A 208,954-nucleotide genomic window follows, 5' to 3' on the forward strand; every position below is an offset into this window, starting at 1 on the left:
GAAAGCAAAAGTGGCATTGAGAAAATCGTACGGCTTCAAAACCGACGAAGTCTATGAAACTGTGCTATACCATGAACTCGGGAAACTTCCGGAGCATGACTTGGCCCACCAATTTTGTTAACGAGGCCCAAATCTGAACCTACGCATGTCGGTGCCGGAAATAGGAAACTTTACAACGGAATCGTGCTTCCCGAAGAGTGGCCGCCGAAGAATATGAAGCATAATGATTACGATCCGATGCCGGTTCCTTATCTGGATTCTCCTCCGGAAGTGATCCCCATCGATCTCAGCAGACAGTACCAAACAGATGGTGCAATGGAAAAAAGGAAATAGCTTGGAAGCAATTGCCGGCCAGGATGTGAGATTTAAATTCTATATGACAAATGGAAAACTGTACTCATTCTGGGTAAGTGCTGACGAAAACGGCAAGAGCGGCGGTGCTATAGCAGCCGGCGGCCCCGGCTTCTCAGGAACATGGGATAAGTAAGAGTCGCAGGTCGGGACTTTGTCCCCTAAGTAATTGCGCCGATTCAATGCTCTTCACTCATCAAGGATGTCGACCGGAGCGTGACGTTAAGCTGAGGAGCGAAATAGGCCTGGAACGGTTTCAGGCCCAGCCCAAATGGGAAAACCCAGAAGAAAGACCGAAATAGTGAAGAACGCAACTCTGGCCATATTCGTTGCCCTGTCCGCTGGTGCCGTGTATGCCACGGATGCGGAGCGGCCGAATATTCTCTGGCTTACCAGTGAAGACAACAGTGCCGAGTGGCTCGGGTGCTACGGCAATGTTCTGGCCAAGACGCCCCATATCAACCAGCTCGCGCGCGAGGGGTTTCGTTACACCAACGTCTTTGCGAACATCCCCGTCTGCTCACCCACGCGTGGCTCCTGGATCACGGGCGTTCACGCATTGTCGCTAGGCATCCAGCCCATGCGTAGCAGCAACGAGATCCCACACGACCGGATCCCCTACTATCCCGACCTGCTCGCGGCACGCGGTTATTTTACCGGCAACTCGACGAAGACCGACTTCAACATCGGTGGGCGATCGGACGGCGATTGCTGGGATCACCAAGGCAAGGTTGCGTGGGAGAAGCTGCCGGAGCGCCAGCCGTTCTTCCAGGTCGTCAACTCCACAACCTCGCACGAGAGCCGCGCGCATGGGCAAGTCGAGAAGACTCGCTGCAATCCCGACGACGTCGTGGTGGCCAAATACCATCCCGACATCCCCCAAATCCGCAAGAACTACGCCAAGTACTACGACGCCGTCGAGAACATGGACAAGGAGATCGGGGCCTCGTTGGCGAAGCTCGAGGAACTGGGCCTTGCCGACAACACGATCGTGATCCACAACTCCGATCACGGCGGCGTCATGCCACGTAGCAAGCGGTTTCTGTTTAACAACAGCATTCATTGCCCCCTGATTGTTCGGATTCCCGAACGGTACAAACACCTCTGGCCAGCCGAGAAGCCCGGCATGACGGTCGACCGACTGGTTGCCTTCATCGACATGCCCAAGACCTGGATGAGCCTGACCGGCGCGGAGATTCCCAGCCACATGCAAGGCACCATCTTCCTCGGCCCCGGCACGGAGCCTGAGGACGAGTTCAGCTTCGGGTACAGCGAACGGCAGGGCGATGTTCTGGATGACAGCCGGTCAGTTCGCGGCAAACGCTACTACTACATCAAGCGATACATGCCGTTCGTCCCCTGGGGGCAATTTGCCAGCTACACCTGGAAGATGGAAGCAACCCGAGCTTGGGAAGCACATCACAAGGCGGGACTGACCGACGAAATCACCGGCCGCTTCTTCCTCCCCAAACCGCATTCCGAAGAACTGTACGACACGCAAACCGACCCCGACTGCATCCACAATCTGATCGACGATCCTCGGCATGCGGAGAGAATCACGCGAATGCGCGGCGCGCTGCGCTCGTGGCAGGAAGAGGTCCATGACTCGGGACTCTTGCCCGAGGAGGAGCGTGCCAAACGGGCGGCCGACAATGGGGTGACGATCTACGACATGGTCCGAGACCCAAAGCTGTACGATCTTCCGGCCTATCTCGACGCCGCGGACCTGGCGATCGCCGGCGAAGCGCAGAACCTACCTCGTCTGGCCGAATTGCTGAAGCACGAGGATGCCGGTGTCCGTTACTGGGCCGTGACGGGCTGCCTGATCCTGCAAGACGAGGCCAAACCGATAAGGGAGGAGATACTCGCGCTCGCCGATGACCAGTCGCACGAAGTCCGCGCCGTGGCAGCCTATCACCTGTTCCAAATCGGCGAGAAGGAACTCGCCCTCCTGTGGCTCGGGCGTCTCCTGGAGAGCCAGACCTATGCGTCGATGAAGACGCTCAGCGTGATCTACTGGATCGGCGAGGAGGCCCGGCCGCTGCTTCCGGCGATTGAGAAACTCAAGCCGGAAGGTAAGTACACGGTGCAGCGCCAAGCCGTCGTCCTGGATCGGTTCGCGGGCAAGAGGTAGCTCCGCGTCACTCGCTAAAGGCACGCAAGCAAGACGGGTGGAACCGTGTCACCATTGAAGCCAAGGGCAACACCATGAAAACATGGGTCAACGGTATAACCGCCGCACATTTGGTCAACGACGAATATACACAAGGTCTATTCGGTCTTCATATTCACGCCGGCCCGAGTGGCACCATCCTCTTCCGTAACAACAAGGTCAAGGAGCTCACGCCAAATTGAAACGTAAATAGAACAAAAGTTAAGGAATGATCAAAAACAAGCCAACACATCGAATTCTGACCGCCTGCATTGCCAAGCGCGAGGGAAGCCCATTTTCCTCTATCTGCCGACCAACACACCGCACGTCCCGAACCAGGTGGCCGGCAACTATTCAAAGCCGAATAAAGGAAAACTCCAGAAGAATAGCCAAGCGTTTTGTTGCGGGCGTGGCGTTAAGCTGAGGAGTGAAATAGGCCTGGAGCGGTTTCAGGCTCAACCCAAATGGGAAATCCCAGTTCCAGGAACTTTATCTCATGAGAACGATTTTACTTATGGTGGTCCTGTTTGCCTCTTCAGTGAGTGCCGCGGACAAACCCAACGTCCTGTTCGTGATGTCCGACCAGCACAACGCCCATTTCATGGGCGTTGCCGGCCATGCGGCGGTTAAGACCCCGACTCTCGATGCGATGGCCAAGGACGGCACGTATTTCCCCAACGCTTTCTGTCAGACTGCGCAGTGCTGTCCGGCACGGTACACGCTCTTCACCGGTCGTTACGCGCGAAGTCATGGCTGCCGCTGGAACGGGGTCAAGGAACCGCTTCTAGAAACCACCATTGCCGAGGTTCTCAAGCAGCAGGGCTACGCTACCGCGACCTTCGGCAAACATCACATGCAACACAGCCCGACCGAACACGGTTTTGATGTTGTCGTGAACATGGATCAGTACACGGACTTCATGAAACAGGAGAAGATGAAGTCCTGGCTTCAGCAGGTCGACCAGAATAGAGGGCACCCCTTGAAAGCCGTGGGCCGTACGAAGGTGGATAACGACCATCATCCGGCTGGGTTCTGGACCAACAATGCGATGGACTTCATCCAAAAGAACGCGAACAAGCCGTTCTGTATCTGGCTCTCCTACTACGGCCCGCACACTCCGATCGTCTGCTCCAATCCCTGGGCCGATATGTACAAGGCGTCGGACATGCAACTGCCGCCCAACCACGGCAGTCGGATCAACGACGCGCCGCCACTGTACGGCGAGGGGCAGAATCGGTTCCGTGACATGACCGACTTGCATCACCAACAGGCTCTGGCCGCCTATGCCGGCTACGTGAGCCAGATCGATGCCAACATTGGCCGCGTGTTGGACCTACTGAAGGAACTCAAGCTTGAAAAGAACACCATCGTCGTCTACACGGCTGACCACGGAGAGTACGCATCGGAACACAGTATGTGGACCAAGCCGACCATGAATCTCGATGCTGTGGTGCGGGTGCCGATGATCGTCAAGTTCCCCGGCGTCGTTCCCCGGGGCAATGTGAGGCAGGAACTGGTCGGATCCATCGACCTGATGCCGACGCTGCTTGATCTTGCTGGTGTTGATATTCCCAAGCAGGTTCAGGGAGTGAGCATGGTGCCGCTCTTCGCCGACAATCCGGAATCATGGCGCAACGTGATTTTCTCTGAAATCGGCTACCCCGGCAAACCGCGCGGCGGTCGCAATGTCATGGCTCGCACGCACACGCACAAATACGTCCATTACGAGAACGGCGGCGAACCGATGGAAGCGCTCTTTGATCTGCAGGCGGATCCGTGGGAGACTCACAACGTGCTGGCAGACGCAGCTTACACTGAAACGCTTGCCGAGCTTCGCTCCGCCTTCCAGGCCTGGGAAAGCACGACCGAGCGAGCGCCCATGTATCCGGTGGAGCCCCAAACCAAGCACCTGCGAAAAGCCAAGTAAGACGGCAAAAACTGTTCGTATTAAAAACTGCAAAGAGATCAACAAAGGTAGATAGAATATGCTGAAATTTTCATCACTACTTGCCCTCATAGGCTGTGTAATGTCCTCACCTGTGTCGGCAACAGAAGAGAGCCGCCCCAATATCCTCTTCATTTTGGTGGATGACCTTGGGTATGCAGACCTGGGCTGTCAGGGCAGCAAGGAGATCCGCACGCCTCACATCGACGCTCTTGCAGCTTCAGGCCTTCGCTTCACCGATGCTTATGTCACCGCTCCTCAATGTGGGCCGTCGCGAGCCGGTATCATGACCGGTGTTCACCAGGCCCGTTTCGGGTATGTGGATAACGAAGATAACCACGGCCTTCCCGACCAGCACATTCTTCCCCTCATGCCCGAGTACCTCAAGCAGGCGGGGTACCGGACCGGTTTGGTCGGGAAGTGGCACCTCGGTCAGGGCACGGAATCCATGTTGAGCAACACGGAGCGAGACGAATACCGCAAGGTCAGGAAAGTGGATGCTTTCTCGCAAGAGCGTGTGGAGGCCGCCAAACCCTGGAAACGAGGGTTCGATGAAGGGCTGTTTTTCGTCGGTGGCGGCGGCAACTACTTCCCCTTCCGCTCAAAAGCGTCGAATGCTTCTGGCTCCAAGTACTTCACGTTCAACGGCCCTAATCAGAAACCTGAACCGTTTAGGCGTGAAGCCAATGCATTCAAGACGGATGTCCTTACCGACGCGGCGATCGACTTCATCGGTAGTAAGGATAAGAATCCTTGGTTTCTTTATCTTTCCTACACCGCACCTCACACACCACTGGATGCCAAGCCAAAGGACATTGCGGCCAACAATCACATCAAGGATCCGAAACGGCGTACCTATGCCGGGATGATGACGTGCCTGGATTACAACATTGGGCGGCTACTCGATCAGCTTGATCAGCAGGGCGCTCGCAAAAACACCCTAGTGGTCTTTCTCAGCGACAATGGCGGGCCAACAGGCCCGAACACCTCTCGCAACGATCCGTTTTCCGGCGTGAAAGGCGATGTCTATGAAGGGGGCATCCGGGTGCCGATGATTGCATCCTGGCCCGGTACACTTGCAAAGGGCAAGGTCGTCTCAGACCCTGTCATCTCCCTTGACCTCCTTCCGACGTTTACGGCAGTGGCTGGCAGGAAGGCGCAGCATCCCCTTCTGGAAGGGAAGAACCTTCTGCCCTGGCTCACCGGCAAGACCGAATGCCCGGGCGACGAGTTCTATTGGTCCTGGCGTGGGAACTTCAACGCCGTGCGCATGGGAACGCTGAAAGAGATCCGAAATGGAAAGCCTGTCAAAGCCGTCGATGGCACAGCCATCCCCGCTCACAATTTTGTCGACCTTGCGACCAACCCCAGGGAGTTGGCGGGTGAACATGCGCTGAACGATGAGGACAAGAAAACGCGATTATCAACCGCCCTCGACGCATGGCTCAGTTCGGTGAAAGAAGATGCGGGCAAACTGACCCCGAACAGCAGAACTTCAACTAGAATGTGAGCGTCCCCGCAACTTAGATCGCATTTACCAGTAAGAAGAATTCGATGCCAGTGGCACCTGAAAAACACATCAACAAAGAAAGAGCATGAAAAGATTTCTCAGCTTGATAGTGGCATTACTCTTAACCTCATCGAGCGCACCGGATCACTGCGCTGCGGCGACCTTTATCGAGGCTGCGTCGTGTTGGCCGGACACAGGCGGAGATGACCTCAACCGGCGGGTCGGTTTTCGTGTCGCCCTCCAGCGGCTTCCACCCGGCAGCGTTCTGCGGATCGCCACCTCTGGACTCTATCGCGCCAGCGTTGATGGGCAATTTGTCGGCCACGGCCCCGCTCGTGCCGGACACGGACATTTTCGCATCGACGAATGGTCATTGGACTCCAGTGCAAGCTCCGGTACGTCAGTCGTGGCCATCGAGGTGGCGGCCAGCACGGCGCGTAGCTTCTACATGGTCAAGCAGCAGCCCTTTCTGCAAGCCGAGGTCGTGTGCGACGGCAAAGTGCTTGCCGCGACCCCGGGCTTCCAGGCCATTGACCTGCATCCGGTGGTGGTGCGCAAGGTGCCACGCTACAGCTATCAACGGACGTTTACCGAGGTGTTCCAGCCGACACCGGGATGGAACGCCGCGTGGCGCTCGGTGGCAGAATGGGACGGACCGGTGATGAAGCTGGCCCAGACGCCCTCTTTCCCCCTCGCAGAGCGCGGCGTGCCATATCCAAAGTTCAAGGTGATTGATTCCACGTCCGTTGCCAGTGGAACCTTTCGCGTGCTTCCCAAGCCGCCGAAACGCCGTTACTACGGGTTCCATCCAGAGAACTTTGGCGACTTTCCTCAGCAGGAGCTTCAGGCACGTCCCGATCTGATGATGAGTTCACTGCAACCAACGTCGCTCGATCCCGGACCGACCGGAGACTTGATTCAACCGGGAACATTTCACCTCCATGACTTTGGAAAAAATCTCTCCGGCTTTCTCGGCTTTCGACTGCGCGCCGAGCGACCCGCCAAGCTGCTGGTCACGTTCGACGAATTGCGCACCGGTCCGAAAGAGACCGTCGATCCGCACCGCATGAAGTGCGTCAACGCCATCCTCATCGAACTGCCCGCAGGAACCTATACGATCGAAACGATTGAACCCTACACGCTTCGTTACCTGCAACTCCATGCACTCGACGGAGCCGTTACTCTCGAAGGTAACTATCTCCGTGAATTGGCCCATCCCCACGCCGGCCGCGCCACCTTCGCGTCCTCTGATCCACGTCTCGATAGGATCTTCACAGCGGCAGGCCAGACTTTCCGACAAAACGCCACGGACATCTTCATGGACTGCCCAAGCCGCGAAAGAGCTGGCTGGCTTTGCGATTCGTTTTTTACTGCTCGAGTTGAGGCGAACCTCACTGGCGCCATGGCCGTCGAACGAAACTTCCTCGAGAACTATGCGCAGCCAGCGAAGTTCCCAGGCCTCGTCTCCGGTATGCTACCGATGTGCTACCCAATGGATCCTAACGAGGGCCGTTACATTCCGAACTGGGCCATGTGGTTTGTTTTACAGCTAGAGGAGTACGAAGCCCGTACCGGCGACCGCGCACTTGTCGATCAGCTTCGCCCGAAGGTTGAGGCGTTGTTTGACTTCTTTAAGCGGTTCGAAAACTCGGACGGCCTGCTTGAAAATCTCGAAGAGTGGGTCTTTGTCGAATGGTCTGAGGCGAACAATCTGGTGCAGGATGTCAATTACCCGTCCAACATGCTTTATGCTGCTGCGCTCGATTCCGCGTCGAAGCTCTTTGGTCGTGAGGATTGGCGGGTGAAAGCCGATGCCCTTCGCTCAACGATCAACGATCAAGCCTTTGACGGAACCTTCTATCGCGACCATGCCGTGCGGCGGCCTGATGGCGAGCTCGACATTCGCCCCGATCGTACAGAAGTCTGCCAGTACTACGCATTTTTCTTTCTCGTCGCCACGCCTGAGAGCCGACCCAAGCTCTGGAGGACGCTGGTCGAAGAGTTTGGTCCACATCGGCGCGAGACCAAGGCCCACCCGGAGATCTATCCCTGCAACCAGCTCCCCGGAAACATGCTGCGTATCGAAATCCTTTCGCGCGAGCGTGAAACGGCCAGCATCTATGACGAAGCGATCGGCTATTGGCACAGCATGGCCATGACGACAGGGACTCTCTGGGAACACGATCAGCCGACTGCCTCATGCAACCACGGCTTTGCCTCGCATGCCGCAGTGGTGCTTTACCGAGACATCTTGGGCATTCGGTCCATTGATTACCAAGAGAAAAGCATCGTCTTTTTCCTGCCCGACAATCCGCTTCGCCATTGTCGCGGTTCGTTGCCGACCCCCGACGGTGACATCATCGTCGAGTGGAACCGCGATGGTGGCGACCCCAAGATTGCCCTGCCTCCTGGCTGGAGCGACCAGTTGCCGGGTGGGAATTACACCCACTGAAAACCGCCGTCTTTTACGTCGCACTGAATAATCCGGGCTAGCAGTGCTGAAAAAAGGGCACTGCCAGGGTACCATGCACCTCTATTTCCTCGGCCACAGAATCAACACCAATCAGCGAAACCGTGTTGCCTTGACTGATGATGGCGTGGGCGACGTGCGTACCGGATGGGGCTGGATCAGCTGTATTGCGACGTCATCCCGGATCGCTTCCAAGGATTCACCGGCGTACCCGCCATCTTGGAACGGACGGGCGAATCACCGATCCCCATGAAGGCACGCGAGGAGAATAGAATAATTCGATCAGCGGCAAACTCCAGATTCAGCTGAGGCAATGCACTTCCCTGACCCTGGAAATACGAAGACGTCGCCCGCAGCGGTTCACTCAACATCGAACACCAGAGCAAAACTCACTGCCAATGGGTTGCGTAGCGATAGCGGAATCGTCCCTCGGGTGCAGTATCTCCGTTCGTATAGCCATCCATGATGTCCCCTGGTTCTTGGCAGTTGTCGATCCACTTGAATTCCAAAGTGAAGCGATCGCCCTGAATACCGAGCAATGCTTTAGGGATAACAACGTGCATCTGATTGCCGGTAACCCGGTACTCTACAGATGCCACGGGTTTCCAGTGCCATCCGCCCGTGCAACGATCGAGCGATGTTAGGCTATCGCCAGCTACCTTGCGGTTGATTAGGAAATCAAAGCCCTCCCAGTTTGCTGATTTCTTCTCCTTTACATCGATCAGCAGCCACATCCAGTTTGGATCAGTGGCTGGACTGATGTCCTCGCCGGTTTCAGCGTAGAAGCTTAGGTTCTGCTGGTCGTGTGTGACTTTGAGGATACGGAAATCGTTTCTGCCTGTTGCGTTACGATAGTGATTGTCGCCGCAACCTGCGTGATCGCGTGGCAAGGTGTCTAAGCCATGATCACGGTAGAGGGGTAACACGTCCTCCCACTGAGTGAAGGAACCAGCCAGATCAATCGTTTTGCTGGCTGTCGTGTTCGCGGCAGGGACCATACCCTTGTACTTGCGAATGTTGGATGCCATTTGCATGTAGTAGCTGTCGTCGTAGCCACCGGACATCATCTCCACGTCGCGACTGAGCTCGAGGTCGTATTGGTCACAGAAGACGGGCGGACCATGGTCTTTCCTGTTAAGTTGCATAGCGATCCACTCGTTCCATCCGGTAACGAAGACGACTTCGGGATCGAGTTCGAAAGCCCGCTCCCACTGTTCCTGAAAATTGAAACCGTAGCCATAGGCATTGGGACGTTGGTCGACCTGCCCCTTGTGGAAGCTGCGCCCGCGGGCCTCGCCGGAACTCATCATAGCCACCTTCCCTGTTTCCTGATGCAGATTCTGCCCAACGGAAACATTGACCTGCTCCGGCTTTCGCGGATTCTCGTCATAGGAGTACACCTGTGGGTAGGTCGCCTCCCAATGCCACGCGTTGTGGGTATTGACCAAATCAAAGGGCCAGTGGGCTTTGCGAAGCGTAAAGAACTCCGCCACTTCTTTCGTGGCCTCTGCTGGGTCGCAGATCAAGAGCGGCTTGCCTTGCCATCGGTACCACAGTTCCGAATAGAGCCCTGGCTTGTAAAGTAAGTTATAGATCTTTTCAGCGGTCTTGCCGGCATTACTGTTGACCATGAAGGTGATTTGGGGAACGTGCTCGCCCAACCGTCGCTGCTTTGCAAATACCTTGCATAGGTTCTTCACTACGTCCTCATAGATCAAGGAGTTGGTGGCATCGAAGATCAGAAAATCCACGCCTGCGTCGGAGAGCAAAGCGGCATGGCGCCGTAGAACCCAAGGATCGTCGCTGCGGTAATAGCCATACAAGGGTTTGCCCCAAAAATGGTAAGCCCCCTTGGGCCCCCAGGGAGGAGACGCATTTGTCTCAGCTGCATTCGGGTTCTCCTGAAGGATCAGGGAGTTGTCATAAACTTTGTTTTGATTGAGCCAGAGGAAATAGAAGATTCCCACGTGCCGATCTGGTTGAAATACGCGCACCGTGGAGGCGTCCGGCATGTGTCGCCCCAGGGCATCCGCGCCATAGAGGGCTGGAGGGGCAACTGCTTGGCCATTGGTCGTGGCGCATATTAACAGAATCAGGCAAAATAGAGAGTATCGTTTCATATCAGAAGTCTTCCTGTTGTAATCCCTAGCGTGTGACTAAAACCACCCATTCATCGCTCCCCGCCGCTGATCCTTTGACATACTCCGCCACCTCCTGATGGTAATCCTAATTGATCTGGGCTGTAATGCCGCAGTTGAATCTTGAGTTTGTCTTTGATCGAGTTAGTCTATTGTCCCAAGCAGGACTTGACGATGACACGATCCCAACGAACCTTTTCCGAATCGGAACGCGACGCTCCATTCTCCGATTGCGACAGCGTCAAGAACGCTCAAACTGCGGCGGAATCATCCAGCACGACTTGTGGTTCTTCATCCCGATGTGCGGGTAGTAGCTCGCCGCTGCTGGAGCCGCTAGCAAAATCAATCGCGTATCGAGCCCGGCGTGTACATGAGTAACGCGAATCAGTTCCCGACCGATTCCCTGGTTCTGGTGAGCAGCATCAACCGCTAGGTCCGACAGGTACGTGCAGTAGGCGAAATCGGTGATCGCCCGCGCCACGCCAACGAGCGTTCCGGCTTCATCCCGCGCCGTCACGACCAAGTTAGCGTTTGCCAGCATCTTGGCAATCCGCAGGAGTTCATCGACCGGCCGCCTCTCCGCCAGCGTCGATCGTCGCAACACGTCGATGAACTCCGCGGGCGTCAGATCGGATTCGTTCTCATACTTCACGCTTAGACTCCTTTGTTTTCGACAACAAACCCTGGGTTCAGCAGCTTGTAAGCCAGGTCGCAGCACGAGCAATTGATGAAAGTTGTCACACCGCGGAACCCAGAATCGAGGTTTTTTGGAGGTATGGCTCCGGTGTCCAATGATCTCTTAGAAAAGAGTCCCCGACGGACGGTCGTCCGCCGGGAACCGGAAGCACCCTTGGCGCACCATCGACCGGGATATCCCTTGTCAAGTTGCACCTCTGCAGAGCTCCACTCCGTTTCTCCCGGCAACTGCACGATAACCAGTGAAAATAGCTCCTGCCAGCAATCATGGGACACCGGAGAGATGCCTCGAAAACCTCCTGCGCACGCTTCCGCCGCATGAGCCTGTTTTTGTACCGCGCGGGTGAAAATAACGTCTAGCCTTTGAGCTTGGCTTGCTCGAGTTCCCAATACTCGATTGCAAAGACATCCTTTTCATCGAGTGAACGCCAGCCACCGAGCTGTTCAGCTTGAACCATGGCCTTCGCCGTGTGCTCTATGATATCTGCGATGATGCCGGCCTCCCTTTCATTTCGACCGATGGCAATCAAACCATGATTTCGGATGATCGCATAACGTGGACACGGGTCGAGCATGATCTCGCCGTTTTCATGCGCTCGAAAATACTCACTGTAGTCTTTTTGGAATTTCTGAAACCCTTCTTTCACGTCGCGATCAATGATGACCGGAAATGGCTTGGTACGTATCACATGCTCGGGGGTTAGCTGACCATTGCGCACGATGTCCCCCACATTCGCAATTTTTGAAAGCGCAATCGCGTAAGGTGTTCGAACTTCTTTGAGCACGACTTCACAAGCAAGTAATTCCGAGGCTTGTCGGGCAATCTCATCCTTGTGAGGAATTACCGATACGTCCTCCGTCTCGGGTGCGACTGTTTGTTCATTTAGATAGGCTTCTGCCATGCCCACCAGCTCGATCATCTTATCATAGCTTGCTTTCGCGTCAGCATGAAAGGTAAAGATACCGTGGTTGAGCAACACGAGCCCTTCTATCGTATCCCAGCTCAGATCCCGCGTCATCCGGAGAATCGTTTTTGCCAATTCGAAACCAGGCATGACATACGGTACAATCATCACACGCTTACCGTAAATCTCTTTGAAACGGGCTTCCCCGTCGGATGTGTTTGAAATCGTTGCAACCGCATCGGCATGTGTGTGGTCTACAAAAGTGAACGGAATGAGTGCGTGCAAAACTGCTTCGATACTGGGATTCGGCGCACTCTCATCTAGCAGAGCCGCTCTTTGACGTGTAACCAATTCAGTATCGCTGAGACGATCCAGTTCTGCCATTGCCAACAACACATCCAATTTCACCGGGGAGAACCCGGGCCGCTCGATGGTATCAAGACTCCATCCACTTCCCTTGACATAGAGGGTGTTACCCATTTTTATCGATGTATTGCCACCACCATGCAGAACCAAATCCGGTTCGACGCCTTGCAAACGCGATGTATATACCCGCAAATCCACAAGATCCTTGCAGGCAATCGCATCGACCTCATTCCATCTATTGATCATTTCTGTATTCGTGCTGATAGTGTTAAACGGCTGAAGTCAACGGTGACGAAGCGGCGTCCGCTGAACTGAATGGCTGGAGACTATTCTGCTTAATCATTGGCTTTTAAAAGGTTGAGTTGAACTATGTGTGATGAATCAACTCTACAGAGGATTTACCTTCGATCAACTCTGGTGCTTTTAAAACGAAAGTTTTAAAGTGTTCACTTTGTTTATGAGCTTCCAGATCCGCTAAGTTCGCCCATGTTTCCATGAGTGAGAACTCTCGTGGGTTTTGTGTTTGTTGATAGAGGTCATATGTAAGGCATCCCATTTCTTTCTTTGATTCGGCAACCATATTTTTAAGAAGATTGAGCAAAGTTTGTTCGCGATTCAGTTTTGCTTTAATAGTAATTAGCTTAGAAATCGACATGTTATATCTTTGTGTATTTCAGTTTTTCCATACTTGTGCTTATGACCCTCACAAGCGGTATGCAATACTCGCTTGCAAGTTTCGCCCATTGCTTTTTTTACCCATCTCCCCCCCCCGAACGCCCAGAATCATCGCGTCAGGTCAAATAGGTCAGCCGAACATTAGACAGGGCAAGAAGCAGGGTTTCAAGTAGTTGCGAGCCAAGCATCATAGTCGCGATGTTCGCGACGGCGAGTTGTTTGTCTTCAACAACCGCCGATAGCCTTCCAGCGGATTGGCGTGATGGAACTTGAGGGTCGCTTGCTTTTCCCAGTCGTCCATCCAGAAATCTCACTGACTTGCCTGTCCCGCGTGGATACTCTCAGAGCTGCTGGCAGTCTATCTTCAATACCACCGCACTCTCAAAGGGAGGGGTTTCAATCCTGCCGATCTGTAGGCCCTGGTCCGTCATGGCCCAATCCAGCGTCCGCTCAGATCCTAGGACAGAGATGGACTTGATGTTCTTTAGCTCTTCGTGCGTAGAAGCATTCAACGAATGAATCAGCGTCTTCCCTTCGGGAGCTTGCAAGATAATGGCGTAAACGGTGTCGCCTTTTTGGGTAAAGCGAATATCCTGGCTGTTGAATTTTTGGTTTTTGTCTTCACTCAAATGGCCAGTCGCAACTTGGGTAGGTCCTTCTCCGTACACATGCCAGGGACGCGTGCCGTAGACCGCCTCGCCGTTGACCTGCAACCACTCGCCTATTTCCAGCAGTACGTTGGCCTGATCTGCTGGGATGCGGCCACTCGCATCGGGACCGATGTTTAAGAGTAGGCAACCGTTTTTGCTGACGATGTCAATGAGATCGTCGATTAGCAAGTTGGACGATTTTGAAACCCACTCTCGGCAGTAGAACCAGGAATTGATGCCTACTGACGTATCCGTTTGCCAGAGTTCATCGAGCATTTGATCCGATTTACTTCGCTCAAGGTCGAGCATGTGGGTGCCTGCAGGGTAGGAATCATAGCTCAGGTTCTTGGTTTGCAGGACAGGTGTCACTCCGCGTTTAAGGCCACTGTTGTAATAATAGGCAGCCAACCTGGCATGGTAGGGCGCCCATTCAGCTCGGTCGATTCCGAAATCGAACCAGAGAATATCGGGTTCGTAGTTGTCAATGATGTCTTTCGTACGCAGCCACCAGGTTTTCAAAAACTCAGCACTGGTATTGCTATAGGGTTCGTGTTGAGGGGCGTAGAGATCGGCGTAATTGGGATCACCAGTATCGAAGTGTGGCTGCTGATTGTAGAAGTCCCAATTAAAGGCTAAGTGGGATGAGACGCCAAAGATCAGCTTCTGTTTTTTGATTTCGGTACGAAGTTCTCCCAAAATATCACGTTGAGGACCGGTATCTACTGAGTTCCAGCGGGTGAACTTGGAAGCATACATGGCGTAGCTGTCATGATGCTCTGCAACGGGTATCACATACTTGGCGCCGGATTTAACAAAGAGATCAACCCAGGCCTCGGCATCGAACTCTTCAGCCTTGAACAGCGGAAAGAAGTTCTTGTACCCAAATTGCGAGGGGGCGCCATACGTCTTGACGTGATAGAGATAGGCAGGGTGTGGACGGTGAGCCTGAATCTCACCGGTACGATGATTCCATTGCACCTTATCTTGGTACATCCAACGAGGGTACCAATCCGTGCGATAGCCTGGAACACAAGAGGGACCCCAGTGAATAAAGATGCCAAACTTTGCGTCGGCCATCCAGTCTGGAATATCATATTCCTGGAGCGACTTCCAGTCTGGTTCATAGGCGTTTACCTTCGACGAAGGACAGTGTGAAAGTACCACACTAAACAATAGCAGACACAATGAGAATCGTTTCAGAGTCACGTCTTATACTACCTCTTTTTTAGGTCACCAAGCGTTGCCCCCTATCGACACCGCACAGCGGCAATTGCGAAGTTCAGCAGAGTCGAATATCAGCTTGTTTTTTTTCGTTGGCATTTTCAATGTCAATTGTAGTCAATTGTATTGCCAGTTCCGCGAGGGGCAATAGTGGTAGCCTTCCCAGCCCTCCTCTCCCGACGTCTGTTCTTCGTTGGAGACGCGATGCAAGAAAGGCGTCCAGTGAGTATTCTGATAAAATTCATGACTCGATGTGAAAGAAATCGCCGGTCGCTGTGACTCATGGGTGAGACAGCATTTTCCGTAACCTTTGGTGAGTCACCGATGCCTCCCAGCCCCACAGGAGCCAGCCCTCCTGCAACGCGAACCAGCCTCATTTTGCGGCTGTCCGATGCCGCTGATTCAGCTACCCACCCATTCCGTGGGAGAGCCAATTTTAATGCTGACGGTCCACTGGATCAATTTTTGAAGAGGACTAGCCGTATCGGTCCTGCCTTAGCTGCTGATCCGATCCAGAATTCGATTCAATAGCTTTCGGTTCCGCTGTCGCGCTTGGCTGCAGGCTGCGACAATCATTTTTGAATCGTTCTCGTTCATTAAGAACGCCAAATTCTGCATCAGGTAATCTTCGCGTGGCAACTCGTGACGCAACGGCGAGTTCATGAGCCTGAGGTTGAGTTCGACGCCTCGAATTGTTTGGTAGCCTGCGATCAACTGCAACGCTTCCTCTTCGGGTAGATGCCCTGCCTCGGAAAGTAGGCGAAGTGACACGACCGTATTGGAATCGACCACCTCAGGCGACTGAGCTGCAAATCGCAGCGTCAGAGCTTGAGAGACAAACTCAACATCGGCGGTCCCGCCTTCACCTCGTTTGAGGTTCCCCGGTGTCGCAGTCTCTTGCATCCGTAGCCGCAGTTGACGAATCTTGCTGGCCCAATCGGGGCGCCACGGCGCACGAGTGATCACGTTGGCGATACGTGACTCTAAATCGGCTCGGTCGACACGCGAACCGGAGATCGAGCGTGATTTGCAAATCGCCATCCATTGCCATAGAGGAAGGTCCTCTTGATCGAAACGCTTGAGGAAATCGACAATCGATACCGCCAACATGCCCTCGTCGCCCGTTGGCCGCAGCCGGCCCTCTACTTCGTACAACCGCCCCCGTGGACCCGTCGTTTCAATTCGTTCGAGTACCCGACGCGCGAGTTGGTTGAAAAAACTCCGATTGGTGGTTGTGGATCGTGGCCCTCCCGTACGGCGTTGGGTTTCGCCGTCGTCGCTGTACAAGAAGACGACGTCAAGATCGCTGTGGTAATTCGGCTCGCGCCCCCCCAGTTTTCCCAACCCAAGCAGGATCAACTCCGCAGGATCACCGTTCGCAGTTACGGGGTCACCAAACTGTGACGCCAAGCATTCGGTTTCGTATTCGGCGATCCGCCTTAAACAGGCATCGGCGGTATCCCCGAGTGATTGCTGTGTCGCCGCCAATGATTCTTTGCCCAAGATATTGCGAACCCCGATCGTCAAGTGCGCACTGTTCTTGAAGCTGTGCAAAATCGGGTCGAGATCCTGAGCGCCGCGGCATAACTCCATTGATTGCGCATCGAGGCGTTGCGCCGATGGCAGCCGGTCCATCAATAACGAATCGACCAGTTCGTCGATCATTCCAGGGTTCTCCACCAAAATCCCAACCAGGTACGGCGCGGATGCACACAACCGAACCATCAACTGCATCGTTGGCCGGTTCGCCGCAAACAACTCCCACAACGTCGCCTTTGCGCCCAGCGATTCGGTGACCTTCACGAGCGAAGCCAAGGTCCGGCCAGGCATTGGCGTTTTGGCAATTTCCGACAACAGAGCAGGAGCGATCAGGGAAAAGAAGTGCCGACAACGATGGGGCGACAGAAACGGGACCGACTCGGTGCTCAACGAAACCAAGTCTTCCATCGCCCGGCGTGGATGTTTCAAATGGTGCTTCGATAGCGTCTTGTCGACCATTTCAGCAGTCGGGTCGGGGTCGAGCATCAATTCGGTTTCGGCAGCGACAACGGCGCCATCGTCCGGGGCATCAAGCATCAAATGGTTAATGATCCGCCGATTCAAGACAAACACTTCGTTCAGTTGATCAAGAAATCGGTTTGCATCACCTTGGTGTGTTTCCGTATTGCGAATTCCAAGTCTCCATGCAATCCGTTCGATTTCCGCGGTTTCGCTTGGAACGATGGCATCATCTACACCAAGCGACACCGTCAATTGATGCTGCAATCGAGTTAATCTCGCATGGTTTTCGGATAACAAGGACGCTTCTTGCGAAGTCACACATCCCGCTTGTTCAAGTGCAACGATGGCATCGTAGGTATTGCCGATTCGAACGCTCTTCAAATCGCCCCCATGAAGCAATTGCAAAAACTGCACGGTGCGATTGATATCGTTACGTCCGCCCGGTGCTTTGAGCACGTTCAGGGGTGGAACCGGCTGGCTAGCAGCGGGATCCGTCGTTGCATGATTGGTTCGATCCTTTGTGGCAACATTGCCGTGGGTGTCCGAGTCCGTTCGGCGCTGCAGCTTATGCTGAAAAGTTCGAATCTCTGCCAAATCGGTGCGGCTAATGAATCGGTGATAGACCCACGGTTGCAATCGATCGAGAAAAGCCCGGCCCAATTCATCGCTGCCCGCCACCACGCGTGCTTTAATGTATCCGAGCCGCTGCCAGGTTCGTCCGGAAGTCTCATAAATACGGATCGCTTCAAAGGAACTACAAATCCGCGTTCCGGTCTCATACTTCGGGCTCGACCGCAAATCGACTTGCATGCCCATCAGCTGTTGGAATGGGTGCAACGCCTCGGCTCGGAGTAGTCGGGTGAACTCGCGCACCAGCTGCTCATAAAACTCACGATGCGTTTGGTTCCACGAGTCAATGCGGTCGAACAGAAAGACCAGTTCCAGCGCATCGCCGTAGCTCATCTCTTCGGCTCCAAAATGCCCCAGTCCAATCACGGTGACTTGGGGAACATTGCCACTTGGCATTTGAGGCGTGCCACGCTGATTGCTGAGGTACTTGAGTGTGAAGTTCAATCCACAGCAAACGACGGCATCGCCAATGCATGACAGCTGACGCCCCACTTTTTCAGGGACCATGGCACGCACGAATTCGCCATAGATGACACGACTGGTTTCGCGGTCGAGGAAATCCCGGATCACTTCGGCGGCGCGAACTGGATCGTCAAGGACATCCAGCGCCTTTTCAAGGTCGCTCGTCAAGGCATCTCGATCCAGACTTGCTCCGCCACTTTGCCGGAGCCAATCAAACCGATTGGGGTCAGCAATCAACCGCATGCTCAGCGGCCGGCAATTCGCAAAGATTTGCAACAGAGATTGCAAGGCCGTTTCATCAGTTGCAAAAGAACTCAGTCGAGCGGCTGGATCGGGGCAAGCATCCAGGAAAAGGCGAAGACGGATGAGCAGATCATCGGGGTCATCGTGGAGCCGCAGGCCTTCGATCAATTGCTTTTGAAGTGACGCGTGCAGAGAGTCACTTCCCTCAAAACGCCAGATCCACTCGATGTTCTTGCTCGCTTCTTCAGGGCTCTTGAATGGGATGACCTTCGTCCATCGACGGGGGCGTCCTGTTGATGGACGGTCATCACCGGTTGTTTGTTTTTCAAAAGGCGGTTGCGATTCGGATGGGGCATTCATCTTGATAAGTGTAAATCCTTTTCACGAATTCGTGTAGTGCGCGCCGAACGTAACCTAACCTTTAACACGGGGGAAAGATTCAAAGCAGGAGGCGAGGAGAGACGAGTGAGCCCACTCGCAAGGCGGCGGCGTGTCCAAGGCGAAAATCGCGACATGATGTTGCTTTTTGGCAACGCGACCACGTTGTTTTTGCGAAACATGCTCGGCTCGGTCTTGGCCCCTTCTATTCACCTAAACTATTCGCTGGGAAGACTTTGCCATGATTTACGCTCAACCTTTGAGTAGCCCCGGTACTGATCCTGCATGGTACCTCTCACACCTAACCGACGTTTTCGACACAGGTGCCGAGGAGATCTTGATGGGAAAAAAATTCAGCCGCCGCAGTTTGCAGGATGATGCCTATGATGCGGAGGAATCGGTCAGCCGCCGAACACGCGTGATGGGCGAAGAGTATGTTGATGCCGAAGAAGATGAAACCAGTGAATTGAGCGAGGAAGATCTCGAGCGAAATCGGCGTCGCATCGAATCGGAAACAGACCCCACCGAAGACCCCGTTCGCATGTACTTAATGCAAATGGGCCAAATCCCACTATTGAGTCGCGAACAAGAAGTCTCGGCAGCAAAACAGATTGAACGTACGCGGGATCGATACCGACACTGGATGTTGGCGACCGACCTGATGCTGCAGGGTGCTCTCAAATTGCTTGAGCAGGTGCGTGACAAGAAACTGCGTCTGGACCGGACGATCGAAGTCAGCGTGACCAACGCTACCGAAAAACGAGCAATCATGAAGAGGATTGTCCCCAATGTTCGTACGCTACAGCACCTGTTGGGGCAAAATCGCGCGGACTTTATGGCGGCGATCAACAAACGCTTGAGTATGCGACAGCGTCGGGCTGCTTGGAAGAATCTCGTCGTTCGCCGCAATAAGGCAGTTCGCTTGATTGAAGAAATGAATCTGCGAACCAACAAGCTTCAACCGTTGTTTGAAAAGCTGCGGAAAACCGCGACGCGCATGGACGAGATTCGATCGCTGTTGGCAGACCCCGAAAGGCTTCAATTGCCAGCCATGCCGACGGTCGAAGAATTGCAAAGCGAATTGCACTACTTGATGCGATTGACCTTCGAAACACCCAAAACGCTGTCGCGCCGCGTTCACAAATGCGACCACTTCAGCGAAGACTATGATGCGGCGAAGCGTGTGTTGTCAGCCGGAAATCTACGATTGGTCGTGTCGATCGCAAAAAAATACCGGAACCGCGGACTGTCATTCTTGGATCTGATCCAAGAGGGTAACACGGGACTCATGCGAGCTGTCGACAAATTCGAACATGCTCGAGGTTACAAATTCAGTACCTATGCAACGTGGTGGATTCGCCAAGCGATCACGCGAGCGATTGCCGACCAGAGTCGCACCATTCGAGTGCCGGTGCACATGATTGATACGATGAACAAGATTCGGCAAATCACGCGGGATCTTGTGCAAGAAAACGGCCGCGAACCTACCGCCGAGGAAGTTGCGGTACGCAGTGGGCTGGCGATCGAAGACACTCGCGTGATCTTGAAGATGAGTCGTCAACCGTTGTCGCTTGACCAACCCATCGGAGATCATGAAGAGAGCGTGTTTGGGGAGTTCCTAGAAGACTATCGCGATGACGATCCATTGCTGGAAACCAATCGCGAAGCTTTGAAGGCTCAGATTGACATGGCAATGGAAACGTTGAACTATCGCGAACGAGAAATTCTGCGGTTGCGATACGGTTTGGCCGATGGCTACACGTACACGCTCGAGGAAGTCGGGCGGATCTTCCATGTCACTCGCGAACGAGTGCGCCAGATCGAGAGCAAGGCTGTCCGCAAGCTGCAGCAGCCCTATCGCGCCAAGTCGTTGGTAAGCTTTCTCGATGGAGCCGAGATCTCGATTCTCGAAAACAGCGAGGCGCTTTAGAGGCGTCCAGGGCCGACTCCCCGTAAGCTGGTTCAACAATGGAACGTCTTGCCGAAGTGGCATGATCTGGGAAGTTTTAGCAGACGCTTGCCATTCGGTTGCCTTATGGGGCATGGGGCAACCTTCTGCTTGGTTTTATGGGCCTGTGGTTGACATCGCAGCCATGATTTGATCTGATTGAATCCACCCAGTGCTTGATGGGTGTGCTGGGGGGATCCCCTTTTCTTCTCAGATCTTTCTACAACGCGATGGCCCCGAAGCTTCCTGCCGCCATTGTCCGCAACTTGGGCAAACTGTCGGATCATGAGATTGCCGAACGATCGGGACGGGAAGTCGGTTCGATCCAGGCCGCCCGGCAGGTGCGAGGCATCTTGCCCGTGAGATGGAAGCCATGGGGTCCAAAAGACTTGAAGTTGCTCGGCACGATGTCCGACGTCGAAGTCGCCCGCCGCCTTGGTGTAACGAAGACCTCGGTCGCCCGAAAGCGTCAGAGTTTGGGCATTGAGCCGTTCGGGTCGTCACGCAAGCAGTTGCGTCACCGTTGGACGAAGAGACAGTTGGCGTGGCTGGGCAAGCTGAATGATTCGGAAGTTGCTCGTCGATTGAAGCTGGACGCCACGACGGTTGCTGCAAAACGCGAATCACTCGGGATCCAATCGGTCCGCAAGGGACGCTCTCCGCGGGTATGGACGAAGAAGCAGTTGTCGTGGCTTGGCAAATTGTCGGACGCAGAGATCGCCCGACGGATGGGCACCGGCCGCCGCAAAGTCATCGCGAAGCGTCAATCGCTCGGCATCGAGAACCCTACGGTCGCTGCGTCGAAGGCCCGCTGGACGCCAGAGGTGGTCGAGATGCTGGGAAAGTACTCTGACGCATCCGTATCCGAGAGAACCGGAATTCCAGTCACTGCGATCAGTGGGTATCGAGCCAGGCACGGCATTCGGATCAACGGCAAACGCCACACCTGGTCCCCTGCTGAAATCAAGATGCTCGGCAAGAAGCCAGACAAAGAGATTGCAGAGTTCCTGGGTATCAAAACCGAGACCGTTGCGGCGAAGCGAAGGAAGCTAATGATTTCGGCGGACCGGTAGTCCTTCAACGCTGCCTGGTTTTCGAGTAGGCCATCCATCCGCCGGCATCATTGATTCATCCAGGGGCGGTGCTGGGCTTCGGTGAGGTTGCAGGTGCCAAGCCTGGAATTTGGTTTCGTTGAGGACTCCGGTCGCTTCCTTCGCCGGAGTCGGCCATCGCTCGTCCCCCCCCCCCCGGAAATCGGGCGTTTTTTCCAGTTTTCTTTGTGAACCGTCGTTGTTTTATTCGCGTAGCGGGTGTTGAGAACCACGGTGAGATCGTTATATTCCCGCTTTCTCGCAGGAACGTTTTGCCTATTTAGGACTTACCAAAGACACTGCCGTATGACGACTGAACCTGAATCCCGAAAGCCGATGATCGAGGCGATTGGGCTAAGCAAGTTTTATGGTCCGTTCGCTGCCGCTCGCGACGTCACCTTTTCGGTGGGCGAAGGGGAATTGGTGGCTTTCTTGGGGCCCAACGGTGCCGGAAAAAGCACCACGATGAAGATGTTGACCGGATACATTGCGCCGAGCGAAGGAATCGGTCGGATCGCGGGTCACAACATGATGGAGGATCGCATCGAAGGGAGTCGCCAATTGGGGTATTTGCCCGAAAATGGCCCCCTCTATCCCGAAATGACACCGTTGGCAATGTTGAGCTTCTTTGCGGAAGCGCGCGGCATGTCGACAGCCCAAAAGAAGGACCGTATCGAAGCGGTGGTGGAAATCTGTGATTTGTCGACGGTCATGTACAAGCCGATCAGCAAGTTGTCCAAAGGGTTCAAACAACGTGTGGGGATGAGTCAGGCTTTGCTTCACGAGCCCGACGTGTTGATCATGGATGAGCCGACGGCTGGTTTAGACCCGAATCAGGTTCGTGGCGTGCGAAAAACGATGCGACGCCTGAGTGAAACCAAAACCATCTTGCTGAGCACGCACATTTTGCAAGAAGTGGAGGCGATGGCCAGTCGTGTGGTGCTGATCAACGAAGGCCGCTTGGTCTATGACGGCAGCGTCGATGGGCTGCGTGAGCATGGTGGCAGCGATCTTGATGATGCGTTCCATGCTTTGACCCACGACGAAGCGGTTTAAGGAGCGTGCGATTTTTCCGCCGCCTCCGTACAAGTTCGAAGTCTCTTTCAACCCTGAAATACAAAAGCCATGACGCTCAATAACGTCACTTCCTCGCTATTAAGTCTGTTCATTCTGGACTTGATCCTGCTGCTCGTGCTGTTAGCGGTGGTCGCCTTGTTGGCGGGCACCAAAAAGGTTGCTTACGCGGTATTGAAACGCAACTTTGTCGGCTACTTCGGGAACCCGACGGGTTATGTGTTCTTATGTATCTTCGTCTTTTTGACGTCGGTCGCCGCATTTTGGCCCTACGAATTCTTCAATCAAAACCTCGCGACGCTTGATCAGTTGAACTACTGGTTCCCGCTGATCATGTTGGTGTTTATTCCAGCGATCACGATGAGCATTTGGGCCGAAGAAAAGCGTCAAGGTACCGACGAACTGCTGCTGACGTTGCCAGCCGATGACTTTGATATCGTGATTGGCAAGTACATGGCCGCGGCTGCAATTTTTACTGCGTCGCTATTATTTAGCCAATTGAGTACATTTGTGACGCTGGCGATTCTGACCGAGGGTGGGCTCGACACGGGGCTGATCTTCACCAGTTACTTAGGATATTGGTTCGTCGGATTGGCGATGATCGCGATCGGCATGATCGCTTCGTTCTTGACCGGTAACTTGACGGTAGGCTTTATTCTCGGTGCTCTGTTCAACGCTCCGTTGGCCTTTGCATCGCTGGCGGACTCCATCAGCCCCAACCAACAGATTGCGGAGTGGCTTGCCAGTAGCGGGATTGCTCGGCCCTTTGATGATTTTGGTAGGGGGGTGATCAGCTTATCGTCGGTGACGTACTTCGTGCTCGTCGCGGCTGTGGCGCTCTATGCCAGCATGGTCTTGATTGGCCGCCGACACTGGACCGGTGGTAAAGACGGCAACACGATGGCTTGGCACTATTTGGCGCGTGTTCTCGCATTGATCCTGTTCACCACGGGTGCTGTGACGCTGTTTCGAAACAAAGACATCGTTCGCTATGACGCAACCGAAGGCAAGGTCAGCTCGTTGGCGGGTGCGACCAAAGGATTGATCCAAGACCTTGATTCTGAGCGGCCGATTGTGATCGACGCGTTTATCAGCAGCGATGTACCGGAACTTTATGCTCGGACTCGCTATGAATTGATCAACTTGCTGAAAGAGTTCCGTAGCGAAGCAGCCAAGCAAGAGCGAACCATCGAGGTGAATTTGTACGATGGAATCGAGTTGTTCAGCGAGGAAGCGGCCTTGGCGGCCGAGCGATTTGGAATCGAACCGGTCACACGGATGGTTCGTGAGAAAGGATCGTTTCAGCAGAAGCAATTGATTCTTGGTGCCGCGTTCCGATCGGGGCTTGAGAAAGTGACCGTGCCGATTTTTGAATATGGCATCCCGGTCGAATACGAGTTGGTGCGCTCCATCAATACGGTTGCTCATGGATCCCGCAAACGGCTGGGAATCGTTGCCACCGATGCGAGGTTGATGGGGGGAACGGTGATGGACGGAATGTCGATGCAGCAAGTGGAGAAGCACCCGTTGATCGATGAGCTTGCAAAGCAGTACGAAGTCGAAGAAGTCGATTTGAGTGGCCCCGTCGCGCCAGGCATGTACGACGCACTGTTTGCGGTCCAACCCTCGTCGCTAGCTCCCGATCAATTCGGGCGACTGGTCGATGCGATCAAGTTGGGGGTCCCGGTTGCGATCCTTGAAGATCCGCTGCCACGAGTGACACCCTACGTAACTCCGACGGGGATGCAGAAACAAAATCCTGGTTCCATGTTCGGCGGTGGGGGGCCCATGCCAAAGGGCGAAATTCGCGATCTTTGGGATGCGCTTGAGATTGAAGTTCCAGGCCGACCGGGGATGCAAGGTTTGTATGCCCCCGATTTGGTCTGGCAGCAATACAATCCTTATCCAAACCTGCAAATGAACATTGACGACCTCTGGGTGTTCATCAAGAACGAAGCGCCGGGCATCGTCGATGGCGAAGCCTTTAGCCAAGAGAACGAAATCACCTCGGGGCTGCGTGAAGTGTTGTCGCTTTATAGCGGTGCGGTTCGAGCCAAGGCTTCGACAACGCTCAAGCACACTCCGTTGCTGTTGACGGGAACCGAAAGCGGCTTGATTTCGATGGAAAAGGCCATGCAGGTCTTGCAGGGACAAACCACCTTGGCTCGCGAAGTCGATTCGAAGAGTCCTGGGCTCGCGATCGCGATGGCAATCGAAGGCGAGCAACCGGACGCGACCGAAGCCGACGCGGACACCGATGGCGAACCAGGCGATGAAGTCGAACCGGATTTAAGTGCCGGCCTCAAAGGGGTCAAAGCTGTCTACATCTCGGATGTCGATTTGATGTTGCCCGTCTTCTTGCAGATTCGAGCCGACCCGAGCCAAGCGGCGGAGATGAAGTTTCAGTTCCAAAACGTGACCTTCCTACTCAATACGATTGACTGGTTGACCGGAGAAACGGAGTTCATCGAAGTCCGAAAGCACGAGCCAATTTTTGCCAGTTTGAAGATGATTGATTCGGTCAAAGAAAAGGCGAGTACCGAAGTCCGCGAGCAGACGAAGGAATTCCAGGACCAGTACGATGCGACCGTTCGTACGGCGCAGGAAAAGATGGATACAGAATTGAAGTCGCTGAAAGAAGAGCTGGAAAAGCTTCAAAAGGAGAGTGCTGATGGACGCATCTCGCGAGCAGAAATGCAAGCGAAGGTTCAAGAATTCCAGACGCGACAAGAACGCGAACAGCGAATGTTGGATGTGAAGCAGACGAAGACCCAAAGAGACCTGGAACGGAACACGCGAGACATCCAGCGAGTTGCGGACCAGAAAGTGACTGCGATTCAAAACCAAGTTAAAGCGGCCGCCGTTGCGTTGCCGTGCATTCCACCGTTGATTGTCGGTGTGATTGTGTTCGCCTCGCGGCGACTACGTGAGCGAGAAAATATCAGCAAAAGCCGTTTGAAATAGTGAGATTGAGACGTGACTGAAGGAATGAAAACTGGTGTGTTTTGGGCCGCGGCTGTGGTAATGCTTGGCATTGCTGTGATCGTTGCATGGCCTCCATCCAACGAGAACGAAACGGCGACGATTATTGGCAAACCGTTGTTCGGCGATTTTAAAGATCCTCTGAACGCGGCAAGCATGAAAATCGTTACGTTCGATGAATTGCAAGGAACGCTCGATTCCTTTGAGGTGCGAAAAGATCGACAAACGGGACTTTGGACGATCCCGTCACGCAAAGGCTACCCCGCCGATGCCGTGGATCAAATGAAGGAGGCGGCGAACGCACTTGTCGACCTGAAGGTCCTCGACATTCAAACGGAAAACGCTGAGGATCACGATGATCTCGGTGTTGTCGAGCCGTCACTCGAAGACCTTGAAGTGGGTGACGACGGGGTCGGCCGGCTGGTGACGCTGAAGGACGATGCGCAGGCCACCTTGGCGGCATTGATCATCGGCGACAAAACCAAAGACGATCCAACCATGGTTTACGTTCGTCGCCCAGGCCAAGATCCTGTCTACGTGGTGAAGCTGGACGAAACGCCGCTGAACACTCGATTCCAAGATTGGATCGAGGAAGATCTGTTGCAACTGAGCAGCATCGATATCGACTCGATGGAGATCAAAGATTACAGCGCGCTGTTGGGGCAGGGGGGCCAGATTTCACTGAATCGCAACTACACCGCCGAAGTTGAAATGGACGGCTCGGAGTGGAAATTGGCAAAGCTTCAGGAATATGCCAGCGACGATCCGATGGGCGATCCGACACCCGTTGTGCTCGGTTTGGACGAAGAACTGAATGCGTCGAAGTTGAACGATATGAAGAACGCTCTCGATGATCTGAAGATTGTCGATGTCGTTCGTAAGCCCGAAGGAATGAGTGAGAATCTGCGTGCGGATAAGGAGTTGATTTCCGATGACGACGCGCTGCAATCACTTGCTCGGCGCGGTTTCTACCCCGTGCCTGCGGGCCCTAATGGCGAAATCGAGGTGCTGTCGGCCAACGGTGAGTTAACCGTCTCGCTGAAGGACGGCGTCCAGTACATCATGCGGTTCGGAAACGTTTCGGGTGTGACGAGCGAGCAGGATCAACTGGCAACCGAAGGCGAAGAGAATGACGCGACCGGCGGCGTGAACCGATATTTGTTGGTGACCACCCAAGTCGACGAAGGAACGTTTCCTGCCCCCGAATTGACCGCTGTCCCTCAAACACTCGAGGAACTTGAGGCCTTATTGGGTGGCGAAGAAGGCGATCAAGGGGGCGCAGACGAAGCCGAGGCCGTCGAGGTGTCGGAACCAACGTCCAGCGAAGACTCGGAAATGACCAGCGAAGAGCCTGCCGCTTCGGAAGAACCTGCCGCTTCGGAGGAGCCTGCCGCTTCGGAAGAACCTGCTAGCTCGGAAGAGCCTGCCGCTTCGGAAGAACCTGCTAGCTCGGAAGAGCCCCCGGCGGAGTCAGGTGAAACCGAACTCGAAGCGAGTGGAGAAACCACCGGGCAAGGGGAAGCACAAGAGGAGAGCCAGGTGGAACAGGAAGGAGAAGTCGGTGGCGAGCAAGATGGCGAAGCCGACGATGCGCCGGCTGAAAGTCAAGCTGCGATGGAAGTAGCGGACACGGCTGCGGAAAGTCAGTCGGAAGCGTCGGAGCAAGCCGAGCCTGCCGACGAGCAATTGACCGAAGAGGAGCAGCTCGAGCGATTGCAGTCGGAGCAAGAGAAGATCACCAAGGAGAATCAACGGAAACTTGACGAGCGAAACGACAACCTCGAGGCAGCTCGACGGAAGGTTCGCGAGTTGAACGCTCGGTTCGCCGATTGGTATTACGTGATTCCGGAAGACACTTACCGCAAATTGCGGATCAAACGAGAGGAATTGGTTCAAGCGGCTAACGCCGACGAAGGACAACCGCAAGGTGGGCCAGCCGGTGCGGGTGGAATGCCTCAGTTCAACTTCCCCGGAATGCCGGGGCAGTGATCGCGATCGGATCTCCTGCCGCCTGATCGTTGGGGCTCCAGCCCGGGTCGCCAAATTGACGAGCACATTCACCGTCGCAGGACGGTGGATGGCTTTGGGTACCCGAAAGGTCGAGCTCCAACTTGGCTGACTTGCATGGCGCTGCTATCCTACGCCCTTCATTTCTATGGCGTATCGGTAGCAATTGCCGAATTGAATGCAGGAGACGAAGGTGAACGGCCCCGATTTTAGTAAGAGTGATTTGATTCCCGTGATCGCCCAAGATGAGGCGAGTGGCGACGTCTTGATGTTGGCCTACATGAACGAGGAAGCGTACGCTGAGACGCTCAAAACGGGACGTGTCTGTTACTTCAGCCGAAGTCGAAGTCGTTTGTGGCGGAAAGGCGAAGAAAGCGGCAACGTGCAAGAAGTCAAATCAATCTATTTTGATTGTGATGCGGACACGCTGCTGATCAAAGTCAACCAAATCGGCGGTGCTGCATGCCACGAAGGCTACCGAAGTTGCTTTTTCCGCCAATTGGTCCCCGGTCAAGCCGAGCCCAGGGTCGTAGGCGAACGCGTATTTGATCCGAAAGAAGTTTACAAGCAGAAGTAGAACAGCTTGAGTTCCCGGTTCAGGGTGTGTTCGGTGATTCCGTGGCTTTCGGCCAGTCTCGAGCATTTTGCAGAATGCCGTAGGCTGCGTGTTTCGTGGCTGTGGCTTCCAACCGCAGCGTTCTTCTCAACTGGGGCTGGAAGCCCCAGCCACATCAATAATAAGAATGCTCTAAAGCAGCCCAACAACTGACAATCCAACCATACAGAAAGGTGAAACAGATTATGGCCGGCAACAATGTTCTTAAGCTGGGGATCCCTGCGGGAAGTTTGCAACAGTCCACTGCGGAGTTGTTTGAACGAGCGGGATACAACATCAAGTTTTCCTCGCGGTCGTACTACCCAACCATCGATGATGGCGAGATCGAATGCCTGTTGATTCGTGCACAGGAAATGGCTCGCTATGTCGAACAAGGTGTGTTGGATGCTGGAATCACCGGCCTCGATTGGATCCTGGAAAATGAAGCCGATGTTCTTGAAGTTTGCGAATTGGTCTTTTCGAAAGTCAGCCGTCGACCGGTGCGGTGGGTACTGTGTGTTCCCAATGATTCCCCCGTTAAGTCTGTCAAGGACCTGGCGGGTAAGCGGATCGCTACAGAAGCCGTAGGGTTGACCAAGCGTTACTTGGAAAAACATGGCGTCGAGGCTCGGGTCGAGTTTTCATGGGGCGCGACCGAGGTCAAGCCACCGAAGTTGGCAGACGCGATTGTTGAAGTCACCGAAACGGGGAGCTCTCTGCGAGCCAATGACCTTCGGATCGTGGACGAGGTGATGCAAAGTACGACTCGGTTGATCGCCAATCGAGATGCATATCAGGATGAGTGGAAAAAGAATAAACTGGAGAATATTTCGCTGATGTTGTCTGCCTGCCTGAATGCCGAGGGAAAGGTGGGATTGATGATGAACGTCGCCAAGGAGAACCTCGACGAGGTCTTGGCGATCCTGCCGGCATTGCAAAAGCCGACCATCTCTGCGCTGTCGAGTCCCGATTGGGTCGACGTGATCACGATTGTCGAGGAATCGGTGGTCCGGAATATCATTCCACAACTGAAATTGATGGGGGCGACGGGGATTGTTGAGTATCCAATCAACAAGCTCATCGACTAGTGGACCGTCAAGGTTAAAACGGCGAGTTGGGACGTAGTGGACTTCGTCGGAAGTCCCTGAGCACATTTGAGTTACGGATTTCTGGCGAAATCCACTGCCCTAGATTTCATGCTGACGGTCCACTAGAGTTGGCGCAACTCTCTGTATCACAGGGTGTTACGTGTAGCTTATCTGTTTGCGTGAATGGTCCGCCCTCGATTTTCCTGCGTGAATCGGCGAGGCCTTTGCCGAACTCGTTATCGCCGTATCGATTTTGTTTTGCCAACAATCGTTCAACTCGATAGAATGCGAGAGATGGCTTCACCCTACCTTTCATCCCCACCCGTTTGTTTTGTCGCTTTGTTGGCGGCGAGCTTGCTTGCGCTTCCCCCTAGTCAATCTCGCGGCGAGGATGCTTTGTCGCGCGATCACTATGGGGAGCAGGTCGTGCCGTTTTTGAATTCCTACTGTATCGATTGTCACAGCGGTGATTCGGCCGAAGGGGGTGTTGCCCTTGACCTTTTGATCGATTCCCCAAATGTCCAACGGGATTACGAGTTGTGGGAAAAGATCATTCGGTTGGTTGAGGAGCATCAGATGCCGCCGGCGGACGAGCTGCAGCCGACTGCGGACGAGATCGTCAACGTTACAGCGGCGATTGAAACGGAGTTGGCTACGTTTGACTGTACGGTGGCCCGACATCCGGGCCGCGTTACGATTCGCCGTTTGAACAAGGCCGAATACGACAACACGGTTCGGGATCTTACGGGATTGGATCTGCATCTGGCCGACGGCTTCCCATCCGATGATGTTGGAAATGGCTTCGACAATATCGCCGATGTTCTGACGATTCCGCCAATCTTACTTGAGAAGTATTTAGATGCGGCTGTCACGATCGCAAGTCAACTGAGCGAGAACGAGGATGCGAAAAAGCGAGCGTTTCCGCACGAGCCAGCGAATCCCGAACAGCGCGTTGAGGTTGCAAGACGCAACGCACGGCAGTTTGCACAGCGGGCTTATCGCCGACCGCTAAGTCAAGAAGAAGACGACCGATTGTTTCAGATCATGCGTGACGCGTATGAGAGCGGCAGTCCTCTCGATGAGGTCTTTGAAACGGTTGTGACGGCGGTTTTGGTCAACCCAAACTTCTTGTTCCGTGTTGAACAGGATCCGGATGTGGAGGATTTGGATGGCATCCGCGAACTCAGTGGATACGAGCTCGCATCGCGTCTTTCCTACTTCCTTTGGAGTAGCATGCCTGATCAGCGACTGTTCGATTTGGCTGCCTCTGGGGAACTTCGCAACCAGGAAACGCTTCGCTCGGAAGTGGATCGAATGTTGGCGGATCCAAAGTCGCGTGCTTTAGTCGATAACTTTGCCGGGCAATGGCTACAACTTCGCGATGTGGCGCGCCTTAACCCGGATCCCGATTTATTTCCCGAGTTTGACGGGGAACTTCGCTCAGCGATGCGCCGCGAGACCGAGATCTTGTTTGAGACCATTGTCAAGGAAGATCGCAGTGTGCTGGAGTTCCTCGAAGCCGACTACACGTTTGTGAATCAGCGGCTCGCACGCCACTATGGAATCTCAAACGTTTCCGGTGACCAGTTCCAGCGAGTGACGCTGCCGGATCGCCGGCGCGGTGTGTTAACGCATGCGAGCATTCTAATGTTGACGTCAAATCCGACGCGAACCTCACCGGTCAAACGGGGGAAATGGATTTTAGACAATATCTTGGATGAACCCCCTCCGCCGCCACCGCCGAATGTTCCTGAATTGGAAGCGGGTGACGAGACGCTTGGTTCGCTGCGGGAAAAAATGGAGCAACATCGAGCGAACGAGGCGTGCGCCGTCTGTCATCGAAAGATGGATGCACTGGGTTTTGGTCTCGAGAACTTTAACGCAATCGGTGGCTGGCGAGACCTTGACGGGCGCTACACGATTGACGCATCGGGAGAATTACCGGGTGGCAAATCGTTCGCGGGTGCGTCCGAATTGATCGGAATTCTGGCGGCTGAAAAACGCGATGCCTTCTGTAGGTGTTTGGCTGGAAAATTGTTGACCTACGCACTTGGACGCGGACTCGATTCCTACGATCGGTGCGTCGTCAAGGATGCCGTCAAGACTCTGGCTGAGAATGACTATCGTTTTAGTTCGTTGGTAGCGGCTATCGTTTCCAGCGATCCCTTTACCCTTCGCGAGGCGAGGAGCGAACCATGACGATCCAAATAAGCAGATTGACGCGGCGAACAGTGCTGCGCGGCCTTGGTGTCTCTCTGGCACTCCCTTTTCTTGAATCCATCATGCCTCGGTCGGTGGCGGCATCCGCTGTGACGGTCCCACGTCGGATGGCTTTTTTGTTTGTACCCAATGGAGTGCATCTTCCGGATTGGACTCCGAAACGTCTGGGGTATGGTTACGATTTACCACACATCCTGTCTCCCCTTTCACGTCTTCGCGACGACGTGACGGTGTTGAGTGGCTTGACGCACGATAAGGGACGCAGCAACGGTGATGGTCCCGGCGATCATGCGAGAAGTGCGTCGGTCTTCTTAACCGGAGCTCAGCCGCGGAAGACCGATGGTTCCGATATCCGGTCAGGCGTTTCGGTCGACCAGGTTGCGGCTCAAGCGACTCGTGGGGCCACTCGATTTGCTTCGTTGGAATTAGGTTGTGAGCCGGGACGCGGGGCCGGGGGATGCGACAGCGGCTATAGCTGCGCCTACTCGTCGAACGTTTCATGGTCCGCGGAATCCACGCCGGTTGGGAAGGAAACGAACCCAAAGTTTGTTTTTCAGCGATTGTTCGGAGACGGGACACCGCTTGATCAAGACAAAGACGCGTTACGGCGCCATGCCTTAAAGAAGAGCGTTCTTGATTTCGTCGCCGATGATGCAAAGCGATTGCAGAATCAACTCGGTCGTAACGATCAGCAGAAATTGGATGAGTTTTTGAACGGAGTTCGCGAAGTCGAACGGCGGATTGAACGGACCGATGACGAGCCTAAAGTTTCCGTTGATTTCGATTATCCCATTCCAAGGGGAACGCCCAATGATTACGCGGAGCATATTCGATTGTTGTGTGACATGATCGTTTTGGCTTTTCAAACCGATCGCACCAGGATTTCAACCTTCATGCTCGCAAACGCGGGCAGCAATCGAAGCTATCGACACATCGACGTTCCCGAGGGGCATCACAATTTATCCCACCACGGCGGTGATGCTGCGAAGCACGCAAAAATCCGCGAGATCAACCGTTTTCACGTCAATCAGTTCGCGTATTTGATCGAAAAGTTGAAGTCCATACCCGAAGCCGACGGTAACTTATTGGACCATTCGATGATCTGCTATGGTAGTGCGATCAGTGACGGGAATCGCCATAACAACGAGAACCTGCCCGTTTTGCTTGCCGGTGGTGGCGGTGGAACGATTGATGCAGGTCGGCACGTTCAAGTGGCTCCCGAAACGCCGATGTGCAACTTGTTCATGGCCATGTTGGACCGTTTTGGAACGCCAGTTGATTTTTTCGGTGACAGTACGGGGGCGTTGTCGGGGCTGCAAATCTAAAACCTTGATGGGGAGTCACGATTTCCAAGTCTCTTGTTGGGGAACAGGGATGACGAGTGTCAGAACACGTGAATCGATGGTCATGATCGCCGCCTGCTTGGTCGCGTTTTGGTGTTCAGGTACAGGGCGTTCGTGGGCAGACGATCCCGCAATGGTGCAATGGATCGCACAGCTGCGTAGTGTGGAACTGGACCAACGGCGCGATGCTGCGTACGAGCTTGCGAAACTTGGCCACGACGCGCTTCCCGCTCTCGATGCCCTCATCGAACGCACGACGGATCGCGATGATCAGGTTTGGATGCAGTCGGTGATGGCGTTGGCAAGAATCGGCCCCGATGCAGCTCCGGCCATCGATGCATTGATTGCCAATTTCAGCAGCCGAGATGACCAGCGCCGCTATCGCGCGGCGTGGGCGGTGGCCAAAATGGGTTCCGTTGCGATCCCCAAGCTTGCCGACGCAACTCATGCAGCGTCCGTTTCTCAACGAGCTACCGCTTACGATGCGTTGGGTTGGTTGCCCGAGCAGCGCGGCCAAGTTGTTCCGTTCGTTCAGCGTGGCCTTGATGATGATGCGGACACCGTGCGACACAAGGCGGCACATTCTTTGGTGCGTCTAGGGGCTGCGGAGGAATTGGCAACGGCTTTGCAGCATCCCGATCCCGTCGTTCGCGCCATCGTCGCGCGGGGGTTGATCTCGATTGATCCACTTCCCCCCGACGTGCGTGATCGACTCGGTTCGTACGCCAACGATAAATCGGCTGAGGTTCGCGCGGCGATGGTTCTTGCGTTGGTGAAAGCGGATTTGCCACTCCAAGAGCGGATCGATTGGATCGTTGACGGCGTGATGGATGCGGAACTCGAAGTACGTAACGCCGCTGTGCTTGGGCTGAGAAAATTGGGTGACGATTCGGTTCAAGCGATCGACGATCTCGTTGACCGACTTCATTCGGATGATGAAGTCGTTCGTAATGCCGCGGCGTTTGCCCTCGGTGCATTGGGACCTCGGGCAGCGCCAGCGTGCCCGGAGCTGATCCTCGCTTTGAATCGACAATCAGCAGAGAACGAAGAGATCAGCGACGCCATCAGTCGGATTGGGCCTGCTGCCGTTCCCGCTCTGTTGAGTGCAGTGGCCGACCCGCAGCTTGCATCGGATCGAACTTCTGCGGTACTTGCCCGCATCGGTCCGGCGGCCATCGAACCGCTGGTCGATGCGCTTGCGAGTGACTCGATTCGCTTGCGAATCAGTGCTGCGAGAGGGTTGGCGAAGATGGACCAACTCCCCGCGACAGCGATCGATGCCCTGGCGGCGGGTTTTCGTGATTCCTCTGATGAACTGCGAGCCGTTTCCGCGGCAGCAGTGGGGAGTGCTCAAGCCATCCCCGTCAACGTGTTGAAGTCGCTGCGATCCCTCTGCGGCGATCCCAGCAGCCAAGTGCGTGCAGAAGCTATATATACGGTCGCTTTACATGATCCAGACAAAGACGCTGTCCTCATCCTGCTGACCAAGGCGATCGAGGACGAGGCACCACGCGTCCGCATCGGTGCACTCCGGGCACTGGCGTCTCTCGGAGAAGTCGCCGCTGACGCAGTCGACGAGATCACCTCCGCATTAGGCGATTCGGACGCCGAAGTTCGTCGAAATGCAGCGGCGACCCTCGGGGGTCTTGGTCAAACGGGGCGTGCGGGCGTACCACGACTTGTGGAGCGGATGCAAGACAGCGACGTGACGGTGCGTGTAGCAGCGATCGATGCCGTTGGTCGGATTGGGGTCCGGTCGGACGAAATCGCAGCGGCACTATCGAGTCAATTGAAGGATGAGGATCATGCCGTTTCGCTCGCTGCGTTGAATTCACTCGCCGCGATGGGGCCTCTTGGGGCGCCCAGTGGTGACGGGGTGATCGAATTGATCGACCATGCTCGACCAGAAGTGCGCTCCGCAGCCATCACCTGTTTGGTCCGCATCCTTCCCGGTGCATCGCAGACCACCGAGCGGTTGATTGTTGTCTTGCAGGATGACGATCATGCGGTTCGTCGACAAGCCGCCCAAATGCTCGGTGAAATGGGAAGTCGTGCGGTGGGAGCGGTTCCTGCGCTCTACAACATGCTCGGAAACGAAGCCGATTCCGATGTCGCGCGCGGTGCACTCCGTTCAATTGATGCGGCCAACGCCGATGCCGTACCCGCCTTAATCAAGGGGCTTCAAAGCGACGATCGCAACGAGCGATACTACGCTGTGTTCTTACTCGGCAAAGTCGGTCCCGACGCGGTGGAGGCGTTGCCGCTATTGAAGAAGCTGAGAGACGAATCGGACAGCAACCGGTATCGGGATTCTTACCAGCGAGCCATCGACCGAATTGAAATGAAGTAAGACGAGTCGATATCGTAGGTTCCAAACGTAGCCACATCAAGAAAAACAAACTGCGCTTACTGGCTAGCGTCACTTCGTGGGCGATTTACTGTAGTTTTCCGAATCAATCTCGGAATGAGCGGCAAGGCACGAACGTGGTTGATTCATGAAAACGCATCGTGAGCACATTCTCTCGTTTGGTTCGCGGCAATGAGTCGAGAAACAGTCTGCGCACGTTGGTATACCAGCGTTAGCCGGCATTGCTCATCCGATGCCGCCTCAAAAGAGCGTCTAACTTAACAAATGGGTTAGCCAAGGATAACGACCACGGAGTGGTCAAAGATGGTAGCCGTTGGTTGAGCGAAGCGATACCAACGGTCAACGAGGAAGATTCCCCCTTCCGACCCTGACAGGGTCGCAGCGATCCGTGATCTTCGACCCTTCCAGGGTCGGGCCTGTTGGTTGTTACGTGGACCCGCGCATGCGCCGCTTCGCAGCGACCCCGGGCTACCGGGCACTCCCGAAGTTGGCTCTTCTCTAAAGGCGGTACACAAACTTGCGCCGCGAATAATCCAGGCCAGCCGCCTGTATTTCATGGTCCTAACCGGCGGTTAGCGCCTTGCCGCTCACAAAGTGGCGCTGTCCAGCTTAAGACAAAAATCGCTCAGCCTGCACCCTGCGTCGCGGCTTCTAGCTACCGATACCGATTCTTGGCCCAAGCGTCCTCAAGCCACAATGCGGCTGCGATCGGTTCTGACTCGCCCCCGCCGGCAAGACTCGGCTCGGCCAACAGATTAATCACCATCAAGGCATCCAAGGCGCTAACGTGATTGTCACCACTGACGTCGAAGTACTGATTTGGCCATGGAGTGACGTTGATAGGAGGGGTCAATAGGCCATTGGCCACGGAATAGTCTCGTGCCTTAAGCTCGTTGATCACTTGTAACGCATCGTTGGCGGTCACTTGGCGATCGTTGTTCACATCATGTTTGCGAACCAAATTCTGCCAGGGATTTGGTAATCCCGCTTCAATCGTCCGGCTGGTCGAATCGACTTGACTGACGACAGTACGAAGAAAAACTCCGTTGCGGATTTGTGGTGGACCCATTTGCCAATCGGCCGGATCGGTGAATTCCATCGAAGCATTGATACTGCCACCCACTTGTACGACCCGGTTGATCGGTGAGAGTTGGTCGATCGCATTGGAATCAATCACCAGCGTCTGCGATCCGCCGGCTGCCAGCAAAATGGTCCCGAACCGGCTCGCCGCAAAGACGGCTCCCGTGACATCGGTGGGCGTCGCCGCGTCACGGAACCGAAGCGTGTTTGCGCCGCCGTCGCCATCGAAGGTGACTCCAGCGGAGTCACGAAACAGCTCGGCTGGACCCCCCAAGTCGAACGTCTCATCGGCCTGAGTCCCCAGAACCAGCAGGGTACCTGCATCGACCATGAACCCATCCACTGTCGAGGTCCCGTCCGTCGTCGCCGCAAAAAACTGAACAAGACCGGGGCTGGTGGTGACTTGAAATCCACCTCGAATCCCACTGGTGTTGTTTGAAACGGTGCTCTGCACGAGCGTGACATCAACATCCCCACAACTCACGCCTGCTCCAGAAACGCCCGCCACGTTGCCTTCGATCCGAGTTCCGCTCATCGTCAACGAGCCGAGTTGCTGAAAAATGGCTCCTCCACGATTGCTGGCCTGATTGTCATGAAGAATCACGTCGGAAAGCTCGAGATGGGCATCCACAGCGAAAATGGCTGCTCCGTTATCAGCGTTGCCTCCTTCTATCGACAAGTTCGCCAATTTAAAAAATGGGTTCGTATCGGGTAGATTAAAGACTCGTGAAAGGCCGTTTCCATCGACGATGGTCTGCTCGGTTCCGTTGCCTTCGATGATAAGCTCATCCGAAATGACAATCTCTCCTCGGTCGAGTCGCATTGGATCGGTCACGCTGTTTGCAAATCGAATGACAAATTGGCCTGCCACTGCGTTGGCGCCAACGACCGCTTCGCGCAGACTCAGTTCTAAATTGTTGCTGCTGAACGGAGTTGCATCGAACTCATCGCTGCTGGTGGTGACCACTGCGACCAAATCGTTTGCGGTTTGACGCTCGTACGCGCCGATATCGACTCCGTTCCCATCGTCACGAAAATACCCGCTGCCCCGTTGATCGGTTGCGGCGCCGGCGGTGTCAACGAGCGTACCTGCGTCCACCGCGGCCGAACCGACAACAAGTCGATGCGTCGGTGCGTCTCCCCCCTGATAGGAAAGGGGTGCGAGCACCGTTGCGATGTCAATTGGAACACGAGTTCCATTCGAAGCTTCCCCAACGAGATTGTTTCTCGTTCCATGCACCAAGCCGCCCGCGGAATCGGGGTCACCGATTAGATTGTGCCGGCCATCAAACGTGCCACGGAGAGAGTGCAGGTCATTGTCGTTTCCGGCGGAATTTCCAGCGACAATCGCGCTGACTAATTCCGTGGTCGCCTCGGCACTCACGATACCGCCTCCATCGGTAACGGCCGTATTTCCTGTGATGGTGCTATTGGAGATCGTCCCGGTACCCGTGAAGTGAAGGATTCCGCCGGCACCAGCTGCAGCATGGTTGGATGAAATGGTGCTCTGGTGAATCGTCGCGACGCCACCGACCACCATCCCCCCGCCGGTACTTGCAAGGTTGTTATCAATCGTGCAGTTTTCGATGGTGATCGAGCCGAGTGTGCTACTATAGATTCCGCCACCAAGGGATGCAGCGACATTTCCTGTCACACGGCTGCGCCGGATGGTCACGTTTTCAAGCGAGAAGATCGCGCCGCCGTTGGCATTGGTACCAATGCCGCCAGCCAATCCTCGCGTCAGCGTCATGTCATTGATCTCGACCTCCAACTGCGTGCCCACAACGAAATCGTTGATCTCGAAAATGCGTGCTAAACCATGCGCATCGATCGTCAACCGCCTTGCACCGGGTCCCTCGATTTTCAGATCGTCGCGGATCGACAATTCGCCAAGAATCAGATCGATGGTTTGCGTCTCGAGGCTGCCTTCGCCAAATAGATCGGGATCGAATTGAATGGTATCGATTCCTGGGTTCAGGTTCGCCAATTCGATGGCTTCGCGAAGGCTAAGATCGATCCCACCATCGTCCAATGGATGATTATCCAATTCATCGTTGGTGGTGGTCACGACAAATGGGGGCAGCATCTCAGCTTCAGCAGGTCGTGAAATCAATTCTGTCGCACCAAACGGAAGGGCGTCTTCGAACAACCGATCGCCCGCGAGCATGTGGCGCGGCTCGAGTCGTTGAAACGGGACGGACCGTGCTAACCTGGGACGACGCCGTTTCGGCGACGGCGGTGGAGGAGATTTCTTCATGGATAACGACCATCAATTCGTGCGGATTCATTATCACATGATTGTCGTCGAAAGGCATTCGGAATGCGAGTGGCTGAGCGGCGAACGTCGGCGAAGGAGAACGAAAAGCAGGCTTTCTCGCCAAGACCACCGATAGAATTCCTCGCTTGAGCTCGCTAAACTACTTCGAGTCTTGAATGGGCCGGTTCCGTCTGCGTCGACCGTAGGTTGTCATGCAGCACCACGTATTTTTTGCAATCGAAGCATAGGGAAAGTGATTCGGATATGACGCGAGAAGCATTTGAAACCTCGCGTCAACTTCGCGAAAACATTGAGCAGGTCGTTTTTGGGAAGCCTGATGTCGTGCAAATGTTGATCGTCGCACTTTTGGCGGGTGAGCATATTTTGCTTGAAGATGTCCCCGGCGTGGGCAAGACTTTGGCAGCAAAAGCGCTTGCCCACTCCATCGATGGCAAGTTTTCGCGTTTGCAATTCACGCCCGATTTGCTGCCCAGCGATATCACGGGCAGTATGATCTACCGGAGTGATCGTCGCGAATTTGAGTTCAGCCCCGGGCCGATCTTTGCCAACGTGGTCTTGGCCGACGAGATCAATCGCGCCCCACCGCGAACTCAATCTGCATTGCTTGAAGCGATGAGCGAGGGGAGTGTTTCGGTCGACGGTGTCACTCACGCATTGCCCCAACCCTTTATTGTTGTCGCCACCCAGAATCCATTTGAATTCGAAGGAACCTACGCACTTCCCGAAAGCCAACTTGACCGCTTCCTGCTTCGTACTTCGTTGGGTTATCCACAGCGGAATTGGGAACTGCAAGTGTTGCAGACACACCGTAGCGGCGAGCCGGTTGACCAGTTGCAGTCTGTTGCAACGACCGAAGCAGTCTTGCAGGCTCAGCGAACGGTCCGGAATGCCGCCTTCGAAGAGAGTCTCGTCGGCTATCTGTTGGACATCGTCGATGCAACCCGAAATCACGATGGCTTCCAATTTGGCGTCAGCACGCGAGGTGCACTCAGTTTTTACCGAGGGTGCCAAGCCAGGGCGATTACCGACGCACGCGAATTCGTGATCCCCGATGATATCAAAGCGTTGGCCGTTGCAACCTTGGCACATCGTGTGGTTCATGACAGCGTGTTTCAGGGACCCAGTCGAGAGATGGTCGAGAATCAGATTGCCGCAATTTTGGAAAAGGTCCCCGTGCCAACGTGAAAGCCGCTGCAACGAGTACCGATTCGATAGGCCACTCATCACGCGGGTTGTCTGATCTTCGACGAAAGATTCGGCTGACTCGGCTGGGAGCCCATTTTGTCTTTGTCGGGTGTTTCGCAATGCTCGGGGGAGCGCTGCGCGGTTTCAACTTGCTGCTTGTCGTTGCCGGTTTGATCATCGGAGCATTATTGATGCAGTGGCGCTGGGCTCGAAGTGCCTGCGAATCGATGTCACTCGAACGACAATTGCCCGACGAGGTTTTTGCCGGTCAATCACTTCGGATTCATTACCAGGTTGCGAACCACAATCGATGGTTGACCATTTGGTTGTTAGGCATTGAAGACCGAGTCTCGGTGGCCCGCAGCGGTGTAATCCAGCCTATGCGAACATCGCTGTCCAAAATTCGCCGTGGTGCGACGCTCACCGTGCCGTTGGAAATGGTGGCCACGGAGCGTGGGCAGTTGACCTTTGGCCCCTCCGTTCTGTCGACCTCGTTCCCGCTCGACCTATTGGCGGCTCGCATTGAGGACAAGCGACAACCGACACAATTGGTTTACCCGAGGTTGTTCGAATTGAAGCGGGGGTGGCAGCGTTTGCTATCAAGCCGTCACGGCGGAATGTCCAACCCGATCCAGCGAAGCGGGCGTTCCGAAGGCGACTTCATGGGACTGCGTGAGTATCGTATCGGTGACAAATTGCGGTGGATCCATTGGCGAACCACCGCTCGCATGGATGAACCGGTGGTGTGCCAATACGATCAACCACGTCGTTATGATCTGTGCCTGTTGGTCGATGCCTATCTGCCGACACCGCACGCGGATGATGGACACGTTGAAGACGCGATCAGCGTCGCCGCCACGATTGTTGTTCAATTGGCAGCGGTGGGGTCGAACCGGATCGTTCTTGCGATTGCTGGACGCGATCCGGTTGCGGCGCCAGCGAGCGGGTCGATCGAGAGCCAACGACGGTTGTTGGCGATGCTGGCCCGCGCCGAAGCGACGAAGAATCCGTTGTTTGCAGACGCGATGCTCAAGGCTCGCAGCACGGCAGGCCGTTTTCGTGATATGGTCGTCATCAGCCCGCGTTCCATCGAGGATGCGATGTCGGAATTGCCCGAGCAGACGGGCGCCCAACTCGGTACTTGGCTCCGTCGCGGTGCGCTTCGTTGGGTCAACGTCTCGGATCCCCAAAGCAGCCCCTGTTTCCATGTCTCTTGATACAAAAATCGAATCGTTGCGACTCAAGCTGATCGAGCGGATGCCTCGTTCGATGGTGCTTGACGGCGCAAAAGATCCGATCGCGATGACCGCTCCGGTCGCCGAGCCACTGGTGGGTGGTCAGCTTCGAATGATCTTTGCGTTGGTTTCCTTGCTCGGTGGGTTGGTGCTGGCAAGTGACGCAGAAACACATTCATTTGCGTTGATCGCTATCTTCTTTTCGCTGTTTGGCTATCTGTTTGTCGATTGGATGGGGTTCTTTTCGCTTCCTCCGATGCTAGCGTACGCAGCCATGATCGTCTCCGCGATCTTCTGTGTAAGTGGGTTGGTGCACATTGACTTATCTGCGAGCCCGATGATTTGGCTCGAACAAGAGCAGACGGGAAACCGTCATTTGATCGCGGTGTCGAGGTTGTTGGTTCTTGTGCAAGCGATTCTGATGCTACAGGCAAAAACACGAAGGGTTTGCGAGCAGCTCTGCATTTTTTGCTTGCTGGAATTGATCGTTGCGGCGGTGTTCAATCACGCCATCACCTTTGGCATCCTGCTGATTCCTATCGGTTTGCTTCTTGCGTTTGGCTTGACACTTCTGGCACGCGATGCGACGCGTGAACAGGTTGGATCATTGTTTTGCCGTTCGGTGGAACGCAAGGACCAAGGCTTGACACCGTCGAAGGGTTTGTATCGGTCGCTGATGGTGATGCTGGTTCCAGCTGTGATCTTGATTGCCGCCACCTTTTTCTATGCGATCCCGCGCACGACCACGGCGTCACGGTCCCAGGGCCGCGGGACGGCATTGGTTGGGTTTAGTGACGAAGTACGGTTACAGCAGTTCGGTCAGATGTTGCAGAGCAATGACGTTGCGATGCACATTTGGTTGACAAATCAGATCACCGGCCAACCCTATACCGTTGCGGGCAAGGGGCTGTATTTGCGCGGTCGAGTTTTGGAAAAATACCACTCGACCTTGGGCGTTCGTCCTAGCTCTGCGTGGAAGGCTCTGGGGGGCCATGCGATCACGCGAATTATGGGATTGCCAAGCGAATTCAATCCGATCCGCAGCAGTGACCACAACTTTTTTGACGCGGTTCAGGTCCAAATTGATTGTGAATCAATAAAGAGCTCTGCGCTTTTTGCCGTTGCACCGTACCATCAAGTTGAACGTGGGCTGGACGTTGTCCATGAGATCGATCGTTGGACATTGCGTCGCGAGGAGGGCGACGAATTTGAGTTCCCCGAATATTCTTATAAATTTGGGACTCACGCATTTCGAGGTGGTATTCAAACGGACATGATCGCAAGATACACGGTCGGAGAGACGGAATACATACTCAATGCTGCATCCCCCGGAGAGTATCAAAGGGATTTGTTGGATTTTAACCCGACATTGATGCCGATCGTAAAGTCGATGGCAGACCGGATTGTCAGTGGCATTCCCGAAAGGCAGCGGACGCGCACGGAGATTGCCAAACGGTTTGAAGTGTTTCTTAGCGTAACAGGCGGTTTTGAATACACGCTGAACCTGAATGCCACTCCGCAACGTGGAGTCGATCCGATTGAGCAGTTCGTTGGGTTCGACCGACGAGGACATTGCCAGTACTTCGCGTCCGCATTAGCGATGATGTTACGAAGCCAACGCATTCCTGCCCGATTGGTCGTCGGCTACCATACCGAGGACTACAACGAATTGGGAAACTACTACGTTGCGCGTCAATCGCATGCTCACGCTTGGGTGGAAGCGTTGATTCCCCATTCCGAACTGCCTGGGCCGATTTACGGACAACCGGAGATGCCAGAATACTGGCTCCGTCTTGATCCGACGCCCGGATCGAACGTCGAGTCGATCTCGGCCCAACGCGTCGAGAATGTGTTTGATTATGCAAAGACGCTGTGGAAGGGATATGTGGTGGAGGTCAGTGCAAACAAAGCGAATCGCGATTCCGCGTCAAATAGCGAGATGGCAGCGATCTCGACTTCGCGGAATCGAGTGGCGTCATGGCTCGAACGTACCATCGCTCGGATCCGATCGGGCCAACTTGGTGGAGGAACGCTGGCGGGTGGTGGCGGTTTTTCTTGGTCGGCTGCATGCTTGGGCGTTTTGGCGGCAATCGGCATTTTCGGTCTGTTGCGATTGCCGTCCCTTTTGGTACAGCGACACAAGAAGAAGTCCTCGGAGTCGGTTGTCGAATCACCGAGGATTGTGTTTTATGCCAAGGCGTTGAAGTGCCTTGCCAATGCCGGAATCGAACGGGAACGTTGGCAAACGCCGAATGAGTTTGCGCGGTTGGCCGTTGGTCTTGTTGATCGAGATACCTTGGACCCCTCGCAAAGGATCGAGTCGCCGCTTGCAGTATTGACGGATGCGTTTTATCGCCTACGTTTTGGGGCTGAGGGTCCCTCACGCGGTGAATCGACGGAGTCTCAGCAGATCGCCGATGCGCTGCGTCAACTGGATCAACGCATGGATACCTGGATGTCGAAGCAAGACAGTCGGCGAACCCATCGATAGACGCTCGTGAAGCAATTTACCCAGCTGGATGAACACGCGACCAGAACACTTTCGGAGAATACAACTTGTGATCGTGGCGATTGATGGACCAGCGGGTGCTGGCAAAAGTAGCATCGCTCGGCAAGTAGCCAAGCAACTTGGTTTCGAGTTCCTCGATACCGGCGCTCTGTACCGAGCAGCGACGTTGGCGGTGATTCGGGCTCAAATTGATTTTTCCGAGATCGATGCGCTCGTCGAACTGACGGAACGGGTCGAAATCCGCTGGGATGGCCAATGCGTGTTTTTAGGAGACGAAGATGTTTCGACCGCAATTCGAACTCCTACCGTCACCGATGCCATTCGCTTTTTAGCAGACGAACCACGGATCCGCCAACAACTCTCGGCACAGCAACGTCGGATTGCCGAGGATCGAGACATTGTCACGGAAGGTCGTGACCAGGGAGCCGAAGTTTTCCCAGAAGCGGAGTGCAAAATTTTTCTGACCGCATCCCCCGAGGAACGGGCACGACGACGATTGCAACAATTGGTTGCGTCTGGTCGCCACATGAGCGAACAGCAGGTGCTCGCCGCACAAAATAAAAGAGACCTTGAAGATCGGATGCGCCCCGTTGGGCGATTGCGGGCTGCCGAAGACGCCGTTGTCCTGAACACCGATGGCATGACCCCCGACGAGGTGCTGCAGGAAGTCCTCGGAATCGTCCGTTCTTGTATGCCAACCGGCGGATGATGGGGCATGCGGTGAAGCAAGGTCGAAAGCCGATTAACCCTCGAGGTTCAATCCGGTTGTGGGTGGTTCGGCGCAGGCCGCCGCTCCTTCATTGGCTACCACCAATCGCCATGTTTCGGCTTCGATTTCCAAAATCGTTCGAATTTCATCAATCGCGTCGGCGTCGCTTGATCGTTCCGCTGCGATCAGATGTTTCGACAAGAAAACGTACAAGTCGGCAATCTTTTCGCAAACGCCTTCTTTCGATGTGACGCCGGACAATAATTCGTTGATCAAATCAAGCAAGCGGAGTGAGTTCTCATTGGGGCCCTTCGTTTCCGGCTTCGTTCGCCAATTTTCAGCCAAGAGCCGGGCCACGTCGATTGAACGCTCGATCAGCATCAGTCGTAGTCTCGCTGGCGAGGCATATCGGATCGCTGAGTCAAGGTACTCGTCCGATTTTCGACGTCGAGGGCCTTGGTAGGTACTGGGCTGAAAGTTTGATGCGGGTTGCGAAGTTGTAAAGGTCATCGACGGGGTGCCTCCATGCGTTCGGTCGTCGTGGGGTCATGAGGAAAACAGAAGCCTTTCGGGAATCGGCCCCCATTACTCGCTGTCGCTGTAAATCGAAATCGGCTGAATCTGTGAAACGATCGATTGATTCGCCTGAATTTTAGCGATTGCTTCTTCCGTTTTGTAGAACTGCGTTAACAATCGTTCTCGCTCGGTTTCAAGTCGCAAGTTCATCGTATCAACGCGTTCGTTGTTTCGGTTAACCTGCTCGGCCAATGTCGAACTGCGATTCAATAGTAGACTGTTTCCGATCCCAGCAATGCGTTCGGTCAATTCGTCAACTCGCCCGGCGAATCCGGTTTCTGAGGTTGAGAAAAATGCATCGACCGCCGAAGGATCATTCTCGAGTGCTGCTGTCAGCTTTTCCGCATCCGTTTCAAGCTTTCCTTGATCGCTGAGGCTCAATCCGACCTGTCCGAGCGAACGGAGTTGCCCGGCTTGAGTGATGGCACCCGAGAACAGTTTTCCAAAACCACTCTGAATGCGTAATGCTTCACTCGATCCAAACAGCAAGCCAACCTCTTCGGTTTCGGCATTGTAAAAGGTTAGCGATTCAAGTTTATCCACCAACTTGTTGTACTGATCGACAAACGTCTTGACCGCCTTCGTTGCCGTTTCCGGATTCTGCGCGACCTTGATGGTGATTGGTTCGTCTGACAACTCCTTGACGGTCAACACCAAACCGCCATCGGAAACGCTGCTCTGAAGTTCACTGTGTCCGATTAACGCGGAAACCTCTTCTCCACCGATGGTTTGGCTAGTCGCCTCCCCAGCGATTCCCAATTCAGCCGCCGATTTTCCATTCCCAGCATCGACAATCTCAAGCGTTCCCGAGCCGCCTGCGGTATCGATGACCGAGATACCGTCACCGGCGTCGTTGATCGACGCCGAAACACCGATCCCCAATTGGTTGATGGCGTCAAGCAGTTCGCCGACGGAAGTGATGTTCTCTGTTCGCAGGTTCACCGCGCTGGTGATGCCGTCGCTATCTTGGACGGTGAAGCTTCCCAAGTTGATTCCGCGGCCGGAATTCAGTTCGGAAAGCAGCGTGTAGTTACTAATCGATTGAGTCGTTTGGCTTGAGTTCTCGAGATCGAATACCCCATCGGCACTGGTCATGAAGTTCTCGGGGCGTCCATCGGTCGAAACGGCGATCAATGCGTCTTGGCCACGACTGTCGGTCCGCAAATCCAGATTGAATCCCTCGGTTTCGATCGATATTTTTCCTGCTTCGCCCGCTTTATTGCCGCGAAGACGCAGCGAGTAGGTGCCGTCGTCGTTGGACTGGACCGATGCATTGCCGTAGCGACCGTTTTCGTTGATCTTGGCAACCAAGGTCGTAAGCGTATCCTCAGCGCTGACCTCAATCGAATCGGCTTCGGTACCCACCAACGCAGATACGGTCACGCCACCGACCGTTTGTTGTGTTGCCGCTCCGGCGATGCCCAATTCCTTGGCGAGCATGGAAGAGGACGCGTCTTTGATCTGCATTGTAGCGTCGCCACCCGCATTGTCGACGATTGCGATACCGTCACCGGTATCATTGATCGATGCGGTCACGTCGACGTCAAGTTCGTTAATGCGGTCAATCAGCTCACCGATCGATTCGATTTCATCAAAGGTCATATTCACCGCGGCCGTTGCACCGGCGCTGTCGGTAATCGTAAAGCTACCGCGGCTGATTCCGCTGCCTCCGTTGAGGTCCGCGATCAAGGTCTCACGATCAACGGTGGGGCGATTCAGACTCTTACCGACGATGATATCGTTCGACGTTATCGTATCGAGCCCCAGTTGGGCGGCGGTGTCGTCGCTCGACGAGATCGTGAAATCGCCTGTGCCACCCGAGACATCGCGAACTTGAAAACCGGTTCGCGAATCGTTGAGCTTGGCGATCAACTTCAATCCCGAAGCATCAATCGTCTCGATGATCTCGCTGGTGGTTGTTGCCGCTGACAGATCAATGTTGGCTGAAGTTCCATCCGATAGGGTGATCTGGAGCGACGTGAGCGGATCGAGCCCGGCGCCGCCGTTCAGTTGGGACAGCGAGGCTCCTCGCAGCGACGAGACTCCGTCGGGGAGATCCAATTCAATGCCGGTCACGGAATCGGAGGCAGAATCGATCCCCCACAAGCCGAGGTCGGCCGCCGTTTCCTCACTTCCGAGCTGCTCAACCTTCAAATGGCTTACCGTGCTGCCCGTCAAATCGATCAGCTTGATTGCGCCATTTTCGGTGGTTGCCCGTACATCGATCTCCGCGTCGTTAATCGCCGCCAGCACATCGTCAATCGTGCGGGCGTTGTCGAATCGGATTTCAGACGAGTTTCCCGACCGATCGGTGATTCGGACGGTGCCTTTCTCCACGCCACGGCCGTGGTTCAAGTCGGCAAGTGCCACAGAATCATCGAGGAATCCGCCGTTCGGTTTGATCGACAGGGTGCCGGAAAGCTCCAATGCGGTATTGGCATCCTCGAACCGCTTGAGGGAGCGGACGTCATGGGTTGCTGCGTTTTGCAGCGTCCGCACCGTGTGCGTGGCAACCTCCGCGACGTTGCCGGCAGTCGCAGAGATCGCATCTGTATTCGAAGAGTCTGCCTGCTTCGCTTGAAAAATCGCGGAGCTACCCAGTCGGGATCCGGCAAGTTGGACTCCGATCACGGATGCGGTCAATTCCGCCAGCGCCTGTTGCTTGGCGACCATGGTGTTGGTGCGCGCGACCAAACGGTCTCGCGGTTGCGAGCTGATCGCAATGAGTTGGTCGACCGTGCCTTGGATGTCTGTGCCGGTGACCAAGCCAATCGATGATTGTAGTCGGCCCATGAGGTTGTTTTCAGATTCAAGTATTGGGAGGTGGCGTGGTGGAGTTCAGCCCTATTCGTTTTAATCGTCAATCTGGTCCGGTTAGGTTCACAAAAACGAATCTACGCAAACGGCCGGCCAAGATAAATCCGGGCCGGCCGAGTGCTATCAAATGATCGTCCTGTCAATTGCTGCCGAGATTATCGAAGCAAGGAGAGGACGTTTTGTGGATTCTGATTGGCCATCGACAATACATTCGTACCCGATTGAACCAGAATTTGAGCCCGAGTGAGTGCTGCCGATTCTTGCGCGAAGTCCGCGTCACGGATCGAACTTTCCGCTTCCTGAAGGTTGGCAACCGTGTCCTTCAAGCTGACCATGTTGCTTTCCAGCGTCGTTGCTTGGAATGCACCCAGTCGACCGCGAAGGCTCGTTACTTGGTTGATCGCTTCGGTTACGATTTCGGCGGCTTGGTTCGGGTCGGTTGAAAGTGAAGCGGAACCACCGCTGCCGAGTTGGAACAACTTACCAGCCGATCCACCTAATCGAGCCGCACTTACGGATCCAATACCGATCCGAGCTTGTTGGTTACTGACCACGTCGGCACCGAGTTGGAACAGGGCCCCACCACCGGTGATCGTGAAGCTTGACGAATCCGTTTGATCGGCAGCCAATTCGAGCGAAAGGTCCAAAGTCGCGGTGTTGAGCGAAATTTGGTTCCCCGTGCTGTTCGCTTCGCGACCATTAATGGTTGCTTTGACGTCGGTTCCAACTTCGCGGGCACCCGCACCAAAGTTGCCGCCAGTCCCCTCTGAGATGACACGAAGGTCAACCAGACTGTCACTACCGTATGCAGAGCTGCGAAGTTGCAGGTCTTCCCCGTCTGCGGCAGCGGTGATGCCCGTTGCATCCGATACCAAGTTGATTTGCGCGACCAATTGGTCAAGCGAAGTTCCCTTGGAAACGTTGAAGACTTCCGATCCATTGGTACCGGCCAACTCAAAGACAGCATCTTCCTTCACGCCGCCGCTGGTATCCACACCGCCGGCCAATGCGCCGTCGGTTGCTCCCGTTCCCGCAATCGTATTTCCTGATCCGGTGAGCGTGGCCGAGAAGCCGTCAAGGCCATCAATCGCAGTTTGAATGTCCGCTGCGGCAGTTGCAGCGGCAAAATCGTAGGTGACTTCGATCGCGCCGGTCGTTGAATTGATTGCAGCACTCGTTGCCGAAGAGGCTCCGCCATCGACAAACGTAACAGCGACATCGCCAGCGACACCGGTGTCATCCGCAGTGACCGAAATGGTTGCCGCAGTCGTCGTGTCTGCACCACCCGTCAAGGCGCCATCGGTTGCAGGCGTGCCGCCGGTCGTTGAGCCGGTTCCGGTCAGCGTTGCTGAAAAATCGGTCAATCCATCAATTGCAGTCTGGATCGCGGAAGCAGCCGTCGCAGCCGCGAAGTCATAGGAGACTTCGATCGCGCCGGTCGTGGCGTTGATGGCAGCAGTCGTCGCACCACTTGCACCAGCGTCAAGGAAGGTTACTGCCACGTTTCCAGCGGCACCGTCCGCAGCGGTGATGTCGATGGTCGTCGCCGTGCCAATGTCTGCACCACCGGATAGCGTGGTCCCGGTTGCTGCGACACCACCGGTCGTCGAAGCTGCACCTGCTCCAGAGACCGTGAAGCCAAGAGCAGCAGTGTTCACGACGGATTGGATGTTTGCCGTAGATTCGCCCGCAGTGACATCGTAGGCGATTTCCAACTGCCCCGATCCATTTATGCTGGCGGCTGTGGTACCTCCACCGCCCGCATCGGTAAAGACCACGTCGATATTACCGGCGAGACCAGCCGCGTCCGCGTCGAATGTCAAGGTATCTGCACCGATCGAGACAGTTCCACTGGCAGCCGTTGCAGGTGGAGCCGCAGCAATCGTCAAGGTGGCCGTCGCAGCAGTTGCTCCAGCGTCCGCTCCGATCGCGATGTCACCTGTCGAGGCAACACCGGTCACGTTCGCTTCAAAACCACCGACGTCGACGGCTGCTTGCGTGGCAGCGGCTTGGATATCGATTTGAACATCAACGCTGCCGGTCGCACCAAGGTTGGCTTGGTCAATTTGCATCGTCTTGATGTTGGCCGCGTTCGTTCCGCCCTTGGTGATAAAGTCCAAGCCGCCGTCAAGAAGTTTTCGGCCTTGGAACGTGGTCGTTTGAGCAATCCGGTTGATCGCTTCGAGCGACGAGTCCACCTGCAATTGGTTCGCCGCGATTTCGTCAGCACTCAAGGCACCCGTATTGGCGGCTTCAACCACCAAGCCACGAACATCGCTCAGAAGCGAGCTGACTTGGCCAAGGGCACTGTCGGCAGTCGTGATGATCTGGTTGGCACGGTTTGTATTGCTGATCGCTTTGTTCATGCCGGTGATTTCACTTCTCAGTGCTTCACTCGCAATCAAACCTGCAGGGTCGTCTTTACCGCTGTTGATCCGGAGACCGGTGCTCAAACGTGTCAGTGCGGTTTGCAAATCGTTGTTGCTTTGGTTCAAACGGTTTTGTGCAACAAGTGACGAAACGTTAGTGTTAATTCTTGTCATGGCTCTATAAACCTTTTTTTGTGCGGCGAATCGCTAATTGAAATTTGGATCCGGCCGCGACGGACCGGCGAAACAGACGCTGCCCGAATGACGCGGCCGAACGTCGGTCGCTTCAGTGAATTGGTAGGCTTATTCGTCTGTAGTAACATCGGTCACCATCCATGCGCAGTCACAAGAACTGCTGGAAATTTATGCTGCTTCTCCGGATTGGGCACGCCAGATTCGTCAGGAAGCTTATAATCGGAATTCCTTGCCTGCTCCGTGTAGTTTTCGCCACATCCGGCGGGGGGGAGGATTGGCAGGTTGGCGTCGTTCTGATTAAAGAACCGGTTGCTGCAGCACCAAGCAGCAGCGATAACGCGGCAAGGGAGCGCCACAGCAAGGTGGCATCGTGCTAGTGGACCGTCAGCATTCAATTTTGGGGTAGTGGATTTCGCCAGAAATCCGTAACTCAAAGGTTCTTAGGGACTTCTGGCGAAGCCCACTACGTCCCAATTGGCAGTTTTAACCTTGACGGTCCACTCGGTGCGTCGTCTCGAAAGCAGAAGGACGTCGTGTCCAGAGAAGAGCGGGGTGAAGATCCGCTGCGTCGGTTGTGTACATCGGTACTGCATCCATGCATCCGATGCGAATTTGCCCTCGGCTTCTCGGTCCTTGCGTCCCTCAGATACTCCTTGCGTCCCCCAATTGCGAGGGGACAGGAATAGGACGTTTGGCATTCTGGATCCAGTTGGATGCCGAGGACGCCCCAAACGGGTCGTCCTGTTTCTCTCTACCGCTCTGGAACGATCGAACCGTTCAGAGCGATCTGTCGCTTTGTCAGGGATCCATCTTGTCAGGGATCCATCTTAGGATTGGCCACCCAAACCGCCGCGCCTACTGCCCCTTGTTGGGACGAACGTCCTTGGTCGCGGCGGGGCCTGTTTGCGAAGCTTTACGGTTTTCGCGTTGAATAGCGTCGTAGACTTCCTGGCGATGAACCGGAATCGATTGCGGTGCTTCGATACCTAAGCGAACCTTATCACCTCGTATATCCACAATGGTGACGACAACATCGTCGCCAATCATGATACTTTCGTCGCGGTGTCGGGAAAGGACGAGCATGGTGCCCTCGAGGTGCTGATGTGGGATGGGATCAAAAGTTGTCTGAACCGAGAGAAATCCGTTCTCTGGGTCGATTTGTCAAAGGATGGTGGGCACAGACGCAGAGCGAACGAATTTCTTTGCATTCGCATGAGTTGCCAACACCTAACAAATCGTCCGAACCCCCTGGAATATTAACGTACGCACGACGAAGTCCGGCCATGCCGATCATGATGGTTCGTCGCAAAATGCCCTGTTTCGGCATCCTACCAATTTGACATGCATTTCAGCGCGATTGTTCGGAGGAACCGGTCCGATTGCAGCGAATAGGCAACAAAAAAACCGACCCGCTGCGAGTGCCCTGATTGTGGACTCGTCAACGCATCGGCTTTGTATCTCGCCCAATTTAGGCGGGGAGCCGGTTTTCGAACTACATCGCAGCCTTGCAGCGGTCGGATACGGCATCCCAATCGACGACATTCCAGAAGGCCGAAATGTAATCGGGACGTCGGTTTTGGTAATTCAAATAATAGGCGTGCTCCCAGACATCAAGTCCAAGAATGGGCGTTCCGCCAATTCCGGCGATCTCTTTCCCCATCAGCGGGCTATCTTGATTCGCAGTGCTGCCAACCTTCAACTCGCCATTTTCAACAACTAACCATGCCCAACCGCTACCAAAACGAGTTGCACCGGCATTCGCGAATTGCTCTTTCATCGCATCAAACGATCCAAACGCCTTATCGATTGCGGCGGCGAGGTCACCCGATGGAGCCCCTCCTTTGCCCGCTCCCATCACGGTCCAGAACAGCGAGTGATTTGCGTGTCCGCCACCGTTATTGCGGACCGCACCGCGCTTGCCTTCGGGTACCGCGGACAGGTCCGAGATCAAATCCTCGATCGACTTGCCTTCGACGGCGCTTCCGGCGATCGCATCGTTGACTTTGCTGATGTAGGCTTGATGATGCTTCGTGTGATGGATTTCCATCGTTTGAGCGTCAATGTGAGGTGCCAAGGCGTCGTAGGCATAGGGGAGTGCAGGCAGTGTGTAAGCCATGATTTTTTTGTTCGCTCCAAAGTGAAGGACAGAATTGTGGTGAGGAGAGTTTCTAAAACGATAGCGGCGCGGTCAAGCAAAGGAAATAACCCCATCCGCGTTCAATGCGCAATTCAAACGTCTACGCATCTGCAATACCGGTGTGATTTGCTTGCCAAATGGACCTAACTTTTTCGCGTGTCCACGAGAATATCTGCTAAAGCGTCACGCAATGGATCGTCCTCGGGGCCACAAAACCCCCAATGCTGACGCCGCCGCCACCCTTCCGCATAGGCGAATTTTCCGCTCCGCCGGCCCATCTCAACACTCAAATCACGCAGCGTTTGCAGATAGCTGTCGAGCCCCTGGCTCTCATCGAGCCACTCTCGTTGGCTCGCATGGCAGGCCAAGGCGTCCACTTTCCGCTCGATCACCTCCTTTTCATCAAGGTACATATGAGGTTCGACGAATTCGCCAAGCGGCGTGTGCAGCCCGACCGGTTGAGCATGATAGACCGTCACCGGATCCATGTAGACGCTTGTTTCCGGGTCGCTTTCAAAATTTGGCATCCCGTGAGCAAAGGCGGCACTGACCGCCAACCGGCAAGCTGTTTCGTGGTCTTCCATGTAGTCAACCGGCGAATGGGTCAAGACAATCTTTGGTTTTGCCGTTCGCACAATCGCAGCCACTTTGCGAAGATTCGCCGTGGTGTAGCTCGCTTCCATGTCGGGATAGATCGGGTCGTAAAACGTCGCCCCCAGAACATCGCATGCGTTCTTGGCCTCTTGCAAACGGGTTTTAGCGCATGTGAAACGGTCCATCGTGGTCGATCCGCGAGACCCATCACAGAGATTGACGTAGTGCAGATCCCAGCCGCGAAGTCCGAGTTGCAGCAGGGCACCGGCCATGTAAAACTCAATGTCATCTGGATGAGCGGCAATGGCAAGAACAGCAGGCATGAGGGTACTTTCTCGTGGAGGTTGTAGCGGAAGGTTTCGGGCGGTTTGTTAAAAACGAACAGATTGCCAAGACTGAAAAATAGGCGATTTTTCATCCTTTTGGTATCCGACTAGATACCAAGCGGTCCGCGAAACGAATCGATTTGCCAACGTCACCACAAACCCGTTTTTCAGCGTCTGTTGCCAGCACTCATCGTCCGCCGCCGAACGCGAAGCACGGAATCGAACAACGACCTTCCATCCGTCGGGGGGCGTGACATCAACGGATAACCGGATCGTGTCTCCCTCTTGCTCGACAACGGGGTGCAGCTCAACAAGCAGCTCCGTCGTCTCCGCGTGAAGTTCCGCAGCCTCGCCCAGCAGTTGATAGTGTTCGTCGACCGCTTCGTTCAGCGAGTAACCCGAAGCCTGGAAAACCGAACGCCAAAGTGCGACACCGTTGAGCCCTTCGCTGTGCTGCTTGTTGGCAAACGTGCGAGCAAGTTTGCCTATCGATTCATCGCCAAACTTACGTACGATTGCTGCTGCAAACACCTCTCCTAGCTCATACACCAACATCGGTTCGTGTTCCTGACGAAGTCGATCGTTGTCGACCAATCGGTCAAAGTTGGCGTCCTCACGGCGCATCAGCACTGCGGCCGCCAATCGTTGAGCCGCCAAACTCGGATCGCTAAAAAAACGACGTTCGATGTAGGTCGCAACCCCTTCGTGAAAGAAACGAACCGAGTCGAAATTCTCACGCAGCTGGTTGTTCGATAGTGGACCGTCAAGGTTTAAACTGCGAGTTGGGACGTAGTGGACTTCATCAGAAGTCCCTAAGAGCATTTGAGTAACGGATTTTTGGCGAAATCCACTGCCATAAAATTTTATGCTGACGGTCCGCTAGCGGTCTATCACACCTTCGTTTGAGGGTTGTCGCGAATTGGTGGAACGGACTTCCTGTCCGTCATTTGTTGACTGGAAGTCCGTCCTGCCCCAATTCTTAGCGGTGACAAACCACTCAGAGCATGAGCGAAAGCCACCCCTTGCAGGAAGGCCCGCTAGAACTGCCGCAAAAACCTTAAGTCTCCGCTGTACAGATCACGGATATCGGTGATCCCGTGGCGTCGCATGCACAACCGCTCAACGCCCAACCCGAACGCGAATCCGCTAACCGTTTCAGGATCGTAGCCAACCGCTTCGAACACCGCGGGATCCACCATCCCAGCGCCACCAAACTCGATCCATTGGTCGTTCCAAAGGAAGTCGACTTCAACGCTCGGTTCGGTGAAGGGGAAAAACGACGGACGGAATCGAATCTGAACGTCGCCGCCAAGGTAATTGGTCGCAAACACCCGCAACACGGTCTTCAGATTCGCCATCGTGACGTGCTCGTCGACATACAGACCTTCCATCTGATGAAACATCGGAAAGTGGGTCGCATCGGGATCGTCGGGTCGATAAACACGTCCAAGGGAGATCACTCGGATCGGCGGCTGGCGTCGTTCCATCACGCGAATCTGTACCGTGCTCGTCTGGCTCCGCAACAATTGCTCGCCCTCGATTGCACGATCCGAAGTCGCCGAGGCGGTCGCAAGGTAAAAATTATCGAGCGGATCGCGAGCGGGATGATCCTCTGGAATGTTTAGTGCTACGAAGTTGTGCCAAGGATCCTCCACTTCGGGGCCTTCGGCCGCTTCAAAGCCCATCCGTCCCATGATCTCCATCAAATGATTGATCGTCTGCGTGATCGGATGGATGTGGCCGATGTTTGGCTGAATTCCAGGCAGCGTTGCATCAAAGCTGGGGTCAATCCCCGCTTCGCCTCCACCTCCCAGTATGGATTGGGAAGTTTCGAACGCCGCTTGGACCTTTGACTTGAATTCGTTCAACCGCATACCGGCAGCTTTACGATCGCTCGGATCGATGCCGCCCATCTGCTTTTGAACGTCTTTCAGCGCACCCTTCTTGGCACCGAGGAAGCGAACACGCGATTCCTCGAGCGCGCCGGCGTCACTGGCAGCATCAAACGCAGCCAACGCCTCTTGCTCGAGTTCGTCAAGGGTCGATAGGAATGACTCAAGTGACATGATTTGCTGCCGTCCCGTCGGATCAAATTAGCGGGACCTCGGCCTTACGCCGCCAGGGCTTCCTTTACCTTCTCGCAAACCTGCTTGAAGCCTTCCTTATCGTGGATCGCCATTTCCGAGAGCGTTTTTCGATCCAATTCGATGCCAGCCTTGTTGAGTCCAAAGATGAATTCGCTGTATCGGATGCCGTGTTCTCGACAAGCCGCATTGATGCGGACAATCCAAAGCCGGCGGAAATCCCGTTTGCGGACTCGACGATCACGGAAGGCGTACGCGCCGCTGCGAAGCAACGTCTCTTTGACGGTTCGAGTCAGCTTGCTCCGTCCGCCACGAAAGCCTTTGGCTCGCTTGAACAGACGCTTTTTGGATTGCCGACGAGCGGCACCTTTGGTGGTACGCATGGGAAATGCTTCCGGTGATAAAAGGGATTTGGATCGACGCGATAGGATCCATCGGTTCAGGCCCCGGTGGTCCATGCCACCGATGTTTCTGCCCAGCCGAATGGGTTTCGGAATCGACTTTCAAAAGGAGTGAAAAGCAGAACCCACCCTGAGTTCTGCAATGAATCGAAAACGGAGTCGTCGCAGGCGAATGACGGAACTCCGAATTAGTTACTGTAGCCGTTTAACGCAGCGTGGATCGTGGGCTCCATGCAAGCATCGAGCGATGTGGTGCCACGAAGGTTACGTCGGCGTTTCTTGCTAAGACCCTTGGCCAAGTGACTCGTTCCGCTCGAACGGTGCATCGCTTTACCTTTGGCCGACAAACGGAAACGCTTTTTCGTTCCTTTGTGGGTTTTGACTTTGTTACCCATTAAAAAATATCCGCTAGCGTGATTTTTCGTGGTTTCTGCGTTGTCGATCTCTCCAACGCCGGCTCAACAACTCGTTTGTGAGCGAACAGACGGCGAAAGATAGCGAATTGTCTCGATTTGCGAAAGTCCTCCGCCGCCTCTACCGCGAAAAACGCTGCAAAAGGAGCTGATTCATCTCGTCGGTCGCCTCCGAAACGGCATCCTGCCAGCGAGCATCGCCATATTTCTGCACAAACGGCTCGCGGCGATAGGCGAAAATGAGATTCCGCGAGTTATTCACAATCGCCCCACTGCCCTCAGAATCGAAACCGGCCAAAACATCCGCGGCACTTCCCCCTTGAGCGCCGAAGCCAGGGATCAGGATCCAACTGTTCGGCATCGCAGCCCGCATTTCCGCCAATTGCTCGGGGTAGGTTGCCCCCACCACCGCCCCCACAGGCCCATAGCCACTCGCGCCGATCCGGCCCTGGTTCAACTCACTCACCAATTCAGCCACCCGACCGTAAACGGTCTGGCCATCCGTAACCCGATCTTGCAGCAGCCCGCCCCCCGGGTTCGACGTTTTAACCAACACGAAAACCCCGCTCGCCCTTCGGTCGCAAACTTCAACAAAGGGCTCGAGACTGTCGCGTCCCAAATAGGGGCTGATCGTCAGCGAGTCGCTCCCCCAGGGGCTGGCGTCACCCGTCCCAAGGTAGGCCTGAGCATATGCTGTTGCCGTACTACCAATGTCATTGCGTTTTGCATCGGTGATCACCAGCAGCCCCGATTCGGAGGCGTAGCGGATCACATCGCCGAGCGCGATCATGCCCGCTGGCCCGAGTTGCTCGAAGAAAGCTGCTTGAGGCTTGACGATCGGAACGCGATCCTTCACCACATCGATAATCTCTCGGCAAAACTGAGTGTAGGCAGCCGCCTTCGCATCGGGAGAACCGCCGTCGGCGAGTTGAGCGATCGCGCGCGGCAATTGATCGAGTCGCGGATCCAAGCCCACACAGGTGACCGAGCGGGTTCGGCCAACCGCATCGGCAAGACGATCGGCAAACGAAGTGGAATCGGTAGCGTTCATGAGTGTCTCCGCGTTTGGAGGGAGTGAGCCATGGCAAAATGAAGGCCGTGGGCAATTGGCAAACGAGAACCATCACGTTCTCTTTTCTTCGCCACTTTGCGTCAAGGTGGCACGGACGCACTCCGCCAACCAAATCTGCTATTCTCTTAGAAACGTTGTTCGTAGCTTCCACTCCCCCTCGAGAGCCTTCCTTGATGAAACTGAAACTTGCACAACTGCTTTGTGTTGCCTTGGTGACCTGTTGCGTTTCCACGCCCAATGCTTCCGCCAGCCCGTCCGCGCCAACCGCAGCCGAAAAGGAGACTCGAGTGCTTCGCCATGCCGTTTTTTTCGCGTTTAACGATGAGGCGACGGAGGCCGACATCGAGAAGGTCGTCGACGCCTTCAAGGCGTTGCCAACCAAGATCGACACCATCACGGATTTTGCTTGCGGCGTGAATAACAGCCCGGAAGGTCTTAACGACGGATTTACACATTGCTTCCTGCTAACGTTCAAGGATGAAGCGGGCCGTGCGAAATACCTTCCACACCCCGCTCACAAAGCCTTTGGAAAGGTTCTCGGACCTCACATGAAGGATGTGTTCGTCGTCGACTACTGGGGCGACGCAAGCGAGGATACCGCCGAGAAAAAAACGCTGCGACACGCGGTGTTCTTCAAGTTCAAAGACGATGCACCGGCGGAAGGGATCAAAGCCGTCGAACAAGCCTTCGCGGCACTTCCAGCAAAGATTGACTCGATTACCGATTTTGAATGGGGCACCAACAACAGCCCGGAAACTCACGACGACGGATTCACGCACTGCTTCATGGTCACGTTTGACGACGATGCCGGGCGAGCCAAATACTTGCCCCATCCCGACCACGGCGCCTTTGTCGAAGTGTTGAAGCCCGTACTCGACAAAGTCCGAGTGTTGGACTTCTATACGAAGTGATCAGTCCCGGGGCACTTCCACGCCGCGAATCAACGATTGCAATTCTTCGTCCGCAGAGCGGCCTTCGATCTCCGCCTCTGCGGTCAATTGGACGCGGTGGCGTAGTGCCGGCAGTGCAATTTCAACCACATCGTCCGGAACGGCGTAGTCACGCCCAGAAAACGCCGCCAGCGTCCGGGCAGATTGCATCAAGGCAATTCCCGCTCGCGGCGACGCCCCGATGTGGAACGCTGGCCAGGTTCGTGTCGCGCGAACGATCTTATTGATGTAGTCGACCAAGCTCTCTTCAACCAAAACTTGGCCACACAACTGCATCGCTTCAAGGATCTGTTCTGGATGGGTTGTTTTTTGGATCTCGTCACGCAGCCGTTGGTTCAAATCGACTTGCAGGCTGTGCATCTTCAAAATCTCCGCTTCCTGATCCGACGTGGGATAGTCGACCCGCAGCTTGAACATGAATCGATCCAATTGTGCTTCGGGCAAATTGTAAGTCCCTTCGCTCTCAAGCGGATTCTGTGTCGCTAAAACCAAGAACGGTCGCGGTACACGGTGGCTCGTCCCATCAACGGTGACTCGGTACTCCTGCATGATTTCCAGCAGCGCGGCATGAGTCTTTGCAGGAGACCGGTTAATCTCGTCTGCCAACAACAATTGTGTGAAAACCGGCCCTGGCCGAAACCGGAACTCACTCCGCTGCATGTCATAGACCGGCGCGCCGGTAATATCCGATGGCATCAGGTCGGCGGTGAACTGGATTCGGCCGAATTCGCAACCGAGTGTTTGCCCGAGCGCGCGAACGAACAACGTCTTGCCCAGCCCCGGCACCGATTCGATCAACACATGTCCGCCTGCGAACAATGCGGTCAGTGTGCCGAGCACCAATTCATCTTGTCCAACAAAGAGCTTGCCGACTTCCGATGCGATCCGTTCGTACAAGAGCTTTACCGGAGCCATTCGATTCGTCGTAGGACGGACGGTCGTTGCGGCTGCTGACTCGTCGGCCACCGTTTCGACTTCGATCACTTCACCAACCAACGGTTGGCCGGCGACAGACGCGGGATCGGTCGGCGCGTCGTTAGCCAAAGGGGGCACGGAAGGAGGGTCACCCGCAGGTTGCGGATCGGGATTGGGTTGCGGACTGTTCAAGGTTTCGTTCTAGGGTCGGAGTGGTCGGTCGATGTGTTGTAAGTCACTTGAGGTGCCATTGTATCCTGCTTCGTCGCCGTCGCAGAGACAGTTGTTTCGCCATGAATTTGTCGCATGTATTCGCGGATGCGGCTTCTCGCATAGTCTTCGCCACCCGCACGGTTCATCAGCGAAGCGACCGCATCGAGATGATCGCCAAAATCACCCTGCACGCTATATCGAACGCGTTTGGGACGGCCGAGTGAGGGCAGCAACATCAAACAGATCACCAACCCGAGCAGCACCGCGTGAATCGTTACCAAGCTGATCGGCCAAGTCGTGAGTAGCTCCATCCCGCTCGCCTTGGGGACACTCGCGTCCGGCTCGCTGACCGGCAAACTGGTGGGTGCCGCACTAATGAATCCGACTCGGCCATCTGGTGGATTCGATGCGAGCGAGGACTGAACAATCTTCGCTGTCAAAGCGGCCGAGAAAGGATCGGTCATGGCAAAGTTGGTCACCAGCGAACCGCCAGCGATGACAATGATTTTTGAGTCCTTCCACTTCGCGGATTCGATCTTCGCCACAATCGGCAAACCCGATTCCGATTGAACCAGGGAGACGAAATCCACGTCCGTGCTTGTCGGTGTCGCTGCGCCAGGAAAAAGGTAAGTTGGTGAACCCGGCCCCGTCGGCCCCAGGTCGGAGGTATTTGCTGGGATGGGCACCGTCGCGGTGGAAGTGGCGCCGCTTGCTTGCGGATCCTCTCGCACAAACGGTTTCAGACGGAATTCAATTTCCTTCTTTGTCTCGCCCTCGAGCTGCGAGAGAGCGCCGCGAGCCCAGGGGCCGTCTGTTTTGGAAAACCCGCGACGCTGAACCAGCGGCTCGCTGACAAACCATCCGTTGGTTGGCATCGTTGTGCGGTTGAGTCGCCATTGCATGCGTTGATTGATACTGCGCGCAGCCCGCCTTCGGTATTCAAGCCGCTGCTCGGCAGACGCCAATCGACTTGCCTGCAGCCAATAATCGGTTTCGCTGCCACTGTCGGGGATCACAAACACCAGCGTGTGTCCGCCTCGCCTCAGCCAACGGTCAAACCAACGGGTTGCATCCGATTGGATGCTCGTCAGGTACTCGGGGGTCCAAACGATGATGTCGCATCGTTCAACTCGCTGCGTCAATCGACGAATATCGCGATCGTTCAAGCCGGCTTGAACAAAGGTCTCACGCAGTGCACCAAAGCCATTCAAGCTTTGACGCCCTTGGACACCTGAGGAGTGACCATATTCAGTCGACAACCGGTTGCAGCCAGCCGCAGCAACAAGAATCACGAGGCAGACGATCAGCTTCGCAGAGTTCATGCCGGCACCTCGTGATGCGTCTGGACAACTTGTTCCACCAAGGCGTTCTGTGTCCACAACCGTTCAAATTCTGATGCGGTAATCGAATGCCGACCAAAATAGGATCGCTCAAACGCATCGGTTGTCTCGTTGAGCCTTGTCCCCAATTCCGAATCGACCGCCCGCGTTTCCCGAACATACTTGCCGTTCGTCTTGCCACGATTGAGCCGCAGAATCCCTGCTCGGTCGAGCAGCAGCAATTGATGTGCAAACAACAAAATAATCGCCTGATCAAAGTGCCCGAGCATCATCAAACGCTCGGCTTCCGATTTTAAATTAACGTCCGTGCGCCGAAGCTCAGCCGGCAAATGCTTCATCCGTTCGATCGTTTGGTCATCGGGTGATTGGGGACCAAGTTGCGCCTTCGTCTGCGACTTGGCACTCAAGTCGATTTCAGTCTTCGACAGTGCATAGACCAATCCACCGACCGCCGACACAACGATCATCACCAGCAAGAACCAACCAAATAGGTTGCCAATCGATAACTCCGTTCCAAACCAACCGCTCCCACTGTTTCCGGCGGAATTGCTCTTGACGGGGTCTGGCGGCTTTACCAGTCGCTTGGCTTTTGGCAGCCAGCGACTATCGCGGTTTTCTGTGTCGTCGATCGACGACTTCAACTCCACCGGAATCAACACCTGATCTTGTGCATCGTACCATGGGGTTGATGGCAACGAAACGTTCTCGGTATCGGGCGGAACATCGAGGCTCGCGTCTTGCGAAGCGGCAATGGATGGCAAGCAGAGGTTCAGCAGCGTTAGCATCAGCAGCATTCGCATCATGCGGGGCTTGATTGTCGTCTCTTGCTTTGCGAAAGCATGTAACATCGTTACGTTTGCGGAGCGAAAGGCGACGTTTGTTTCTTGCTCGATGCTTGGTGACAACCACGATTTGCAATTCACGGCAAAACGCCTCCTGCATTCGCATTTGACGTGTCACGGCCAGGCAAAATGGCTTTTCCACTTCGCTTTGTTCCTGGCATCATAATCAATCCTGCTTCATCGCCAAATTGCCGCATCGCCTCGGCGCGGACCGCCAACTCAACTTCCCAACCTTCCAGGCGGATACGCGTGTCCAAATAGTTCAGCAACCGAATCACCACGCTGACTCCTGCGATGATCCAAAGCGCCGCGGGAAACAGAAACAACAAAAAGAAGAGGTCCCAGTCCCATTGGCCCAGCGCGATGCCGCGCGCCCAAAGCAGTGTGTAGAGTACGCTGAGGAATAGCCAAAACAACACGAACGAGATCGCTAGAAATCGCCCCCCAAGATCGCTCGCCAACGGCTGGTGCAGCGACTTGCTGCGGCGACGGGCTGTGATGACCGCAGCAGAGGAACTTCGCAGCGGGCACTGTTCCAGCAGCAGTATTTCTGGCAAGAACGGCCGGCTGCTGCGAAAAATCGCCAAACTGATGAGCAGCAGGAAGGGAACCATCACGTCAAACCCCGCCTGCGCCGGTAGGGAATAACGAAGGGCACAAAGCACCATCGCCGGAACGGCTAAGCGAACGACGGCCAGCGCCCAAAACCATCGCAAAAAATGACGCTTTGTTTCCTGAAAGACGCTTCCCCAGGTCGGTTGACTCTCAAACACCGCCTGGCCCAAATACAACGTTGTCGCAACACCCGCAGCCGGCGCCTGCAAGACCACCAACAGCGACATCCAACACAAGTATCGCCAAATCTCCGCCAAGGCTTCGTCATCGGTCAGTCCAAACTCGGCCTCGCCGAAGGGGATCCACCACAGCAAGATTGCATTCAGAACGGCCCAGGGAAACGCGCCGAGAAAGAAACCAATCAGTAGGGCTTGCGGATAGCGGCGCAACATCACCAATGACAAATCGCCAATCTCGGCGAGCGTCCGTCTACGGATGACGACGTGCGTGCGATCAAGCTGCATCCGCTACGCCTCCACGCTGCTTGCGGAAGTAGTCACTCGGTGCTTGGGAGGAGGGGAAGCCAAGAACAACGAAATAGAAACTGATCAAACCGCTCGACATGATCGCCCAAAGGGCCTTGAACACGTAAGGTGCAGGACTAGGCGATAGAAATCCTTCCGTGATTGCGGCGAGTACAAAAAGCACGACCGACGCCCCCATGACGGGGACGGCTTTCGCGGCACTCTGACGAACCGAGTCGTACCGAGTCAATCCTCCGGTACAGAAAAGACCCAGGCCAAGCCGAAGTCCCGCGGCGGCCGATAACGCAATCGCCGTCAACTCAAAGGGGCCATGTGCAGTGACAAAATGAAAGAAATTGTCTCCACCAACAACGTCCGGGCGAGCCATGTAACCAAACATGGTGCCCAGCGAAATTGCATTGTAGGCAAGGATAAAGACACAGGGGATGATCAGGATGCCAAATGCAAAGCACTGCAACCCAATACCGGTGTTGTGTTTGATATAGAAACCAGCCATCTGAATGTAGTGGTCTAGCGATTTGGAAATCGGCTTCTCGTACATATCCTCGATTTGCTCAAGGGCCGTGGCGCCAACCATCGATTGCGCGAACCCTGGAAACCGTTCTTCGTTGTATCCGAGGAACATCGACAAAGTGAACAATCCAAAGAAAATCAGTGTGGCCGCTCTTACACACGGGTCGGCGAAAATCTGCTGCGGCGCATCGTGAAAGATCGTGTCAATCCATCGCGTCGGCTCAAATTTTCTTGCACGGTAAAGTTGGTTGTGGGCCCGCGCGACCAACTGATGCAAATACGTCACGGTATTCGGCGGCAATTGGTAGGCGTCTGCGAGAGCCAAATCAGCACATGCGGCCCGATAGAGCGTTGAAAACCGAGCGACACCCTCTGCGCCGCGGTGATGCGCACCGCCCGCCTTTTCGGTCCGTCCACGGCTTTCCATCGCATCGCACAGCGATTCCAATTCGGTCCATTGGACGCGTCGCTTTTCGAGTAGTGAGGCAACGTTCATATCGGTCAATAAGTGTCGAGGTTCACGGATCGGTCACCGCGGCAACTTCGGTGGGCGGCCAAACCACAGCCAGACGAGCGACCGCTCGCTAGCGAATCGTTGCACGAAAACAAGAATCGTCCGATCATTGCGGAATTGGCGCCAGCATAGGGATTGTAGTCAATCGAGGAAGCCGCTGAAACGGCGCGGAAAGAAACGCTCCCCCCAATGTCCCGCTAGAGTTTCTGGGGGGGAAACGCCACCGAGGTGTTTTTCACGTCGTAGGGTTAAGGGGTCAGGAGTCAATTGTGCGAAGCACCCAAAGGGCCGCTGGCGGCAATTGACTCCTGACCCCTTAACAACCCGAAAATTAAATTTTGACGCACAACTAGCTGGACAGCGCCACTTTGGAGCGGAAACGCTACCAATACAAGCACGAATCGCAAGCGAGTGGGTTTTGACGTAAGCGATTGACTCGCTTGCGCTTCGAGCATGTAGGAAGAGAGAAGCGGTGCTGTCCAGCCAGGCTATTGATAGCATAGCAGAGTGGCGTTAACCTAGTATTCCGACTCAGCTTGAATTGCGAGTAGGCGTTCGAAGTAGGGCCGGTTCCCACCGGCCAAATTACTTGAGAGTGTGGCCGGTAGGAAACGGCCCTTCCCGAAAATTGAGCTGCGGCGGAGTACGAGTGGTTCGGAGTGGACAGATTTGCGGTGGCTGGAAAGTGGCCGTTGGTACAGGGGGGGGCGCGAGCTTGAATGGCTGATTTGAAAGCAATTCGGACATCCGATAGAAAGCCCGGGCAAACCGTCTCGTGCTCCGCCCAACAGTTGAATGGGGTGACAACTGCAGGTCAGTTTTCCCGGCACGTGTCTCAATGGATCGAGTCGCAGGTTGCCCCCGAACCCCAGCGGTCGGGCGAACCGAAACAGGTCGGCAAGCCAGCGTTAACGTTGAATTTGGACTTGGCCGAAGTTAGCTGGGTGAGTAGTGTCGGGTTAAACGAGTTGATCGAGATCAATCTCCACGCAAAGAAGAGCGGTGTTCGTCTGGTTCTGACGAACGTGCAATCGGTTGTTCGCGAAGTCTTCATGCTCACGCGATTGGAACGCATGTTCGAAGTCATCTGAGCGGAGCCTTGATCTCTAGACGACTGATCGCGGTCCCATCTTTTCGGATTGCGACTGGTAGCACTTAAAGGGCAGAGATTGTTGTCAAGGAGGTCCAAATGAAAAGGGTTTCGCCGTACAATCGCAGCCTTCTCGCGAACCGCCCCGAGTGTAGAAGAGCCGTTACTCATGCGAGCTAAGAACGTCCCAGCGTGGACCTTGCGTCGTACGATCCCGAGTGATACGTCGGTGGGCAGCGCTTTGGCACACGAATTGGTTGACGCGATGTTGGAGCGAAAATGGCCAGCGACGGATCTTTTTCGCGTGCAATTGGCCTATGAAGAAGCGATCGTCAATGCAATTCGGCACGGCAACCGGCACTGCAGCGACAAGACCGTCGAGGTTGAAATGTCATGCAAAGAGCAGGAGGTTTGTATTCGCATCACCGATCAAGGAAATGGCTTCGACCCTGCGGCGATTCCAGATCCAAGGCAACAGGAATTATTGGAAGTTCCTGGTGGCCGAGGCGTTCTGTTGATCTGTGAGATCATGAGCGAGATCAGTTTCAACGACACCGGGAACCAAATCACAATGATCAAACGTAGGGAAGATTTCCCACCCGAGCAGTGCGGCGGTTAACTCGGCGAACCAGCAGGAAAACTCCTTACAATAGGCGCAATCGGCGAATTCCGGCGTAATGTCGTCAGATCCTTTTTCGGAAGCCCAAGGTTCCCCTTGCGAGGAGCGACGGCCTCAAGTAAATTCTCAAAAACTTCAGCAAGCGGAAGCGAGTTGAAGCGTTAAGGATCCCCTGTAGCTCAGTTGGTAGAGCAGGCGGCTGTTAACCGCCTTGTCAGAGGTTCGAGTCCTCTCGGGGGAGCTATTTTGAAAATCGCGAAAACACTCGCGAACCGGTTAACGCCCGCTGCCTGTTATGGGCAGGCGGGCGTTTTTCGTTTTCGCCCCGTTTTTCGCGGTGTTTGGGTGAGATAGCCGACCTGGCAGCACCAACGCGGATCCTCAATTGAGGATAATTCGCGGCGTCCAGCAAAAAGTCCAGTGGAGTTGCACACAAAACCAACCCGTCAATGCATGCAAAACGCAGGAGTTATGTGGTACAACGAGCCCTTTGGGGGAGGTCGAGCGCAGCGAGGGAGAGGGTTTCTTGGCACCCAATTGACTTGCTCCCTACGACCCCTTTCGAATCGGTGATACTATCCATCGGTCTCCAAACCCCCACCGATTCGTCAGGCCACCCGCTGCGCGGGCAGGGGTGGTTGGATACCGAAACACTGCAGTCGTTACGACTTATCAACTGCACGACGTCAAAATCGGAGGAGAAGGGAGCCAGAGTCTCGGGCGAAACGGAATGCCCCGGCATCACCGAATCCGTTTTGATGGTCTTAGAACCTGCAGAAAACGGACAATCCGATCGACGGAATCGGTGTCTCGAATTCCCGTGCGGAGCGAACGTCCGCCTCGGAGGCTCCCCAGCGCATTAAAATCGCTACGATCGTTAAGCTGTGAACCGTCGTCTCAATACGTCAAGGCAAACCGGTTGTTTTGCCTTGGCGGTCTTCTTTACGTGTTCAACCCTTTGTTCGTAGTCGATGTAGTCAGTGCATCGCAATTTGTTTGCCTTGTTTTTCAGGTCAACGCAATCGATTTAAGTTCCAACATGACGAAATGCGTTTGTGTGTTGGTTGTCAATCGATTCGGAAGCGACCTTGGATAGCAAGGAAGTGAGCGAATTGTCGGTGCCAAGCCGAGGGGCGGGTGCTCCGGTGGCTTTGGAAAGCTGCGTCCTAGCAACACCCGTGTTGATTCCAGTGGAGAAAGAAAAGATGAAAAGGTTTTTGTTACCTACGATGACGGTCTTGTCGATCGTATTCGGGGTTAACTCCGCCAGCGCTGCTTGTTGCGGCGCCGTGAGCTATGAAGGCTGTGGCGGATGTGGTAGTTCAGTCGTTGAAGGCGGCGTTGTCTCAGATGGCGGAGCCATTGTTGACGGCGGAGCTGTCGCCGGCGGATCGTACACCGTGATGCGCAATGTGCAAGAAACGGTTTACGAACAAGTACAAGAAACTCGTTATCGTACGCGAAACGAAGTTTACTACGAAGACAAAGAAGTGACGGGAACCCGAATGGTTCCTGAAACTACAACTCGCGAAGTGCAGTACACCGTGAACGTCCCCACGTACGAAACTCGTACGAAGACGATCAACTACACGGTCATGAAGCCCGTTCAAGAAACGCACCAACGCGTGATCAATTACACCGTGCGTAAGCCTGTTTATCAGCAGCACACCAAGACGATCAACTACACGGTCATGAAGCCGGTTTACGAGACTCACCAAAAGGTGATCAACTACACCGTCAAAAAGCCAGTGTGGGAAACTCGCACCAAGACGATCAACTACACGGTCATGAATCCTGTGCGTGAAAACCACAGCAAAACCGTGAACTACACCGTCATGGTTCCTGTGACCGAGCAAAAGTCACGCACGATCAACTACACGGTTTACAACACCGTGAAGGAAGAGAAAGTTCGTACGGAAACCTACAGCGTTGTGGTTCCTCAGCAGTACACCAAGACGATCCAAGTCAAGGGTGGACACTGGGAAACGGTAACGGAAGAAGTTCCTGGCCGAATGATGAAGCGAACCGTTCGCGAACCAGGCACTTGGACTTACGATCCTTGCACATGCAAGTGCGTCTACACTCCCGGCTGCTGCCGCACCGAGTGCGTCCAAGGTTGCCCAACGACGATCTGCAAGAAAGTCTGGGTTCCTACCTGCGAAACGAAGGAAGTTTGCTGCACGAAGTACGTCCGCGAATGCCGCACTCGTGAAGTACCTTACACCGTTTGCCGTAAGGTTCCGGAATGCCGCACCAAGGTTTGCAACTACACCGTCTGCAAGATGGTTCCAGAATGCCGATCGAAGGAAGTATGCTGGACGACCTGCAAAATGGTCCCAGAATGCCGTACGAAGGAAGTCTGCTACAAGGTTTGCAACATGGTTTGCGAACAACGTCAAAAGACTTGCAACTACACGACCTGCAAGATGGTTCCTGAATGCCGAAGCAAGGAAGTTTGCTACACGACTTGCAGCTACGTCTGCGAGCCACGTACGAAGACCTGCAGCTACACGACCTGCAAAATGGTTCCCGAATGCCGCACCAAGGAAGTTTGCTACAAAGTATGTGTCATGGTTCCTGAATGCCGCACCAAGACCGTTTGCGAAACCACTTGCCGCAAAGAATGCTTCACGAAGATCGTGAAGGTTGCTAAGTGCCGTAAGGTTTGCGAACCTTACACGGTTACCAAGTGCGTTCCACGAGTGATCTGCAAGCAAGTTCCTGTCGAAGTATGCTGCCCAGCTCCTTGCTGTGGTTCGGTTTCTTCGGCATCGGACATGGGCGATTGCGGATGTGGCGAAGCTGCACCGTGTGGATGTGGCTGCGAAGCTGCTCCTTGCTGCCCAAGCGAAGGCCCGATCCGTGGCATGCTTCGCAAGATCTTCAGCGGTTGCAAGCTCAACAGCTGCGGATGCGACGCTGCACCAGCATGTGGTTGCGACGCAGAACCTACTTGTGGCTGCGAAGTTGCTGCTCCTGCATGCGGATGCTAATCACGGTCTGATGACTGTCGCGACTTGGGTCGCGCTGGACTCAAGTCCGTAGGACGTATGCAAAAATTGAATCGAGGCGGGGTGAGACTCTTTCGGGAGACTCGCCTCGCCTTTTTTCGTTAGCCACACCTCGAAAAACTCCTCCACGCCAGGCACGAGCGTCGCCTGGGATGATCCCGCGGGCTGTTTGCCTCGTTGTCGTCGGTTCTGTGGGCTTCGTCCTTTTTCGCTCACCGCAAAGGATGAGCTAGACTTTGACACCGCCTGTCGAACGCCTCCGACTCTTCAGGCATCCATGACTCTCCGATGGGCTGAAATCCTATGAAATACATGATCGCTGCTGTCGTCCTCGTTGCTGCATCCTTAGCTGCCTTCCACTATGGGGGGTGCTATCTCCTTGGCGGGATCGAAGCAGGCATGCCCAACGGAGGCGCCGGCAAGTTCAAGGAATACCACAAAGACAACCTGTTCACGGAGTATCTGCAGGGAGACAAACCAGACGATTTTCATGGCGGCGGTGTCACGAGCAACCCGTTCACCGAATAGCAAAGAAGTCCTCTTATTACACCTAGGCTTCCCAGCTATTCCAGATAACCGTAACGCCTGTAACCGTCAGGGTTTATTTGCATCAAATGATCCCCCGAACGGATGGGTTTGCCTTGCCTGATGGAAAATGACCGCTAACTTGAAGGAGAGGGTCGGACCAATCGATGCCGCGTTTCGATTGGGCCACAGCTCGAGTTCGCCTCCCACTCACCAATCTTCGATGAAGTAACGCGGCAACCTCTCGGGTAGATACGAATGTCCATAACCTTAATGCGATCCTTTTTCCAAGTAGCCGCGATGCTCAGCGTCGTCGGTTCCGCCGTTGCCGCAGATTGGAGCGACTCGGTATTTCCGATCAAGTCGCATGAATTCGGCACCGTCGCGGTCGCGGCGAAGACGGAATTTCGATTTCCGGTCAAGAACCCGTACTCGCAGCCGATGCACATTCAAACCGTCCGAACGAGTTGCGGATGCACGACGGGAATCGTCGAAACGGAATACGTAGCCCCTGGGGAAACCGGATCGGTTATGGCTCGTTTCAATACCGGCACGTTCCGCGGCAAGCGTGGCGCGACGTTGACGGTGGTGATTGACAAGCCGTTCTATGCCGAAGCTCGGTTGGTGGTCAATGGATACATTCGCAGCGATATGGTGTTTCACCCGGGCGAGATTGGGTTTGGAAAACTCAACCAAGGCGACACGGCGACCCAGCAATCGACGGTGATGTATGCGGGACGCAATGATTGGCAAGTGGTGGATGTTGTCAGCAACCACAGCTGGCTGATGCCGTCGTTCAAGCAAATCAGCCGGGGAAGTGGACGCGTCGACTATCAGATCGGAGTGACCGTTCGCGAAGACGCCCCAGAAGGCTACTTCCAGGACGAAATTATCGTGATCACGAATGATCACTCCATGCCTCGCGTGCCGCTTCGCGTGGCGGGCCAAGTCGAGAGTCTGCTCAACATTTCGCCGCAATCGATCGCTCTCGGGGGTGTAAAACTGGGGCAGCCGATTGTCAAGCGATTGGTCATTCGCAGCCAGGAACCGATCATGATCGAATCGATCGAGTGCGAAGGTTGGGAATGTGACTTCGAAAAGCCAACGGCACCGCAGAAGACATTCCTGCTCGAAACGACCTTTACGGCGGTCGACGCGACCGGATCGCAGCGCAAACCGGTTGTCATCAAGACATCGGGGCCTCGGTCAATCACTGCGAAAGCGCTGCTCACGGCCGATATCCGCGACCAGTAATCCGCGTGGTTTGGGATGCGATCCGCCTTTCGGGCGGATGTCGCCCTGATTCATTTTCCCAGGGTTTGACGCTGGTGTTCATACAGTGCGACTCCTACGCTGGTTGCGAGGTTCAAACTTCTCACTTTGTCAGCCATCGGAATTCGCAAGGCATTCGGTTGATCTTGGGTGAGGATCGAACGGGGCAAACCTGAAGATTCGCTACCAAAGACCAGCACATCTTCTTTTTCAAACGACGCGTCCCAAATCGTGCGGGTTGCGAAGCGAGAGAAGTAGAAGAAACGCCGCGGCGCGAGTTGGCGGACTAAATCGGCCCAATTGACCGCGTCGGCGAGCATCAGGTGCTGCCAATAATCGAGTCCCGCTCGGCGAAGTCGTTTGTCGTCAAGGCGAAAGGCCGCTGGACGAACGATCCACAACTTGGCGCCGACGGCCACGCAGGTGCGGCCAATGTTTCCGGTATTCTGAGCGATTTCTGGCTGGTACAACACCACGTGCGCGGCCGGTAAATTCGCTATACTTTCGAGCTGCGACCGCGCCACTTTCGAACCCAGCGGCCCTTGATCCACTCGCTCCTGTCTTTCTTGATTCTGATTCATGCCGATCCAAGTCACCTGTCCCAAATGCTTTAAGCGTTTTCAAGTCAGCGAGAAGTTCGCTGGTAAGAAAGGCCCTTGCCCAAGTTGCAAGAACACCATAACGGTTCCGGACAAAAACGAGGAGGTCGTCATCCATGAACACCCTGACGATGCCCCCAAAGATCGCAGCGGCCAGAGCGTTTTGGTTCCGATCAAACGAACCGAAACCGATGTCACGCGTAAGGGGCTAATTTTGACCATCGCCGCGGTCGTCGGTGTGTTCGCCATTGCGATTGCGTTCCGAATGCTTGGCGGCGAAGAGGGCCCCCCCGATTGGGCGAAGGTCCTTGGTGTGATCGCGTTGGCACCCCCGTTGGTCTGGGCCGGGTATTCGTTTGTCTACGATTCGGAACTCGAGCCCTACCGAGGGGCTGAGCTTCGCAACCGGGTCCTGATCGGTGCGGCCCTTTTGGCTTGCGTCTGGCTGGTCTATGCCTTCGTCCCCTCGTATGTTTTGGAGCTCGATCAGGCCGCCGAGATGTCCTACACGACCTTTGGCATCTTCTTTTGCATCATGTTGGGGATCGGTGCGGTGATTGCCGTGGCGACATTCGAATTGGAGTTCGTGGGCGGTTTAACCTTGGCTGGCCTTTATCTGCTGTCGGTGGTGCTGTTGGCACTCGTCAGCGGAGCGACTTTGGCTGGACTCGTGACGTGAGGAGTTTTTGGCATGACGCCTGAAGTCGTCCAATTGAATCGAGCCACCTCGCTGGTCCGGATTCCCCCGTCCGACGGTGTCCCGTTGACACCTCGCGTGCGGCGGGTTCTTGATTCGGCTCCGATGCGACGACTTGCCTCCATCAGCCAATTGGGGATGGTCTCCCTGGTTTACCCTGGCGCGACCCATTCGCGACTTGAGCATTCTCTGGGCGTCTATTTGAATGCCTTGCGGTTGTTGGCCCGGTTCGGCGACGATCCGCGATTTCAAGCGATCGTCGATCCGCCGGCGGCCGATGCCTTTCTATTGGCTGCCTTGCTTCACGATGTTGGTCATTGGCCGTTTTGCCACCCGATCGAAGACCTGCAGCTTGCGGGGCTGCGCGCCCATGAATCGCGTGTGAGTGATTGGATCGCCAAGTCGGAATTGGCGGAATGCATCGACCGGGATTGGCAATGCGAAACGAAGGATGTCGTCGAGCTTTTGGAACCCAGCGGAACATTGAGTCGATTGTCCAGTGCGGGGCGCGACTTTTTGCGCAGCTGCCTCAGTGGACCAGTTGACATCGACAAGCTTGATTACCTGCAACGGGACAGTTTGCATGCGGGGGTTCCCTATGGTCGCAATTTTGACGTCGCGCGATTGATTGGTTCCATGTGCATTCATCCCTCCAAGCCAAGGTTGGCAATTGGAGAGAAGGGTCGGACGGCGGCCGAGATGATGGTGTTCTCCCGATATGTCATGTTTAGCGAGGTGTATTGGCACCACACCGTTCGGTCCGCGACGGCAATGTTGCAGCGCGCCGTGTTCTCCGTCCAACGGTCGATTCCACTCGAATCGACGTTTGGGTTATCCGACGCCGAGTGGATCGCCCGGCTCGTTCAAGTCACCGGTTCCGACGCATGCTTGGCGACTTGCGGTGCTAGCGATTTGCTTGACGGATTATTTGGTCGCCAGCGCCGGCTGTTCAAACGAGTGGCCGAGTTCAATGCGATCGATCGTCGTGAAGTGCACCAGCAAATCGCTCGGCGACCCTATGGGACGTTGGTGGCGGCGAGCGAGAAGCTGGCCGAGCAATTGACGCGTTTGACGGGGCAATTGATCCGGGGATGGGAGGTCTTGATTGATGCGCCTCCAGTGAAATTGGAGGTCGATATCAATGTCGATGTGGTTGCACGCGATCAAACTGCCAAAAAACTGGCTGACGTCTCCGCCGTAGCGAAAGCACTCGCGGATCGTCAATTTGACGATCAAGTTAAACAGGTGCGAATCTTTGTTCGTCCCGAACTTCGCACGAAATTGTTCCAGACTCTTTCCACGGCCGATGCATGGTCAAGCTTATTGCTTGATGCAATCTCGGCTGTCAACGATGAGATCCCCTTGTGAGCACCGAGAAAACAGGTCCCACCCAGCCCATCGTCCTCCGTTGCCCCGACGCCGACGCTGCCTCGCGGAAAGTGGCTGACCTGATCACCGAAGCGATCACGGCAAAGCCGGCGATCGTGCTGGGGTTGGCCACAGGAGCAACACCGATTCAAACCTACGAACACTTGGTGGCCGGTTTTCGCAATGGCCGAGTCGACTTTCGTCACGCAACGTCGTTTAACTTGGATGAGTACATCGGCTTGGAAGCAAAGCACCCGCAGAGCTATCGCTACTACATGCAGCAGCACTTGTTCGATCACGTCAATTTTTCGCCAATGCGAACCTATGTACCCGATGGATGTGCCGACGACCCTGTGGCGCACGCCAGCGCCTACGACCAAGAGATCGGAAGGGTGGGTGGCATCGATCTCCAATTGCTCGGCATTGGTAGGAATGGACACATTGGTTTCAACGAGCCGGGTTCGCCGGCCGCGTCACGGACGCGAGTGGTCGATTTGGCGGAAGTGACAATCAAGAACAACGCACGCTATTTCGATTCACCCGATCAAGTCCCGAAGAAGGCCATCACGATGGGAATCGGGACGATTTTCGAGGCCAAGCAAATTGTGATGCTGGCGACCGGTGCCTCCAAAGCGAAAGTGATCCGTCAATCCTTGTTGGATCCACCGACCGAGTCGGTTCCCGCATCGCTGCTCCAGTTGCACTCCAGCGTCACCTTCGTGCTCGACGAGGCGGCCGCTAGCGAGCTGCCGGACGAAATTTGCTGACGAGGAAGTCGGGGGCTCCGCGATGGCTGACCGAGGCAGTGTCTGGGGGACACCCACACACCTGAATCTATTTGGCACACTCACGCCGCCCGCTGCGCACCGTCCGCACGGTCTCCCGCGACCCGCTCGACGAGTCGACAGTGCCAGCCCATCGTTGCTGCGGTAGGCCAGCCGCCTTTGAATGACTGCTGTGGAAAGCATCCGGCCTTAACGGGCGATTCGCACGGTATGCATTTGTGTTTCACGCCGCTGGCATCCGTCTTGCTTCTGCGTTGGTCTCAAGGAAGCAGTGCGTTGGTTGCACTGCCGACGAAGAACACTTTCAAGAGGGATACAATCATGATGCGTCGAATGTTGTTTTGTTGCGCGGTCGTAGCAGCCGCAAGTGTTGTCAGTGCGAGCCAAGCCCAGGCGGGTGGTTTTCTGTCGCGGTTGTGCGGTGGCGGTGATCCCTGCTGTGAGCCTGTTTGCTGTGAGCCCGTTTGCTGTGAGCCCGTTTGCTGTGAGCCCGTTTGCTGTGAGCCCGTGGTCGTTTGCTGCCCACCGCCCGTGGTCGTCTGTTGCCCACCCCCCGTCGCGGAGCGCTGCTGTGTTAAGGTCCGATACTGCGTGAAAGTCCGTCGCTGTTGTCCGCCAGTTTGCTGCTGGTAAGCGTCTCGGGTGGGCGTCTTGATCTGATCAGTGAACAACACGGGTGAGAGTCTTTTCTCGCCCGTGTTTCGCAAGGCGTTCGAGTTAGCGTCACCCAGACAGAGAGCATTGTTATCGACACAAGTCGCGCTGATGGATTCTGGCTCCCCTCTCTCCTCCGCGCGCGAGGTCGTGCAGTTTTAAGGCGTTTCTGATCGGGGAGTTACGGTGCCGTTACCTCTCCTTTGGGAGAGCTCGAGCCTAAGCGAGGGAGAGGGAAGACAGGCTGCGATGACAACATGAAATTCCAGCACGGTTTCTATACCGGCCCTCCCCCTCGCTGCGCTCGCCCCCTCCCGCTGCGCGGCTCGTTGTACCGCGTATCTCGGGTGGTGTTTTATACATCTGCGGGGTAGGTGACGAGATTTCGCTCTGGACTTTCGACAAACCGCTGCGAATGATTGCTGCCTTGCGGTTCGCGCTGGTGCTGCGAACATGGGAAAGCCTGTTGCACGGAGGTGCGGTTCATGGGTGCGGTGGCTCTCGGACTCCTCGGTCAAAAAACCGGCTCATCCGACCGAAGCTCGCGGAACCCAGACTCAAGGTTTTTTGGAGGTATGGCTCCGGTGTCCAATGATCTCTTAGAAAAGAGTCCCCGACGGTCGGTCGTCCGCAGGGAACCGGTAGCACCCTTGGCGCACCGTCGACCGGGATATCCCTTGTCAAGTTGCACCTCTGCAGAGCTCGACTCCGTTTCTACCGGCAACTGCACGATAACCAGTGAAAATAGCTCCTGCCAGCAATCATGGGACACCGGAGAGATGCCTCGAAAACCTCCTGCGCACGCTTCCGCCGGATGAGCCGAAAAACCTATGTGCGCAAGAGCCTCAGCAAGCTTGCACCTTCGCAAAAATCGGACAAGCGACGCAGTACCCCCATCTCCGAGGAGGTCGTGCAGTTTTTAAGTTGTTGATTGAAAAAGACTTACAAGATTTACCTCTCCCTCTGGGAGAGGTCGAGCCTAAGCGAGGGAGAGGGAAAACGGGCTGCGATTACAACATGAAATTCCAGCACTGTTTCTATACCGGCCCTCCCCCTCGCTTCGCTCGACCCCTCCCGCTGCGCGGGCAGGGGTGGTTGGATACCGAAACACGGTGTTCGTCACAACTTAAAAACCGGACGACCTCCGAAAATCAGGGGAGAAGGGATCCAGCATTCAAGGGATCCAGGATTCATGGGCGATCCTCGTCCAGATCCCAATGCCCAAAAGCAGATCTCGGATTGCTGTAACTCGCGGATCTCCACCAGCTTAAGTATTGCACCACCGCTTCTGCTGCGAGGGCGTTTTGAGTTCTGGTCCTGCCGTGTCAGGGGCGATCTCGGATCGAGGGGACGGTATCCGATCTCCAGCAGTCTTGGATGCTAGGCTAGCAAATCTTTTCGCGTTTCTTTTCGTGAAACATGCCAAATACGACTTGGTGATTTTTTGCAACTTTCGTTAAAGTACCGAGACTACGTAGCCGCACCCACGCTGCTAGAAAACGTCATAAGGTGCTTCACAAGAGGTGAACGAACTCGGTTGACCATGCAGATTCGTGGGACCAATCGCACAGGAGGGAGCCGATGCCAGGCGAATCGTTTCGATTTATTCACGCCAGTGATTTTCATCTTGAAGCACCACTCGGTGATCTTGACGCCGTCCCAAGTCATCTTCGCGAAGCGATGGCCGATGCGCCGCGCCGGGCTGCCAAGGCGGTTTTCGAAGCGGCGCTTGCGGACAACATTGATTTTTTGGTTCTGAGCGGCGACTTGCTCAGCCCTCAATCGGCTGGGCCGCATGGCATGTCACTGCTGCTTGATTATTTCGAGAAGCTGAACTCAAAGAAAACGCCCGTGTTTTGGGTCGCGGGACTTGCTGATGACCCGCAAAAGTGGCCGGATGCCGCTCCGCTGCCGCCGAATGTTACGCTGTTTCCTAAGAATCGTGTGGTGGCGATTCCGGTTGAACGAGCTGGCCGAACCATCTGTGTGGTCGTGGGTCGCAGCAGTGAGGGTCGCTCGGCGCTGCACGTTCCAAGTTATCGCGTCGAGCCCACCGAGGAATACACGGTTGCGATCGGGTATGGGGCGTCGGACGCCGATGCATTGGCCGAAGGTCGGTTTGAATACTGGGCTCTCGGCGGCGAGCACAATCGTAAAGCGATGGAGGGTGGAGCGGAGGGAGGTGCCTTTTACTGTGGAAGTCCGCAAGGTCGTTCACTGTGCGAACCTGGGCCTCACGGCTACACCGTCGTCGACGTGGATGCGGACCAGACGACTCGAGTGCATTCGATTGAATGCGATGCGTTTCGCTATTGTCAAGTTGAAATTGATGCATCGGAGATTGCCGCCGTGGGTGGCATTCGCAACTTGCTGGGCGAACGGATCACGCGATTGCAGCACGAGAATGGTGGCCGTCATCTGCTGATCGGGTGGGATATTTCGATCACCAGCGGCGAGAACTTGCACGCCTTGGGTGATAGCGAAGCACTGCTGGCGTGGCTTCGTCGCGAATTCGGGTCGGGCACGCCCTCGGCTTGGACGGCGTCTTTGGTCATTCGTCCACCGAAGCATTACCCAAAGTCGTGGAAGGATGAAGACACCATTTTGGGCGACTTTTTGCGAGCTTCCGAGAAATTCAGTAAAGCAGGCCAACGGGAATTGAATCTGGCTCCCTACACGGAAGAACATGGAAGCATTCGTAGTCCCACCGCAGCGTTGTTGGCCGATGTCTCGCCGTCGGCACGCGAAGCGATTTTGGATCAAGCAACCCTGTTAGGCGTGGAATTGCTCCGCGGCGGAAAACCAAACTTGGTGTCGTCGTGAGATGGATACACGTCCGAGACGCAAGATGTGCGCGTCGCAGTTGAAGCCTGAGCACCCGCGTGCTCGGTCACAAAGTCAAAATGGAATTACTTTGGAAATCCAATCATGAGAGTCAAAGACATACAGATCGACGGGTTCGGCGTCTGGACAGGGCTATCGGTCGACTCGCTTCCGGACGGGATGACGTTGTTCTATGGGCCGAACGAAGCCGGCAAGACAACGTTGATGCAATTCCTTCGTGCTCAATTGTACGGCTTTACCGCGGATCGTCGCGAACGCTATTTGCCACCCGTTTACGGAGGAACTCCGGGCGGTGCAATCCGCGTTACCGGACCGGGTGGTGGTTACGAAATTCGGCGCACTAGCCAGTTGACCGATTCGGGTGTGACCGGCCAATTGACCGTTACCGGCCAAGACGGTTTGGCCCAAGGACAGCATCGGCTCAGTAGTCTGCTTGGACAAATCGATGAGCCAATCTTCACGAACGTTTTCGCAATCGGCATCCGTGAGTTGCAGGAATTGTCGACGCTTGACGACACCTCCGCAGCCGATGAGCTGTACAAGCTATCGAGTGGGCTGGACCGCGTTTCGCTTGTCGATGTGCTGAAATCGCTGCGTGATGGTCGGAAGTCAATGGTCGGGAAGGTGAACGCCGACGATTCGGAAGAAGCTGCGAAGTTGACCGGGATGATCAGCAAACGCGAGAAATTGCGTGACGAAGTGGAGCAATTGACTCGGCACGGCCGTCGTTGGAGCGAGTTGGCCAGTCAGCGAAGGAGCCAGCAACAGGAAATCGAACAATCCACAGAGCGGATGGCGGCTTGGGAGAAGGAGGCTCGGTCGGTCGAAATCGCGACAAGCGTCTTTGAGACGTGGCAGCAGCGAGACCAATTGGCGGAGCGGATCCTTGAAACGGAAAAGCAATCGCAGTTGCCAGATGAGTCACCGGGACAATTGGTACAGATTGAAGCCATGGTTGAAGACGCCAAGGCGAAGATGGAAGAAGTCAAGGCGAAGCGTCGCGAGTTGCGGGTCAAGGCCGAGCAGATTCCTGTCTCCAAGCGAATGTTTGATCTGCAAGGACGTATCGAAGCAGCGTCGGAACAAGCCACGTGGGTCGAGGCGCTCGAGGAACAAATCGAGCGACTGGATGTGCAAATTGAAAAGGCTCGCAAGCAGCTTGAGACCGATGCGGATCGGCTAGGCATCGACGAAGAGGATCGCCGAGCGATCCTCGAGGGCGATCTGTCCAAGTTGCCTGATCTGTCCAAGCAAACCCTGTCGTCACTTGCAGGGCCTGCGAAGCGGGTGAAGGAACAGGTGTTCCTGCTTAGCCAAGCAAGAAACGAGGGAGCGGAACACAAGCAGCGTACAGAAAAACTAGGCGCCCAGCTTCAAGAAGTGTTGTCGCGTGCCCATGCAACGAACCTGCAACAGGCAATTCGCGAACAGACCGATTTGATTTCGACGCTACGCCATCGCATCCAGCTTGGTGAGCACCTCGAGAAATTGAAGCGACATTATCGCGACCTCGAAAAGGAATCGATCGATCTGACGACCGACGAGGCGCTACCCATCGATCGGCTGATCCTGCTTTCGGTGCCCTTCATCTTTGGTGGCATCGCCTTGATCTATGGCGTGTCGAATCTGCTCGGGCTGACGTGGTTCGCAGCCGAGCCCGACCCGACTTGGGGCATGCTGTGTCTGATGGTCGGTTTGATGAGCATGTTGACCTATTACTTCGGTCGTGAGAACGGGATGCGGTCGACGTCACGCGATTTGGATGATTGCGAACGCCAAATCGACACGCTGCGAAAGCAGATTCGTGAGCTCGAGGCCGAGCGAGGCGATGTCGATTCGTCGCTTCCGACAAGTGGCGAATCTTTGGAATTGAGGATCCGCGAAAGTGAAGCGCTGCTTGCAGAGCTCGAATCCTGCCTGCCAACCTATCACAATCACGAGGCGGTCAGTCAGTCGTTCAAGTCGGCGCGAGCGCGGGCGACTCAGGCAGCCGATGGGCTGAAAGCCGCACGCCGCGAGTGGTCGGCAACGCTCGATCAACTGGGGCTCAGTGAGTCGATGTCGCCGTCGAGTGTCCGCAAATTGAGCGATGGTTACGAGACCTTGCAAGCGAGTCGCCGCCGCTTGGATGAATTGAAGGCAGAAAAAGAGCAGCGTCGCCGTGAGCGACAAACGATTGCTCGGCGTATCGAAGCCTTGTATCTCGAAGCACTCGATCTTTCCGACGAGGCTGCCAAGCAGGACCCTGTGAAGGTGACGGAGAGCGACGATGAATCCGAGACCTCGAGTCGCCGGGTCACGATGCGATCGAATCCGCTCGATCAACTGAACCATTTGCATGAAGAGTTGTCCCGTCAACAGCATTGGATCAAACGCCGTCGCGAGCTCAAAGACCAGGATTTGAAACTCAAGAAGCAGCAGAGCTCGTACTTCCGGTCGATCCAGCGTGGCGAACAACAGCGGCGGGCGCTGTGGGCGAAGTGCGGAGTTGCAACGCCCGAACAGTTCTATGCAATGGTTGATAGCAAAGCAAGCTTGATGGAGATGCGGAAAGAGCACGCCGATCTCGAGAAGCAAGTTCGCTCGATCATCGGAACGCATGTTGACTACGATTGCGTCGCTCGCGAGATCGAGGGGGCGAGAATGAGCGACATCGAAAAACGTTGGGATTCTCTGACCACCCGGATGTCCGAGACGGAACAACGCGTTGCTCAACTGCGGACACAGCAAGGCGAGATCGCGCAAGAGATGAAGCAGCTTGGGGAAGACAGTCGGCTGACGGCCGCCCAACTGGAATTGGGCTGCATCGAACGAAAAATCAGTGCCGCGGTTCGACGCTGGCAAACTCTATCGATGGCAAGCTGCTTGCTCGAGGACGTTTGCGGAACCTTCGAGAGGGAACGGCAACCGGAAACGTTGCGTGAAGCGTCGTCATTTCTGACACAGTTGACCGACGGCAAGTACAGCCGAATCTGGACTCCGCTGGGAACCAACCAATTGAAGGTGGACGACACCGCTGGCAAATCGCTGTCGATTGATGTGCTCAGTCGTGGGACGCGCGAAGCGGTCTTTATCTCGCTGCGACTGTCGCTCGCCGCTTCCTACGCACGTCGTGGTGTGATGCTGCCACTTGTGCTGGATGACGTTCTCGTCAATTTTGACGGCGACCGTGCGATTGCAGCAGCAAGGACGCTGAAGACGTTTTCCGAGCTTGGACATCAGGTGATGATGTTCACTTGCCATGAACACATTGTTGATATCTTCCACGACATCGACGTCCAGGTTCGCATGATGCCGCCACAAGGTCAGCCTGGACGAGCGGAGATTCTGTTGCCCGAAGAGGTCGCAGAAGAAGAGCCGTATGAGGAAGAGGAGTATGAAGAAGAGACGCTCGAGGATGAATCGGTTCTGGAGGAGGAAGAGGTCGAAGCCATTGAGCCCGAACCAGTTGAGCCCGAGCCGGTGATGGAAGAGACGAAACCAAAAACGAAGATCGTCTACGTCGAAAAGAAGCTGAAGCGACCTGAGCCGAAGGTGGTGTTTGTCAAGCCGGAACCGAAGCCCGCGCCCGTTGAACACACGCCGAAGCCGGTCCGCAAGCCGGTTTACGTCGAGCCGATCACGATCGACGAGGACGAATCGGAGTGCGAGGAAGCCTCACCATCGATCGGTTGGGCATGGTTCGAGCGAGACGCGGACCAGAATCTGTCTTCGCCCGAAGAGGCAATTGCGTCGATTGCTCGTCGTGAATGGATCGAGGAGTCCGATTCGGGCGGAGAACGAGAGGAAGCGACGCCTTGGTGGCGCGCAACGGCGGAGTAGCCCACACCGACCACGCTTGTGTTCCGGCATAAAGGCAAGGGGTAAGTTGTTCTCGGTTGCCTGCGGAATAGCACCCACGCTCGGTCATAGGGGCGCGAGTTGGATTTCGATCCGCAAACGTGGGTTGTCGGTCGCGGGTCGTATCGGAGCTCGATGATCTAGGCCGCCAAAAAAGCGAGAATCTCCCTTTCGCTCTGCTGCAGCTTCTTGCTAAAAGCTTCCTGAGTTTGGTTGTATGGACACGGCCAAAACGCGTTTCACGACCACGTTTCACGCAGGCGTCACGGATGATCCGAATTTCTTGGACTGGCTTCTGTCTTGCCGCATTCCTTGCGGTTCCACTTTTCTCGCAGCAACCTGTCGGGACTACGGTTCCGTCCTATGCTCAGCAACCCGCTGCAGCAGACGCCCAGCCCTCTGCCGATGCCCGCGTCGCGGCGCTGCAAAGGCAACAAGCCGCTGCACAAGCACAGGCGGCTGCACAAGCACAGGCGGCTGCAAGCAGGCAGCCATTCGAACCTCTGACAGCGGCTCAGCAAGCGCAGCTCAACCAGTTGCTGCTGTCTTGGCAGCAGCAGAGCCAGGGGACGACGACGCTCGATTGCCGGTTCCAACGTTGGCATTTCGATAACCAAGCGGCACCCGCAGGCGTCCACGCAACCCGCGCCGATGGCGTGATCAAATATGCCAAGCCAGACAAAGGGCTGTTCCGCGTCGACTCACTTGTCTTCTACAAAGGCATGGAGGGAGGAAAGCCTCAGTTCGGTGCTCAGCCCGGCATGTACGGTGAACACTGGGTTTGTAACGGAAAGCAGTTGATTGAGTTTGATCGCAGCAATAAGCAATGCAAAAAACAAGACTTGCCACCGGAGATGCAGGGTCAAAAGATTTTCAATAGCCCGCTGCCGTTCGTGTTCAATTTGGATGCCAAAGAGATCCAACAACGATATTGGGTTCGCCAGGTCGCCGCTCCCGCCGAGGGCATTCTGCTGATCGAAGCATGGCCGAAGCGTCAAGACGATCGCGCCCAATACAAGATGGTGCAAATCGCTCTCGATGAAGAGACCTTCTTACCCAAGGCGTTGGTCATGTACGCCCCAAACTTCCATCCGGTCAATGCAGCAAAATGGGACCAATATGAATTCGTTGATATGAAGCAAAATGGTGTGGGGAATACCATCACGAATTTCATGAACAATTTCATCGACGAAACACCGCCAAGTGACTGGACGATCTTCCACGAGAAGTTCAATCCAGTGGTGGACCCACCGACGCAGCAGGCGAGCGGCCAACCCGTGGGTCAACGTCGATAGTCGGAAGGCCCGCCGGTCGAAGCGATTTACGCAACCTGGTAGATCTTAAGCTTCGAGACTCGGGTGCTTTGCCTGCCATGAGATTCTGGGATCCCGGAACTCATCAAGAGTTTCGGTCGACTCCGTGAGACGCTGGAAGTCTTGACGGCTTCCGCTGCAGCCCAAACTCTATAGCTAAATCCGGACAATGCGCTAGCCTTTGCGCAGGCTAGCAGCCTGCACTGCGACGTCAGTTGTCCGTCCGTTCCTGATTTCGGTGCTGTCATCAGCGTGCCTCGCTCGCGCTGCCTTCCTGGCCCGGCTTTGCGTGTCATGCAATTCTTAGCTACTTGAACTCTATGCGTTTACGGACCTCACACTCCATAGAGCGTGGCGTGATGGGAATCCTGCCTGCGCGGCAAGTTAGAGTGACTTTGTAAATTCTGGTTCACCCAAGATTCTGGCCCCCTTCTCCCCCGATTTTTCGGGGGAGAAGGGCTGGGGATGAGGGGGTCAGCAGGCGCATATATCCGCTAAAACAGCGATAAACCTGCACGACGGAACGCCCCTCACCCCCGGCCCCTCGCCCCGCGTGCGCGCGGGGAGAGGGGAGCCAGAATCCATCCGCGCGACTTGTGTCGATAACAATACTCTCTGGATGGGGAACGCTTAACTCTACGACGTCGAAATCTCGGGGGAGAAGGGAGTCAGTGAGAATGGGTGCTCCATGGTCGGGTGAATCCATGCTGCACGTAGAGGATCGCAACCGCATTCCCGCAAAGTTGCATCCTTCTGGGAATGTCAATAGCAGTTTCTTGTGAAACCAGTCTTGTTTTTCCCATGCGAATTTTCGTAATCTTCGGGAGCGCCACGATCGTGGCGACAGACCGAGGTTGAAAAAGGAACGGGCGGTGGGACGGATTCTTTGCGTCGTGAACCAGAAAGGAGGCGTGGGAAAGACAACCACTGCGGTGAACCTTTCGGCTGCGCTTGCGATGTCTGGCAAACGGGCCCTGTTGCTTGATATGGATCCGCAATGCAATGCAACGGGATCGCTCGGTTTAGAACCCACCGACGGGCATGCGATGATTCGCAGCCAGCCGATCAGCGATCAAATCGTTGAAACCAAAATGGAAAACCTCTCGATGATCCGTGGTAGCCGAACGCTTCAAGACGTCGATCGATTGGCGGCGGCGGGTGAAAGCGAAACCGGCATCGTTCGCGACCACCTCGATTCGATCATCGATACCTACGATTTTGTCTTGATTGATTGCCCGCCCAGTGTCGGCCCGTTGACTCAGACCGCGCTCTCCGGCAGCACGGAAGTGTTGATGCCGATCCAGTGCGAGTATTTCGCTATGGAAGGGCTGACTCAACTCATCCAAACCATCAAGAAGGTGATCGTCGCCACGGATGGCAGACTGACCTTTGGTGGGATCCTACTTACCATGTATGATCCCTATCTCGAATTGACCCGAGAAGTCGACGACGAAGTACGTGACTTCTTCGGCGATATCGTTTTCGATTGTGTCGTCCCTCGTGATGTTTCGCTCTGCGAAGCCCCGAGTCACGGCAAAACCGTGTTTGAGTATGCACCGCGATCCCGCGGCGCGTTTGCTTATACCCAGCTGTGCATGGAGGTGCTCGAGCGTGACTAGTGCAACAACCAATAAAGATCGGCGTTTAGGAAAAGGGCTTGCGGCTCTGTTAGGGACGCCAATGGATGAGGAAGGCAATCCGCTGCCAGAAGACTCAGCCGAGGGTCGCTCGAAGATCCAATCGCTCGAATTGCCAGTGGGCGAGATCCAGAACAATCCGTTCCAACCCCGTCGCGAATTCAATCCAGAGGAAATCGCCTCGTTGGCGGAGAGTCTGAAGAACCATCAGCAACTGCAGCCGGTTTTGGTTCGGATCGTGGATGGGAAGTACCAATTGATCAGCGGCGAACGCCGGCTGCGCGCGACCATTCACGCGGGGCTGCCAACCATCCGCGCGGAAGTTCGCGAAGCCGATGATCGCCTGGTCGCGGAATTGGCCATCATCGAGAACTTGCAACGCAAGGACTTGAACCCAATCGAAAAAGCGCTGTCATTCAAGCGATACATTGATGAACACAAATGCAAGCAAGACGATCTGGCTCGTCGCTTGAGTATCGACCGTAGCACGATTGCCAACCTGATGCGATTGTTGGAATTGCCTGACGCGATCCTTGATATGCTGCAAGCGGGCGACCTTACTGCCGGACACGCCCGGGCGTTGTTGCCGATTGGCGATGAGGAAATCCAAAACCGAACCGCCGCGAAAATTAAGGAAGAGACATGGAGTGTGCGGGCAACGGAGACCCATGTTGCTGAGCTGTTGAAAGCCGAAGAAGATGAAGAGACCGGTAAGAAAGTGGTTAACGCGACGCGTCAAAAACGACGCACCGTCTCGCCGCAGATTGAAGCGATGCAACAAGAGATGAGAATGATCTTCGGGACGAAAGTCGAGATCAAAAGCTCGGCTCGCGGTCGCGGTAAGATCACCTTGCACTTCACTGACCCGGATGAATTCGAACGCTTGCGAGAGCTGTTGTCCGATGCTGGGAAGCCAAGACTTCGGGTGGCGGGATAAGGCTCTGTCACACCTTGGTTTGAGGTTTGCCGCGAATTTGTAGAACGGACTTCCCGTTCGTAGTTTGTTGATCGGAATGACGGATTGGATGTCCGTCGTACCCCAATTCTTAGTTGTGACAAACCACGAGCAGCGTCGCGTGGTTTTGGACGCCGGGGCGGGCTCGATTTGGAGTCGAACTCAGGTTGGTAACTTGTGTGGCATAGGAGGAGTTTGCCGGTTATAGCGGATGTAGGGCGTGGCTGCGTGAAACAGGTCTCTGTGATCTCCGATCGTTGCCGACGCGAATTTCTGGTATCGAAGGAGGCTGATGGTGGGACTACTTTTCGGACGCAGTCGGCGACGGTCCATCTTTTCTTACATCCCGCTCATTCGATGGATCGGGCCTTTGGTAAGTGTTGCTGGCATTCTGGTTGCCAGCTTCTTCGCACTGACCGGCAGGATCGACTTATCAAAGTTTGACACCTGGTCGGAACAGGCTGACGACTCGGCACAGTTGGCAAGTACCCAAACCGAGGGACCGCAGCATGAGAGCTCGACCGTGCCACGGTCGCCCATGACGATACGGGTTGCGACGTTTCACATTCAAATGTTCGGTGACAAAAAATCTCAGACGCGATCGATTCCCCAGGTGCCTGGTGTCGACGTCATGGGGACGATCTCGCACCTGATTCGTCAATTCGATTTGGTTGCCATTCAAGGGGTCCGAAGTAACGATGTGCTTCCTGTGCAGCGTATACTGGACTTGGTGAACGAGCTCGGTGGCTCCTACACCGCGACGGTCAGCCAACCGATCGGGCGGGCTGGGGATACCGAATGTTACGCGTTTGTTTGGGACATGCAGCGACTGCGCATCCAGGGCCAACCGTATGTCGTTCAAGACACTGCCGATCGAATGCGTCGCGAGCCGATGGTCGCATCCTTTATGACAGTCACCGATCCGAGCGACACGCGTGAGCCATTTCGCTTCACGGTGATTAACGCGCATCGTGACTCCGATTCGATGTCAACGCCTGCCACCGCAAGTGAAGTCAACGTACTCGACGATGTCTTTGTTCGCGTCCGAGACTACGAATACGGTCAGACCGGCGAAGAAGATTGTATTTTGATGGGGGACTTGAATGCAGGTTTGGACGACTTGCAAGAATTGGCGATGATTCCGAATGTGGTGTCGGTCGCGGGAGACATCAAGAGCGACGTGTTTCGTCGTAAAACCCTTGACCATATTTTGCTCGATCGGACGATGACCACCGAGTTTACAGGGCAGACCGGAGTGATCGATTTCTGTCAAGATCTGAGGTTGACGGAGACGCAGGCGAGAACGATCAGTGACCATCTTCCGGTCTGGGCGGAGTTTAGCATTTACGAGTCACCACGCTATCAAGCCAATGCATCGATTCCACAATCCGTTCGGTAAACCTCAAGCCGCGCGTTAAATCAAGTGTCGCCTGGCTTCTTTTTCGCTCTTCGTTTTGCTTCGAGCAATCGCTCCGTGTAGCTGGGGCCTTCATCCGGTTGCGGTTCGATGTTCGGTTTCCCTGACTGGGGCCCTGTCGCAGAATCGGCAAAGGTTGTTTCGCTGGTGTTGTCGGTTGTGTCGACCGCAGAGGGTTCAAACCGAACGCTTGTTCGCCGCCGCTCAAGGGAGTCGCTGAGTGAATCCTTGCTCTTTCTTAATGCGTCGAGTCGGGTGGTCGCCACGCTTTCGCTAGCGGTCGATTTTCCTCGGATGCGATGGATCGTCCGGTGGACCCAATCGAAAGGAATCGCCACTCGGCGGACGAAAACATCACCGAGAAACAGCCCACAGCTTGCTAGCACAAACCATGGCCACGCGTCACGGAATGATCTTGCCAGCGCCAGGCCGCCACGGAACGCGTTGGTATCGATAAGGGCTTCGCTGAGTTGGATTTCCAGCGGAGGAGCGACCTGACCAGCCTCGCCTCCTCTTGGCTTGATCGAGGCCAAGGACTCGATCAAGGCTTGGTTCGTTTCTCGGACGCGGAACTCATCGCTGTAGGGTACCGTCACACCGGTGGTCAGCGGCGAGGCTCCCGGGCCAGGCGTCACGTTGACGAAATAGCTGCCGGCTTCGTCAGCTGGGAAGGATCCCACGTACCGACCGGGGGCCGCTTGCCGCATCCGCAGTGCGATCGGTTTCAAGCGGGGGTCGAGGGCGGATGCGTTGATGTCCAGGAAGTTCAAGAACGAGTCATCCTGGTCGAGCGCGCTGACAACGACTTGGACTTCACCGTCGCGAACTTGCGTTGCGATCGAGAATTTCCCGGTGTCGCCGGTGGGACGCATTAGCCACCGGACCAATTGGGAATAGAACTTCTCGTAGCCGCCCCACGACGTCCAATCGGCGGCCCAACGCGCGCCCGCGTCGGTCGTCATGACGGCCGTGCGGCCAAGCCCATAGGTCCAAACCGCCAAAACGGTCGCATTTTCTGGTGAATCGGGTTTCGGCGATTGGATCAACACTTGGGCCAGCGGGCTATCCTTGGTTTGCGTCAACACAAAGCCGTTGATGTTTGGCAGTACCCGGTCCACGCCGTCGAGCATGGCGTGCGGGAAGATGATTTCGGGGACCGCCCCGCCCGGCGGCTCATAAACCAATGGGCGTGACACACGGCGAGCTTCACGTTGAAAGATCTTCGGCAGTGCTCTCCCATCCCGCACCGCGTAATACTTGCCGCCCGTTGCTTGAGCAATCTGTTGCAATCGGCGACTTTCGGTCAAGCCGTGGGATGCGACGGCCACCGTGCTGATGGTGACGTTGTTCTTCTTAAACGAGCTGATCGTTGCTGGCGAGGGATCGCTTGGATCACCGTCACTGATGATGATGCAGTGCTTGATCGACGCGGGGGTGCGAGTCAAGCCGGCAACCGCCATCTTCATCGCGGGGTCGAATTGAGGCATATCGCCGGGCGTCATGCGTCCGATTGCGGCCAGCATCGCTTTACGGTTCGGACCGACTTCGAGCAGCCCATTCTTGCCGCCCCACAGCCATGTATCGCCGTTCATGCTCCAGTGCAAAACGCCTGCATAATCGGCGGGGCCCAATTGTTCCACGGCGGCTCCCGCAATCTTTTTTTGCCAGTAATTTCCCTCAGCCATTTCGCTGGCGTGCATGATGCATGCCAAGGCGCCGACCGCTTGCACCTTGCTGTTGCGAATCTTGAAGTCCACGGGCATGGCTTTTTCAATTTCGGTTCCCGTCCAGCCACCGGCACCAAAAGACTCGGGGCCCCCGATCATCAATAGCCCTGCCCCAAGTTGTTGGGTGTTGCGTACCAGCATCTCGATTTGTTCATCGGTGAACGAGCTGATCATATCGCTCGTCTCACCAGCGACTCGAGGCACCCCGGCGAGAATCACGGCATCATAGGCTTGGAGTTCCGCCAGCGAGCCGAACAACTCATCGCTTGGCATCGCGACCACTTCGATGTTGTTATCACGCAGCGTCTCGATCAACAGGTCGAAGTCGCCGAGCCGAGTCTTGTCCTCGATCATCAGCACACGGCCCTTGCCACGAACGTAGGTGTAGGCGGTGGCGCTATTGTTTTGCCGAATGCCGTCGTCCTCATCCGTGTCAGGGACGAATTCGGCTTCGTACGTGTAGGCGGCCGGTTGCTCAATCGTGTGTCTTAGAGGGAAAACATTTTTGCCAGCATCTAAGCTGATCGATTGTTCGAGCAGCAACGATTCCTCGCCGCCGACGTTCTGTTTCACCCGCAACCGCCCCTCAACCGGCCCGGTGGCTGAGGCGTCGGAATAGTTGCTGATCACGACGCGAGCTTCAAACGGTTGCCCCTTGCGGATGTTTTCCGGCAAGTCGATCTTCTCGAGTAGCACCTCGCTCTTGGCGTCAAGCCGTACCGGAACGACATCAATGCCAATGCCCGATTCCGCGGCGCGGCGGGCCAATTTTCGAGCTTGGCCGATGTTCTCGTTGCCATCGGTGACGATCACGATCCGCCGTGATGTGTCTTCGGACATCGAAGCTTGGGCCAAATTCAGTGCCGATTCCAAGTTGGTTGCGTCCGTTCGGTCCCGCAGACTCTCTAGTCGTCGCAGCGGTGGAATATCGTCGTCAAACGGAGGCACTTCGATGGACGCGTCACGACCAAAGACAACGATTCCAGCTCGATCCTCGCGTTGCCCGTCGCGGTGTCGACGAACGTTGCGAATCACGTAGTCGAGCATCACTTGCCGTTTGATGCGTGGAATGCTCTCCGATTGATCGAGCAAGTACATCACCGTCACGCGGTCGCTGACCCAAATCAATTGCACTCCGGCGAGCGCCAACACAACGCCTGTCCAAACGATCGTGCGAAAGGAAATCGCCAAAATACGCCGGAATCTGCCCAGAGCTCCAAGCGAACGAAAACCGGCCCACCACAACAGCGGCAATCCCAACAGAAGCCACAAGTATGCCGGATGATCGAATCCAAGCTGAAAAGGGATCATCGTTGGGCGGTGTCCAAACAGGAGTGTGTTAGGTTTGAGTGCGATTTGTCGACGAAGCGATGTCCACCTGCGAAAGGAACCGCGGCAGCCGTGAGCCGGAACTGCCCGCGGCAATCGGTTAGGCGGCGGCCAAGTCCGTGGGACGGCCGTAATAGATCGATGCCATGATGACGGTCGTCACCCCTAGGATACCAAAACCGACGATGGAGAGTGAGATTGTAAGCCCCGGCGCGCTCAAAACTTCCGTCTGGTCCGCAGGTGCCAACACCACCGCCACCACGCTGGTCACATTGTTGACGAAGTGAGCAAGCATGGCCGGAAATAACGATCCGCTTCGCCACGAAAGCCAGCCTAAGTAAACGCCGAGCGGAAAGACGGCAATGATGTGAACAAAATCCATGTGAAATGCCGCGAACAAAAACGAGGACAAGAAAATGCCGAAAAACGGGCCCCACGATTTTGTCAACCGAGTCTGCACGTAGCCGCGAAAGACTAGCTCTTCACAGATCGCGGGTGTGGCGCCAATCAACAATGCGATGGGAATCAAGAAGCCACTTTGGCCGTGAAACCGAAACGCATCGGACATCTGCTTCAAATTCTCGCTGTCCTCCAAAAACAGTCCGACCGCTACCGACGAAACCAACCCAACCAGCGGCGTGGCTGCTGCGGCGGCCAGCCAAACCCAGATCGGCCAATGTCCGCGAACCAACGAAAGCCGTTGGCACGTTTCCACTGGCGACAATTTCGCGGCCACCAACGTCGGCAAAATCATGCACAGTTGAGGGATTAATATCAGCATCACCACGCCGACTCGCGATTGAAACACCTCGGCAAACGCTTCTGGATCCGTAACGGTCGCAGGGGAAAAGGAGCCGTGAACCCATGCAAACGCTAACATCACGACCACGGTGCTGACCACGATGAATACCGCCAACGTGGCGCAAACAACCGCGATAGGAGTCCACCAACGTGGCCGCTTGGCCAAACGCCCGACAATCAGCGGCTCGCGTTGCGACTCGTCGGGGTACGCCTCGTAGGGATTCGAGAGAGGATTCTCCGTGTCTGCCCTTCCCTCGCCCGGTGATGCCCAGAGCGATTCGGGGGGGCGAGATTCGGACGGACCGAGCGGACCTGGGTCGGACGGATGAAAATCCATAGAACTACTGGAACGTGTCGCGAAAATGTAGGGAGCGTCCTGACAGTGTACGCGGTTGGCACGTCCGCGTCTTGTCGCTTCCCATCCAATCATCGCCGCGTCGATGCGAAGTCGAGTCCATTACCGCGAGGGACCTGCGGTAAACAAGTTTCGGATTTCACCCTCCCGCGAGGAGGTCGCGCAGTTTTAAGCTGTAACTGCTGCAGTGTTTGGGTATCCAACCACCCCTGCCCGCGCAGCGGGAGGGGTCGAGCGAAGCGAGGGGGAGGGCCGGTATAGAAACGGTGTTGCAGTTTCATGCTGTAATCGCAGCCCGTTTTCCCTCTCCCTCCGTTAGCCTCGTGAGGGGGCAGCAACCGAAAACCCTCTCCCGGCGTTTAGACGCCGACCTCTCCCAAAGGAGAGGTAACGGTACCGTAACTCCTCGATAAAAAACGACTAATAACTGCACGACCTCCGAGCGGGAGAGTAAAGAGAGAGCCGTACCACGCAATCTATTTACCGAACGTCCCAAGCGGTTAGATTCCAGAGACCAAGGTCGACGCGCAGCGTCGCACCCTGGGGCCGCTTCAGCAGTCTTTTCCCGGGCAAAAGACCTCGATCCCACGACTTTGGATCCCTGCAGCGGCGGCTCGATTGGACAATTCGGAGAGCGCTCGGCCGCCGATTTCCCCCAAATTGACCGTCCACTCGTTGACATACAGGTCGACATGCTGCATCAAGATGTCGTCATCGAAGAATTGAGCATAGCGGCGCATCGTTGGCAGTGCGGAGCTGCGATCCGCCAACGCATAGCGCAACGATTCTTCGACGACCGATTGAATCGTCGCAATCGTTTCAGCCGGCAAACTCCGCCGAGCCACCAAGCCACCCAGCGGCAAGGGGCAGTGCGTCTCCGATTCCCACTGAGTTCCCAAGTCAACGACACAACCCAGGCGTTCGGTTTCCCATGTGAATCGCCCTTCGTGAATGCAAACCCCGTAATCGGCCTCGCCCCTTTTTAGCCTTGGCATGATTTCGGAAAATACACACTGCCGAACGGTCGCGGTATCCCGATAGAACAGCTTGAAAAGCAAGGATGCGGTCGTGTGCCGGCCCGGGCAAAGTACGATCTGCTGCGGATCGGTCGGCGCGTTCAATCGTTGTGGTGATGACGACAACAGCAGCGGCCCGACACCGAAGCCGAGAGCCGCTCCGGTGGGGAGCACCATGGTTTGATCCGCTAACAATAGCGCAGCATGAAAACTCGTCTTCGCCACGTCAAACTTGCCACGAAAAAGGGAGTCGTTGAGTTCTTGAATGTCGTGCAAGTGCACGCGAAAATCGAGCCCTCGCCAATCCACAAGCCGGTGCATCAGCGCGTGAAAGGTAAAGGTATCGTTAGGGCAGGTCGAAATGCCAAGCTCGATCGTTTGCTGCTTCATCGGTTCAGTAACTCGGCGGCTGATTGTAAGGCGGTCTCCATCTGCCAAGCAGAAAGGTCGCGGTCCCCGGCGTGATTGGAAATGCCGCGAATGATTCGAAGCGGCACGTCGGCCAGACGGCACGCCAGCGCCACGGCGAAGCCTTCCATGTCTTCGGCGACCACATCGGAATATCGACGGAGCCGACGGTTGGTGTCAGCTGACGACGCGGAGGTCGCGCAAACGCTCAGGAGCCCGAGATTCGACGTGTCCGATTCGAGTGCGACACGATCGGTGATCGCCGACTTCCCATCGATTTCGTCCATCTGGTTCCATCCAAGGTCGGCTGCGGAAAGATAGTCCGCCCCCGTCCCCACTCCGATGCCGTCGCAAATCACATGGCCGAATTGATAGGCGGATCCCATTTGACAAACATCGCTAAGAGTGCCAGCGATTCCAACCAACGTGACACGAGTCGGACGGAGCGTTGCGATCAGCTGAGCCGATCGAGCCGCGGCGCCGATCGCGCCGAATCCGCAAACGTGGATCGAGGTCTCTTCACGCCGATGGATCAACGGCTCGAGGATGCCACGTTCCAACAAGGTTGGAATCAGAACCAAGTGGGCTGAATTCATCATGCTCTCAGAACCCTCGTTGCAAGCCGGGCGTGATGTCCAAGTCGAGTGATGCGAAATCACCTCGCCGGATTTTTTCCCATGCGATCGCACCCATCACGGCATTATCCGTACAAAGCTCGGCTGGCGCAATCGTCAATTCGAAACCATCCTTTTTTGCCGCGTCGTTCAATCGTTCACGCAAGTACCGATTCGCAGCAACACCGCCACCGACAATCAGTTTTCGAACACCCGTCTCTCGGATCGCTCGGCAACTCTTTCCGACCAAGACGTCGACAACCGCCGCCTCAAACGAAGCACAGACGTCGGCTTTGACTTGGTCTGCCAGTTTCAGGCTGGCGAAATCTTGCTGGCCAGGACCGGTGATCGCATAGCGAACCGCTGTTTTCAGGCCGCTAAAGCTGAAATTGAAATGGGGTTGGTGAATCATCGACCTCGGAAACGGGTACGCGTCGCGATTTCCCTTGGCAGCGAGCTTGGCAACCGCGGGGCCACCGGGAAACCCGAGGCTGAGCATCGTTGCGACTTTGTCAAACGCTTCACCTGCCGCGTCGTCGATGGTGCCGCCGAGGTACTCTAGATCCAAAGGGCTTCTGCAATGGTAGAGACTCGTGTGCCCGCCGCTAACGACCAATCCTACGCTAGGATATGCGGACGATTGTGTTCTATCTCGGACGCCCGAAAGGTGGCACGCGTACAGGTGTGCATGGAGGTGATTGATTGCCACGAGAGGTTTGTTCCAGGCGATCGCCAGCGTCTTTGCCGCGATCACGCCGACCAGCAGCGAGCCGGCTAAGCCAGGCCGATCGGCCACTGCGATGGCATCCAAATCGGCAGGATTGATGCCCGATTGTCGTATCGCAGTATCGATGACAGGCAAAATTCGCTCCAAATGGGCCCGTGCAGCCACTTCCGGCACGACCCCGCTGAACCGCTCGTGCAGGGTTTCTTGCGTTGCGATGCATTCCCCGAGCACGCTGCAGTCGCCATCGATCACCGCTGCAGCAGTCTCGTCGCAAGTCGATTCGATTGTAAGAATGGGCAAAACAGGAGGCCTAAGTGGGTTCATTCGGTGAATGGGAAGCAGGAGCAAGGTGCTGACGAGACAAAATGGGACCTCGACAGCCTTGAACAAATGCGGCCAAGTCGGTAAATTGCTGCACTTCCCATACAAGCATAACGCTGGAAATCAAAGCAAAGAAGATACAAGGGTACTACTGATGGCACATAAAAAGGGACAGGGTTCGAGCCGAAACGGTCGCGATTCGAATGCTCAACGCCGTGGAGTCAAGAAGTTCGGTGGCGAAGCGGTTCGTGCCGGACATATCTTGGTTCGCCAGGTTGGAACGAAATTCCACGCGGGCAAAGGGGTTGGCCAGGGCAACGATTACACGCTGTATGCATTGGTGGATGGCAAAGTGATGTTTGACCGCGAAGGCCGGCGGATCAACATCGTGACCGCATAGTTTGCCTGCGACAAGCAAGAAAGCGAAACGAAACCCCTGGTTCGGCGTTGAGTCGAATCAGGGTTTTTTATGGAGATAAGGTCGATCGATTCTCTGTGATGGTCTTTTCAAGTGTCGAGGGTGTCTTGCCGCTGAGGTCGACCCGCCCCCGTGTCGATGGTCGCCGGTGGTGTCAGCCCCAGGATCTCGATCCGACGATCCATCTGCTGAACGAGCGATTGGACAATCGCGATTCGGGTATCGAGTTCGGCACACAGCTCCCGTTGGGTTTCAAACATTGCCACTTGCCACCGTTGTGTTGCAGCTGGGGCATCCGAAAGCGGCACGGCCGGCTGCTTTTGCTCGCGAATCGCTTTCAATTCCTTGTTTGCGACCCTCGATTCTTGGTTGACTCGCTTTCGCATGCGGATTTGGCGACGCGCGAGCACCCAGCCGAGCATGATAAAGCCGGCTACCATCAATAGTTGCGCCTGTTGCATTTCGGCTAGAATGGTCATGGTGGCTGGGGCGGTAGGGAGCGAAGTGACAAAAGGGGTGGTTGAAACCCTCTTCGGTCTTTGATCGACACAACCGCCGCTGTTGCTGTGGTCGGTTCGAATCCATTCGGCTTGGCCCGACATTGACAGCTCTTTGGGATCATCCGAATCTACGGATCGTTCGGACAAATCCGTGTCATTTCCCAGTTCCTTTCGTAGCCTCGCGATGTGCCAATCTTCAACCGAACCCTTTGAATCCATTCATGTTTGGCATGCGACCAGTTCCCACACGGAGCCAGGTGCGGTTGAAACGTACTGCGAGCGTTTTCTTGATCCGGGCGAGCAAGATCGGGCCAATCGATTTCGAGTGGCGACAAGTCGCAATCAGCATGTGATCGGTCGTGGTATGGCGAAGCACTTGCTCGCTCAGGCGGTCATGAGCGAGGGAATTCATCCGAGATCCATCCGTTTCTCCGCTTTGCCACATGGCAAACCGATCGTGAAGACGCCACCGGATCTCTCGCTGCCCTTCAACGTGGCTCACACCAATGGATTGGTATTGTGTGGAATTGGTGATCGGAGTCTTTCCCTGCTCGGGGTCGATGTTGAACAACTGGAACGGCAACCGGATCCCGAACTTGCGATACGGTATTTCTCCGCGCCCGAAGTCGAGTACGTTTACTCCTTCTCCTGTCGCGATCGCCGCAACGAAGCTTTTCTGCGTGTTTGGACATTAAAGGAAGCCTTTATCAAGGCAATTGGCACGGGGCTGCATACTCCGCTGAGTGACTTTGCATTCGAGAACATTGACGATCCCTCGCCCACCATTCGAATGCTCAGCCCAACGTTGCCCAGCGCGGGGACTTGGAAGTTCTTTTCCTTCACACCTCGCGACGCCTACATTGGGGCGATTGCGGTCGCAACGGTGGACGATCGACCGGCTTTGTCGATGGAGTTGTTCGACTTTGACACGGTTGTCCGCGGTGTAAGATCCGATGTCGTACCTTGAAAATTTCGTTACAATCAAGCGGCGATTGAAACATCGCATCCTCATCTCATCCTTCGAAACATTTTGAACAAAGGGTCTCGACCATGGACGCAATGGACGTACTTGGAGCTTTACTTGGGCGAAAAACACAATCGAGTGGGCCAAGCGCCGACATCCTGAAAGACATGCTGGGTGGCCGAGAGCGGCCGGCGCCGGCTCCGCCGAAATCGCGGACCTCCACACGCATGCAACAGCCCAATACGATCGATGGTGCCGCGAAGTCGCTTGAGGACATCTTGGGCGTTTCCAAGAACCATCATCAAACGCAGCAGCAAACGCGAAGGACTGCCCCAGCACCGGAGGCTCATCTTCCTGAGCGGAAACCGACGCCCGCCGACGCACCGATGAACGCGCAAAGCGAGGTCTTGGTTCGCGCGATGATCAGTGCTGCAAAGGCGGACGGTCAGATTGACCAAGCCGAACAGGAGAACATCTTGAAGCAATTTGGCCAGGTTTCTCAGGACGAAATCAACTACCTTCGTGCCGAGTTTGCGAAGCCGGCCGATGCCCGCGCCGTTGCCTGGTCCGTCCCGCTCGGGATGGAAGAGCAGGCCTACACGATTTCGTTGTTGGCGATGGACCTGGATGAGAATAAGGAAGCTCAATACCTTGGCGAGTTGGCACATGGGCTACGTTTGTCGCCGCAAAAATGCAACGAGCTGCATCGGCAATACAAGGCACCCGAGATTTTCCAAGCCTAGCAACGCTACCGGTCAATCGCCGTCTCGTTGGCGGCCCGGTTGTTCAATTCACGCAATTGGTGCATGGTTTCGATAATCGCTTCGGCTTGCAAGCGGATCGCGAGTTTTGAATCACGATGGGTGATCGCCTCGTCCCCCTGCTGTTGCAGCTTGTCGATTTTCTGCCAATTCATGAGCCAATTGCGTTCGTTCGCTGCCGTTCTTAGCTCTTCAACGGTGTGTCCAAGCCGCTCATACAATGCTTTGGTTGGTTGAGCCTTGTAGCGCCGATACGGCCCTTTTCCACCAGGGATTTTTGGCAACGGTAGATTTTGTACGGTTGGCTGTGATTGAAGGAATTGGGTCAAGCTGACCGCAGCCGCAATCAATCCAAGGATGATGGCAACGATCATGGGACCCCAAGCCTCGGTGAGCCCAAGCGCCAAGGCGCCGAGCAGGCAAACACCGATCGTGCCAAGCAGCAGCGGCGAGACCGCTGGGGCGTCATGTTTCGGTTTGCGGCTTCGCGCTACGGAATGGTTCGAAACGTTCGCGTAGGAATCTTCGACACGAACAATGATCACGGTTGAATTGTCAGGCCCACCGCGGAGGTTCGCCAGATCGACCATCACGCGAGTGGCCAAATCTTCGGGCAAACAGTCCATCAGCGTTGCGATTTCTTCGTCTTCGACTTGGCCACTCAATCCATCGCTGCAAAGTAGGAATCGGTCGTTTGCGAAGATCTCAAACGGACCTTCAATGTCAACGTCGACCACCTGATTCGGGCCCAGCGATCGGGTGATTACGTTTTTGGGAATCGAGTGACCGATGGCACTATCCGGATCGATATTTCCACTGGCTTCGAACTCCCAAACCAATGAATGATCGAACGTCAATTGCTCCAACATGCCGGCTCGCAATCGATACACCCGCGAATCTCCAACATGAGCGACGATCGCACCCCGGGGCATCAAGACCAACGAACTTGCGGTCGTCCCCATATTGTGAAATTCGGGATTCTGCTGACCTCGGCGAAAGATCTCGGCGTTCGATTCGGCCACCGCCGCCCGGAGGGCTTCCGAGCAATCATCAAGCGGTGAGCGAAAGTACTGCATCGCGATATGGTCGGTGGCCAAACGGCTCGCCATCTCACCTGCGGCGTGAGCCCCCATGCCATCGGCGACGACAAACAGGTGACCTCGATCCTGAAATCGTTCTGCAGTGGTGGCAGGCAAGCACGCCAACGAGTCTTGATTGTTCGCCCTTCGCATCCCGACATCGGTTAGCTGCGAAAAAGCGATTCCAGAATTCCAAGTTTCCGACACAGAAAGAATGACTCGCGACTTAGGAGGTAATCATTTAGTCTCGTTGCGCTCTCAGTGTACATTGTATCGCGGGCCGAATGAATCACCCACTGCGGCAGCCCCATTTCACCCCAAATCCGGTCGATTCCAGCCATGTTGGCCACGTTTTTGTTCCTCGTTCTGCTTCATCCTGTTTATCAAGCGGCTCAAACCGACTCGGCTGTCGGGAAATCCGAATCGAAATTCGATTCACGGTCAAGAAGATCGACCCCTTGGGATGACGGATGCCGCGATAGTGCCAGCGTACGAACTCACCGAGCGTTTGCTTTCTGAACGTGGCTAGGGCCAGTAAAACCGAAGGTGGATGATTGGGCAACTGTCCAAGACTGCGATCACGCTTACAATCGACCGGCCGACGTTGCCGCTTATCGAATCCCTACCCCTTGATAAATTCCATGACCGAAACGAACCATCGCAAACCAACGGCTGAAGTGATCTCGATTGGCGATGAGATGACCAGCGGCGCGCGACTGGACACGAATGCCCAGTGGCTCAGTCGTCGGCTAGCAGAACTGGGCGTCGAAGTCCTGTTTCACACGACCGTTTGCGATTCGATGGATTGTAACGTGGACGTGTTCCGTACAGCGGTTCGCCGAGTCGATGTGGTCGTGTGCACGGGCGGCTTGGGTCCCACACGGGATGATTTGACTCGCGACGCCTTGGCCGAAGCAAGCGGCAAGGTCTTGGAGTTTCGCCAACAAGCGATGGACAAAATCGAAAGGCTGTTCGCGACGCGGCAGCGTCCGATGTCGCAGCGGAATCGGTTGCAAGCGATGTTTCCAAAAGGCAGCACGACGATCCCGAACCCACAAGGCACCGCACCGGGGATTGACCAGACGTTCGATCAAGGCGACGAAACGACATGTCGCGTCTTTGCCTTGCCTGGCGTGCCGGCGGAAATGAAGCCGATGTTCGATCAGACGGTTGCACCAGCGATTGCAATGATGACGGGGGGTGGCAGCGTGATTCGCAGTTTGGTGATGAAGTTTTTTGGAACGGGAGAGAGCGCGATGGAAGAACGGCTTGGCGAAATGATCTCGCGCGACCGTATTCCACGAGTCGGAATTACCGTTAGCGCCGCAACCCTGTCACTTCGCATCACCGCCTCGAGCGATTCAGCCCTGCGATGCGATCAGATGATTGCAGAAACCAGAGACGAAATCATGAGTCGAGTTGGCGATTTGTACTTTGGGGAAGGCGAGGACTTCGAGCAATACCACGCCATTGACCAGTTGCTGCGAGGGCGCAAGGAGTCGTTAGTCGTCGTGGAACTTGGCTATGCTGCTCCACTTGGCGATTGGTTTGCGACCTTGGGAGTGACGCCGACCTATCGCGGCGGCATTTCGCTGGCGACATCAGGTCAGTTGATGCGGTTGACGTCGGCGGCGAGCTTCGACGCATCGCTGGATGAGATCAAGTCACGCTTCGATGCCGATTGGCTATTGCTGGTCGATCCCTATCCGGCCATCGAAGAGGCTGATCGATCCGGGATGCCCACCGCGGATGTGTCGATCGTGGTCGTCGATCCGACGGGACAACGACACACCACGTCGACTCACATCGGTGGGCATCCTGAGATTCTGCAACCGCGAATTGCCAAGTCTGCGATGGCTTGGCTGCGAACATGGTTGTGAACCCAGGGGGCGACGCGGAGCGGCGCCCTCCCAGGGTGACTTGCCAATGAAGTTCCGCAGTCTCTAAAACGGCTCTCGTTGGCTGACGTAGACCTTCAAAGAATGGCAAGGGATATCGATTACACGGCTGCTCGGCGGCATCGGCCCATCAAGATCGGGATAGATGTCCTCCGGCGATTCACCAGCCGTATTGATAAACAGGTTCCATTTCATGCCACGGCCCACTTCTGGCAACATAAAGTTCCGGTTTTGCCCCGTGCTGTTGAACATCATCACGAGATCGCGACCAAGTCCTTCTGGGTCATCGATGCGACTGGGTGCAGCGATGTACGCGACCATCGCCAACTCCTGTTGTCCCCAATCCAGTGGCGTTCCGGCTGGCGAATACCACGAAACGTCAGGGATTTTTCGCCCGTCGACCGGTTTGCCCGTCAGGAAATGCTGTCGACGGACCGTTGGCTGATCCCGTCGGAACTGCGTCAACGTCTGGACGAACCGCAGCATGTCCGCGTTCTTGCCGACCAATCGCCAATCGAACCAACTGATGTCACTGTCTTGGCAGTACGCGTTGTTGTTACCTCGTTGGGTCCTGCGAATCTCGTCGCCTGCGACCATCATCGGCACACCCTGACTTAGCAGCAGCGTCGCCATCATGTTGCGAACTTGGCGACTTCGGATGGTGCGAACCCCTTTCTTTCGCGTCGGTCCTTCCACACCGTAGTTGTCGCTGATGTTGTGGTTATCGCCGTCGCAATTGTTCTCGCCATTGGCCATGTTATGCTTGTGCTTGTAGGCGACCAGATCATTCATCGTGAAGCCATCATGGCTGGTGATGAAATTGATGCTGCAATGGGGCGGCCGTCCGGCGTGTTCATACAGATCACTGCTGCCGGCCAAGCGTGTTGCCAGTGCTCCGAGCGTCCCGCCATCGCCGCGCCAGAAACCGCGAACGTCATCTCGATAACGCCCATTCCATTCAGCCCAGCGATGGTTGCCAAAGGAACCGACTTGATAGGCACCCGCCGCGTCCCAAGCTTCGGCGATGACCTTGGTGTTCGCCAACAACGGGTCTTCGGCGATCAATTCGACCATCGGCGGATTGGGAATCAAATTACCATTTCGATCACGGCTAAGAATGCTTGCCAAGTCGAAGCGGAAGCCGTCGACATGGTAATTGTATACCCAATGTCGCAAACAATGGAAAATCATCTCGCGGACAACGGGGTGGTTGCCGTTGAGCGTGTTCCCACAACCGGAATAGTTGCAGTAATGCTTGCCTTCGCTAAGGATATAGTAGATTTGGTTTTCGAGACCCTTAAACGACAATGTTGGACCGTTTTCGTTGCCTTCGCAGGTGTGGTTGAACACAACGTCCAAAATCACTTCGATGCCGGCTTTGTGCAACGCCTTGACCATCTCCTTGAACTCATTCACTTGAGAACCAGGAGCCTTGCCGTGAGCATAACCGCGGTGCGGCGAGAAGAAGGCCATCGGGTCATAGCCCCAATAGTTGGGCCGAGCCAATTTTTCGCCCATCGGGTTGTGGATCGGGAACTCGTTGATCGGCATCAATTCGACCGCAGTGATGCCAAGCGACTGGAGGTAGGGGATCTTCTCAATCACCCCCAAATAGCTGCCGGATGCTTTGACCTTGGCCGTGCGGCTCTTGGTAAAACCCTTGACGTGCATTTCATAGATGATCGATTCGCTGATGTCATGGCGGAGATGCCGATCGCCTTCCCAATCAAAGCTGTCATCGATCACGACACACTTGGGTGGACGGACAACGCCATCGGTGCTTTTCTGGAATGTGCCCGCGAGCGCTTGAGCGTAGGGGTCGATCAACCGGGCAGCACCATCGAAACGGTGTCCATGCTCAGGATCCCACGGCCCGCTGGCTTGGTAGTGGTAAAGTTGTCCCGCAGCCAAATTGGGGACATGCATACTCCACACATCGCCTCGACGATGATCGCCCGGATCGAAATCGATGATTTCGGCAGGCTCGAGATCATTGACTTTGTTGTACAGCAAAAGTCGCATGCTGGTCGCTGAGCGACTGAAAACAGAAAAATCAACGCCAGTGTCCTGCAGCGCAGAGCCATACGGCATCTGATAGGTAAAGTGCAGATCGGGGCACGGCTGTTTCATGAGCATGTTGCAGGTTCCTCTTCTTGAGTGCCAGACGCCTTCAATGGCAATTGACCGCTTCAGCCGTAAATTGCTTCCATTGCCATCGAACACGTTTTGAGTGAGCGAGTCTTACAGAAGCGACTATCGGCTAGTTCGATCGATGCGGTTAGAGCGTTTTTTGGTGGTTTGGGGTTGGGTGTGCATCTTTCGTGCAATCAAGCGATTGCGGTCGATGATCTCACATCCAACGAATCAACCCTACCACGAGTCACCGGCGGTGACGGACAAAGCCCATCAGCGGCCAAAAAAACATGGACTCACCAGGTGTGAAGCGCCGTCTAGCGACTTGGTAACAGAGAAACCTCCCAGTCGGTTTAGTGAAACGTTTACGGTTAAGGGAACTAAATGATAACGAAGTCGGCTCGTGGCGAGGACAGGGCACGGCCCACCGGGGCACGATTCTACCATTACGGGCATTTGTTGTGCCGATCGGCCACCGCTACCACAACCGCCCTCTTCGCGTCATGATAAAGACGCCATGATATCAGGGCCGAGCGACGTGTTTCCTGGTTACCGATTCCGAGAAAAAAGAACTGAATTTCACCGATGGCTGCAACTTACAAAGACGCTGGCGTGGACCTCGATGTTTACGCCGAATCGATGCGGCGGTTGCCGCGATTGATGCATCGCACGTTTAGCCCCCGTGTGATCCCGAGTGATGGTGGATTTGCCGGTTTATTCTCGCTCGATTTTGACGGGAAGCTGTTCGCGAGAAAGTATCGTGAACCGGTTTTGGTCAGCGGAACCGACGGGGTGGGCACGAAATTGAAGATTGCCCAGCAGACGAATCGCCACGACACCGTGGGTATCGATTTAGTGGCCATGTGTGTCAACGATTTGATTTGCACCGGAGGAGAGCCGCTGTTTTTCCTCGACTACGTCGCGATGGGGCGCGATGATCCCGCACGGCTCGAGCAAATCGTGCAAGGCATTAGCGATGGTTGCGTTGAGGGCGACATGGCGTTGTTAGGCGGGGAAACCGCGATCATGCCCGATATGTACGCAACGGACGATTACGATTTGGCCGGTTTCGCCGTGGGTGTGGTGGAACGACGCAAACTGATCGACGGGCACTTGATCGGCGAAGGTGACGTGGTGTTGGGACTCGCTTCGAGCGGCTTGCACAGCAACGGCTTCTCGCTGGTCCGCAAAGTCATTGCCGATGCGGCGCTGGGATGGGATGCCGTGCCGAAAGAACTCGGTGGTCGTACCTTGGCGCAAGCCTGTCTGGAACCGACTCGAATCTACACCAAAGTGATCCGTAGCGTCCAAATGCATTACCGGGTCAAACAGGTCTTGCACGGATTGGCGCACATCACCGGTGGTGGGATCGAAGAGAACTTGGACCGGATTTTGCCAAAAAACGTCGACGCGGTGATCGATCCGAGCGGCTGGGAACTGCCTGCGATTTACCAATGGCTTCAAAAGACCGGCGAGATTGAAACGTCCGAAATGCGCCGCGTGTTTAATATGGGGATCGGAATGGCGGCGGTCGTGAGCGAGTTTTACGCCGACAGCATCATGACAAAAATTCGCGCCGCAGGAGTCCCCTGCCATCAAATTGGCAAAATCACGGCGGGAACGGGAACCGTCCAATATGCGTCTACGTAATTATCTCTGTAACGAAGAATCGGCTGACAGGGTAAAATAGGGCAAAAAACGGAGTTGCCCGAAACTGCCTGCTTTCCTACCATCACTCGTCAGAGCATTCGATCTTCGTTGCAGCTGTGGACGATGACGCGGTCACGAACCCACGCCAAGAATGAATTCTTTGGGGCGCATTGCCCCGAATGACGAGGCCGCGGCTCGATAGCCCATCACCATCCAAATCAAACACTCGCCCACTCACTGTTTTTAGGGAACCCTTATGGATCGTCTTTTTTCGTTCTTTCCCAAACCTCTGGGATTGATGACGCTTTGTGTCGCGAGCGTGTTGCTCTGCTCACCCCATTCTTACGGGCAAGCGGGCACACAGGTGCTCGAAGGCCAAGGGATTGCGCCGGTCGTCGATACGCCGCTGTTGGCGGACCCGAAGGATCCACCCCCGATGAACATGGCCCAGCCGTCGGCTCGCGATTCCATGGTTTCCCGGCTGATCGCAACCTTGATGCCTCGAAATCACATTTCGTCGCAAGAACTGAATGATGAGATCAGCCAACGTGCGCTCGATTTGTTTGTCAATTCGCTCGACCCGATGAAATTGTACTTTTATCAAGGGGATATTGACCAATTTGCCAGAAACCGAGACCGAATCGATGACATGATTCAGGACGGCGATTTGAGCTTCGGCTACGAGATTTTTGGACGTTTCATCGATCGAGTGGACGAGCGGGTCGCGGTCGCTCAGGAGCTGCTTGATGGTGATTTCGATTTCCAACGGGAAGAACAGATCATTATCGATCCTGAGGCTGCGGTGTACGCAAAGACCCCAGATGAATCGCGTGATCGATGGCGTCGACAAATCAAGTACGCGTTGTTGGACCAAATGGATGAGGGCAAAGAGGGCGAGGAAGCACGCGATTTGCTTCGCCGCCGCTACGACCGCTATGGTCGCCGATGGCGGCAAACCGACAGCGATGACCTATTGGAAATGTATTTGTCGGCTGTCACCACCGCCTACGACCCCCATTCGACCTACATGTCCCCGGGTTCGCTTGACGATTTCCAGATTTTAATGAGTTTGAATCTTGATGGCATCGGTGCTCAGCTTCGCGAGAAGGACGGGAACACGGTGGTCACGCGAGTGATCCCGGGTGGTGCAGCGGCTCGGCATGGTGAGTTGAAGACGGACGACGTGATCGTGAGCGTCGGCCAAGACGAGGAAGGCGATTTGGTCGATATTGTTGAAATGCCCCTCAAGGACGTTGTCGCATTGATCCGGGGAAAAGCGGGTTCCGTCGTTCGGCTTGGCGTCAAACCAGGCGGAGCTGGCGAGGTGGAAATCCTTCGAATTGAACGAGCACGCATCGAATTGGAGGAATCCGCTGCACGAGGGAAAGTCATCGAGCATGCGGTCGGTGACGGTCAAACGCTGAAGATTGGCTACATCAATTTGCCGAGTTTCTATCTCGATATGGAAGCTGCACAGCAAAACAAACGAGATTTCCGCAGCAGCACGCGAGATGTGCAACGGATTTTGGGTGATTTCAAAACCCAGAACGTCAATGGCGTCGTTCTCGACCTGAGCACCAACGGCGGCGGAAGTTTAACGGAGGCGATCAATTTGACCGGATTGTTCATTGATCGTGGTCCCGTTGTTCAAGTCAAGAACGCTAATGGAACGGTGCAACAGTATGCCGACGAAGACAGCGGAACCGCATGGGACGGACCGTTGGTGGTCTTGACGAGCAAGTTCAGTGCAAGTGCGAGCGAGATTTTTGCGGGAGCGATCAAAGATTATCAACGTGGCATCGTCGTCGGCGACCCCGCAACACACGGCAAAGGTACCGTCCAGACCTTGATGGACCTTGGTCAGCAGTTGTTTCGAAACCGACGTGAGAACTACGGAGCGTTGAAGGTGACGTTGCAGCAGTTTTATCTGCCTGATGGAGAAAGCACCCAGCGCACGGGAGTTGCGGCAGATGTGATCTTGCCAAGCATCACTTCAAAAATGGATATCGGCGAAGCGGATTTGAAGTATGCCTTGCCCAACGATCGCGTCAAACCGGCATCACACGAAATGTACCATATGGTTCCCGCTGATCTGCTCGGAAAGATTCGCACCGATTCGATTGAGCGTGTATCCAAAGAAAAGGAGTTTGCCGACTTGCTCCATCGCGTCGAGTTGTACGTTCGCCAAAAAGAAAAGGACTCCATCTCGTTGAACGAAACGGAGTTTATGGCGCGGCGGAAAGAGCTTGATTCGCAAAAGGAAGAAGAGGAGAAAGAACTCGAAGCACAGATCGGCGCCGAAGAGGTTTACCGTGATTCGTTCTACAACCGCGAAGTGATCAATATCGCTGCCGACTACATCGAAGGGCTGCGGAAGCAGAATCTAGCAATCGCGCGTTAGCTGGCAATCGAGAGACTTGCGGTGGAGAATAAGCCGGCGTGGCTTCCCCACTGCCGTCCCCACCAACGAATGATTCAAGCTGCGACGGTCTCCCCCGTCGCAGCTTTTTTTTTGCGCTCGGCGATGACAACGTGTTGATTGGCCCGTTAGAATTGAGACGCTAAGCGAAGTGCAAGATGCTTAGAAGCGGTCCGGCTTGTTTTTGAGTGCCGACGACCGTTTTCCTCCCACCTTGATCCCTCCCTCCTTGACCGTTGGAATCCTTGATGATGCGAGTCCAATCCTTGTTTTGCGCTGGCCTGCAGTTGTTCGTGCTGAGCGTTTGCGTTTCTGCCAGTGATGTAACTCCAGCCGATCCAGCTGACCTTTACCGTGACGCTGACGCGAGAATCGAAAAATACCGTAAGGCTGACGTTTCCATCACGGTCTTGGATTCAGTGGGGCAACCGGTCAGCGGTGCAGAGGTGCATTTGCAACAAACACGCCACGCCTTTTTATTCGGTTCGAACATCTTCACCTGGCAGATTGAAGACGCACCTAACCTGCAGCAGGCCTACCGGGGCCAGTTTACAGACCTTCTCAACTTCGCCACGGCGGGCTTCTATTGGCCGAGCTACGAACCGGCGAAGGGCAAGACCCGGTTTGAGGATCGAGCTGCCTGCGCGCGTTGGTGCCAGCAGCAGGGAATTGTATTGAAGGGACATCCGCTGGCGTGGAACTACAGCGACCCGCGTTGGATTCCGGACGACAGCAAGGCGATCTTTGCGTTTCAGTTAGGACGCATTACCGATTGTGTCACGCGATTCAATGGCTTGATCAACACCTGGGATGTCGTCAATGAACCAACTCATGTCGACCGGCAAGAGTTCAAGGACCGCGCTCCAAAGATGACGCGGATGTGGATGGATGTGGGACAAATCGAGTTTGCCAAGTCGTGCTTCGAGGCCGCACGCAAAGCAAATCCCGAGGCAACGTTGCTGGTGAATGACTATCGTGTGGATGAGCCGTATGCGGAGGTGATTCGGCAATTGGTTGATGCCGACGGAAAGCCGCTTTATGACAAGATTGGCATTCAGAGCCATCAACATGGCGGGGCGTGGTCGAACGAAAAGATCTGGGAAACATGCGAGCGGTTTGCGGCATTCGGCGTTCCACTCCATTTTACGGAGACCACGATTTTGTCAGGGGAACGAAAGTGGCGCGCGGACGAGGATCGAACGCCATGGCCATCCACCGACGAAGGGGAAGCGTATCAGTCGAAGGAAGTCGAACGTTTTTACACCATGCTCTATTCGCATCCTTCGGTCGAAGCGATTACGTGGTGGGATTTCTCGGACTATCACGCCTGGAAGCGAGCGCCGGCGGGACTCCTTCGCGACGACATGACTGCAAAGCCCGCCTACCACACGTTGATGAGTCTGATTCATGACAAGTGGTGGACTGAGGAGCAACTCATGTCGGGACCGGATGGCAAGGCGGCTTGCCGCGCAACCTACGGCGACTACGAAGTCACGGTCACACGCAACGGCAAGTCACCGGTGGTTGTCCGTGCGACGGTTGCAAGGGAACAAGAGCGGGCAATCGTGGTGCGATTGCCATAGTGCGGTTCGACCGCAAGCGAAGCGAGCTTCCGTGAAACAGGGCTGAAACAATTTCTTGCCTTGCCCGCCAACGAGACACTGCCTATCGTTGCGAGTGGAAGCCAAGGCGATTCTTTAATCGCCATCTTGTGCAGCGGACGCACTCACGTTGAAACCAACGCGTGAAACGAGCCGGCGTGAAACATCGGTTTTGCCCGCTTGTGTCGCCCACGATCTTCACCCCTTGGGCTGCAGGACCGGAACATTTGCCTCGACCTGATTGCAACCTTTCTTAATTGCCGATCTGGTCTGGTTTTTCCGGTTTTTCAATGCGTCGTTTTTTTGACCCGGCACCTTTCGTGTCCTATATTCCCGTAGCTGTGTGGTCTGTGCGTCTTCATACGGCTTGAAACAAGCATCACCTCCCAGGTGCTTGTGGGACCTCCGCCAACCGACGCCCAATGGATTTTCCACGTATGGATTGGATCAACCAGATCTCGTGTCGCATCTCAAAAGCGTGTTGTTTTCGGATCCTGTTCGCGGCTTTGCTGATTAGCGCTTCGGCGTTGAGTTCGCTGGCACCGGCACGATCGGAAAGCAACCTTGAATCCTTTGCCGGCAGCGCTGCGGATGCAACGACCCGCAGCGTTGACAGTGCGATCACGCACGGTTTGGAACTCGAACAGTCTCGTTTGTGGGCCGATGCCGTTCGGCATTACGAGAAAGCGAATAAGAAGTTTTCCGACCACAGTCAACTTTACCAGCGTCTCGTCATTGCAAAGCTGCACTATGACGTCAACCGACGTTATCAAGACACCAGTTTCGTTCAAACGGTGGATTCCTTGTCGAGCGAGCAGGCGTTGGATCTGTATTCCGAGATTCTCGCAAACCTGAAAACGCACTACGTCGACGATGTCGATTGGGCTCGCGTGATGCTGCACGGTACCGCGGCGCTCGAAGTCGCGTTGACCGAACCAAAATTTCTCGAGCATCATCTGGCAGCGGCCGATCCGGCCGTCGTCGAGCACTTTCGTCAGAACATCCATCACGAGCTGACTTCGCGAAGCACTGCGACCCGATTTGATTTGCGTGCGAACGTCGCCTACGTCGCGTCGATCGGGGGACGCGAACTTGGTATGTCTCCCACAGCGGTGGCGTTGGAGTATTTAAGCGGAGCGGTCTCGACGCTTGATCCCTACACACGATTGCTGTCCGGTAACCAGCTTGATGAAATGTTCTCGAATATCGAAGGCAACTTCGTCGGGCTTGGGATTGAATTGAAACCTGAACGCGATTGTTTACAGATCCTATCGGTGATTCCTGGCGGACCAGCCGAAGAAGCCGGGATTGTGGCCGGCGAAAAGATCGTTCGTGTTGAAACCACACTCACCGAGGGTGAGGATTCCAATCTCGCAGCCGATCTGCTCCGCGGCCCCGAGAACTCCTATGTCTCCATCGGGTTGACGGGCGTTGACGGGGCGCCGCGTGACATGAGCGTTCAGCGGAGGCGTGTGGATGTTCCCTGTGTCGAGAACATTCATATGGTGGACCCACAGAACCGGGTCGGCTATTTGCGGCTCACGAATTTTCAGAAGACAACGACACGAGATGTTGAACAGGCGTTGTGGGACCTGCATCGCCAAGGAATGAAGTCTCTCATTTTGGACGTTCGCGGAAATCCTGGTGGTTTGTTGTCCGCGGCGGTCGAAGTCGCGGATCGTTTTCTTGGGAATGGTCGAATCGTCACGACCCGCGGCCGCAATGTACGTGAGAATTTTGATTACACCGCCCACCGTCCGAATACTTGGAACATTCCCTTGGCCGTCTTGATTGATCGCGACAGTGCGAGTGCCAGCGAAATCTTTGCCGGTGCGATTGCGGACAGTGGTCGAGGCGCCGTTGTTGGAGAAACCAGTTATGGGAAGGGCAGCGTTCAAGGCATCTTTCGAATGCAAACGGCAAAATTCGGTCTGTGTTTGACGACCGCAAAGTTCTATTCGCCAAGCGGTCAAGCGATCAGCCGCCATGGAGTCGTTCCCAATGTCCCCGTCGAACCGACCTACGTCGCCGCTCGTCCCAACGGCAACGGAGAAATGACAACCGATTTGGAAGATGCGGTCCTGCAGCGAGCCATTGCGAAGCTTTGTGAACCGCCCGCACAAGCGGAATCGTCCGAACAAAACTGGATTAGTCGCCGGCCGTAGAATCGCATCGCATTGCCTTGCGGTGGGATCTCGCCAGTCGTAGCAACGCAGCGCTGGCCTTGATCCCATCGATTGGACTCACTTTGGATCCAGCAACGTCATGCCATTGTCGCAGCGGCACTTCCAACAACTTCGGTTGATGTCCGGCTTGCTTACAATGAACAAGGTATCGCGAAAGCAACTCGATATCGAACGCCCAGCCCGAGACGAATGGAGATTGGAAGAGAGGGATTGTCCACGGCGCGTTGCGGAATACCTTCGCCCCGCATTGGGTGTCATAGACGGGGAGGTCGAGTGAGAGGGATGCTAACGTGGCAAAGGCCCGGCCCACATAGTGTCGCAACATCCTTCGCTCGATTTGATGCCCGAGCATCCGGACACGGGATCCAAGGACCATGTCAAGGGATGGATCGTGGTTTAGCGAATTGACGAGTAGCGGAAGATCTTCGATCGGCGTTGCCAGGTCCGCATCCCAATAGCCAAGCTGCTCGTAGGGCTGGTCCGCGCAAGACAGAATGCCTGCTCGCACCGCTTCGGCCTTTCCTCGATTGGCGTGATAGGAGATCAGGGTCGTGCGCTGGTTGTGCTTGTCACAAAACGCTTGGAGCACTCTTTCCGTTTCATCGGTGCTGCCATCATTGACCAAGCACAGGTGCAACTTGGGATTGGCTGACAACGCGATTGCAAACGGCTCTTCTTGAAAACGCATCGCTTCGTTGAAGCAAGGAATCACAATCGCGTGCATCAGTTCCCGTCCTTATTTGCTTCGGAATCGTTTGCTTCGGAATCGCGAGTTGTGTTTGACGCACGCTGGAGCGACCGGGGGACGTGGTCGTCGATCGCTGGCGGTTTTGGTAGATCCGCCAAGTCGATGTTGCCTGCGGTTCGGCGAAGCACCGCAACCAAGCTGACGCCATGCGGATGAGGAACCGTTTCTGGCGCCGGGGCGCCCTGCAATCCTGTTGAGAGAGCTCGTGTCAAACACGCCGCTTCGGACGCAAACACCTGCCGCAGCAAACCATTGATCCAAGATGGCGGCATGCTCAGATCGGATTTGGCAACTTCGGACGCTTGAGGAGCGACCCATCGACCGAATCTTCGAGCTATCCGAATGGCCGGTGCCAATCGCCAATTCATCCCTGAGGTCATCAATGGGCAAATGGGAAGGTTGCCCCAAATGCATGTCAATCGCGGCGCTGTGTACCGACGATAGTGAAACAAGGCCTCGTCATGACTGCTCCATAGGCTCGGATCTGCAGGCACGGTGATGACCAACGTCGCACCCAATCGCATTTGCTCTGCGATGGCCGCCACCATCCTGACATCGTCTTGAACGTGTTCGATCACGTCGAGCAACAAAACGCAATCGGCGGCGCGGATTTGGTCCGCCAAGTCCGCTGTTTCTTTATAGACGATGAACGAGCGATCCGGATAGTCTTGCTTCGCGATCCGGATTGCGTCAGCGGAAATGTCTGCCCCCGTACACTGAACAGTCTTCGACGCGGAAACAAATTGGCTCGACAATCGATTGATGGTCGCGCCGGTCCCGCAGCCAATCTCGAGAACGGAAAAGGGGTGCGGAGGGTCCGCAGCTCGCGAATCCATCAAGACGGATACCAGTTGTACGACAATCTCTTGGCGAGCCAGAAACCACCAATGTTTTTTTTCAAAAGCGGCGTGTTCAACAAAGGACTCTTCGTTCATGGATGCAGTTGTTCCGGTTAGGTTTTGCAGATAACCTGTGGTTGTCGACGATGAAATGACTTACGTCGTCGGCTCACCCGATTCCGATCATTGGTAGGCGTTTGTGGACACTCTGGATTCGCGTATTCACCACTGGCGAGCATCCGATCGCCGGTTGACGTTGCTTTGCAGTGTTGTCATTGCAGTCGTCTTGTTGTTTACGTATCTGCCGCTGTTTTTCGCCCAATATGGGTTCGGCGACGATTTTGTACTGTTCACTTCTCGCGGCAATCTTGAGCGTGCTTTTTTGGCCGATGGACGGACTGTTTTCGCACTGGCGCAGTATCTCGTCCACCGCAATATCCAAAGTATAGCTCAGCTGGGTGGGATCCGGTTGTTGACTGGAATCGGCGTGGCGATCGTAGCGGTTTGTTTTTATCGGCTGCTGCGTCCCTTGCGATTTGGCCATCTGGAGCGAACGGCGATCGCAATTGCGCTCGGCACGCTGCCCTGCATGCAAACCTACGTGGCTCAGGCAATGACATGGTTGTCACCGTACGCTGCACTGTGCTCGATTGCCGCTGCGACCTTGACCCGCGATGCGTTTCGCGGCTCTGCGACGACTCGATGGCCAAATCGGATGCGACTCCTCGCCGCGGCGGCTCTCATGCTTCTCTGTTCCGCCACCTATCAACCGATGCTGGCCTGGTACTGGAGCGTTGTGTTCCTGTTGCTGTTGGACCGCCGATTCACTGTGTCCGCGATGTATCGTCGGCGAATGACCAAGGTGATCTTACTCGGATGTGGTTACTTCCTACTCTGCTACCTCGCTTTCAAACTGGCCTTTCTCGTAATTGACGTGCCGATCAAAGCAAGAAGCGAGTTGACGCGAGCTCCACTCTACAAGCTGTACTGGTTTCTAAGGATCCAGTTGCCGCAAGCCATGAATTTTTGGCGACTCATGGAGGTTCCGAATCGAATCACATCACTGGCGATCGCTGGGCTTGCCATCCTCGTCGTCCTCGGCGGCTACGTTTTGGCCTGTCGGCGATTGTGTGAGCGACCCGGTTTCATTCAAAGGATGGCCGCAAAGACGATCGTGGTTTGGACCGCGCTGTTGCTTTGTGTCTTCCTCTGGACGCACCTTCATTGGCTCGTGATCGAGGGAGTGCCTCAGAGCTACCGCATCATTGCACCGCTTGGCGGCACCTCTTTGCTGTTGCTGGTTTGGTCGATTCGACAGTGGACGTTGTTGATTCCCTGCCGAGAACGACGGATAACCCTCTGCCGCGGGATCTTCGTGAGTCTGGCAATGCTCGGAGCGTTTTCTGCGAGTCTTTACAACCACAAGTATTGGATTGGACCCCATGAAAACGCCTATCGCTTTCTACTGCACACGGTAAGAACCGAAGTGACTCCGGCGACCCAACAGATTCACATCATTCGTCAGGGGCAACATGATGGTTTGGTTCCGCATTCGTACATCGAATGCTTCGGCCGGCCGGCCTTTGAAAGGTCCTGGGCGATCGCCGATCTTGTCAAATCTGCGCTGAGTGATTCTGGGATTCCGCACTCGGTGGATCGCATCACAAGCAGTGCGGGGGACGAGCCGATTCCACAGCAATCCAACGTGTTGGTAATCGATACGCGTCAAATCGTCACGTATCGGATGTAGCCGGGTATCCGTGGCGTCTCTTTTCGAGCTTATTCGCTGCCGCTTCGATCATCACCACGGCAAGGGTCGCGCCGATGGCGAGTCCGATCAGCCATCCGACACTGCCCGGCCACTGGCTTGGCGAAATGATTTCCATCTGGCGAAATTTGCTTTCCATTTCCGCCGTTTCAGCGGTTGGCATCTGCAGTGGCCACAACTTTCCGGCGCTGCCGAGCATCAATCCGATCAGCCCGGCCATCGTCGTCCCACGGTGGTGGTCGAGAAGCCAATGCAGGAGTCTCGAAAACGCCAACAAACCGAAGGCACAACCCGCAGCGAAGATTCCAAGTTGCAAAAGCGATTCGGCCGTGATGTCACCGTGCGCGGCATTCTTGATTAAACCCGTGATCGGATGATAGATGCCAAACAACAACAAGACAAAGGCGCCACTGATCCCCGGCAAAATCATTGCACAGACCGCAACCGAGGCGCAGAAGAAAATAGAGGGAAGGCTCATGCTCGCCCCACCGCTGGGCATCTGTGTGATGCCAAACGCAACGATCGCTCCGACCATCAATGCGACGACGTGCTTGCCGTGCCAGTGTGCGATGTAGTTCTTTACGATCCAGACGCTGCCGATGATTAACCCAAAAAAGACGGCGAACGTTTCCGGCTGCTTGTGATCGAGCAACCAGTGCATGATGCCTGCCATCGTCAAGACGCCGAGGACAATCCCCACTCCGAGTGCCGCGAGAAAGCGAAAATCAACGTGGCAAGCTGCGGCACGCAGTTGAAAACGTGATAACAGCCTCAATGCCTGTGAATCGATTTGACTGATCGCGGTGATCAAACGTTGATAGTGGCCGAGTACCAACGCCACCGTTCCCCCGCTGACCCCCGGCACCGTATCGGCTGCACCCATGCAAAATCCACGCAGTACGTTGAACACGTCATTTGCAATCGAATCGGGCACTCGATTCGACAAGGCCGATTCATTGGTCGCGTCCGCGGCATTCGGCACAAGTGGTTCAGGTGGCACAGGACGCTCGATTGGCATGGGTTCGGCTTTCTCGGGTTCACAGCGGTGCATCAATGCTTCCTTCATCCCTTCGCGGTCATGATACTGGACAACTTGCTTTCGCTGCCCCTCGCTTCACCGTACGTCGCTTTTGGAACAACCAACGTGTTGCCGATCATTATTCTTGCAATTGTCCAAGGAATCGCCGAATTCTTGCCAATCAGTTCCTCAGGCCATCTGGTCATTCTCGGGGCGATGATGGGTGAATTAAGTGAATCACCGACCTTGGAAATCATCTTACACGCCGGCACGCTGGGTTCAATCTTGGTTGTCTATTGGAAACGTATCCTCGATCTCTTGACGAGCGACCGACGTGTGATCGGCTTGCTCGTCGTCGGCACACTTCCCGCAGTGATCATCGGTTTAACGATCAAGCAGCATTTCGAGTGGATTCTGCGGATGCCCGTCGTGGTCGGAGTGGCGCTGCTTGCCACCGGTCTTTTCTTGATCCTCCTTGGTCGGCTCAAACCCAAGGACGGCGAGTACCAACGCATGACCTACCTCGATGCGCTGATGATCGGGTGTTTTCAAGCGTTCGCGATTCTACCCGGAGTGAGCCGAAGTGGATCCACAATTTTGGGGGGTAGGCTATTGGGCTTAAGAAATGACGACTCCGTGACTTTTTCTTTCTTGCTAGCCATTCCCGCGATCTGCGGGGCTACCGTGCTTGCGGTCAAGGACGTCATCGAGCAGCAAGGGGCCGGCGTCGCGATTCAATACACACCGTCGCAAATGCTTGTGGGGGCAGTCGTTGCGTTCGTCGTCGGGATCGCGGCATTGAAGTGGTTGATAGGCTGGAGCCGTCTTGATCGACTCCATTGGTTTGCTTGGTGGTGTATCCCGATGGGATTGATTGTGATCTTCTGTGCCCAAAAAAACTTGCTGTAGTGCAGTAAACTACAAGCCTTTTGGTGTGGACGAGCGTTTACTGTGTGGTATAATTGATATCACGTTAGTGAACACAATTTTCTTTCCTGTGAACCAAGAGGTCGTCGATGTCCGCGCAGCTCACTGACAGGCAGCAGAACGTCTACAATATGATCCGCGATTTGATCGTTAAGCGCGGTTACGGTCCCACGGTTCGTGAAATTGGTGAACATTTTGGAATCAAAAGTCCCAATGGTGTGATGTGTCACCTCCGCGCGCTGGAACGAAAAGGTCTGATCAATCGCAGTCCGAACAAGTCACGCGCGATTGAGTTGACCAATCCTGCGGACCGAAGCGGCAACAGCATCCCGCTGGGTGGCATTGTTTCGGCCGCACCGACTCGGTTGGCGTTTGAACCCAACGACCGGATCGATTTCAGTGAGATGATTTTCGAAGAGGATCGGTTTGTGGTCCAAGTATCGGGTGACTCATTAATCGAGGCCAAGATTGCTGACGGTGACTACGTGATCGTGAAGCGTCAAGATCATGCGACACCTGGTCAAATGGCCGTGTGTCAGAATGTGCATGGTGATTCTGTATTGCGCTACTACTATCCTGAACCGAACGGTGTCCGTCTTAAGGCGGCCAATGCTGCGGTCGAAACCCTCTTTGTAACCGAAACGAAGATTGTTGGTGTCGCGGTCGCGATTGTTCGACCCGCGTTGTAGGACGCTTTTCTTTGATGCTGCTGCAATGCAGCAACGGGGGCACACAAGCGGAGAGCCCAGGCGGGGTTCCGGCAGGGTTCCTGGTGTCGTCGGGTCGCGAGCGTTGAGTTACGTCTCGAGGACCACCTTCTCTGAGGCTTCAATCGAAGCTTCCATCGCAGCGAGAATTCGCTGAGTATCGAGCGCCTGCTTTTGCAATTCCTCGAGCGGTTCATCACTGATCAGTTTGCCGATCATTCTGCGTTCTTGATCCCCTGCGAACGAGAATGGCTCGACGGTTCCCGCGGCGTCGTGAATCCAGCATCGCGCCGGCCGGTCGGTCCAAGGTCGGGTGAAGTCATCACAAACCAATGATGATTGGTCACCCGCAACTTCGAACCACTTTCGGGTGGCGGTATCGTACCCACACGACACGGTCGCGGTGATTCCGTCATCGAACCACATCATCGCCGTGACTCGCTGGGAAACGCCTTGGCGAATGATCTGATCGGCAAATACCGCCGTGGGCAATTGTCCCGTCACCAACCGAATCAATCCAACGGAGTACCAGCCGAGATCCAACAGGCAACCACCTCCGAGGACTGGGTCCAAGCGATGGTCGCCGGTTTGGAACGGTTGGTAGAACGAAACCGATGCGCTGATGTGGCCGATCTTCCCAAGCCGCTGTTCTTCAAACCACTTTGAGAAGGCTTCGGTTCGTTCATGGTGCAGCCATCCGGTCGCATCGAGCCAGCGGACAGAGTTGAATTGGCAAGCACGATCCATTTCGTTTGATTCCGCAGGCGAAATCGAGAGCGGTTTTTCGCACAGAACGTGCTTCTTGGCATTGGCGGCAGCCAGGGTCCATTCAGCGTGCATCGAGGGGGGTAACGCAATGTAGACCGCATCGACGTCATCGCGGTCAAGCAGTGACGCGTAACCTTCGACCGCAGCGGCAATGCCATGTTGATCGGCGTACCATCGTGCACGCTCGGCGGTCCGGCTTGCGATCGCGGTGACTTCCGCTCCGTCGGTTGACTGTAAATCTGCGATCAAGCGTCGCGTGATTCGACCCGTGCCGATGACGCCAAAGCGAGTCGGGGGCGTATGATTCATGGTGGAGAGTCCATTCGTGGTGGAGGGGTGGCTTGATTGAGTCGGTCGTCAATCATAGCCTGATTGCCGATCGAACGCTCCCTGGCGGTTTGGATCCTTAGCCGGTTGCATCTCGATAGGGTTGGCTATGATAATCTTTCCACAGAAGCTGTAGCCGCCGACTTTTGATCTTCCCTTTCACGGACCTGTTGCTGATGACCGATCCCACCGCACTCGATACGACCATTGCGGTGGTAACGCCGGAGAACATTGCGTTCAAGTATCAATTGGCTGGTCCGTTTCGGCGTTTGCCCGCGTACTTGATTGATGTTGCGATTCGCTGGGTCATCATCATTTTGCTTGTGCTGGGGATGATGCTCTTGGGCGCACTGGTCGATTTGCAGTTTCTGATGCCATTTGTCGTCGCGGCTGGCTTTATCGTCAACTTTGCCGTCAGCTGGTTTTACGGGACGGTGATGGAAACGTACTTTAACGGGCGAACGATCGGCAAATGGGCCACGGGCATCCGGGTGATCGACGTCGAAGGTCGGCCGATCAGCGGGAAACGTGCACTGCTGCGGAACTTGTTGCGAGTCGCGGACTTAGCGCCGATGGCAGCGTTCAGCCAATTGGGCGCCGAGGACATGCCACCCGCGTTTCTGATTCCGACCGCCATGGTCGGTTTGGTGTCGATGATTTTCACCCGGCGGATGCAGCGACTTGGGGACCTTGCGGCCGGCACGATGGTGATCATGGACCAGCGGAGTTGGCGGTTGCCGATTGCCAAAGTGGATGATCCTCGGGTGGCTGCGTTGGCGTCGTTCATTCCCGGAGATTACCGAATCTCGCGAAGCATGGCCCGTACGCTGGCGATTTATGCCGAGCGTCGACACTATTTGACCCCCGCTCGTCGCCGCGAGGTGGCGAAGCATTTGACAATCCCGTTGCTTGAGCGATTTGAGTTTCGTAAGGATGTGGATCCCGATTTGCTGATGTACTCGCTCTACTACAAGACCTTCCTTGCCGATTCGTCGGCCGAACTGCCTGACTTAGGACCGCTGGCGGGGTTCAGCCCGTTAGCCCGTGACGCCAACAAGCCGACCCAGGCCAACCTTTTGGAAGCAAACGGGTAGGTCCGCCGTCGATAAAAAGGCTCTCTAAGCAATTTGCCCCCCAGCCCCGAGGTATCTGGGTTAGAATAGGGTCGTCCCGGCTTCTGCATTGGGTGCATAGCGCTCACTAACGAGTCGGGCCCCTCGCCACGCCCGCCGCAACTTAAATTGTCTAAGCAGACACACGAAGTGAGTGACATGCTAAGGACTCCTACCCCGACCGATTCAGCCGAAATCGACTCCGAGAGAACACTCGATGAGGGTGCGGATCGTCGCCGGACGGAGCGGGTCACGATTGCCAAGCGTTCCAAGAGCTTTGCTCGTGAAACGCCCCAGAACGTGGCGCCGAGGGTTTTCGGGTTGAAGCCGCTTTCGATGATCGCCGGACTGTTGTTGATTGTTGCGGCCACCGCTTTCTTTCTCAACCGAGAGACGCCGCAAACGGCAGCCGATGCGAGTTTGACACATCGGATTACCCGTGGAGACATGCGTGTCTCGGTGACCGAACAGGGGACGCTCGAGAGCTCCAATAATACCGAAATCCGCTGCAAGGTGTTGGGTTGGAGTACGGTGAATTGGGTGATCGATAGTGGCACGGAAGTTGAAGTTGGCGACCAATTGGTTCGCTTGGATGCGTCTGGCTTAGAGGAAAAGGTGAACCAGAAAAAGATTGACTATCAAAACTCAATCGCGGCCAAGATCACAGCCGAATCCAATGTCGCTGTGGCAAAAAAAAGTGTGACGGAGTACATCAAAGGCACCTTCATTGAAGAGCAAGGAACCATCAGGCAGGAAATATTCGAGGCGGAGCAAGCCGTCACCCAGGCTCACTTGTCGTTTCGGGCGGCTGAACGATTGGCAGCGAAGGGATTGATCAAGGCTTTGCAACTGAGAAAGGAGAAGTTTCAGGTTGAGTCGGCGGAACAGAAACTGATTCTGAAGCAAACGCGACTGACCTCGTTGGAACAATTTAAGAAAGAGAAACAGATTGAGAAACTTGGAAGCGATTTGAAAGCGGCCGAAGCACGCTTGAAAGCTGCCGAGGCTCAGGTGGATCTGCAGAAGGTGCGGCTTGACAAAGAAGAAGAACAGTTAGCCGCCTGTGTGATCACGGCTCAGCAGAGCGGCATGGTGATTCATCCGAAATCCGAAGCTTGGCGTGATTCACCCGATGTGGAAGAGGGAGCCAATGTGCATACCAACCAAGTGCTGTTGATCATGCCCGACCTGGGCAAGATGCAGGTGAAGCTCGGCATCCACGAATCCGTGATTGATCGTGTGAAGGCGGGATTGAAGTCAGAGGTCCGGTTGCGGGACGCAACACTCGACGGCGAAGTCTCGGAAGTCGCCAAGGTATCGAAGCCGTCTGGATGGTGGGACGGCAATGTCGTTAAATTTGACACGATTGTCCAATTGAAGGGGCAGGACGATTTGAAACCGGGTATGAGTGCCGAGGTGAAAGTCATTCTTGCCGAGTATGAAAACGTTTTGACGATCCCTGTCGCAGCTGTGCTTCAAACCGGTGACGAAAACAGTTGCTGGGTGAAAACCGCCGAGGGCATCAAGAAACGAGTGCTGGTACTGGGAGACAGCAACAAGCAGTTTATCATCGTTGAATCGGGGCTTAAAGAAGGCGACGAGGTGGTGTTGAATCCGTTGGCGTTCGTCGACGAAGCTCAGGACGAAGTGTTGAAGCCCTACAAACCAAAGCCGCAAGATGTCAAGGATGAAGAGGGGGACGCAGAGGCTGAGACAGCGGAACCCACGGAAACGGATTCCAGTTCGCCTCCCTTGCAATCCAAGAAGCCCATCGAAAAGGATTCGGATGGTCTCGATTCGACGAGTGAGCTGGCGCTTTGAATTTCTACTTTCTCCGAACGTTAAAGCTTGGGCTAAAGAGTTTGCTGTTGCAGAGGATGCGAGCAGGCTTGGCCGCCTTGGGCATCTTCATTGGCACCATGACGGTCATTTGGTTGGTTGCAATCGGTGAAGGAGTCAGTTACCAGGCTCAGCAGCAAATCTTGGAACTCGGTGCCAAAAACATCATCGTTCGTTCGGTCAAGCCGGTTCCCAGCGGTGACGGTGAACAATCTAACAGCCGATTTCCGAAGTACGGGCTGTTGCGTGAGGACTATGAACGCATCGTGTCCAACATTCCATCGATTTCTCGGGCGATTCCCATGCGAGAAATCGTCTACGAGTTGCGTGTGGAAGACCGTAACGCAGATTCCAAGCTTGTTGGCTGCGTGTTCGATTACCTGGAATTGAATCGCTTGCAGGTTGCACGCGGTCGTTGGCTATCACCACGCGATGACGGCAGCAAGGTCGTGGTGCTTGCGGACGAAACCGCCAAGAAGCTGTTTCCCTATCAAGACCCGATCGGCAAGTCGGTTTGGTTGGGAGATGATCTGTACGTGGTGATTGGCCAAACGCAACCACGCGATGCCGCGGCGGCGATTGGCGGCAGCTTGGACGCACGAGATTTCAATCGTGATGCCTACATTCCGCTCGAAACCCTGCGCATCCACATCGGCGATCAAGTCATGACGCAAGTGGGAGGGAACCGACAAGGCGAGATCGTCCAGTTGAGTCAGATCACCGTCGCCGTCCGTTCGGTCGAAACGGTCGATGAAGTCGCATCGATTATCAGCTCGCTGCTACAACGGTTTCACGAACAAGACGACTACGCCGTCGTGGTCCCAAAAGAACTCCTCCGCCAAGCGGAACGAACACGAGCGATGTTCAATGCTTTGTTGGTCGTCATCGCCGGGATCTCCTTGCTCGTCGGAGGAATCGGGATCATGAACATCATGTTGGCGACCGTAACGGAACGCACCCGAGAAATAGGAATTCGGCGTGCGATTGGGGCGAAACGGCGCGACATCATTCAGCAATTCTTGAGCGAAACGTTGCTACTGAGCGGCGGCGGCGGATTGTTGGGGGTGCTGTGCGGTTTGATGGTGGGACCGTTATTCAGTTTGACACGGCAGTTGGTGACGTCCGTATCACCCGACCTGCTGCCGCCGATTGTTCACGCGATCGAGCCGCGGATTGCTTTGTGGTCCGTGGGTCTGTCGGTGTTCATCTCGCTGGGCACCGGGTTGATCTTCGGAGTCTATCCAGCAAGGAAGGCCGCCATGATGAATCCAATCGACGCGTTACGTCATGAGTGAACCCGCTGGTTTTAGTGGCTCGCTGCTCGCTGGGCCGTTAGCAGAATCAAACGGTTTTCGTCAAAGAACTCTGTGAATTTAGCGGTGATGGTCCAGGTGTCGTCGTTCTCGTCGGCTCGCACCGCATCGGCCACTCGCTGTAGCAATAGGTTTTCGACCACCATGATCGCATTGCGCGGATCAATACCCGCAATCCGCGAATCGATTTTTTCGGGTGAAGCGAACGCGGCGTAAGGATCATGGATCGGATTCGGATCGGCAGCGGGTTCGGCCTCGACCCGTGCCGCATCGAACCGAGACAGCGCTTGGTTTGCGGGAAACTGCGGCTTCAGTTCCCTCAGAGAACGGTCTGGAACAAAAGCCCAACGTCGACCGAGCAACACGAATTTCCCAGCCGTAGGTGGCAGCAGCGTCCCTTCGCGATGAACCGGGTTCGAAGGGGCGCCATTGAGATCAGCCGCGGCGACGGGGTTGTTCAAGCACAACTCGCCAAGCGGAACGGATACCGCAATCACGGTGATCATCGGGACCAAACAATGCAGCAGACAATTCGAGAAGTGCATCGGTTTGCGAGCCCAAAGCAGCAGCAGCGGCAATAACAACATTGGACGACTCGGTAGGGATTGTAAATCGTTTCAACGATCGAAACGTTTCCCCGGTTCGTCGAGCGTCCGTGCACGATCCGGGAATCAAGGGCATTGTGCGAAACAAATCCATTCCGCCTGTTTCATCTGAACGACATCATTGATGCCGCGGCATGGCAACCGCATGCAGCGACATGACGGCGCCAAGAGCGATCATCGACAATCCGATCCATCTTGGCGGTTCCACTCGTTTCATCGGATTCGGATACGCCTGCAACAGGAACGAATCCATCATGGATCCATTGGATGCGGTCGCCGTTTGACCAAACCTTGCCAGCGTGCGTGTCGACGATTCATTCAACACAAACGAATCGACCATGCGAAATTGAACTCCTAAGAGGACCAATAATAAGCCAATGAAAAAATAGCGATGGCGGTATTTCTCAGTCATGCGTGTGTGCCCTCGGGGGACGCTTAGGATCGAGCTTCGGTTGAACCGTAAGCGAATCCTAGGCGAGTTGGGAAAGGATCGGACGGAAGGACAAACGGGTGAGCATCAGCGATTGGTTGTCACACCACTGAGGATATCGACCCAAGCATCCCCGAATCCGCAGAGCAAACGGAACCGTACCGCTGGTGCCAAGTGGGCGGACGTTGCGATCCGGGCCGATGATCCGATCCATGGCGAATGAAACGTCGTGGCTTATACGATTCTCAAGATTTATTCAAGAAAATGCTTGACTGTGCCCCGATACGCATTCAATCAAACAACCCCTCAACCAACGAATCGACCTGCGCGCGGAACGTGGTCATCGTCGACCCTTCTAATGGATGGGTTTGCCCATTCTTGACCATCGCGGCAGCCAGGGGTTTGTGCTGCTGCCAATCCATCAGTTGGAAATCGCGGATGTCGGTATAGATGCCTGACAAACCGTTGCTCACCTTAGGAACCAGGAAAACGCCGTCGGTCCCTCGAACAACGTGGTAGTGCATCGCGACATACAACAAAATCGCTCCGCAAACCATGCCAGCCAAAAATCGCGACATCAATCGGTGCCTTTTCGAGGAGTAGTCGTGCGGCTCCAATCGAGCCGATGCGTCCGCGCAGTCGTGCCAGCAGCTTGATGCAGCGGCTTTCACGCTCCGGTTGCCAGAGAGTGAAGCCATCGTGTCAGACTGCCTATTCGATTTACACCAACGGGCCTCATGGCCGCAAGGGAGAATCAAGCGATTCAATGGACCGTTTCATGACGTCGAGGTCGATTTCGTGAACATGGATCGGATCACCGATTCGTCGCAGCATCGTTAACGTCAAGCGACCGCCGAGGTGTTGGCGAAACTCTTCCAAGCCCTCAAGCACTTGATTGGCCGACTGCAGCAGCGGATGCCAAACCTTCAAACCGAGATCATGCAGTCCGCTAATCACTTTTAGGGCATCCGCTCGCGGCAGTCCAAACTGTTCAACCGAGTAGATACAGTCAATCGCGACTCCGATCGCGACCGCTTCGCCATGTCGGATCTCGAACTGACTTAGCGATTCCAGCCGATGAGCCGACCAGTGGCCAAAATCAAGTGGTCGGGCTTCGAGCATTTCGTAGGGATCCCCCCCTTCGGTGATGTGCTTCAGATGTAACAAGCACGATCGGTGTATGGCGGGGCGCGCGACTTGACCATCACGAGCAACGATCGATGCCGCATGTTTCACTAACCAGTCCAATTGTTGGCGATCCTTCAACAACGCAACCTTGATCGCCTCGCTAAAACCACTCAGAAAGTCGCGATCCGGTAGCGTCTCGAGCAGTTTCCAGTCATTGATCACGGCCCAAGGGACGGCGAAGGTTCCAATCCAGTTCTTCTTGCCGAAAAAGTTGATTGCGTTTTTGACACCGACACCGGAGTCGGCTTGTGCCAACGTTGTTGTGGGGATCCGAACCAAGCGAACACCACGATGGGCGATTGCTGCCGCATAGCCCACCGCATCGAGCATCGCGCCGCCACCGATCGCCACAACATAGCTGCGGCGATCCAACTGATTGTCGTGGATCGCCCTCAGAATTGCGTCGACCGTTGCTTGCGAATTTTTAACGGCTTCGCCGCCATGAACCAACAGCGGTGGCTGGGTCAAATCGACCGACTGGGTTTCTGCTAACTTGGACGCGATCGCAGCCACAGGGTCGCTGCCGCCATCGACGCCCGGTTCGCGGAGCGCATGCTCCGCTACCACAAGCACTCGTGACGGGCCCGCGACGTCTCGATCGAGCACGCCCGTCAACACCGGGAAATCGGCTCCAGCAACGTCGCCGGTTACCCGCAAGCGATGGACAAAGGGAACCGAAAACGGAATGTCGTGCGCAATCGTTGGCTCCTCATTCATCTTCGTCCTGCCATCCGGACCGATGGGAAGAAGGGTAATGACACGGTTTGGCCTATCAAGAAATGGGGGAAAAGCAAAGGAGGGTGACAGGGGGGAGGATGATTTGCATTGAGTTTGTTATTTTAGCAGCTTCGACCCGTCCTGTGGAATCAACTCAAACGACAAGCCAGTAGAGATGCAGAAAAGACGATTGGGCAGCAGTGCGATTTACGTGACCGAACTTTGCATGGGAACCATGACGTTCGGAGGTCAGTGTGACGAAAAAACCAGTCACGCGATCTGTGATCTGGCTGTCGAATCCGGAATCGATTTCTTTGACACCGCGGAAATCTATCCGGTTCCGCCATACAAAGATACCGTCGGATTGACGGAGGAAATCTTCGGTCGTTGGTTGAGTAGCCGTCCGCGTGATTCGATTGTCGTCGCAACCAAGGTCACGGGGCCGTCCCATGGTTGGTTCTGCGCACCGGTTCGACACGGCAAAGCAGCTCTCGATCGACGCCAAATCATTGCTGCTTGCGAGGATTCACTCCGCCGCCTCGGTACCGATTACATCGATTTGTACCAAACGCACTGGCCCGATCATGGCTTGCCGTATGAGGAGGTCTTGGCGGCGTTGAACGAATTGCGTGATTCGGGGAAAGTGCGGACGATCGGGTGTAGCAACGAGACGAGTTGGGGGGTGATGAAAAGTTTGTGGGCGGCGGATGTTCATGGACTCGACCGCTATGAAACGGTTCAAAACAATTTCAGTTTGATCAACCGGCGCTGTGAGAGTGAGCTGGCGCAAGTGTTGCGGCGCGAAAAGATGAGTTTGCTGCCCTATTCACCACTCGGTGGAGGCGTGTTAACGGGAAAGTACAACCAATCGCTGCCACCGGGAGCCCGGTTTACTGACTATTTGACCACCGGCAAAGCGCGTCAAAAGAAGATGGCTCAGAGATTTGTGAACGAGCGTTCGGTCGAAACCGCACGCCGGCTCGGTGAAATCGCTGATTCGATGGGAACGAGCGTGACGGCATTGTCGCTGGCATGGAGTCGCCAGCACGACTTTGTCGCATCGACCATCCTCGGAGCGACCAGCACTGATCAATTGCGGGAATCGCTGGAATCACGTGATTTGATCTTGGATACGGAAACCCTCGCTCGAATCGATCAGATCGATGTCGAAATCCCAACGCCAATGACCGAAGACGGATTACGACGGTTGTAGCGATTGTTGGATTGCCAAGCCGAAAATAGTTGAGTGCATCTTGGCGATTTTTCGGCGCCACCCCAAAAGGCGAACTATTTTGGGGTCTATGAAGTACTCTGTTTTCGTCTTGCTGAGTCTTGTTGTGGCGTCGGTCAGTTTGGGGGCCGATTGGTTGACGCTGCCGAGCACGTACACTCACGACCCCGTCACGCTTGTCCGTACGACTCAGTACGAGCCGATCACTGCACCGACGACCGCAGTGGTCGCTGATTTCCAAACCAGCGGCTATACGCATATGCGGAGTTCGCTGAACTATGGCCAATCGGCTGACAATTACCACCGCGTTGAATCGTGGGGGCCTCCGGTGCGACCGTATGGTGAGTGGCGATTTCCCTATCGCCCTTACAGTGCTCCCTATGCAGCTTGGGGCGCACCCCTTGCAGGGATGAACCTCGGTCCGAATTTCTATGGTCGCGGTCTCGGTAATTCTGCTCTTCCGGTTCCCGAGCAGGTGAGGCCACCGATGGGGAGGGTTCCAGCGGGGCCCCAACGTCCCGCTCGAGCAGGAGAGGGGGGCGATTGGCCGAGTGATCGGCGCGGCGGAAATCAATCGCCTTATGATGCCGGTTCTTTGAACCCGTATCCCTTTGGACCGGGGACACCTTACCCCTCTGCGCCTTACTACGACGGGTACTATCCGAACTATCGCCCATAGCGAATGATCGCCATTCGCTTGTCTCTTGCGATCCGAGCAAGGTGCGGTTAGAACAACCGGGCGTGGTTTGAAACCGAGTCCGAAACCCTGATGGGCGAATCTTCATGTCTTTCGATTGGCGTTTGTTTGGTAGAGCGTCGGCGCACCCATTGCGTTGGCTGACGATTGTTGTTTTCGGGGTCACGTGTCTGGCAGGCATGGGTGTAACGGGCCTTGTCCATGCTCAGATGATTGTCGGACACCGAGGGGCATCGGAGGACGCGCCCGAAAACACGGTTGCGGCGTTCCAGTTGGCATGGGAACAACAAGCAGACGGGATCGAAGGCGATTTCTATTTAGCGTCCGACTCTGAGATCGTGTGCATCCACGACAAGACGACTCGGCGGACGACAGCTCAGGACGTCAACGTCGAATCTTCCACATTAGCAGAGCTTCGAGAACTGGACGCGGGCAATTGGAAGGGTGCGAAGTGGAACGGAGAAAGGATACCGACCTTCGCGGACGTGATGGCGACGGTTCCGGAAGGTCGCACTTTTGTGATTGAGCTGAAGAGCGATGTTCGAATTGTTGAACCCTTGAAGCGAGAACTGGATCGCATCGATCACTCGAAAATCAAGTTGTTGATTATCGCGTTCGATGAAGCCAATGTGAAAGCATGTAAGGAACGGATGCCGGACGTTGAGGTTCACTGGCTGACCAGTTTCAAGCAAGTGGAAAAGGGAGGCAGTTGGTCGCCCACGCCAGAGCAGATCGCGGACACGGTGCGGCGATCTGGTGCCGATGGGGTGGGGATGAAGGGGATGGTGGATTTAATTGACCAACCATTCATTGATAGGCTTCTCGCGGGTGGGTGCAGCACGTTCCACGTTTGGACCATCGACTCGCCTGACGAGGCCAAGTATTATGCCAATCTCGGTGCTGTTGGAATTACGACCAATCGCCCCGCAGTGATTCGCGATGCACTGAAAGCTATTCCGTAGCGTTTTCGTCGTTTTTCCAAACGATCGTCCCCACCGCACCGGGCGGCAGCGTTGCCGAGATGCTGTCATCACCCTCGTGAATGACAATGGCCTGTGATGCGTGTCCTCGATTGAGCACGATCACGACGAATTTTCCCTGGGGCGTTTGGAAAGCGACGTTCGGTAGGTCGTTGGACGTGGTTGATGCGATCCGTGTTGAACCCGGCACTACAAACTTCGACGCGTGAGCAATGACGTAATACGCAGGATTGCGGGTCACCTTGTCTCCATCGATCGTGATCGCTCCAAGACATCGATCGCAGCCGCCACGATCCGTATGCGGTTGATGATCAGGTCCATTTGCCAGATTCCATTCCAGCACCACGCGGCATCCGTTGCGCGTCGCACCGATGGTTAGCTCATTGATGTGCCACGCCAAATCGCCAGCAAGGTTCCCGGGGGCTCCGGTCCATTGTTCCGTGAAGTAGAGATGCTTGCTGGGAAAGGCGTCATGCACCTGTTGCAGCGCATCGATGGACCCAGCATAAAGATGGAACGCCGACCCGTCGACGTAACGATTGGCAATGGGATCCTGCAAAACGGTCAACGGGTAATCCGGGCGATCGGCGTTGTGATCGTAGCAAACAATCTTGGTTGCGATTCGTGCTCGCTCGAAGGCGGGGCCCAGGTGGATGCCGATAAACTCCGCCTGGTCTTCCGCACTCATGAACATGCTGGGGTTGTTGCCGGGGTGCAGCGGTTCGTTCTGTGGCGTCACGGCATCGATCGAAATCCCCTCGGCCCGCATGCCTTCGATGTATTTGACAAAGTAATCCGCGTAGACACCAAAATGCTCTTTCTTCAAACTGCCACCTCGTAAATCGTACTCGGTCTTCATCCAGGCTGGGGCCGACCATGGCGATCCCATCAATTTGATCTCTGGCTGGATCGTCATGATCTGTTTCAGTACCGGAATCACATCGGCACGGTCTTGTCGCAACGAAAATTGGCTGAGGGATGGATCGGTTTGGCCCTCGATGAGGTCGTCATAGGTCCAGGCACGATCGTTCAGGTCGGAGGCTCCAATACTGAGTCTTAGGTAGCTCATGCCGATGTTCGTCCCGTTGCTGGCGAACAATTCTTCTAATAAGGCGGCGCGAGCGGAATCGCTCATCCGCAACAAGTGCTGTGCGCTACCGCCGGTCAGAGTGCATCCAAAACCGTCGATCGTTTGAAAGCGAGCCTTTGAATCCAGTTCAATGGCTATGGGCTTGGCCGCCAATTGTGAGGCGGTGATACGATCGGCCTGGTTCTCGAACCGGGCGTTGCCACCCGGATCGGTGAGCCAGAACTCCACGGGGCTCGTCGCAAATCCACCGTCGGCAAAGAACAGACTTCCGAGGAATAGATACAGCGAAAAACGCGGTAAGCAGCGGACCATCGCGAACGCTCTTGACAAAAAAGGGGAAAGGCGAAGAGGATGACACATCGCGGTGGATGTTTGGGTGGAATATATCCGTGAAGTCGTGTTGCGGCAAATCCGCCGCCAGGGTCTTGCATTTTTTTAACAACGAAGCAAGAGTATTGGCAAGCAAACCACCGCTGCAAGGCAATTTCGATCGAACAACCAGGACCACTCCTTCATGCTTTCCAAGACAGCCGAATATGCGCTTCGGGCGATCACTTGCATGGGCGGCCAGATTGGAATCCCGGCTTCGGCCGATCTGCTCGCCGAAAAGACCAAGGTGCCGAGACGCTATTTGACTCGAGTGTTGCAGGAGTTGGCGTCAAAGGGCTTGGTTCAATCGAGACCGGGGCCCGGTGGCGGTTATGAATTGAAGAGGAAACCCAAGGAGATCACCATCTTGGACACCGTCAATGCGGTCTCGCCAATCGAGCGGATTCAGACCTGCCCATTGGGGCTGCAATCTCATAACGATCTGTGTCCCCTTCATGACGCGATTGACAAGGCCTATGCGGCTACCGAAGCTGCCTTCGCCAGCGTTTCGATCCAGGATTTGATCGATGCAACGAGCCCGGTTCATCCGCTATGTGAATCGCAATGCTCTAGCGGGTCCAGCCATGATCGGACAGGATCACGTAGAGCGAGGGAATGACAACCAACACCAACAGCGTTGATGCGAGCAACCCGCAACAAATACTGATTGCAATCGGGATCAACACTTGAGCTTGTAGACTGCGTTCAAGCAGCAGCGGTGACAAACCGGCGATGGTTGTCAAGGAAGTGATCATGACAGCTCGAAACCGCGTCCGACTGGCGCCCTCAGCGGCTTCGATCACCGGTACGCCCTGTTGGCGCGCCGCTTTGAGAAACAGGACCAGCAGGATGGAATCGTTGACGACAATGCCCGCCAAGGATGCATAGCCCATGACACTCGGCAAGCTGAGTGGTATCCCGAACGCGAGGTGTCCCCAGACGACACCGACAAATGCGAAGGGGATCGCCACCATCACGATGATCGGTTCGATGTAGCTGCGAAATTGAAACGACAAGATAATGAAGACTCCTAGGCAACCGATCACGGCCGCTCGAGCCAAGGAGGCACCGGTTTCGGATCCGCGTTCGGCTTCGCCTTTGAAGCTCACCTTCAAGCCGCGATAGGTGTCGACCAACTTTGGAATGATCTCGGCTTTGAACTGGCCTAGGATTGCCATGGCATTGCTGCGTTCTGAGTCGATGTTTCCGATCACGACGAGAACCTGTTGACCATCAAAGTGCGCGATCCGCGACCAGCCTTTCGATTCGCTGATTGTCGCGACTTCCGACAACGGTACGGTTTGTCCGCTGGGCAAGAAGACCAAGTAATCGTAAAGATCCATCAAACTGTTGCGATCCAAGTCTGAGAATCGAACCTCGACATCGTAGCTTTCACTGCCGACTTGAATCTGATCGCTCAACAAACCTTGAAACGAACCTCGCAGTTGTGTCGCGAGATCCGTTGTGCTTATGCCAAGCCCGACAACGCCGGGGCGAAGTTGGACCAACAGCTCACTTTCACCTTGACGCAAATCGTCGGTCATGTTGTACACGCCATCGAAGGTCCGGAAATACGCTTGCACCTCTTCGGACACCTGATCCAGTTCCTCCAACGGCAACCCCGATAATTGAATTTCTAGTGCACGGCCAGCAGGGCCGATCGCGGGTTCGTCGAAGGTAACACTCAACGCGTCGGAGACGCTCCCGAACTGCTGTTTCCACACCTGGATCACGTCGACAAGTCGGGCGTCACGTTGTTCGGTCGCCAGCAGATCTGCTGTAAACGTGGCGACATGGGCACCGGTTTCGAAGGCATCGATGTTGTGATTAAAACGAACGTAGCTGGTTTCTACCAAGTCACGACCCTCGGGTTGGCTCGGCTTGAACACTTCGTTCGTCTTTGCAAGGGCTTCGCCAAGTTGGTCCATCACCTGCTGCGTTCGCGCCAGCGGCGTGCCAGGACGCATCAAGACACGTGCTTCGATCACGTCACCTTCAAGATCGGGGAAGACTTGGCCGCGAACGACCCCGCCGACCAACAACCCGACGGTGATCAGGAAAGCCATGACAACAAGGCCAGCAGCAAGGTAACGCCAGCGAATGGCTAAGCTGACAATTCTGCCACACAATTCACGCCCCGCATCAATCATGGAATCAACACGAACACGAATCCAGTTGCGTCGTTCGGTGTTGGCGTGAGCAAGGGAATGACCGAGATGCGACGGCAGAATCAGAAACGCTTCGACCAAGCTTGTGCATAGCACCAACAACAACATCATCGGCAACACTTTAAGCACTCGACCGAGTTCTCCGCTAAGGAACATCAGCGGCCCGAGGACGCAGCAGGTCGTCAAGAACGATGAAAAGACGCCGGTGGCTACCTCTCGCACACCATTGATCGCGGCATCCATTGCCGATTCTCCTTCCAATCGACGCCGGGCGATATTCTCGGCGATCACAATCCCATCATCCATCAACAAGCCTAAGGCCATCAACAGTCCTACCATCGTCAACATGTTGATGGTCAAGCCAAACAGCGGTACGACGGCGAAGGCGGCGAGAAACGACACGGGTAGACTGATGACGACCCAAAAGGACAATCGGGCGCTGAAAAACAACCACATCACCAGAAATACCAGCACACAGCCTTGTAGGCCGTTTTTGACCAGCAGCCCAATGCGATCCTCGACGAGTTGGGACATGTCGTTGATCACGGTCAACGTGACTTGAGGATGTCGCTCGCGTTCTTGTTGCAAGATTGCCTGGGTCGATTCCGCTACCTTGATGACGTCTTCGGTTTTGCCTTTGAGTATCTTGAGCACTGCGGCGCGTCGGCCGTTGACTTCGATTCGGTCTTCGTCGAGTTCGAACTCGTCGAGTACGTCGGCGATATCACCGAGTTGGATCTCCGCGGCACCTTGCTGGCCGGATAGCACAATCGATTCAAGTGCCGCCTGGGTCTTGCGACTTTCTTTGACGCGAACCAAAGTTGTCTCGTCCGCCTCCAGGCGGCCTGCGGGCAGATCGATGCTTTGCCGGGAAATGGATGCTGACACTTCGGCGGGGCTGAGGCCGTATCGAAGCAGTGCTTCACGCGACAGTTCAACCCGCAACAGGTGGTCCGAAAAACCTGTGATCTCGACCTCCGAGATTCCGTCTGACGCGAGCAGCCGGTCTTTCAGCCGCTCGCAGTACGTCTTCAAGTCGGGGGCCTCCATGGGGCCATCGACGAGAACATCGAGCACCGGATCCTTGGTGTTCAGTCGTTTTGTGATTGGCGCTTCGGCTTGTTCGGGAAAGTCGTCGATGCCGCTGACCGCATTGTCGATTTCATTTCGGAACGTAACGTAATCGCCGGTGTCGGTCATTTTTAGCGTGACGCGGCCAACGTTCATCATCGCGACGCCACGCATCTCTTTGACGTATTGGACACCTTCAAGTGCATCTTCCAACCGGTCGACAATCGTTTCTTCAACCTCTTGTGATGTCGCCCCTGGGAATGGCACTGCGACTTCGACTTCCACTGCAGCTGCATCGGGGAAGGTTTCGCGGCGCAACTTTGTCATGCTCAGCACCCCGATCGCCAACATCAAAACCATTAAGAGATTGGCCGCAGTTGGGTGCTTTGCAAAAAAGGCGATCATCTGCGATTCTCCGTCGCCGGCGGCTCGAGCACGGACTTCTGGTCCTCGGCTGCCATGATCTCGGGCAGCACCAACATCTGATCAATCGCAGGGATTGGTGGTACCATCACGACCAATTCGCCTTCGTCAATTCCATCGGTCACAACCAGCCACTTCTCACTTGAAAATCGGAGTGACACTTCGCGTCGTGACAATCGATTATTTTGATCCACGATCAACACCTGGCCACGGTTGGTTGACGGCTGGACGCCTGAGGTCAGCGCGGTTCGAGGGATCGTGATCACGAGAGACGTTTCGGATGGCGATAGGGTCACTTCGCAAAACAAGCCGGGATGCAGGCGAACCGGCGACGTAACCCGTGATCGCTGGGTTGTATTGTCCACTTCGACCACCACGCCAAGCGTTCGGGTTTGAGGATTGATCGCTTCGCTCATTCGAATCGGCTTGCCGGTCCAGCTCATCTCGACTTGACCACTGCGAGCCGTGACGACCGCGGTGAGACGATGGGCTTCGATTGCTGACAAGTTTCCGGTTGGGGACCGCCGCGAATTGGCTTTTTCGCCTCGACTTGAGACATTGGACGGAGCCATCAGCAGCGTTGTGATTTGCGCGAGGGAGAATTGTGCCTCAATTTCGATCGTGTCGGTATCGTGAACTTCAAACAATTTCGCTCCGCTAGCGACCACCTGTAGCGGCTCGACGTCAACGCCGGACAGCACACCGGCAAAAGGTGCCACGATGGTTGTCCGCGCGAGATCGCGTTTCGCTTCCGTCAATCTTGCTTCCGCGAGGGCAACCTTCGCTTTTGCGGCCGCGATCTGGGCTGGCGAAACCGCCAAGGAGTTGCGCAGTTGTTGAGCCGATTGGGTTTGTCGCAATAAGTCGCTACGAGCCTTTTCGACTTCGGACAACGATGCGGCCGAGTTTCCCTGCAACTGGTCAAATCGCTTGTAGTCTTTTTCGGTCACACGAAGTAGGTTTTGCTCAATCTCTAACGACAGCCGATCGGCCTGGGCGGCCGCTTCCCGTTCGTCGACCGCCGCCAACGCATTTTGTAAGTCGGCTTGTCGCTGTGAGACTAACAGCCGGTAATCTTCGTCATCGATGTTGACGAGCTGCTCAGCCTGGGCAACACGGTTTCCGGAACGCAAATCAGAGTGGGTTTCGACAATGGCGCCCGAGACCTCGGTCACGGCGGACCAAATGCGTTTCGGCTTGGCTGTCCCATAACCTTTCGCCACCGGGGCGATGCTTTGCCGTACCGCTTGCAGGACACGGACGGGTGTCGCCACCTCGGCATCGGGAACACGTACCAACGGTTTGCGGTTTGTCACAAACGCGACAATGGTGAGGATCCCCAAAATCACAGGCGGCAAGAGCAGCCAACGTCGCGATGGTAGCCAAGGAAGGGAGCGTCGTTTCGTCATCGCATTGCCGCGTTTGCCGGAATGGTTCGTGAAGGAGGATGCGACTGGCAGCGGGCAGGAGCGTACCGAGGCAAATGAATGCGAGTTCCTTGTCACAGCTGAATTTTTGGGGTCGTGGATCTTGTTAATGATCCTACGACACGGGGATCTTTAACAGCTTGTCGATTGAAAGTCGTAGCGGCAAGAAGGCCACCACGACGTCGAGAAAGCGATTCAATCAACACGCCGTTAGCAAGATCCACAACGGGCAACCCTAGCTCTTCGTTGTGACGAAGCACTACCCGCTCGCTACGAACGGAAACCGAGTTTTCCAGCCGAGGTTGCTTTCATTCGAAACACCCACTCCAAACCTAGGTTACGAATTCGCATCGTCAATCCAATGATGGGAGCAATCCTCACGATCGAATCAATCGTTGTCCATTTCTGCCAGTTCCCGTTCGTACAACCGGCGAATTTCATCCAGGTCAACCTGGACCGTCGGCAATTGTGGATCCATCTCTTGCAATGTTTCGTGAACGATACTGGCCACTGCCGCGTCGCGGTACCACTTTTTATCTGCAGGAATGATGAACCATGGCGCATCCTTGGTGCTGCATTTCTTGAACACGTCCTCGTACGCTTCAAGATACTTGGGCCACCGGTCGCGCGCTTCGTAATCGCCTACGTTCAATTTCCAATGCTTCTCAGGATAGTCCAATCGTTCTTTGAATCGTTCGAGTTGTTCCTTTGGGCTGATGTGCAAGTAGAATTTTAGAATGCGAGTTCCACGTTCAGCTAGCAAGCTTTCGAATTGATTGATGATCTCGTAGCGTTTGCTCCAGACACGCTTGGGTACCAAGTCTTCAACACGTACGACCAACACATCCTCGTAATGAGAGCGGTTGAAAATCGAGATTTGACCGGCCGCAGGAGTGCATTGGTGGACGCGCCACAAAAAGTCATGAGCCTGTTCGATGGGCGTCGGTACTTTGAACGGGTAACTCCGAACACCCTGTGGGTTCATTCGCCCCAGGGTCTTGCGAATGAGTCCATCCTTGCCGGCCGCATCCGGCGCCTGCAACACGATCAACAGGGACTGCTTGCCTTCAACGTACAAGCGATACTGCAACGCACGCAGCTTCTGGATCGTTTCTTCGACGTACTCTCTCGCTTCTTCTTTTCCTTCAAACGGACCGTCCGGCTCGGTTCTGACGGACTTCAAATTGACCGATTCCCCAGGCTTGACGATGTGCTTTTTGACAAAATCCACGGGATCTGACCTTGTAGTAAGAAGAGAGGAAATGTGAAGCCGTCTGATTATACCGGACCCGAGTTTTGGAGGTGGCTGCCGCGCTCCCTCGACCTGGCTTTCTCAAACGGCCCTTTCTCAAGCGACGATACGATTGTCGAAAATGCCCTCGATGGACATTGCCGCTTTGTGGGCGATTTGCTGTGATTTGCCGAATCAATCTCGGACAGAGCGGCTAGCGCCTTGCCGCCGACTCTGCCGGTACGAAATACCGGCGGCTAGCGTCTTGCCGCTCATCTAACGTCGCTGTTCCAGTTAGCCGCGACGAATTTCCGAGCCTCGAAAGCGGATGGCGATTCGATAGACCTTCTTTTGCCGACATTGCACTTCGCCCGTCTGCAGGTCAAAACGGATCGGGACTTCATCTCGTTGTAGGTCAACACTGGCATGAAAGCCACGTTCCGAAAAGACATCGATCAGCATCTTTAGCGCCAACGGATTCTCCAGAACCGCATCTTCGGTGTTGATGCTGCAGTAGCCAGAAATCGCATGGCGAATCACGATCGGCATCATTTTTTGCTCGATCAGCTCAATCACCTGGTGGAACAGCTCGCCTTCCTTGATCTCGTAGCTGTCGAGCCGGCTGACGAGATCTCGGCGAGCGTGCAGTAGAATATCGCTCGCCAGGGAAATCCGCGATACGCTGTGGAAGGTTCGCGGATCCAGTTCCAGCGAACTTTGGTATTCCAATTCTTGGAAGATGTTATCCTTCACCACATCCATCGGCGCTTGCGCGTTGATAAAGTGGTAGTGGAAGATTTGCTTGAGCGACACCAATGCGTCGTAGGTCTGCTCTTTGAAGACGCGGTACCGGTTCCGAGCCAAGTCTTCGTTGAAATCGGTTGGGCGTTCTTCCCATAGCGTCCCAATGCCAGTGCGTTTGACTTCTTCGTTGTGAGCGATCACTTGGCGGCCTCGCTTCAATTGGCGAGCGATACTCTCGGCTTCATCAACGAACAGGACCATGATGTGAAAGCAGGGTTGTTTGAAATGAACTTGCTCAGGGGTCCCTGCGAATTCTCGCCGCAGCTTTTTCATTTCATCGTTGAGCATCTTCAAACATTCGACTTGGACCTTCGTTCGTGGGAACCCGTCGAGAATCGCACCGGTTTGGTATTCGGGTTTCAGCAATTCGTGAAGTAGGATGTTCACGACTTCGGTATCACCGACCATGGACCCACGGGCCTTAAGCTTTTCCGCCTCAGGGCTACTAAGCAATTGGCTCACGACGATAGGTTCCGACGCGATGTCGCGAACTTTGCGGATGTAGTCCGTGTTGGTCCCCTTTCCTGCCCCCGGTGCACCACCGAGTAGGATCAACTCTTTTGGGAAATGGAGTTTTTCTCGCCCATATTCGTCCTCCAGTCGCTTCCAGACCGAGTTGAAAATCAACTGAGCATCTTTGACTTCAAGATCCGTTTGGGGGCGTTTTTTGTCGTGTAGTTCAGTGGCAGACGAATTCACAGCAGATTCCGCGGCAAAAAGGTGAGTGGGGTTAAGCAAATCACCCACCAGGATACCGTTTCCGCGATAAGATTCACGGGCCCCTCTACAAAGTTTGTTGTTTCGCCGGTTGTTGGGTCACCGTAGCGTGGCAGAGTGTCGCATTGAACCGAGCTGGAAGCGACGAACGCCGAGAGGGAGGCATAAAAAAAGGCGAGGCCGATCCCGAAAGACCGACCACGCCTCGCACGGGGGGACGCTTAATATCTTGGTGAGTATGTCGCAGCTGTTTTGCGTCCCTCGTACACCTCTAAGATTACTTCGGCTCTGCCGGTTTGGTACTCCTTGATCAATCTTTTTGGCTACTTTGACAAAAACGGCTAGCGAAGTTGTTACACTCATGTCGGTCGTAGTGATCGTGAGATCGAGTCTTCCTGGGCCACGTCGATGGTGCAGGTTTGCCTGGGTGCGTCAAACGCTGCGAGTTGCAATCGAAGTCTAACGAACGACCGGACAATCGATGTTGTCGTGTAGGCTGTCCGCCTGCAAACTAGCCCGGTGGTGGTTTGAACATGATGAATGCGGGTGTACTGATGAGAACAACTTTTTTTCTACTTGGCTTGGTAGTATGGGGCAGTGTTCATGCCGAAGAATTGCAGTGGAAGCTGCAACCGCTCCAATACAATCATCCTGGCTTGGAAGTGGATCTTGGTGTCGGCTTATGGGCGTTCCCCTTGCCGATCGACTATGACAACGATGGGGATATGGACTTGCTCGTCGGTTGCCCCGATAAGCCCTCCAACGGAACCTACTTCTTTGAGAATCCGTCCCAGGATGCAAGCGTAGCGATGCCGATCTTTAAGCCGGGGGTTCGCATCGGTAACGGCTACCAGTACATGATGCTCAGCGTCGTTGGTGAGGAATCGGTCGTTCTGACACCTGGGAAGGAGTTCCGACGAGATCCTGCCAGCGGAGAATTTGATTTCAGCAAGCCGGTCAAGATCGATGCGATCACGAACCCCAATAGCCAGTCCAAAGGACGCGTACGCGGCAACATGTGGCGATACGTTGACTATGACGGTGATGGCGACCACGACCTTATTGTGGGCTGTGGTGATTGGTCGGATCTCGGCTGGGATCATGCCTACGACAACCGTGGTGTTTGGCGCAATGGTCCGCTTCACGGATACGTTTATCTGATCGCGAACGAAGGCACCGATGAAAAGCCTGTCTACGAGAAAACTCCGCAACGGTTAGCGGCGGGAGGTGGTGAGATTGACGTCTATGGATGGCCATGCCCCAATCTGGCGGACTTCGACGGTGATGGTGACCTTGATCTGCTCTGTGGTGAGTTTCTCGACGGCTTTACCTATTTCCAGAACACCGGATCACGACAGCAGCCCAGTTATGCTGCGGGACAGAAATTGACCAACTCCGACGGTGAACCGTTGGCGATGCATCTGCAGATGATCACGCCGACGGCGATTGATTGGGATTGCGACGGGGATTTGGATTTGATTGTCGGTGATGAAGACGGTCGCGTCGCGCTAGTCAACAACACGGGCCAATGGAACGATCGCACTCCTGTGTTCGACGCACCTCGCTACTTCCGGCAGCAGGCGGACACGCTGAAGTTCGGAGCACTGGCCACCCCTTTCGTCTACGACTGGGACGCGGACGGTGACGAGGACATCCTTTGTGGCAACACCGCCGGATCGATTGGATGGTTCGAGAATTTGGGCGAAGGCGAAAAGGGTTTGCCGAAATGGAATGCCCCCGTGCTGCTGCAGTCCAAGACGGAGCAGGGGCAGCTTGCACCGTTCCGAGTCATGGCCGGCCCCGCCGGTTCGATCCAGGGACCGTGTGAGGCAAAGTGGGGCTACACGACGTTGTCGGTTGCGGATTGGGACGACGATGGGGATGGTGATATTGTGTACAACTCGATTCTCGGACGGGTCGGGCTGTTGCAAAACGACTCGGGGGTATTACAGGAAGCCAAGTTCGACACAGGGATCCGCGAATTGCCGCCCAAATGGTATTGGTGGCAAACGCCATCGGAGGTGACCTTAACGCAGTGGCGTACAACGCCCTTGGCCATTGACTTTGATGTCGACCAAACGCTTGATTTGGTGATGCTCGACCAGCAAGGCTATTTGACACTTCGTCGCGGCGGTGGGGTTGCGGAACGCATCTTTGTCGATGAAGACAACCGGCCCTTGCAACTCAACGCGGGCAGTTGCGGGCGATCGGGACGGGTCAAATTGGCCGTCGTCGATTGGGATGGTGATTCCCGGCTGGATGTCTTGGTCAATTCCGAAAATGCAACTTGGTACCGCAATTGTGAAGACCGCGATGGCAACATCGTGATGAAGAAGATCGGGAACTTGGCGCGGCGAAATGTGGCAGGCCACACGTCAAGCCCGGCTGTTGCCGACTTCAGCGGTGATGGCCAACCCGATTTGCTCGTTGGGAGCGAGAATGGGCGGATCTACTACATTGCACATCAGGATTGTGTTCCGTATCCGGCCGAGCAAACGCAGGCACGCCCACCTCATGCACAGCAGACCATCAAATTCCCAGGATTGATCCGTGAAGAATTTGTTTTCACGAAGGCACCGTTCGAGCAGTGTCATGCATCGACGATTTGTGAAACCACTCGTGGTTTTGTCGCAGCTTGGTTTGGTGGAACCAAAGAAGGGAAAGAAGACGTCTGCATCTGGACCAGCTACCACGATGGGACAGGTTGGACAAGTCCAACCAAAGTGGCGGATGGAGTCCAGCATCGCGATTTGCGATACCCGTGTTGGAACCCCGTCTTGTATCAGCCGCCTGGTGATGCGCCAACGTTGTTGTTCTTCAAAGTTGGCCCAAAACCGGATGCGTGGTGGGGCGAGATGATGGTCAGCTACGATCGAGGGCGAACGTTCGTCGGACGCAAGCGGTTGCCAGAGCATATTGATGGGCCGGTTCGATGCAAACCGATGTTGCTCGATGATGGCCACACGTTGTTGTGTGGATCGTCTACGGAGTTCGATGGTTGGCGCGTCCATTTCGAGACGGTTACCCTGCTTGATGGTGTGCCCAGCGGTACGTGGGGCCGAATCGGACCGATTAACAACGCAACGGAGTACAATGCGATTCAACCAACCTTCCTTACCCATCCTGATGGCCGGATTCAAATCCTCTGTCGAACAAAGGAAGGAGTGATCGCTACGAGTGAATCGTCGGACCAGGGGCAATCGTGGTCCGAGATGCAAGCGACCGAGCTGCCCAACCCCAATGCAGGCATCGAAACGGTAACGCTCGACGACGGTCGCCATCTGCTCCTCTACAATCCCCTTGACTCAGGTGCAAGTGGTTGGGGAAAACGAGGTATCTTAAGTTTGGCCATTTCCGACGATGGCCAAACTTGGAGCCCCGTGGGTGAACTCGAACGCGAAGAAAAGTCCGAGTTCAGCTATCCGGCAATGATTCAGGCTGCGGATGGGAGCGTTCATATTACGTACACCTGGAAACGGAATCGAATCAAGCACGTGGTGATCGATCCGAAGGCAATTTCTGTGGATGGAACGATACGGGGGAATTGACGCGGGGGAATTGATCGGCTCGAGGGGGAGCCAGCTTTATCGGGTCAGTGCGAATGGCCCTGATGGTCGTCGGGGGTGTGATCCGAGTCTGCTTCGAAGCCATGGTCATGGACGTGATCTTCGTCCGGTGCGTGTTCCGCACTGTGCTGCGGGTGCGGTCCATGGCTGTGACCCGGCAAGTTCTCGATCACAACCGCAAGTCCTACCCCCAAAAGCAACGCGGCGGTCAGTTTACCTCGGTCGTGGTCGTGAAAAGCGACCTCCGGCAAGAGGTCTGCGAGTGCGATGCCGAGGAAGAATCCGCCTGAGATTGCCAAGCCCCATCCTAGGATCGCCTGCTCTCCGGCAAACTGGGTCGCGCCGACATAGAAGCACGCGGCGCCGATCGGGCAAGCCAGCGAGAACGAGAAGTTCGCAATGTTTTGAGCGGTGGGTGACCAGTTTTGTTTGTTCATGACCGAAGTGATGGCAAACGCATCGAGTGGTTTATGCAAGGCGACGGCCAAGAAGGTTCCAAGGCCCGCTAACCCAAGCCAAGCGCCATGTTGGGCATCCGCCAACACGCTGCTGGCAAGTGCCACACCGTCGACCAACGTATGGAGGGCAAGTCCAAAAAACAGCCCTGCCCAACTGAGGCCTTTGGAATCATGATGATGGTGATCATGATCGTGTGATCCATCGGGATGGTTGTGGGAGCAACCTTCCGACTCGGCGTCGTCTTCCACCGGCACACCATGATCATGGGTATGAAACAAGCGGATCAACAAGAACATCACGATCAAGCCGATCAAGCCGCCGATCCCCATCTTTGAGCCAGATTGCAGAATCTCACCTCCATGCGGTAGCAGATGCAGCATCGCGATGCCCAGCATCAAGCCACCGACGCCGCTCATCAACAATTGGGTCCGCAAATGGGTCATTCTCAAGATTGTCGACAACCGTCCTCCGGCGACGGACGCGATGATAATCAGCAAACAATAGACGACGAGTAGGATTCCGGGTGACATGCGACCTTTCCAAGAGTCAGAGATTCAGATCCACGATTCAATGTTGCACAATGTACGGTGATGCAAACGGTTTGCATATAGGGCAGCGGGTCTACTTGCATAATGGTTGCATTCGCATAGAATCAAGGCTTGGCTGAGGTTGATGGTCTGATGGCCCCGCCTGCTTTATCCAAAAGAGGAATCGAGGTTAAGGGTGCTGGCCTTTGCCGTCCAGGATTGGTCCTGGCAGCATGATTCTCGTCAGACTAAGTTCTGACCTACCCGAAAAGCCAGCGGTGTCCAAGCAGGGGCGCATCGGGAATTTTTGGCGTGCAAGTGCGAAAATGGTAATTCCATGAACAAACCATCCAAGTCGGTTGACGACGTCAAGCATGCGATTCGCGACGCGGGGCTGAGGGCGACGCCCGCGCGAATTGCAACACTGAGGTTGCTGCGTCAGATGACGTCCCCACAAACCCACGCCTTTGTGGCCGATCATTTGGCGGCAAGTGGAATCGACAAAGCAACCGCGTTTCGCAACTTGAACGACATGAGCGAAGCAGGCTTGTTGCGTCGCAGTGAGCTTGGCGATCATGTTTGGCGTTTTGAGGCAATCGGTTCCGGAGAGCAGGTTGAGAGTGGGCATCCCCATTTCTTGTGTGTCGACTGTGGTAGGGTCTCTTGCCTTCAAGATGTCAAATTGACGGCCGGCAGCCGACGTGAGAGTGAAAAAGTGGGCGAAGTCACGGAGATCCTGCTCCGCGGGCATTGCAATGCTTGCCGTTAAGAACCAATGAGTAAAAAACAGACTGCGCACGTTGGAGTGGTAGGCTTTAGCCGATTCAGCAAGGATTCAGCACGCAATCGGCTAAAGCCTACCACTCCAACGCATCATCCGGGCTAGCGTGAAATCGATTCGAGTCATCGTCGGGATTTGGCCGCGGGGGCTTGGGGGTTTGAGTTAGCGGTCAGTGGCATTGCGGCCACAGGCCCGCTTTCCAGCAGGCAGACGAGTCGAAAGCCGTGTTTCATGAGACTTGCTACCAAGGTTTTTCAGAATCGAGGATTCTGGGGGAGGGAGGTGCTTTTTGTGGGCAGGGAGTCAATCGGCACGTCGCTTCGGGTATACTGGGCCTGAACGCGGCATAACGTTCGGTTGTTGACGTCGCCGTTCACTGTAACATCGCTTTCCGTTCCCATGTAGCGTCCCCGTGGTGTCGGGTCAGCACGGTTGTTTTCGCTACTTGACGAGCCTGTTGCTTCGCTCGTTTTCCTTCATCCTTTCCCGCCTGATTACTGGAGCCCGCTTCTAATGGACCGCCGTGACTTTCTGCATCGTTCTGCTGCTGCCGCCTCGTTGGCCGCGATTTCTTCTTCGGCACATGCTGCTCCGAGCTTTAAGCCGCGTCGTGTTGGTTTGATTGGTGCCGGTTGGTATGGAAAATGCGACGTCTTGCAATTGATGAATGTCGAACCGGTTGAGATTGTTTCTGTGTGCGACGTGGATTCGAAGATGCTTGGCGAGGCGGCTGATTTGTTCGAAGCTCGTCAGGTTTCTAAGAAGCGTCCCCGCACGTACGCGAGCTACGAAGCGTTACTCGCCGAAAAGGATCTCGATATTGTCGTGATTGGCACACCGGATCATTGGCATGCTCTGCCCATGATTGCGGCCGTGGAAGCGGGTGCGGACGTTTATTGTCAAAAACCGACGGGCGTCGATGTGATGGAAAGCAAGGCAATGCTCGACGCCGCCCGACGCACGGGTCGTGTGGTGCAAGTCGGGACGCAGCGACGTAGTACGCCGCATCTAATGGAAGCCAAACAGAAGGTGGTGGATGCTGGCCTTTTGGGTGACATCGCCTATGCCGAAGTCTGCTGTTATTACCACATGCGTGCGAGGAAGCATCCACCGACCATCGCGCCGCCGGAGTACTTGGATTACGAGGCGTGGGCGGGCCCGGCACCGAAGATTCCCTACAGCGAATTGATTCACCCACGATCGTGGCGAGCGTTTATGGAATACGGGAATGGGATTGTCGGTGACATGTGTGTTCACATGTTGGATATGGTCCGTTGGCAACTCGGTTTGGGGTGGCCGAAGCGAATCAGCAGCAGTGGGGGGATCTTTGTCGATACGGAATCGATTGCAAACATCACGGATACGCAAACCGCGACGTTTGCATTTGACGATCTCGACGTTGTTTGGACGCACCGATCGTGGGGGTCGGCTCCAGATCCAGAATACCCCTGGGCAGGGATCATTTATGGATCGAAGGGCACGCTTAAGCTGAGTGTTCAGAAATACGACTTCATTCCACACGGCGGTGGTCAGCCGCTGCATGGTGAAGCCCTGATCGAGGAGGACAAGTTCCCGATGGATCGGTCGGATGTGAAGGATTGGAGGTTGGAGTTGCATGTCGCATCGGCAATCCGCGGACACATGCGAGACTTCCTCGATGCGATCGACCATCGTACCAAGCCGATTGCGGATATCGAGCAGGGCCATATCAGTAGCGCGTCATGCATCATGGCGAACAACTCGATGTCCCTCGGCCGATCGTTGGAGTTTGACCCAGCAACGCACACGATCGTTGGCGATGAAGAAGCAACGGCGAAGCTAAGGCGACCTTATCGAGCACCCTATGTTCATCCGGCAACGGTTTAGTTCGGTGCGGCGGTCAGCGAGGCGAGCGACCGCTCGGGGACTGGATCGTCGCCGGGCGCTGCGATTCGCGTGATCGCGAAGGTTGCGTGGTTCAAGGACACTTTTTCGAGGCTAGTTTGAGATGTCGATGACGGTAAGTTGGTTCGTTGCGGTGCGCCAAGTCACGTTGGCGGTTTGTGTTTCGGTAACAGCGTTTCTCTCTTCGCCGATGGGTGCTGCGGAAGACGCGGTTGATTACCCTGTTCCTCGCGAAGCGGTCCGCAGCGAGGGCATTCCCGTTGGAAAGCTGATTCACGGAGTTTTTGCTGACAGTCAGATTTTCCCGGGAACCGAACGGGATTATTGGGTTTACGTTCCTGTCCAGTTGGATGCCGATACCATGGCACCGATCATGGTCTTTCAAGATGGCAAGAACTACTGTCGCGAAGATCGGGGGGCTCGTGCCACGATTGTCTTTGACAACTTAATCGAAGAAGGCGCAATGCCGCCAACGATCGGGCTCTTTATCAATCCGGGAGTGGTGCCGGCAGCGAACGAAGAAGCCTTGCCAAGATTCAATCGTTCTTTCGAGTATGACGACGTCAGCGATCGCTACGCCCGCTTTTTACTCGAAGAGATGATTCCCTTTGTGGAATCAAATCACGATCTGACGATCAGTGATGATCCGAACGATTGTGGGATTTGTGGCGCCAGTTCGGGGGCCATTGCTGCATTCGCCGTTGCATGGAACCGCCCCGATGCGTTTCGTCGCGTCTATTCGATGATTGGAACCTATGTGGGACTGCGCGGTGGCGACGAGTTGGCGACATGGGTCCGTAAAACGGAACCGAAGCCGCTGAGGATCTTTTTGCAGGACGGGTCGAATGACCTGAATATTTACGCTGGCGATTGGTGGATGGCAAACCAAACCCTGAGCCGGGCCTTGGATTGGGCGGGGTACGAACACAATCATGTATGGGGAGAGGGGCAGCATAACCATCACCATGGGGCAGCAATCTTTCCCGACGCGATGCGATGGTTGTGGAAGGACTACCCCAAACCGATTGCCACGCATTGGGATCGCTCGTCGAGTCGGGCGAACGAAATGTTGGTCAACGGGGCTGGGTGGGAAAAGATCGGTGATGGGTATCGATGGGCCGAAGGGTTGGCGATCAACGATCAGGGAACACTGTTTTTCAGCGATGTTCCAGCAGGAAAAATCTATCGTGTCGTCGACGGCCATGAACCTGAGCTGTTCATCGAAGACTCGGGAGAAGCAAACGGATTGGCGCTTGGGCCTGATGGACGATTGTACGGTGCGAGTCGCAAGCTTAAGAAAATTCTGGCTTGGGACTTGAAGACTGGGAATTCCGAGGTGGTCGTAGAGGGTTTGGCCAGCAACGACTTGGTGGTTTTGAACAACGGGTCGATCTACGTCACCGATCCGGTCGGAAAGAAAGTGTGGTTGATTGACCCCTCGACGAAGAAGGCCCGTGTGGTGGACACCTTTGATGGATGCAATGGCATCACGGTCAGCCCCGATCAAACGTTGTTGTATGTTGCCCATTTTGATGGGCGTTTTATCTACAGCTACCAGATTGCCGATGATGGATCGTTACGGTTCAAGCAGCCCTACTTTCATCTGCATCTTCCTGCCGTGGGTACCGCAAGCCATGCCGACGGGATGTGTACCAGTGCCGAGGGGTGGTTGCTGAGCGCAACGGAATCGGGGATTCAAGTATTTGACCAGCCAGGCCGGGTGAATTTAATCGTTCCTAAGCCGGGGTGGGGCCGACGGGTTTGCTATGTGCGACTGCACGGGAACACGATGTATGCCGCGACAGCGGATGCGGTTTGGAAGCGAACCGTTAAACTCAACGCATCCAAACCGTTCGAGGCACCGGTTTTGCCACCTAAGCCAGGGCTTTAACCATCATCTGCATCTTACGGATGATTTGCCCCTCTGAGCATCACATCGAGCACCTCGGATCGAGTAGACTGCGTAAGCCGAGTTGGCGAAGGCGTTGAATCTCTATCACCTGATCGTTGGAACCGTTTTTTATGTTTCGTGTTGCGCTGCGTCCTCTTGCGGTATGGGTATCGTTTTGCGGTGCCGCGGTGCTATTCGGTTCCACGGCGCTCGCTCAGTCTGATGATGCGGATGACCCAACGGCGTCGCCCAAGGTAACGCTTTCGATCGCTCCCGGGGGGACACAACGCAACGTTGCGGGGCGTTGGGCGACGGCATCGGTCGGCGGGTTTAATCGGTCGGACGTTGACGCCACCGAGACCGCCGTGGTGATGCTTGGCGATGATGGTCAACAGCAATATGCCCGCCGGATTTGGATCCCGCCCCATGCGACTCGTCGATCATGGTTGCCGATCAAGATCCCCCGCGGCTTGCCGTTGGGTCAGGTTCAATTAGATATGTCGTCGATTCACGTGAAGAATGGAGATCGAGGCGAGTCATACCAGTCCAACGTTGTCGGAATGCCGGTCAGTGAGCGTTCGTTGCTGTTGTCATGGGAGCCGTCGCGAACGGCGGTCATCCTCGATTCTTCCGATTTGCGAGAAGCCGATCCTGAGCATCGGGGTTTGTTGATCGACACGATCTATACCGCGCGAGATTGGCAGGGAAGCTCAGGGCAAGACTTGGGGTTGGTTCATTTGAATGAACGATTTCTTCCGCCGGGCGCGAGGACCTTCGATCCGATCGACCAGATCGTGATTGCGAACGACCGACTGCTTGAGGACAGCGTGGGAGTCGCGCGCCTCCAATCGTGGCTTCATGGTGGTGGGCGAGTTTGGATCATGATCGATCAAGTCGATGCCGAATCGGTATCGGCACTGCTGGGGACGGCGCCGTGTTACAGTGTTGTGGACCGTGTCGAGTTAAGCGACTTCGAGGTCCGTTTGCCTGACGTTTATGGTTTGTCGGGAAATCTTGGCAATGAAGCTTGGTCTTCGGAAACTCCTGTCGAGCTATTGCGAGTTTTCGCCGAATCCGACGACGTTGCTTGTACGATTGATGGCTGGCCAGCTGCCTTTTGGAAAAGGTTTGGTCGCGGTGAAGTGTTGTTCACGGCGCTTGGGGCGCGCGGATGGGTTAAGGAAGGGAAATCGACAGGCGCCATGCAGGCGATCTCCTCTCGCTTTTTTGTTCGACGTCTGGAATCGCCCACCTATTCGAAGCTTCTGAGCCCGTTGTTGGAGGACCAGATTGGATACAAGATCCCCGGACGCAACGTGGTTGCTGTGGTGTTGGGGGGGCATCTTGCTGTGGTTGCGCTGATCGGTTTTTGGCTTTGGCGTCGTCAATCGTCTCAGCACCTCGCTTGGATCATTCCTTGTGCTGCAATCGTCGCCGGCGGTGCCTTGTTCGCGATCGGAAAACAGCACACGTCGTCGGTTGCTGCCACGATCGCGACCGGACAGATTGCTCAGGTTGTCCCGGAAAGTTCTCAAGTCCAAGTCCATGCGGTTTCCGCACTCTACAGCGACAACACGCGATCGTTGGGGATCACCTCATCGGCGACGACCACGGCGGGTTTCGTGCATCGAGAATCGTCGGGTGAACTGAGCCGCATCGTTTGGGACGATTCCGGTGCCGCTCAGTGGCTCGACCTTACCCAGCCTCCGGGCATTGTACGACATGTCGAAAGCGACTCCATCATTACGGTCCAAGAACCGTGGTCATTTCGGGGCCGGTTCAACAGCAAGGGGTTTCAGGGCAGCATCGAAGGGTTGGCTGACCATCGTTGTCAAGATGCGGTGATTGTGGCAGCGGGCTCCCCGTCGTTGGCCGTGCATCTTGATGACCCATCGAAGGTGACGACGAGCGAACCAGGTGACACCTTGCCGCCGAACCAATTCCTAAGCGACAGCATGCTGTCCGACACACAGCAGGTGCGTCAGCAGTTGATGCGTCAATTGATGGGAGCGGGGTCGCCTTTGGTGGGACGAGATCCGACACTCGTTGTGTGGACCGATCCCGTCGAGTCAGGATTGGCGATTGACGGGGACTACGCTCGCACCGGGTCGGCGATGGCACTCTTGCCGGTCTGTATCGAACGGACAGCCGTGGGAGAGCGTTTCAGCGTTCCTGCCACGTTCGTTCGGTTAGAGCCATGGAATCGGTCCAGCGGAGTCTCTTCGTTTTTTGACGCCGAACGAGGCCAATGGCCGAGTCAAATCAATCGGCCGTTGGATATCGCCATCACCTGCATCCCTCCGTCCGAACTGCAGCCGTGCCAACTTGAGCGTGCGATCGTTACCATCAAGGTCAATGCGCCTTCGCGGAATTTGGAAGTGAGGGGTCGCGTTGGCGAACGATTTGTTTCTCTTGAGTCCATCAAGAACCCGAGTGGCGTGTTGCGGTTCGAAATTACCGATCGCGAGGCACTTCGGTTGGACGCGGATGGGGGCATGCCGTTGATGATCTCCGTTCAGCAGACCGATCAAGAACGCGCAGCGATGGATGCGTTGGAAGATGCCGGCAACCGCGGTGACACCTACAGACCCGATAGCGTCAACCAAGATACTTGGCAGATTGATTATGTTCACGTCAGCCTGGAAGGCATTCGGAGATAACCTTGAGTGATTCAGAAGTGGTCGTTGAAACCTTCAACTTGACCAAGCATTACGGAGACTTTGTCGCGCTCGATTCGTTGTCGCTGCAGGTCGGCAAGGGCCAAATCCTTGGGTTCATTGGCCCCAACGGGTCAGGCAAAACGACGACCATTCGGATTCTGGTTGGGTTGCTGAAACCGACGAGTGGGTACGCACGAATTGCGGGAGCCGATTGTTTGCAGGATGCAGGCAAGATTCGTCGCATGGTGGGCTACATGCCCGACGATTTCGCTGCCTACAACAACATGCGGGTCAATGAATACCTTGATTTTTTCGGCGCCGCTTACGGGATCGGGCGCAAACCACGTCTTCAGCGGATCGACGAGGTGCTGGAAATAACGTCAGCGACCCATATGAAGGACTTGTTTGTCGACGCCCTGAGTCGGGGAATGCAGCAAAAAGTCGCAATCGCTCGAACGTTGATGCACGACCCGCAAGTCATGATCTTGGACGAACCTGCAAATGGTCTCGATCCGCAAGCTCGCATCGAGATGCGAGGCATGTTGATGCGACTTGCTGAGCTCGGAAAAACGCTCATCGTGACCAGCCATATCTTACCGGAATTAGCACGCGTCTGCGATTTGGTTGCGATGATCACCAAAGGCCGACTTCGCGCCTTTGGGACACTTGACGACATCATGCGGAACGTAAAACAGCGAAGGACGTTTGAGTTGTTAGTGCTGGAGCACGATCAGGTCGAGATGGCAGCAAATCGGGTGCGGGATTGGCTTGCCACACATCCTGTGGATGAGGCCGTTGAAGCCAGTGATGTGACGGGATCCACAGCAGAGATGATTGTTCGCTTTACGACCCGTTTGTCGGATCCTCAACTTGCCCCTTTGTTGACACACTTGGTGGGCCAAGGGCAGAGTGTTGCTCAGTTCCGCGAGGTGATGACCGATCTTGAAGACGCTTTTCTCTGCGTTGCTGGCGCGGACGACGCTGCCGATGACGTTGCGTCTGCATCCCGAACCGCAGCGGTGGCTGGTGAATCCCGGGGGGACAACAGCTGATGAACCCTTTGATCAGGCGAGAGTTTTTTGGGATTTTGAGAGCGCCCAAGGCATTGGTGATGCTGTTGGCGTTGACATTTGCGTTTTCGGTAGGAGTGCTGATGCGTTGGCCGTCCGATGCATCCGTCGATTTGAGCGGTGAACAATCGATGCAGGTGTTTCGGATTTTCGGTTACGGGCTACTGGCAGGTGTTGTTTTTTTGGTGCCTGCGTTTCCCGCGACTTCCGTGGTCAATGAAAAGAAGAGTGGTACCTTGGCGTTGTTGTTGAATTCGCCCATGACCGCTTGGGGGATCTACTTTGGTAAGCTTTCGGGGGTGTTGCTTTTTAGTCTGTTGGTGCTGCTGAGCAGTTTGCCGGGATCGGCAGCTTGTTTTGCGATGGGAGGGATCTCGGCTTGGGATCAGCTTGGCATGCTTTACCTGATCTTGTTCGTCCTTGTCGTGCAGTATGCCACGGTTGGGATGTTGGTCAGCAGTTTTGTTCAATCGAGTGATGCGGCCGTACGAATCACCTATGCGGTTGTGTTGGGGTTGCTTTTTCTGACCCTCCTGCCGGCTGCGTTTTTGCGTGGCACAGGAAACGGGGGCGGCTTTGCCTTGTCGATCGCAGCGGTGATGCGATATTTCTCACCGCTGCCTGCCGTGATGGAGATCATGCGTCACAGCGACGTTGCGGCAGGGGGACTCAAAGAAACCTCAACGGCTGGAGGCTTTGTTTGGGTCACACTGAGCAGCAGCGTGGTGTTGGCCTTGATCACGCTGTCACGATTGAACTATCGGATATTTGACCAGTCGCGTGAACAGGGGGTGATGACCAACGAGCGGGGAGCGATGGCGCGCGCCGCTCGACGAATCTTCTATGTCGTCGATCCACAACGGCGAAAGTCGGGGATCCCCTGGTATTTGAATCCGGTGATGGTGAAAGAGTTTCGCTCGAGACGTTTTGGCCGCTCTCAGTGGTTGTTGCGTTTGGTTGCCGCGTGTGCGGTCGTTTCCTTGGTGCTGACCGTTTTAGCAGCCACCAGTGTCACGTCTTGGGGCGTTGAAAAGATCGGCGGATTGTTGGTGTTGTTGCAGGTGGTCTTGATCGTTGTCCTAACACCAAGCTTGGCATCAGGATTGATCAGCAGCGAACGCGACAACAACGGTTGGGACTTGCTGCGGATGACGCCTTTGTCCTCGGTGCAGATTTTGCGCGGAAAGCTGCTAAGCGTGGTTTGGACTCTGGCATTGGTGTTGATGGCAACGCTGCCGGGTTATCTGATGATGGTGATGATACTGCCTTCAACCTGGCTACAGGTCTATTTGGTTCTGATTTGTTTGGTTTGGACAGCGATCTATGTTTTGGCACTCAGTTCCTCGGTCGGTAGTTTGTTTCGATCGACGGCGGTATCCACCACCGTATCATATGTGGTTGTAATTGCCGTCTTCTTGACGCCCCTGCTGGTTTGGCTCGGCCGTGACACACCGTTCGGCCACGATACGGTTCGATCGGCGCTACTGGCCACGCCCGTGGCTGCAGCGCTCAGTGTGATTGCAGTACCCGGTTTTGAAACGTTCGACCTGCTTCCTGCGGCGTGGTGGATTGCCGGTTTGGCATCTGCATTCTTTTTTCTACTGATGGCAGCTCAGGTGTGGCGATTAACGAGGACAGTTTGATGGAGGCGATACGAGAACGCTTGGTCTATCTGGTGATGGGGCTCGTCATTTTTGCGGTGAACACCGCGCATGCGGAGGGGTTTCCAGAGCAATATGATTTGGCGATGGATCGGCGACCGACCATTCCCGAGAGCCAAATCGCCTATGCTTTTCCAGATGGCTTGAAGGATCTATGGACGCGTGGGCTCGATCAGCCCGATGCAGAGCTTCAGCGAATGCTGATCGACACGTTAGCCATCGCTCACCAACAGGGCTTGTCGGGGATGACCGATGCGACCCCAAAGTTGTTGGCCCTGTTGCAAACACCGGGTCAGGAAATGGATGTATTGGTCGCAGCGGCACAAACCTTGGTGATCCTCGACGCGAAAGACCACGCAGCGACATTAGCGAACTCAGCGATGCAATATGGGCCGTCGCTGTCGCAGATTGTTGAACCTGCGATCGCCGCTTGGAAGTCTCCGGTCATGCTGGCAACGTGGATTGAGCGGATCGAAAGTGGCAAAGCGGACCAGAGAATGTTGGCCCTGGCGATCGATGGACTGGGCAAGTTGCAAGCGACGGAGGCAACGAACTCTCTCGAGCGATTGTTGTTTTCTGTATACGAACCCACCTCGGTTCGAATGTCCGCCGCGCGTGCATTGGGGCGAATTCATCATTCGGGTATGGTCGAGGTCGCTGATCGATTAATCCAATTGAATTCGACGTCTGATGACGATCAACGCCTACCCGAGCTGAATCCGTTGCTTGCGATTGAGGTGTTGGCCAATCACGATGACGTCGAAACGGTGACGCTGATGAACTTGTTGGCCAGCCATCCGAGCACTCCGGTGCAATCAAGGGCACTGGGTCGGCTTTACGAGATTGACCCAGAATTGGTTGATCCCCACATTGACCGCGTGATTTCCAGCCGAGATGTGAATGTTCGTCGGTGGTGTGCGTTGTCCATGATCGACCAACAAGCCATTGATCGCATCAAGACGCTTGCGCCGCTGATGCAGGACATCAATCCTGGACTTCGCCGCGACGTGGCACTCGGTTTGATTCGGTTGGCAGCTTTGCCCAACTTGACTGACGAGGTGATCGAACGGACCCGTGACGTCATGAATCAACATCAATGGCAGGGATGTGAGCAGGCCTGTTTTGTGATGGCGAAACTTGATTACAAACCGAGCGGAAGTCGGATGGTTGAACTGCTTGGCCACCCCCGCGGTGAGGTTCGAGTTGCTTCGGCTTGGGGCTTAACGCAATTGCGTCTCAGCGAGTGGTTGCCGGATATGCTTGAACATGCGCAGCGGGTTTACGATGGGTTCAGATCGGGTGAATTCAACGATGACATGCGGGGGTATTCGCTACAGCAAGCCCATCTGTTCATTGCGTTTGGCGACCAAATGTATCGTCCTGCGGATGCGTTGATGCGGAACTATCTACCAAAACGCAAGACGCTTGGGCACTTGTCGCGTCCCGCCGCAGCGTGGGCGTTGGGGCTACTTTACGAAGATGATCCTCAAGAAGACTTGATCACGATCCTTGAAGAACGACTGAACGATGTCGATAGCATGGATCCGGAATCGCTCCGTATGCGGTCCAAGTGCGCGATCACTTTGGGGCGAATGAATGCAGAATCCGCGTTGGAATCCTTGCGTTCGAATGCGAACTCGTGCGGTGGATGCTATTGGGCGATCGAGCGGATTACCGGAGAGCCCGCACCCGATCCGGGGACATTCACCACCGAAATCGACGGATGGGTCTTGGAACCGTTAACGATGCCTTGACCTCACCCACCGAAGAGACGCAATCGGTGTTCCCGTTTCGAACTCAAAGTCCGATTTTTAGGAATTGACGGCGTGCGGGATTCAAAGCCTTGTCTCACGCGGTCGTATTCGTCGCAGTGGATTTCATCAAAGTAAGGGTTGTCCTGCTCAGGAGTGAAATGCGGTCACAGAGATTTCACGCCAGGGCAAGACCGACGCAGAAGAGACTACAACGGGAAGTCGTCCTCCGCAGCGGTGTCCGCATACAAAGGCATGTGCCGGTAATAGACTTCCAAGATCATCGTTGCAAAGGCAGTACTCGCCAAGCGCCCTCCTTCACGCGGTCCACGATGCGAATGGCTGTTGGGGAAATGCCAACTGCCTTTCGCACCTGGGGCTTGCGACTGTGCGTTGACCAGCCAATCGCGAAGTTCGACGTTGAATTTATCCCATTCTAATCCGCCATAGTGACGCAGCACCTGAGCGGCGTAATAGTCGTAGTAAATATCGTCTTTCTTGACGCCCATCCGTGTCAGTTCCTTCACTCCGCCGATGATACCTGGATGGTCCTTGTCCCAACCGGTGTACATTCGGCACAGCAGTCCCATCGCGGTGCATCCTTCGTGGCTTTTGGTTGGCTTGGTATCGTAGCCGTACTTGGCTCCGTCTTCCGATTGGACTTTGTTCAAGAACAAGATTGATCCTTGCACGGCGGTTGGCGGAATGACCAAGTGCCCCATATGCCCGCTCTTAAGCGCCATCACTTGCCAACCGGTCACTGACGTATCACCTCCATTGGGTGCTTTCGGTTGATACCGCCATCCACCGTCGCGACCTTGCGCGTAGACGATGTAATTCAACGCGGCTTGTGCCGGCCCGGCAAGCGCGGTGTCACCGGTCATCGCATAAGCTTCACTCAGCGTAATGGCTGCCAGCCCGTGCGAGTACATGTTGCCACCGCTCTCGCGCAGATCCAACACTGGCATGCCTTGTTGCTTTCCTGATTTGCCGCTGGTTGCTAGAAACAACAACCCCGCTCGGATGCGGTCTTTGTATTCGCCGTACATGTGCGTTTGCCCCGCTCCCAAGAACGGCAACAGCGCCAACGAAGTCGCCGCGATGTGGGCATCGGCTCGGTCGGATTCGCCGGGATCCCCGCATCGATTGCGGCAAACTCGGTTATGTTGGAACGTCCAGGCGCCGTTGGGCATTTGGTGAAGCGACAACCATTTCAACGCGTCGCCAACGGCTGATTCGCTGCTGGCGTTGCCACCGTAATCGCGGAGCAGTTTCTTTTTCATCTCGTTGCTGCGACTACTCATCGGCGCCGCTGCGGATCCTGCTAACGTTTGCAGCGACGCGGCGACAGGTGCCATTTCCGCAGCCAGATCATTCATATTGATCGTTACCGCCTCGATTTGAAGCGGAGCGACTGCTTCAGGTTCGACCATGTCCATTTGTTCGGCCACCTCAACCGTTTGGTCGACCACTTCTTCCATCTCGGCCAAGTCGCCTGGATCCATCGGCTCGATGGCGAACTCTTCCATTTCCGGCCCCTCTTCGCCGGTACCGCGGGCTGACAAGACATTGACCACTTTGGCTGGTGTGCCGACGGTAATCAGCCCCAAAACGAGCAAGATGATCACGTGCACAAACATGCTGATCATCCACGCCGGCATCACTCGGAACAGCAAGAATCGCTGTTGTGGGGCATAGTCGTCATCGGATGGGTGACTTTCGACCCGCGCATCTTCGTCAGCGACGAGAGTCGCAAGGATTGGTTCGGTAACGGTTGCCATCGAAGCTGCGGTCCTCGGCTTGAAGAGCCTACCCTGAAAGACGATGAGATAAGCATGGGACGGGAGTGAAGACCTCCCCCACCCATTATAGACAAGTCTATCGGCGACACGAACGTTCTGTCGGGTGAACAAGCTGAGCGATCGAAATTAAACGGAAGGTACGGCAGGTTTTACGGGCCCCCCGTCTGGTTGGCCACTCCCTTCCCCGCGTCCGTCTCATGCGAAACCGACACACTATGTACCCCGTTGAGCCCACGCTTGGGCGGCCGCCAATCGCACTTGGTCGACGGTTGTGCCGTTTTCGGTCGCTAGCGCGACGGCATCATCGTCTTCGATGGCAAATCGCTCGCTACCTGCTGGCAAAAGAACCCGTTTCCCCCGTACTGGACCAAACCTCGTTTCAACCGTTTCGGAGCTTCGGTTCAATTTGTGACGATCGGCCGAGTGGCGACGAATCCCAATCGAGGTGGAGTGCGTGAACAGGATATCTTCCATCAGGGCCAATCGTGATGGAGAGGTGATCACGGTCAAGACCACGCCGACACGACCTTTCTTCATCACGCAGGGCGTTTGAAACACATCCAGCGCACCCGCTGCCATCAAACGCCGCGCACAATCGGCCATCTGCTGAGCCGAGCTGTCGTCGATGTTTGTTTCCAACACCAAGACGCTGTCCGATTCCACGGACCGGGCTGCCGAGTCACTCGGCTCGGCCGTTTCGCCGATCAAGACGCGAAGGACGTTGGCTTGCTCTGAGAAATCCTTGGTCCCGGCTCCATAGCCGACACCGGTGAGCGTCATCGACGGCATCGTCCCGAAGTGCCTGCCGGTCGCTTTCAAAATTGCCGCGCCGGTCGGCGTGGTCAACTCGGCTTGCACGCTGCTCGAGGCGATCGGGATGTCGCGAAGCAATTCCGCCGTTGCAGGTGCTGGAACCGAAACGAGTCCATGAGCGATCGTGATCGTTCCACTACCAGTTGGCACGGCCGACGACGCGACGGTTTCAATTCCAAGTGCCGTCATCGCGACGGCGGTCCCGACAATGTCGGCAATGGAGTCGATCGCGCCAACTTCGTGAAAGTGGACCTTTTCAATCGTCGAGCCGTGTACCTTCGCTTCCGCTTCAGCCAGGGCACGAAAAATCTTGTGGGCTAGCGCCTTGGCGGGATCGGAAATGCTATCCGCACGGTCGATCATCTCGGTAATATGATGCAGATGGCGATGAGCGTGTTCAGGGGGGTGGTCGATCTTAACCTGGATCGCACGAAAACCGTTCTTCTTGACGGTTTCGGACGTAAGGGTCAGTTCGGGGAGCCCCATTGATTTCACAGCCGTTTCAATTCCGCTGGCATCAATTTGCCCGCTTTGGCCCCCCAGATCGATCAGAGCGCCGAGCGTCATATCGCCGCTGATTCCGCTTAGACAGTCAAAAAACGCAATTTTAGCCATGGTGATGGGCTGCTCCTGCTCAATCGGGTTTCAAAGTGGATCTGGCGTTGAAGGATTCGAAGAAACCGCTATACTCCGCCCTTCCAACGTAGGAAAAGCGAATTGCGGCGGGGTCATCCGATCTTCGACGCGTGAAATGGTATACGAAACAAGCGACGAGATCGATCCGATGAAAGTTGTCAGCAGCATCGGTGCATTGAAGTACCGACATCCCGATTGCCAAGTGGTCAAACGGCGTGGCCGAATTTACGTGATTTGCAAGAGCAATCCGAAGTTCAAGGTCCGCCAAGGTGGTGCGAAGGTCAAAAAGGCCCGTCGCTAACAGGGTTGAGGGTTCGTGAAGAACGCTTCATCCTTGCTGGACCCGTTCAACGACCGGAATCTCCTCCGGTCGTTTTTGCATGCGCCGTCATCAATTCCTGTGAATTCCGCTTTTGATTCCTCGCGCCCATGACCACTGTGATCACCGTCCCTCCGAAAGACCTTCCGGTGACCGAGCCTCTCGACATGTTGGTGGTCGCCCCTCATCCGGACGATGCCGAACTTGGAATGGGAGGAACGATCGCGAAAATGTTGTCGCTCGGTTGGCGAGTCGGTGTGTTGGATTTGACCAGCGGGGAGCCGACGCCCCATGGATCCGAATCGCTGCGTCGCACAGAGACCGACCGCGCGAGCAACATCCTGGGGCTCTCGTGGCGGGGGAACGCAGGGTTGCCGAATCGAAAATTGCAACACACCTTGGAATCTCGCGAGCTAATCGCCAGCTATTTTCGGGTATTGCGGCCGCGGTGGCTTTTCGCCCCCTACTGGCAAGACGCCCATCCTGATCATCTTGCGGCGACCGAATTGATCGAAGCGGCTCGGTTTTGGTCCAAGTTGAGTAAAACCGACATGCCGGGCGAGCGTTTTCATCCTGGACGCGTCTTCTACTATTACTGCATCCACCTTCGCTTGGCGGTTGCCCCCAATTGGATCGTCGACATCAGTGACTTCTGGGACATCAAGCGTGCGTCGATTGAAGCCTATCAGAGTCAATTCATTGCGGGGCGGGATCCCCAGCCCCCAACGCTGATGGACGAATTTCGCGTCGAAGCGGCCAATTGGGGCCGGCTGATCCATCGCAAGTATGGGGAACCGTTTGCCACGAAAGAGCCCTTGGCCCTCGAATCCTTGGCAGGGATTTTGTAACCACCCCGGTTGCGGTTCGTTTTTCCGATCCAGATTGTCGCAGCGCCGTGGGTACGTATCCCTCGACCCTCACGGCAGAGTATATTGAAGGCTTAGTGGCTGGACGCCGTGGAGAAGCTGCGTCCGCGTTGTGAATTTGTTTGCTCTGGCCCCACGTTTATTGCCATGCCCGTCAAAATGCAGCTGGCTCGGATCATCATCTCTGAGCTCACTGAGAATCAAGTGATCTATCTTCAGGAAGAAAATGGGGAACGCGAGTTTCCGATACTGATTGGCATTTTCGAAGCGACCAACATCGATCGTCGGGTTAAAGAAGAGTACACTCCGACGCGACCCCTGACGCACGATTTGATTGTTCACGTGGCCGAAGCGCTCGGTGCGAAGGTGGAAAGCGTCGTGATCAGCGACCTGAACGAGCACACCTACTACGCTCAATTGAACCTGCGTAAAGAAGACGGTGAATTGATCACGATCGACTCGCGCCCCAGTGACGCGATCGCGGTTGCCGTCACCTTTTCACCGGCACTGCCGATCTATGTTAGCGAGCAGGTGTTGGACGAAGCAACGTCGACACCGTTCTAGTCATGATCAAGCTAACGACACCTGAGCAAGCGCGTCGCTTCGTACTCGAGAGGCGGTTCGCCGGACACACCGTTGGTTTGGTACCGACGATGGGCGCCCTGCATGAAGGACATCGATCGCTGGTCCGTCATGCTTGCGTCCAATGCGATCATACGATTGCGACGATTTTTGTGAACCCGACTCAATTCGGTCCCAATGAAGATCTCGACAAGTACCCTCGGTTGTTGGAGCAAGATTGCCAACAGCTCGAGGCCGAGGGAACCACGGCGGTATTCTTGCCAAGCAGTGACGTGATCTATCCGCCAGGATTTAGCACTTATGTCGAGCCGCCGAAGGTCGCGGCGCCACTTGAAGGCGTTTGTCGGCCAGGACATTTTCGTGGTGTTGCGACCGTGGTCATGAAACTGTTTCAGATCCTGCCAGCGACCCATGCCTTTTTTGGCCGCAAAGATTATCAGCAATGGAAAGTCATCGAAGCGATGGTGCGCGATCTGAACGTGGGGATTGAGATCGCTTGCTGCGATACGGTTCGCGAGTCGGATGGATTGGCATTGAGCAGCCGTAACCGTTACCTCAGTGAAGAGCAACGCTCGCGCTCGCTTCGGTTGTCCGTCGCGCTTCGTCGTGCTCAACAGCTTGCCGATTCAGGGGTGCGCGATGTCTCACGAATCGAAGCCGAGATGAGGCAAATCTTATTGAGCGAGGGTGGCGTGGACGCAATCGATTATGCAAGAGTCGTTGACGCAGAAAGCCTCGCGACTTTGGAGCATCTCGATCGACCCGGCGTCGCGTTGATCGCTGCCTTTGTGGGGCAGACACGATTGATCGACAACGTTTCGTTGAGCTAAGGATCCCTGCTTCCTGTGAACGATCCTGCCGCTTCCATGTTGACCGTTACGGGAATGACCAAGCGGTATGCCGTTACGGTTTTGGACGATGTTTCGTTGGACCTCCGCAGCGGTGAGATCCATGCTTTGATCGGCGCGAACGGTGCTGGCAAGAGCACGCTTTGCAAAATCGTGGCGGGATTGGTTGCTCCGACCCACGGGTTCATGACGTTGGAAGGTCGCCCCTATCATCCGGCAAACAAGCAGGCGGCCGAATCGGCGGGCGTTGAAATCGTGCAGCAGGAACTGAACCAGATTGAAACATTGACCGTGGCTGAGAATTTGTTCCTGTCTCGGTTGCCGCATCGCCTGGGAGTCGTCAATCAAAAACAACTCGACACGCGCGCTCGCGATGCACTGGATCGGTTTGGGCTCCACGCGATTCCGACCAAGACGGTGATGGGGTCCCTAGGCGTAGGGCGCCAGCAGATGATCGAAATTGCCGCAGCCTTAGATCGTGAGTGCAAGGTACTGATCCTCGACGAGCCGACAGCGGCACTCAGTTCGGGGGAAACCGACGTTTTGTTCACTTGGCTCGACCGGCTGCGGAGCCAGGGCGTTGGGATGATCTACATTAGCCATCGATTGGAAGAGATCAGCCGCTTGGCCGATCGAGTCACCGTGTTGCGGGATGGTAAGTACGTCACGAGCGAAGCGACGAGCCAGTTGACGACCGATCGGATGGTTGAGTTGATGAGTGGTGACGAACACGCGCCGACACCCTCGATTCGAAAGGTGCCCGTACACGTCAACCCGAACGAATCGGACACGGTAGCTTTGCGGGTGGAGGGAATTTCGCGAGGCAAACGGGTCAGGCAGATTAGCTTTTCCGTTTCCAAGGGCGAAAGGCTTGGGATTGCTGGATTGGTCGGCTCGGGACGTACCGAGCTGCTGCGTTGTCTTTTCGGTGCCGATGTTGCAGAATCTGGGTCGATCACGATTGGCAACCGCCGCAACACCACACCGTTTCGGCATCCAAGAGAAGCGGTCGCCGCCGGGTTGGCGATGGTGACCGAAGATCGGAAACAAAACGGTTTACTCTTGCCGCTTAGCATCCGAGTGAACACGACGCTTGCGTCACTACAAAAACGATTCTCGCTCGCGGGCGTCATTCGGCGTTCCGCGGAACGTACCGAAACACAACAGCTTTGTGAGTCACTCGATACGCGAGCGACCGGTATCGAGCAATCCGTTGGTACGTTGAGTGGTGGCAATCAACAGAAAGTGGTGGTCGCGAAATGGTTGATGCGCGACGCGGAGATCTTCTTTTTTGACGAACCGACGCGAGGAATTGACGTCGCCGCTCGGGAGCGGATTTATCGATTGTTCGACGCTTTGGCAGCCCAGGGTAAAACGCTGTTGATTGTCAGTAGCGATCTGGACGAACTGGTTGCAACCACCGATCGAATCGCTGTGATGTCCAATGGCCGGATGGTTCAAGTCTTTGAACGTCATGAATGGTCGAAGGATCGAATCATGCAAGCGGCGTTTTCGGGCTATGTGGAAAAGGAACGCTCATGAAGGAATCGGTCATGACTCGATCGTTGATCCAGTACATCGCATTGTTGGCCGTGTTGGTCTCTCTGGTCGCCGTGTTTAGTCTGCTGAGCGAGAACTTTTTTCAAGCCGGGACGGCGGTGTCGATTGCAAACCAAATTCCTGATTTGACCTTCTTAGCCGTCGGTATGACGTTGGTGCTGGTCATCGGAGGAATCGACTTGTCGGTGGGGAGTGTGTTGGCGCTGTCGGCGGCTGTCTTCGGCGTGCTGATGGTGGATGCCGGGTGGCCGATGTGGGCTGCTATCATCGCATGCTTATTAACCGGTGCGGTATGTGGATTGGCGAGTGGCTTGATTTCGGTCGGTTTCGGAATCCCCTCCTTTATCGTCACCTTGGGGATGCTGGAAATTGCGCGAGGCGGCGCGAAAGAGGTGACGGCCAGCCAAACGCGGTACATTGGGTCGTCGGTGGAATGGATCGGTGAGCCCTTGCCTGGATTGATGGTGTCGCCCGCCTTCTTGGTCGCAATCGTGATCGTCATCGCTGGCCAGTTTTTGCTAACGCGGACGGTTTTCGGTCGCTATTGTGTCGCGATCGGAACCAATCGAGAGGCGGTTCGGATGTCAGGAATCTGGGCGTCTCCCTACTCGGTGAGCGTGTTTGTCCTCAGCGGATTGATGTGCGGCTTGGCCGCGATTGCACAAACGTCGCGATTGTCGACGGCCGATCCCAATGCCGCCATCGGCATCGAGTTGTCTGCGATCGCAGCGTGCGTGATCGGTGGCACCAGTTTGATGGGGGGGCGTGGTAGCGTGATCAGCTCACTGTTGGGTGTCTTGATCATTGCGGTGCTGCAAACCGGTTTGGCACAACTTGGTGTTTCGGATTCGAGAAAGCAGATCATCACGGGCATCGTGATCGTCGTTGCGGTCCTACTCGATGCTCTGCGAATTCGACTCGACAAAACCGAAGCATAAAGGAATGTCCTAACCGACCGCGATCGCCGTGTCGTACATGGCGATCATGTTCTCAATGGGGACGCTCGCTTGAATGTTATGGACGGGGGCGAAGACGTATCCTCCGCCAGCAGCGAACGCCGAGACATGCTTGGTCACTTCCGCGACAACCTCGTCAATCGTCCCGAACGGAAGGGTGTGTTGGCAATCAAGCGATCCGCCCCAGAACACCAGTTGCGAACCGAACTCGGCCTTTAATTCCGCTCCATCCATTCCATCGGCGCTCGTTTGCACTGGATTTAGAATGTCGACGCCCATTTCGATCAACGAGGGGATCAACGTTCGTAGAGCGCCATCGGAGTGCAGCAGGACTTTCATTTCCGTATTCTCGTGTATCCAGCGGATACCTCGTTGGTAAAACGGCATGATCCGCTCGCGAAACATCTTGGGCGACAGAAAAGGGGCGTGTTGCATTCCAAAATCGTCGCAAATTTGAAGGATCGGAACACGATCCTGCACGGCATCCGCAAAACGGCTTAGGTTCGTGATCCACAGGTCTGTCAACTTGCCAAGCAATTCGTCCACGTAATCGGGCTCGGTCGCTAACGTCATCATCCAAGCGGAGAAATCGCCGGTGCCGAGACCAAAGAACAGTTCGTAGGGGGGGCCCATCGGGGCAACGATCGCAAAGTCGGTGTTTTGCCACAAGGCTTCTGCATGGCAACGATAATGTTCTGCAAGTTCAGACGACATGAGCGGCGGATTGACTTCGGCAACCGGTAAATGGGCGGCGCCCGGATACTTTTCAAGTCGATCGAAATAGAAGCCATTTTTGGGCATGCGGGCAATCGGTGCCTTGTCTCGCATCAACACCAAGTCGCCCGAGGGCTCCGTGACCGGATGAAAACCGCCCGGGACCTCAACGGGCGTTCCGTCAAATAGGGTCCAGGGTTTCCAATCTGAATTATCGATTCCAAACGCCACTTGAGGTCGATTCAGCCCGATGATGTCGGCTCCGAATCTCTCCATGACGGGACGTTCGACCTCTGCTAACATCTGGTAACAATCAAATATTTGCGTCGGAGTATTGATTCCCAATCGTTGTTTCAGGGCGTGGTAAGTGGACGCAGCGATGCCTGATTGGCGAGTGCCACCCAAATCAATGGGCACTCGATCGGGTTGTTGATGGTTGATGGCTGAGAGGACGCGCTGGCGGGAATTCATGGTGATGACACGGATGGCGGGATGGAAGGAGCAACTTGTTTGCCCGTCAAACAGCAAGTATAACCTTTCTCGACACGTTTGCTGAATTGTCCCCGTGAAAGAAAGACCTGATGACCGAGTTGATCAAACAGTTGTTGGCCGATGGACCGGTGATTTTGGATGGGGCCTGGGGGACACAGCTCCAGCAGCGAGGGCTTTCCAGCGGTGATTGCCCTGATGAGTGGAACTTGTCGCATGCGGAACAGGTCGAGTGTGTTCCGAGAGCGTACGTCGAGGCCGGAAGCCAAGTGGTCTTAACCAATACATTCCGGTCGAACCGTTTGGCACTCGATGGTTACGGGTTGTCAGCTCAAGTGCAGGCGATCAATCGTGCGGCAGCGGAGATTTCGCTTCGCGCCGCTGGCGATTTGGCGATCGTGTTCGGATCGATTGGTCCCAGTGGCAAGATGCTGATGACCGGCGAGGTCAGCGAATCGGAATTGGACGCAGCGTTTTCCGAACAGGCTGCGGCGCTTGCGTCAGCCGGTGTCGCTGCGATCCTTGTGGAAACCATGTCGGATTTGGCCGAAGCAAAACTGGCGCTTGCGGCCGCCAAACGAACGGGATTGCCCGTGGTGGTCAGTATGGTGTTCGATTCGGGCAAAGAACTCGATCGCACGATGATGGGTGATACTGCCGAAAAGGTCGCAACCGAGTTGACCGTTGCCGGTGCGGATGTCGTTGGCGCGAATTGTGGGCAAGGAATTGAATCGTACGTGGGCGTCTGTCAGCAGCTTCATCGAGCGACGGACTTACCGATTTGGATCAAAGCGAATGCTGGCGTGCCTCAGATTTGCGATGGTGAGGTCGTTTATCGAACCAGTGCGGAGGAATTTGCCAAACACGGTCCCGCACTCGTTCAAGCCGGTGCCAAGTTCGTCGGTGGCTGCTGCGGCACCGGCCCCGAATTCATCCAGGCACTACGAAAATCGGTGCGAGGGTAAGTTCGCTCCCGAGCCCGTTATTTCCCCGCACTTCTCGCCCCGAAAATACGTCGTGTAGTTTTCAAGTTGTAACGACTGCAGTGTTTAGGTATCCAGCCACCCCTGCCCGCGCAGCGGGAGCGGTCGAGCGCAGCGAGGCGAGGGCCGGTATCGAAAACCCCTCTCCCGGCGTTTAGACGCCGACCTCTCCCAAAGGCTCGTTGTACCCCACATCCTAATCCGGTGATATTTTTTGGCTCCTGGTCCGAATGTGTTCCATGCTTTGGACAGGTCGTGGCAGCGTTGCATTCCGGTCCACAAGGTCTGCGTCGCTTGTCCGATTTTTGCGAAGGTGTAAGCTTGCTGAGGCTCTTGCGCACCTAGGTTTTTTGGCTCATCCGGCGGAAGCGTGCGCAGGAGGTTTTCGAGGCATCTCTCCGGTGTCCAATCATTGCTGGCAGGAGCTATTTTCACTTGTTATCGTGCGGTTGCCGGTAGAAACGGAGTCGAGCTCTGCAGAGGTGCAACTTGACAAGGGATATCCCGGTCGACGGTGCGCCAAGGGTGCTATCGGTTCCCGGCGGACGACCGACCGTCGGGGACTCTTTTCTAAGAGATCATTGGACACCGGAGCCATACCTCCAAAAAACCTTGAGTCTGGGTTTCGCGCGCTTCGGTCGGATGAGCCGGTTTTTTGACCGAGGAGTCCGAGAGCCACCGCACCCATGAACCGCACCTCCGTGCAACAGGCTTTCCCATGTTCGCAGCACCAGCGCGAACCGCAAGGCAACAATCATTCGCAGCGGTATGTCGAAGGTCCAGAGCGAAATCTCGTCACCTACGCCACAGATGTATTAGACACCACCCGAGATGCGCGGTGCAACGACCTCCGCAGCGGGAGGGGGCGAGCGCAGCGAGGGGGAGGGCCGGTATAGAAACCGTGCTGGAATTTCAGGTTGTCATCGCAGCCTGTCTTCCCTCTCCCTCGCTTAGGCTCGACCTCTCCCAAAGGCTCACTGTTACACACATCTTTTGCTAATGCTAGCGATCCATCGTCATGACAAGAATTCTTGTCTTCCGCAGACGCCTCCGACGCTCAACGAGATGATAAAGATGATCGCGAGTCTGGGCGGCTACATCGATCGCCCGTCGCAAAACAGCCATCCTGGCACGAAAACGCTTTGGATCGGTCTTCAGCAGACTCACAGCCTGTCCGCCGGTTGGCTCGCTTTTGGGCCGGAATCAAAAAAATTTCGTCAGGCTAGATGTGTGTAACAGTGAGCCCAAAGGAGAGGTAACGGTTCCGTAACTCGTCGATAAAGAACGACTTAATAACGGCACGACGTCGCTTAGCGAGTACATCATACCGGTTGATTGAGCTGCTCTTGGAATCGCTCGAATAAATAGTGGCTATCATGAGGCCCCGAGGCTGCTTCGGGATGATATTGGACGCCGAACGCATTGTGTTGGCGGTGGCGAACGCCCGCGACCGTGTCATCGTTCAAGTTGCGATGCGTCACTTCGAGACAATCGGGAAGCGATTCCTCTTCCACCGCAAAACCGTGATTCTGTGTCGTGATTTCCACTTTGCCGGTGGTCAAGTCAAAGACCGGTTGGTTAACACCTCGATGGCCAAATTTCAACTTAAAGGTCTTCGCACCGCACGCCAAAGACAACAATTGATGTCCGAGGCAAATGCCGAAAATCGGTACGTCTCCAATCAATTCGCGGATCGTTTGGTGGGCATATTCGAGAGGCTCGGGATCGCCGGGTCCGTTGGACAAAAAGACGCCATGGGGTTCGAGTTTTCGAATCTCGTCGGCCGACGTATTACCCGGAACAATGGTCACTCGATTGCCACGCGATGCAAAATGTCGCGGGATATTCCACTTCATGCCGAAGTCCATGCAGACGACATGTGCACCGCTGTTGTCGGATCTTGCATCGCCGATCTCCAATGCCGTCCAATCATCGAGTCGGCTGTCCCAGGCATGAGTCTGGTTCGGCATCACTTCGCGAACGATATCTCGACCGACCAATCCGGGTGACGCTTTTGCTTTCTGGATCAAGCTTTCGTTATCCAAATCCAGTGTGGACAATACGCCGCGCATCGCTCCCTCGGTGCGAATGCGACGCACGAGTGCTCGTGTATCGATCCCGGCGATCGCGACCAGGTTGTGCTTCTTTAGATAGCTCTGCAGATCACCTTCTGCTCGATAGTTGCTGTAGATGCGGCTGTCTTCACGAACGATGAAGCCCGCCAACGAGGGAGCGTCGTGCTCGATATCGATGGAATTGACGCCATAGTTCCCGATTTCCGGGTAGGTCATCGTGACAATTTGGCCACGATAGCTGGGGTCGGTCAATATTTCTTGGTATCCGGTCATCGCGGTGTTGAAGACAACTTCGCCGTCGACTTCGCCGGCCGAGCCGATCGATTCACCTTGGTAAACGGTACCGTCTTCGAGCGCGAGCTTTGCTGGTTGTGGCATATCTAAAGATTGCTGGGTTTCGAGTTTTGTGGGTGAGGAGTGAATCAGGTATCGATCAGGTCATCCGGTTCAAGAATAGGAACCTCGTTTTCTTCAACTTCTTGCTGTTCCCGCCAAGCCTTGTTTTCGCGGTAGCTTTCGAGTTCTTCTTTCAACTGTTCCGTTTGAGGATTTTCTTCGGCCTCGCCAAGTTCCACCGCTTTGCTGCTCCACTCGATTGCCTTTTCGAAGTCCCCGGTTTCGGCGTAGCCGGCGGCCAGGGTGCTGAGGATGTGGGCCTCTTTGTACTCGGTCAGTTCCGCCGCTTGTTGTCCCAGTTCGACGGACCGCTTTCCATTGCGGACCTCGTCATTGGGTGACGTTGCCAGAACCCAGGCCAAGTTATTCAAGATGCCTGGCAGATCGACGTTCGAATCCTCTGCATGATCGATGGCACGCTCGTAGTCGGCAATCGCTTCGGCATGTTCACCAACACTCAGCAATGCGTCGGCGCGCGACCGCAACACCGATGCATTGTTTGGATCGCGATCGAGAACACCGTTCAGTACTTCGATCGCTTTTCGCGGCCGCTCGTCGCGGGAGTACAACGTTGCCAATTGAAGTTGGCGATCGACACTCGACGGATCACGTCCCGCCAACAATTTCATGTCATTGATTGCATCTGCCATGCGGCCCTCTTCGACAGCGATCAAGCAACGAACGAAGATCGTCGCATCGGCCTCGGCGACTGAAGGGTTGATCCGAATCGCCGCTCGCATGTCTTCTTTGGCCGCTTTGATGTCGCCACGTGAGAGTGCAATTTCGGCGCGTTGCAACATGGAAATCGGATCCTTCGGCTGCATCGCGAGCGCTTTGTTGAAGTCCGCGACCGCCTGTTCATCTTTACCTTGCATGCGGTACAAGAATCCTCGGATGCGATACATCCCTTCGCTGGGTTTCGCCTCGAGCGACTTGGTCACGAGCGCCATTGCATCGTCCATTCGTTTGCGATCGACCAATTCTTGGACGACCGCTTGGGCAAGGATTTGGTTGCCCGGTTGCTCGGTCAGAATTTGTTCCATGTCCGCAATCGCGCCGTCAACGTCGTCCTGCTGCATCCGCAGCGCGGCGCGAGCTTGTAGCGCTTCGACATTGGTTGGATCAATCTCGATCGCCTTGTTCAAGTCGTCCATTCTTTCTTGATCGGAGTCTTGCTTGATGGCTCGCAGCAAATAGGCACCCGATTGTTGCACCGGATCGTCCTCAAGCAACTCGATCGCTTTGGTGGCGGCTTCGACGACTTTCTCGGGGTTCTCGTCCAGTACCAAGTTCAACCTTGCGATCAACAAAAAGGCTTCGACTAACGTCGGGTCGTTTTCGACCGCATCGTCGAGCACTTCAAGCGCCTCGTCACGGAGCTGTATCTGGCGACGGCCACGGACACGCGCCATCACCGCGGCGAGTTGTTGACTACGCTGAAGCAGCACGCTGCCAAGAATCTTCTTCGCAAAAGCGGTGTTTTCCTCGTTCAGCCCCTTGGCCAATGCCGACTCAAGCAGCGTTGATACCGCCTCAAGCTCTGCGGGAGTTTCCGCGTCGATGCGCGCCAGCACGGCTTCATCAAAGTCGGCCTGCCCTGGATCGGGCGTGTACGTGTCCGCGGGTTTGGGGTCAACGGGCTGCGTTTCCGACTGCGTCGTAGCGGTCCCTCCCTCCGTCGACGTTTGCTGCGCCAGCGCCGTCGGCAAGGCCATTTCGCTGATCAGAAACCAACCGCTAACGCACCACAGGGCTGCGGTGCGAAACGATCGCGGCAGCACCATCAATTGCAATTTCATTTTCAAAGCTCGTCACAGGTGAGGCAAGGAATCCTGTGGCGCATTATGACGAACACTTGCCGCTTCGCGAAGTCGGCCTACTGCATTTATCGGTTTATGGGAGGAATTCTTCGCTAATGGGCATATTCTTCCGAAGTGGCTTCGATTTTGCCCTGAAGCTCTGCGTTCTGCTGGCGGAGCGTGTTCAACTCGTTCAAGACCGTATTGAATTCGGTTGCAGCGTCTTGCCAGAAGTCGCCATCGCGAAACTTGATCGATGAAACCGTTTCCCCCTTAGCAACCGAGGCGATCGCCGTCCGCAAACGGTACATCGGGCCGGCGAATCGATTGCTCAGCACCAGTGTGTCACGCAAAAAGATCGGCAACATCACTGCCATCACCACCAAAATCGGTGCCTGAGCCAAAGTGGATGATTTCACGGCTTCCCAAAACGGTTGGTTGATCACGGCTGCAAACGTCCGTACCGACACATTGACGGCAATCAAGCAGAGCACAAACAGCGTCCAATGAAACATCACACGAGCGGCGATGGACCATTGGACCTTGGGGTCAACAAGGATTCGAGAGCGATTGGACATGAGTTTGATCGTCAAGCATGAGTGTTTTGTTTTGAACTTTTAGGCGACAGGCAAAAGCTTTCTTACCGTACGGCGGGCTTCCAAGTCCGTTGGAAGTCGCGACGGACAAGGTTGTCCGTCGTACAAATGGTAAATTGGCTTCTGCCGCTCGTCTGAGGGAAACTGAGCAAGTCTAGGTCGTGATCTTTGGTCATTTGTCCACATGCACAAACCCGATGCTTCGATTTGCCGGATCGCTGTGCGTTGCCGTACGCATCGTCGGCATGATCGTTAGAACTGACTCCTCAGATCACAAAACCCTGCATGCTTCTGCATGCCATTGCGTCGGTTGGTCGCGAACGAACCGATTGAAACACCAGCCACCGATAATCCGGAAGGCCGATTTGGGGGAGAAATGCGGCCTTGGTTTGTCCTTCCCGGGTCGCTGCTGCCACGATTTAACGATCCGTCAATGGATGAATTTGATGAATAGAGACAAGTCACGCTCTCAGGAAATGTTCACCTTCTCGATGGTTGCGGCCGCTGCCATGGTGATTACGGCTGCGATCACGGCGGAGCATCGCGCCGAAGCAGAATGGCATACACATGTGAACCGGCTGGGTCGATTGTGGGGTGTCGGTTGGGGGGACGGCTACCAAGCGTGTCAGTGCTCGGAATGCCGGATTTTGGCGGATTTGCCACCAAAAACCTTCTGTGAAATGCAGCAACAGGGATCCCGGTGTAGAGATGCCGGATGCCAAGGTGGGTGCGATCAAGCGTGTGACCAACCGGGCTGCTTGCAAGGAGGGGCCCTCTTTTATCAGCCGAGTCAATACGGATCTCACTATTTTGAACCGATGAGCCACCTGACGCCTCCGCCCAATCTGCCGCTCTACGGAAGCGAAGACGAGACACCCGCGATGCGTTATGGGGTGCCAACCGATGAGGCTTGGAATCCCCGAGCCGACATGGATGAACGACCCGCAGAAGAAATGCCCGCAGAAGAGTTGCAGAAAAACATCCCTGATTCGGCACGTTTGCCGCTGCCGATCCGAGTTGGGCGGTTGGCACCGGTCGTCAATCCGATTCTCAGTCTGGACACGCCTAGCTTGGATCCTGTGGTCGACGGGTTCCCGGTTCCACCTGAGCCACGGCGCGTCGCAGTCCTGAATCGCTCCGTGCAGAGCAACGAACCGGTACGGCTGCCGGCCGTGAACGCTCCCACGCCTTCACGTCCAATGGCGAGCCTGGGGCAAAGTGCAACCACGAGCCCGGTGCGACTCCCCATGCCGGCTGGTGCGCCCACGCAAAACCGACCGGTGCGATTGCCCACGATCGATTGATTTGCTGTGACGGCTATCGTTGGGACGCGTCATCGCCTTGTGATGCTGACACGCACGATGCGGGCCCGGTCATTTTGATACCCTTTGCGCGCATGTCAAACCGGTTGATACTGTGTCGGGTTGGCCGCTCGGGACGTTCTGGCGGCTTTTGACTTTACACTGTTTTGCTACAAAGTTTGCCAAGTTCTTCGCGCGAGCATCGTCGCTGGATCTTTGGCGTGGAGAAACGTTTTCAATGCAACGTACACTGGTACTACTGAAGCCCGATTGTGTTCAACGCCGATTGATGGGCGAAGTGATCTCGCGATTCGAAGCCAAGGGGCTCGAAATCGTCGCGATGAAGATGATCCGAATCACTCCTGAGCTGTCACGACAGCATTATGCGGAACACGTCGAGAAACCTTTCTACAGGGGGCTCGAGGCATTTATCACCTCGGCTCCTGTCTTGGCGATGGCGATCGAGGGATTGGAAGTGATCCGCGTTGTTCGTGAAATGCTCGGAGCGACGAGCGGGTTGAAGGCAGCTGCGGGAACCATTCGCGGCGACTACAGCAGTAGCCGGCAGATGAACCTGGTTCATGCCAGTGACGGTGAAGAAGCCGCCTCTCGCGAGCTCAAGCTTTACTTCAGCGAAGAAGAGTTTTGCGAATTCGACTCGGTGATGACGCCGTTCATGAGAGCCGGCGACGAGTCTTGAATCGTCGGGGCTGCGACCGCATGCGAAGCGAGTTCGCGTTTGGGGACAGAATCGTCCCGTCTTAACAAGAATTCGCCCGCATGCCGGAGGGAGCGAACCGCATGCTAAGATCCAACAAGGCTTGGCTGGATTGTTAGCGACGATCGAGCTTTTCTTCGGCCCGAGCCGCTTTGAGTGCCGCGGCTTCACGCGGCAGCTTGAATTCGGGCCCTGCGGGGAAGTATTGGATATCGTCCTGCAAGTAATACGGGCTCGGCAGCGTTTGGCCGTTGAGCGAAACCTGGCATCCGGTTGCGGAAATCACGCAAAGACCTGAAAAAACCGCCGCCGCGGCTAAACGTGTGATGCGTTGTTTCTTCGACTGGTGGCTCATCGTTGGTGCCTTCGTGAATTTCCGGCGATTGGCTAGGAGGTCGATATCATCAGACTCTTGCTGCACACGCTGTGCGTCAATTGTCCTCACAACCCCTATCGGCCAAACAATCGGTACATCTTTACTTCTCAGCACCGATTCGCTTCAAAAACCTCCAATTCGTCAATGCTAACTACTCAAAATCCCGCGGTTGAGGTTCGATGGGCACTGGAACGGGCGCACGGAGGTCCTCGAAACCGAGTTGTCCAATCGGTTCATCGTCGCCCAAAGCGAGATCATCCTCCTCCGTTGCTATCGCCGTCGGCTCCTGCTGAGGCAATTGCTGTACCGATGGTTCGGTGACCCTTGGCGTGGCGGTCTCAACTGCTGACGGCTCCTTCGTGTCGCCGCCCATTCCACCGAACAAGCCTCCTAGCGCCGAGCCGATGCCACCTAGCACCGACTTTCCGCTGCTTTTTTCGGTCGCCGAGTCCAAAGGCATCTCTCCAGAGCCGGCAATCGAAGCGGCTGCGGCCTTTTCCCCGTTCGGTGCAAATGGCTTGGCCGCTGTTAGGTCCAAAGACATCGTGTAGAGTTTTTCGTCCCGAATGAGCTGAATTTCGAGCGGTTCTTGGCTGTTCCAATCGCTCAATTTGTTGAGGAATTGTTCGCCAGAGGCGATAAACTCATCGTCGATCGAAACGATCCGATCACTCGTTCGCAGCCCCAGCGATTCGCCGGCTGACCCCGGTTTCACATGGCTGACGACAGCTCCTCGGATGTTCTGGCCGTTTTCGACCTCAATTCCCAGCCTGGCTGCAGACATGTCACCGCGAGGCTGAGCCGCAACGGACTTTTTCAGCGTCTCGGAGGCCGCAGGTGTCTCTGCAAGCTGCTCGACCAACGGTAGCGACAGGTTTCCCGATTCTTGACCTCGGATCACTCGTGCCACCACGCGATCGCCTGGCTTTTTCTGGTCCAAGACGCCCCGCACCGCCGCCACGTTCGCCGTCGGTTGGCCGTCGAGCGAAATGATCAAATCTCCCACTCGCAATCCAGCTTCATCCGCCAGCGATTGGTCGGAAATCCGACTGACGATCAACCCCTCAGGCAATCCCCCCGGTTGAGCACTCGACGACTTGACGTCCACTCCGATCGAAACGTTACCGACCGCCGAGTCGGTGGTGTCACCCCGATCCAAGATCGACTTTCCGAGCAATTCGTCCGCTTCCGCGTCCGATTGGGGCAAGTCAGCGCGATTGGGCGAAACGGGCTGGGCGGGGCGCATCGAACGCAGCGTTCGATCGGCTGAGTTCCTGCCCGAATTCAGCGAGCCATTGGACGGCATCGGTCGCTGAGCGGGTTCGCGATAGGGCGCTCCGGGGCGATACGATGATCCGTTCAGCCGAGCCCGCAGTCGAGGAAATAGTTGCGCGTGGGCTGAATCTGTAGCGAAAAAAGTGACAAATCCAACGGTCATCGCGAGAATCAGAGAAGGCGATCGTTGGTGAATCATACCGAGGTACCTGTGGGTTGAGAATCGAGAGTGGTGCCAAGCACGGTCCGTGCGGCGAACCAAGTAATACGGTACAAAACATCATACGTGGACCGCATCCGAACAGATAGTACTCCGTCCAACAACGGGAACCCTTCATTGAGCTCCATCCGAACTCGCCTAGCCGACTTAGCGGAGTTGACGGCCTTTTTGCCGAAGCTACTTGAGAAGCTTTCGATTGCGCGCGGTCAAATCATTGTGGATCAACTGCGCAGTGCCATCGACGACGGCAAGGGTGACGCCATCGTGATTGTTGAGGCGATCGACGAGGCAGCGGGGTGTGAAGCTCGCATCGCTGCCGCAATCTTGATCGATCATGTCAAAGGAGCCACGGAGCCGCCAAATGACTCTGCCACGATGTTGCACGCCGGTTGGATTGACAGCCATCAAAACGGCCATCCGCCCGAAGCGATCCGCTCCTTACGCACGCTTTTGAACCAGACACTTGTGCAGCGAGGCGTTCATTTCGTTCAGTGGGCGACGGACGCAGACGATTATAGCGAAGCTGCCGAAACATGGAGCGAAGGCCTCGGCTTCGAATGGGCGGCCGATTTGGACTACATGACCGTCGACCTCAACGGCTCCAAAATCGCACCGCTGGCCAACATTCCCGAGACATTGAGCTTTCGGCCGCTGCAGTGGGAGGGTGGCAATTTGGCCCGTCCAGACCAGTTCGCGTCACTCGTGCAACAAACGTACGTCGACACCCTCGATTGCCCGGCACTGCTGAAATACAGAACGGCTGCAGAAACCTTGCGCAATTACCAGCAATCCGCCGCCTTTGCACCCCAGTTGTGGTTTGAGATCCTGCGTAAATCGGATGCGATCGATCGCGAAAGGGGGGCAGCTTCGGTGGGGGTGCTGATCATGGGGCTGCATGGTGGGGAGGATGAGGCCGATGCACCACCGAACGGGAATCCCAACGCGGCGGTCACCGAGTTGGTTTACATGGGGATCGTTGCCGACGTCCGTGGTGAATCTTTTGGCTCGCAGGTGATGCAGTTTGCGCTGCAAACCAGTCATCAATTTGGAGCCGATCGGATGATCTTGGCGGTGGACCAACAGAACCACTACGCCCGCCGCTTGTACGAGGCGTGTGGCATGCGTTGCATGCTCAATGAATCGGTAGCGGTCAAAAAACTGTAGCGGCTCGAATTGGCCTCCGATTCTCCATGTTCGCTGGATGCCATCGCTTAAACCATGTTGGGGCAATAAGTTACGGAGAGGCCGACAAGATGAAGGTTTGGTTCGGATTTTGTTACCAACATATTTTCCACCAACCTCTCCACTCCACCAGCCGAATCGGTCGGTGCGACCGGCCTCTGGGAACCTTGCCGTATCGCAGTCTTTTTTGGGTTGTGACGACGTCCAAAGTCAGCGTCCGAAAAAAGTTCCTGCAGAAGAGTTCGAACCATTTGACTTGGATGCTAGCAACCATAGAATCTGGCCTCTCACTGACCGAGATAGACGGGCGAGCGAATGAATTCGCGAGTCGGTTTGGATTGGTCGTGGGGACAACCCCTTTGAAGCATGGGAAGGCGCCGTTGCCGCCCAGCGGAGCTAGGTTGGCACGACCCGTTCGGATTCGATTCTAAGTCGGATCGGAGTGAACTTCGCCAACGCTTAGGCCGCTTTCTCGCTGTTTCAGAAAAAAACTCACGACATTTCTTTCCATTGACGCTTTGGTCGCCTCCATCTTCTCGGCGGACAAGCGCATAATGGCTCGATCGCCAAGTATCCATGAAGGAGGATTGCGCTACCGGTATGTCTGCATCGCAAGGCTGCATCGATGACACGGCCGTCGTCGAAAGATTCAAGGAGGCGTTGAGAGAGCGCATTGGTGCAGATCGGTTCCGTTTGTGGTTTCATCACGGGGTCGTCTTCGCGGTCGATCGTGGCAGCCAGAACGACTCTTTGGTCGAGCCGCAGAACGCGCAGCGGATCGTGGTATTGGTCAGTGGCCAATTTGCACTCGATCGGATGCGGCAAAACTGCATGCAGCCGTTACGGGCTGCGGCGGCTCATGTGTTTGGCACCACGCATTGCGTGACGCTTGAACTCGGTCGCCCGAAAGCGACGCAATCGGAGTTGCCGCTGGAGATTGAATCGGAGGCAGAGACTCCGATCAGCGACGAATCGGAACTCGAGGATGAAAAACCGCTGTCGCCACGCCAACGCCGCGCTGCGGCATTAAAAAAATCAAACGAACGCACTCGAGCGAGTTCACAGTCGCTGTCATCGTTGTTGGCGGGGACGTCTTCCAAGACGAAAGGACAATCCAAACGCCGCCAAGTTGTCCGGTTGGACCAACCGGCACTGCCCCCTTTCGAATCATCGAGCCCAACGTCGAATCCGGCCCCCTTGTCGCCTGCGGCAGCCGCTCGTGCTGCGATGACGCTGCAAACATTCGTTTCAGGCGAATCGAATCAATTGGCACACACTGCGATCATGATGGCTTGTCAGAGCCCCTCGACTGCAACGCCACTGTTCTTGTACGGTCCCTCGGGGATCGGCAAAACGCATTTGTTGAACGCGCTTGCGGATCAATTTCGTCGTGGTCACCGGATGCGCCGTGTCATGCAGATTTCTGGTGAGAAGTTTACCAATGATTTTTGCAAATCGGTTGGCGGCACCGGATTACCAGAGTTTCGGAAACGGTACCGTGACGTGGACGCCTTGTTGATTGATGATGTTCAGTTTCTGAGTGCGAAAAGTGCGACGCTTCGCGAAATGTTGTACACCGTGGAGGCGTTGATCGAAGCGGGCCGACCCATCATCTTTACTGCGAATCAGGCCCCCTCGGAAATCGAAGGGCTGTCTCGAGAATTGACGGGGCGAATGGCCAGCGGATTGGTTTGTCCGATGCACTCACTTGATAAGGCCACACGGCTAACGGTGCTTCAACGTTTGATCGACCAACGATGCGATCTCGAGTGGCCCCATGCGATCGTTTCCGAGATCAATTCGCAACTCGCTGGCGATGGTCGGGTGCTTAGCGGCGTGGTGAACTTGGTTGCGACGCTACAGAAAATGTTTGGCCGGATGGCAACGATGGACGAGATTCGGCAATTTGGTGGCGAGCTGCTACGCACCGCTCAGCCGACCGTGACACTTTCGTCGATCGAGCAGGTTGTCTGTGAAGCGTTCCGATTGCCGGCCGATGATTTGCGCAGTGCATCGCAAGCTCGAGCGATTTGCGAACCGCGTATGCTGGCGATGTATTTGTCGCGACAAATGACGTCGTCCGCCTATGCCCAGATCGCCAGCCATTTCGGGGGGCGATCGCACTCTACCGCGATCGCTGCGGAGCGGAATGTCAAGAAATGGCTCGCTGCGGGAAAAACGATTGGCCGGGGGCCTGGGGCGATGTCGGCACGCGAAGCGATCGAGCGTCTTGAAACGCTGTTGAGAACAGGGTAATTCGAGCGTTTCTAACTTGACAGCCGATCTCGTCTCGATCAAATGAGGGCAGAGGAAATCGATACCGTCCGATTGCCTCTTCTTTTCCAAGAACACGATTTTTTCCAAGAACACCATGGACCGGAACTATGTTCGCAGCCGACCGTCCCTATCCCAATAACGGAAAAAAGAAGCGTGAAGCGAGTGCAAGTGAGATCTTGCAGCGGCAACCGCCTTACGATCTTGAGGCCGAGATGGGGGTGCTCGGCAGCATCCTGCTGATGCCGATCGTGTGTGATGACATCGCTTCGTTGAAAGCAGACGATTTTTACGACGAGGCGAATCAAAAGATCTACGAACATTTGCGTGAAATGCACGATCTCGGTGAAAAGATCGACATCACGCTATTGGTTTCCCGTTTGCGAACCAAAGGTGACTTCGAAAAGGTCGGTGGTGCGGCCTACTTAGCCAAGTTGTCTGGCGCGGTGCCCAACGCCGCCCATGCGGTCTACTACGGGAACGTCGTCTCCGAAAAAGCGGTCTACCGAAAATTGATTGAAGCGAGTACGGAGATTTTGCGCGATTCGTACGATCAAGCCAGCGATGCGAGAGAGTTGTGTGCACAGGCCGAGCAGAAAGTCTTCGCGATCATGGACGGCCGCTCCGGCAATGCGGTCAGCAGTTTGACCGATGTGCTGCATGCGGCAATGGACCGCATGGAAGCACGGATGAGCGGTGATCATGTCGATGGTGGTTGTGAAACCGGTTTCACCGACTTCGATGCCATGACCGGTGGACTACACAACGGTGAACTGATCATTTTAGCGGCTCGCCCCTCGATGGGGAAAACCGCGTTAGCGATGAACATTGGCGAAGAGGTTGCGATTGAAGCGCGGTCGCCCGTGTTATTTGTCTCGCTGGAAATGTCTGGAATCGAGTTGGCCGACCGCATGCTTTGTTCGCTTGCACGGGTCAACGGTCATCGCTTGCGGAATGGCACGATTTCATCGGATGACCGCGAGCGATTGATTCGCAAAGCCAATGAAATTAGCGAAGCGCCGTTGTTTGTGGACGACTCCCCAAGTCGTACGGTCAGCGAAATTGCCGCGGGTGCGCGGCGAATCAAACGCCGTTTGGGGTCGCTGGGCTTGATTGTGATTGACTATTTGCAACTAATTGAACCCGATAATTCGCGTGACCCGCGGCAAGAGCAGGTTGCGAAAATCGCACGAAGGTTGAAGGGCGTTTCCCGAGAGCTGAATGTGCCGTTGTTGTGCTTGTCCCAATTGAATCGTCAGGCGGAAGACAGCAAGGATCACCGACCGCGTTTGAGCCATCTGCGTGAATCGGGCGCCATCGAGCAGGATGCGGATGTTGTGATGTTTGTGCATCGCGAAGAGTACTATCACCGTGGTGAGGAGAAGGCTCAATACGCGGGGCAAGCCGAGATCATTATCGCCAAACAGCGTAATGGTCCGATCGGCGATGTTGCGTTGACCTGGGAAGGTGACTTCACGCAATTCAGCGACCGAGCCCCGGACCGCCACAGTGAGTTCGACGACTATGCCGAGTTCAACAGCCCGGCCGGGTTCTAGGTTGCGAAAGACGCCGGCCTAAAAATCATCGTCCTCCTGATCGTCCTCCTCATCAAGATCCTCACGATCCGGATGCATCGGATCATTCAAATCGAAGAATAGATCGGCCAGCCCCAACGGCACGGCATCCCCGCCAAGCGTCCGGCGACGACGCTGTGCCAAGGATTCGAGATCGATTGCGTCTTCACCCAAACATTTCTCAAGGGCTTCCTGCCACGCTTCGTCCGAATTGACCGGATGCGCAGGATCTTGGATCATTCGCTTGATGGCGAACCGCAGCAGGTTGATACCGTCGCGTGGTGAAAAATCGAGTTTCAGTTCATGGGAATGCTGCAGAAACTCAACCGTCATCGCTAACATCTCCGCTTTCGCGAACGGCAAATGGTATTGCAGAATCGCCATCTCATCTTGTTTGCTCGGAAATCCGACCGGCAACGTCGGTTGCAGCCGACTCATGATGTAATCAGGAATCTCGAACGTGGATTCATCTTGGTTCATTGTCACCGCCGAGCGAAACTCACTCGCCGCGGGGATCGTGATCCCCGCAACAATCGATTCGATGTAGCGACGACCGTCCAGCAGCGGGGCGAGCGATGCCCACGACTTTTCGTTCATCCGGTTGCCTTCGTCCAAGATGCACACACCGCCGACCAACATCGCGGTGACCAAGGGCGAAGCGTGATACGAGATCTGGCCGCCCTGGCTGAGTACCGGAGTGATCAACAGGTCTTCGGGGCGCGTGTCGGCCGTACACTGGTAGATGAAGAGCGGACGTTTTTGCGCTTCCGCGGCGGCAATCGCCAACTGAGTCTTCCCGACGCCCGGCGGTCCTGTTAACCGTGGCGTCAACGGCAAGTCGTTTTCGTCGACCGTGATCCAGCATGCTAGCAGTTGCATCAGAACCTCTTGCTGGCCAATCCATTGGCCTGGCGAATGGTAGGGATGCGAAAGTTTCAATCGCACGCCATCGACCTCGACGTGCCCTTCTCGGATCTCGCTGATCGGAACCGAATCGTCCCTGTTTTCTGGCTGGGTCATTCCTGCAAACTCATCGTTTTTGAATCGGGTTCCTCGGTCCATTCGCGTTCGGTCCCCGCGAAGTACTCACTCGTTTTTGCGACACCGCCTGCCGCCAAATCGGCCTTTTCTGCTTCGACCGCACTCTCGATCGCTTTAATGTATCGATGGATCGAATGGTCGGAAAAGTGATCGATTTTCCAGTTCCAAAGCCCGCTAAGAAAACCACGCCACCGGTCTCGTCGCTTCATCAGCCGTCCCAGTTTTCGGATTTTGCCGTTGCGATCCAAGTAGACTTCGTTGCCACAGTGCCGATAGCCGAGCAGAAACGGGGGGACGCGAGTGACCGCGTCGTTGTTGTTGACGAAACGGAAATGTTGAAGCTTCACGTAATTGACGTAACGATTGTCGCCGACCCGCGGGCTGCCGTAAGTAAAGAGCTGTTCGGGATTGGAATCGATATGTGACAAAAAACAACGTCCGCTGCAAATCGTCGCCATCGCCCCACCGAGTGAATGGCCGCAAAACCAAAGCGGCTGCTCGTTGCTCATCAACGCAGTCTCCAGCATCGGCCACAAATCGTCGACTTCGCGTTTAAAGCCTCGATGCACGCGACCGACCGTTTCCGCGACGACGACGGCCGCGTTGGCGTCCGCTTGAATGTCATTCCATTCGTTGGGTTCTGTGCCGCGACACGCGATCACGCAATCGTGTTGGTTGCGGAATCGGTAGGCTTGCGAACCATCACGATCGTAGAACGTTACATCATCAAAACCCGCCAAATTCGCCGCACGTTCCGCTTCGTCTTTGTCGTTGTAAGAGATCATGGACAGCTCGGCGAACAACAGGGCACGCTGCAAAAACGACAACTCACGAATCGGCCGATCGACCGACGAGTGGACGACAAAGGCGACTTCGCCAGGATCCGAGACGATCCGGTCTGCGAACGAGTTGAGTGCATCATCAGCCATTAGGAAAAGCCTCTACGAGTCAATGGGTTTGGGGCTGCATTCATGATTAGGAGAATTCCTGTTTCTTTGCGACATCCTTGGCCATGGGCACCAGCCCGCCGATTGCGGCGATCCCGCACGAGTGGACTGTCAGCACTAAGTTTTAGGGTAGTGAATTTCGCCAGAAAGCCGTAGCTCAAATAGTCCTGGGGACTTCTGGCGAAGTCCACTACGTCCCAACTCGAAGTTTTAAACTTGACAGTCCACTAGGTTCTCAATATCTCACCCCTTTTTGGATGTCCACCGTCAACGTCAATTTGCATCGTCAAATGACGCCGCCAATTCTGATCATCGGTTTCGGGATGGTCCGATCGAAAATGAACCCCCCTCGATTCGGTTCTTGCCAACGCGGCCCGGACCATGCAGGATGCCGTGACCAACAGATTTTGCAATTCCCAGCCCTCTAAGGCGTTGAATTGCCGTGGCATCACGTAGGCGGTAAACGAACGGATCGAATCTGCCGCCTCTCGCAATTCGGATGCATCACGCTCGACGCCTGCCAACCGTCCCATCAAGCTCTTTAGCGATACACGAACATCGGCGACGTCAAACGACTCTCCCGATTGATGGACAGGATGTTGAATCGGCAGGGCTTCCAACTTACTCGCCCCCTCGGCGGCCGCTCGGGTCGCTGCTTCACCCGCGTGGGCCCCGTAGACCAGTCCTTCGAGCAAACTGTTGCTCGCCAATCGGTTTGCACCGTGAAGCCCGCTGCTGGTAGCTTCGCCCGCGGCCCACAATCCTGGCAAACTGGTACGCCCTTGGCTGTCAACCGTCACGCCACCGATCATGTAGTGGGCCCCAGGACGCACGGGAATCCGATCGCTGGTGATATCCAATCCGAACTTGCTGCACACATCGGCGATCCCAGGGAACCGTCGCATCACCACTTTCGGATCGAGGTGTGACAGATCCAAGTAGACGCAGGGATGTTTGGTCAATGCCATTTGACGAACAATCGATTGGCTGACCACATCACGAGGTGCCAATTCCGATCGCGAATCATAGTCCGGCATAAAGCGGTGACCGGATGCGTCGATCAAGTAGGCTCCTTCGCCTCGAATCGCTTCGGTGATTAACGATCGTGACGATCCGGCAATGTACAAGACGGTTGGATGGAACTGCAAAAATTCCATGTCTCGCAATTCAACGCCAGCGCGATAGGCGATCGCCAATCCGTCCCCCGTGGCGACCGGTGGGTTGGTCGATTCACGATAGACTTGGCCGGCCCCCCCCGTACAGAGGATCGTCTCTTTGGCCCAAACGATCAGGGGCCGTCCGTCGGCGCCGACGATCAAGGCACCGCGGCAACGGCCCTCGTAGGTCAACAAGTCAACGGTAAAGGTGTTTTCCCAAATGTCAACGTTGGGAAGCGACTGCGTCCGATCGATGACTGCCCGCATGATTTCCCGGCCGGTGGCGTCTCCGCGAGCGTGCAGGATGCGTTCGCGGCTATGGCCGCCTTCACGGCCAAGCGCTAAGGTGCCGTTGCTTTGATCAAACTGGGTTCCCCAAGCGATCAATTCCTCGATCCGGCGGGGCCCTTCGCGGATCACCATATCGACGGTGCTGGGATCGCACAAATTGCCGCCTGCGACCAGAGTATCTTCGACGTGTTCCTCGAATCGGTCCTCCGGGTCCATCACTCCCGCAATCCCGCCTTGCGCGTAGCTGCTGTTGGATTCCCGCAATTTGTCCTTGGTGACGACCAAGACGGATTGATGTGATTCGATCGCGTTCGCAGCGCGCAGCCCCGCCAGACCCCCGCCAATGACCAAAATATCAGTAAAACGGTGCAGCGCTCGACGGGAATCGAAGGGCAGTAAGTAGCGGGGGGTCATGGTCGGTGGAAACTTTCTTTGTGGTGGCCGCGTCTCGACATCACCTTGTTATAGCGGATAGGCTAACGTTCGATGAGGCTAGCACTTTCGATCTCGCATTTCACCAAGTGCCCGGATTGCTGAACGCGCCTCGCACCCACGTTTGGGCTTTTTCGGTCTTTCCTTACTCTCCCTCAATCCCTTTCAATTTGATGCCCGATTCTCGCTCGTCCGATGCCACCGCGATGGACCCCGCCGTGACGACGATTCAGCCGGGTGGCGGGGTTGTGATGAGGATCGAATTGGCGTGGGGACGGCTTCGACGTTCCTATTTGCGGAAATTTCGGTCTGGCTATGTCGCTCGGATGCAAAAGACGCGTCAAGGCCACCAAGGGCCGTTGCCGTTCGATCCGGTCGATTCGCGAGATACGAAGTATTACCGCAATCAGGATACGTATTGGTGGGCAGATGCGGATGATCCGTTTCAATGGCGTGATGCCTTGCCGTTCGTACGAGTCGGGCTGGCCGAGCTGATCCTAATTGGTGGTGCTTTCTTGGTCTTTGCCGTGCTGATGGGACTGATTTGGTGGCCGCTTTCATTGCCGATGTTGGTGGTGGCTGGGTTGGTGGTTTGGTTTTTTCGCAACCCGAGACGTGAAATCCCCTCGGCGCCCGGCACGGTCGTGTCCCCCGCAGACGGTAAATTGGTGCAGATTGAGTCGATCGAAGATTCCGAGCTTGGATCGTGCATCCAAGTTGGCATCTTTTTGTCAATCTTCAATGTTCACGCAAACCGCGTGTCGCTTGCCGGGCGAGTGACCTCGGTACGCTATCGGCCAGGCAAGTTTCTAAATGCGTTAAGGCCGGAATCTGCTCGGGAAAATGAGAATCTTGATGTCACGCTCGAAGACACCGAAGCACCCGGCCGGCGCTATCGGATTCGCCAGATCACCGGGCAATTCGCCCGAAGAATTGTGTGTTGGGTGCGCCCCGGCGACGTTTTAGCGCGCGGAGAGATGTATGGCATGATTAAACTGGGGTCGCGGACGGAGTTGGTGTTGCCCGACGACGGTTCCTTGGAAATCACAGCCAAGCTCGGTGAGAAGGTGAAAGCCGGTAGCAGCGTTCTTGGTCAATATCGAACGTAGCGTCTTAACATGAGTGAAATGAAACGCAGCCTATTTGCAGCCCCGGCATCGGATCAAGAGGCCGAGGTGTCGGAAACCGCCGCGGCCCAAAAACCGGGGAGGGGTTCCCGATTGCGTAAGGGGAAAGGTCGAAAGCGACTCCGACGCCGCATCAGTTTGGCCTTCTTGCCCACGCTGTTGACGCTCGGTAACGCGGTCTGTGGATTGGCGGCGATCTCGGTTGCTGTCAGCGTCAATTTACCCTGGCCCGACGAGATGAAGCTGTTTGCCGCGGGAGTGTTGATTTTCGCTGGAATGTTGTTCGATGCACTCGATGGTTCTGCCGCTCGCATGACAGGCCAAGAGAGTCGTTTCGGTGCCGAACTCGACAGTCTCTGTGACGTGATCACCTTTGGCACCGCGCCGGCGGTCATTGTTTGGCGGCTCAGTGACGTGTTTCCGCAAAAGTTGAGCTGGGCGATTGGCGTCTTGTTTACACTCTGCGTGCTAATTCGATTGGCTCGGTTTAACGTGGAAACGACCGAAGAGGATCCTCACGAAGGCTTCGATGGGCTCCCCAGCCCCGCCGCGGCCGGCACGATTGCTGCTTTTGCGATCGCCATGCCCGATCTGGCCTCGATCGCGACCGATTCGGTCTACCCCGACTTTGTCCACACGCTTGCCCAAGCGGCCTTGGATGCTTCGCACTACTTCATCCCCTGCCTCGCCGTTGTGTTGGCCTATTTGATGACCTCGCGATTCCAATTTCCGCATGTTTTCCAGCAATTGGTTAGCGGTCGATGGACGACCCATCAATTTGGCCAAGCCCTGTTTGCGATCGTTGCTGGTTTCCTGCTTCACTGGATTGCGCTGCCGATCGGTTTTTGTCTGTATGCTTTCGCGCCCCCCATCCGGTCGGTGACACGGCGTGGTAGGCCGGGTTCCGAAGACTCGGTGGTCGACGAAGACGTTGACGAGGATGGAGAGCCGTAGCTCTCGGAGTGCTTCGAGTATGGGTGATCATGCCCCGCGAGCATCCCTTGGGTCGGTGCAAATGGCCGCTCTGTCGCCCCTAGGTTGGGTGCGCTGCGGCGCAGCGGGGGACTTCCGTATCGGAGGTTTGTATCGGTGGTGTAATAATGCAGCCGAAATTGGCCAGGTGTCTCCTTCAACGCAATCGCTATAAAGCGTTCTAGTAAAACAACTTACAAAACCACACTGGCGTTCTCAGCAGCTGTTGACTCAGGCGCGAAAACTGCCATGCTTCTTACAAGGTCTTCACATTGCAGAGGCCGGATGATTGATCCACCGAAGAGGTTTTTACATCCATGAGTAGCGCTACGCCAACGAAGGCACAGGACACGATTCAGCCTCACCGCAGCCGATTGTACAACAATTTGGTGCCTGTTTACCAAGGACTGTGGCCAGCGGTGGCAAAGAAGAACATGCGCAGTGCGATCTCGGCACTGAATATCGCCTCGGGCCGTAAGGTGTTGGAGGTCGGGGTAGGAACCGGATTGTCGCTCGATAGCTATCCACGCGACATCCGTTTGACGGGCGTCGATTTGTCGGAAGCCATGTTGGGCGAGGCACAGCAAGCGATCGAGGATCGCGGCTGGGATCACGTCGATGTGTTGCCGATGAATGCCGAATCGCTGACTTTCGCCGACGACGTTTTCGATGTGGTGACTTCCTTTCACACCATCAGCGTTGTCTCGGATCCGCGAGCGATGATGAGAGAAATGGTTCGCGTGTGTCGGCCTGGTGGCCGCATCTTGATTGTGAATCATTTTCGTAGCGGGAACCCCGTGATCGCCAAAGTTGTTGATTCGGCGGGCAACCTGACTCGACATCTTGGGTGGCGAACCGATTTGGATTTGCGAGAAACGGTCGAGGATTTGCCGATCCGTCTTGATCGTTGCTACAAGCCGACGCCGCTCTCAATCTTCACCATTATGGAAGCAACGGTACTGAAGGCGTAATGGTGGGCTGGGCAAGGACGACGTCACGCTACCGAGCTCCCTTGGTGGCCAGCAGCGGTAGCTCAGTAAAATCAACGCTCCGTTGCTTGTCGTTGGTCCTTTTGTCGGCCTCGACACTCTTTGCAGGCGGTTCTTTAACGGTTGTCGTTTCCGATGAAGCGACAGGCAACCCGGTTTCGGCGCGGTTGGAGATATTTCGCGGCGCCCCAGATGGGAAGTTGATGCCCATTCGCAAAACCGTTCCGGCGGGGCCATCGGTACGAAACGATGCCATTGGCGTGGTGATCGACCGCTCGCTTGAGCTGTCCTTTCCGGATGGCAACTATGCGTTCCGGCTAACACGAGGCCCCGAGTATCGTGTGATTCGGGGGACGTTTGTTCTTGAGCGTGATTCGCTTGACGAGCATCGCGTTGAGTTGCCGCGGATGATCGACATGCTCGAAGCGGGTTGGACGAGCGGCGATTGCTTGGTCGCTGCTTCCCCAAATAGTTTGCCGCTCAGAATGGCGGCTGAAGATTTGCATGTCGCTGCGGTGCTGGGCCACGTCAACGCCAAACCCATCGCTGGACGAGATGCAGACGATCCGCCGGAGAACACACCCTGTTGGATCCGCGAAGATGTCGTGCAGGATTCCGGATTGGTGTTTTACGGCGTCGATTCCGTAGCGTTGACCGAGCGAGCGGGCAATGACGACGCAGGCAATGACGACGCGGGGGCCGACGTCTCGGAGGTCGGCTTGCCTGCTGTCACGCGACTGGCCCAAGTTCCCCGGGACAGTGAAGTCATTCATGTCGCCGTCGAGAATCCGTTCGCCTGGCCCCTGCCGGTTTGGTTGGCCAGCGGCAGGGTCGACGGCATGTTCGTTTTCGGTGATTGGTTGGAAATCGACCGACAACGCCTCTCCGCTGCAAGTGGTCGTGACCCACAACCGCCGCGCACCGACCATCCCACGGAATTGGGGCGTTGGGCGGAACGAATCTATTGGAACCTGCTGGAATCAGGGTTGCGGATCCCGCCGCTTGCCGGCAGCGGCTCGGGACGCGTTGTCAACAATCAGGCTTTCGGCTCGGCCAATCCCGTCGGATACAACCGGTTGTACGTTGCCAATCCCTTGCAGCGCACTTCGAACCCCAGCGGTCTGATGGTGCAAGCGGTTTCGAGTCAGGAAGCTTGGTGGCAGGCGGCTTGGAAAGGTCATAGCATCGCAACGAATGGACCGATGTTGCAAGCGACGATGAACGGCGAGATTCCCGGGCATGTGTTCGTGGCCGAATCAGGAGAACTGCTGCAACTGCGTCCCGAAGTACAGCTGACCGTGCGAGATCCGGTTGATTATCTCGAAGTGATTTGCAATGGACGCGTCCATTACAGTGCTCGGTTGGATGAATTCGCGAAAGCGGGTGGGGTGATCCCACCGCTGCAGCTCGAAGAGAGCAGTTGGGTGATCGTCCGAGTGGCGACGTTGTACGAGGACCACTTTCGAGCAGCGATGAGTGCCCCATGGTATGTCGAATTCAATGGTCGTGGGAGAATCACGTCGGAAGCGGTCGAGTTCTTTCAGGATTGGCTCCGCGAATACGAACTTCGGCTGCGAAAGCTGCCAGCCGATGAGCTCGCCGTGCAAGTGCCCTTCGTGCGCGCCGCTCGATCCTTTTGGCAAGCACAGGCGGCGAAGGTTCGATATCATGATGACGATCGAGAATTTTGAACCCGTAGAGAGGAGAGTCGTTGCATTTTGAATCGCTCGGCGCTGATGCTTGTTACAGGTGAAAGCAGCCATGGCTGTCGCCGATTGACGCTTCGGTGCCCGCCTCTCGACAAGCTGTCACGAGCGAATGACCACACGACACGATAAAGACTTTTAACCGGAATGAGATAGCATCATGACTCGATACTACAACCGTGGTTTGCTGTTGCTGTTGGCAGGCTGCTTCTGCTTTGGCGATTCCGCAGGGGCGGTGTCACGCGACAATTCGGGCGGCAACCGACTACGCCCTAACCTTGTCGTCTATTTGGCCGACGATTTGTCGGCGGCGGATTTGCCTGTTTATGGCGGAACCAGTATTCAAACGCCCGCGATTGATGATTTGGCTTCGGTCGGTATGACGTTCGATCTTGCGTTCGTCGCCAGTCCGTCCTGTGCCCCCAGTCGTGCTGCGTTATTGACGGGGCTGATGCCGGCACAAAATGGGGCGGAAGAGAATCACAGCTATCCTCGCAGTGGGGTGCTTCGGTTGCCCCAGCTGCTGAAGGAGCTTGGCTATCAGACGGCTGCATTCGGAAAAGTCGCGCACGGCAAGAGTGCGGTCGATTATGGTTTTGACGTGATCGACCTGCAAAAGGAACTTCCTTCCCTTCGGAAAAACGTTCGTCAGTTTCTCGATGATCGGACCGACACGCGGCCGCTCGCATTGTTTGTCGGAACCGCGAACCCTCATGTCCCTTGGCCCAGTGAATCAACGATTCTGCCGGACAAGATCACGCTGCCGCCGACCTTGCTTGACACGCCTCGAACACGCGTGCAGCGTTCAAGGTATCTGCAAGAAGTTAAAGACTTGGATGCGTATCTGGCCGAGTTGCGAGAATTGACGCAAGAACATCTTGGTGAAGAAGCAATTTTTGTCTTTTCAAGTGACCACGGTGCCCAGTTTCCCTTCGGAAAGTGGTGCTTGTATGACGAGGGCATCCATGTTCCGCTGATCGTATCGCATCCGGGGCAAATTGAACTCGGATCTCGGACCAGCGCGATGGTCAATTGGGTCGACCTGTTGGTCACGGTCATCGACCTGGCTGGTGGTAAGGTGCCTGCGGAGATCGATGGGCGTTCTTTTTTATCTGTCTTACGTGGTGAAACGACGTCCCACCGTGAAAGGATTTTTGCGACGCACAGCGGTGATCGAAAGATGAACGTCTATCCGAGTCGTTGCATTCGTACGTCGCAATTCAAACTCATTTACAATCCTCATCCTGAGTTTGCCTTCACGACGCATATCGATTTACTGCTTCGCGAAACCTCGGGCGATTATTTCAAGCAGTGGCAAGAACTGGCCAAGTCGGATCCGAAAGCAGCGGCGGTGGTGGCGAAGTACCACGCACGACCGGAGGTTGAGCTTTACGATCTGCTTGCCGATCCCTTCGAGCAGGTCAACTTAGCGAGTGATCCACACTTTACCTCGGTCAAGCAGAATTTGCTCGCTGAACTTCGGCAATGGATGAAGTCCCAAAGTGACGAAGTCACCGTCTTTCACGAACCCTTGATGCTTGATGCACCTGAAACTTGGCTGCCCAGGAACTAAGATGGTGAATCACGGCGGCTGTGGGATAGCTGGAAAGCGCCACTTTTATTTTCATTCAAGCTCGAAGGGCAAGCCAGTGAATCAAACACCGAAAACGACGATCAGAACGCTTTCCGTTGCCGATGCGACACGTTAACCTCTTAATAGCCCCATCCTAACTGGACAGCGCCATTTTCTGAGCGGCAAGGCGCGAGCCGCTGGTTAGGACCATGAAATACTGGCGGCTAGCGTCTTGCCGCTCAGTCCGAGATTGATTCGGCAACTTGCGGTAAATCGCCCACAAAGTGGCGTTGTCCAGCTAAGACGATTGATAGAAGCCCTTGAGATCGCCGACAACCGACGGATTGTGGTCATCCTTGGCCGATCGACTCCCACCTTTGCATCCCCTCAGCCGAAGACAACACGATGATTAGAACACGGCCGACCCCTACCATAATGACGGTGGCCCTTGCCACCACCTTGGCTCTGATCGCAGCTCACACGGTTGCCTCGGAACCTCTGGCGGTTCCAAGCCGTGGCTTCGTGAGCACGCTTCCCGCAAAGAGTTGGGAAGAAGGATTGATCTCGGGAAACGGGACCATCGGCATCAATGTCTTGAGCCGTCCGCTTGACGAGAGGGTGATCCTTTCCCACGAGCGACTGTTCCTTCCGATGGGCGCCCCCGTGATGCCCGTCGATCAGTCAGCCCGATTGTTCGAGATCCGGCGGCTCATCGATCGGGGACTCTACCGACAGGCCTGCGAACTTCAGTTCAATCTTTCAGGCCAAAGCGGCTTCATGTATCCCGACTATTTTGTGCCAGCATTTGACTTGACGATTCAGAGCGAGGGGCACGGCGAAATCCGTGACTACGCCCGATCGGTGGATTTCCAAACCGGTGAAACGACCATCCATTGGGCGGACGATCGCGGTGTCTTCGAGCGTCGCATGTTCGTGTCACGCGCGGCCGGCATCGCGGCGATGCTGTTCACCGCACCAAACTCGGCGCTCGATTGTCGCATCGCGCTAGTACCACGGGAACCAAGCGACGAATTCAATTCGGATTCCGACATCAACAAACGCTCCGCGGAAGTTTTCCAAGAGCACGTTTCCGATATCAAGCGAACTGCGGGCGATTCTTGGCTGACGTACAGCAATCGCTTCTCGAGGGCTTATCCCGGAAGCATTCACGCATTGGAAGGTTTCGCGAGGGTTGTGGCCACGGCTGGGGAAACCGAACCACAAGACAACGGATCGCTTGTCGTCCGTGGCGCGGACCGCATCCTCGTACTCGTCGACCTCCGTCTGCTCCATGATCCCGAGAAATCGGCGACAGAGGAAATGAAGGTCGCCCTCGGGAAACTTCCGGCTGACTACCGACAACTTCTCGATGACCACGCAAACATTCATGGTGAGCTGTTCAACCGAGTGCGTCTCGACCTCGGTGGTGGCGCGGATCATCACCGATCGACCGAAGAACTGCTGGAACTCTCCAGCTACGACGATCCCAATCGAGCGTTGATTGAAAAGCAGTTTGATGCGGCTCGCTATAACATCATTTCTTGTACTGGCGAGCTGCCACCCACGCTGCAAGGGGTCTGGGGCGGGACCTATGTTCCCGGATGGGCCAGTGACTTCACCCACAACGGCAATGTTCCGTCTGCGATCGCTGCCAACCTGATGGGAAACCTGCCCGAACTGATGCCGGCCTACACGTCCTACATCGAATCAATCGTGCCTTGGATGGAAATCAATGCGAAGCATCTGTTCGGAGCCCGTGGCGTCGTGCTGCCGTCGCGTTCGACGACACATGGCTTCAACAACGCCATGAACCCGAACTTTGCCGGCGGCATGTGGGTCGGCGGCGCTGGTTGGGCAGCCCACTTTTTTTACGACTACTACCTTTACACGGGTGATCGCGAATTTCTTGCTAATCACGCGCTGCCATTCATGGAGAAGGCAGCCTTGTTCTTTGAGGACTACCTTTACGAGGGAGCGGATGGAAAATTCGTTTTCTCTCCGACGCAATCACCAGAAAACACGCCAGGCAACTCCAACTCGCAAGCTTCCTTTAACGCCACCATGGACGTCGCGGTTGCCAAACAGTTGTTAGGCAACACGATCGCAGCCTCACGAGAACTCGGTTGCAATGAAGACAAAATCCCGATCTGGGAAGCCATGCTTGCCAAGATGCCAGACTACAGCATCGATCAGGATGGCATCATCAAGGAATGGCTGACGCCCCGACTGGAAAATAACGACAGCCACCGTCACTCTTCTCAACTTTACCCATTGTTCGATGGAATGCCGGAAGAGATTGCGAGTAGCCCCGAATTGCGGGCCGCCTTCAAGAAGAGCATCGAGTACAAACTCGACAAGCATTGGAGAAACAACCAGCGAGGATTCATGTCGTTCGGGCTGGTGCAATTGGGCCAGGCAGCCACCAGTCTCGGCGAAAGCGAACTGGCCTACCATTGCCTCAAGCATCTCGTGAACCGCTTCTGGCTGAACAATCTCGCCTCCATGCACAACCATCGTTCGCTATTCAATATGGACATTAGCGGCGGCATGCCCGCTGTGATCATCAAAATGTTGGCGGCATCGGCTCCGGGTAAGATCCAACTCTTGCCCGCCCTCCCTGCGGCATGGCCCAAAGGCCAGATCGAAGGGGTGCTGTGTCGTGGGGTGATCGAGATCCAGCGGTTGCGTTGGGAAGAAAAGCAAGTTGAGGTCACGCTCCTTTCTGCCAAGCCACAAACGATTCTGTTGGAACTACCCAATGAAATCTATCGGCTTTCGATTAAAGACGGCGCCGCAGTCGTAGGTCCCGCTAGCCACCCCAACCAACGCGAACTTGAACTCCCCAGCGGAGGATCCGTGACGTTAAGCATCGTACTGAAGTAAACGCTCACTCCTTACGGACAACAAGCCGGCATCATGTTCGCCGATGGTATTCGTTTGGGCGGTCTGGAGATCCTGGCACAACATCGAATCCGAAAAGATTTGCCGGACGAAGCAAAATGAATCCATCCCGACCTCAAAAAGGGCGAGCAATAGCATGATTGAGAAGCAGACAACCAGAGTCACCATGATTGGGATCGTCTACTTGCTGTTGACCGCATCCACATGGGCACAAGGGCCGAACTTGGTCCCGCCCGCGCCCGATCGTGTTGCGAACTACTGGTGCACGTGGTACGCCCAAAATTACTGGATTGGACGCGGTACGGATTTGCAAGATTTAAAGCGGGTGACCAATTCGAATGCGCGTGAGGAATTGAACGACCACACCGTGTTCAACGAGAAAGACGGCTGGGCCACAACCTATTTCGATCGCGATCGCAGCGATTTCATCTTTCTGATCGATCACGGTTGGCAAACGAAAGAGCCGTCGGAACGGATCGCCGGAGGCCCTGCTTTCTTTAACCTCATTGCCGACCCGCGAGATTTCCCAAGGTATGCGGGGCTCGAGCCGAAAGAGCGACTGCGGGTCTTCAATCGAGAGATCAAGGCTCTGGGATGGGATTCACTTGGTCTGTGGACTCGCGGAGATGTCACGCCCGAGCAAGCTCGAACCTTTGTCGAATGGTCAAAGTACGCCGGCATTCGCTACTGGAAGATCGACGGTGGCGACGTCCACGAATTCAATTCTTTCAAGGCCAAAGAAGAACTCGATCCGGAATTGATACTGGAATATGTCACCGGGGCTGGAGGGAACATCAATCCGAAATGGGACCAAGACCTGACGTCGTACCCTTCGGTCTACGAGGTCGGAGGCAACCAACAGCAGAACATGCTGCGTGTTCTCCAGCACACCGATACGTTTCGAACCTACGATTCATCCCCCCTGCTGATGTCCGTGACCACGCTGCGTCGCACGCATGACATCCTGAAGCAAACTCAGCAACAGCCGAAGTACCGCGGCATCCTAAACGTGCAGGACGACTGCAACACGGCAATCGGCCTCGGCGTGTTGGTCGCCAGTAAACGCCATCCGAATTGGAACGAGCGAACGCTAAAGGGACGCGATTTGCACCACCAGCTGTCGGGAAAACGGCATATGCAGAAACGGATCAATGAAGTAGAACGCTTTGGACGCTGGGCACGACTCGCACCTGCCTTCCCAGCTGGGCAGGGAGTCTACCTGTCATCGGAAAACGAACTGATCGATCGCTGCGAGTTCACCGAGTGGGATACGTGGGCCGCCAACACTTACGGGAAGTTGGTTAGCCAAAGCGCTCCAGCGATCATGGCAAGGAACATGCCGCTGCCAGAGGTGGAAATCGAAGGCGAGCCACCTTACGTTTGCGCGACGAGCTATCCGAACGGCCCAACCGGCATCGCGACCGAAGGGCGTGTGAAACCTGAGAATCACTGGTTCCATCCCCGAGCGAAGGTCACGGTGAAGATCAAAAACGCCGCGCAGCCAATCGGAATAGCCGGACACTATGACGAATTGGTACTTGAGTTCGCAGGTTCGATCGAAGGCATCCGCCACGTCTGGGCTCAAGATTTGTTGGCGGATCAGTCGGTTGACATCAAAGATCAAGTCACGCTTCTCAGCACGAAGATGATCATCGATGGGGAGTTGATTGACAGGGTCGGGACCTCGGCGGGTGACGATGGAGATCTCTCCGCGCCCGGCATGCTCATCAAACTCGACGGCGACTCATTGCCCGAGGCGAGCGATGACTTCACACCGCATGTGAAACCGGTTTCAAGTCTGGTGGAGCCGACTCACTATGAAGGTGGCTATCGAGGAACCGCGACGTTTGCGAGAGATCCTTACGGATACCGTGTGAAATCGTCCGGTACCGTTCCATCCGTTGTGCTGAAGCCCATTCCGCGGAGTATCCATTCGGGATCCGCCACCATTTCGTGGAAGATGAAAGCTGCCAACAACGCAAGCACCAAGAACGGCTTTATCGTGCTCAGCAGCGATGAAGATGCGACGGCGGCGGTGGTTGCGGGGGCTTGGTTCGGCGCCAACCAAATCACACTGTTCGAGAACGTTGGCAAGTGGGACGGGCCCGAGAAAGCATGCAAATGCGAAGGAGAGTTGGATTGCACGGCGGTCATTGATCTCGACGCACGCAGTTTGAAGCTGACCGTAAACGGAGTTGAGATGGAATCGAACTTTTCCGAGTCGGTGACGAGCATCAACTACATCGGCTTTGGAGTTCAGAACGCGGAAACCCTGTTCACCGAACCGGTAATCAAGTAGAGCCACTCAGCATAGAGAGTATTGATGAAGAATCTATTGAAAGCCGTCGTCTTCTGTTTGATCTCGTCGTCCATGGCGTTTGCAAACGATCGTCCGAACATCATTTGGGTGATGGGTGAGGACATGGGGAATGAACTCTCCTGCTACGGACACCCTGCGGTTTTGACACCGAACTTCGACCGACTGGCGGCACAGGGGACGCGCTACACCCGCGCCTTTTGCACCGCACCCTCATGCACGCCTTCACGCAATGCCATGATGATCGGCGTTTACCAAACCCGCACCGACACTCAGGACCAGCGGCGCCGAGGCATCGTGCTGCCCGACGGGATGAAGCCCATCACGTATCTGCTTCAACAGGCAGGCTACTACACCGCACTGGGCTGCGGCTACTCCAACAAGACCGACCTGAACTTTGCGGCCGAGACGTTGTTCGATGGCAACGATTGGAAAGGACGAAACAAACAGCAACCCTTCTTCGCCCAAATCACGCTTGGATCCTCGCATCGCCTCAAAGACGGATGGGCGGAAATCCACAAGACCTCCAAGCGTCCCGTTGATCCTGCGGCAGTCGAAATTCCGCCCTATTTCCCTGACCATCCTGTTGTCCGCGCCGATTGGGCGAGATATCTCGAAGCGATTCAATACATCGACGGACAAATGGGCGAGATCCTGCAACGCTTGGAAGACGAGGGGATTGCCGACAACACCGTTGTCGTTTTCATTGGCGACAACGGTCAGTGCCACCTGCGCGGTAAGTGTTGGTTATACGACGCCGGAATCCGGGTTCCCCTGATCATCCGTTGGCCGAGTGAGGTTCCGGAAAGGACCGTTTCCGACGAACTCGTGAGCATGATCGATGTCTCCGCGACCATCCTCGACATCGCAGGAATCGAACTTCCAGACTATCTTGATGGGCATCCTATCCTTGGACCACGTGCCCAAACGCGCGAACATGTCTTCGCGGCACGGGATCTTATCGATGAAGTGATGGATCACATCCGCTGCGTGCGAACAAAACGATTCAAATACATCCGCAATTATACGCCAGAGAACGGCTACCACGAATGTCGCTATGTCCAGCAGAACCGTCCCATGTACCCCATCCTCAAATCCCTGAACGAGCAGGGGAAACTGAATGAAGTCCAGCAGCTAATGTGGCAGGAACAGAAACCGCTCGAAGAGCTCTACGACTTACAGGAGGATCCCTTTGAAGTCCGCAACCTGGCGGACTCAGCGCAGCACCAGGCAGTGCGCAACAAACTGGCAGGCCTGCTGGATGATTGGATCTCCGACACCCAAGATAAGGGACTGACGGTCTATACAACCCATTGAAAAGGGCTCATCCGACGGAAGCGCGCGGAACCCAGACTCGAGGTTTTTTCGAGGTATGGCTCCGGTGTCCAATGATCTCTTAGAAAAGAGTCCCCGACGGACGGTCGTCCGCCGGGAACCGGTAGCACCCTTGGCGCACCGTCGACCGGGATATCCCTTGTCAAGTTGCACCTCTGCAGAGCTCGACTCCGTTTCTCCCGGCAACTGCACGATAACAAGTGAAAATAGCTCCTGCCAGCAATGATTGGACACCGGAGAGATGCCTCGAAAACCTCCTGCGCACGCCTCCGCCGGATGAGCCTTGAAAATCACGAGCCAACGATCGAATAGAGTCCGCCTCCTTCTCGTTTCAGTTTTCCCTGATTGGCCAATTCTTGCCATACCGCTTTGGGGAATTGATCGGGCGGCCTAATCCCAACGACACCGGAGGCTTGGCCGGATGACATCGGGCCACGTCCCAGTCTCGATTCATCGTCGAGACGGGTGAGTTTCAGGCGTTTTCGAAACGCCTTCATGGCGAGCCTCAGTTCCTCTTTCGACGGAGGTTCCACCGTCGGTTGATTGGACTCAGCGTCGGTGTTCGGTTTCGAATCATTCATGCAAGGGCTTTCTTCAAAGACATCGTCTGTGTTTGACACTGTTGTAACCGATTGCGAGCTAGAATGCATCGCATCGGACCATCCGCGACGGTCAGAGCACCGCTCAGCTTCCTGGCAGCCTATTTGCTTTCTGCCAAAGTAGCTGCGAGAATGTGTGTGAAGTAACCGTTTTGGCCTAAGGCTCCGCCATCCTCAGATAATATCTTCATCACTCGCTGGAGTACCGAATGAGACTGCCTTGCATTGCTGTTCTCCTTGTCATCCCGAGCATGACTCATGCGGCGATCATTGATACCTTTTCCGTCGGAACCCAAGGCGTGGTCGCAAACGCTGCTGACAACAATGTGCGGTCCGATCTCAACGGGCTAGACAGCTCGCAGGTTTTGGATGGCCGACGGGCGCTGACGATTCAGGGAGAAATCTCCCTGGGCTTAATCGTGGCAGCGGTGGATACATCCGGTGGAGGCATGCTTTCCTACGCTTCCAACAATCCCGTTTTCACCAACGCATTCGACGGACGGTTGCTTTTGACGCACGTTCCCGGTGATCGTATCAACACGTTTGATCTTTCGCCTTTTTCCTCACAGTTCTACATCGTTGACTTCAACCAGGCGTTCTTTGGAGGCAATGGCCCACTTGACGCAACGGTTCGTGTTTCATCGCCGAGTGGTTCGGATTTTACTGTGTTTTCGATTCCTGAATCGGTAACGCCCTTCCGAGTGGCGGTTCCAATGTCTGAACTCGCAGGAGCCGATTTGTCCGATGCGTATAGCCTAACGCTCGATATCAACGGCATTCCATCCACCGCGTCCTTTGAAATCAGCGAGATACGCTTTGCAACCAGCGTCCCCGAACCGAGTGGCTGTGTGGCTCTATGCTGCATGGCGGTTGGCGGCATCGCATCTTTTTACAAGAGGCGGAGTCAGAATGGATAGACGGAGAGCAACGGAAGGAGCTCGTGCCATGCCAAGTCGCTTCGGCAACGCTCATCGCAGGCTTGAAACTCAGCTCCAACCGCAACAGGCAAACGGCCTGGCGATCGCATGGGGAATTCGCTGCTTCGCCCTTGTTTGCATCTTCCTGCCCTCCGTTGCGTCGGCTCAATCGACAACGTTTGACTTAAAACCCGATTTCGACACGTCGATTCCATTGGCCAACCCACACAAAGGATGGTATCACCACTATTTTGACAACGGGATACAGAAATACATCCCTGCGAGTGACGAGGAACTGCTCTCCGTTCCTGGGATGGACCACATCTATTTACGATTGTCGTGGGCCTATTTGGAACCTGAGCAAGGCAAGTTTCACTGGGAGATCATCGATCGCGAAATTGAGAAGTGGACTGACCTGGGACTGAAGGTTTCGTTTCGCATCACTTGCAAGGAAACGGGAAGGCAACCGATCGAACAGCAATTTGCGACACCCAAGTGGGTCATGGAGCTGGGGGCCAAAGGGAATTACTACCTCCGCGACCAACCACCGGGTGACCCGTCCTTGCCCTGGGAGCCGGAATTTGATGATCCGATCTTCTTACAAAATCTAGAGAATTTCCTACAAGCCTTTGCCGCTCGTTACGACGGCAAACCCTGGCTACGTTACATCGACATCGGAAGCATTGGCGATTGGGGCGAAGGCCACGTCCACTACGGCAGCACGATGGAATGTGATTGGCAAACTCGGATGAAGCACCTTCAGCTGCATACGAAATACTTTAAGGAATCGCAGCTTGTCGTTGTCGATGACTTCATTTTCAAGGCCCCCACCAAGGAAGGGCGAGAGGAACTTCACCAATACGTTATCGATCATGGAATGACTTACCGAGACGACAGCATTTTGGTGGACTGGTACGTTGAAACCTATGGTGAGACATTCTCGGTGGCACACCCAGAGCTCTTCGAGGATGTTTACCGAAAAACGCCAACCGTTCTCGAGTTGCAGCATTTACGCCATCATACCGACAACGGCAAATGGGAAGGGGAAGTGGGGACGCCACTTTCAAAACACGATGCGACAGGAGCCGATTTCCTGCGCGGTGCCATCGAACTCATGCGAGCCACCTACATTGGATACCATGGAGCAGCCGACCAGTGGATGCAGTTTCCAGGGAATCCCAAATTGAGTGTTGAACTGCTCAACAAGTGTGGCTATTGGTACTTTCCGCATCGTGTGACCATTCCAGCGAATCCTCGGGAAGAAGCGACGATCGCAGTTCAGTGGGAGAATCGTGGCGTCGCCCCCGCCTATCATCCTTATAAACTTCGAATTCGATTGACAAGTGCGGATGGACAGAGCGTCATTTCGACCGTCGATGCGTGTAACATGCGCTGGATGCCGGCTGACGATTCACCGCTCTACAGCGAGACCTACGTGGTTCCCGAATGGACGTCATTGGCAACGGGAGCCTACGAGATCGCAATCCAAATGCATTGCCCCGCGGAACAGAAGCCGGTCCTGCTTCCGCTGCGTCCGAAACTCAAGGACGACAACGGCTTTTATTCGATTGGAACTCTAACGGTTCACTAGACCGGACGCCCTCGTGCGATTGTTCCAACCCGTAGGCGTTCAAAAAGACGATTAGCTCGATAGCGTCGTCAGACGGGAGTCTACGTTCAGACGAGTGTCGCTACGTTTGCAACGTCAACCCTTGTTGAAAAAGTGCTCGAGCATTTTTGTAAAGGATGGGGGAGCTAATCGGAAACGGGGTCAGGTAACAAGAGCCAAATGACCCGAAGGGTGCTTCGCACTCTTGGTACCTGACCCCGTTTCCCTGTGCAAGTGAGTTGCCCTGGACAATGTGGCCATCAAGTCGCAGGCAAACGACACAACGGTTATAACAAATGAGGTTTGATGCTACCCAAGACGCGAAAAGAGGACGTTCGATGAACCAGCAGCCGACATGTTTGAAGAACGCAGGCAGAGACGCTCAACGGGGCACACTGCCCCAACCCGCGGCGAGCGTTGGGCGGTTCAACATCCTGATCGCGAGCCTGCTGCTTCTCGCCAACCTGCACGCCGGACGAATCCTCGCCGCCGACCCACCCAATATCGTTTTGTTGCTCGCCGATGACCTCGGTTGGACGGGGCTGGGTTGTTTTGGTAGTGACTTCTACGAGACGCCGAATTTGGACAATTTGGCGGCGAGAGGCGTGAAATTCACGGCTGCCTACTCGGCTTGTACGGTTTGCTCACCAACTCGAGCCTCAATCATGACAGGGAAGTCGCCAGCGAGACTGCATCTGACAGATTTCATTCCGGGACAATCCAATCCATCGGCTAAGTTGCGGATCCCCGACTGGAACAAACGACTTGAACCCACCGAAACAACCATTGCGGAACTGCTGCATGATGCTGGTTATCGCACGGGACACATTGGCAAATGGCATCTCAGTGGGCGGGGTGACGCCATGGCAGGAACGTTGCCGACCGATCAAGGTTTTGACGAAACGTTTGAACCGCCCAGTAACGCAAGGAAAGGCTATCTGTTGAAGCAGCCATCCAAGGGCGAATCCAAATCCACTTTCCTAACAGACTTATTGACCGACAAGGCGTGTGAGTTTATCGAGCGATCTCAAGCAGATCCTTTCTTCCTTTACTTCGCCTACCATGTTCCTCACACGCCAATCCAAGGTCGGGCCGATCTGGTGGAGTATTTCGAGCAGAGGGTGGACCCCAATGCGGTCCACAACAATCCAACCTATGCAGCGATGGTGGCCAGCTTGGACCAAAGCGTCGGGCGAATCGTCGCCGAGCTTGACGAGCATCATTTGACCGAAGAAACCGTCATCGTTTTCATCAGTGACAATGGAGGTTTAACACAGCGTCACGGCGTTCATGATGGCTTCACCGAGAACCTACCCTTGCGTCGAGGCAAGGGGTCCGCCTACGAAGGGGGCGTAAGAGTGCCAGCGATCGTGTCGTGGCCAGGTGTAACCAAGGCGGGGGCAGTTTGCGACGATCCGGTCATCACGACCGACTTGTTTCCCACGATCGCGGAGATCGCGGGAGTTGCTACTGATTCGTTGACGCTGGACGGTCAAAGCTTGACCCCTTTGTTGCGGAACACCTCCACAACGTTAGAGCGAGATCTCTTTTGGCACTATCCGCATTACCATGCGGGCGGTGACTCACCCTACAGTGCCATCCGCTCCGGCAATTTTCGCTTGATCGAGTTTTACGAAGATCATTCGGTGCGATTGTACGACTTGGCCCAAGATGTTGGTGAGCAGGACGACTTGTCCAGCACGAACCCGGAGAAAACCATGCAACTCAGCAACCAGTTGCATCAATGGCTTGCCTCCGTTGGCGCTCAGATGCCAACTCCAAACTCTGCTGACGCTGCTGATCGCCCACGCATAAACTCAAAGCGGAGTGCCAACGGGAATCCGTAAACGGAACCGACCCGTGCGTTGAAGAAGGACAACCGCATCCCCGATCCGGTTGTCCAAGCATCGCTTCAACGTGGAACCGAGTGCTCGGCCTACCGTGGCTCCGCTTTTGGTACCCAGCGATCATAGATTTGGGCGCTCTCCTCTGACCAATACGGCGAAGAATCCCATAGCGGAACCGTTGTCAACGATGACTCCCAATCCGCCAATTCTTGGAACAAACTGCCCAGGGTTTCCGCATCTTGGCCAGCCAGATCTTTCGATTCCGCAAGGTCCGTGGCTGGCTGAAACAGCTGAGCGGGACGATGTGAGGGTCGCATGAGTTTGTTCGCCCCCTTTAACACCGCCGCCTGCCCTTGCAGGCGCCAGAACAACCGCCTCGACGCCTCCGGTTGTTCAGCGTCCAACAACGGCAACAAGTCGATACCGTCGTAGTCGCCATATTCTTTGCTCGCTCTGCCGTGATTCTTGCGATCTTGATGCGATAGTGTTTCTTGAAGCGGCAACGGTTTTGCGTCAGCAGCACTCATGAACGTTGGCAGCAAATCTAGGCTAGAAACCACACCGCGGTACCTCGATTTCGCCGGAAGACGAGAGGGCCAACTGTAGAGGGTCGGCACTCGCACCCCTCCTTCACGCAGCGAACCCTTGGCGCCCGAAAGTGGCCCATTCCAACTGCCGTTGCTAGTCGCACCGCCATTGTCACTCAGAAAAACAACCAGAGTCTTTTCTCGCAGCGAATGCTGATCCAAATACTCGATCACTCTCCCCACGCCACGGTCCAACGCATAGACCATCGCCGCATAAGTGCGTCGGCGCGGGTCCTTGATGTGCTCGAAGACCGCCAGGTCGGCCTCCGTCGCCTGCATCGGTGTGTGGGGTGCGTTATAGGAAAGATAGAGAAACCAAGGTTGCTCCGCAGCGTTCGCCTCACGCGACTGCAGCCATTGCAAAGCTTCGTCGGTGAAGAAATCCGTCAAATAGGGACTTGAGAACTCATTCAGCGGCTCTCCGTTTCGCTCCAACTGATTCTTGCCTGGCTCAGGAAAATAGCCATGGCCACCACCGAGCATGCCACAAAAATGATCAAAGCCTCGCCGATTCGGATGAAAGGGCTGCCCCGTACCCTGATGCCACTTCCCAACCAAACAAGTCGCGTAGCCTGCTGCACCAAGGTGATCACCGAGAGTGTGTTCGTTTCCCGGCAAACCAAGCAGTTCCGGCCGCGTGGCGTACCCCGCATCGGCTTTGTTCAAGTTCCCTTCGTAGCCGAACCGGCGAGGATCACGCCCCGTCAACAATCCAGCCCGCGAAGGAGAGCAGACGGCACTCGCAACATAGGCTTGTTCACATAGCACTCCCGAACTGGCAAGCGCATCGAGATGCGGCGTAAGCAGCAACTCGCTCCCCATACAACCAAGGTCTCCGTAGCCCATGTCGTCTGCAAGGATCAACAACAAATTGGGACGCCGCTCCGCAGCCGCTAGCGGGGGAGCTATCCAACCCTGGATTCCGAAAGCAACGAAGACAACACAAAGCAGCACAAGACGCCATCGCCGCACTGCATCCTCCACGGTGAAGCTTGAAAAGGGATTGGCCGACTGCCCTGGCACTGCAGCCGCAATCGCTCGCGGAAAACGACCGACCCAATGTCGGCCTCGAACAAGAATGAGAGAGAAAAATGCCATAGTTCAACTATTAAGAATGCAGGTTGTGAGGAAAAAATCGGCTCTCCCACGGAATGGGTGGGTAGCTGTTTCCATCTTCATGCCGATCCCCCGGTTTTTTAAGACAGTTCAGGGCAGAAAGAGTATGTTCCGCGTCATGCTATCTCGATGTCCAAAAAGAAACCCCGGAAAAACGCGCTCGTTCGACCCTTTCCCAGCGAGAAACGGTTCCCTTCCTGACCCAGTTATCCCTCGGCAGGTTGCTCCGCAGCAGAGCCTGCCTTCGTTTGACTGGGCAAAGCTGAGTATAACGGAGAAGTGACATCCAATGCGCCCTATCCTCCATCGGCTTTCTTTTTGCCCTGTGATGCCTAAGAAAACCGCCAGCCTGGATACGATCACCCACCCATTCCGTGGGAGGGCTAAAAAATCTAAGCGTTACCGATGAACCGTGCTGTTTCTATACCGTCCCGCTCCCCAATATTTGAATGTCGTCGAGAAATCGCCGATCTGGATAACGCCACTTTCGAGCGGAAACGTTGCAAATACAAGCACGGAGCGCAAGCTTCGTGCTTGTAGGAAGAGGAAAGTGACGCCGTCAAGCTGGCGCGGCGTGGCGCCCCTCACGTGAGCCGCGGTCGCGTTGAAGATGGCAAACAACTGCCTTACAATTGCATCCGTCAGGTTTTCGAGAATCAACCAACTGCAAAGCGTTGCCATGAAATCAAGAATTGCATCCATTCTCGTGGCAGGGGTCTGCGTTGTTTTGGGTTCCTGTTCTAGGCCAGCGACGCCAACCGCTCGATCCAAGGAAGGGGCAACTCATGGGAGCGCGGACGCGGTGCGTGTTGCCGTAGTTACGGGCGGACACTCGTTTGACGTGCCGGAGTTCTACAAGCTTTTTCGCGAACTGCCGGGCGTGGATGCGTATCCACAGCACCTGGAACATTTCGCATCGAGCTCCGAGGCGGTTCGTGACGCCTACGACGCGGTGGTCTTCTACGGCATGGAGCGAGGTGAGGCTCCGGAGGTCGGCGCTCACTACGCCGGGGACGCCAAGGCAGCTCTCGAGCAGATCGTTGAACGCGGACAGGGGATCGTGATCCTGCATCATGCGGTGCTGGCGTGGGAAAAGTGGGATTTCTGGGATCAAGTGATTGGCCATGATGAGCGCAACTTCCGATGGAAGCCGGAACTTGACCTACGAGTTGAAGTGGCTGACAAAGACCATCCTGTGACCCAGGGGACCACGGATTTTGACACGATTGACGAGGGCTACGTGCTGCACGGCGAGCATGATGGCCAAAGCAGGATTCTGCTGACGGCGGAACACAAAGACATCATGAAAGAGGTTGCTTGGGCGAGGGAAGTCGGCAAGTGCCGGGTGTTCGTTTTGACGTTGGGCGACAACCCAGAAGCTTGGAGCAACTCGGGGTTTTGCGACGTTCTCGAGCGTGGCATCCTGTGGACAGCGCGGGGTGATTGAACACCATCCCCGATCAATTCACCCGCCATTCTAGGATTCCGCCGGAAAACGTCGGCTGCAATTCCACTTCGATTCGAACGGCGTCGGTCTTGACTGGATCAAACTCAACGATCGCCCATTGATCCTTGGCGGTGCTGAACTCGGATGGCATCTTGACGGGTTTCCATTCGCTACCGCTGCGATAAAGAAGCTTCCACGACTTGGGAACTCGGCATTGGCCACGGCCGGTGTCGTCAAACCAATAGACATTGACGTTCGAAAGGGTGGTCGGTTTGGCGAGATCGTACTGTACCCATTCGCTTGTGCCACGATGGTCCCACCATGTAAAACGGGGGATTTCATGATCGCCGGAGTGCTGCGGTTCCATCTGATCGCTAACAGCCTCGATGGTGTCGCTTCGGCCGCAATGCGACGCGGAAGCCTGGCTTGTCGACGCGATCGTCGGCAACGGGGCCACGACAGCCCGGTCGGCGGATCGCGGAATCCAAACCGCCATTTCGTTAGCACCCCGGTGACACCAAGCGTAGTAGGGGATCATGGTGATCGGCTTCTCGCGATTCGCGGACTGTCCATCCTCATCGCGATAGACGGCGTTTGCGCTGCCGGTCAGCACCGTGATTCCGCCCAATAGATTAGGGCGATGTTCGGGTGCCAGTGTCGTGTTGTCGGCCAACCACGTATCGAGGACTTGCCCGTCATGATCAGCACCCTCGATACAGTAAACCAATGGTCCCCGCTCAAACGCCACCCGGCCACGGTCGTATTCGATCTGCTCGTTCGCCAACACTCGGCGTATTGGCATCGGCAAGTCTAACTCAACAACGTCGCCTGGTTGCCAAAGGCGATCAAGCATCGCGTACCCGTCAACGAGAGGGGCATGGGCCGGGGTGCCATTGACGCGCAGTTTCCAATCGGCCGGCGTTACATCTTCATAGCGATAAAGGTCACTCGGCAGCACCTCGCCGCGCACCCAACCCGGTATCCGCAATCGCAAGCCAAACCGTTGCGTGCTTTCGGGAGAGACGGTCATGCGAATTTTGCCGCTCCACGGGTAGTCGGTCTGTTGCACCAATTCGACGGAACCCGACGCCAAGTCGGCGGTCGCCTTTCCGGCGAGAAACAGATTCACATACAAATCGTCATCGCGGACCGCATAAGCGTAGCCAGGAATCGACGGCAGAAATCGCACCACGTTGCTCGGACAGCATGAGCAATTGAACCAGGGACTCCGTTGTAAGTCACCTTGGTTGAAGCGAAAACGCATGTCGCATTCAAGGGGATTGGGATAGAAGAACTGATCTCCGCTGAGCGACACACCCGACAGAAAGCCGTTGTAGACGATTCGTTCGAGCACATCGGCATACTTGGCGTCACCATGCAGTAGAAACATTCGATGATTCCACATGGCCAGAGCGATTGCTGCACAGGTTTCATTGTAGGCCTTCAAATTCGTCAACTTGTAAGCGCCCGCGTAGCCTTCGCCCGCTCCCTGTTGGCCAACGCTACCGATCAAGTAGAGCTTGCGGCCGACCACGTCGTTCCAGATGCGATCGATCGCGTCGATGTATTCGGATTCGCCCGTCATTGCCGCAACGTCAGCCACACCGGCGTAGAAGTAGCCACCGCGAACGGCATGGCCGACCGCCTCCGACTGGCTGACGACTCGGGCATGGTCCTGGGCGTATTGTCCGTAAAGTTTCTCGCGTTTGTCTTCATTGCCGCGCATGTCGACGAAGAACTTGGCCAAGTCGAGGTATTTCGGTTCCCCTGTCGCTCGAGCGAGACGAACCAACCCAATTTCGATTTCCTCGTGACCCGGCACATCCGTTCTTTGACCCGGCTCGGGGCCAAACACCTCATCGATTAGGTCCGCGTTCTTGACGGCAAGATCGAGAAAGTTTCGTTTGCCGGTTGCTTGGAAATGGGCCACCGCTGCTTCGTACATGTGACCGACATTGTACAGCTCATGACTGTGGTCCAATCCCGTCCATCGCGGGTCTTGTCCGTAGCGTCCGCGCGACTGAGACGTCTTGGCGGTGTAGAGGTAGCCGTCCGGCTCTTGAGCTGCTGCAAACTTCGCAATCAAATCGTCCAAGTACTTGTCCAGCTTCGGATCGAACTTGAGTGCCAGCGTGTAGGAAGCGCCCTCGACGATCTTGAATACATCGGAATCGTTGAAGAAAATGCCCTCGAAGCCTTCTGGGTCTTTGTTGGCTGCTGCCACAAAGTTGCGGATCCGACCCGTCTGCTCGCAGCGTTCAAAGCAATAGGGCACCGTAACCCGAGAATTCGTTTCCATTCGCGACTGCCAGAAACCAGGGCCCACGTCAACCGCTGTAAACGGCACCGGTTGAATCGGGTAGTCGGCGGCAATGGCTCGACCACCGAAGAGCATCAATAGAACGAGGAAAATGATGGTACGACGCATAGCACATCCTGTTGGCGGTTGGCGTAACGGCTCGGAGATCCAAGAAACACGCTTGGTCGATTCACAAAAAGGTCTAACGGGTTCTAACGAGGTCGGCGTTTTTCCAACCAATCTTGTTGCGGGACGAGATCAGGGTGATCCCTTGCCCAATCGGGAATCGGAAACCACCGCAGCGAACTGAGTCGCGGATAGGTTTCCCAAACGTTGGCTGCTTTGGGATCGGTTTGTCGTAGATCTCCGGTTTGCGTCAGGTATTCGGTTAAACGACTTGCCAAATCGGCTTTGATCTCCTTTGCAGATGGTTCCTCAGAGAGGTTTTCGAGGCAGGCGGGATCGCGTTGGATGTCGTACAGCTCCTCGCTCGGTCTAAGGTCCACGGCTGCGGCCAACAGTTGAGCGACGTTCGTTTGGTCCCGGTTGGCAATCATCCATTGTAACGTTGGTCCATTGTCGATGTCGTGGAAACCGCCGAGTGCGTCTCCCAGCTGACTTTGGATCAAGTTGCCATCGCCATCATATTTTGCCTTGTCAAACTTCTGTGCTGCGCCCGCTGGCCAGCGTTCGGGCGTGAAATTCCGAATGTACAAATGCGTCTTGGTCCGGATGCAACGACAGGGATAGCCAAGCGAACGAAAGCGAGAGGATGAATGTCGCTCTCGCCCGCTGAAAACCCCGTCGCGCGGCGAAGCTATCTCGTCGGAGAGATTCGAATAGTGACCGAGCAGACTGCGTCCCGGCATTTGATCCGCCTGCTTGGGCGCGACTTCTGCGGCATGAAAAATCGTCTGGGTGACATCGATGAGGCTGACGAGGTCGTCATTGTCCTGCCCGGCGGGAATCATCGCGGGCCAGCTGATCGCAAGTGGCATGTGAATGCCGTATTCGTATAGGTTTGCTTTGGCACGAGGGAACGGCATCCCGTTGTCGCTGGTCACGATCACCAGCGTGTTGTCGAGTTCGCCAGCCCGTTGCAACTCGTCGAGCATTCGCTGCAAATGCGAGTCGAACCACTCGATTTCAAACATGTAGTCGGCAACGTCCGAGCGAACTTCATCACTATCGGGCAAGAATCCGGGCAGCTCGATTTGATCGGGGTCAATGCCATTTCTTTTCCCGATGCCTCGGTCATAGTCTCGATGGGGTTCGCTACATCCAAACCAAAAACAGAAAGGTTGGCCCGACGGGCGTTCCTTCAAGAAGTCGGAAAAGTTCGCGGCATAATCGGTGTTCCTGATTCCCGTGGGAGTCTCCATTTTTCGATCGCTGTACGCCTTTCCAGCCGGATTGTGTGGCCAACCCCTCGCCGAACCTGGGCTCCATCCTTTGCCGGTCATTCCGACATGATAGCCGTGGTCAGACAATTGATCGGTGAACACGGGAAGGTCGGGCGGGAAGTAGCTCGCGTGCGTTCCCGCCTCACGAATTTGCCAGATTTCGCGGCCCGTCAAAAACGCTGCCCGCATCGGACTGCATCCCGGGGCGGGAGTGAAGGCATTGCGAAACAGGATCCCTGACTTTGCAACTTGATCAAACGCCGGAGTCTGAATCGCCGCCGTGCCGTAGGCGGACGCATGCGGATACGACTGATCGTCGGCTATCGCGATCAAGATATTCGGCCGCGCCGCAACAGAGACCGCCGCGCCGATGCAGATCCAAGCGACGATCAGGGCCATGCGATTATCAAGCTTCATCTGATTACCTTAAGAGGTTGAAAACAGGATGCGTCAAGGAGTGGGTTAGGGATTGTCGGAGAGACTTTTGAGGATTTCGGAGCGTCGCCTTTGCAACCGTTCGATGATTTCCGTGTTTCCGTTTGCCACGTTGGTCCTTTCCTCCTCGTTGTTGCCGAGATCCACGAGAAACAATCCGTCCTTCGTCGTCTCAACCTCGGCCTTATTGCTTCGATCGGTTGGGTTACCCAGGAGCTTCCAGTTTCCGTCACGGATCGCCCATTGTGGCCTCTTTCCGCCACCCAAGTGCCAATAGAGAAAATCATGAGGGGTCGCAACGTCCCGATCATGCAACACATTCACCAGACTTTTTCCGTCGAGTGGCTTGCGGAAGGATTCAACGCCACACAGCTCGCTAACCGTTGGAAACCAATCGATCCCACAAGCCAGCTGCTCCCGAACTTGATTGGCTGGAATCACGCCGGGCAACGAGGCGATTGAGGGGACACGAATGCCACCCTCGAACAGGCAACCTTTGGCACCTCGCAAATCACCTGCATTTCCGCCACCGAAAAAGGCCCGCTCTTCGGTCGAGTGCCCATGGTCAGACTGAAAGACCACCAAGGTTTTGTCCGTCAGCCCAAGCTCCTCGAGGTGATCGAGCACCAAGCCAATCTTCTCATCCATCGTCGAAACCAATTCGGCGTATTGTCTGCGAGGAGACTCGAGATGCCGATAATGCTGACGCCACCGGTTCTCGCCCTGCATCGGGTAGTGTGGGATGTTCAGTGCCCAATAGAGAAAGAACGGTTTGTCTCGATTCGTTTCCATGAAGCTCTTACATTCCCGAACCATCAAGTCCGGAAAATAAGCTCCGTCTTCCCACGTCATTTCCGCGTTTCGCCAAAGGTCGTGACGATTGGGGCCCTGCCAATAAAAGTAGTGAGAGTAGTTGTCGATACAGCCGCCCATATGGCCAAACGACGTATCAAAACCCTGGGCGTTGGGCATCGTTTCTTTCGTATAGCCGAGATGCCATTTTCCAACATGGCCGGTGACGTAGCCCGCAGCTTTCAGCTGCTCGGCAATCGTGACTTCTGACGGACTCATACCCGCAACACCCTCTTGCGACGAGACGTTTCCCGGCACACCGGCCCGAACGGGAAATCGGCCGGTGAGGAGCCCTGCACGCGATGCCGAACAGATGGCGGACGGTGAGTACATGTTCGTAAACCGAACTCCGCGTTTGGCAAGATTGTCTAAGTTTGGAGTTTCAAGGTCTTGGGATCCGTAGCAGTTCAGGTCGAAGGTTCCTTGATCATCCGAATAGATCAGCAGAACATTGGGGGGCATCCAATCCGTCGTCTGGTCCGCCCCCAAAAGAGGCGACCCGTATGCAAATGCAAGGAACGCGATCGTTAGTGGAAGTCTCATGGAAGGGGGGCTCTAATGTTTGATGGTCTTCGTTCACACGGTTATACCATCCTGATTGGTGTGTTGCCGTCCGTGTGGGCGTTTTTCTTTGACGCTTCTCGGCGAACACCACACCCCAATGAGTGATTCTGAAAAGAATTTGGAGTTGTTGTTTTGGAGGAGCCACCGGATCGTTACCTTTGTTGTCGTCACTGGGATCTGGACAAGGATCGCCCATGAATGCTGGCTCCCTCATCCCCGGCCCTTCTCCCCCGAAAAAAACGGGGGAGACATAGAGGAGCAGCTAAACGTGTTTACGAAAGGGAGACCACTCTCTTTATTGTGTTCGATGCGGTCCAGCGCTGCGATTACCTCCGGGTTTCAGCTCGGGATAACCGTACGATCTCTTACTCGGGTAGAATGTGCCGTTCCTAAGGGTGCCGGGGTCAACCGACCGCGGCACCTGTTCACTCACCCTGATCACTTTTTGGATCTTTATCATGCGATTCCGAACACTTCGCTTCCTCGCGGTTGCGAGCCTGCTTGCCGCTTGCTGCCCTACTGCCACTCATGCACAAGATGCCCCCAAAAGGGTGTGGACGGACCCTGCAGAGGCGGGTGAACAGGACCCTGATTTCTTAAAACAAGGAGAGTACGTTGGCAACGTTGACATCGAGGGCGAATCGACGTGCGGCGCACAGGTCGTCGCACTCGGCAAAGGCCAATTCGCTGCCACCTTGTATGTTGGTGGACTTCCGGGTGACGGCTGGAATGGCAATAAGCACTCCTCCACCGAAGCGTCGATCAAGGACGACGGATCGATCGTGTTCGAGTCGGAGGAGGGAATCGGAATCCTGAAAGATGGCGTGATCACGATCGTTGAGAATGGCGAGGCAATCGGAAAGCTGAAGAGAGTCGAACGCAGAAGCGAAACGCTTGGTAAGCAGCCGCCTCAGAATGCAAAGGTTCTGTTTGATGGGACGACAACGGATCAATGGGATCACGCCGTGATGGATGGCAAACTGCTTGCGTTTGCTCCACGGGAAAAGGGGAAATCGGGCACATCAAGCAAGGAAAAGTTTGGCAGCCACTCCGTGCATGTGGAGTTTCGCTTGCCTTACATGCCCGAAGCTCGAGGTCAGGCACGTGGCAACAGTGGCATTTACTTGCAGGGGCGTTACGAAGTGCAAATGCTCGACTCTTTCGGCCTTGAAGGCGAGGACAACGAGTGCGGTGGCATCTACAAAATATCGAAGCCAAACCAGAATCTGTGCTACCCACCGCTCGTATGGCAAACCTACGATATCGACTTTACAGCTGCGGAGTACAACAACGAAGGCGAATTGGTCAAGCATCCCAACATGACCGTTCTGCACAACGGCGTGGTCATCCATCAGGATCTTGAGTTGCCTCATCACACGACAGCGGCCCCAAACAAGGCGGGCCCAGAGAAGGGGCCGATCTTTTTGCAGGATCACGGAAATCCTGTGCGTTACCGGAACATCTGGGTCACAACGAAACGATAAGCATCATTGTAGCAACGGTGCTAGCCCGGATGATTCATGACCGATGTAGGCCGGATCAAGTCAATGCTTGCTGTGCCGGAACTTCGGTCGCAAATGGCTCGTCATCTCCACTCGCACACTGCGCATGACAAAAGGGCATTGACGCCGCTCCGGCAGCACGTGCGACCTTGTTGCCAGCCTACGTGAATCATGCGGGCTAGGCATCGAAAGGTTCCGATCGCCAATCCCGGTCAATCGGAAAGGGCGAAAATCCGCTAAACAAAAAAATCCCAGGGACGCACGGCACGCCCTGGGCTAGGAAAGCCCCGTCACATCGCAAGACCCAAAAAAGAGCGAGTGCAACATACGGTTATTCGTTTCTGGCCTTCGCCGAGAAGGGGCTACCTACCGCTCAAAGTCAGGGTCCCCGGCAGCCATCGCGTCCGCCTCGGCGAGCGCAGCTTCGTAATCGTCAAGCGCTTGTTGGTCTGCGTCACCGAC

The 208,954-nt window shown here is 55.4% G+C and carries 153 protein-coding genes, 1 tRNA gene and 1 pseudogene; 89 read left to right on the forward strand and 66 right to left on the reverse strand.

Annotated elements, in window-relative coordinates; all coding sequences use genetic code 11:
- The first annotated feature begins 652 nt into the window (after positions 1 to 652).
- The 5 genes and pseudogenes from Poly41_RS05830 to Poly41_RS05850 all read left to right on the forward strand — a co-directional run bounded on the left by Poly41_RS05830 (position 653) and on the right by Poly41_RS05850 (position 8,410).
- Positions 653 to 2,485: a sulfatase-like hydrolase/transferase gene (locus tag Poly41_RS05830; protein WP_197231098.1), complete on the forward strand. Its 1,833-nt coding sequence runs from the start codon at positions 653 to 655 to the stop codon at positions 2,483 to 2,485.
- A 26-nt stretch (positions 2,486 to 2,511) separates the two neighbouring features.
- Positions 2,512 to 2,706: pseudogene (locus Poly41_RS05835) on the forward strand (family 16 glycoside hydrolase); the annotation flags it as partial.
- 293 nt (positions 2,707 to 2,999) lie between these two features.
- Positions 3,000 to 4,430: a sulfatase family protein gene (locus Poly41_RS05840; RefSeq protein WP_146525021.1), complete on the forward strand. Its 1,431-nt coding sequence runs from the start codon at positions 3,000 to 3,002 to the stop codon at positions 4,428 to 4,430.
- Between the two features lie 58 nt (positions 4,431 to 4,488).
- Entirely contained in the window at positions 4,489 to 5,958 is a 1,470-nt protein-coding gene (locus Poly41_RS05845) for a sulfatase-like hydrolase/transferase (protein ID WP_146525022.1), read from the forward strand.
- Positions 5,959 to 6,043: 85 nt separating this feature from the next.
- Positions 6,044 to 8,410: an alpha-L-rhamnosidase-related protein gene (locus tag Poly41_RS05850; RefSeq protein ID WP_146525023.1), complete on the forward strand. Its 2,367-nt coding sequence runs from the start codon at positions 6,044 to 6,046 to the stop codon at positions 8,408 to 8,410.
- A gap of 176 nt (positions 8,411 to 8,586) precedes the next feature.
- On the opposite strand, the gene Poly41_RS33845 is transcribed toward Poly41_RS05850, so the two are convergent.
- The 8 genes from Poly41_RS33845 to Poly41_RS05885 form a co-directional block, all read right to left on the reverse strand.
- The gene (locus Poly41_RS33845) at positions 8,587 to 8,814 is read right to left on the reverse strand and encodes a hypothetical protein (RefSeq protein ID WP_231615444.1); all 228 of its coding nucleotides are present in this window, start codon (positions 8,812 to 8,814) and stop codon (positions 8,587 to 8,589) included.
- A gap of 3 nt (positions 8,815 to 8,817) precedes the next feature.
- On the reverse strand, positions 8,818 to 10,548 hold the full coding sequence (locus Poly41_RS05855; protein ID WP_146525024.1) for a glycoside hydrolase family 71/99 protein: 1,731 nt from the start codon (positions 10,546 to 10,548) through the stop codon (positions 8,818 to 8,820).
- Between the two features lie 259 nt (positions 10,549 to 10,807).
- A complete protein-coding gene (locus tag Poly41_RS05860) occupies positions 10,808 to 11,218 on the reverse strand; it encodes a GNAT family N-acetyltransferase (protein WP_231615445.1) in 411 nt (136 codons plus the stop codon).
- Positions 11,219 to 11,618: 400 nt separating this feature from the next.
- The gene (locus tag Poly41_RS05865; protein WP_146525025.1) at positions 11,619 to 12,779 is read right to left on the reverse strand and encodes a class II aldolase/adducin family protein; all 1,161 of its coding nucleotides are present in this window, start codon (positions 12,777 to 12,779) and stop codon (positions 11,619 to 11,621) included.
- A gap of 121 nt (positions 12,780 to 12,900) precedes the next feature.
- A complete protein-coding gene (locus Poly41_RS05870) occupies positions 12,901 to 13,188 on the reverse strand; it encodes a putative quinol monooxygenase (protein ID WP_146525026.1) in 288 nt (95 codons plus the stop codon).
- A gap of 136 nt (positions 13,189 to 13,324) precedes the next feature.
- Complete coding sequence (locus Poly41_RS05875) at positions 13,325 to 13,522, reverse strand: hypothetical protein (RefSeq protein WP_146525027.1); 198 nt, start codon at positions 13,520 to 13,522, stop codon at positions 13,325 to 13,327.
- A 27-nt stretch (positions 13,523 to 13,549) separates the two neighbouring features.
- Positions 13,550 to 15,064 carry an alpha-L-fucosidase gene (locus Poly41_RS05880; RefSeq protein WP_146525028.1) on the reverse strand — a complete coding sequence of 505 codons (1,515 nt, stop codon included), beginning with the start codon at positions 15,062 to 15,064 and terminating at the stop codon, positions 13,550 to 13,552.
- Positions 15,065 to 15,574: 510 nt separating this feature from the next.
- On the reverse strand, positions 15,575 to 18,775 hold the full coding sequence (locus tag Poly41_RS05885) for a [protein-PII] uridylyltransferase family protein (RefSeq protein ID WP_146525029.1): 3,201 nt from the start codon (positions 18,773 to 18,775) through the stop codon (positions 15,575 to 15,577).
- A gap of 259 nt (positions 18,776 to 19,034) precedes the next feature.
- On the opposite strand from Poly41_RS05885, the gene Poly41_RS05890 reads away from it, so the two are divergent.
- The 10 genes from Poly41_RS05890 to Poly41_RS05935 all read left to right on the forward strand — a co-directional run bounded on the left by Poly41_RS05890 (position 19,035) and on the right by Poly41_RS05935 (position 35,491).
- A complete protein-coding gene (locus Poly41_RS05890; protein WP_146525030.1) occupies positions 19,035 to 20,723 on the forward strand; it encodes a sigma-70 family RNA polymerase sigma factor in 1,689 nt (562 codons plus the stop codon).
- Positions 20,724 to 20,971: 248 nt separating this feature from the next.
- On the forward strand, positions 20,972 to 21,814 hold the full coding sequence (locus Poly41_RS05895; RefSeq protein WP_231615446.1) for a DNA-binding protein: 843 nt from the start codon (positions 20,972 to 20,974) through the stop codon (positions 21,812 to 21,814).
- Positions 21,815 to 22,138: 324 nt separating this feature from the next.
- Entirely contained in the window at positions 22,139 to 22,888 is a 750-nt protein-coding gene (locus Poly41_RS05900; RefSeq protein WP_146525031.1) for an ABC transporter ATP-binding protein, read from the forward strand.
- A gap of 69 nt (positions 22,889 to 22,957) precedes the next feature.
- Positions 22,958 to 25,870: a Gldg family protein gene (locus Poly41_RS05905; RefSeq protein WP_146525032.1), complete on the forward strand. Its 2,913-nt coding sequence runs from the start codon at positions 22,958 to 22,960 to the stop codon at positions 25,868 to 25,870.
- Positions 25,871 to 25,894: 24 nt separating this feature from the next.
- The gene (locus tag Poly41_RS05910; protein ID WP_231615447.1) at positions 25,895 to 27,877 is read left to right on the forward strand and encodes a DUF4340 domain-containing protein; all 1,983 of its coding nucleotides are present in this window, start codon (positions 25,895 to 25,897) and stop codon (positions 27,875 to 27,877) included.
- Between the two features lie 211 nt (positions 27,878 to 28,088).
- Positions 28,089 to 28,472, forward strand: a complete 384-nt coding sequence (gene hisI / locus Poly41_RS05915; protein WP_146525034.1) for a phosphoribosyl-AMP cyclohydrolase — start codon at positions 28,089 to 28,091, stop codon at positions 28,470 to 28,472.
- A 212-nt stretch (positions 28,473 to 28,684) separates the two neighbouring features.
- Positions 28,685 to 29,578, forward strand: coding sequence for an ATP phosphoribosyltransferase (gene hisG / locus Poly41_RS05920; RefSeq protein ID WP_197231101.1), 894 nt, complete (start codon positions 28,685 to 28,687; stop codon positions 29,576 to 29,578).
- A gap of 294 nt (positions 29,579 to 29,872) precedes the next feature.
- Positions 29,873 to 31,777, forward strand: coding sequence for a DUF1592 domain-containing protein (locus tag Poly41_RS05925; protein WP_197231102.1), 1,905 nt, complete (start codon positions 29,873 to 29,875; stop codon positions 31,775 to 31,777).
- Positions 31,774 to 33,123, forward strand: a complete 1,350-nt coding sequence (locus Poly41_RS05930; RefSeq protein ID WP_146525035.1) for a DUF1552 domain-containing protein — start codon at positions 31,774 to 31,776, stop codon at positions 33,121 to 33,123. Before Poly41_RS05925 ends, Poly41_RS05930 begins: the two co-directional genes overlap by 4 nt.
- Positions 33,124 to 33,172: 49 nt before the next feature.
- A complete protein-coding gene (locus Poly41_RS05935; protein ID WP_197231103.1) occupies positions 33,173 to 35,491 on the forward strand; it encodes a HEAT repeat domain-containing protein in 2,319 nt (772 codons plus the stop codon).
- Positions 35,492 to 36,164: 673 nt separating this feature from the next.
- Here Poly41_RS05935 and Poly41_RS05940 read toward each other — a convergent pair.
- Positions 36,165 to 38,846, reverse strand: a complete 2,682-nt coding sequence (locus Poly41_RS05940) for a choice-of-anchor Q domain-containing protein (RefSeq protein WP_146525037.1) — start codon at positions 38,844 to 38,846, stop codon at positions 36,165 to 36,167.
- A gap of 264 nt (positions 38,847 to 39,110) precedes the next feature.
- Here Poly41_RS05940 and Poly41_RS05945 point away from each other — a divergent pair, with 264 nt between their 5' ends.
- The 4 genes from Poly41_RS05945 to cmk all read left to right on the forward strand — a co-directional run bounded on the left by Poly41_RS05945 (position 39,111) and on the right by cmk (position 44,505).
- Complete coding sequence (locus tag Poly41_RS05945; protein ID WP_231615448.1) at positions 39,111 to 40,052, forward strand: AAA family ATPase; 942 nt, start codon at positions 39,111 to 39,113, stop codon at positions 40,050 to 40,052.
- Positions 40,053 to 40,099: 47 nt separating this feature from the next.
- Complete coding sequence (locus Poly41_RS05950) at positions 40,100 to 41,269, forward strand: DUF58 domain-containing protein (RefSeq protein ID WP_146525038.1); 1,170 nt, start codon at positions 40,100 to 40,102, stop codon at positions 41,267 to 41,269.
- Positions 41,259 to 43,778: a transglutaminase TgpA family protein gene (locus tag Poly41_RS05955; RefSeq protein WP_197231104.1), complete on the forward strand. Its 2,520-nt coding sequence runs from the start codon at positions 41,259 to 41,261 to the stop codon at positions 43,776 to 43,778. The genes Poly41_RS05950 and Poly41_RS05955 overlap by 11 nt, the downstream gene beginning before the upstream one ends.
- A gap of 67 nt (positions 43,779 to 43,845) precedes the next feature.
- Positions 43,846 to 44,505 carry a (d)CMP kinase gene (cmk, locus tag Poly41_RS05960; RefSeq protein WP_146525664.1) on the forward strand — a complete coding sequence of 220 codons (660 nt, stop codon included), beginning with the start codon at positions 43,846 to 43,848 and terminating at the stop codon, positions 44,503 to 44,505.
- Positions 44,506 to 44,538: 33 nt separating this feature from the next.
- Here the strand turns inward: cmk and Poly41_RS05965 are convergent, their stop codons facing one another.
- The 11 genes from Poly41_RS05965 to pyrF form a co-directional block, all read right to left on the reverse strand.
- A complete protein-coding gene (locus Poly41_RS05965) occupies positions 44,539 to 45,015 on the reverse strand; it encodes a flagellar export chaperone FliS (protein ID WP_146525040.1) in 477 nt (158 codons plus the stop codon).
- Positions 45,016 to 45,090: 75 nt separating this feature from the next.
- Positions 45,091 to 47,874, reverse strand: a complete 2,784-nt coding sequence (fliD, locus tag Poly41_RS05970) for a flagellar filament capping protein FliD (protein ID WP_146525041.1) — start codon at positions 47,872 to 47,874, stop codon at positions 45,091 to 45,093.
- 179 nt (positions 47,875 to 48,053) lie between these two features.
- Positions 48,054 to 50,441, reverse strand: coding sequence for a flagellin N-terminal helical domain-containing protein (locus Poly41_RS05975; RefSeq protein ID WP_146525042.1), 2,388 nt, complete (start codon positions 50,439 to 50,441; stop codon positions 48,054 to 48,056).
- Between the two features lie 876 nt (positions 50,442 to 51,317).
- Positions 51,318 to 51,545 (reverse strand): carbon storage regulator CsrA, encoded by a 228-nt coding sequence (gene csrA, locus Poly41_RS05980; RefSeq protein WP_146525043.1) that lies wholly within the window; start codon positions 51,543 to 51,545, stop codon positions 51,318 to 51,320.
- A 409-nt stretch (positions 51,546 to 51,954) separates the two neighbouring features.
- Complete coding sequence (locus Poly41_RS05985; protein WP_146525044.1) at positions 51,955 to 52,578, reverse strand: superoxide dismutase; 624 nt, start codon at positions 52,576 to 52,578, stop codon at positions 51,955 to 51,957.
- Between the two features lie 164 nt (positions 52,579 to 52,742).
- Entirely contained in the window at positions 52,743 to 53,516 is a 774-nt protein-coding gene (locus tag Poly41_RS05990) for a PIG-L deacetylase family protein (protein ID WP_146525045.1), read from the reverse strand.
- Positions 53,517 to 53,564: 48 nt separating this feature from the next.
- Positions 53,565 to 54,341 (reverse strand): hypothetical protein, encoded by a 777-nt coding sequence (locus Poly41_RS05995; protein WP_146525046.1) that lies wholly within the window; start codon positions 54,339 to 54,341, stop codon positions 53,565 to 53,567.
- A 215-nt stretch (positions 54,342 to 54,556) separates the two neighbouring features.
- Complete coding sequence (gene pheS / locus Poly41_RS06000; RefSeq protein ID WP_146525047.1) at positions 54,557 to 55,585, reverse strand: phenylalanine--tRNA ligase subunit alpha; 1,029 nt, start codon at positions 55,583 to 55,585, stop codon at positions 54,557 to 54,559.
- Positions 55,586 to 55,629: 44 nt separating this feature from the next.
- The gene (gene rplT / locus Poly41_RS06005; RefSeq protein WP_146525048.1) at positions 55,630 to 55,986 is read right to left on the reverse strand and encodes a 50S ribosomal protein L20; all 357 of its coding nucleotides are present in this window, start codon (positions 55,984 to 55,986) and stop codon (positions 55,630 to 55,632) included.
- A gap of 206 nt (positions 55,987 to 56,192) precedes the next feature.
- Positions 56,193 to 56,399 (reverse strand): 50S ribosomal protein L35, encoded by a 207-nt coding sequence (rpmI, locus tag Poly41_RS06010; RefSeq protein ID WP_146525049.1) that lies wholly within the window; start codon positions 56,397 to 56,399, stop codon positions 56,193 to 56,195.
- A 139-nt stretch (positions 56,400 to 56,538) separates the two neighbouring features.
- Complete coding sequence (gene pyrF, locus Poly41_RS06015) at positions 56,539 to 57,468, reverse strand: orotidine-5'-phosphate decarboxylase (protein ID WP_146525050.1); 930 nt, start codon at positions 57,466 to 57,468, stop codon at positions 56,539 to 56,541.
- 194 nt (positions 57,469 to 57,662) lie between these two features.
- Here pyrF and Poly41_RS34775 point away from each other — a divergent pair, with 194 nt between their 5' ends.
- A complete protein-coding gene (locus Poly41_RS34775; protein WP_231615449.1) occupies positions 57,663 to 58,400 on the forward strand; it encodes a Dabb family protein in 738 nt (245 codons plus the stop codon).
- Here the strand turns inward: Poly41_RS34775 and Poly41_RS06025 are convergent, their stop codons facing one another.
- The 5 genes from Poly41_RS06025 to Poly41_RS06045 all read right to left on the reverse strand — a co-directional run bounded on the left by Poly41_RS06025 (position 58,401) and on the right by Poly41_RS06045 (position 63,858).
- Complete coding sequence (locus Poly41_RS06025) at positions 58,401 to 59,546, reverse strand: AAA family ATPase (protein WP_197231105.1); 1,146 nt, start codon at positions 59,544 to 59,546, stop codon at positions 58,401 to 58,403.
- Positions 59,543 to 60,889 carry a hypothetical protein gene (locus Poly41_RS06030; protein ID WP_146525051.1) on the reverse strand — a complete coding sequence of 449 codons (1,347 nt, stop codon included), beginning with the start codon at positions 60,887 to 60,889 and terminating at the stop codon, positions 59,543 to 59,545. The genes Poly41_RS06025 and Poly41_RS06030 overlap by 4 nt, the downstream gene beginning before the upstream one ends.
- Entirely contained in the window at positions 60,886 to 61,755 is an 870-nt protein-coding gene (locus tag Poly41_RS06035) for a DUF4129 domain-containing protein (protein WP_146525052.1), read from the reverse strand. Before Poly41_RS06035 ends, Poly41_RS06030 begins: the two co-directional genes overlap by 4 nt.
- Before the next feature lie 71 nt (positions 61,756 to 61,826).
- Complete coding sequence (locus tag Poly41_RS06040; protein WP_146525053.1) at positions 61,827 to 62,828, reverse strand: hypothetical protein; 1,002 nt, start codon at positions 62,826 to 62,828, stop codon at positions 61,827 to 61,829.
- The gene (locus Poly41_RS06045; RefSeq protein ID WP_146525054.1) at positions 62,818 to 63,858 is read right to left on the reverse strand and encodes a stage II sporulation protein M; all 1,041 of its coding nucleotides are present in this window, start codon (positions 63,856 to 63,858) and stop codon (positions 62,818 to 62,820) included. The genes Poly41_RS06040 and Poly41_RS06045 overlap by 11 nt, the downstream gene beginning before the upstream one ends.
- Positions 63,859 to 64,676: 818 nt before the next feature.
- Between Poly41_RS06045 and Poly41_RS06050 the strand changes: the two genes are divergently transcribed.
- From Poly41_RS06050 to Poly41_RS06075, 6 genes are all read left to right on the forward strand, one after another.
- Entirely contained in the window at positions 64,677 to 64,967 is a 291-nt protein-coding gene (locus Poly41_RS06050; protein ID WP_197231106.1) for an STAS domain-containing protein, read from the forward strand.
- A gap of 168 nt (positions 64,968 to 65,135) precedes the next feature.
- Positions 65,136 to 65,585 (forward strand): ATP-binding protein, encoded by a 450-nt coding sequence (locus Poly41_RS06055; RefSeq protein WP_146525056.1) that lies wholly within the window; start codon positions 65,136 to 65,138, stop codon positions 65,583 to 65,585.
- A 168-nt stretch (positions 65,586 to 65,753) separates the two neighbouring features.
- A tRNA-Asn gene (locus Poly41_RS06060) sits at positions 65,754 to 65,826 on the forward strand.
- A 964-nt stretch (positions 65,827 to 66,790) separates the two neighbouring features.
- Complete coding sequence (locus Poly41_RS06065; protein ID WP_146525057.1) at positions 66,791 to 68,578, forward strand: hypothetical protein; 1,788 nt, start codon at positions 66,791 to 66,793, stop codon at positions 68,576 to 68,578.
- 321 nt (positions 68,579 to 68,899) lie between these two features.
- The gene (locus tag Poly41_RS06070; protein WP_146525058.1) at positions 68,900 to 69,124 is read left to right on the forward strand and encodes a hypothetical protein; all 225 of its coding nucleotides are present in this window, start codon (positions 68,900 to 68,902) and stop codon (positions 69,122 to 69,124) included.
- A 255-nt stretch (positions 69,125 to 69,379) separates the two neighbouring features.
- Positions 69,380 to 70,375, forward strand: a complete 996-nt coding sequence (locus tag Poly41_RS06075; protein ID WP_231615450.1) for a DUF1573 domain-containing protein — start codon at positions 69,380 to 69,382, stop codon at positions 70,373 to 70,375.
- Between the two features lie 50 nt (positions 70,376 to 70,425).
- On the opposite strand, the gene Poly41_RS06080 is transcribed toward Poly41_RS06075, so the two are convergent.
- On the reverse strand, positions 70,426 to 70,974 hold the full coding sequence (locus Poly41_RS06080) for a tRNA (cytidine(34)-2'-O)-methyltransferase (protein ID WP_146525059.1): 549 nt from the start codon (positions 70,972 to 70,974) through the stop codon (positions 70,426 to 70,428).
- Here Poly41_RS06080 and Poly41_RS06085 point away from each other — a divergent pair.
- From Poly41_RS06085 to nagB, 3 genes are read left to right on the forward strand one after another with little or no spacing between them, the layout of a single operon-like run.
- Positions 70,973 to 71,671 carry a hypothetical protein gene (locus tag Poly41_RS06085; RefSeq protein WP_146525060.1) on the forward strand — a complete coding sequence of 233 codons (699 nt, stop codon included), beginning with the start codon at positions 70,973 to 70,975 and terminating at the stop codon, positions 71,669 to 71,671. The two genes, Poly41_RS06080 and Poly41_RS06085, sit on opposite strands and share 2 nt — an antisense overlap.
- 12 nt (positions 71,672 to 71,683) lie before the next feature.
- The gene (locus Poly41_RS06090) at positions 71,684 to 73,057 is read left to right on the forward strand and encodes an HD domain-containing protein (protein WP_146525061.1); all 1,374 of its coding nucleotides are present in this window, start codon (positions 71,684 to 71,686) and stop codon (positions 73,055 to 73,057) included.
- Positions 73,054 to 73,824 carry a glucosamine-6-phosphate deaminase gene (gene nagB / locus Poly41_RS06095; RefSeq protein WP_231615451.1) on the forward strand — a complete coding sequence of 257 codons (771 nt, stop codon included), beginning with the start codon at positions 73,054 to 73,056 and terminating at the stop codon, positions 73,822 to 73,824. The genes Poly41_RS06090 and nagB overlap by 4 nt, the downstream gene beginning before the upstream one ends.
- A gap of 278 nt (positions 73,825 to 74,102) precedes the next feature.
- On the opposite strand, the gene Poly41_RS34780 is transcribed toward nagB, so the two are convergent.
- Positions 74,103 to 74,516 (reverse strand): hypothetical protein, encoded by a 414-nt coding sequence (locus tag Poly41_RS34780; protein ID WP_231615452.1) that lies wholly within the window; start codon positions 74,514 to 74,516, stop codon positions 74,103 to 74,105.
- Between the two features lie 1,561 nt (positions 74,517 to 76,077).
- On the opposite strand from Poly41_RS34780, the gene Poly41_RS06105 reads away from it, so the two are divergent.
- The 6 genes from Poly41_RS06105 (at position 76,078) to Poly41_RS06130 (ending at position 86,484) form a co-directional block, all read left to right on the forward strand.
- Complete coding sequence (locus Poly41_RS06105) at positions 76,078 to 77,319, forward strand: metallophosphoesterase family protein (protein WP_146525062.1); 1,242 nt, start codon at positions 76,078 to 76,080, stop codon at positions 77,317 to 77,319.
- A 105-nt stretch (positions 77,320 to 77,424) separates the two neighbouring features.
- Positions 77,425 to 81,162 (forward strand): AAA family ATPase, encoded by a 3,738-nt coding sequence (locus Poly41_RS06110; RefSeq protein WP_146525063.1) that lies wholly within the window; start codon positions 77,425 to 77,427, stop codon positions 81,160 to 81,162.
- Between the two features lie 287 nt (positions 81,163 to 81,449).
- On the forward strand, positions 81,450 to 82,475 hold the full coding sequence (locus Poly41_RS06115) for a TIGR03009 domain-containing protein (RefSeq protein ID WP_146525064.1): 1,026 nt from the start codon (positions 81,450 to 81,452) through the stop codon (positions 82,473 to 82,475).
- Between the two features lie 911 nt (positions 82,476 to 83,386).
- Positions 83,387 to 84,112: a ParA family protein gene (locus Poly41_RS06120; RefSeq protein WP_231615453.1), complete on the forward strand. Its 726-nt coding sequence runs from the start codon at positions 83,387 to 83,389 to the stop codon at positions 84,110 to 84,112.
- The gene (locus tag Poly41_RS06125) at positions 84,105 to 85,067 is read left to right on the forward strand and encodes a ParB/RepB/Spo0J family partition protein (RefSeq protein ID WP_231615454.1); all 963 of its coding nucleotides are present in this window, start codon (positions 84,105 to 84,107) and stop codon (positions 85,065 to 85,067) included. Before Poly41_RS06120 ends, Poly41_RS06125 begins: the two co-directional genes overlap by 8 nt.
- Positions 85,068 to 85,377: 310 nt before the next feature.
- Positions 85,378 to 86,484: an endonuclease/exonuclease/phosphatase family protein gene (locus Poly41_RS06130; RefSeq protein WP_146525067.1), complete on the forward strand. Its 1,107-nt coding sequence runs from the start codon at positions 85,378 to 85,380 to the stop codon at positions 86,482 to 86,484.
- 20 nt (positions 86,485 to 86,504) lie between these two features.
- Here the strand turns inward: Poly41_RS06130 and Poly41_RS06135 are convergent, their stop codons facing one another.
- The 5 genes from Poly41_RS06135 to tsaD all read right to left on the reverse strand — a co-directional run bounded on the left by Poly41_RS06135 (position 86,505) and on the right by tsaD (position 93,803).
- The gene (locus Poly41_RS06135) at positions 86,505 to 89,540 is read right to left on the reverse strand and encodes a VWA domain-containing protein (protein ID WP_146525068.1); all 3,036 of its coding nucleotides are present in this window, start codon (positions 89,538 to 89,540) and stop codon (positions 86,505 to 86,507) included.
- 118 nt (positions 89,541 to 89,658) lie between these two features.
- Positions 89,659 to 90,696 (reverse strand): CPBP family intramembrane glutamic endopeptidase, encoded by a 1,038-nt coding sequence (locus tag Poly41_RS06140; RefSeq protein ID WP_197231107.1) that lies wholly within the window; start codon positions 90,694 to 90,696, stop codon positions 89,659 to 89,661.
- 569 nt (positions 90,697 to 91,265) lie between these two features.
- Positions 91,266 to 92,120: a menaquinone biosynthesis family protein gene (locus Poly41_RS06145; protein WP_146525070.1), complete on the reverse strand. Its 855-nt coding sequence runs from the start codon at positions 92,118 to 92,120 to the stop codon at positions 91,266 to 91,268.
- A complete protein-coding gene (mqnB, locus tag Poly41_RS06150) occupies positions 92,117 to 92,737 on the reverse strand; it encodes a futalosine hydrolase (RefSeq protein ID WP_146525071.1) in 621 nt (206 codons plus the stop codon). The genes Poly41_RS06145 and mqnB overlap by 4 nt, the downstream gene beginning before the upstream one ends.
- A gap of 4 nt (positions 92,738 to 92,741) precedes the next feature.
- Complete coding sequence (tsaD, locus tag Poly41_RS06155; RefSeq protein ID WP_146525072.1) at positions 92,742 to 93,803, reverse strand: tRNA (adenosine(37)-N6)-threonylcarbamoyltransferase complex transferase subunit TsaD; 1,062 nt, start codon at positions 93,801 to 93,803, stop codon at positions 92,742 to 92,744.
- A 151-nt stretch (positions 93,804 to 93,954) separates the two neighbouring features.
- Here tsaD and rpmA point away from each other — a divergent pair, with 151 nt between their 5' ends.
- Positions 93,955 to 94,200, forward strand: a complete 246-nt coding sequence (gene rpmA, locus Poly41_RS06160) for a 50S ribosomal protein L27 (RefSeq protein WP_146525073.1) — start codon at positions 93,955 to 93,957, stop codon at positions 94,198 to 94,200.
- 107 nt (positions 94,201 to 94,307) lie between these two features.
- On the opposite strand, the gene Poly41_RS06165 is transcribed toward rpmA, so the two are convergent.
- On the reverse strand, positions 94,308 to 94,697 hold the full coding sequence (locus Poly41_RS06165) for a hypothetical protein (RefSeq protein ID WP_197231108.1): 390 nt from the start codon (positions 94,695 to 94,697) through the stop codon (positions 94,308 to 94,310).
- Positions 94,698 to 94,902: 205 nt separating this feature from the next.
- Here Poly41_RS06165 and Poly41_RS06170 point away from each other — a divergent pair, with 205 nt between their 5' ends.
- A complete protein-coding gene (locus Poly41_RS06170; RefSeq protein ID WP_146525074.1) occupies positions 94,903 to 95,685 on the forward strand; it encodes a 4'-phosphopantetheinyl transferase family protein in 783 nt (260 codons plus the stop codon).
- 83 nt (positions 95,686 to 95,768) lie between these two features.
- Positions 95,769 to 96,425 carry a tellurite resistance TerB family protein gene (locus tag Poly41_RS06175; RefSeq protein WP_146525075.1) on the forward strand — a complete coding sequence of 219 codons (657 nt, stop codon included), beginning with the start codon at positions 95,769 to 95,771 and terminating at the stop codon, positions 96,423 to 96,425.
- Between the two features lie 5 nt (positions 96,426 to 96,430).
- Here the strand turns inward: Poly41_RS06175 and Poly41_RS06180 are convergent, their stop codons facing one another.
- Positions 96,431 to 97,675, reverse strand: coding sequence for a PP2C family protein-serine/threonine phosphatase (locus tag Poly41_RS06180; protein ID WP_231615455.1), 1,245 nt, complete (start codon positions 97,673 to 97,675; stop codon positions 96,431 to 96,433).
- 488 nt (positions 97,676 to 98,163) lie between these two features.
- On the opposite strand from Poly41_RS06180, the gene Poly41_RS06185 reads away from it, so the two are divergent.
- Positions 98,164 to 99,402 (forward strand): competence/damage-inducible protein A, encoded by a 1,239-nt coding sequence (locus tag Poly41_RS06185; RefSeq protein ID WP_146525076.1) that lies wholly within the window; start codon positions 98,164 to 98,166, stop codon positions 99,400 to 99,402.
- Positions 99,403 to 99,465: 63 nt separating this feature from the next.
- Here the strand turns inward: Poly41_RS06185 and glgX are convergent, their stop codons facing one another.
- Positions 99,466 to 101,556, reverse strand: a complete 2,091-nt coding sequence (glgX, locus tag Poly41_RS06190; protein WP_146525077.1) for a glycogen debranching protein GlgX — start codon at positions 101,554 to 101,556, stop codon at positions 99,466 to 99,468.
- Between the two features lie 582 nt (positions 101,557 to 102,138).
- Between glgX and purM the strand changes: the two genes are divergently transcribed.
- From purM to Poly41_RS06210, 4 genes are all read left to right on the forward strand, one after another.
- Entirely contained in the window at positions 102,139 to 103,203 is a 1,065-nt protein-coding gene (purM, locus tag Poly41_RS06195; protein ID WP_146525078.1) for a phosphoribosylformylglycinamidine cyclo-ligase, read from the forward strand.
- Between the two features lie 256 nt (positions 103,204 to 103,459).
- Complete coding sequence (locus Poly41_RS06200) at positions 103,460 to 105,604, forward strand: carboxy terminal-processing peptidase (RefSeq protein ID WP_231615456.1); 2,145 nt, start codon at positions 103,460 to 103,462, stop codon at positions 105,602 to 105,604.
- Positions 105,605 to 105,870: 266 nt separating this feature from the next.
- Positions 105,871 to 107,205 (forward strand): endo-1,4-beta-xylanase, encoded by a 1,335-nt coding sequence (locus Poly41_RS06205; RefSeq protein ID WP_146525079.1) that lies wholly within the window; start codon positions 105,871 to 105,873, stop codon positions 107,203 to 107,205.
- A gap of 440 nt (positions 107,206 to 107,645) precedes the next feature.
- Positions 107,646 to 109,388, forward strand: a complete 1,743-nt coding sequence (locus tag Poly41_RS06210; RefSeq protein ID WP_231615457.1) for a S41 family peptidase — start codon at positions 107,646 to 107,648, stop codon at positions 109,386 to 109,388.
- On the opposite strand, the gene Poly41_RS06215 is transcribed toward Poly41_RS06210, so the two are convergent.
- Together Poly41_RS06215 and Poly41_RS06220 are read right to left on the reverse strand one after the other, a co-directional pair.
- Entirely contained in the window at positions 109,372 to 110,133 is a 762-nt protein-coding gene (locus Poly41_RS06215) for a glycosyltransferase (RefSeq protein ID WP_146525080.1), read from the reverse strand. The two genes, Poly41_RS06210 and Poly41_RS06215, sit on opposite strands and share 17 nt — an antisense overlap.
- Entirely contained in the window at positions 110,133 to 111,092 is a 960-nt protein-coding gene (locus tag Poly41_RS06220) for a class I SAM-dependent methyltransferase (protein ID WP_146525081.1), read from the reverse strand. Before Poly41_RS06220 ends, Poly41_RS06215 begins: the two co-directional genes overlap by 1 nt.
- Before the next feature lie 103 nt (positions 111,093 to 111,195).
- Between Poly41_RS06220 and Poly41_RS06225 the strand changes: the two genes are divergently transcribed.
- A complete protein-coding gene (locus Poly41_RS06225) occupies positions 111,196 to 112,746 on the forward strand; it encodes a hypothetical protein (RefSeq protein WP_146525082.1) in 1,551 nt (516 codons plus the stop codon).
- Here Poly41_RS06225 and Poly41_RS06230 read toward each other — a convergent pair.
- Positions 112,730 to 113,815 (reverse strand): DUF368 domain-containing protein, encoded by a 1,086-nt coding sequence (locus Poly41_RS06230; RefSeq protein ID WP_231615458.1) that lies wholly within the window; start codon positions 113,813 to 113,815, stop codon positions 112,730 to 112,732. The two genes, Poly41_RS06225 and Poly41_RS06230, sit on opposite strands and share 17 nt — an antisense overlap.
- Positions 113,816 to 113,842: 27 nt before the next feature.
- On the opposite strand from Poly41_RS06230, the gene Poly41_RS06235 reads away from it, so the two are divergent.
- Both Poly41_RS06235 and lexA read left to right on the forward strand, forming a co-directional pair.
- Positions 113,843 to 114,691, forward strand: a complete 849-nt coding sequence (locus Poly41_RS06235; protein WP_146525084.1) for an undecaprenyl-diphosphate phosphatase — start codon at positions 113,843 to 113,845, stop codon at positions 114,689 to 114,691.
- A 107-nt stretch (positions 114,692 to 114,798) separates the two neighbouring features.
- Complete coding sequence (gene lexA, locus Poly41_RS06240) at positions 114,799 to 115,398, forward strand: transcriptional repressor LexA (RefSeq protein ID WP_146525085.1); 600 nt, start codon at positions 114,799 to 114,801, stop codon at positions 115,396 to 115,398.
- 108 nt (positions 115,399 to 115,506) lie between these two features.
- Here lexA and Poly41_RS06245 read toward each other — a convergent pair whose 3' ends face one another.
- Entirely contained in the window at positions 115,507 to 116,493 is a 987-nt protein-coding gene (locus tag Poly41_RS06245) for a Gfo/Idh/MocA family protein (protein ID WP_146525086.1), read from the reverse strand.
- A 194-nt stretch (positions 116,494 to 116,687) separates the two neighbouring features.
- On the opposite strand from Poly41_RS06245, the gene Poly41_RS06250 reads away from it, so the two are divergent.
- From Poly41_RS06250 to Poly41_RS06260, 3 genes are all read left to right on the forward strand, one after another.
- Positions 116,688 to 117,605: an RDD family protein gene (locus Poly41_RS06250; protein WP_146525087.1), complete on the forward strand. Its 918-nt coding sequence runs from the start codon at positions 116,688 to 116,690 to the stop codon at positions 117,603 to 117,605.
- A 177-nt stretch (positions 117,606 to 117,782) separates the two neighbouring features.
- Positions 117,783 to 119,444 (forward strand): efflux RND transporter periplasmic adaptor subunit, encoded by a 1,662-nt coding sequence (locus tag Poly41_RS06255; protein ID WP_146525088.1) that lies wholly within the window; start codon positions 117,783 to 117,785, stop codon positions 119,442 to 119,444.
- Positions 119,441 to 120,757, forward strand: coding sequence for an ABC transporter permease (locus tag Poly41_RS06260; RefSeq protein WP_231615460.1), 1,317 nt, complete (start codon positions 119,441 to 119,443; stop codon positions 120,755 to 120,757). The genes Poly41_RS06255 and Poly41_RS06260 overlap by 4 nt, the downstream gene beginning before the upstream one ends.
- 11 nt (positions 120,758 to 120,768) lie before the next feature.
- Here the strand turns inward: Poly41_RS06260 and Poly41_RS06265 are convergent, their stop codons facing one another.
- Together Poly41_RS06265 and Poly41_RS06270 are read right to left on the reverse strand one after the other, a co-directional pair.
- The gene (locus tag Poly41_RS06265) at positions 120,769 to 121,362 is read right to left on the reverse strand and encodes a hypothetical protein (protein WP_146525089.1); all 594 of its coding nucleotides are present in this window, start codon (positions 121,360 to 121,362) and stop codon (positions 120,769 to 120,771) included.
- A 136-nt stretch (positions 121,363 to 121,498) separates the two neighbouring features.
- Positions 121,499 to 121,792, reverse strand: a complete 294-nt coding sequence (locus Poly41_RS06270; protein WP_146525090.1) for a hypothetical protein — start codon at positions 121,790 to 121,792, stop codon at positions 121,499 to 121,501.
- 40 nt (positions 121,793 to 121,832) lie between these two features.
- Here Poly41_RS06270 and Poly41_RS06275 point away from each other — a divergent pair, with 40 nt between their 5' ends.
- Positions 121,833 to 122,033: a hypothetical protein gene (locus tag Poly41_RS06275; RefSeq protein WP_146525091.1), complete on the forward strand. Its 201-nt coding sequence runs from the start codon at positions 121,833 to 121,835 to the stop codon at positions 122,031 to 122,033.
- 67 nt (positions 122,034 to 122,100) lie between these two features.
- Here the strand turns inward: Poly41_RS06275 and Poly41_RS06280 are convergent, their stop codons facing one another.
- The gene (locus tag Poly41_RS06280) at positions 122,101 to 122,388 is read right to left on the reverse strand and encodes a hypothetical protein (RefSeq protein WP_146525092.1); all 288 of its coding nucleotides are present in this window, start codon (positions 122,386 to 122,388) and stop codon (positions 122,101 to 122,103) included.
- Positions 122,389 to 122,545: 157 nt separating this feature from the next.
- Complete coding sequence (locus Poly41_RS06285) at positions 122,546 to 123,715, reverse strand: 3-dehydroquinate synthase (protein ID WP_146525093.1); 1,170 nt, start codon at positions 123,713 to 123,715, stop codon at positions 122,546 to 122,548.
- 175 nt (positions 123,716 to 123,890) lie between these two features.
- Here Poly41_RS06285 and Poly41_RS06290 point away from each other — a divergent pair, with 175 nt between their 5' ends.
- The 3 genes from Poly41_RS06290 to Poly41_RS06300 all read left to right on the forward strand — a co-directional run bounded on the left by Poly41_RS06290 (position 123,891) and on the right by Poly41_RS06300 (position 126,605).
- Positions 123,891 to 124,928 (forward strand): aldo/keto reductase, encoded by a 1,038-nt coding sequence (locus Poly41_RS06290; protein ID WP_146525094.1) that lies wholly within the window; start codon positions 123,891 to 123,893, stop codon positions 124,926 to 124,928.
- A gap of 88 nt (positions 124,929 to 125,016) precedes the next feature.
- Positions 125,017 to 125,625, forward strand: a complete 609-nt coding sequence (locus Poly41_RS06295; protein ID WP_315853724.1) for a hypothetical protein — start codon at positions 125,017 to 125,019, stop codon at positions 125,623 to 125,625.
- Positions 125,626 to 125,729: 104 nt separating this feature from the next.
- Positions 125,730 to 126,605: a glycerophosphodiester phosphodiesterase family protein gene (locus Poly41_RS06300; protein WP_231615461.1), complete on the forward strand. Its 876-nt coding sequence runs from the start codon at positions 125,730 to 125,732 to the stop codon at positions 126,603 to 126,605.
- Here Poly41_RS06300 and Poly41_RS06305 read toward each other — a convergent pair.
- Positions 126,595 to 128,025: a glycoside hydrolase family 30 protein gene (locus Poly41_RS06305; protein ID WP_146525096.1), complete on the reverse strand. Its 1,431-nt coding sequence runs from the start codon at positions 128,023 to 128,025 to the stop codon at positions 126,595 to 126,597. The genes Poly41_RS06300 and Poly41_RS06305 overlap by 11 nt on opposite strands.
- Positions 128,026 to 128,227: 202 nt before the next feature.
- On the opposite strand from Poly41_RS06305, the gene Poly41_RS06310 reads away from it, so the two are divergent.
- Complete coding sequence (locus Poly41_RS06310; RefSeq protein WP_146525097.1) at positions 128,228 to 128,701, forward strand: Rrf2 family transcriptional regulator; 474 nt, start codon at positions 128,228 to 128,230, stop codon at positions 128,699 to 128,701.
- Here Poly41_RS06310 and Poly41_RS06315 read toward each other — a convergent pair.
- The 4 genes from Poly41_RS06315 to Poly41_RS06330 all read right to left on the reverse strand — a co-directional run bounded on the left by Poly41_RS06315 (position 128,652) and on the right by Poly41_RS06330 (position 135,905).
- On the reverse strand, positions 128,652 to 131,726 hold the full coding sequence (locus Poly41_RS06315) for an efflux RND transporter permease subunit (RefSeq protein ID WP_146525098.1): 3,075 nt from the start codon (positions 131,724 to 131,726) through the stop codon (positions 128,652 to 128,654). The genes Poly41_RS06310 and Poly41_RS06315 overlap by 50 nt on opposite strands.
- Positions 131,723 to 133,153: an efflux RND transporter periplasmic adaptor subunit gene (locus Poly41_RS06320; protein ID WP_146525099.1), complete on the reverse strand. Its 1,431-nt coding sequence runs from the start codon at positions 133,151 to 133,153 to the stop codon at positions 131,723 to 131,725. Before Poly41_RS06320 ends, Poly41_RS06315 begins: the two co-directional genes overlap by 4 nt.
- A 406-nt stretch (positions 133,154 to 133,559) precedes the next feature.
- Positions 133,560 to 134,402: a polyphosphate kinase 2 family protein gene (locus tag Poly41_RS06325; protein ID WP_146525100.1), complete on the reverse strand. Its 843-nt coding sequence runs from the start codon at positions 134,400 to 134,402 to the stop codon at positions 133,560 to 133,562.
- Positions 134,403 to 134,696: 294 nt separating this feature from the next.
- The gene (locus Poly41_RS06330; protein ID WP_146525101.1) at positions 134,697 to 135,905 is read right to left on the reverse strand and encodes a nucleoside monophosphate kinase; all 1,209 of its coding nucleotides are present in this window, start codon (positions 135,903 to 135,905) and stop codon (positions 134,697 to 134,699) included.
- 572 nt (positions 135,906 to 136,477) lie between these two features.
- Between Poly41_RS06330 and Poly41_RS06335 the strand changes: the two genes are divergently transcribed.
- Complete coding sequence (locus Poly41_RS06335) at positions 136,478 to 139,471, forward strand: exo-alpha-sialidase (RefSeq protein WP_146525102.1); 2,994 nt, start codon at positions 136,478 to 136,480, stop codon at positions 139,469 to 139,471.
- Positions 139,472 to 139,515: 44 nt separating this feature from the next.
- Here the strand turns inward: Poly41_RS06335 and Poly41_RS06340 are convergent, their stop codons facing one another.
- On the reverse strand, positions 139,516 to 140,478 hold the full coding sequence (locus tag Poly41_RS06340; RefSeq protein ID WP_146525103.1) for a ZIP family metal transporter: 963 nt from the start codon (positions 140,476 to 140,478) through the stop codon (positions 139,516 to 139,518).
- Positions 140,479 to 140,812: 334 nt separating this feature from the next.
- On the opposite strand from Poly41_RS06340, the gene Poly41_RS06345 reads away from it, so the two are divergent.
- The 7 genes from Poly41_RS06345 to Poly41_RS06375 all read left to right on the forward strand — a co-directional run bounded on the left by Poly41_RS06345 (position 140,813) and on the right by Poly41_RS06375 (position 152,176).
- Positions 140,813 to 141,244, forward strand: a complete 432-nt coding sequence (locus Poly41_RS06345) for a Fur family transcriptional regulator (protein WP_146525104.1) — start codon at positions 140,813 to 140,815, stop codon at positions 141,242 to 141,244.
- Positions 141,245 to 141,769: 525 nt separating this feature from the next.
- Positions 141,770 to 143,122, forward strand: a complete 1,353-nt coding sequence (locus tag Poly41_RS06350; RefSeq protein WP_146525105.1) for a Gfo/Idh/MocA family protein — start codon at positions 141,770 to 141,772, stop codon at positions 143,120 to 143,122.
- 121 nt (positions 143,123 to 143,243) lie between these two features.
- Positions 143,244 to 145,031 carry an SMP-30/gluconolactonase/LRE family protein gene (locus tag Poly41_RS33850; protein ID WP_197231109.1) on the forward strand — a complete coding sequence of 596 codons (1,788 nt, stop codon included), beginning with the start codon at positions 143,244 to 143,246 and terminating at the stop codon, positions 145,029 to 145,031.
- Between the two features lie 131 nt (positions 145,032 to 145,162).
- Positions 145,163 to 147,691, forward strand: a complete 2,529-nt coding sequence (locus tag Poly41_RS06360) for a hypothetical protein (protein ID WP_146525106.1) — start codon at positions 145,163 to 145,165, stop codon at positions 147,689 to 147,691.
- 2 nt (positions 147,692 to 147,693) lie between these two features.
- Positions 147,694 to 148,743 (forward strand): ABC transporter ATP-binding protein, encoded by a 1,050-nt coding sequence (locus Poly41_RS06365; RefSeq protein WP_197231110.1) that lies wholly within the window; start codon positions 147,694 to 147,696, stop codon positions 148,741 to 148,743.
- Positions 148,743 to 150,404: an ABC transporter permease subunit gene (locus Poly41_RS06370; protein ID WP_146525108.1), complete on the forward strand. Its 1,662-nt coding sequence runs from the start codon at positions 148,743 to 148,745 to the stop codon at positions 150,402 to 150,404. Before Poly41_RS06365 ends, Poly41_RS06370 begins: the two co-directional genes overlap by 1 nt.
- Positions 150,404 to 152,176 (forward strand): HEAT repeat domain-containing protein, encoded by a 1,773-nt coding sequence (locus tag Poly41_RS06375; protein WP_146525109.1) that lies wholly within the window; start codon positions 150,404 to 150,406, stop codon positions 152,174 to 152,176. Before Poly41_RS06370 ends, Poly41_RS06375 begins: the two co-directional genes overlap by 1 nt.
- A 206-nt stretch (positions 152,177 to 152,382) precedes the next feature.
- Here the strand turns inward: Poly41_RS06375 and Poly41_RS06380 are convergent, their stop codons facing one another.
- A complete protein-coding gene (locus tag Poly41_RS06380; RefSeq protein ID WP_231615462.1) occupies positions 152,383 to 153,954 on the reverse strand; it encodes a prenyltransferase/squalene oxidase repeat-containing protein in 1,572 nt (523 codons plus the stop codon).
- A gap of 234 nt (positions 153,955 to 154,188) precedes the next feature.
- The gene (gene larC / locus Poly41_RS06385; RefSeq protein ID WP_146525110.1) at positions 154,189 to 155,403 is read right to left on the reverse strand and encodes a nickel pincer cofactor biosynthesis protein LarC; all 1,215 of its coding nucleotides are present in this window, start codon (positions 155,401 to 155,403) and stop codon (positions 154,189 to 154,191) included.
- A 169-nt stretch (positions 155,404 to 155,572) separates the two neighbouring features.
- On the opposite strand from larC, the gene ykgO reads away from it, so the two are divergent.
- The 6 genes from ykgO to Poly41_RS06415 all read left to right on the forward strand — a co-directional run bounded on the left by ykgO (position 155,573) and on the right by Poly41_RS06415 (position 160,537).
- A complete protein-coding gene (gene ykgO, locus Poly41_RS06390) occupies positions 155,573 to 155,725 on the forward strand; it encodes a type B 50S ribosomal protein L36 (RefSeq protein ID WP_040763550.1) in 153 nt (50 codons plus the stop codon).
- A gap of 128 nt (positions 155,726 to 155,853) precedes the next feature.
- Positions 155,854 to 156,591 (forward strand): bacillithiol biosynthesis deacetylase BshB1, encoded by a 738-nt coding sequence (bshB1, locus tag Poly41_RS06395; RefSeq protein ID WP_146525111.1) that lies wholly within the window; start codon positions 155,854 to 155,856, stop codon positions 156,589 to 156,591.
- 165 nt (positions 156,592 to 156,756) lie between these two features.
- Positions 156,757 to 157,173 carry a bifunctional nuclease family protein gene (locus Poly41_RS06400; protein WP_146525112.1) on the forward strand — a complete coding sequence of 139 codons (417 nt, stop codon included), beginning with the start codon at positions 156,757 to 156,759 and terminating at the stop codon, positions 157,171 to 157,173.
- 2 nt (positions 157,174 to 157,175) lie between these two features.
- Positions 157,176 to 158,021, forward strand: a complete 846-nt coding sequence (gene panC, locus Poly41_RS06405; protein WP_146525113.1) for a pantoate--beta-alanine ligase — start codon at positions 157,176 to 157,178, stop codon at positions 158,019 to 158,021.
- Positions 158,022 to 158,036: 15 nt separating this feature from the next.
- Positions 158,037 to 159,581 carry a sugar ABC transporter ATP-binding protein gene (locus Poly41_RS06410; RefSeq protein ID WP_231615463.1) on the forward strand — a complete coding sequence of 515 codons (1,545 nt, stop codon included), beginning with the start codon at positions 158,037 to 158,039 and terminating at the stop codon, positions 159,579 to 159,581.
- Positions 159,582 to 159,592: 11 nt separating this feature from the next.
- A complete protein-coding gene (locus Poly41_RS06415) occupies positions 159,593 to 160,537 on the forward strand; it encodes an ABC transporter permease (protein WP_231615464.1) in 945 nt (314 codons plus the stop codon).
- Positions 160,538 to 160,546: 9 nt separating this feature from the next.
- Here Poly41_RS06415 and Poly41_RS06420 read toward each other — a convergent pair whose 3' ends face one another.
- Positions 160,547 to 161,740, reverse strand: coding sequence for a uroporphyrinogen decarboxylase family protein (locus Poly41_RS06420; protein WP_146525115.1), 1,194 nt, complete (start codon positions 161,738 to 161,740; stop codon positions 160,547 to 160,549).
- 110 nt (positions 161,741 to 161,850) lie between these two features.
- Here Poly41_RS06420 and Poly41_RS06425 point away from each other — a divergent pair, with 110 nt between their 5' ends.
- A complete protein-coding gene (locus Poly41_RS06425; protein ID WP_146525116.1) occupies positions 161,851 to 162,723 on the forward strand; it encodes a homocysteine S-methyltransferase family protein in 873 nt (290 codons plus the stop codon).
- A 1,017-nt stretch (positions 162,724 to 163,740) separates the two neighbouring features.
- The gene (locus Poly41_RS35615) at positions 163,741 to 163,977 is read left to right on the forward strand and encodes an IS4 family transposase (protein WP_146525117.1); all 237 of its coding nucleotides are present in this window, start codon (positions 163,741 to 163,743) and stop codon (positions 163,975 to 163,977) included.
- An 86-nt stretch (positions 163,978 to 164,063) separates the two neighbouring features.
- Here the strand turns inward: Poly41_RS35615 and carA are convergent, their stop codons facing one another.
- The 3 genes from carA to Poly41_RS06445 all read right to left on the reverse strand — a co-directional run bounded on the left by carA (position 164,064) and on the right by Poly41_RS06445 (position 167,589).
- The gene (carA, locus tag Poly41_RS06435; protein ID WP_146525118.1) at positions 164,064 to 165,194 is read right to left on the reverse strand and encodes a glutamine-hydrolyzing carbamoyl-phosphate synthase small subunit; all 1,131 of its coding nucleotides are present in this window, start codon (positions 165,192 to 165,194) and stop codon (positions 164,064 to 164,066) included.
- Positions 165,195 to 165,238: 44 nt separating this feature from the next.
- Positions 165,239 to 167,011 (reverse strand): tetratricopeptide repeat protein, encoded by a 1,773-nt coding sequence (locus tag Poly41_RS06440; protein ID WP_146525119.1) that lies wholly within the window; start codon positions 167,009 to 167,011, stop codon positions 165,239 to 165,241.
- Positions 167,012 to 167,124: 113 nt separating this feature from the next.
- Positions 167,125 to 167,589: a hypothetical protein gene (locus Poly41_RS06445; RefSeq protein ID WP_146525120.1), complete on the reverse strand. Its 465-nt coding sequence runs from the start codon at positions 167,587 to 167,589 to the stop codon at positions 167,125 to 167,127.
- 313 nt (positions 167,590 to 167,902) lie between these two features.
- Between Poly41_RS06445 and Poly41_RS34785 the strand changes: the two genes are divergently transcribed.
- The 3 genes from Poly41_RS34785 (at position 167,903) to ndk (ending at position 169,608) form a co-directional block, all read left to right on the forward strand.
- The gene (locus Poly41_RS34785; protein ID WP_231615465.1) at positions 167,903 to 168,061 is read left to right on the forward strand and encodes a hypothetical protein; all 159 of its coding nucleotides are present in this window, start codon (positions 167,903 to 167,905) and stop codon (positions 168,059 to 168,061) included.
- Positions 168,054 to 168,911, forward strand: a complete 858-nt coding sequence (locus Poly41_RS06450; protein WP_146525121.1) for a hypothetical protein — start codon at positions 168,054 to 168,056, stop codon at positions 168,909 to 168,911. The genes Poly41_RS34785 and Poly41_RS06450 overlap by 8 nt, the downstream gene beginning before the upstream one ends.
- Before the next feature lie 235 nt (positions 168,912 to 169,146).
- Entirely contained in the window at positions 169,147 to 169,608 is a 462-nt protein-coding gene (ndk, locus tag Poly41_RS06455) for a nucleoside-diphosphate kinase (protein WP_146525122.1), read from the forward strand.
- Positions 169,609 to 169,741: 133 nt separating this feature from the next.
- On the opposite strand, the gene Poly41_RS06460 is transcribed toward ndk, so the two are convergent.
- Together Poly41_RS06460 and Poly41_RS06465 are read right to left on the reverse strand one after the other, a co-directional pair.
- Positions 169,742 to 169,981, reverse strand: a complete 240-nt coding sequence (locus Poly41_RS06460) for a hypothetical protein (protein WP_146525123.1) — start codon at positions 169,979 to 169,981, stop codon at positions 169,742 to 169,744.
- Between the two features lie 172 nt (positions 169,982 to 170,153).
- Positions 170,154 to 171,476, reverse strand: a complete 1,323-nt coding sequence (locus Poly41_RS06465; RefSeq protein ID WP_146525124.1) for a PDZ domain-containing protein — start codon at positions 171,474 to 171,476, stop codon at positions 170,154 to 170,156.
- Positions 171,477 to 171,614: 138 nt separating this feature from the next.
- Here Poly41_RS06465 and Poly41_RS06470 point away from each other — a divergent pair, with 138 nt between their 5' ends.
- From Poly41_RS06470 to dnaB, 3 genes are all read left to right on the forward strand, one after another.
- Positions 171,615 to 172,661, forward strand: a complete 1,047-nt coding sequence (locus Poly41_RS06470; RefSeq protein WP_146525125.1) for a GNAT family N-acetyltransferase — start codon at positions 171,615 to 171,617, stop codon at positions 172,659 to 172,661.
- A gap of 618 nt (positions 172,662 to 173,279) precedes the next feature.
- On the forward strand, positions 173,280 to 174,935 hold the full coding sequence (locus tag Poly41_RS06475; protein WP_197231112.1) for a DnaA/Hda family protein: 1,656 nt from the start codon (positions 173,280 to 173,282) through the stop codon (positions 174,933 to 174,935).
- A 128-nt stretch (positions 174,936 to 175,063) separates the two neighbouring features.
- Entirely contained in the window at positions 175,064 to 176,509 is a 1,446-nt protein-coding gene (gene dnaB / locus Poly41_RS06480) for a replicative DNA helicase (RefSeq protein WP_146525127.1), read from the forward strand.
- A gap of 18 nt (positions 176,510 to 176,527) precedes the next feature.
- Here the strand turns inward: dnaB and Poly41_RS06485 are convergent, their stop codons facing one another.
- From Poly41_RS06485 to nadB, 3 genes are all read right to left on the reverse strand, one after another.
- Complete coding sequence (locus Poly41_RS06485) at positions 176,528 to 177,547, reverse strand: AAA family ATPase (RefSeq protein ID WP_197231113.1); 1,020 nt, start codon at positions 177,545 to 177,547, stop codon at positions 176,528 to 176,530.
- Positions 177,544 to 178,497, reverse strand: a complete 954-nt coding sequence (locus Poly41_RS06490; protein WP_146525129.1) for a lipase family protein — start codon at positions 178,495 to 178,497, stop codon at positions 177,544 to 177,546. The genes Poly41_RS06485 and Poly41_RS06490 overlap by 4 nt, the downstream gene beginning before the upstream one ends.
- 245 nt (positions 178,498 to 178,742) lie before the next feature.
- A complete protein-coding gene (nadB, locus tag Poly41_RS06495; RefSeq protein ID WP_146525130.1) occupies positions 178,743 to 180,377 on the reverse strand; it encodes an L-aspartate oxidase in 1,635 nt (544 codons plus the stop codon).
- A 191-nt stretch (positions 180,378 to 180,568) separates the two neighbouring features.
- On the opposite strand from nadB, the gene Poly41_RS06500 reads away from it, so the two are divergent.
- From Poly41_RS06500 to Poly41_RS06535, 8 genes are all read left to right on the forward strand, one after another.
- Positions 180,569 to 181,504 carry a phosphatidylserine decarboxylase family protein gene (locus tag Poly41_RS06500; RefSeq protein WP_197231114.1) on the forward strand — a complete coding sequence of 312 codons (936 nt, stop codon included), beginning with the start codon at positions 180,569 to 180,571 and terminating at the stop codon, positions 181,502 to 181,504.
- A gap of 9 nt (positions 181,505 to 181,513) precedes the next feature.
- On the forward strand, positions 181,514 to 182,476 hold the full coding sequence (gene pssA / locus Poly41_RS06505; protein ID WP_146525131.1) for a CDP-diacylglycerol--serine O-phosphatidyltransferase: 963 nt from the start codon (positions 181,514 to 181,516) through the stop codon (positions 182,474 to 182,476).
- 335 nt (positions 182,477 to 182,811) lie between these two features.
- Positions 182,812 to 183,465 (forward strand): class I SAM-dependent methyltransferase, encoded by a 654-nt coding sequence (locus Poly41_RS06510; RefSeq protein ID WP_146525132.1) that lies wholly within the window; start codon positions 182,812 to 182,814, stop codon positions 183,463 to 183,465.
- Positions 183,466 to 183,686: 221 nt separating this feature from the next.
- A complete protein-coding gene (locus tag Poly41_RS06515) occupies positions 183,687 to 185,174 on the forward strand; it encodes a CehA/McbA family metallohydrolase domain-containing protein (protein ID WP_231615466.1) in 1,488 nt (495 codons plus the stop codon).
- Between the two features lie 175 nt (positions 185,175 to 185,349).
- Positions 185,350 to 186,762 (forward strand): sulfatase family protein, encoded by a 1,413-nt coding sequence (locus Poly41_RS06520; protein WP_146525133.1) that lies wholly within the window; start codon positions 185,350 to 185,352, stop codon positions 186,760 to 186,762.
- Between the two features lie 405 nt (positions 186,763 to 187,167).
- Entirely contained in the window at positions 187,168 to 189,645 is a 2,478-nt protein-coding gene (locus Poly41_RS06525; protein ID WP_146525134.1) for a glycosyl hydrolase family 95 catalytic domain-containing protein, read from the forward strand.
- Between the two features lie 154 nt (positions 189,646 to 189,799).
- A complete protein-coding gene (locus tag Poly41_RS06530; RefSeq protein WP_197231115.1) occupies positions 189,800 to 191,962 on the forward strand; it encodes a hypothetical protein in 2,163 nt (720 codons plus the stop codon).
- Positions 191,963 to 191,986: 24 nt separating this feature from the next.
- The gene (locus Poly41_RS06535) at positions 191,987 to 193,297 is read left to right on the forward strand and encodes a sulfatase family protein (RefSeq protein WP_146525135.1); all 1,311 of its coding nucleotides are present in this window, start codon (positions 191,987 to 191,989) and stop codon (positions 193,295 to 193,297) included.
- Positions 193,298 to 193,605: 308 nt separating this feature from the next.
- Here Poly41_RS06535 and Poly41_RS06540 read toward each other — a convergent pair whose 3' ends face one another.
- Positions 193,606 to 193,896 (reverse strand): hypothetical protein, encoded by a 291-nt coding sequence (locus Poly41_RS06540; RefSeq protein WP_146525136.1) that lies wholly within the window; start codon positions 193,894 to 193,896, stop codon positions 193,606 to 193,608.
- Positions 193,897 to 194,123: 227 nt separating this feature from the next.
- Between Poly41_RS06540 and Poly41_RS06545 the strand changes: the two genes are divergently transcribed.
- From Poly41_RS06545 to Poly41_RS06555, 3 genes are all read left to right on the forward strand, one after another.
- A complete protein-coding gene (locus Poly41_RS06545; RefSeq protein WP_146525137.1) occupies positions 194,124 to 194,831 on the forward strand; it encodes a hypothetical protein in 708 nt (235 codons plus the stop codon).
- 28 nt (positions 194,832 to 194,859) lie between these two features.
- Positions 194,860 to 196,422, forward strand: coding sequence for a DUF4832 domain-containing protein (locus tag Poly41_RS06550; RefSeq protein ID WP_197231116.1), 1,563 nt, complete (start codon positions 194,860 to 194,862; stop codon positions 196,420 to 196,422).
- Positions 196,423 to 196,778: 356 nt separating this feature from the next.
- Positions 196,779 to 198,287, forward strand: a complete 1,509-nt coding sequence (locus Poly41_RS06555; RefSeq protein WP_146525139.1) for a sulfatase — start codon at positions 196,779 to 196,781, stop codon at positions 198,285 to 198,287.
- A gap of 89 nt (positions 198,288 to 198,376) precedes the next feature.
- Here the strand turns inward: Poly41_RS06555 and Poly41_RS06560 are convergent, their stop codons facing one another.
- Positions 198,377 to 199,972 (reverse strand): sulfatase-like hydrolase/transferase, encoded by a 1,596-nt coding sequence (locus Poly41_RS06560; protein WP_146525140.1) that lies wholly within the window; start codon positions 199,970 to 199,972, stop codon positions 198,377 to 198,379.
- A gap of 417 nt (positions 199,973 to 200,389) precedes the next feature.
- Positions 200,390 to 200,692 carry a hypothetical protein gene (locus Poly41_RS33855; protein ID WP_197231117.1) on the reverse strand — a complete coding sequence of 101 codons (303 nt, stop codon included), beginning with the start codon at positions 200,690 to 200,692 and terminating at the stop codon, positions 200,390 to 200,392.
- 100 nt (positions 200,693 to 200,792) lie between these two features.
- Between Poly41_RS33855 and Poly41_RS06565 the strand changes: the two genes are divergently transcribed.
- The gene (locus Poly41_RS06565; protein ID WP_197231118.1) at positions 200,793 to 201,437 is read left to right on the forward strand and encodes a ThuA domain-containing protein; all 645 of its coding nucleotides are present in this window, start codon (positions 200,793 to 200,795) and stop codon (positions 201,435 to 201,437) included.
- Positions 201,438 to 201,450: 13 nt separating this feature from the next.
- On the opposite strand, the gene Poly41_RS06570 is transcribed toward Poly41_RS06565, so the two are convergent.
- The 3 genes from Poly41_RS06570 to Poly41_RS06580 form a co-directional block, all read right to left on the reverse strand.
- On the reverse strand, positions 201,451 to 203,865 hold the full coding sequence (locus Poly41_RS06570; protein ID WP_146525142.1) for a glycoside hydrolase family 127 protein: 2,415 nt from the start codon (positions 203,863 to 203,865) through the stop codon (positions 201,451 to 201,453).
- Positions 203,866 to 203,948: 83 nt separating this feature from the next.
- A complete protein-coding gene (locus Poly41_RS06575; RefSeq protein WP_231615467.1) occupies positions 203,949 to 205,556 on the reverse strand; it encodes a sulfatase family protein in 1,608 nt (535 codons plus the stop codon).
- Positions 205,557 to 205,601: 45 nt separating this feature from the next.
- Positions 205,602 to 206,969 (reverse strand): sulfatase-like hydrolase/transferase, encoded by a 1,368-nt coding sequence (locus tag Poly41_RS06580; protein WP_197231119.1) that lies wholly within the window; start codon positions 206,967 to 206,969, stop codon positions 205,602 to 205,604.
- Positions 206,970 to 207,448: 479 nt separating this feature from the next.
- Here Poly41_RS06580 and Poly41_RS06585 point away from each other — a divergent pair, with 479 nt between their 5' ends.
- Positions 207,449 to 208,474, forward strand: coding sequence for a 3-keto-disaccharide hydrolase (locus tag Poly41_RS06585; RefSeq protein WP_146525143.1), 1,026 nt, complete (start codon positions 207,449 to 207,451; stop codon positions 208,472 to 208,474).
- Positions 208,475 to 208,954 lie beyond the last annotated feature (480 nt).

The organism is Novipirellula artificiosorum, assembly GCF_007860135.1.
GTDB classification, from domain to species: domain Bacteria; phylum Planctomycetota; class Planctomycetia; order Pirellulales; family Pirellulaceae; genus Novipirellula_A; species Novipirellula_A artificiosorum.

Bases quoted from the DNA above. Each gene is read 5' to 3' on its own strand.
- Poly41_RS05840 (WP_146525021.1), top strand. From the start codon at position 3,000: ATGAGAACGATTTTACTTATGGTGGTCCTGTTTGCCTCTTCAGTGAGT.
- Poly41_RS05845 (WP_146525022.1), top strand. From the start codon at position 4,489: ATGCTGAAATTTTCATCACTACTTGCCCTCATAGGCTGTGTAATGTCC.
- Poly41_RS05850 (WP_146525023.1), top strand. From the start codon at position 6,044: ATGAAAAGATTTCTCAGCTTGATAGTGGCATTACTCTTAACCTCATCG.
- Poly41_RS05855 (WP_146525024.1), bottom strand. From the start codon at position 10,548: ATGAAACGATACTCTCTATTTTGCCTGATTCTGTTAATATGCGCCACG.
- Poly41_RS05865 (WP_146525025.1), bottom strand. From the start codon at position 12,779: ATGATCAATAGATGGAATGAGGTCGATGCGATTGCCTGCAAGGATCTT.
- Poly41_RS05870 (WP_146525026.1), bottom strand. From the start codon at position 13,188: ATGTCGATTTCTAAGCTAATTACTATTAAAGCAAAACTGAATCGCGAA.
- Poly41_RS05885 (WP_146525029.1), bottom strand. From the start codon at position 18,775: ATGAATGCCCCATCCGAATCGCAACCGCCTTTTGAAAAACAAACAACC.
- Poly41_RS05890 (WP_146525030.1), top strand. From the start codon at position 19,035: ATGATTTACGCTCAACCTTTGAGTAGCCCCGGTACTGATCCTGCATGG.
- Poly41_RS05895 (WP_231615446.1), top strand. From the start codon at position 20,972: ATGGCCCCGAAGCTTCCTGCCGCCATTGTCCGCAACTTGGGCAAACTG.
- Poly41_RS05900 (WP_146525031.1), top strand. From the start codon at position 22,139: ATGACGACTGAACCTGAATCCCGAAAGCCGATGATCGAGGCGATTGGG.
- Poly41_RS05905 (WP_146525032.1), top strand. From the start codon at position 22,958: ATGACGCTCAATAACGTCACTTCCTCGCTATTAAGTCTGTTCATTCTG.
- Poly41_RS05910 (WP_231615447.1), top strand. From the start codon at position 25,895: ATGAAAACTGGTGTGTTTTGGGCCGCGGCTGTGGTAATGCTTGGCATT.
- Poly41_RS05925 (WP_197231102.1), top strand. From the start codon at position 29,873: ATGGCTTCACCCTACCTTTCATCCCCACCCGTTTGTTTTGTCGCTTTG.
- Poly41_RS05930 (WP_146525035.1), top strand. From the start codon at position 31,774: ATGACGATCCAAATAAGCAGATTGACGCGGCGAACAGTGCTGCGCGGC.
- Poly41_RS05935 (WP_197231103.1), top strand. From the start codon at position 33,173: ATGACGAGTGTCAGAACACGTGAATCGATGGTCATGATCGCCGCCTGC.
- Poly41_RS05940 (WP_146525037.1), bottom strand. From the start codon at position 38,846: ATGAAGAAATCTCCTCCACCGCCGTCGCCGAAACGGCGTCGTCCCAGG.
- Poly41_RS05945 (WP_231615448.1), top strand. From the start codon at position 39,111: ATGACGCGAGAAGCATTTGAAACCTCGCGTCAACTTCGCGAAAACATT.
- Poly41_RS05955 (WP_197231104.1), top strand. From the start codon at position 41,259: ATGTCTCTTGATACAAAAATCGAATCGTTGCGACTCAAGCTGATCGAG.
- Poly41_RS05965 (WP_146525040.1), bottom strand. From the start codon at position 45,015: ATGACCTTTACAACTTCGCAACCCGCATCAAACTTTCAGCCCAGTACC.
- fliD (WP_146525041.1), bottom strand. From the start codon at position 47,874: ATGGGCCGACTACAATCATCGATTGGCTTGGTCACCGGCACAGACATC.
- Poly41_RS05975 (WP_146525042.1), bottom strand. From the start codon at position 50,441: ATGACAAGAATTAACACTAACGTTTCGTCACTTGTTGCACAAAACCGT.
- csrA (WP_146525043.1), bottom strand. From the start codon at position 51,545: ATGCTCGTCCTTTCCCGACACCGCGACGAAAGTATCATGATTGGCGAC.
- Poly41_RS05985 (WP_146525044.1), bottom strand. From the start codon at position 52,578: ATGGCTTACACACTGCCTGCACTCCCCTATGCCTACGACGCCTTGGCA.
- Poly41_RS05990 (WP_146525045.1), bottom strand. From the start codon at position 53,516: ATGCCTGCTGTTCTTGCCATTGCCGCTCATCCAGATGACATTGAGTTT.
- Poly41_RS05995 (WP_146525046.1), bottom strand. From the start codon at position 54,341: ATGCTCTTAGGGACTTCTGATGAAGTCCACTACGTCCCAACTCGCAGT.
- pheS (WP_146525047.1), bottom strand. From the start codon at position 55,585: ATGTCACTTGAGTCATTCCTATCGACCCTTGACGAACTCGAGCAAGAG.
- rplT (WP_146525048.1), bottom strand. From the start codon at position 55,986: ATGCGTACCACCAAAGGTGCCGCTCGTCGGCAATCCAAAAAGCGTCTG.
- rpmI (WP_146525049.1), bottom strand. From the start codon at position 56,399: ATGGGTAACAAAGTCAAAACCCACAAAGGAACGAAAAAGCGTTTCCGT.
- pyrF (WP_146525050.1), bottom strand. From the start codon at position 57,468: ATGAACGCTACCGATTCCACTTCGTTTGCCGATCGTCTTGCCGATGCG.
- Poly41_RS34775 (WP_231615449.1), top strand. From the start codon at position 57,663: ATGAAACTGAAACTTGCACAACTGCTTTGTGTTGCCTTGGTGACCTGT.
- Poly41_RS06030 (WP_146525051.1), bottom strand. From the start codon at position 60,889: ATGAACTCTGCGAAGCTGATCGTCTGCCTCGTGATTCTTGTTGCTGCG.
- Poly41_RS06035 (WP_146525052.1), bottom strand. From the start codon at position 61,755: ATGTTACATGCTTTCGCAAAGCAAGAGACGACAATCAAGCCCCGCATG.
- Poly41_RS06040 (WP_146525053.1), bottom strand. From the start codon at position 62,828: ATGCAGCTTGATCGCACGCACGTCGTCATCCGTAGACGGACGCTCGCC.
- Poly41_RS06045 (WP_146525054.1), bottom strand. From the start codon at position 63,858: ATGAACGTTGCCTCACTACTCGAAAAGCGACGCGTCCAATGGACCGAA.
- Poly41_RS06055 (WP_146525056.1), top strand. From the start codon at position 65,136: ATGCGAGCTAAGAACGTCCCAGCGTGGACCTTGCGTCGTACGATCCCG.
- Poly41_RS06065 (WP_146525057.1), top strand. From the start codon at position 66,791: ATGAAAAGGTTTTTGTTACCTACGATGACGGTCTTGTCGATCGTATTC.
- Poly41_RS06070 (WP_146525058.1), top strand. From the start codon at position 68,900: ATGAAATACATGATCGCTGCTGTCGTCCTCGTTGCTGCATCCTTAGCT.
- Poly41_RS06075 (WP_231615450.1), top strand. From the start codon at position 69,380: ATGTCCATAACCTTAATGCGATCCTTTTTCCAAGTAGCCGCGATGCTC.
- Poly41_RS06085 (WP_146525060.1), top strand. From the start codon at position 70,973: ATGCCGATCCAAGTCACCTGTCCCAAATGCTTTAAGCGTTTTCAAGTC.
- Poly41_RS06080 (WP_146525059.1), bottom strand. From the start codon at position 70,974: ATGAATCAGAATCAAGAAAGACAGGAGCGAGTGGATCAAGGGCCGCTG.
- Poly41_RS06090 (WP_146525061.1), top strand. From the start codon at position 71,684: ATGACGCCTGAAGTCGTCCAATTGAATCGAGCCACCTCGCTGGTCCGG.
- Poly41_RS06105 (WP_146525062.1), top strand. From the start codon at position 76,078: ATGCCAGGCGAATCGTTTCGATTTATTCACGCCAGTGATTTTCATCTT.
- Poly41_RS06110 (WP_146525063.1), top strand. From the start codon at position 77,425: ATGAGAGTCAAAGACATACAGATCGACGGGTTCGGCGTCTGGACAGGG.
- Poly41_RS06115 (WP_146525064.1), top strand. From the start codon at position 81,450: ATGATCCGAATTTCTTGGACTGGCTTCTGTCTTGCCGCATTCCTTGCG.
- Poly41_RS06130 (WP_146525067.1), top strand. From the start codon at position 85,378: ATGGTGGGACTACTTTTCGGACGCAGTCGGCGACGGTCCATCTTTTCT.
- Poly41_RS06135 (WP_146525068.1), bottom strand. From the start codon at position 89,540: ATGATCCCTTTTCAGCTTGGATTCGATCATCCGGCATACTTGTGGCTT.
- Poly41_RS06140 (WP_197231107.1), bottom strand. From the start codon at position 90,696: ATGGATTTTCATCCGTCCGACCCAGGTCCGCTCGGTCCGTCCGAATCT.
- Poly41_RS06145 (WP_146525070.1), bottom strand. From the start codon at position 92,120: ATGAAGCAGCAAACGATCGAGCTTGGCATTTCGACCTGCCCTAACGAT.
- mqnB (WP_146525071.1), bottom strand. From the start codon at position 92,737: ATGATGAATTCAGCCCACTTGGTTCTGATTCCAACCTTGTTGGAACGT.
- tsaD (WP_146525072.1), bottom strand. From the start codon at position 93,803: ATGAACCCACTTAGGCCTCCTGTTTTGCCCATTCTTACAATCGAATCG.
- rpmA (WP_146525073.1), top strand. From the start codon at position 93,955: ATGGCACATAAAAAGGGACAGGGTTCGAGCCGAAACGGTCGCGATTCG.
- Poly41_RS06165 (WP_197231108.1), bottom strand. From the start codon at position 94,697: ATGACCATTCTAGCCGAAATGCAACAGGCGCAACTATTGATGGTAGCC.
- Poly41_RS06170 (WP_146525074.1), top strand. From the start codon at position 94,903: ATGTGCCAATCTTCAACCGAACCCTTTGAATCCATTCATGTTTGGCAT.
- Poly41_RS06175 (WP_146525075.1), top strand. From the start codon at position 95,769: ATGGACGCAATGGACGTACTTGGAGCTTTACTTGGGCGAAAAACACAA.
- Poly41_RS06180 (WP_231615455.1), bottom strand. From the start codon at position 97,675: ATGCGAAGGGCGAACAATCAAGACTCGTTGGCGTGCTTGCCTGCCACC.
- Poly41_RS06185 (WP_146525076.1), top strand. From the start codon at position 98,164: ATGACCGAAACGAACCATCGCAAACCAACGGCTGAAGTGATCTCGATT.
- glgX (WP_146525077.1), bottom strand. From the start codon at position 101,556: ATGCTCATGAAACAGCCGTGCCCCGATCTGCACTTTACCTATCAGATG.
- purM (WP_146525078.1), top strand. From the start codon at position 102,139: ATGGCTGCAACTTACAAAGACGCTGGCGTGGACCTCGATGTTTACGCC.
- Poly41_RS06200 (WP_231615456.1), top strand. From the start codon at position 103,460: ATGGATCGTCTTTTTTCGTTCTTTCCCAAACCTCTGGGATTGATGACG.
- Poly41_RS06205 (WP_146525079.1), top strand. From the start codon at position 105,871: ATGATGCGAGTCCAATCCTTGTTTTGCGCTGGCCTGCAGTTGTTCGTG.
- Poly41_RS06210 (WP_231615457.1), top strand. From the start codon at position 107,646: ATGGATTTTCCACGTATGGATTGGATCAACCAGATCTCGTGTCGCATC.
- Poly41_RS06215 (WP_146525080.1), bottom strand. From the start codon at position 110,133: ATGCACGCGATTGTGATTCCTTGCTTCAACGAAGCGATGCGTTTTCAA.
- Poly41_RS06220 (WP_146525081.1), bottom strand. From the start codon at position 111,092: ATGAACGAAGAGTCCTTTGTTGAACACGCCGCTTTTGAAAAAAAACAT.
- Poly41_RS06230 (WP_231615458.1), bottom strand. From the start codon at position 113,815: ATGCACCGCTGTGAACCCGAGAAAGCCGAACCCATGCCAATCGAGCGT.
- Poly41_RS06235 (WP_146525084.1), top strand. From the start codon at position 113,843: ATGATACTGGACAACTTGCTTTCGCTGCCCCTCGCTTCACCGTACGTC.
- lexA (WP_146525085.1), top strand. From the start codon at position 114,799: ATGTCCGCGCAGCTCACTGACAGGCAGCAGAACGTCTACAATATGATC.
- Poly41_RS06245 (WP_146525086.1), bottom strand. From the start codon at position 116,493: ATGAATCATACGCCCCCGACTCGCTTTGGCGTCATCGGCACGGGTCGA.
- Poly41_RS06250 (WP_146525087.1), top strand. From the start codon at position 116,688: ATGACCGATCCCACCGCACTCGATACGACCATTGCGGTGGTAACGCCG.
- Poly41_RS06255 (WP_146525088.1), top strand. From the start codon at position 117,783: ATGCTAAGGACTCCTACCCCGACCGATTCAGCCGAAATCGACTCCGAG.
- Poly41_RS06265 (WP_146525089.1), bottom strand. From the start codon at position 121,362: ATGTTGTTATTGCCGCTGCTGCTGCTTTGGGCTCGCAAACCGATGCAC.
- Poly41_RS06270 (WP_146525090.1), bottom strand. From the start codon at position 121,792: ATGACTGAGAAATACCGCCATCGCTATTTTTTCATTGGCTTATTATTG.
- Poly41_RS06280 (WP_146525092.1), bottom strand. From the start codon at position 122,388: ATGTCGCGATTTTTGGCTGGCATGGTTTGCGGAGCGATTTTGTTGTAT.
- Poly41_RS06285 (WP_146525093.1), bottom strand. From the start codon at position 123,715: ATGAATGAGGAGCCAACGATTGCGCACGACATTCCGTTTTCGGTTCCC.
- Poly41_RS06290 (WP_146525094.1), top strand. From the start codon at position 123,891: ATGCAGAAAAGACGATTGGGCAGCAGTGCGATTTACGTGACCGAACTT.
- Poly41_RS06295 (WP_315853724.1), top strand. From the start codon at position 125,017: ATGAAGTACTCTGTTTTCGTCTTGCTGAGTCTTGTTGTGGCGTCGGTC.
- Poly41_RS06300 (WP_231615461.1), top strand. From the start codon at position 125,730: ATGTCTTTCGATTGGCGTTTGTTTGGTAGAGCGTCGGCGCACCCATTG.
- Poly41_RS06305 (WP_146525096.1), bottom strand. From the start codon at position 128,025: ATGGTCCGCTGCTTACCGCGTTTTTCGCTGTATCTATTCCTCGGAAGT.
- Poly41_RS06310 (WP_146525097.1), top strand. From the start codon at position 128,228: ATGCTTTCCAAGACAGCCGAATATGCGCTTCGGGCGATCACTTGCATG.
- Poly41_RS06315 (WP_146525098.1), bottom strand. From the start codon at position 131,726: ATGATCGCCTTTTTTGCAAAGCACCCAACTGCGGCCAATCTCTTAATG.
- Poly41_RS06320 (WP_146525099.1), bottom strand. From the start codon at position 133,153: ATGACGAAACGACGCTCCCTTCCTTGGCTACCATCGCGACGTTGGCTG.
- Poly41_RS06335 (WP_146525102.1), top strand. From the start codon at position 136,478: ATGAGAACAACTTTTTTTCTACTTGGCTTGGTAGTATGGGGCAGTGTT.
- Poly41_RS06340 (WP_146525103.1), bottom strand. From the start codon at position 140,478: ATGTCACCCGGAATCCTACTCGTCGTCTATTGTTTGCTGATTATCATC.
- Poly41_RS06345 (WP_146525104.1), top strand. From the start codon at position 140,813: ATGAACAAACCATCCAAGTCGGTTGACGACGTCAAGCATGCGATTCGC.
- Poly41_RS06350 (WP_146525105.1), top strand. From the start codon at position 141,770: ATGGACCGCCGTGACTTTCTGCATCGTTCTGCTGCTGCCGCCTCGTTG.
- Poly41_RS33850 (WP_197231109.1), top strand. From the start codon at position 143,244: ATGTCGATGACGGTAAGTTGGTTCGTTGCGGTGCGCCAAGTCACGTTG.
- Poly41_RS06360 (WP_146525106.1), top strand. From the start codon at position 145,163: ATGTTTCGTGTTGCGCTGCGTCCTCTTGCGGTATGGGTATCGTTTTGC.
- Poly41_RS06370 (WP_146525108.1), top strand. From the start codon at position 148,743: ATGAACCCTTTGATCAGGCGAGAGTTTTTTGGGATTTTGAGAGCGCCC.
- Poly41_RS06375 (WP_146525109.1), top strand. From the start codon at position 150,404: ATGGAGGCGATACGAGAACGCTTGGTCTATCTGGTGATGGGGCTCGTC.
- Poly41_RS06380 (WP_231615462.1), bottom strand. From the start codon at position 153,954: ATGGCAACCGTTACCGAACCAATCCTTGCGACTCTCGTCGCTGACGAA.
- larC (WP_146525110.1), bottom strand. From the start codon at position 155,403: ATGGCTAAAATTGCGTTTTTTGACTGTCTAAGCGGAATCAGCGGCGAT.
- ykgO (WP_040763550.1), top strand. From the start codon at position 155,573: ATGAAAGTTGTCAGCAGCATCGGTGCATTGAAGTACCGACATCCCGAT.
- bshB1 (WP_146525111.1), top strand. From the start codon at position 155,854: ATGACCACTGTGATCACCGTCCCTCCGAAAGACCTTCCGGTGACCGAG.
- Poly41_RS06400 (WP_146525112.1), top strand. From the start codon at position 156,757: ATGCCCGTCAAAATGCAGCTGGCTCGGATCATCATCTCTGAGCTCACT.
- panC (WP_146525113.1), top strand. From the start codon at position 157,176: ATGATCAAGCTAACGACACCTGAGCAAGCGCGTCGCTTCGTACTCGAG.
- Poly41_RS06415 (WP_231615464.1), top strand. From the start codon at position 159,593: ATGACTCGATCGTTGATCCAGTACATCGCATTGTTGGCCGTGTTGGTC.
- Poly41_RS06420 (WP_146525115.1), bottom strand. From the start codon at position 161,740: ATGAATTCCCGCCAGCGCGTCCTCTCAGCCATCAACCATCAACAACCC.
- Poly41_RS06425 (WP_146525116.1), top strand. From the start codon at position 161,851: ATGACCGAGTTGATCAAACAGTTGTTGGCCGATGGACCGGTGATTTTG.
- Poly41_RS35615 (WP_146525117.1), top strand. From the start codon at position 163,741: ATGCTAGCGATCCATCGTCATGACAAGAATTCTTGTCTTCCGCAGACG.
- carA (WP_146525118.1), bottom strand. From the start codon at position 165,194: ATGCCACAACCAGCAAAGCTCGCGCTCGAAGACGGTACCGTTTACCAA.
- Poly41_RS06440 (WP_146525119.1), bottom strand. From the start codon at position 167,011: ATGAAATTGCAATTGATGGTGCTGCCGCGATCGTTTCGCACCGCAGCC.
- Poly41_RS06445 (WP_146525120.1), bottom strand. From the start codon at position 167,589: ATGTCCAATCGCTCTCGAATCCTTGTTGACCCCAAGGTCCAATGGTCC.
- Poly41_RS34785 (WP_231615465.1), top strand. From the start codon at position 167,903: ATGCCATTGCGTCGGTTGGTCGCGAACGAACCGATTGAAACACCAGCC.
- Poly41_RS06450 (WP_146525121.1), top strand. From the start codon at position 168,054: ATGAATAGAGACAAGTCACGCTCTCAGGAAATGTTCACCTTCTCGATG.
- ndk (WP_146525122.1), top strand. From the start codon at position 169,147: ATGCAACGTACACTGGTACTACTGAAGCCCGATTGTGTTCAACGCCGA.
- Poly41_RS06460 (WP_146525123.1), bottom strand. From the start codon at position 169,981: ATGAGCCACCAGTCGAAGAAACAACGCATCACACGTTTAGCCGCGGCG.
- Poly41_RS06465 (WP_146525124.1), bottom strand. From the start codon at position 171,476: ATGATTCACCAACGATCGCCTTCTCTGATTCTCGCGATGACCGTTGGA.
- Poly41_RS06475 (WP_197231112.1), top strand. From the start codon at position 173,280: ATGTCTGCATCGCAAGGCTGCATCGATGACACGGCCGTCGTCGAAAGA.
- dnaB (WP_146525127.1), top strand. From the start codon at position 175,064: ATGTTCGCAGCCGACCGTCCCTATCCCAATAACGGAAAAAAGAAGCGT.
- Poly41_RS06485 (WP_197231113.1), bottom strand. From the start codon at position 177,547: ATGACCCAGCCAGAAAACAGGGACGATTCGGTTCCGATCAGCGAGATC.
- Poly41_RS06490 (WP_146525129.1), bottom strand. From the start codon at position 178,497: ATGGCTGATGATGCACTCAACTCGTTCGCAGACCGGATCGTCTCGGAT.
- nadB (WP_146525130.1), bottom strand. From the start codon at position 180,377: ATGACCCCCCGCTACTTACTGCCCTTCGATTCCCGTCGAGCGCTGCAC.
- Poly41_RS06500 (WP_197231114.1), top strand. From the start codon at position 180,569: ATGCCCGATTCTCGCTCGTCCGATGCCACCGCGATGGACCCCGCCGTG.
- pssA (WP_146525131.1), top strand. From the start codon at position 181,514: ATGAGTGAAATGAAACGCAGCCTATTTGCAGCCCCGGCATCGGATCAA.
- Poly41_RS06510 (WP_146525132.1), top strand. From the start codon at position 182,812: ATGAGTAGCGCTACGCCAACGAAGGCACAGGACACGATTCAGCCTCAC.
- Poly41_RS06515 (WP_231615466.1), top strand. From the start codon at position 183,687: ATGCCCATTCGCAAAACCGTTCCGGCGGGGCCATCGGTACGAAACGAT.
- Poly41_RS06520 (WP_146525133.1), top strand. From the start codon at position 185,350: ATGACTCGATACTACAACCGTGGTTTGCTGTTGCTGTTGGCAGGCTGC.
- Poly41_RS06525 (WP_146525134.1), top strand. From the start codon at position 187,168: ATGATTAGAACACGGCCGACCCCTACCATAATGACGGTGGCCCTTGCC.
- Poly41_RS06530 (WP_197231115.1), top strand. From the start codon at position 189,800: ATGATTGAGAAGCAGACAACCAGAGTCACCATGATTGGGATCGTCTAC.
- Poly41_RS06535 (WP_146525135.1), top strand. From the start codon at position 191,987: ATGAAGAATCTATTGAAAGCCGTCGTCTTCTGTTTGATCTCGTCGTCC.
- Poly41_RS06540 (WP_146525136.1), bottom strand. From the start codon at position 193,896: ATGAATGATTCGAAACCGAACACCGACGCTGAGTCCAATCAACCGACG.
- Poly41_RS06545 (WP_146525137.1), top strand. From the start codon at position 194,124: ATGAGACTGCCTTGCATTGCTGTTCTCCTTGTCATCCCGAGCATGACT.
- Poly41_RS06550 (WP_197231116.1), top strand. From the start codon at position 194,860: ATGCCAAGTCGCTTCGGCAACGCTCATCGCAGGCTTGAAACTCAGCTC.
- Poly41_RS06555 (WP_146525139.1), top strand. From the start codon at position 196,779: ATGAACCAGCAGCCGACATGTTTGAAGAACGCAGGCAGAGACGCTCAA.
- Poly41_RS06560 (WP_146525140.1), bottom strand. From the start codon at position 199,972: ATGGCATTTTTCTCTCTCATTCTTGTTCGAGGCCGACATTGGGTCGGT.
- Poly41_RS33855 (WP_197231117.1), bottom strand. From the start codon at position 200,692: ATGGATGCAATTCTTGATTTCATGGCAACGCTTTGCAGTTGGTTGATT.
- Poly41_RS06570 (WP_146525142.1), bottom strand. From the start codon at position 203,865: ATGCGTCGTACCATCATTTTCCTCGTTCTATTGATGCTCTTCGGTGGT.
- Poly41_RS06575 (WP_231615467.1), bottom strand. From the start codon at position 205,556: ATGAAGCTTGATAATCGCATGGCCCTGATCGTCGCTTGGATCTGCATC.
- Poly41_RS06580 (WP_197231119.1), bottom strand. From the start codon at position 206,969: ATGAGACTTCCACTAACGATCGCGTTCCTTGCATTTGCATACGGGTCG.
- Poly41_RS06585 (WP_146525143.1), top strand. From the start codon at position 207,449: ATGCGATTCCGAACACTTCGCTTCCTCGCGGTTGCGAGCCTGCTTGCC.